Origin of the sequence: Pantoea sp. B550, from assembly GCF_024158165.1 — a bacterium.
GTDB lineage: Bacteria > Pseudomonadota > Gammaproteobacteria > Enterobacterales > Enterobacteriaceae > Pantoea > Pantoea alfalfae.
Map to the genome: position 1 here is coordinate 976,199 of NZ_JAMYXI010000003.1, position 230,686 is coordinate 1,206,884.

Below are 230,686 nucleotides of genomic sequence, written 5' to 3' on the forward strand. Positions count from 1 at the left end.
CTGCGCGCTTCTGTTCCGATGACTTTGATTTTGGCACCTTTGTTGCCAATCACCATCTTCTTCTGCCCTTCGCGCTCGACCAGAATCAGTCCATGAATGTCGTAACCGCCGCGTTCGTTGGTCACGAAGCGCTCAATCTCCACGGTGACCGAGTAAGGCAGTTCAGCGCCCAGGAAGCGCATCAGTTTTTCACGGATCATCTCTGACGCCATGAAACGCTGAGAGCGATCGGTGATGTAATCTTCCGGGAAGTGATGATCGGCCTGCGGCAGATGCTTGCGGGTAATGGCCGCAATGGTATCGACGTTTTTGCCGCTCTCCGCAGAGACTGGCACGATATCAAGGAAGTTCATCTGCTGGCTCAGGAACTGCAGATGCGGCAGCAGGATGGTTTTATCCTGGATGTTGTCGACTTTATTCACAGCCAGCACAACCGGCACTTTATTGTCGCGCAGTTTGTTTAACACCATCTCATCATCTGGCGTCCAGCGGGTACCTTCAACGACGAAGATCACCAGCTCTACGTCGCCGATAGAACTGCTGGCTGCACGGTTCATCAGACGGTTAATGGCGCGCTTCTCTTCCATGTGCAGTCCGGGGGTATCGACGTAAATCGCCTGATAGTTGCCCTCAGTATGAATGCCCATGATGCGGTGGCGCGTGGTTTGCGGCTTACGCGAGGTGATCGACACCTTCTGCCCCAGCAACTGGTTCAGTAAGGTGGATTTACCGACGTTCGGTCGGCCAACAATCGCGACAAAGCCGCAATAAGTAACGTTTTCGCTCATTCGAGTCCTGAATTGTTCAGCGCCTGATGCGGCGCCGAAGAGTGCTATTTGAGTCATGTGTCATTCAGCGTCTTCTGACGCCGGGATAGAGCTGTCAGAGGGTGATTGATTCAGCGCCGGTTATGGCACTGTCACCCGACAGACCTATTCGAGACCTAATTTTATCAGTGCCTGTTCAGCCGCTGCCTGCTCGGCTTTACGACGGCTGGAGCCGACGCCGACGACCGGCTCGGCCATGCCACTCACCTGACAGTGAATGGTGAATTCCTGATCGTGGGCTTCGCCGCGCACCTGCACCACCAGATAACTTGGCAGCGGCAGATGACGTCCCTGCAGATACTCCTGCAGGCGCGTTTTGGGATCTTTTTGTTTGTCGCCAGGACTGATTTCATCCAGGCGCGTCTGATACCAGTCGAGGATCAGCTGCTCTACCCGCTCGATGCTGCTGTCGAGGAAGATACCACCAATCAGCGCTTCCACCGTATCCGCCAGGATCGATTCGCGACGGAAACCGCCGCTTTTCAGCTCACCCGGCCCTAAGCGCAGGCACTCGCCAAGATCAAATTCGCGTGCCATTTCAGCCAGCGTATTGCCGCGCACCAGCGTGGCACGCATGCGGCTCATGTCACCTTCATCAACCCGCGGGAAGCGGTGATAAAGGGCATTCGCAATCACATAGCTAAGAATAGAATCGCCCAGAAATTCCAGGCGCTCGTTGTGCTTGCTGCTGGCGCTGCGGTGAGTCAGGGCCTGCTGTAACAGTTCCGAATGAGTAAAAGTGTAGCCCAGTTTGCGCTGAAGCTTGTTAATCAGGATGGGGTTCATGCGATTCCAGTTCTTTGTTGCGTCTGTGACTCTGCATACCAAACGGGGCTGGCAGTCCAACACGTTCCGTTTGGTGTGCAGTGGCCTCCCTGAGGAGGCCACCCGATTTGCCTGTTAATCAGACAAAATTATTAGTGGATACCGCCGATGCGACTGAATCGCACGCCGGTTGGCCACTGACCTTCTTGTTTCTCAAAACTCATCCAGATAGCGACCGCTTTACCGACCAGATTACGCTCCGGGACAAAGCCCCAGTAACGGCTGTCGGCGCTGTTATCACGGTTGTCGCCCATCATGAAGTATTGCCCTTTCGGCACGACCCAGCTCGCCTGCGGCTGACCCGGCTGCTGATAATACATGCCCGCCTGACTCTGCGCTTCGTTAACCAGCAGAATGTCATGGGTCACGTTACCGATAGTCTCTTTACGGGTTGCCATGCGCAGACCACCGCGCAGGGTATCGCCCTGTGGCACCTGATAAAAACCGTTGCCGGTTTCGTTGCCATCAAAGCCGCTAAAAGTCTGAATAAAGTTGCTTGGTTCAACGTCGGTATAAGTCACTGCCAACGCTGTGTCACAGGCTTTATCATCACCACAGGTCGGTTTCACCGTTAGCGTTTTGCTGTAAGGATCATAGATGACTTTATCGCCTGGCAGGCCAATCACGCGCTTAATATAATCCAGGCTCGGATCTTTCGGGTATTTAAATACCGCAATGTCGCCGCGCTTCGGCTGACCGGTTGGGATCAGCGTCGTCTGGGTAATCGGATCTTTAATGCCGTAAGCAAACTTCTCCACCAGAATAAAGTCGCCAATCAGCAGCGTTGGCATCATCGAGCCAGAGGGAATCTGGAACGGTTCGTAAATAAACGAACGCACGATGAAAACCACGGCCAGCACCGGGAACACGGAGGCGGTCGTCTCAACCCAGCCTGGCTGCGAAGAGACTTTCGCCAGCGTTTTGCTGTCAAGCGCGTTACCGGTCTGGGCCTGCGCCGCCGCCTGTTTCGCGCGACGCTCGGGTGCCCATTTGAAACGATCAATTACCCAGACGATGCCAGTAATCAGCGTCGCTATCGCCAGAATCAGGGCGAACATATTAGCCATTGGAAATCCTTATTTGCTGTCCTTACCGACATGCAGAATGGCGAGGAACGCTTCCTGTGGCAGCTCAACGTTACCAACCTGCTTCATACGCTTCTTACCATCTTTCTGTTTCTGCAACAGTTTCTTCTTACGGCTGACGTCACCGCCATAACACTTGGCGAGAACGTTTTTGCGCAGCTGTTTAACCGTTGAGCGCGCAATAATGTGGTTACCGATGGCAGCCTGAATCGCAATATCAAACTGCTGGCGCGGGATGAGATCTTTCATTTTCTCAACCAGATCGCGGCCACGATAAGGCGCATTGTCGCGGTGAGTAATCAGCGCCAGCGCATCCACACGTTCAGAGTTAATCAGTACGTCGACACGCACCATGTCTGAAGGCTGGAAACGTTTGAAGTTGTAATCCAGCGAGGCATAACCGCGCGAGGTGGATTTCAGACGGTCAAAGAAGTCGAGAACCACTTCTGCCATCGGAATTTCATACGTCAGTGCAACCTGATTGCCGTGGTAAACCATGTTGGTCTGCACGCCACGCTTCTCAATACAGAGCGTGATGACGTTGCCCAGATACTCCTGTGGCAGCAGCATGTGACATTCCGCGATCGGCTCACGCAGCTCTTCGATGTTATTCAGTGGCGGCAGCTTGGATGGACTATCGACATGAACGATTTCGCCACCGGTGGTCACGACTTCATACACTACCGTCGGTGCAGTGGTAATCAGATCGAGATCGTATTCGCGCTCCAGACGCTCCTGGATGATCTCCATGTGCAGCAGACCGAGGAAGCCACAGCGGAAACCAAAGCCCAGCGCCGTTGAGCTTTCTGGCTCATAGAACAGCGAGGCATCGTTCAGGCTCAGCTTGCCGAGCGCATCACGGAACGCTTCATAGTCGTCAGAGCTGATCGGGAACAGACCGGCATAAACCTGCGGCTTCACTTTTTTAAAGCCTGGCAGCGCTTTGTCTGCCGGGTTGCGAGCGGTGGTGAGGGTATCGCCCACCGGTGCGCCGAGGATATCTTTAATGGCGCAGACCAGCCAGCCGACTTCACCGCAGTTCAGTTCATTACGGTCGACACGTTTCGGGGTAAAGATACCCAGGCGGTCAGCGTTATAAACCTGACCGGTGCTGAGGACTTTGATCTTGTCACCTTTACGCATGGTGCCGTTTTTTACACGCACCAGCGAGACAACGCCCAGATAGTTATCAAACCAGGAATCGATAATCAGCGCCTGTAGCGGACCTTCCGGATCGCCTTCCGGCGGCGGAATATCGCGCACTAAGCGTTCCAGCACGTCCGGAACGCCGACGCCGGTTTTAGCGGAGCAGCGCACCGCATCAGCAGCATCGATGCCGACGATATCTTCAATCTCCTGCGCAGCGCGATCGGGATCGGCAGCAGGCAGGTCGATTTTGTTCAGAACCGGCACTACTTCCAGATCCATCTCCATCGCGGTGTAGCAGTTCGCCAGTGTCTGCGCTTCAACACCCTGACCCGCATCCACCACCAGCAATGCACCTTCGCAGGCAGCCAGTGAGCGGGAAACTTCATAAGAGAAGTCTACGTGGCCCGGAGTATCAATGAAATTGAGCTGGTAAGTTTCGCCGTCTTTCGCGTGGTAATCGAGTGTGACGCTCTGTGCTTTGATAGTAATGCCACGCTCACGCTCCAAATCCATGGAGTCAAGAACCTGCGCAGCCATTTCACGGTCAGAAAGGCCACCGCAGATCTGAATAAGGCGGTCAGAGAGCGTAGATTTACCATGGTCGATATGAGCGATGATGGAGAAATTTCTTATGTGCTTCATTTATAGGGATATCTTCGCTTAAAATTCAGTTGAAAATCTGAGCACAGACACATTCAGGAAGATCGCTCTTTACCCACAATCCTGTCAGCCTCATTAATGACGACGCATATTACACTGTTAACGCCGCGCATAAAAGAATGGAACGTGGTGGAAGCGAAACAGATATCTGCGCAAGGCAGAACGGACAAAGGCCGCGGGATGCGCGGCCTGGGCGTACATTACGCTTCGCTTTCAACACGCAGCGCATCGGGCGGGAGGGCGATGTTCAGAATAACCGGCTGAAAGGCTTCGCGATCGCCAAATTTCATTGAAACGCCTTTCGCAACAATAAAGCCACCGATGCCACCCAGCAGTGCACCGCAGGCGGCCGCCAGATCGCTGCTGAACAGCGACTGAAACAGTCCGGCAATCAGGAACAAACCAAATAGCGGCGTCATATAGACCAGCAGCGCTGAACCCAGAAGGCTACTCTCTTTGATGCCTAACTCAATGCGCTGTCCCGGCTGCAGCGGCTTGCTGCTGGCAATCTGCATCACATGAGCATTCTTCGGACCGAGTTTATTCAGCATATGGCTGCCGCAACCTTTGCGCGCCTGGCAGCTATTGCAGGACGTTTTTGCTTCGGTATGCAGTGTGGCAATGCCATCCTGCCATGCCACCACGGTGGCCCATTCTCTCATCATTTTTGTGACCCCAGGTCGATGCTGTCAGCAATACGTTTTGCGGTTGAAGGCGGTAATTCGCCGATCACCGCAATTTCGTTATTATTGCGCACAACGGTCTGGACCGTACGACGCCCAGTGCGCAATGTCTGCGTTGTGCTGCTTTTATCGGCAGGCGTCACATTGATCGCGAAACTAAACAGCCCATCGCTGTAGAGCTTCGACTCAATATTTTTGTTCAGCCCCGGCAGCGTGCGACGATTCTGCGACACCAGCGTCATGCCTGCGGGTATCCAGCCTGGCTGCCATGCGACAGTAACCGCGTCCCCTTTTGGCACGGAAAGCGATGGTGGCAGATTCGCTTTCTCCAGCCCTTGCATCAGATTGCGTACTCCTTCATCCACTGCAAAGCTGATAACGCGGAACTGTTCCAGCGTTTCACCGTCACGATCAAGCAGGTCGATACGTAGCGGTAGCCTGGTATCCACATCCAGCCAGACCACATAGCTGTAACGGGTGCCATCGCGAGACACGATACGCAGCACATCACACATCTGATCGGCAATGCGCGAGCGACCCACGGTAATAAAATCGTAGGCAGTGGCAAGTTTGGTGAAGTCAGCAAAAATCACCGACGGCAAAGCGTCAATAATGTGATTGCCCGGGAGCGAAAAGGGATCAAGGCCTGGTTCGAAGTAGCTGATATCGTTGCCACGCTGGATCACTTCCCGACGTGGCCCGTCCATCTGCAACAGCTGCGCGAATATTCGGTTATCGATCACAGCATGACGGTAGCGCAGCGATTCAATGCCGATGCGTGAGACGTTAATATAGGCAAATTCATAGTTGAGGTTCTGACTTGCCTGCTCCATCTGCTGCAATAGCGCCCCGGACGCAGTAGTTTGCGCCGGGGCGGCAGATGACCATAACAGGCTGCCTGTCAGCAGGCTAACAGCATACCAAAACGGCTTCATTACTGCTGCTGCTGTCCTAATGACTGGTTTCCGGGAACATCAACCTGCGCCTGTTTTGGCGCATCGGTTTCAAACTGCAGCTGATCAGCGTGCAGCCGGCGTTGCAGTTCATAGTCCTGCAGCATGGCGTTCACGCGACGACGCTGATCCTGAACCTGCTGATTAGAGCTGTTCGTGTCAAAGGCATCAGACGGCACGCCCAGGCTCACCGGTGAGGCTTTACCCATCATCGGCAGCGTATTGAACACCGGAGAGTCAGATGTCTGCGTGGCGCTACCCTGCGGCTGGTTGTAGTGCTGAACACCCACGATCACGGCCAGTGACACGCAGGCAGCCACACCCACCTGAGTCAGTTGCGCAGCCCATGGACGCGCTTTTTTCCAGAACGGCATTTTTTCCCAGCGGGAAGGTTCTGGCTGAGCTTCAGGGATCAGCGTGGTAACCGTACGTAACGGTTCTTTTTCGATAGCAGCAGCGACGCGCGCAGAGATATCAAAATGCAGGACATCACCCACATCACCGCGCATGGTATCGCGAATAAGATGATAGCTCGCCCAGCTTTTCTGTAGTTCTGCGTCCTTAGACAAGGCGGAAAACAGCTCGTTATCTAAGGTCTCACCATCCATTAAAGCGGAAAGTTTTTCTTTCTGCATGCCTATGTACCCTTCCAGTAGCCGTTATCACTAACGTTGGATAAGCGGTTGAACTTTGTTATCAATGGCCTCTCGCGCACGAAAGATACGTGATCGAACAGTGCCTACCGGGCAATCCATAATGACGGCGATCTCTTCATAACTCAGACCGTCCAGTTCCCTGAGGGTAATTGCCATACGCAAGTCCTCGGGTAGCGCCTCGATGGTACGAAAGACAATTTGTTTCAATTCGTCAGACAACATTAAGTTCTCAGGGTTCGAAATTTCTTTTAATGCACCCGCACTTTCGAAATTTTCGGCGTCAATAGCATCCACATCACTGGATGGTGGACGACGCCCCTGAGCAACCAGGTAATTTTTCGCTGTGTTTACCGCAATGCGGTACAGCCAGGTATAAAACGCGCTATCGCCCCGGAAAGAGTCCAGTGCGCGATACGCTTTAATAAACGATTCCTGTACTACATCAGGCACGTCGCCCGAGGGAACATAGCGTGAAACCAAACTCGCCACTTTATGCTGGTAACGAATCACCAGTAAGTTGAACGCTTTTTGATCTCCCTTCTGTACCCGCTCGACAAGGACCTGATCCGTTAACTGCTCGCTCATCCGAGGTAATGTCTCCCCAAATTTTTCATATGCATAAAGTAACTGCCAGCACATCTCATGTTCTGAGCAAGCATGCGCTTAGAGTTGTGATGTGGTGCGAAGTTCACTTCCCGCCGTGATATTTACCGCTCCGATGGAGATAACACAGGTTGTTCGTTTTCGTTCAGTGTCAGGAGCGTAAATCGCAGGCAGAGTAACCTATGACAGCAGCTTTTTCATCATTAAATCCTTTAGGTTTAATAAGTTTGCTATAAAAAACCAGAGTTAAAGCAGCCCGTTTTTAACGTACTGATTATAGAAGACTTATGATCATAGCCAGATGAACGCGCGTGGCATGTGTTTAAAATACTTCACAGAACCTCCTGTTGCGCTTATGCTCAGGCCTGGTCTTGTTTAGTAAATTAAACATTATGATGAATGCGAATCCGGATTATCAGTGTGATGTGTTGATTGTGGGCAGCGGTGCGGCCGGCCTGTCGCTGGCGTTACGGCTGGCGAAACAGTATCAGGTAACCGTTCTCAGTAAAGCGCAGGTCAATGAAGGGTCAACCCTTTATGCGCAGGGTGGTATTGCTGCGGTATTTGATGAGACGGACAGCATCGAGTCGCATATCGAAGATACGCTGATTGCCGGCGCAGGATTATGCGATCGTGAGGCCGTGTCGTTTATTGCCAGTAATGCCCGGCATTGCGTGCAGTGGCTGATCGACAACGGCGTTGCCTTTGATCTCGATCCGCAGGCGGCGGGTGACATGCGCTATCACCTGACTCGTGAAGGCGGCCACAGTCATCGCCGCATTCTGCACAGCGCTGACGCCACCGGCCATGCGGTGGAAACCACGCTGGTGAGCCAGGCATTAAGCCACCCTAACATCCGGATTCTGGAACGGACTAATGCGGTCGATCTGATTCTTTCAGATAAAATCGGCCTGCCTGGCCCACGCCGGGTGGTGGGTGCGTGGATCTGGAACCGTAATCGCGAGCAGGTCGAAACCTGTCGGGCGCGGGCCGTCGTCGTTGCAACCGGCGGTGCCGCCAAAGTCTATCAATATACCACTAACCCTGACATTGCTTCCGGTGATGGCATAGCGATGGCGTGGCGCGCGGGCTGCCGGGTGGCCAATCTGGAATTTAACCAGTTCCATCCGACCTGCCTGTTTCATCCGCAGGCGCAGAATTTCCTGTTAACCGAAGCGTTACGCGGAGAAGGTGCCTGGCTGTTACGTCCCGATGGTAGCCGTTTTATGCCCGATTTCGATGAGCGCGCCGAACTGGCCCCGCGCGATATTGTTGCCCGGGCTATCGACCATGAGATGAAACGGCTGGGCGTTGACTGTATGTATCTGGATATCAGCCACCAGCCTGAAGAGTTTGTGCGCGCACACTTCCCGATGATCTATGAGAAATTGCTGACCTTTGGCTTTGACCTGACCAAAGAGCCGATCCCGATTGTACCCGCCGCGCACTACACCTGCGGTGGCGTCGTCGTCGATCAGCACGGTCAGACCGACGTCAGTGGCCTGTATGCCATTGGTGAGGTGAGTTATACCGGCCTGCATGGCGCTAACCGCATGGCCTCCAATTCGCTGCTGGAGTGTCTGGTGTATGGCTGGTCCGCGTCAGAGGAGTTGATGCGTACCCTGCCCGGCATTGAAGCCGTCACTGCACTCCCCGCATGGGATGAGAGTCAGGTTGATGACGCCGATGAACGCGTCGTGATCCAGCATAACTGGCATGAGTTGCGTCTGTTCATGTGGGATTATATGGGAATTGTCCGCACTACCCGGCGGCTGGAACGGGCGTTGCGTCGCATCAACCTGCTTCAGCAGGAGATCGATGAATATTACCGCCATTTCCGCCTCTCCAATAATCTGCTGGAGCTGCGGAATCTGGTGCAGGTCGCTGACCTGATGGTGCGCTGCGCGCTGGAGCGTAAAGAAAGTCGCGGCCTGCACTATATCCGTGACTATCCTGACTTACTGCCAGAAGCGCTGCCAACTATTCTGACCCCGCCAGGTTACATGAAGAGGTAAAAGTCCTGCGTCAGGCTACACCACTCATCAGAATAGCGGGTGTCTGGTGCGCGGATTGCGAGACGCTCCAGCAGCGTTTCACCGGCCTGCGGCGACAGCCCCAGCACGACGCGGTGCGGCGGACGATGGGCATATTCCGCCACGTCCAGCCGGAAACGCAGATACCAGCCATCGGCCTGCGCCAGGGCGATAAACGTCTGCCCAATATCGATGGGCAGCACTACGCAGAACATCCCCTCTTCTTCAATTAATAAGGCTGAACTGCGTAACAGCGTCTGATGATCGAGCGAGGCCGTTGCACGTGCGTTGTCCCGAGCCACGGTAGAGCAGGCTACGCCCGGCGCGAAATAAGGGGGATTGCTGACAATCAGTGAATAACGTTTATCACACTGTTCAGCCCAACTGGCGATATCCTGCTGATGAACCTGAATACGTTCAGGCCACGGTGACTGCTGCACATTCTCCTGCGCCTGCTGTGCGGCTTCAGGTTCTAACTCCACCGCATCGATTTGAATCTGTGACGGCGTGCGCTGCGCAAGCATCAGCGCGATTAATCCGCTGCCACTGCCAATATCCAGAATGCGTCTCACTCCGGCGACCGGTGCCCAGGCACCAAGCAGAATGGCATCGGTGCCCACTTTCATCGCACAGCGATCGTGGGCAACAAAAAATTGTTTAAAGGTAAAACCGTTCTTGTTTAACTGAGGCCGTTCACGCGGCTTATCCTGCATCATTCGTCACTACCATCGTTTTTTTCCTGCCGCACGGCAGCGCATGAGTGTAACGTGACAACAGTGGGAATTCACGCAGCAGACAATCCCAGGCGCAGCGGAAACGGATTAACAGATGAAGATTCAGTCTGATCTGTCTATAATCAGCGCCCCAAACTGAGGTAGACCATGACAGTAACCACATTTTCCGAACTCGAACTCGACGAAAGCCTGCTACAAGCGTTGCAGGAAAAAGGCTTTACGCGCCCAACAGTGATCCAGGCCGCTGCAATTCCGCCCGCGCTGGAGGGCCGTGACGTTCTGGGTTCGGCACCTACAGGAACCGGGAAAACCGCCGCGTATCTGTTACCGGCGCTGCAGCACCTGCTTGATTTTCCGCGCAAGAAATCCGGGCCGCCACGCATCCTGATTGTGACCCCGACCCGTGAACTGGCGATGCAGGTTGCCGATCATGCGCGTGAGCTGGCGAAACATACGCATCTGGACATCGCCACGATCACCGGCGGCGTGGCTTATATGAACCATGCCGAAGTTTTCAGCGAAAATCAGGACATTGTGGTCGCGACCACCGGCCGTCTGTTGCAGTACATCAAAGAAGAGAACTTTGACTGCCGCGCCGTAGAAACCCTGATACTGGATGAAGCGGACCGCATGCTTGATATGGGCTTTGCTCAGGATATCGAAACCATCGCGGCTGAAACGCGCTGGCGCAAGCAAACCATGCTGTTTTCCGCCACGCTGGAAGGCGACAATATCCGTGACTTCGCCGAGCGTCTGCTTAACGAACCGGTTGAGCTGGAAGCGGATCCGAGCCGTCGCGAGCGCAAAAAGATCCAGCAGTGGTACTACCGCGCTGATGATCTGCAGCATAAAACCAAATTACTGATTCATCTGCTGAAGCAGCCGGATGTGACGCGCAGCATCGTGTTTGTGCGTAAGCGTGAACGTCTGCATGAACTGGTGAGCTGGCTGCACGAAGCGGGGATTCGTAGCAGCTATCTTGAAGGCGAAATGGTTCAGGCCAAGCGTAACGAAGCGATTAAGCGTCTGAGTGAAGGACGCGTTAACGTGCTGGTTGCGACGGATATCGCCGCGCGTGGTATCGATGTTGAAGATGTCAGCCATGTCTTCAACTATGACATGCCGCGTACCGCCGATACCTATCTGCACCGCATCGGTCGTACCGGTCGTGCGGGCCGTAAAGGCATCGCCATTTCACTGGTCGAAGCGCACGACTTCGTTCTGCTGGGCAAAATCACCCGCTATGTGAACGAACCGATCAAAGCGCGCGTGATTGATGAGCTGCGCCCTGAAACGCGTGCGCCAAATGCTAAAACTACGGGTAAACCGTCGAAAAAGGTGCTGGCGAAGCGTGCAGAGAAGAAAGCCAGCGAAACGGAAAAACCGCGAGTGAAAAAACGCCATCGTGATGCCAAAAATGTCGGCAAACGCCGCAAGGCAAGCGGCACTACGCCAGCTAACGAGAATGCGGAATAAAACATCATACGCATAAAAAAATCGCCTCTCAGGAGGCGATTTTTTTTATCTGATAGTCAGTTACGGCCTTTTAAGAGTGTTTTTTCTGCCAGTACGCTTTCCTGACAACAGTGGCATTCGCATGCCCTGTAGTTAACTGCTTATCTCTTTAACAATACTAATAAAAATTGCTGTGTGCGCTTTGCGCTAATTGGCAGCACCCGATAATTCAGGCGGTTTACAGACTTTCTGTAAATGTACGGGTGATTACATCGCGCTGCTGCTCAGGCGTCAACGAGTTAAAACGTACGGCATAGCCTGAAACACGAATAGTCAGCTGTGGGTAGTTTTCAGGATGTTTAACCGCATCTTCCAGCGTTTCACGACGCAGAACGTTGACGTTCAGATGCTGTCCGCCTTCAACGCGCACCTGCGGTTTAATTTCAACCGGCACTTCACGGTAAGCGAACTCGCCCAGTTCGCTGATGGCGACAACCTGATCTTCTTCATAGCCTGCTTTTGCACACAGGCAACGCGCTTCAGCTTTCTCTTCATCCAGCAGCCAGAAGGAGTTCAGAAGTTGAGAATTGTTAGTTTGAGTGATCTGGATACCAGTGATCATGATTGCGTCTCCCGGATAATACGTGAATAAATCAAATTTGAGGCCCCGGTATACCATCGTTCATTCGCAACAGCCTTGACTTGTATCAATATTAATCAGCCATTCGGCGCACTTTTTCGCTAAACCATTGATCTCAAAATACCTGCCAGTTAAAAATAATTTGTATTTTTCAAATTATTTTTGCCTTCAGGTCAGCGGCAGGAACGGCTAAGCTTACTCCACTAACGTTAAGGGAGTTAAACATGGCTGAAAAGCTGACCTGGCACGACGTGCTGGCTGAAGAGAAAGAGAAACCCTATTTTATTGAGACGCTGAAGCAGGTCGCCGATGAACGCGCCGCGGGTGTAACCGTCTATCCGCCGCAGAAAGATGTGTTCAATGCGTTTCGCCTGACGGAACTCGGTGACGTCAGCGTCGTGATTCTGGGGCAGGATCCCTATCACGGGCCGAATCAGGCGCATGGACTCGCCTTCTCAGTGTTGCCGGGCGTTCAGGTGCCTCCGTCACTGCAGAATATCTACAAAGAACTGATGCAGGATATTCCCGGCTTCCGGAAACCCGATCACGGCTTTCTTGAGAGCTGGGCAAAACAGGGGGTGATGTTGCTGAACACGGTGTTAACGGTCGAGGCGGGTAAAGCTCATTCCCATGCTCGTTTTGGCTGGGAGACCTTTACGGACAACGTCATTGCGGCGATTAACCAGCACTGTGAAGGGGTGATTTTCCTGCTGTGGGGCTCACATGCGCAGAAGAAAGGCAGCATTATTGATCGCAAGCGCCATCATGTGCTGCAGGCGCCCCATCCCTCGCCGCTTTCTGCACATCGTGGATTTTTCGGCAGCAAACACTTCTCAGCGACCAATGAATTGCTGAGCGCTGCCGGTAAAAATCCGGTGGACTGGACGCCGGTCTTACCTGCATAGCGCCAGATCGCACACGGCCGCGTCAGTGCGCGGCCGTGTAACAGGATTCAGGCGTTGAATCAGCTTTTAGCTTTAGAAACCGCAACCATCGCCGGGCGCAGCAGGCGACCATTCAGCGTATAGCCACGCTGCATCACCAGCATGACATGGTTAGGTTCAAATTCTTCAGACTCCATCATCGACATCGCCTGATGGACTTCAGGGTTGAATGGCACGCCGGTTTCGCCGACCACTTCAACACCGAACTTACGCACGGCACCGAGCAAGCCTTTGAGCGTCAGTTCAATCCCTTCGATCATGGATGCCAGCTGTGGGTCCTCTTTATTGGCCACTTCCAGCGCACGTTCCAGGCTGTCGATGACCGGAAGCAGTTCATTGGCAAACTTCTCCAGCGCAAACTTGTGCGCCTTCTCAACGTCCATCTCGGCACGACGACGAATGTTCTCAACCTCAGCCTGCGCACGCAGTTGGGCATCGCGTACACCGGTCTGCGACTGCGCTAATTCAGCTTCGAGCTGAGCAATACGCTCATCACGCGGATCCACCTCTGCTGCTGTCTCCGCTTCCTGAGGTTGCTGCTGATCCTGCTGAATTTCGTCTGAGACTTGCTCGTTTGGGGTGTTCTGTTCTTTACTACTCATGAATTTCTCCGCGTTTTGCACATTCATTTCGCTGGTTGGCTTATTATGGGGATTGGTATGACGGATTCAAGGGAACCTATCACATTGCCTTGCCGTTTTGGCTTATAAGGAACACCGACCAGATGAACAAACACTTTAACTGCATTGGTATCGTGGGTCATCCGCGCCATCCCACCGCGCTAACCATGCATGAGATGCTCTGGCGCTGGCTGACGGCCAAAGGTTATCAGGTGATCGTTGAGAAGCAGATTGCCCAGGAGCTGTCGCTTCACGACGTGCAGACCGGCACGCTGGCGGAGATTGGTGCGCAGGCTGATTTAGCAGTCGTTGTGGGCGGTGATGGTAATATGCTGGGCGCTGCGCGGGTGCTGGCGCGCTATGATATTAAAGTGATTGGCATTAATCGCGGTAATCTCGGTTTTCTCACCGATCTTGACCCGGACAATGCGCAGCAACAGCTGGATGAGGTCCTTCAGGGCAACTATTTCGTCGAGAGCCGCTTTCTGCTGGAAGCGCAGGTGTGCAAATCTGACTGCTCACCGCGTATTGGCTCTGCCATCAACGAAGTGGTGCTGCATCCCGGTAAAGTCGCGCACATGATCGAATTTGAAGTCTACATTGATGAAGTGTTCGCCTTTTCCCAGCGCTCTGATGGGCTGATTATCTCAACACCCACCGGCTCTACTGCCTATTCCCTCTCTGCGGGTGGTCCGATTCTGACGCCGTCACTCGAAGCCATTGTGCTGGTACCGATGTTCCCGCATACGCTGTCAGCGCGTCCACTGGTCATCAACAGCAGCAGTACCATCCGTCTGCGCTTTTCTTCACGTCGCAGCGACCTAGAAATCAGCTGTGACAGCCAGATTGCGCTGCCTATTCAGGAAGGTGAAGATGTACTGATTCGACGCAGTGCCGGTCATCTTGATTTAATTCATCCTAAAAATTACAGCTATTTCAATACGCTGAGTTCAAAGCTAGGCTGGTCAAAAAAATTGTTCTGAAAACCGGCCTCTTCTCTTTACTGGATAAAAAACCAGTTTATACTGTATGAAAAACCATATGTGTTTATTCGTACAGGTGAACCTATGCTGGCCCAACTGACCATCAGTAATTTCGCTATCGTTCGTGAGCTCGACATTGATTTCCAACGCGGCATGACTGCAATCACTGGTGAAACCGGTGCCGGTAAGTCCATCGCGATTGATGCGCTGGGATTATGTCTGGGCGGCCGTGCCGATGCTGACATGGTGCGTCAGGGTGCCAGCCGGGCTGACCTTTGCGCCCGCTTCCAGCTTAAGTCCTCCCCTTCTGCTCAGCGCTGGCTGATGGATAATCAACTCGACGACGGCAACGAGTGTCTGCTGCGTCGGGTCATCAGCGCTGACGGTCGTTCCCGCGGCTTTATCAATGGCACAGCGGTGCCGCTCTCTCAGCTGCGCGATCTGGGCCAGCTGCTTATCCAGATCCACGGTCAACATGCCCATCAGCTTTTGCTCAAACCCGATCATCAAAAGCATCTGCTGGATGCCTATGCCGGTCACGACGCTCTCCTGCAGCAAATGCGCGCCAGTTATCAGACCTGGCACCAGAGCTGTCGCACCCTGGCGCTGCATCAGCAGCAGGCGCAGGAGCGCGAATCACGTCGCGAGCTATTGCAGTATCAGCTCAAAGAGCTGAACGAGTTTGCCCCGCAGCAGGGCGAATACGAGCAGATTGACGAAGAGTACAAGCGCCTTGCCAACAGCGGACAGCTACTGTCGACCAGCCAGCAGGCGCTGCAGCTGTTAGCAGACAGCGATGACAATAATCTCAACAGCCTGCTCTACACCGCGCGTGAGATGATTTCAGAACTGACCTCGCTGGATGAGAAGCTGAACGGCGTTCATAACCTGCTGGAGGAGGCGGCGATTCAGCTGAGCGAAGCCAGCGACGAACTGCGTCACTACTGCGACAGCCTTGACCTGGACCCCAATCGCCTGTACGAACTTGAGAAGCGTATTTCCCGCCAGATTGCGCTGGCACGTAAGCATCACGTCACGCCAGAAGGTCTGCCTGAACTGCATCAGCAGTTGCTGGCAGAAGCCGAGTTGCTGTCACAGCACGAAAGCGACCAGGAAAGCCTGCAATCGCTGGTGGGTGAACATTATCAGGCGGCACTGCAAAGCGCAGAGCAGCTGCATCAGCAGCGCAGCCACTTTGCCGATGAACTGCAGCAGCTGATTACCCAGAGTATGCATCTGCTTTCAATGCCCCATGGCCAGTTTAAAATCGCCCTGAACTTTAATCCGGATCAACTGACGGCAGATGGCGCGAGCCGCGTTGACTTCCAGGTGACGACGAACCCAGGTCAGCCACTGCAGCCGTTAGGCAAAGTCGCTTCGGGCGGTGAACTGTCACGTATCGCGCTGGCGATTCAGGTGATCACCGCGAAGAAAATGGAAACGCCGGCGATGATTTTCGATGAAGTGGATGTCGGAATCAGCGGCCCGACCGCCGCCGTCGTCGGTAAACTGCTCCGTCAACTGGGTGAATCGACCCAGGTCATGTGTGTCACCCACCTGCCGCAGGTTGCCGGTTGTGGTCATCAGCACTTCTATGTCAGCAAAGAGACCGATGGCGCGATGACCGAAACCCATATGCAGCCGCTGGATAAGCGGGCGCGTCTGCAGGAACTGGCGCGACTGCTGGGCGGCAGCGAGGTGACACGCAATACCCTGGCCAACGCAAAAGAACTTTTAGCCGCATAGCAGCGCACTTTTTTAACCCACCGTGGTCATATGCTTGCTCTGTAGAGGTTTCCAACGGCGAAAAGGTTTATTATCATCGGCACTTATGTCGCCAGAGTAATAAAGCCTGCCGCAGGCAGAGTTCAGATTTTGATGGCAAGAAAGCCGCCTGTTAAAGGCGTTTGGCCCCGGAAAAGGAATGTATAGATGCGCTGTAAAACGCTGACTGCCGCGGCAGTGGTAATGTTGATGATGACCGCCGGATGTTCCACCTTAGAGCGCGTGGTCTATCGTCCTGATATCAACCAAGGTAATTATCTGGTTGCCAACGATGTGGCCAAGATCCATACCGGTATGACACAGCAGCAGGTGGCTTACACGCTCGGTACGCCGATGATGAAAGATCCGTTTGGCAGCAACGTCTGGTATTACGTTTTCCGTCAGGAGCCAGGTCATGAGCGCGTGAAGCAGCAGACGCTGACGCTGACCTTTGATGGCAACGGTGTTCTGACCAATATCGATAACAAGCAGAATCTGTCAAAGAACAACGACTGATTTCACGACAGACCGTTTAAAGACAGCACAAAAGGCGCACTGAGCGCCTTTTTTTATGCCGGCTATCCGCTGATTCTGGCGGTATAACGACTTATTTTTTGCTTTCTGCCGCTCGCTCTGCGCGCTGACGACGCAGCTCTTTTGGATCAGCAATCAGCGGACGATAGATCTCAATACGATCGCCCTCCTGAACCACATCATCCAGCTTTACTGGCCGACTGTAGATGCCTACTTTGTTGCTGGCGAGGTCAATCTCACGACGCAGTTCAGGCAGGCCTGATTTCAGGATAGCCTGTTCAACCGTGCTGCCCTGCTCCACTTTCACGTAAAGCTGATACTGTTTTTCAGGTAGGGCGTAGACCACCTCAACGGAGATCTCAGGCACTGTATACCTCTTTGGCACGCTGAGTGAAAGCCTGCACCATGCTGTTGGCAAGCTCTTTGAAAATACGTCCAAAGGCCATCTCTACCAGCATGTTGGTGAATTCAAACTCCAGGCTTAACTCCACCTTACAGGCGTCATCGCCCAGCGAGACGAACGTCCAGCCGCCGGTCAGCTTGCGGAACGGTCCATCTACCAGTTCCATATGAATGCTCTGGTTATCCGTAAGGGTGTTGCGGGTAGTAAATGTTTTGCTGATGCCCGCCTTCGACACATCTACCGACGCCGTCATCTGATTTTCAGACGCATCCAGTACGCGGCTTCCGGTGCAACCCGGCAGGAATTGCGGATAGGCATCCACATCATTTACAAGTTTGTACATCTGCCCGGCACTAAACGGGACCAGCGCCGAACGACTAATCTGAGCCATAATGGTTCCTGTTCATCACAAAACCGCTGAATAGTAGCATTTTCAGCGATTAAACAAAAATGTCCCCGAGTGAGGGTGTGCTAGAATATCCCGTTTCCTGCTGCCCCGCTGGACTGGGGATGCGATAACCGACTAAGTGATGTAAAATACGCCACACTATGACAAAGAAAAAAGCACACAAACCCGGTTCTGCCACTGTTGCCATGAACAAACGCGCTCGCCACGAGTACTTCATCGAAGAGGAGTATGAGGCGGGATTGTCGTTACAAGGATGGGAAGTTAAGTCACTTCGTGCTGGTAAAGCTAACATCAGCGACAGCTATATTCTGCTGCGCGATGGCGAAGCCTTTCTGTTCGGTTCAACCTTTCAACCCTTAGCCGTTGCCTCCAGTCACGTGGTCTGTGACCCCACGCGCAGCCGTAAGCTGCTGCTGAAGCAACGTGAACTCGACTCCCTGTATGGCCGCGTCAACCGCGAAGGTTACACCATCGTGGCACTGTCGCTGTACTGGAAGAATGCCTGGTGCAAACTGAAGATTGGTGTTGCACGCGGTAAGAAAGAGCATGACAAGCGCGATGACATTAAAGATCGCGAATGGAAATTAGACAAAGCACGTATCATGAAGAATTCAGCGCGCTAAGCACTGGATTTTAAGCTATTTAGTTGCTAGTATTTAAAGTTCTGGGGCTGATTCTGGACTCGACGGGATTGTGAAGCCTTAGGAGCATGCCGAGGGGCGGTTTGCCTCGTAAAAAGCCGCAAAAAAATAGTCGCAAACGACGAAAACTACGCACTAGCAGCTTAATAACCTGCTTAGAGCCTTCTCTCCCTAGCTTCCGCTCTTAAGACGGGGATCAAGAGAAGTCAAACCCAAAAGAGATCGCGTGGATACCTTGCCTGGGGTTGAAGCGTTAAATCCAATCAGGCTAGTCTGTTAGTGGCGTGTCTGTTCGCAGCTAACCGGCGAATGTAAAAACTGACTAAGCATGTAGTGCCGACGGTGTAGTAATTTCGGACGCGGGTTCAACTCCCGCCAGCTCCACCAAAATTCTTGGTTGATGGTTACCAGAACCATCATCGAAGTCCTGAGAGCCCGCAAGGTGAAAGCCTTGCGGGCTTTTTTGTGTCTGTTATTTTGCTTGCGGCGCTTTTAAAAAATCCTCAACCCTGAATGCCAAAAATTTCTCTCCAGAGCCTCGTCTTACTCCCCCAAAATAGCCCCTTTACAGCCTCAACCCAAACACGAAATAATAGCCCCACAAACCGGGTCAGAATCCGGTCGCTACTTACTCTCAACTCTGCGGACACCTTATGAATAACGAAATCTCTCTCAAATACTATGATGTCGCAGATGAGTATGCGACGGAGTCCGCTAAGCCGGTAAGCGAAGCTGAACGTACGCCACTGGCGCATTACTTCCAGCTGCTGATCACCCGTCTGATGAATAACGAAGAGATCAGTGAAGAGTCGCAGCAGGATATGGCGCGCGAAGCGGGTATCGATGAGCAGCGTATTGATGATATCGCCGAGTTCCTGAACCGCTGGGGCAACGAGTAGCTAACATTCACCGGCAGGCGAGCGTTGCGCCGTCCGCCGGTTAATCTCTCTGTCCCAAAGCGCTTTCACCTCAGCGCTGGCCCCCCATACATTCTCTTGCCCGGTCGAAAATTATCATCCAGACTTATATAGTCTGCGCAGGCATTGTGCTTTACACTGCGCGCTGTAAAAAACTGAGTAGATTAAGCAGGCAAAAATGGCGATGAACGGAACGATCACAACCTGGTTTGAAGATAAAGGTTTTGGCTTTATCAAAGATGAAAACGGTGATAACCGCTATTTTCATGTGATTAAAGTCGCCAATCCTGATCTGATTAAGAAAGATGCGGCGGTGACATTTGAACCCACCACCAACAATAAAGGCTTATCCGCCTATGCGGTGAAAGTCGCGCCGACCAGCAAATACATCTATATCGCAGGCGAGCGGCTCAAGATCACCTCGATTAAGTCTTATCTGGTCTACAACGAAGAAGTGCCGGTCGATGCCGGTGTCGATAAAGAGAACGCGGTATTGTCAGTGGGCCTGTTGCTGAATAATATCCGGCCAAAGTCTGACCCGAACGCCAGTGAGATGCGCTCGCTGAAAAAGCTGGCGGTCACCACGTTCCAGGGAACGACACTGATCTTCTCCGAAGATGAGATCGACATTGAAAGCACGGTTAAAGTGCTTAAAGGTCTGAAGTAATCCCGCAGGCGGGCTGAAATTCTCTGAGCAGGATTTCGGCCTTTATACCCGCATCCGCCTGCTATTCAGGTACATCTCGCTGACATGATGTTGCCCTGTGACGTGAAAAAGCGAATCTCTGGCAGGTAAAACCGCCCTGCTCTCCCGCCTAATCCGTTGTTTATGATAAAACAAAGGTCAAAAGCGCAACGCATCAAGGTTCATCCCCACAACGCCACTTTCCAGGGTAGAATCAGATACTTTGTTCAGTCATTGCCAATGTTTTCCATCATCGCAAAGTGATACGAAAAGCGGGTGAAATAAGGTATAAAGCCGCATGAAAATCCCAAACAGAATCCAGCCCCTGGTCGATGACGGCCTGATTGACGATGTCCTGCAGCGGCTGAAAAGCGGCAAAGAAGCAGACGTCTATACCGTGCTATGCGGCGGCAAGGTGCAGTGCGCCAAAGTTTATAAAGAAGCGACCCAGCGTAGCTTCAAGCAGGCGGTGCAGTATCAGGAAGGACGTAAAACCCGCAACAGCCGTAACGCCCGTGCCATGCAGAAAGGCACGAAGTTTGGCCGTAAGCAGCAGGAGGAGTCCTGGCAGACTGCTGAAGTGGACGCCCTGTTCCGCCTGGCTAATGCCGGTGTTCGCGTGCCCCAGCCTTATCTCTGCATTGACGGCGTGTTATTGATGGAGCTGGTGACCGATGCCAATGGCTCTGTCGCGCCGCGCCTCAGCGACGTCACGCTCTCCGAAGAGGAAGCGATTACCGACTTCCACACCATGATCCGCAACATCGTGCGTATGCTCTGCGCCGGTATCGTCCATGGTGACTTATCCGAGTTCAACGTGCTGCTGGACGATCAGGGGCCGGTGATTATCGACCTGCCACAGGCGGTCGATGCGGCAGCCAACAATCATGCTGAGTCGATGTTCGAACGTGACGTGGACAACATCACCTCTTACTACGGTCAGTTCGCTCCGCAGCTGTTGAAGACGCGCTATGCCAAAGAGATCTGGCAACTTTACGAAGATGGCAAACTGACCCCGGAAACGCCGCTTACCGGGAAGTTTGTGGAAGAGGAGCGCGTGGTGGATATGGATTCGCTGATGGATGAGATCATCACAGCAGAAGATGAATACTATGAGCGCCAGCGCGCCAGCCGTGAGCGCGACGAAGAGTAACTGCATCAATAAAAAAGGCAGCGAGTTGCCTCGCTGCCTCTCAATTACCGCTCTATCACAACGCCATCACCGCACGATGACCGTCAGCGCAATCAGAGTTAAGCCGATGATCATCACGCCGAAAAAAACCGTATCGAGCCTGCCTTTTTTCATCTTCGCCTCCCTAGAACCACTGACCAAACCGACGGATGTAGAAACGCTTCATGCCCTGCGCCACCAGGCAGTAGCTGAACAGCGTCAGCACCAGCCACGGGAAATATTGCCATGGCAGTGGCACCAGTCCGACCATCGCACCCAGCGGTGAGAACGGAATCAGGATGCCCAGCGCCATCACCACCAGCGTGGTCAGCATCACCGGTAAGGTGGCGCGACTCTGGATAAACGGAATCTTCCGGGTACGCAGCATATGCACCACCAGCGTCTGTGACAGTAACCCCTCGATAAACCAGCCGGACTGGAACAGCGACTGCACGCCTGCATGGTTAGCGCCGAAAACGAACCACATCAGCGCAAAGGTGGTGACGTCAAAAATTGATGACGTCGGGCCCATCCACAGCATGAAGCGCTTGATGTTGCCGGCATCCCATTTACGCGGCTTATTCAGAAACTCGCGGTCAACCTTGTCCCACGGCAGCGCCAGCTGAGAAACGTCATACATCAGGTTCTGAATCAGCAGATGAATCGACAGCATCGGCAGAAACGGAATAAAGGCACTGGCCACCAGCAGCGAGAAAACGTTGCCGAAGTTGGAGCTGGCGGTCATGTTGAGATACTTGATGATGTTGCCAAAGGTCTCGCGTCCTTTGAGTACACCCTCATTCAGCACCTGTAAATCCTTCTCCAGCAGGATGATGTCCGATGAGGCTTTCGCCACATCCGCCGCGCTGTCCACGGAAATCCCGGTATCAGCCGCCCGCAGCGCAGGTGCGTCATTAATGCCATCGCCCAGGAACCCGACGGTGTGACCGTTCTGCTGCATCAGCCGCACCAGACGGGATTTCTGCAGCGGCGTCAGCTGAGCAAAGAGGGTGCAGCGTTCAGCTTCCTGCGCCAGCTCATCATCGTTCATCGCCTCAATCTGATCGCCGGTCAGCATCGCCGGATCGGTCAGCCCGACATCGGCACAGACCCGCAGCGTCACCAGCGGATTGTCACCGGTCAGCACTTTCACCGTCACACCGCTGTCACGCAGGGCTTTAATCGCCTTACCCGCGCTGGCTTTAGGTGGATCGCGGAAAGTCAGCATTCCCTGGATAATCAGATCGCGCTCATCACTGTCGCTGAGCGGCGCGTGTAGCTCACCATCACGGGTTGCCACCAGCAGCACGCGATAACCCTGCTGATGATAGTGTTCAGTCTGCGCCAGCAGCGCCGCACGCTGTGCCGCATCCAGTGCGACCACCGTGTCGCCCTGCCGCACAGCAATGCTCACTGCCAGCATCTCTTCCACTGCGCCTTTGCAGATCAGTTGTGAACGATGCTGAGTCAGATCTTCCACCAGCACCGACACCCGACGGCGGGTAAAATCAAACGGAAGCTCATCGATCAGCTGGAACTGGCTGCGCTGAGACTGTGAAATGACCTTGTCGCCGGCGCAGAGTAAGGCGCGATCCATCAGGTTTTTCGCGCCACTCTGGCTGCCGCTGTTGAGCCAGGCCAGCAGCAGCACCAGTGCATCTTCGTTGCCCCGCGCATCCAGATGATGCGCCAGCAGGATGGTGTCCTGGGTCAGCGTGCCGGTTTTATCGGTGCAGAGCACATCCATCGCGCCGAGGTTCTGAATGGCGTTGAGCTTTTTAACGATCACTTTGCGACGTGACATCGCAATCGCGCCCTTAGCCAGGTTAGCGCTGACAATCATCGGCAGCATTTCCGGGGTCAACCCGACCGCGACCGCCAAAGCAAACAGCGTGGCATCCATCCAGTCCCCTTTGGTGAAGCCGTTAATCAGCAGCACCACCGGGACCATCACCAGCATAAAGCGGATCAGCAGCTTGCTGACGCTGTTCACCCCGCGGTCAAACGCGGTCTGCGGACGGCTTCCGGTTAGCGATGAAGCCAGTGAACCAAACCAGGTTTCGCCACCGGTCGCGACGACGACTGCGCTGGCTGTGCCACTGGCCACGCTGGTGCCCATCAGGCAGATATTCGGTGATGCCAGCCGCTCCTGGGCGGTCTGACCTTCGGCATCGATACCCGCATCGCAGCTCTGTTTCTCAACCGGCAGCGACTCACCGGTCAGTACTGCTTCACTGATAAACAGATTACGTGAACTCAGCAGACGGACATCGGCAGGCACCTGATCGCCAGTGCTGAGCAGAATGATATCGCCTGGCACCAGTTCACTCATATCCACATCCTGGCGCTGCGCGGTTTCGCTGCCCGGCTCACGGCGCAGCACGGTGACCTGGCTGCGCACCAGTGACTTCAGAGCCTGCGCCGCACGGTTGGTGCGAAACTCCTGCCAGAAACGCAGCAGCCCGCTCAGCATCACCATGGTGAAGATGATGATGACGCCGGAGAGATCGGTCTCCTGACCGGCGCGCAGCGGCAGAATATAGTCGGTAAACAGGCTCACCAGCGCCAGGACCAGTAATACGTAGATAAACGGGTTATTAAATGCCATCAGCAGCTGAATCAGCGCAGGTGGCGCTTTCTCATGCGCCACTTCATTACGGCCATACAAAGCCAGTCGTTTCGCCGCTTCATCCTGACTCAGCCCCTGACGCTGGCTGCGCAGGTTCGCCAGCGTCATATCAATGTGCTGGTCTGCCTGCTGCGCCACAGCAAACATTTTTTTACTTTTTTTATCATTACGGTTGCCGGATGAAGTGATCGCAACCTGTTCCAGTTTCATGTCGCTCATTTCGACATCTCCCTGATTTAAAGCAATAGTTGTCCTGCACGGAAAATAACGTGCATGGATAAAACCTGGCGTGGCCGGGTTATTTAATGGAGTGACTTTCAGAAAAAGTCAGGTTATTCCGCCTGCGTGAAAAATAATGACGCGCGCAGGGTTACCTGACGCCGTTTATACGCGGCGTTTTAAAAGTCTGATATCAGCGATTGGGCGCAGCCTGGGCTACGCCAGACGGGGCGGAGGAAAAAGAGCCAATATAAACAGCAGCATAACGCGCACTCCTGGTGATAACAGGATTAAAAATAAGGAGCGCGATCGTTAATTAAAGCGGGGATCGCTGCTCGCCGGTTGGCAAGCAGCAGAGGAAATTCAGCTTGCCAGAATAAAGGGTAATCTCGGGTGACTGTCCAACTGAATTCTCCTGAAGTTATCTGCCGCCATTATAAAGAGAGGCCGGCTTCGGTAAAGCAATAACGTATTGAATAACGGTTTCGTTGAGGATTTGTTTCTGCTCAGGTTGCCGCTTCGGTAACAGCGTGGCGATCTTCTTATAACCTCCCGATAGCCCTTATAACCTTTTGGCATATGATTAGCCCATATTCGACTATTCTTCGCATCGGCCCTTTCGTAAACTCGCGTAACTTTTCAGAGGCAAGGAAATTTCATGAAAACTATAATTCCATCACTGCTGGCGCTGACGCTGGCTGCCGCCTTCACAGCCCAGGCCGCAACACCAAAAGATACGCTGGTCATTGCTCAATCTACCGACGACGCCGACAGCTTCGACCCGGCCAAAGGGTTTGAACTGACCAGCGTTCAGGCCTTTACGAACATCTATCAGCGTCTGGTACAGTCTGACCCGCAGAATCCGGTGGATCTGAAACCGACACTGGCGACCTCATGGCAGCCCGGCAGCGACAACCGCAGCCTGACCTTTGAACTGCGCAAAGATGCGAAATTCTCCACCGGTAACCCGCTGCGCCCGGAAGATGTGATCTTCTCGCTGGGCCGCGTGGTGAAACTGAACCTCGATCCCTCTTTCATCCTGACGCAGCTCGGCTGGACCAAAGATAACGTTGATGGCTTCCTGAAGAAGATTGACGACAATCACGTGCAGATCAGCTGGACCGCCAACGTCAGCCCGACCTACGTGCTGAGCCTGCTCTCTGCACCGGTTTCTTCGATCGTTGATGAAAAAACTGCGATGGCAAACGCGAAGAACGGCGATTTTGGTAACGCCTGGCTGGCAACCCACTCAGCGGGCAGCGGTCCGTACCAGATCCGTAAAGTGGTGATGCATCAGGTGGTGCTGCTCAGCGCCAACCCGACCTCACCGGCGGGCGCGCCAAAAATGAAGAACATCCTGATCAAAAACGTCCCGGAACCGGCTGCGCGTCGTCTGCTGCTGGAACAGGGTGATGCCGATATCGCCCGTAACCTGGGTGCCGATCAGATTGCTGCCCTGAACGGCAAACCTGGCGTGAAGACGGAAGCGATTCCAATGGCGTCACTCTACTACATCCAGTTCAACATCGGCGCGAATGAGACGATGAAGAACCCGGCCTTCTGGGAAGCAGCACGCTACCTGTGGGACTACAAAGGTATTGCTAATGAGTTGCTGAAAGGTCAGTTCGACGTACATCAGAGCTTCCTGCCTAAGGGCTTCCTGGGCGCAATCAACGACACGCCATACAGCTACGATCCGGAAAAAGCCAAAGCGATTCTGAAGAAAGCGGGCCTGAACAACGTCACCTTCAAGCTCTCCACCAGCAACCAGCCGCCTTATCTGGATATCGCGCAGGCGCTGCAGGGCAGCTTCGCCAAAGCGGGCGTGAAAGTGGAAGTGGTGCCGGGCCTGAGTTCCGAAGTCTCTACCAACGTGAAAGCGCATAAATATGAAGCGACGCTGAACGCCTGGGGTTCCGACTACTTCGATCCGAACACCAATGCCGCCTCGTTTGCATATAACCCGGAAGATGGCAGCAAAACCATCGCTTACCGTTCAGACTGGCATATTCCTGAGCTGAACAAGCAGGTGATTGCGGCCACGGCGGAGAGCGATCCGAAGAAGCGCATCGCGCTGTATGAAGCGATGCAGCGTGACGTGATGAAGAGCTCTCCTTACGTGATTGGCATGCAGGCGAAGAACCTGATTGCCCTGCGCGACAACCTGAAAGGCTATGTGCAGGGCATCAACCCTGACATGGTGTATTACTCGCAGGTCACTAAGTAATGGCACAGTCTGTTCCTTCAGCCGGGTTCGCCCGGCTTTTTTGGCAGCGTGGCGGACGGCTGATCGGTAGCGTGTTGTCGCTGCTGGTCACGCTGCTTGGCCTGCTCGCCTTCACCTTTATGCTGTCGCATCTCTCGCCGATTGATCCCGTGCAGCAGATCGCTGGCGATCATGCCAGTGAAGCAACCTATCAACAGGTGCGTCACGACCTGGGTCTCGACCAACCGGTGCTGATGCAGTTCTGGCGCTACATCGAACATCTGGCGCACGGCGATCTCGGTGTCTCCCGTCTGACCAATCAGTCGGTGAGCGGCGACCTGATGACCACCTTCCCCGCCACCATTGAGCTGGCGACCTGCGCGATGATCTTCGCAGTGGTGTTCGGCGTCACGCTGGCGCTGCTGGCCGCCTGGAAACCAGGCAGCTGGATTGATAATCTCGCCCGCTTTATCTCGCTGCTGGGCTACTCGGTGCCGGTGTTCTGGCTCGGCCTGCTGGGTCTGCTGCTCTTTTATGCGGTGCTGCACTGGTCCGCCGGACCGGGACGGCTGGATGATATCTGGGTCTATACCCTGGAGCCGAAGACCGGCTTTGTCCTGATCGACAGCTGGCTGTCGGGTGAACCGGAAATGTTCCGCAATGCGATTGCGCACCTCTGGCTGCCGGTGGTAATCCTCGGCCTGCTGGCGATGGCGGGCATTACCCGCCTGCTGCGTGCTGCGCTGCTGGAAGAAAGCAGCAAAGAGTATGTGGTGCTGGCGCGTGCTAAAGGCGCGGGTCGGGTTCGCATCCTGCTGCGCCATATCTTCCCTAACGTGCTGGGCACGCTGGTTACGGTAATCGCCCTCTCCTACGCCACGCTGCTGGAAGGTTCGGTGCTGACCGAAACTGTCTTTGCCTGGCCGGGTGTGGGTCGCTACATGACCAATGCGCTGTTCTCCGGCGATGTGCCAGCGATTCTGGGCTCCACCCTGTTGATCGGTAGCTGCTTTATTCTGATTAACGCCCTGGCGGATGTTTTAACCTGGTTAACCGATCCGAGAACCCGATGACGCAACAACTCTCTGAACTCGAAACGCTGCGACCACGCCGTCGCCGTCAACGCGTGACCTCGTTAACCGTTGGGCTGACGCTGGTGGCGATTCTTATCCTGATGGCGCTGCTGGCACCGCTGATTGCGCCGTTCGACCCAAATATGCAGACCATGTCGAGCCGCCTGCTGGCACCGTCGGCGCAGCACTGGTTTGGTACCGACGGCTTTGGCCGCGATCTGCTGTCGCGCGTGATTTACGGCGCACGTCCTACGCTGCTGCTGGTGTCGCTGATTCTGGTGCTGACCATTCCGGCAGGGCTGCTGATCGGCATCACCGCTGGTTACGTCGGCGGCTGGACCGAACGCCTGCTGATGCGCATTACCGATATCTTCCTGTCGCTGCCGAACCTGGTGATCGCGCTGGCGCTGGTGGCGATTCTCGGCCCAGGGCTGATGAACGGTGCGCTGGCACTGGCGCTGACCAGCTGGCCGCCGTTTGCCCGTCAGGCGCGTGCCGAGACTCTGGCGCTGCGTCGCAGCGACTACCTTGCTGCCGCGCGGATGCAGGGCATTACGGGCTTTCGCCTGATGTTTGGTCATATCCTGCCGCTCTGTATGCCGACGGCGGTCGTCCGCGCCGCGCTGAGCCTGGGCGGGATTATCCTGGCTGCTGCCGGTCTTGGTTTCCTCGGCATGGGCGTTCAGCCGCCGACGGCGGAATGGGGTTCAATGGTCGCCGAAGGCAGTAAAGTGATCTTCGATCAGTGGTGGGTTGCCGCCGCCCCAGGCGCGGCCATTCTGTTTGCCAGCCTGGCCTTTAACCTGACAGGCGATGGCCTGCGCGACCGACTGGATACCCGTCATGCAAAATAATCTGCTCCATGCCGAAGGGCTGACCATTCGCAGCGATGATGCGCTGCTGGTCGATAACATCAGCTTTTCCGTGGGTCGCGAGCGCGTGGCGCTGGTGGGTGAGTCCGGTTCCGGCAAATCACTGACCGCCCGCAGCCTGATGGGCTTACTCTCGCCCGCGCTGCATCTGCAGGCCAGCCAGCTTCAGGTCGCCGGTGAGAATGCGCTGAGGCTGAGTGAGCGTCACTGGAATCAGCTGCGCGGTAACCGCGTGGCGATGGTGATGCAGGACCCGAAGTATGCCCTTAACCCGACGCGCACCATTGGCTGGCAGGTGGAAGAGCCGCTGATCCTGCATCGCCGCCTGAGCCGTGCCGAGCGCAAAGAGAAAGTGTGTGAAATGCTGGATGCGGTCGGCCTGCCCGATCCGCGTCGTCTGATGCAGCAGTATCCGCATCAGCTCTCTGGCGGCATGGGTCAGCGGGTGATGCTGGCGATCGCCCTGATTACCGATCCCGATTTCCTGATCGCCGATGAACCGACTTCTGCGCTGGATCATGCCATGCGCGATCAGGTGCTGGCGCTGATCCGCGGTCTGGTGGAAGCGCGCAACATGGGTCTGCTCCTGATTAGCCATGATCTGCAGCAGGTTTCAGAACATTGCGAGCGGGTCATGGTGATGTACAAAGGCCGATTGCTGGATACGCTGCCCGCCGCCGACCTGTCGCGCGCCACCCATCCCTATACCCGCACGCTGTGGGCCTGCCGTCCGGGCAAAGCGACTCACGGACAGGCTTTACCGGTGCTGGATCGCGCTGCGCTGGAGGCAAATTATGATTAAGCTGCAGAATCTAAGCGTCGCCCACAAACAGGGTTATGATCTGCGCACCGTGGTGCACGAGGTCAACCTGGCGGTTAATGCTGGTGAGTGTTTTGGTCTGGTGGGGCCTTCGGGCTGCGGTAAGTCGTCGCTGCTGTGGGTGCTGGCAGGTCTGAATCCACACTGGCAGGGCCAGATGCAACTTGCCGGTCACGCGGTTCAGCCGGGCAAAGTCTTTGCCGGCGCGCTGCGTCAGGAAGTGCAGATGGTGTTTCAGGATCCCTATGCCTCGCTGCATCCACGTCACCGGCTGCGTCGCACCCTGGCGGAGCCGCTCAAGCTACTGAAACGCGACAATATCAACGATCGTATCGATCAGGGCTTTCGTCACGTCGGACTCGATCCCGCGCTGGCGGATCGCTATCCGCATCAGCTCTCCGGCGGTCAGCGTCAGCGCGTCGCCATCGTGCGCGCCCTGCTGCTGCAGCCGAAGATCCTGCTGCTGGATGAGCCGACGTCGGCGCTGGATATGTCAGTGCAGGCGGAGATCCTTAATCTGCTCAACGATCTGAAACAGCAGGATGGCCTGACCATGGTGCTGGTGAGCCACGATCCCGATGTGATCGATCATATGTGCGATCGCGCCGTGCACATGTCGCAGGGTCGCATCATCGAACAGATCTCTGCCTGAAATCAGGCCGGACGGCGTTAATCTGCCGTCCGGCGCTATTGCTTTCTCCCGCCTGTCTTAACACGCCCCTATGCCCGCCGTTACCTCTCTTCTCCCACGCCATAACGCCTAAAGCCAGAACAGGTATGCGACTGCGCAAATCGCAGCACAAGGCTGATGCGGTATACTCGCGGCAGTTTCTTTAAAAAAGGAGTCAGGTAATGACGGTAAAACTGCGTCCGCTGGAGCGGGAAGATCTGCACTTTGTCCATCAGCTGGATAACAACGCCAGCGTGATGCGCTACTGGTTCGAGGAGCCTTATGAGGCGTTTGTGGAGTTGTCCGATCTCTACAACAAACACATTCACGATCAGACCGAACGCCGCTTTGTAGTGGAACACAGCGGGCAGAAAGCGGGATTGGTGGAACTGGTCGAAATTAACCATGTGCACCGCCGCGCTGAGTTTCAGATCATCATCGATCCGGCCCATCAGGGCAAAGGGCTGGCCACACAGGCGGCAAAGCTGGCGATGGATTACGGCTTCTCGGTGCTGAATCTTTATAAGCTCTACCTGATTGTCGATCAGGAAAACGAAAAAGCGATCCACATCTACACCAAGCTCGGCTTTGAGATCGAAGGCGTGCTTAAGCATGAGTTTTTCATTAACGGGGAGTACCGCAACACCATCCGCATGTGCATTTTCCAGCATCAGTATCTGGAACGCCATAAAACGCCAGGCGGAATGGTGAAGCCGACCGCGCAGTAATCAGCCGCGCGCGCCAACCGGGTTCATAAAGGGACGCGGATGTTCCGGCTTGAGGTCGTACATGCCACCATAGAAGGGATCGACCAGCAGCCAGCCGGGGAAGCCACCCAGCGGGATATTGCCCAGCAGATACCACAGGTTAGCGCGTGCCTCGATCGGCACCGTGACCGGCACGTAGCCCGGGCTTTCCAGCATCAGCAGGTAGTGCTTTTTGCCAAAGTAGCGGCCGGTAGATTTTTCCAGTTCAACGGTCTGCGGCGTGAAACCCTGCGCCACCGCATAACCACGCTCATCCTGCACGGTAAAGCGCGCGCCCTGCGGCAGAGAGTCGATGCGCACCAGCTGGGTTTCATTGCCGACAATAGTGGCACAGCCGCTAAGCAGCAGCGCGGCGGCCAGGGCCAGAATTCGCTGTTTCATGAAGGGGTCCACAGAGTGATCAGTGATCAGAGTGTAGACCGCCCTCTCCACCTCAATCGGGCTATCATCGCCCGATTCAGCCAGCTTATTGCGGTTGACAAGCGCGGGCGATAGCCGCGATGTCGTTGGGTGAGGTGCGACAGCAGCCGCCAATCAGCTTCGCGCCCGCCTGCTGCCACTCTGCCAGTTTGTCATGCAGCGTGCAGCCTGATGGCGCTGAATGCCAGGTTTTGCTGCTGGCATCATACTGCTCGCCGGAGTTGGGATAGACCACCAGCGGTTTGTCGGTCAGCCTCTGCAGCTGGTGCAGCGCAGGCGTCACGCTCTCAAGTGCCACACAGTTAACCCCCAGCGCTACCACCTGTGGCTGCTGATTCAGCCAGCTCACCACCTCTGACAGCGGCGTACCGTCGCTGATGTGCCCGGCGTCACGCAGGGTAAACGTGAACCAGGCGCGGCTTTCAGGAAATTCAGACAGCAGCTTCACCAGCGCCTGCGCTTCAGCAAAGGACGGCAGGGTTTCACAGGCCAGCAGATCGGCACCCGCCGCCAGCAGCGCCTGCACGCGCGGGCGGTGAAACGCCATCATCTCCGCTTCCGGCAACGCGTAATCGCCGCGATATTCCGAACCATCCGCCAGGAATGCACCATACGGCCCCACCGATCCCGCCACCAGCAGCGTTTTTGCGTCGGGCCGGACCGCCAGATAATCCTGACGGGCGCGCCGCGCCAGCTCGACGCTCTGGGCGATCAACGCCAGTGACTGCGCCTCATCAAGGCCACGTGTGGCAAAGCCCTGCGGCGTCGCCTGATAGCTGGCAGTGATGGCACAGCGCGCCCCGGCAACAAAATAGTCGTAGTGCACCTGGTAGATCAGCTCAGGATTTTCCATCAGCACTTTCGCTGACCAGAGCGCATCGGCCAGATGACAGCCGCGGGCTTCCAGTTCGGTGGCCAGCGCGCCATCCAGAATCAGTAACGGCGACTCTGTTAAAGCCTGCGCGACAGGGTTATGCGACATCTTTGGCCTCCTCAGGCTTCGGGGATGATTTGTGAGTCAGATGGTAAGCGGCATAGCAGAACAGCACAAACGGGATGCCACACCACAGCGCGATGCGCTGGGTCGGATCAAACGCCAGCCCGACACAGGCCAGCAGGCAGAGCAGAAAGCCCAGGATCGGCGTCAGCGGATAGAGCGGCGCGCGGTAGCCCAGATCGGCCAGCGATTTGCCCTGCTGAAGATGACGCCGACGGAAAACAAAATGCGAGGCGCAGATGCTAAGCCAGACCGCGACGACCGCGAAACCAGAGATAGCCGACAGCGCCACAAATACCGTGTCTGGCGCGACTACACTGGAGACCAGCGCCAGTAAGCCACCGATCATGCTGACGGTGATGGCCAGCAGGGGCACGCCGCGCTTGTTGACGCTGGCAAAGGCGCGCGGCAGCGTGTTTTCGTTGGCCAGCGACCAGAGCATCCGCCCGGAGGCATAGAGGCCCGAGTTGGCCGCTGACAGGATAGCGGTCAGAATGACAAAGTTGATAATGTCAGCCGCATAAGGGATGCCGATCTTTTCAAACACCAGCACAAACGGACTTTTGACAATCCCCGCCTGATCCATCGGAATCAGCGCCGCCAGCACAAATACCGTGCCGATAAAGAAAATAATCAGTCGGGCCACCGTCGTGCGGATCGCCAGCGGCAGCACTTTCTCCGGCTGCTGAGTTTCACCGGCCGCAATCCCGATCAGCTCGGTGCCGGAAAAGGCGAAGTTTACTGCCACCATGGTCATCAGAATCGGCAGTACACCGTTGGGCAGCCAGCCGTGCGCGGTGAGATTGCTCAGGCCCGGCGCTGGGGTGCCATCTTTCATCGGGATAAAGCCAAACATCGCCGCGCCGCCCAGCACGATAAAGGCGACGATCGTGACAACTTTTATCAGCGAGAACCAGAACTCTCCTTCTGCGAAGAAGCGGGTGGAGATGACGTTGAGCAGATAGATGGCGCAGCAGAAGACCAGGCACCAAATCCAGACCGGGATCTGCGGGAACCAGTACTGCATACAGAAGCCCGCCGCCGTCAGGCTGGAGCCGAGGGCGACGGTCCAGGTGAGCCAGTAGAGCCAGGCCACGGTGTAGCCGGTTGCCGGGCTGAGATAGCGTGCGGCATAGACGTGGAACGCGCCGGTTTCCGGCATCGCCACGGAAAGTTCGCCCAGACACACCATCACCAGCCAGACCACCAGCGCGCCAATCAGATAGGCGAGCAGCGTACCCGCTGCCCCGGTGGTTGAAATGATATAGCCAGTGTTAAAAAAGAGGCCGGTGCCGATCACGCCGCCCAGCGATAACATCACCAGATGGCGCACTTTCATGGTGCGTTTGAATTGTTCCTGCGAGGGAGTTGGCTGTTCGCTCATCACTTTTATCCGTATGGACGTCTAAACATCTATAAGGGACAAATTTATACGCGTCACAGCGGGTAATTGCAACGGCAGGGTAAACAGGGAGGACGGACAGGCGGTTCAGTGCCCCGTCGCGGCGGGGCCTGATGCGTTAGCCGAAAACGCTTTGAATATAGCGTTCCAGCGCCATGCGGGAACTGAATCCGTGCGGGATGCCGTAATGTTCCTGTGAATCACCCGCCAGATAGAGAGGGAATTGGGTGTAGTGATCGCAGGTCTTCATTTCTGAAGCAGGTTCAGCGAACGGCTGGCTCTTCTCTTTCAGCGTCGGGTGAATCACTAAAGCCATGCGCCCCATGCGCGCCTCGCGATTCACATAAACGTAGTTCTCACCACGGCGATAGCCATAGGCCCGTGGAGTAATTTCATCGACTTCGAAACCCGCTTTTTCCAGTACGCGCGCTACCTCATCTGGTCGTAAATACATGCTCGATCCTCTCCTCTTTCAAAAGCTTCGCAACCTTACATCAGCATGACAGAGTGGGCATTCGGAATTTTCCCTAAAGAACACTCCCGCGTCTCGTTTATCAAAAGGTCGTCTACACTAGTATTACGTTTTTAAATCAAAGGGAGCTAAAAAATGTTTAATCGCACTGTAAAAAACGATGACATTGATATCAATCAGGATGTGAATGAGCTGGCCGATTCACTCGAAGCGCTGTTGAAATCTTATGGCAGTGACGCCAAAGACGAAGTGGATTCAGCCCGCAGTCAGGCAGAAAAACTGCTCAAGCAGACCCGCTCTAAACTGAACGGCGGCAGCAACCGTGTATCCCAGGTTGCGCGTGATGCCGGTGCGCAGGTTGATACCTACGTGCATGACAAACCATGGCACGGTGTGGGTGTCGGTGCTGCGTTCGGTATCGTAGTCGGTATACTGCTGGCTTCTCGCCGCTAAGTATAAAAAATCCCCTGAGCCCTGCCCTGTGCGGGGCTTTTTTTTGCCCTTTTTCTGGCCGACGACATTTACAAAAGATTTTTTCAGGCTGCAGGGCGCATTACTGCTGGCTTTGCCTCTGTTGCGCAAATGCAAATCATAAAACCCTATATATGGTGGGCTTGACCACCAAAACCACTACATCTAGTATTTATCTCATCAGTACGACACCCGATGTCCGACCGAATGAAGCCCGCAACAGGCTGCATCGACTTTATTTCCGGTCATCAGAACCGCATACAGAGGGAAATACGAATCATGCGCATTATTATTTACACTAAAGACAATTGTGTCCAGTGCACGGCGACCAAAAATGCGATGGACCGTCAGGGTCTCGCTTATCAGCTGATCAATCTCGACAGCCAGCCGGAGGCGATCGACAACCTGAAATCACTGGGTTATCGCCAGGTTCCGGTGGTGATGGCAGATAACGATCACTGGAGCGGTTTCCGTCCGGACAAGATCGCCACTCTGCGCACGCTTTCTGCCGTCGGGGGCTAATCGTATGTTCCCGCTGGTCTATTTTTCCAGCCAGTCGGAAAACACCCACCGGTTTGTGACGCGCCTCGGCCTGCCCGCCCGGCGCATCCCGCTTGATGCCCGCGAGCACCTGCATATCGACCAGCCCTATATTCTGGTGGTGCCCAGCTATGGCGGTGGCAGCAGTCGTGGTGCGGTACCCGGTCAGGTGATTCAGTTTCTTAATGATGAGGCGAACCGACGCGGTATTCGGGGCGTGATCGCGGCAGGCAACCGTAACTTCGGTGCCGGTTACTGCCTGGCGGGCAGCATCATTGCAAAAAAATGTCAGGTGCCCTGCCTCTACCGCTTCGAGCTGATGGGAACGCCTGACGATATTGCGAAAGTTAAAGCGGGAGTAACCCAATTTTGGCAACAACAGATACCCTCAACGGCGTGACGCTCGATTATCACGCCCTCAATGCCATGCTGAACCTCTATGACGCAGAGGGCCGCATCCAGTTCGATAAGGATCGCGAAGCGACACGGCAGTTCTATCTGCAGCATGTGCAGCCCAATACGGTTTCCTTCGCCAGCAACGCTGAGCGTTTACGCTATCTGGTGGCAGAGAGCTATTACGAAGCGGACATGCTGAACCAGTACGATTTTGATTTCCTGCTTGCGCTGCATGAGGTGGCCGAAAACTGGGGATTTGAGTTCAAAACCTTTCTTGGTGCCTGGAAGTACTACACCAGCTATACGCTGAAGACCTTTGACGGCAAACGCTATCTGGAAACCTTCGAGCAGCGTGCCTGCATGGTTGCGCTGACGCTGGCTCAGGGCGATGAAACGCTGGCGCGGGCGCTACTGGAAGAGATTCTCAGTGGCCGTTTCCAGCCCGCCACGCCGACTTTTCTGAACTGCGGCAAACAGCAGCGCGGTGAGCTGGTCTCCTGTTTCCTGCTGCGAATCGAAGACAATATGGAGTCGATTGGTCGTGCCGTAAACTCAGCACTGCAGCTGTCGAAACGGGGCGGCGGCGTCGCCTTTTTGTTGTCGAACCTGCGAGAATCCGGTGCGCCGATCAAACGCATCGAAAATCAGTCGTCGGGCATCATTCCGGTGATGAAAATGCTGGAAGATGCCTTCTCCTATGCAAATCAGCTTGGCGCACGTCAGGGCGCTGGCGCGGTGTGGCTCAATGCGCACCATCCCGATATCTTCCGCTTTCTGGATACCAAGCGCGAAAACGCCGACGAGAAGATCCGCATCAAAACGTTGTCGTTAGGCGTGGTAATCCCCGATATCACCTTCCAGCTGGCAAAAGAGAACAAACCGATGGCGCTGTTCTCGCCCTACGACGTGGAACGGATCTACGGCCAGGCCTTTGGTGATATCAGCATCAGCGAGAAGTATGACGAGATGCTGGCAGACGATCGCATCCGCAAAACCTATATTCAGCCACGTGACTTCTTCCAGACGCTGGCCGAGATTCAGTTTGAGTCGGGCTATCCCTACATCATGTATGAGGACAGCGTGAACCGCAGTAACCCGATTGCTGGTCGCATTAATATGAGCAACCTCTGCTCGGAGATTCTGCAGGTCAACAGCGCCAGCGAGTACAACGACGATCTCAGCTATCGCAGGATCGGCAAAGATATCTCCTGTAATCTTGGCTCACTGAATATTGCGCACGCCATGGATTCGCGCGATCTGGCGCGTACCGTGGATGTGGCGGTCCGCGCGCTGACCTCGGTGTCAATGATGAGCGAGATCGGCTCGGTACCTTCTGTTGCCGAAGGCAACCGCCGTTCGCACGCCATTGGCTTGGGACAGATGAACCTGCACGGCTATATGGCGCGCGAAGGCATCGCCTACGGTTCGCCGGAAGCGCTGGACTTCACCAATCTCTACTTCTATTGCATCACTTACTATGCGCTGCGCACCTCTAATCAGCTGGCGCAGGAGCATCAGCAGACCTTCGACGGCTTTGCGAATTCGGACTACGCCAGCGGCGTTTACTTTGATAAGTATCTGCAGCGCGAGTGGCTGCCGCGTACTGAACGGGTAGCTCAACTGTTTGCCGATGCCGGACTGACGCTGCCAACTCAGGCGGACTGGCAGGCACTGCGTGATGCGGTGATGCAGTACGGGCTGTTTAATCAGAACCTGCAGGCTATCCCGCCGACCGGTTCGATCTCTTACATCAATCATGCCACCTCCAGCATCCATCCGATTGTCTCCCCTGTCGAGATCCGCAAAGAGGGCAAAACTGGCCGCGTCTACTATCCCGCGCCGTTTATGACCAATGAGAATCTGCACCTCTATCAGGATGCGTATCAGATTGGGCCGGAAGCGATTATTGATACCTACGCAGAAGCAACGCAGCACGTCGATCAGGGACTGTCGCTGACGCTGTTCTTCCGCGATGACGTCACCACCCGTGACATCAACAAAGCGCAGATTTACGCGTGGAAAAAAGGGATCAAAACGCTCTATTACATTCGACTGCGTCAGATGGCGCTTCAGGGCACGGAGGTTCAGGGCTGCGTTTCCTGCTCCCTGTAATAATAACGATGAAACTTAAACAGATTCAGGCCATTAACTGGAACCGCATTCAGGATGATAAAGATCTTGAGGTGTGGAACCGTCTTACCAGCAACTTCTGGCTGCCGGAAAAGGTGCCGCTCTCCAACGATCTGCCCGGCTGGCAGACGCTGGATAAACAGCAGCAGCAGCTGACCATCCGGGTCTTTACCGGCCTGACGCTGCTCGACACCATCCAGAACGTGATCGGCGCGCCGGGGCTAATGGAGGATGCGATTACCCCACACGAAGAAGCAGTGCTGTCGAATATCAGCTTTATGGAAGCGGTACATGCCCGCTCCTACAGTTCGATCTTCTCGACCCTGTGCAACACGCAGGATGTGGATGCCGCCTACCAGTGGAGCGAAGAGAATGCGCCGTTGCAGAACAAGGCGCGCATCATCCTGGAGCACTACCGGGCAGACGATCCGCTGAAGAAGAAGATCGCCAGCGTCTTCCTGGAGTCGTTTCTGTTCTATTCCGGCTTCTGGCTGCCGATGTACTGGTCAAGCCGGGGTAAGCTGACCAATACCGCAGACCTGATTCGCCTGATTATCCGCGATGAAGCAGTGCACGGTTACTACATCGGCTATAAATATCAGCAGGCGCTGGCCAGCGCTGACGATCTGCGTCGTGAAGAACTGCAGCAGTTCGCCTATGATCTGCTGCTGGCGCTGTATGAAAATGAAGTGGCTTACACCGAGGCGCTCTACGCCGATGTCGGCTGGGTGGACGAAGTGAAAACCTTCCTGCACTACAACGCCAATAAAGCACTGATGAATCTGGGCTACGAGGCGCTCTTCCCGGCAGAGCTGACGGCCGTCAATCCGGCCATTCTGTCGGCACTGTCACCCAACGCTGACGAGAACCACGACTTCTTCTCCGGCTCAGGCTCCTCCTATGTGATGGGTAAAGCGGTCGAAACTGAAGACGAAGACTGGAATTTCTGATGGTCGGGCAGGTCATTCTGATTGTCAGGATGGCCTGCGACAGAGGATAAAGAGGCCGGCTCAGGGAGCATACGCCTTCCGCAAAGGCGCAAAACATGCCCTCTAAGGCGTGGCTCAGCGCGGGCGATTACGCACCACATGCCTGAAGTGCGCCCGTACCGGGCCAACGCGTTGCGTTGTTCAAAACGCTCCCGGCGTTTTTGTCCATGGCCCGCTATGCTTTGCTACAGGCGTATGCTCCCATCCCTTTAAACTTCTGAAGACGTTAAGCCCTGAGCCGTAAGTTGCCCCCTTCTTAGGGCGCACCTCCTCTACCGTTGTTTAAACCTCTCGTTATGACTGGTATGGCCTGTTAATAAACATGCGTGTGAAATAGTTTTTTGAGTTATTATTAACCTCAAATGATTATTAGCGACCGATGCTGTTTATGAATGCGACTCGCCAGGGTCTGACGCCTGCTTTAGTGGTCCTGATGTCGGTAGCAACCGGCCTCTGCGTAGCCAGTAACTATTACGTTCAGCCACTGCTTAATACTATCGCCCAACAGTTTGATCTCTCTGTTAGCCTCGCCGGGTTTATTGTCACCACGGCGCAACTCGGCTACGCCTGCGGTCTTCTGTTGCTGGTGCCGCTGGGCGATCGCTTTGAACGACGCAGCCTGATTGTGACGATGATCCTGCTGGCTGCGGCGGGCATGGTAATTATCGCCCTGTCGCACACGTTCCTCTTTTTACTGCTGGGCACGATCATGACCGGCCTGTTTTCGGTCGCCGCACAAATTCTGGTGCCGCTGGCCGCCACGCTGGCCGAGCCAGAGCGGCGCGGCAAAATCGTTGGGACGGTCATGAGCGGTCTGCTGCTGGGGATTCTGCTGGCACGCACCGTGGCAGGTGGCCTGGCGCAGCTCGGCGGCTGGCGCACGGTTTACTGGACCGCCAGTCTGCTGATGGTGGTTATGGCGCTGGCGCTTTGGCGATCGTTGCCACGCGTAAAGCAGTCAATGGCCATGAGCTATCCGCAACTGCTGGCTTCCATCTTTCGTCTGTATGCAGGCAATCGGGTGATCCGCACACGCGCCTGGACCGGCTGTCTCTCCTTTGCCAATTTCAGCCTGCTCTGGACCTCAATGGCATTTCTGCTCTCCGGCGCGCCTTATCATTTTTCTGAGGGCAGGATTGGTTTGCTGGGATTAGTGGGTGCTGCGGGTGCGCTGGCCGCACGTCAGGCGGGTTCACTGGCCGACAAAGGTAAAGCGAAGCTGACCACCCGACTGGGCCTGCTGCTTATGCTGCTCTCCTGGGCCGCCATTGCGTGGGGTGCGGAGCAGCTTGTGCCGCTGATCGTCGGTATCCTGCTACTGGATCTGGCGGTGCAGGCCGTGCATATCACCAACCAGAGCGTGATTTATGCGCAGATGCCGGAGGCGCGAAACCGTCTGAATGCCGGTTACATGACCAGCTACTTTATCGGCGGCGCGGCGGGCTCGCTGCTCTCCGCTACCGCTTACCATCTTTGGGGCTGGTATGGCGTCTGTGGAGCTGGCGCGCTACTGACGCTGATTAATCTGCTGATTTGGGCAGGGGGATCGCGCTTTGAGCCGGAAAAAATCAACTGAAGGCTGTCCGGACAACGCATTGGTCTGGTCACAAATGGTTAGGTTTGTTATGGTTAGTAACAAACCTATTCACTTCAGTTATTTTTCCTCGCGATATTAATAAATTTGCCCCCTTTTTGATAACGTCCTGGCACTGCGGCTGCCGCCGGGCGTACGGGTTTTTGACCCAGGGCCAGGGACTGGCCTGGAATACCTTTGATGGTGCAGCGTGCGAGTCTGTCAGCGATCACTTGCTGAAAAGTGACTACGCTTAGCCTGTCACCATAGTTATTATACAAGTTGCAATTAGTGAGGTTTTTTTTAATGGAAAGTTCGTTTACTCCCATTGAGCAGATGCTAAACATCCGTGCCAATCGCCATAAGGATTTTCCGTTACAGGAAATTATTCTGACGCGTCTCTGTATGCATATGCAGGGTAAACTGCTGGACAACCGCAATAAGATGCTGAAAGCACAGGGTATTAATGAGACCCTGTTTATGGCGTTGATTACGCTGGATGCGCAGGAAAATCACAGCATTCAGCCCTCTGAGCTCAGTTCTGCCCTTGGCTCTTCACGCACCAATGCTACGCGCATTGCTGATGAGCTGGAGAAGCGCGGCTGGATTGAGCGTCGCGAAAGCGATCACGACCGTCGCTGCCTGCACCTGCATCTGACCGATAAAGGCATGGAATTCCTGCGTCAGCTGCTGCCACCTCAGCATCAGAGCCTGCAGTATCTCTGGTCGTCGCTGTCAGTCGATGAGAAGTCTCAGCTGGAAGGCATTACCCGTAAGTTGCTTAATCGTCTTGATAAAATGGATGAAGATCAGCTGATCGCCTCGCTGTCCCGCTAATAGCAACAAGTGCGACACAATCACCTGTCGAAATCGTTATCTTAATTTCCTTTTTAATCTGGCCAGCGCTCAGTCGCTGGCTTTTTCGACTCGGGCGCTGGCAGAAAAGGATTTCTGCTGCCCGACTAAATGGAAAACGTGGAGAAAGTCATGAGTGCAACGGCAGAAGCACAAAGCCCGCAACCGTCAGCCAGTAAGAAAAGAAAGCGCAAAAGTGTGCTCATTATGCTGGCGCTTATCTTTGTGCTGATTGGTATTGCCTGGGGCGCCTACTGGTTCCTGGTCCTGCGCCATTTTCAGGAGACTGATGACGCCTACGTTGCGGGCAATCAGGTGCAGGTGATGGCACAGGTCTCCGGTAGCGTGAATAAGGTCTGGTTTGAAGATACCGATTTCGTCAAAAAAGGCGATGTACTGGTTTCACTTGATAAGACCGATGCCGAGCAGGCGTTTGAAAAAGCCCAGACGGCTCTGGCTACCAGCGTGCGTCAGACGCATCAGCTGATGATCAATGGCAAACAGTATCAGGCCAGCATCACGCTGCAGCAGACCGCACTGGCACAGGCAGAGGCGGACCTGAAACGCCGTGAACCGTTAGGCGCAGCCAACCTGATTGGCCGTGAAGAGTTGCAGCACGCCCGTGACGCCGTTGCAACGGCTAAAGCGCAGCTGGACGTGGCCATTCAGCAATACAATGCCAATCAGGCGATGATCCTCAACACCTCGCTGGAAAATCAGCCTGCCGTGCAACAGAGCGCGGCTGAACTGCGTGACGCCTGGCTGGCGCTGCAGCGCACCGAAATCCGCAGCCCGATGGATGGCTTTGTCTCCCGTCGCAGCGTACAGGTCGGTTCGCAAATTTCTACCAGCACCCCGCTGCTCGCTGTCGTACCTGCCACCAATCTGTGGGTCGATGCGAACTTCAAAGAGACGCAGCTGGCTGGTGTCCGTATTGGTCAGCCTGCCACCGTGGTCGCCGATATCTACGGTGACGAAGTGGTTTATCAGGGTAAAGTGGTGGGTCTGGATATGGGCACCGGCAGCGCCTTCTCTTTGCTGCCAGCACAGAACGCCACTGGTAACTGGATTAAAGTGGTTCAGCGTCTGCCGGTCCGTATCGAACTGAATCAGGACGATATCGCCAGACATCCACTGCGCATCGGCCTCTCCACGCTGGTCAAAATCGATACCACCAGCAAAGAGGGTAGCGCGCTTGCCACCAGCGCCCGTCAGCAGGCCGCTTACAGTAGTAATGCTCTGGCGATTGACCTTACGCCGGTCAATCAGCTGATCACCGATATCGTCCGCGCCAACGCCGGATGATGACGCGGAGGCTGTAATGGCACAAAAACCGCTTGAAGGGATGCCGCTGGTCCTGATGACCATTGCGCTGTCGCTGGCGACGTTCATGCAGGTGCTGGATTCGACCATCGCCAACGTGGCTATCCCCACCATTGCCGGTAACCTGGGAGCGTCGAACTCGCAGGGCACCTGGGTGATCACCTCGTTTGGCGTCGCCAATGCGATTTCGATCCCCCTGACCGGCTGGCTGGCAAAACGCATCGGTGAAGTGAAGCTGTTTACCTGGTCGACGATTCTGTTTGCTATCGCCTCCTGGGCGTGTGGCATGTCAGACAGCCTGGAGATGCTGATTTTCTTCCGCGTCATTCAGGGGATAGTCGCAGGTCCATTGATCCCGCTGTCGCAAAGCCTGCTGCTCAACAACTATCCGCCCGCTAAGCGCAGTGTTGCACTGTCGCTATGGGCGATGACGGTGATCGTGGCACCGATCTGCGGCCCGATATTGGGCGGCTGGATCAGCGATAACTATCACTGGGGCTGGATCTTCTTTATCAACGTGCCGATTGGTGTGGCAGTGGTGATACTGACGCTGCAAACCCTGCGTGGTCGGGAAACCAAAACCGAAATCCGGCGGATCGATATGGTCGGGCTGGTGCTGCTGGTCGTGGGGATCGGCTGTCTGCAGGTGATGCTGGACCGCGGGAAGGAGCTCGACTGGTTTAACTCGTCCGAAATTATCGTGTTGGGGGTCGTGGCTGTAATTGCGCTGTCCGTCCTGCTGGTGTGGGAGCTGACGGACGATCACCCGATCATTGACCTGTCGTTGTTTAAGTCGCGCAACTTCACCATCGGCTGCCTGTCGATCAGCCTGGCTTATATGCTCTACTTCGGCTCAATAGTTCTGTTGCCGCAGCTGCTGCAGGAGGTTTACGGGTATACCGCAACCTGGGCAGGGCTGGCGTCTGCGCCGGTAGGGATTTTGCCGGTGATCCTGTCGCCGATCATTGGTCGCTTCGCCCATAAGCTCGACATGCGGCGACTGGTTACGTTCAGCTTCATTATGTATGCCGTCTGCTTTTACTGGCGTGCTTATACGTTTGAACCGGGGATGGACTTTGGTGCCTCAGCCTGGCCACAGTTTATTCAGGGCTTTGCCGTGGCCTGCTTCTTTATGCCGCTGACCACCATTACGCTGTCGGGACTGCCGCCGGAGCGCATGGCGGCTGCCTCCAGCCTGTCGAACTTTATGCGTACCTTTGCCGGCTCAGTGGGAACGTCGATTACCACCACCATGTGGACGAATCGCGAGTCGATGCATCATAGCTACCTGACGGAGTCGATTACCCCTTACAACACCAATTCGCAACAGATGTATAGCCAGCTGGAGAGCCTGGGGATGACACAGCAGCAGGCGTCAGCTTATATCGCGCAGCAGATTACCAATCAGGGACTGATTATTTCAGCGAATGAAATCTTCTGGGCGTCGGCGGGGGTCTTTTTGATTCTGCTGGTGCTGATCTGGTTTGCCCGCCCGCCGTTTGGCGCAGGCGGTGGTGGCGGTGGCGGTGGCGCGCACTGATGTCACACAGCAAAACGGGCCTTTCGGCCCGTTTTTTTATGCGTTCTGACGCCACCATTCGGCGAGCAGTACGCCGGTTGCGACCGAGACATTGAGGCTTTCCACGTTGCCGGTACCGCCAATTGACAGGCTCATGTCGCCCTGCCTGAACGCGGTGTCAGAAAGACCTTCACGCTCCTGACCTAACACCAGCACCATTTTCTCCGGCAGCTGAGCCTGCGCCAGCGGCGTGCCCTGATGGCTGGAGGTGGTCACGATGGTGTAACCCGCTTTACGAAACGCTTCCAGACCTTCGCTGAAGGTTGCACCGCTGATGGCCTGCACATGCTCAGCGCCGCCTTCTGCAGTACGCACCGCTGCACCTGACTCCAGCAGAGAAGCATCATTGACCAGCAAACCTTTTACGCCAAAGTGCGCGCAGCTGCGCATAATCGCGCCGAGGTTATGCGGGTTGCTGACATCTTCCAGTGCCAGTACGCAATCTTTCGTATTCGCCTGGCTCAGCCATTCAGACACCGCCATGCCCATACGCTTTTTGATCAGGAAGCAGACGCCGCCATGATGCTCAGTACCTGACGCTTTGGTGATCTCAGCATCTTCTACCACGTGATAGGCTTTGCGGTTAGCCGCCAGCCAGCGCAGCGCTTCGCGGAAACGCGGTGTCACTTCCTGCACGAACCAGGCGCGAACAATCGCTTCCGGACGGCTCTGGAACAGCGCCTGACAGGCGTTCTCGCCATAGACGCGGGTCTCTTCATTACGCTGACGACGGATCTGCTCAGGATCGACGAAGCTCTTGCCGCTGATACCGCCGTGATCCGGCTTATCGTTCTCAGGCGATGACGCACGATCGGCAGAAGGCGCGCGTGACACGGTGCGCCACGGGGAGTCGCTGCTGCCATAAGCGCCACGGCTGTCATCACCACGATCGTTGCGGCGACCTGCGCCATCGTCTGAACGGCGTGGTGCGCCACGTCCGCCTTCATCACGACGCGGTGAACTGCTGCGACCGGTGTCGTCACTACGACGACCAGCGGAGCGACCGCCTTCCTGAGTGCGTTCAGTGCGCGGGCCAGATGAACGACGATTATCATCCTGGCGGGCAGCAGAGTGACCACCTTTGCCTGTGCGAGGATTCGGCGCGCGCGCGCTTTTATCGTCCTCGCCACGCACGTACATCACCTTAACTTTGCCGCTCTTGCCTTTATATTCGTCGTTCATCTCTTCCTCCCGCATTTAGAGCGCGCAGATTACCTGATGTGCTGGCGCTTAGCTATCAACTATTGAACCTATAGAGCAATCCAGATTGAGCGAAAATCCGCCCCCTTTCATAATGGACAACGATTACCAGACTGACACTTTTCAACATCAGAGGTTCCTATGAATACGGTATGCGCTTCCTGTCAGGCAACCAATCGCGTTCCTGACGAACGCCTTGCCGACGTGGCGAAATGTGGTCGCTGTGGAAATGAGCTGTTCGATGGCGAAGTAGTGAATGCCACCAGCGCCAACTTTGACAAATATCTGCAGGATGATTTGCCGGTGGTGATCGATTTCTGGGCGCCCTGGTGCAGCCCCTGCGTCAATTTTGCGCCAGTGTTTAAAGATGTCGCCAGTGAACGCAGCGGCAAGGTCCGCTTTATTAAAGTGAACACCGAAGCGGAACCAGCCCTGAGCGCCCGTTTCAATATTCGCAGTATCCCGACCATCATGCTGTTTAAAAATGGCGAGCGGGTCGACATGCTGAACGGCGCTATGCCCAAAGCGCCATTTAACGAATGGCTCGACGAATCACTTTAAACTTCAACGGCCAGCCAGTCTGGCCTTTTCCTTTTCATCTGCGCTTCGATTACACTGACGTTTTTCCTGCCCTGAATACTCATGTCTGATAATGCTGTTTTGCGCTTGCGCACCCAACGCCTGGCCCGCGCCACCCGTCCTTTCCTGGCGCGCGGAAATCGGGTCATTCGCTGCCAGGGCTGCCTGCTGCCAGAGGCCAACTGTCTCTGCAATCAGATCGTGCCGCAGTCTGCCCGTAGTCGCTTCTGCCTGGTGATGTTTGATACCGAGCCAATGAAGCCGAGTAACACTGGCCGTCTGATTGCCGATATTCTGCCGCATACCCAGGCATTTGGCTGGTCACGCACCGAGCCGGATCCGCTGCTGCTTGCGGCTGTGCGCAACCCTGAATATCAGCCGCTGGTGGTCTTCCCGGCCGCCTATGCCGATCCCGGTCGCGAAGTGCTGACAACGCCGCCCGTCAGCGGCAAGCCGCCGCTGTTTATTATGCTGGATGGTACCTGGACCGAAGCGCGCAAGATGTTTCGCAAAAGTCCCTGGCTCGACGCCCTGCCGGTAATGTCGCTGCATGTCAGCACGCCTTCGCGTTATACGCTACGTGAGGCGCACGGCGAAGGTCAGCATTGCACCGCTGAAGTGGCGGCGGCGCTACTGGCACAGGCGGGCGATCGGCAGGCGGCAGAGGCGTTATCTCACCATTTCGATCAGTTCCGCGCGGCCTATCTGGCAGGAAAACCGCATCACCCCGGACAGGCTTAACCGCGTCCCTCTCCGGCTGGCAGGCGTGAGCCTGCTCTGACAGTTTTCAGGATCCGGATGTTCAGCCTGCGATCTGCCCGGAAGCGCGGCCAGCAAAAAGCGTTTACAATCACGCAAATCCCGATCTCTGGAGGGCGAGATGAGCCAACGCGGACTGGAAGCGCTGTTACGACCTAAGTCAATTGCGGTGATAGGTGCCTCGGTCACGCCCGGGCGTGCCGGCTACTTTATGATGCGTAACCTGCTGGCAGGCGGTTTTAGCGGGCCTGTACTGCCGGTCACGCCAAAATATAAAGCGGTCAGCGGCGTACTCGCCTGGCCCACCATCGACAGCTTACCTTTCGCGCCTGACCTGGCGGTGATCTGCACCCACTCAAAACGTAACCTCGAATTGCTGCAACAGCTCGGCGAGAAAGGTTGCAAGGCCTGTATTATTCTCTCTGCACCTGCCAGCCAGTCGGCTGAACTCAAAGCCTGCGCCAGCCAGTGGCAGATACGTCTGCTGGGGCCGAACAGTCTTGGCCTGCTGGCGCCCTGGCAGGGTCTCAATGCCAGCTTCTCGCCGGTGCCGATAGAGAAAGGCCGTATCGCATTTATCTCCCAGTCTGCCGCCGTATCGAATACCATTCTCGACTGGGCGCAGCAGCGTAACCTCGGTTTTTCGTGGTTTATCGCGCTGGGTGACAGCCTGGATACCGATGTTGATGACCTGCTCGACTTCCTGGCCCGCGACGGTAAAACAAGTGCCATCCTCCTTTATCTGGAGCACCTCAGTGACGCACGTCGCTTTGTTTCTGCCTCACGCAGCGCTTCCCGTAATAAACCGATTCTGGTGATCAAGAGTGGTCGCAGCCGTGAAGCGCAGGCGCTGCTGGGCACCCACAGTGGTCTGGATGCTGCCTGGGATGCGGCCATTCAGCGTGCCGGATTGCTGCGGGTACAGGATACCCATGAGCTGTTCTCCGCTGTTGAATCGCTAAGCCATATGCGGCCACTGCGCGGCGACAGGCTGATGATCATCAGTAATGGTGCGGCGCCCGCCGCGCTGGCGCTGGATGAGCTTTACGCCCGCAATGGGAAACTGGCGCAGCTCAGCGATGAAACGCGTCAGCAGCTTGAGGCTATTTTGCCTGCCGGTGCGGGTCGCGGTAATCCGCTGGATTTAAAAGATGACGCCACCGCTGAGCGCTACGCTGCCTGCACAGAGATCCTGCTCGACAGCCATGAACTTGATGCCTTAATGATCATTCATGCGCCAAGCGCGGTCGCGCCTGCGACTGAAACGGCCGCACATCTGATCGATACTGTGGCCCGCCACCCGCGCGGTAAGCTGGTGACGCTGCTGACCAACTGGAGCGGCGAGTTCTCTTCACAGGCTGCACGTCGTGCCTTTACGCAGGCGGGTATACCCACCTGGCGCACGCCGGAAGGCACCGTAACCGCCTTTATGCATCAGGTTGAGTACCGACGTAATCAGAAGCAGCTGCGCGAGACGCCTGCCCTGCCCGCTACACTGAACCAGGATAGTGCACATGCTCACCAGCTGCTGTCACAGGCGCTGGCGCGTGGCATTACCTCACTGGATACTCACGAAGTGCAGCCGGTGCTGCAGGCTTATGGGCTGGCCACGCTGCCAACCTGGATCGCCAGTGACAGCGCGGCAGCGGTAACCATTGCCGGCCAGATTGGCTATCCGGTGGCGCTAAAGCTGCGTTCACCCGATATCGCCCATAAATCAGAGGTTCAGGGTGTGATGCTCTACCTGCGTAATGCCAGTGAAGTGGAGCATGCCGCCGAAGCCATTTTTGATCGGGTAAAGCAGACGCTGCCGCAGGCGCGTATAGAGGGACTGCTGGTTCAGAGCATGGCCAGCCGGGCGGGCGCGCAGGAATTGCGGGTCGTGGTCGAACAGGATGCACTGTTTGGCCCAATCATTATGCTGGGTGAAGGCGGGGTGGAATGGCAGGCTGATAAACAGGCTGCCGTTGCCCTGCCCCCACTGAATATGACGCTGGCACGCTATCTGGTCATTCAGGCTATTAAGAGCGGAAAAATCCGCAGCCGCAGCGCCCTGAATCCGCTGGATATCTCTGGTTTAAGCCAGCTGCTGGTGCAGGTCTCTGATCTGGTAGTGGATTGCCCGGAGATCCAGCGACTGGATATTCATCCGCTGCTGGCGGCAGGCAATGATTTTACCCTGCTGGATGTCACCCTGACGCTGGCTCCGTTCCACGGCGATAACGAAGCAAGGCTGGCCATTCGCCCTTATCCGCAGCATCTGGAAGAACAGGTAGAGTTAAAAGATGGGCAATTCTGCCTGTTCCGTCCAATCCTGCCAGAGGATGAACCATTATTGCGCGATTTTATCAGCCAGGTGACCAAAGAGGATCTTTACTACCGCTACTTCAGTGAGATCAATGAGTTCACGCATGATGACCTCGCCAATATGACTCAGATCGATTATGACCGCGAGATGGCGATTGTGGCGGTCCGTCAGCATCAGGAACGTCATGAGATCATTGGTGTCACTCGCGCGATCTCTGACGCCGATAACATCGATGCGGAGTTTTCAGTGCTGGTCCGTTCTGACCTGAAAGGGTTAGGCATGGGCCGTCGTCTGCTGGAAAAGATGATCCGCTACACCCGACATCACGGCTTGCAACAATTGAACGGTATCACCATGCCCCATAACCGCGGCATGATTACCCTGGCCCGAAAACTCAATTTTCATGTTGATATTCAACTGGATGACGGTATCGTCAGCCTGAAATTGTCTTTACAGAATGAGATCAACTAACCTTGTACAGAAAGGTAAAAAACGTTCGAATCGACGGAGTTGATGTTATTATTTATGGTTATAACCCTGATTTGATGGCAAAAGGCCATGCAATGAACAGAGAAGAAGTGCACTGTGATGTTGTCTAAATTTAAACGTAATAAACACCAACAACACCTCGCAGAGCTGCCGAAACTGTCACAATCCGTTGCGGATATGTCGACACTTTACTCGCCTGCCGAATTTCGTCAGACGTTGCTGGAGAAGATTGCGGCAGCGCAGACCCGCATCTGTATCGTTGCGCTCTATCTGGAAAACGATGACGCCGGGCGTGCCGTTATGGATGCGCTTTATCATGCGAAGCAGGCGAGACCGGAGCTGGATATCTCGATTCTGGTAGACTGGCATCGTGCGCAGCGTGGCCGAATTGGCGCAGCACGAGGCGTAACCAATGCCGACTGGTATTGTGAAATGGCGACGCGTTATGCCGATATTGCCATCCCGGTTTATGGTATCCCGGTCAATACCCGTGAAGCCCTGGGTGTACTCCATCTTAAAGGTTTCATCATAGATGATACGCTGCTCTACAGCGGCGCCAGCATCAATGATGTTTACCTGCATCAGCATGACAAGTATCGTTATGATCGCTACCAGGTTATCCGCAATTCGCAGCTGACCGATACCATGTATGACTGGATCACGCTCAATCTGAAGCCAGCAGAAGCGGTTAACCGGCTCGATTTCGCTGAGCGCCCTTCCAGCCCCGAAATTAAAAATGAGACGCGCCAGTTCCGTCAGGATCTGCGTGGCTTCAATTATCAGTTTGAAGGGAATGCCGGCAACGATGAACTGGCAGTTACACCGCTGGTCGGTCTGGGTAAGCATAGCCTGCTCAATAAAACCATTTTCCATCTGATGCCGTGTGCAGAACAGAAGCTGATTATCTGTACCCCCTACTTCAACATGCCCGCCTTGCTGGTACGCAATATCATTCATCTTCTGCGCCAGGGAAAGCAGGTTGAGATCATCGTCGGCGATAAAACAGCCAATGACTTCTATATTGCGCCTGATCAGCCGTTCAAAATCATAGGCGCGCTGCCTTACCTGTATGAAATCAATCTGCGTCGCTTTATGAGCCGTTTGCACTACTACGTTACGACCGATCAGCTGGTCGTAAGACTGTGGAAGGATGGCGAGAACAGTTATCACCTTAAAGGAATGTGGGTTGATGACGAATGGCAGCTGATTACCGGTAATAACCTCAATCCACGTGCCTGGCGGCTCGATCTGGAAAATGCCGTGCTGATCCACGATCCTCATCAGGAGTTAGCGGCTCAGCGTGAGAAGGAATTGACGTTAATCCGGCAGAACACGACGGTAGTGACGCATTTCCGTGAGCTAGAGAGTATTGCTGATTACCCGGCCAAGGTGCGCAAGCTCATTCGCCGTCTGCGCCGGATACGTATCGATCGCCTGATCAGCCGGATTCTTTAATCACTGCGGTCAATAAGGCATCCATTATGCGAAGTGTGCTGCTTGCTGTGCTGTTGTTTCGTTAAGTTCTGGGGCGGGAAAAGAGCTGTATGACAGCCGCCCGAATGGCAGCGGCTGGAGCTGGAAAGATTTCGCTGGGATGCCGCCGGTGCAGCCAGCGGCATTGCCCTCTGGAATCTGAGCCAGTAGCTATTTTAAAGCTTAATTCCCTTACCACGCTTGTGCAGCAACAGCGACACCAGAAACGCCACCGCGCCCATCGCAGAGACATACCAGAAGAAGGTAGTCTCGATCCCCTGCTTCTTCATCAGCAACGCTACATACTCTGCCGAACCCCCGAAGATCGCATTCGCGACGGCGTAGGAGAGCCCGACACCCAGTGCACGCACCTGTGGCGGGAACATTTCGGCTTTAAGAATGCCGCTGATGGCCGTGTAGAAGCTGGTGATCAGCAAGGCCAGCATAATCAACAGGAAAGCCACGCCGGGACTTTGCACGTTTTGCAGCAGGGTCAGAATTGGCACCGTACAGATCGCCGCAGCTGCGCCAAAGATCATCATCGAAGTGCGACGACCAATTTTATCTGACAGCGCACCGATAATTGGCTGAATCAGCATAAAGACCAGCAGCGCACCGGTCATCAGCCCGCTGGCTGTTTTAGGATCCATACCCGACGTGTTAACCAGATACTTCTGCATGTAGGTGGTGAAGGTATAAAAACTCAGGGAACCGCCTGCGGTAAAACCCAGCACCATCAGGAAAGGACGGGTATGATTGCGCAGCAATCCGATTACGCTTCCCGCATCGCGATGTTCGCGGCTGGTCTTGTCTGACGTTTCTTCCAGAGAGCGCCGTAGCCACAATGCGACAACCGCGAGCAGTGCGCCGAGGAAGAACGGAATTCGCCAGCCCCAGCTGCGCAATTCTGCATCAGTAAGCAGGAATTGCAGCACCACTACGGTCAGTACCGCTGCTAACTGACCACCAATCAGCGTGACATACTGGAATGAGGCGTAGAATCCTTTGCGTCCTTCCAAAGCCACTTCGCTCATGTAGGTTGCGCTGGTCCCATATTCCCCACCTACCGATAATCCCTGAAACATACGCGCCAGCAGCAGAATGACGGGAGCCGCCACGCCGATCGTTGCGTAACCCGGCAGGCAGGCGATGACCAGTGACCCGAAACACATCATGCAGACCGAAACCAGCATCGAATTTTTTCGGCCATGTTTGTCACCGATATAGCCGAACAGCCAGCCACCAATCGGACGCATCAAAAATCCTGCCGCAAAAACACCCGCCGTCTGCAACAACTGCGTGGTGGTATCTCCCTGCGGGAAGAATATGTGCGCAAAGTAGAGCGAGAAGAATGAATAGACATAGAAGTCGAACCACTCGACCAGGTTGCCCGATGACGCGCCAACAATAGCCCAGATGCGTTTCCTGGTATCATCCGGCTGAATTTTATTATTTGTTGTTGTCATGCCTTACCTCTGTTCCTTGCTGATCAACAGCGTTTAAAGGATTGAGTAAAGCATTTAAGTCTACCAGAGGTAAAGGCGGGGTAATCTGAGATGAATATTGTGAGCCATATCGCCAATTATCGAAAAATCAGCGGGTTGCTGGCGATGCCGTAAGACCATATGAGGTGATGAGGGTTGCAGAAAGTGGGTTTGTGGTCAATGTTTCTGCTCAAAAGAGCAAAATTCAGACGTAAAAAAGCCCCGCACTCGCGTGCGGGGCTTCTTCACTTATATAATGCCTGGCAGTTCCCTACTCTCGCATGGGGAGGCCCCACACTACCATCGGCGCTACGGCGTTTCACTTCTGAGTTCGGCATGGGGTCAGGTGGGACCACCGCGCTAAAGCCGCCAGGCAAATTCTTTGTGCTCTGTCCTGTGTCTTTTGTGCTGATGCTGCGTTGGCCGCCCTCGCGCTACTCCGTCACATACTTCAGTATGCTCCTTCGTATCGGTCGGTTGCCGCCTTGCCTCAGCGCAAAATCCTTCGGACTTCAGCCCGCAGGACACAACTGTATCCGGTTAACAAGCTGAAAATCTGTCTCTCAAAAACGCCTCTGGCGTTGTAAGGTTAAGCCTCACGGGTCATTAGTACCGGTTAGCTCAACGCATCGCTGCGCTTACACACCCGGCCTATCAACGTCGTAGTCTTCAACGTCCCTTCAGGACCCTCAAGGAGTCAGGGAGAACTCATCTCGGGGCAAGTTTCGTGCTTAGATGCTTTCAGCACTTATCTTTTCCGCACTTAGCTACCGGGCAGTGCCATTGGCATGACAACCCGAACACCAGTGGTGCGTTCACTCCGGTCCTCTCGTACTAGGAGCAACCCCCCTCAATTCTCCAGCGCCCACGGCAGATAGGGACCGAACTGTCTCACGACGTTCTAAACCCAGCTCGCGTACCACTTTAAACGGCGAACAGCCGTACCCTTGGGACCTACTTCAGCCCCAGGATGTGATGAGCCGACATCGAGGTGCCAAACACCGCCGTCGATATGAACTCTTGGGCGGTATCAGCCTGTTATCCCCGGAGTACCTTTTATCCGTTGAGCGATGGCCCTTCCATTCAGAACCACCGGATCACTATGACCTGCTTTCGCACCTGCTCGAGCCGTCACTCTCGCAGTCAAGCCAGCTTATGCCATTGCACTAACCTCACGATGTCCGACCGTGATTAGCTGACCTTCGTGCTCCTCCGTTACTCTTTAGGAGGAGACCGCCCCAGTCAAACTACCCACCAGACACTGTCCGCAGCCCGGATAACGGGCCTACGTTAGAACATCAAACATTAAAGGGTGGTATTTCAAGGTTGGCTCCACGCAGACTGGCGTCCGCGCTTCAAAGCCTCCCACCTATCCTACACATCAAGGCTCAATGTTCAGTGTCAAGCTGTAGTAAAGGTTCACGGGGTCTTTCCGTCTTGCCGCGGGTACACTGCATCTTCACAGCGAGTTCAATTTCACTGAGTCTCGGGTGGAGACAGCCTGGCCATCATTACGCCATTCGTGCAGGTCGGAACTTACCCGACAAGGAATTTCGCTACCTTAGGACCGTTATAGTTACGGCCGCCGTTTACCGGGGCTTCGATCAAGAGCTTCTCCTTGCGGATAACCCCATCAATTAACCTTCCGGCACCGGGCAGGCGTCACACCGTATACGTCCACTTTCGTGTTTGCACAGTGCTGTGTTTTTAATAAACAGTTGCAGCCAGCTGGTATCTTCGACTGGCTTCGGCTCGGGGAGTAAATCCCTCCACCTACGCGCCAGCGTGCCTTCTCCCGAAGTTACGGCACCATTTTGCCTAGTTCCTTCACCCGAGTTCTCTCAAGCGCCTTGGTATTCTCTACCTGACCACCTGTGTCGGTTTGGGGTACGATTCTGTGTTACCTGATGCTTAGAGGCTTTTCCTGGAAGCTGGGCATTTATCACTTCAGCACCGTAGTGCCTCGTCGTCACGCCTCAGCGTTAATAAGGGACCGGATTTACCTGGACCCTCCGCCTACACGCTTAAACCGGGACAACCGTCGCCCGGCTGATATAGCCTTCTCCGTCCCCCCTTCGCAGTAACACCGAGTACAGGAATATTAACCTGTTTCCCATCGACTACGCCTTTCGGCCTCGCCTTAGGGGTCGACTCACCCTGCTCCGATTAACGTTGAACAGGAACCCTTGGTCTTCCGGCGAGCGGGCTTTTCACCCGCTTTATCGTTACTTATGTCAGCATTCGCACTTCTGATACCTCCAGCATGCCTCACAGCACACCTTCGACGGCTTACAGAACGCTCCCCTACCCAACAACACATAGTGTCGCTGCCGCAGCTTCGGTGCATGGTTTAGCCCCGTTACATCTTCCGCGCAGGCCGACTCGACCAGTGAGCTATTACGCTTTCTTTAAATGATGGCTGCTTCTAAGCCAACATCCTGGCTGTCTGTGCCTTCCCACATCGTTTCCCACTTAACCATGACTTTGGGACCTTAGCTGGCGGTCTGGGTTGTTTCCCTCTTCACGACGGACGTTAGCACCCGCCGTGTGTCTCCCGTGATAACATTCTCCGGTATTCGCAGTTTGCATCGGGTTGGTAAGCCGGGATGGCCCCCTAGCCGAAACAGTGCTCTACCCCCGGAGATGAGTTCACGAGGCGCTACCTAAATAGCTTTCGGGGAGAACCAGCTATCTCCCGGTTTGATTGGCCTTTCACCCCCAGCCACAGGTCATCCGCTAATTTTTCAACATTAGTCGGTTCGGTCCTCCAGTTAGTGTTACCCAACCTTCAACCTGCCCATGGCTAGATCACCGGGTTTCGGGTCTATACCCTGCAACTTAACGCCCAGTTAAGACTCGGTTTCCCTGCGGCTCCCCTATACGGTTAACCTTGCTACAGAATATAAGTCGCTGACCCATTATACAAAAGGTACGCAGTCACCCCCGTAAAGAGGGCTCCCACTGCTTGTACGTACACGGTTTCAGGTTCTGTTTCACTCCCCTCGCCGGGGTTCTTTTCGCCTTTCCCTCACGGTACTGGTTCACTATCGGTCAGTCAGGAGTATTTAGCCTTGGAGGATGGTCCCCCCATATTCAGACAGGATACCACGTGTCCCGCCTTACTCATCGAGCTCACAGCGCGTGTGCTTTTGTGTACGGGAGTATCACCCTGTACCCTGCGACTTTCCAGACGCTTCCACTAACACACATGCTGATTCAGGCTCTGGGCTGCTCCCCGTTCGCTCGCCGCTACTGGGGGAATCTCGGTTGATTTCTTTTCCTCGGGGTACTTAGATGTTTCAGTTCCCCCGGTTCGCCTTGCAGCACTATGTATTCATGCTGCAATGATGCACAGAGTGCACCGGGTTTCCCCATTCGGACATCGACGGCTGTAGCGGTTCATATCACCTTACCGTCGCTTTACGCAGATTAGCACGTCCTTCATCGCCTCTGACTGCCTGGGCATCCACCGTGTACGCTTAGTCGCTTAACCTCACAACCCACAGGCGTTTTGCAACGCTGCAGACTGCAAGCATTTGAGAGACTCGAACGTGCCGCGTTTTTCATTCTTGTTACGGAGAATGAAAGCGACACGTCGTTTCAATTTTCAGCTTGTTCCGGATTGTTAAAGAGCAAATATCTCAAACGCGACCCGGCTGCTTACGCAGCCAGAACGGCTTTGAGATACTGTATGGAGACATCTTTCACCTGTCACCAAGCAGGTGGCGTCCCCTAGGGGATTCGAACCCCTGTTGCCGCCGTGAAAGGGCGGAGTCCTAACCGCTAGACGAAGGGGACACGATAGTGTCACGACTTCGCAGCCGTCCTGCTCATTACTTTTTATCAGACAATCTGTGTGGACACTGCGCGGGAAGGTATCTTCAGGTAAGGAGGTGATCCAACCGCAGGTTCCCCTACGGTTACCTTGTTACGACTTCACCCCAGTCATGAATCACAAAGTGGTAAGCGCCCTCCCGAAGGTTAAGCTACCTACTTCTTTTGCAACCCACTCCCATGGTGTGACGGGCGGTGTGTACAAGGCCCGGGAACGTATTCACCGTGGCATTCTGATCCACGATTACTAGCGATTCCGACTTCACGGAGTCGAGTTGCAGACTCCGATCCGGACTACGACGCACTTTGTGAGGTCCGCTTGCTCTCGCGAGGTCGCTTCTCTTTGTATGCGCCATTGTAGCACGTGTGTAGCCCTACTCGTAAGGGCCATGATGACTTGACGTCATCCCCACCTTCCTCCGGTTTATCACCGGCAGTCTCCTTTGAGTTCCCGACCGAATCGCTGGCAACAAAGGATAAGGGTTGCGCTCGTTGCGGGACTTAACCCAACATTTCACAACACGAGCTGACGACAGCCATGCAGCACCTGTCTCACGGTTCCCGAAGGCACTAAGGCATCTCTGCCGAATTCCGTGGATGTCAAGAGTAGGTAAGGTTCTTCGCGTTGCATCGAATTAAACCACATGCTCCACCGCTTGTGCGGGCCCCCGTCAATTCATTTGAGTTTTAACCTTGCGGCCGTACTCCCCAGGCGGTCGACTTAACGCGTTAGCTCCGGAAGCCACTCCTCAAGGGAACAACCTCCAAGTCGACATCGTTTACGGCGTGGACTACCAGGGTATCTAATCCTGTTTGCTCCCCACGCTTTCGCACCTGAGCGTCAGTCTTTGTCCAGGGGGCCGCCTTCGCCACCGGTATTCCTCCAGATCTCTACGCATTTCACCGCTACACCTGGAATTCTACCCCCCTCTACAAGACTCAAGCCTGCCAGTTTCAAATGCAGTTCCCAGGTTAAGCCCGGGGATTTCACATCTGACTTAACAGACCGCCTGCGTGCGCTTTACGCCCAGTAATTCCGATTAACGCTTGCACCCTCCGTATTACCGCGGCTGCTGGCACGGAGTTAGCCGGTGCTTCTTCTGCGGGTAACGTCAATCGGCGCGGTTATTAACCGCACCGCCTTCCTCCCCGCTGAAAGTACTTTACAACCCGAAGGCCTTCTTCATACACGCGGCATGGCTGCATCAGGCTTGCGCCCATTGTGCAATATTCCCCACTGCTGCCTCCCGTAGGAGTCTGGACCGTGTCTCAGTTCCAGTGTGGCTGGTCATCCTCTCAGACCAGCTAGGGATCGTCGCCTAGGTGGGCCATTACCCCGCCTACTAGCTAATCCCATCTGGGTTCATCCGATAGTGAGAGGCCCGAAGGTCCCCCTCTTTGGTCTTGCGACGTTATGCGGTATTAGCCACCGTTTCCAGTGGTTATCCCCCTCTATCGGGCAGATCCCCAGACATTACTCACCCGTCCGCCACTCGTCACCCGAGAGCAAGCTCTCTGTGCTACCGTCCGACTTGCATGTGTTAGGCCTGCCGCCAGCGTTCAATCTGAGCCATGATCAAACTCTTCAATTTAAGTTTGATTTGCTTAAACAAGTTAAGCGGTGCTCATCTGTAAAACGTCATAATGAATTTCATTATGTGTTCACTCGTGAGGCTTTGATATTTTTGTGCGTCCAAAGACGCTGATATCAATCCTGCGAGTGCCCACACAGATTGTCTGATAAATTGTTAAAGAGCAGTGCGAACAGTGCGTTAGCGTCCTGTCGCGAGGTGGCGTATATTACGCTTTCCTCCTGCAGAGTCAACCTCTTTCTCAGAAGTTTTTCTCCGGCGGCGCAGTCTCCTGTGCCTCTCAACCCGTTTCCCGTTTCCGGTTTGCCGTGTCAGTGGAGGCGCATTATAGGGAACGGCTGAGATAGCGCAAGTGCAAATCACAACTTTTTTACTGACCGTTCAATTTGCGCTCAAAAGGAGTAATAAATAAGCAAAAACCCCTCAAAAGGGCAAAAAAAACGGGCCAGAGGCCCGTTTTTCAACTCGCACCCTTACTGATGTGCAGTTATGACGTCGTTTACAACATCCATTTCGATGGTTTTACCCGGCACCAGCGAACCTGCAAGGATCTGCTGAGCCAGCGGGTTCTCAATCTGCTGCTGTATCGCCCGTTTCAGCGGACGCGCACCATAGACCGGGTCATACCCGTTCTCCGCCAGCAGTTTGATCGCATCATCGGAGATGTGCAGCTGATAGCCACGTTCATCCAGACGTTTGTACAACCGCTGCAGCTGAATCTGCGCAATAGAAGCAATGTGTTTCTCAGCCAGCGGATGGAACACCACCACCTCATCGATACGGTTGACGAATTCCGGACGGAAATGCTGTCCGACCACACCCATAACAATATCTTTCATTTCCGGATAGCTGAGATTGCCGAACCGTTCCTGGATTAAATCCGATCCCAGGTTAGAGGTCATGATCACCACGCTGTTACGGAAATCGACCGTACGACCCTGCCCATCCGTCAGACGCCCATCATCCAGCACCTGCAGCAGAATGTTGAAGACATCAGGATGCGCCTTCTCGACTTCATCCAGCAGGATTACCGAATAAGGACGACGACGTACAGCTTCGGTCAGATAACCGCCCTCTTCATAGCCGACATAACCCGGAGGTGCGCCCACCAGCCGCGACACTGAATGTTTTTCCATAAATTCGGACATGTCGATACGAACCATCGCATCGTCACTGTCGAACAGGAAGTTAGCCAGCGACTTACACAGTTCGGTCTTACCTACCCCGGTAGGGCCCAGGAACAGGAAGGAACCAATAGGCCGGTTAGGATCTGACAGGCCAGCACGACTACGGCGAATCGCATTTGATACTGCTTCAACCGCTTCATCCTGTCCGATGACCCGGCCATGAAGATCCTGCTCCATGCGCAGTAACTTATCGCGCTCACCTTCCATCATTCGCGCCACCGGAATCCCGGTCCAGCGCGCCAGCACATCGGCAATCTCCACATCGGTTACCCTGTTGCGCAGTAACTTCATGGTTTTGCCTTCCGCCTGAGTCGCTGCGGCCAGCTGTTTTTCCAGTTCAGGAATTTTACCGTACTGCAGTTCTGACATCTGCGCGAGATCGCCCTGACGACGAGCCTGCTCTAAGTTCAGACGCGCCTGCTCAAGTTCAGCTTTAATATTCTGCGTGCCGGACAGCGAGGCTTTTTCAGTCTTCCACTCATCTTCCAGCTCGGCGTATTCGCGCTCTTTCTGGTTCAGCTCAGTTTCCAGCATCTCCAGACGTTTGATACTGGCATCATCCGCCTCTTTCTTCAGCGCCTGCTGCTCCAGCTTCAGCTGAATAATACGGCGCTCAAGGCGATCCAGTGACTCCGGCTTCGAGTCCATCTGCATACGAATGCTGGAAGCTGCCTCATCGATCAGGTCAATCGCTTTGTCCGGCAGCTGGCGGTCCGCAATGTAACGATGAGAAAGCGTTGCTGCTGCGACAATCGCCGGGTCAGTGATCTGCACATGGTGATGCAGCTCATAACGCTCTTTCAGACCACGCAGAATGGCGATGGTATCTTCCACAGTCGGCTCAGCCACAAAGACTTTCTGGAAACGACGCTCCAGCGCGGCATCTTTTTCAATGTACTGGCGATACTCATCAAGCGTAGTGGCACCTACGCAGTGCAGTTCACCACGCGCCAGCGCTGGCTTGAGCATGTTACCGGCATCCATCGCACCGTCCGCTTTACCGGCTCCCACCATGGTGTGCAGCTCGTCTATAAACAGAATGACGTTGCCTTCCTGTTTCGACAGGTCACTCAGTACGCCTTTCAGACGCTCTTCGAATTCACCACGATATTTCGCCCCGGCCACCAGCGCCCCCATATCCAGCGCCAGTACCCGGCGGCCTTTCAGGCCTTCAGGGACTTCACCGTTAATGATGCGCTGCGCCAGCCCTTCAACAATCGCGGTTTTACCCACGCCAGGCTCACCAATCAGCACCGGGTTATTTTTGGTTCGGCGCTGCAGAACCTGGATAGTGCGACGAATCTCTTCATCACGACCAATCACCGGATCGAGTTTGCCCTTCTCGGCTCGCTCGGTCAGGTCAATGGTGTATTTTTTTAATGCCTGGCGCTGATCTTCAGCCCCCTGATCGTTCACGTTGTCTCCTCCCCGCATCTGTTCAATCGCACTGGTGATTTTTTCGCGCGTTGCGCCCGCGGCTTTAAGCAGATCGGCCAGTGCACCACGTGATTCAAGGGCGGCCAGAACAAATAATTCGGATGAAATGAAGTTATCATTGCGCTTCTGCGCCAGCTTGTCGCACAGGTTTAATACCCGTACGAGGTCAGATGAGGGTTGTACATCCCCTTCGCTGCCTTCAACTTGTGGCAGGCGATCGATGGCCTCCTCAATGTGAGCGCGAAAAGGCGTAACGTTGACACCCGCAGAAGTCAGTAAAGGTGAAACCGATCCGCCTTCCTGTTTGAGCAACGCGCTCATCAGGTGCAGAGGTTCAATGAATTGGTTGTCGTGTCCCAGAGCCAGGGACTGCGCGTCGGCGAGAGCCAGCTGAAATTTGTTAGTAAGACGATCCAGACGCATAATTCCTCCCATTACAGGTCAAAATGCTACTGGAGATTAAATGAGGTCATCCCTCAAATTTTCAAGGTTAATGACCTGAGATTTGAGTAAAAAACACGCTAACTGGACCGTCTTATGGCGTAAGGTTATAACAGCCAGATCAAAGTTGCCATACGCCCGGTGATCCCATCGCGACGGAAGGAAAAGAAATCGTCGCGCTGGGTGAAGGTACAACGGCTGTCGGCACTGATTGATTTCACGCCCGCTGCCTGCAGTCGCATACGCGCCAGCAGCCAGATATCAGCGTAAAATTTGCCGCCTGAAGGACGGAAAGCCTGCACGGCGCGAGGATCCTGAGCCATAAAGGCCTCACGTACTTCTGCACCAACTTCAAATGCATCCGGCCCGATTGCCGGACCCAGCCAGGCATGGATCTGATCCGATGGCGAACGAAACTGCGCCAGCGTATTTTCCAGTACACTCGCACAAAGTCCGCGCCAGCCTGCATGTGCCGCCGCCACTTCCGTCCCATCCTGCGAACAGAACAGGACCGGGAGGCAGTCAGCGGTCATGATGGCGCAGACGACGCCAGGCTGATCGGTGATACAGGCATCGGCACGCAATGGCGTACTTGCTCCTGCAGCCAGACGCACAACTTCAGTGCCATGAACCTGATCCAGCCACTGCGGCATCGCAGGCAAGCCCGCCTCTTCCATCAGCAACTGCCGGTTACGCGTTACCGTATCCGGATTATCCCCCACGTGCCCGCCGAGATTCAGTGCATCCCAGGGCGATGTACTGATGCCGCCCTGTCGCTGCGTCGAGCAGGCCCGAACGCGTGACGGAGCAGGCCATTGAGGCGTAATCAGATTCATCACCAGTTCATCTGGTCTTTGAATTCTTCGGTGTCTGCTTTTAACGCCGCGATCAGATCAACCATATCCTGTGGAAGCGCCGCATGGAATTCCATTTCAATCCCGCTGATAGGATGATACAGACGCAGCATGGTGGCGTGCAGTGCCTGACGATCGAAACCGCGCAGCGTAGTGATAAATGCCTCTGATGCGCCTTTTGGCGGACGCGGACGGCCACCATAAAGCGGATCGCCTACCAGCGGATGGCTGATGTGAGACATATGCACACGGATCTGGTGAGTACGACCGGTTTCCAGACGCAGGCGAAGACGGGTATGCGCGCGGAAGTGCTCCATGATGCGGTAATGCGTCACCGCCGGCTTACCCATCGGGTGAACCGCCATGTGGGTGCGTTTGGTTGAGTGACGGCTGATAGGCTGCTCAACAGTACCGCCCGCCGTCATATTACCAATCGCAACCGCTTCATATTCACGGGTGATTTCGCGACGTTGCAGCGAGTCCACCAGATGCGTCTGAGCCGGTACAGTTTTCGCAACCACCATTAAACCGGTGGTGTCTTTATCCAGGCGGTGTACGATGCCCGCACGCGGCACATCCATAATCGCTGGATAGTGATGCAGTAAGGCGTTGAGTACCGTACCATCCGGGTTACCGGCGCCAGGGTGAACCACAAAGTCGCGTGGTTTGTTGATGACGATGATGTCCTCATCTTCATAAACGATGTCGAGTGGCAGATTTTGCGGTTCCCAGCGCTGTGCCTCTTCGATCTCAGCGTCAATCGCGACCAGCTCGCCGCCCAGCACTTTTTCTTTAGGTGTATCGACCATGACGCCGTTTACTGTCACGCGACGGTCGAGGATCCACTCTTTTATGCGGGAACGTGAATAATCAGGGAACAATTCCGCCAAAGTCTGATCTAAGCGTTGTCCGAGTTGTGATTCGGATACCGTTGCGGTGAGTTGAACTTGTTGTGCCATATACAGCTTCTTCGTTAACGTTGGGTTTTCACGGCGATGCCGTTTAATATAATGTGCTATCGTACCTGGTCATTACCGGGAGCTATACGGACAGCTTCCGCCATAACATTTGAGGATAATCACTTCGTCATGACGCGTATGAAACATCTGGTGGCTGCTGCCACACTGAGCCTGGCACTTGTTGGTTGTTCCGGCTCAAATGACGCGGTACCGGACAGCCCGCCTTCTGAAATCTATGCTACAGCGCAGCAAAAGCTGCAGGACGGTAACTTTAAAGCTGCGATTAAGCAACTGGAAGCGCTGGATAATCGTTATCCGTTCGGTCCTTATTCGCAGCAGGTGCAGCTGGATTTAATCTACGCGTACTATAAAAATGCCGATCTGCCCCTGGCACAGGCTGCCATTGCCCGCTTTATGCGTCTTAACCCCACACATCCGAACATTGACTATGTCATCTATATGAAAGGTCTGACGGATATGGCGCTGGATGACTCAGCACTGCAGGGCTTCTTTGGTATTGATCGTTCTGACCGCGATCCGACGCACGCTCGTGATGCCTTCCGCGACTTCTCACAACTGCTGCGCAGTTACCCGAACAGCCAGTATGCGGCTGATGCTCAGAAACGTCTGGTCTATCTGAAAGACCGCCTGGCGAAATATGAGCTGTCAGTGGCGCAATTCTATACTAAGCGCGAGGCGTATGTCGCGGTTGTTAACCGTGTCGAAGGTATGATGCGCGATTATCCGGATACTCAGGCAACACACGATGCACTGCCGCTGATGGAAAATGCTTACCGCAATCTGCAACTGAACGCTGAAGCAGACAAAGTGGCGAAAATCATTGCAGCGAACAACAGCTGATAGCCCGGTAGCTTTTCAGCCATAAAAAAAAGCAGCCTGTGATGGCTGCTTTTTTTTGCTCAAAGAACAGTCATAAGTGGATCTGCTGCCAGCGAGCTAACTCATCAAGCATGCCGTGTTAATCGTTTCGCTTCAAGCCATTTCGGCCAGTTTCTCTGCCTTTCTCACAGAATGTTGTGACTGACAAAAAGTGACATTTTTTCGTGACCGAAATCTCACATTCAACGCTTTTTCGCGCTATGCTGAAAAGACCAAGACGGAAATGACAGAGAGGTAAGAAAGATGGTTCTGAACATTACCAGTAAACAAATGGACATCACTCCGGCAATCCGAAGCCATGTTGAAGACCGTCTCGCCAAGCTCGAAAAATGGCAAACCGACCTGATTAATCCACATATTGTCCTCTCCAAAGAGCCCAAAGAATTCGTGGCTGACGCCACTATTAACACACCTAACGGGACTCTGGTGGCCAGCGCCAAGCATGATGATATGTATACCGCGATCAACGATTTAATCGCGAAGCTCGAACGTCAGCTGAATAAAGTTCAGCATAAGTCTGAAGCGCGCCGCGCCAGTGCCAGCGTAAAAGACATTATCCCCGCCGACGAAGAGTCCTGATTTTCATAACGCGCCTCCGGGCGCGTTTTTTATTGACAGCTTTTAAGCAGTACGGTTACTCTCAGGTCACTCTTTTTTCGGACGTTCACATGAAACCTGATCTGTTTTTCTTCGCTTTCTTTTTTACCTTCCCCTGAACGGGAGGCTATTCGTCGTGTGAAAATGAAAGCGAAGACGAACAACGAAGCCTCCCAACCGGGAGGCTTTTTTATTGGATAGCATACAGGTGAGCCCTATGAATCCCGACAATCCATTGCTGGCACTACGCGATAAGATCAGCGCAGTGGATAAAAAACTTCTGACGCTGCTGGCCGAGCGTCGTCTGCTGGCAGTGGAAGTCGCACAAGCGAAACTGGCAACGCATCGCCCGATTCGCGATGTGGAGCGCGAACGCGCGCTGCTGGAGAATCTGATTGTGCTGGGTAAAGCGCATAAACTGGATGCGCACTACATCACCCGCCTGTTCCAGCTGGTCATCGAAGATTCCGTACTGACGCAGCAGGCATTGCTGCAGAAAAACCTCAATCATCCCCATGCACATGCCGCCCGCATCGCTTTCCTGGGTCCGAAAGGCTCTTACTCGCACCTTGCCGCACGCAACTACGCGTCACGTCATTTCGATAGCATGGTGGAGTGTGGCTGCCTGAAGTTTCACGACATCATTAAGCAGGTCGAAAATGGCGTGGCTGATTACGCCGTGATGCCGATTGAGAACACCAGTTCGGGTTCGATCAACGATGTCTACGATCTGCTGCAACAGACCAGTCTCTCTATTGTGGGCGAGCTGACCTTACCTATCGACCACTGCGTGCTGGTGAATGGTTCTACCGATCTGCAGCAGATTGAGACGGTGTACAGCCATCCTCAGCCCTTCCAGCAGTGCAGTCAGTTCATTAACCGTTTCCCGCACTGGAAGATCGAATATACCGAGAGTACCGCGGCAGCGATGGAGAAAGTGGCTGCGCTCAACTCACCTAAGGTGGCGGCGCTGGGCAGTGAAGCCGGTGGCGAGCTCTATCAGCTGCAGGTGCTGGAGCGTAATCTGGCGAATCAGCAGCAGAACCATACCCGCTTTATCGTGCTGGCCCGCAAAGCCATCGAGGTTTCAGATCAGGTGCCAGCGAAAACCACGCTGATTATGGCAACCGGCCAGCAGGCGGGTGCGTTGGTTGATGCGCTGCTGGTTCTGCGTCAGCACAATCTGATTATGAGCAAGCTGGAGTCCCGCCCGATTAATGGCAATCCGTGGGAAGAGATGTTTTACATTGATGTGCAGGGCAACCTGCAATCGGAGCGGATGCAGCAGGCGCTTCAGGAATTACAGACCATGACCCGCTCTCTGAAGGTACTGGGCTGCTACCCCAGCGAAAATGTGGTGCCCGCTGACCCTGGCGAATAAAAAGAATAAAAAAAGGCATCCAGCTGGATGCCTTTTTCATAGATGGATGGCTGTTATTTATGGGCGGCTGTCATTGGCCGAACGCAGCAGACTTCGGCTTTCGACCAGGAAGCGTTTTGCGTGATCGCCAAACCACTGTTCAACCCGGTTAAAGCTGGTGATAAATGCCTGCTTGTCGCCCTGCTCCAGCAGCGCAATCGCTTCACCAAACCGCTGGTAATAGCGTTTTATCAGCGCCAGATTACTCTCTGAAGACATGATGATATCCGCATAGAGTTGCGGATCCTGCGCGAACAACCGCCCCACCATCGCCAGTTCAAGCCGGTAAATGGGTGACGAGAGCGCCAGCAGCTGATCCAGATTGACGTTCTCTTCGGCTAAATGCAGACCATACGCAAAGGTCGCAAAGTGACGCAGCGCCTGTATGAATGCCATGTTCTGGTCATGCTCAACAGCGCTGATACGATGCAGACGCGCACCCCAGACCTGAATCTGCTCCAGGAACCACTGATACGCTTCCGGTTGTCTTCCATCACACCAGACCACCACCTGTTTTGCCAGGCTGCCGCTGTCCGGGCCAAACATCGGATGCAGACCCAGTACCGGGCCGTTATGAGCGGCCAGCATCGCCTGCAGAGGCCGGTTTTTCACTGACGCCAGATCGACCAGGATACAATCTTCAGGCAGTGGCGGCAGCTGAGCAATGACCTGCTCGGTCAGATGAATCGGCACGCTAATGATCACCATGCCGGCATCGCTAAGCAGTGCCCCAGCCTGTGGCCAGTCCTCTTTATCCAGCGTTTTAACCGTATAGCCAGATAGCCCGAGCATTTTTTCAAACAGCCGGCCCATCTGGCCCTTACCACCGACGATGACCACCGGACGCAGTTCAGGACAAAGGGTTTTAAAGCCTTTGTCATTCTCGCTGGTATAGGATTCCCGCATTACGCGACGCAGCACATCCTCAATCAGATCCGGTGGTACGCCGAGCGCTTCGGCCTCTTTGCGACGCGAAGCCAGCATCGACGCTTCACGCTCAGGCACATAGATAGGCAGGCCGTAACGGCTCTTCACTTCTCCTACTTCGGCCACCAGTTCCAGTCGCTTAGCCAGCAGATCCAGCAGCGCTTTATCAACACTGTCAATTTGATCGCGTAACGCGGTCAGTTCAGCCACCATTGCTCTTACACCTCTTGTGACAGACGCGCCGACAGCACTCCCTGCAGATCCTGATGCATTTCACGCAGCAACGTTTCGGTCACTTCCCAGTTGATGCATGCATCGGTTACGGAAACGCCATACTTCATTTCGCTGCGTGGCTGCTCAGAAGACTGGTTACCTTCATTGATATGGCTTTCCAGCATCAGACCAATGATAGAACGGTTCCCGTCTTTGATCTGCGCAATAGCGGATTCCGCTACGCCAGGCTGACGGCTGTAGTCTTTGTTCGAATTACCATGGCTGCAATCTATCATTAAGGCTGGACGCAGTCCCGCCTTGAGCATCTCTTTTTCACACTGCGCGACATCTTCAGGACCGTAGTTCGGCGCTTTGCCACCACGCAGGATCACGTGACCATCCGGATTGCCCTGCGTCTGCAGCAGGCAGACCTGACCAGCCTGATTGATCCCGACAAAACGGTGCGGCATTGCGGCAGCACGCATGGCGTTGATTGCCGTTCCCAGACTACCATCGGTGCCATTTTTAAAGCCTACCGGCATCGACAGGCCCGAGGCCATTTCACGGTGCGTCTGAGATTCAGTAGTACGTGCACCAATGGCAGACCAGCTGAACAGGTCGCCCAGATATTGCGGGCTATTAGGATCCAGCGCTTCAGTGGCCAGAGGCAAACCCATTTCAACCAGGTTCACCAGCAGCTGGCGCGCAATGTGCAGACCCGCTTCCATATCAAACGAGTTATCCATGAAAGGATCGTTGATCAGCCCTTTCCAGCCGACGGTGGTACGAGGTTTTTCAAAATAGACGCGCATCACGATAAAAAGCTGATCTTTCAGCTCTTCAGAAAGGGTTTGCAGACGACGAGCATAGTCCAGTGCCACTTCGGTATCGTGAATTGAGCAGGGTCCGCACACCACCAGCAGACGCGGGTCGCGGCCGGCAATAATGTCAGAGATGGTCTGGCGGGACGCCGCAACCTGATCCTGCTGTTCAGCGGTCAGTGGAAACTTCGCTTTCAGCTCTTCAGGCGTGATGAGTACCTGTTCACCGGCGATATGCACATTGTTCAGCGCGTCTTTTTGCATGATAGCGATCCTTTGGCTCGTATTAGCTAATTGGGGCTCCTCATCGAGGAATATAAATACTGTATCACAGGCAATACATAGCGCAATATTATATGTACACATTTATTACCACAGATCAAAAGTAACAAACAACGCCTTAATAAAAACCATAAATATCAATATTATAAAAAATAACCGCACTACAATAATTTCCGGTAATCGTAAAGTTAAGTTTACGATTAGCTTTATTGCGTTTCTGCCTGCTGCAGGCAAAATGAACATAATGTTTATTTTAATGCTGAGTCCATCATGCACGCCTCCCCACTTAACATCTATCTGCGACCTTTTGAGCTTAACGACGTTTCCGCGTTTACTGCTGCGGTGAATGACTCACTGGACAGCCTGATCCCCTGGATGGTCTGGGCGCATCACGATTATCAGCCTCACGAAGCAGAAAGCTGGATCCGCTTTACTCACTGGCAACGGATGAGGGAGGAGGCGGAAGAGTTTGCAATCGTTGATCAGCATGACCAGCTGCTGGGGGGCGCAGGAATACGCTTTGCCCGTCATCCGGGTGACACCAGCGCAATTGGTTACTGGGTTCGCAGTGATGCACAGCGTCAGGGAATCGCCAGCCGCGCGGTGGCCGCTTTGCTGCCGCTGGGGTTTTCACGCCCACAGACCCGGGTGATTGAGATTCTGGCAGCAGAGGATAACCTGGCCAGTCGGAGCGTGGCTGAGAAGTGCGGTGGTCAGTTCATTGGCTGTCGCTATGGCCTGATCGTATTAGAGAAAGGGCCGGTTAATACTGCGATTTATCATTTTCAGCGGCCGGCTGCCGGTTAGCTTCTGTCAGCTGGCTGCCATCAGGAAAAAAAAAGGGGCTGGCAGATGCCAACCCCTTGTTTGCTATTAACTTTTAGATGTCGCGTTAGCGATACCTTAGTTAAGACGCTTTTTCAAGACACTATTGATTCATAAGCTTTTTGTTTGTTAAACAGTAAGTTAAGCCTATATCTGGTGCAACCAAAGGCAAGCACGTACATGCTGAGTAGTCATTCTGTAGACATCAAAATGGCAAGAGGATTAAGGGCAGCGGCTTCCTCTAAATGGTCAGGGGCAAAGTGGGCATATTTCATGGTTTCACGTATGTTCGCATGACCGAGGATTCTTTGTAACACCAGAATATTTCCCCCATTCATCATAAAGTGGCTGGCAAACGTGTGACGCAATACGTGGGTTTTTTGGCCTTCTATAAGCTGGATTGTCGTGGTAGCGAGCATCTTCTTGAAGTCCTGATAGCATGGTTTAAACATCCTGCCTTGCCGTTCCTTCAGTTCATCATAAAGCCACTGCGGGATCGGAACAGTTCGGTTTTTCCCACCTTTAGTTTTAAAGAACGACAACTTGTTAGGTGACAGCTGCGAACGGGTCAATGTTTCTGCCTCAGTCCAGCGCGCACCAGTAGCCAGACAAACTTTGCATATCATCTTTAGGTCTGGCTTTCCGTAAAGCTCACAACCATTAAGAAGTTCAGTAATCTGCTTTAAGGTAAGCCAGGACATTTCTTTTTCATCTTCCCGGAACGTCCTGACACCTTCCAGTGGGTTTGGTAGAGACCATTCCCCTAACCGCTTCAACTCATTGAACACAGCCGCAAGATAGTTTTGTTCTCTATTAACCGTAATAGGCTTTACTTTCCATTTTGATTGGTCATCGTGATAACCGTTAGAAATCTCGCCCTTAAGGCGACGATCACGATAATGCGCCCAATCCTTTGCCGTGAGTTGAGAAGCTATCGGGTCTCCTAATCCGGCGCACACGATATCCAATTTAGCCTTCCGAGATTTGACGGCCTTGAGTGACTGCCCGTGCAAAGAGTCCCAAAGTTTGATCAATTCGCTGAGTTTTCTACGGTCCTCCTTTTCCTTTATCCACGGCTTACTTTCTGCCTGCGCCCGAGTGTAATCCTCAAAAGCTACTGCCTCACCTTTTGTTTCAAAGGATTTGCGTATACGGCGGCTACCTCGGCCATCCAGATAAAAGTCAGCAAGCCATTCGCCTGACGGTAATTTCTTGATTGCCATGTTATTCAACCCAAAGGTTTAAACTTTATTCATAAGCGCACTGACAGCTTAAAAAAATTTATCAGTCTATCTGATCTTTTTGATGACAAATTCTGCTTTACCTTTCGGTGTTACGTCTGATACTTGGCATTCAAAAGTTGCAGACTCACTAGACACTTTTAGCTTATTACCGGGAAGCCGGACAACATCATAAATGTCTTGAATTCCGTCTATGCTAATAAGCCATGTACCATTACTTAACGTCTGAGCGGAAGTATTTAAACAAAAAATATCCCCCCCTTTATCTACCATAATTTGATTATTAGCATCTTCTAAAAGTAATGAAGAATCTCCGCGCCAATACCCATTTTCAACTAATTGACCATTAGTTAGAAAATACTTATTAACTTTGGTGGTGCCGTCCTCAGAACCCGCCAGAGGGGAGTCCTCTGGATACATTGAGCCGTAACCTGTCGCTAACCAATATAGTGACACGCCGGTATCAAGGGCGCAGGCAATGACTACTTCGCCGGGAAAATGTTCTCTTCTAAGCCAGGCACTCATGGTGCCCGACGGTATGCCCAAGTGCTCTCCTAATTGCTTCTGCATAGTGAAACCATATGCATCCATAAGCCTTTTTAGAATGACCTTTCCACCTGATGATTGCATGGCTTCTAGCAGCCGTTCACCAGTAATCGAATGGCTAGTACTAACCTTGCGTTCTACTTTTGCATCATCACCATTTATGAGCCATCTTACATCTGCACCTGTATCTAAGGCACACATCACTATGTAATCGCCGGGGAGCTTGCCGCGTTTAATCCAGTTATGAACAGTCCCTACGGGCATTTTTTTTAGCTCGGCATAAGCCTGCTGTGTTCTAACACCATAAGAAATAAGGATTCTTGCCAGAATCTCACGTACATTTTCAAACAAGCCGCTCATAAAGCCCCTCGAAAAATCAATTGACCCGTTTACAACAGATCAATTGACCAGTATTATCCGTATCAAGTTAACAAATGCACGCCAATGCACCAGAGACACTACCAACTGGAGATAATCACTTATGAGTCCTCAAATTACAATACCGACCGGGCCGGATCTGATGACATACGAGCAGTTTGCGCAAGCCTATGGCTACTGCCTTCGTACCGTTAAACAGATGGTTGAAGACGGTGATCTGCTTGTTATGCCGCGTAAAAAAGCGGGTGGCGCAGCACGCATCAACATGGTTGCCTTCCGCGCGCGTTTGCTCGCTCAGGGTATCAATTGCCGCTATGTCGCTGCGTAATAACTTAATTATTTAAGTTGAGCAAAGGAATGACCATGTTTGATTTTAAGACTTCCACCCATAACCATTATGAAGACGCCTGCCGCAAGTTTGCGCTGACTCACAACATGCGGGAACTGGCGCAGCAAGCTGGCATGAAAGTGCAGACGCTTCGTAACAAACTGAACCCTGATCAGGTGCATCAACTGACTGTTACAGAAGTGCTGCTGCTTACTGATCTGACCGAAGACGCGACGCTGATGGATGGGATGCTGGCGCAGTTGCACTGTCTGCCATGCGTGCCAGTGAATGAACATGCCGCAGAAAAGTTTTCTGCTTACGTTCTCAACGCCTCCGCGCAGGTTGGAACGCTTGCTGCCAGTGCTGCAAATCACGCCAGCATTACGACCTCCTGCCGCCGCGGGATTGTAGAAGCAGCTAATACCGGCATTCGTTGCATGATGCTGGCGGCTCTCGCTGTACAGGCGCGTATTCATTCAAACCCTACCATCGCGTCAACTGTGGATATTGCAGGGGCAATCGGTTCATCAATAGGCATGAGCTAGGGCTATGAGTCAGGAATTTACCTATTTCTTTCGCTATCGCGGAAAGGAAATGTCAGTAGATGCCGAAAATGTCGCGCTTTATTACCCGTCTATTTCAGGCGACGGAAGTGGATTTTTTACACTGGTAAATGGTGAGCGTTTTCGTGGTGAAAATGTAAGAGAAATAAGTAAGGGGAAAAGTGAATTATGCCGGTATTTGTGAGGCTTTTAAAAAATCAGGCACCACCTCAGCAGTTAGCAGCATCAGGGCATGGGTGGATTGAAACGAAAGCAAGTAAGCGCTGGCACCCGGCAATCTCACAGGCCGAACTGCTGGCAGGATTAACGGGTAAGAGGAAAGAATCATGGGTTACAAAGCTGAAAGTATCACTGTTCAGATGAACGCGGGGCAGCGTGCCAGTGCGCTTAATCATATTTCTGCACTTCGCACCATGATGTTCGGCGATTGCAGCCACGAACTAAACCGCTTTATCGCAGACATGCGTAATAAGCGCGATCACCAGGCTGAACAGAATGGCCGCGCACTGAGCGCAATTTTCTTCCTGGCTAATATCAGCAAAGAACGTCACGGCGTTGATTTCAGTGAACTGACGAGTGACGAAAAAACGGCGCTGATTAGCGCAATGAATCACTTAAAAGCAGTCGTGAGTTTATTTCCAAAGAATCTGACGTTACCTAATTAATTAACCCAAAGAAATTAAATGGCGTAAACCCGCCGGGCATTTTTTTGCCCGAATTCAGGAGAAAGAGAAATGCGAAATATCCAGACCCGTAATTTTAAAGCTGATGACGACGCGCTTAATGCCCTGCTGAGCAAGGCCAAAACTGAGCAGCGTTCTGATGATGCGCTGTCCGTTTCTATCCGCCTGGCCGCACTGGCAATTCATGCCCGTCAGCAGGAAATGTCAGCGGCGGAAATCATCGAGCTGCTGGACAAAGAAGCAGAACGCTTTGAGAACCAGGCGCAGGAGCTGCACTGATGGCTGATTCAATGGACATGGTACAGCAGCGCGTGCAGGAAGAACTGGCGCGCAATCTGGCTAACGCGACTCACCGCCCGGCAGGGGCGAGTGAGTTTTTCTGTCTTTCGTGCGGCGAAGAAATCCCGGAGCAGCGCCGCCGCGCACTGCCCGGCGTTTGCCTCTGCGTGACCTGCAAAGAAATCAGTGAGCTGAAAAGCGTGCATTACAAAGGGGCGGCATTATGAAAACCATCCTGAAATGGGCTGGCAGCAAGTCCGGCCTGATGCCTGAGCTGATTAAGCACCTGCCCGCAGGTGATCGTCTGGTTGAGCCGTTCGCCGGTTCCTGCGCGGTCATGATGAATACGGATTATCCGGCCTATCTGGTGGCGGATGTTAATCCTGATCTGATTAACCTTTATCGTCAGGTTAAAGAGCATACGCGCCCGTTTATTGTCGTGGCGTTATCGCTCTTTACTCAGAATCAGACTGAGGAAAGTTATTATCAGGTTCGCGAAGATTTTAATTTCAAAGCGGGGCTGCCACTGCTGGAGCGCGCCGCTCATTTCCTGTACCTGAACCACAATGGCTATCGTGGCCTTTGTCGCTATAACAAGCGCGGCGAATTCAATATCCCCTACGGCAATTATAAAGAGCCATATTTCCCGCTGGCTGAAATCGAAGCGTTTGCCGTAAAGGCTCAGCGCGCGACGTTTGAATGTCTGGATTACAGCGAAACCCTGAGCATGGTCCGTGCAGGTGATGTCGTTTACTGCGATCCGCCGTATCACGGTACGTTCACCGCTTATCACACTGATGGTTTCAGCGACGACGATCAACACTCGCTGGCCTGCATCCTGCTGGGTATCTCTGAACGTAACCCGGTCATCATTTCAAACAGCGACACCCTGTTTACACGCAGCATTTTTAGAGAATTTGATCTGACCAAAGTTACTGCCCCCCGCTCTGTTGGGGTTGCTGCAGGTGAGAAGAAGCAGGCGGCGGAAATTATCGCTACCCGTAACCCCGCATCACTTCAGAAAAGGATTGCATCATGAGCCACGATAATAATCAGACGCTAACAAAACTGGCATCTGAACTGGTTGAAAACTTGGTTGATTGCCAATCTGCTGAGCAAGAAATTGTTCAGATGTATGAAGCGTGGGCGTTAAAGCGACTTATCAAGGCTTTCGAATCTGTTGAGAAGCGCGCACTGGATGCAGAATCGCGAGTCAGTGAACTGGAAGAGGAATTCGCTTTTGTCTCTGGTCAGTCCGATCAGTACTTTGCACAGCTTCAGGAGCTACAGGTAACTCGCGGCGTGCCGGCCTGCTCTGCAAGGCCCGTAGAAATTCCAGACTTCCGGGTCTATTGCGGTTCAAATGTAAAATATCGCGTTGCTAAAGACATGATCGCGTATGCGATTCGTGAGGCTGGTCATGAAGTTAAGCGGAATGACTGAGGCTTTAGCATATCCGTGGAATGCCCCTAAAAAGGCAATCAATCCACAGCTGGACCCGGCGGACGTTGCGCCGGTGTCTGCGCTTTCAAACCTGATCGCTCTCTATGCTGCGGATAATGAGCAGGAGCAGCTGCGCCGTGAGGCAGTGAGCGATCAGGTCTGGGACCGCTACTTTTTCAATGAATCACGCGATCCTGTCCAGCGCGAAATTGTGCAGGACAGAATTGTCAGCCGGGCAAAAATGGCCCGCGAACAGCAGCAACATAATCCCGATCTGGTTATCGTGGCCGATGTCAGCGCTCAGCCTTCGCACATCAGTAAGCCACTCATGGAGCGCGTTAAGTTTTTTCACAATCTCGGCAGGCCGCAGGCTTATTCCCGTTACCTGCGCGAAACCATCCGCCCCTGCCTTGAAAGGCTGGCCCGCGTACGCGAAAGCCAGATTTCAGCCTCATTCCGTTTCATGGCCGGTCACGACGGGCTGGACGGCCTGCTGGCGTTACCTGAAATGAACCAGAATCAGGTCAAGCGTTTATCTACGCTGGTCGCTGCGCACATGAGCATGTGTCTTGATAAAGCCAGCGGCCATCTGTTCGTCAGTGATGACGTGACGCCGGAGCAAGTCCGCCAGGCATGGGAGATTGTCGCAGCGGAAGCGATGCGTCTGGACGTAATTCCCCCGGCCTTTGAGCACCTGCGCCGCAAAAAGCGCCGCCGCAAGCCCGTACCCTATGATCTGATCCCGCCATCGCTGGCTCGTATGCTCTGCGCGGACTGGTGGTATCGCAAGTTATGGCAGCTGCGTTGTGAATGGCGTGAAGAGCAGCTGCGCGCTGTCTGCCTGGTCAACAAAAAAGCGTCCCCCTACGTCAGCTTTGAAGCGGTGATCCATAAGCGTGAGCAGCGCCGGAAGTCTCTGGAGTTTTTCCGTTCGCATGAGCTGGTCAGCGATGAAGGCGACACGCTGGATATGGAAGACGTGGTGAATGCCAGTAACAGCAATCCGGCACACCGCCGCAATGAAATGATGGCCTGCGTTAAAGGGCTGGAGCTTATCGCGGAAATGCGCGGCGACTGCGCCGTGTTTTACACCATTACCTGCCCGTCACGTTTTCACGCAACGCTTAACAACGGCAGGCCCAATCCAAAGTGGACCACGGCCACCGTTCGCCAGAGCAGTGATTATCTGGTTGATACCTTTGCTGCCTTCCGCAAGGCAATGCATAAAGCCGGGATGCGCTGGTATGGCGTGCGGGTTGCTGAGCCGCATCATGATGGCACCGTACACTGGCACCTGCTGTGCTTCATGCGCAAAAAAGAGCGCCGTTCAGTCACCGCGCTGCTGCGGAAATTTGCAATTCGTGAAGACCGTGAAGAGCTTGGGAACAATACCGGGCCGCGCTTTAAGTCTGAGCTGATCAACCCGCGCAAAGGCTCACCGACCAGCTATATCGCTAAATACGTGAGCAAGAATATCGACGGGCGCGGCCTGTCAGATGAAATCAGCGCCGAAACCGGCAAATCACTGCGAGACAGTGCAGAGAACGTAGGCGCGTGGGCGTCACTTCATCGTGTTCAGCAGTTCCGCTTCTTTGGCATTCCGGGCCGCCAGGCTTACCGGGAACTGCGCCTGCTTGCCGGTCAGGCGCTGAGAAATCAGAGCGATAAAAAGGCCGGTGCGCCGGTGCTTGAAAACGCGCAACTTGATGCCGTGCTGGCCGCTGCAGATGTGGGGTGCTTTGCCACCTACATCATGAAACAGGGCGGCGTGCTGGTTCCGCGTAAGCATCACATCGTCAGAACTGCCTACGAGCTTAACGACGAGCCAACCCCCTACGGCGATCACGGCACCCGCATTTATGGCATCTGGTCCCCGTTAGTGGCCGGCCGCATCTGCACGCACGCAACGAAGTGGAAAATGGTTCGTAAGGTCGTTGACGTTCAGGAGGCGACAGCCGACCAGGGCGCTCGCGCCCCTTGGACTCGTGGCAATAACTGTCCCCCTGATGAAAAAGTGAACATTTCAGGGGGCAATCCAGTATCAGTTGAACCTGTAGAGCCGGGCGAAGCGCCTCTGTATGGTCCGGCAGACTTCGACAATATGACCAGAAAACAGCGCCGGGATCTGCTGGCGCGTCTCCGGGTGGTTAAGCCGCGCCAGAAGCAAAGTTATAAGCAGGAAATTGACGATGATCAGCGTGCGCTTCTGGTTGCAGAGTTACGGGTAAGAGGTTTTGCCGGGGGCGAAAGGGAAATAAACCTGCTTCTGTCAGGGGGAAGTCTGGATTCTGGTGCAGGTATGCGCCTTTTCTACCGGAACGGACGGCTGCAGGAAGACGATAAGTGGGGTCAATGGGTCTGAACTGACTAAACCTGCATTTAAGGTGCCGCCATTGACATGCAGGTAAGGCTTTATCTAATCAAAATAACAGGTTGGGTTTACCGAGATTGCACTTTTCATTTTTAGGATTAGGTCCGATTGAATGAAAAAACATTTCACATTTCTTAACGCATCTACTACTGTATGGTTATACAGTCTTTAGGGTAAAGGGAGGGGTAAATGCACACTCAAGATTTGGCACCATTAAACCGTAAGATGGCCTGCGTTCAGTTCATTGCAGAGGTATCGCTTATAGCGAATTGCAAGCCGTCCGACATGAAGTTAGCAATGAGTATCATTGCAGAGTTGGCGCAGTCAGGCTGTGAGAATGTCCCTGAAGATGAAATTTTTTACGCTGCTGAATAACAAAGGGATCGTAATGCGTATTGAAATCATGATTAATAAACAACAAAAAATCAGTCAGGATATTCTTTCGGCCCTTGAATCCGAACTCTATCGTAATTTTCTGCCAGTTTACCCTGATACTACTATCCGCATTCGGGAAGGAAGCGCCAACGGCGTTACATTGAGCGGCGTCAGGCAGGACGATGATAAAAAGAACGTTATGGATATTTTGCAGGCAGTATGGGAAGACGACAGCTGGCAATACCAACATTGATAACGTTGCTGGCGTCAAAATTCATTTTTGGCGCTGGCAAGGTTGAACAACGAGCTTTGCGAGGCGTTAGGCGATGGCCGGTAGCGATTCAAATTATCAGGTAGTTTATCGGGGCGAAAGCCTGACTGATTATGCGCCTGGCGGATTGGTCTTCTTTCAGAGGCCAAAAGAGAACGGCGGCGGATTCTGGTTAGGCCGGACTTATGATGGTGTTTTCTGGCTTGAAATTCCGGCCCCTGTCTCTCTTTCACAGGGGCTTTTATATCTGCAGGCGGTGAAAAATTCTGTCCCGGCCGATGTGAAATACATATCCCTGAATAATAACCTTTCACTGTTCTGACTCCATGCGCATGAGTGCATGTCTATGCTGCATGAATCCGCATGATCCCAGAAAGATCGTTAGCCCTCCGGCCCGCCAGTATTGGCGGGCTTTTGCTTATGTCATGCAGGTGCATGAAAACCACTGCATAAAGCGGGCAGGCGTGGCGGGGCTACGAGCGCGCGCTTCGAGTGAAAGTAATTTGAAAAGAGTTCAGATAAGTTTTAGGATAAATCTCAATACATCTAACCCCTGGTACCTTTATGCATGCCAAGCTAGTTGAACTCAAAGAGAAGCTGGAACAGCTCAATACTTACCTTGAAACATTAACTTTTCCTAATGAAGATATTTCGAGCTGGAATGTTGCCTTGTTCCCTGCGCTTCATGTTCAAGACCTGATTTATATACCTTTAGAATTGGCAAATAAAGTTTCAAAATTCAAAAAGTATGTACCAGACGAATATGACATAGCCAGAATTGATGGATGCTTAGAGGTAATTGAAAAAACAAAATCTAATGTTACTAATATTAGTAGCGGTCAACCTGCCACCGCAGCCCAGCACGTTATATCTTACCTCTTAACAATATATTTTATAAAAAATGAAATTGATGATTTGTTTTCTTTTGAGGTCTTAGCAAATCGAGAATTATTGCCTAAAGCGATTCTCAATCGGCTCGTCATGTATGATGAAAACTTAGAGGCAATAAAATCCAAGGCTGGTGATATTGAAAATAAAATATCAATAATAAACGAAGCTTATGAAGCCGCAGAGCAATTACCAACAACTTTAAAGACATTGAGGTCTTTGAGCGAAGATTTAGAAGGGATAAATAGAAATTCATTTTCGCTAAGTGAGAATATATCTAGTCTCAACAGTAGATCGATAACTGCGTATGATGAGCTATCTGAAAAAAGAACTAAAATACTTGACTTAACTGATGAGATGAAGGATTCAATTAATCATTATATGCAAGCATATGCTGAAGAAGCGGAATCATACATTGAAAAGTGTGAATCTGCTTTCAGAGCTACAACTACTAAAGGTTTGGCAGGAGCCTTCGAAGCCAAAGCTCAAAAGCTTAATGCCAGTATAAGATGGTGGGTAGCTGGCCTAACCGGAGCTTTAGCTACTGGTGCAGTTGTCGGATATTTTAGGCTACAAGTGCTTGAACATTATCTTTCAGGAACAGATGCTTCTTCAATCAAATTATTCATCCAGTTATTCCTTTCTTTTCTTAGCGTGGGGGCACCATTATGGTTTGCATGGTTAGCGACCAAACAAATTGGGCAAAGATTTAGGCTTGCTGAGGATTATGAATTTAAAGCATCTGTTTCCAAAGCTTATGAAGGCTATAAAAAGGAGGCGATCAACCTTGATGAGTCTTTTTCTCAAAGGCTATTTGGGAATGCATTAACCAGGCTGGAAGAACCACCCTTGCGGTTTGTTGAGGAGTCACATCCATCATCACCTTTGATGGAAATACTATCTTCTCCTAAATTTAAAGAATATATTTCTAAAGGTGATGAATCAGTTGATGCAGCACTTAAAAAGCTCGGGCTAATTAGGGGGCATAAAGAAAATAAGGAACCACCTTCATCGACTACTTCAAGAAAAGAAGAAGCCTCTAATGAAGAATAAATTACCGCCGGGAGGCGGTAATTCTTTTATTCAAGCGTGTAAGTTTCGAAATTTATTACTTCTTCATCAAGCCATTCATTCAGTTCTTCGAATCGCTTCTGCAAAGGTATTAGTTCATTACGCACAAACACTTTGCTGGCCTTTTCAACGTCACCGAATCCACCTGTGTTGTTCGGGATGATCCCCATCAGCTGCGGCGGAACACGATGCACGGCCAGCATGTCGTCACGGCTCACATTCTTGATGTTGAGAAACTCATCCTTTGCCGCTACCTCTGACAGCGGAATGATCTGAATGCCGTCCTTTTTCCCGTTCGGGCTGTACATGAACAGGTTACGGAAGTTGCCAGGGCCCTTTGCGCTTTTCATGGCGCTGCGGATATTGTCCACGTCCTGCTGACTCTGCGCCGGGTCGGTCATGTACATGATGAAACCCGCATGGCTGCCGTTGAGGTAATACTTACGGCGGAACAGCGTAGCCGACTCGTTCAGCAGCGCTGACGGGATGGCCGACAGGTAGCCCGGCAGGCCGTAAATTTCCTGATTGATGTCCGGCTCCATCAGGTGAAACACGCTGCCCTTCGCGAACTCATAAGGCTCCGTGTTAATTCCATAGTGCCATACCAGTAGGTATCAAGGTCGAGGCCGCGCCGTGTAAACTTCGCCAGCGACGGCTCCAGCTTCAGCACGTTACCGAGGCGGCTGGTCCGCTTCTCCAGGTAGGCATTGCCAAAAATAAGGTAATCCAGCGCAAAGCGGCTGAACGCCTGCTGACTCAGCAGCGGATGCGGGACAAAGGTACTCGCCAGAATATTGCACTTCACGCTGATGGGTGAGCTGTGATGCACGGCGGCGCGGAACGTGCGCGCCAGCCCGTCAACGCTTACCGGCGGTTCATACCAGCGATCATTGATAACGCATTCCACGTAGTCCAGCAGTTCGCGGCGGTCCAGCACCGGGATAGGGTCGCCAAAGGTAAACGCCTCCGACGCTGCCCCGCTGGTCATGTTTTCCGGCTGCGGCACGGGCTGCGTGCGGGTGCGGTTCCTGCGTTTGCTCATTAATAAATCTCCACAATGTTCTGTGTGTGTGCCGCCTGTCCCTGCAGCGGCTCGTTTGCCAGCGCGTGCATGGTCGCCCAGGCTAAATCGCCGTGGCTGACTTCTTCGCTGCGGCTGGTTTCATAGGTCGGACGGTTGCCGCTGGCCGTGGTGGCCTTGCGGATAGACATGAAGGACTGCGCGATGTCGAGGTGGCTGGCGTCAAACTCCAGCCGCCCGCTGGCGATGGTGTCGTAAGCCTTCAGCACCAGGGCGTTTTTCACGTTCGGGTTATAAACAAACTCCTTCACCTGCGGGAAAAACGCTTTGACGTTCTCATACACGCCCAGCCCGACGCCGGTGGAGTCGATGCCGATATAGGTGACGTTATACTGCTGCGTCAGCGTCCTGATGGCGTCCGCCTGTGCCCGGAAGTCCATCCCGCGCCACTGATGGCGCTCAAGGATGCGGAACTTGCCGCCCGGCACGGCAGGCGGTGCCATGACCACACATCCGGCGCTGTCGCCGTTCTGCGTTCCCTTCGCCGGGTCATAACCGATCCAGACTTCTTTCCAGCCGAACGGGCGCAGCGCCAGCGCCTCAAAATCGGTCCAGACTTCCCAGCTGTCCACCATGCACTTCTGCAGCATGGCCAGCTGGAACACCGACGCCAGATCGTCCATAAAGACGCACATCAGCAGGTTCTGGTAATCCTCCGGGCTGTAGCGCGTGCGCAGCTGCTCCAGGTCAAACAGGTCACACCCGCCGCGCACCGCATCTTCCACCGTGACAATCTGGCGAAACTGGCCGTCTTCGCAGAGGCGACCGGCGGCCAGTGACTGATGGCTGAGGTCAATATCAACCCGGTCCGCTTTGGCCCGGCCCTTGTTGAACTGTGAACCGGACCAGAACGGATAGGCGCTGTGCGTGAGGCTGGAAGGCGTGGAAAAGTAGGTTTCACGCCATTTCTTGTGCAGCGCCATGCCGGACGCCACTTTCTGCAGTTCCTGAAACTTCGGGATCCAGAAATATTCATCCAGGTACAGATTGCCGTGATAGCTCTGCGCGGTGCGGGCGTTGGTGCCCAGGAAATACAGACACGCGCCGTTACTCAGCGTCATCGGATCGCCCTTCAGGTCTACGTTCACCTCGCGGGCAAATTCGATGATGTACTGTTTGAAAACGTGCGCCTGCGCCTTGCTGGCCGAAAGAAAAATCTGGTTGCGCCCGGTGGTCAGCGCATCGATCAGCGCCTCGCGGGCAAAAAAGAAGGTGGCCCCTATCTGGCGCGACTTCAGCAGGTTGCGGACCGAATATTTATTTCCGGCTTCCCACCACTGGCGCTGATAGCCGAACATCGAGCCGTGGAAAACGGCCTGCAGCTTCTCAATTTGCTCGTCGCTGAACAGGTTCTTTTCAGGTGGCTTACGCGGGCCTTTGTTGCGGTTTTCCACGTTCGGATTGAGGTCCGCTTCATTGCCGCCGTTGCTGAATTTACCGATCCGGGCGTGACGCTCAGACTGCCGCGCCAGCAGGTCGATTTCCTTGAAGTCTTTCCCTTCCTTCTGCTCCTTCATGATGAGCTGGCAGTAGCGTGCGGCGGTGGTCAGCTGCATCTGATCCAGCGGGCCATAGTCGCCCCACCTGTCGCGCTTTTTCCAGCTGTGAACGGTTGCGGGTTTCTCTCCCAGCATTTCAGCAATGCGGGCGATGCGGTATCCCTGAAAGTACAGCAGTAAAGCCTGCCTGCGGGGATCGAGGTCGTCGGGGGCGGGTGTCATGTTCATGCAGCCAAAATACGGCCCCGCCGCCGCCTTTTCCGCCATCCCTCATTGTGTGGTTTCCCGCACAACGTTCGCGCGTTGTTTCGATACCCCCTGCGCCGCAACCATAGGGCCTCACAGAGTTTTACTGACCGGAGCCTGGACAATGGCAAAGAAAGCAAAGCGTTTTCGTATCGGGGTGGAAGGTGCCACCACGGACGGGCGCACCATCGAGCGCAGCTGGCTTGAGCAGATGGCGGCAAATTACAGCCCTGAGCTGTACACCGCCGTGATCAACATGGAGCACATCAAGGGCTACACGCCTGACAGCCCGTTTCGCCGCTTTGGCGTAGTGGAAGCGCTGGACGCCGAAGAAATCAGCGACGGCCCGCTGAAAGGCAAGCTGGGGCTGTATGCCCTGATCAACCCGACTGACGAGCTGGTCACGCTGACCGGGACCATGCAGAAAGTCTTCACCTCTATGGAAATCCGCCCGGAATTCGCGGACACCGGCGCGGCCTATCTGATTGGCCTGGCCGTGACCGACGATCCGGCCAGCCTCGGCACCGAAATGCTGCAGTTCAGCGCCAGCGCCGGGGCGAACCCGCTGGCAAACCGCAAGCAGCATCCTGACAACGTTTTCTCTGCCGCTGAAGAAACTCTGATCGAGTTTGAGGACGTGGCCGACGAAAAGCCCGCCCTGTTTACCCGCATCAAAGCGATGTTCAGCAGACAGCAGCAGAACGACGCGGCGCGCTTCAGCGACGTGCATCAGGCGGTTGAGCTGATTGCCTCCGAGCAGCAGGACCTGAGCGCGCGCATTGAAACGGCACTGAGCGAACAGGCCGACAGCCTGAAATCGCATTTCAGCAGTGCGCTGGGTGAGGAAGTGCTGAAGCGCGAACAGCTGCAGGCGGACTTCACCGAACTGCAGCAGCAGCTGAGCCGGGAAGATGGCCGCCAGCAGGTCCGCCCGCGCACGCAGGGTAACGGCAGCGGCAGCGAAGTGCGCACCGACTGCTAATACAGCGGTGGCCAACCTTTTTAACAAACAGAGAAAGCGAAGCGATGAAAAATACTACCCGTTTTAAGCTGAATGCTTACATGTCGGTGCTGGCAGAAATCAACAAGATTGACCTGTCCGCACTGAACAGCAAATTCACCATTGAGCCGTCCGTGTCGCAGACGCTGGAAAGCAAAATTCAGGAGTCGTCCGCGTTCCTTCAGGCCATCAACATCATGCCGGTCAGTGAGCAGAGCGGTGAACGGCTGGGGCTGGGGATCGGCACCACCATTGCAGGCACCACCGATACCACCCAGAAAGAGCGCGAGCCGACCGATCCAACCTACATCGACGGCGACGGCTACAAATGCACGCAGACCAACTTTGACACGGCGCTGCCTTATTCAAAGCTGGACATGTGGGCGAAGTTCAGTGATTTCCAGGTGCGCATCCGTGACGCCATCGTGAAGCGTCAGGCGCTGGACCGCATCATGATCGGCTTCAACGGCCTGAAGCGTGAGAAAACCTCCAACCGCGTGCAGAACCCGCTGCTGCAGGACGTGAATATCGGCTGGCTGGAAAAAATCCGCCAGGAAAAACCGGCGCAGGTGCTGGGTCAGCACATCGGTGACGACGGCAAGGTGGTGTCGGACAAAATCACCGTGGGTAAAAATGGCCTGTTCCGTAACCTGGACGCCGTGGTGATGGGCGCGGTGTCGGAAAAAATCGGCGTGCAGTATCAGGACGACACCGAACTGGTGGTGATCTGCGGACGCCAGCTGCTGGCGGACAAGTATTTCCCGCTGGTCAATCAGAGCCAGCCCAACACTGAAGCGCTGGCCGCTGATCTGATCATCAGTCAGAAGCGCATCGGTGGCCTGCAGGCAGTCCGTGCGCCGTACTTCCCGGCGAATGCGCTGCTGATCACCCGTCTGGATAACCTGTCCATCTACTGGCAGGAAGAGACGCGCCGCCGCTCCATCATCGACAACCCGAAACGTGACCGCATCGAAAACCTTGAGTCGGTCAACGAGGCTTACGTGGTCGAGGACTACGACTGTACCTGCCTGGTGGAAAACATCGAGCTGCTGGAGCAGGAGCCGGAAAAAGAGCAGGAGCCGGAAAAAACGTCAGGTGAAATGAGCGAAGCGGAAATCGCACGCATCGCCACCGTGGCGGCCAGCGTGGTCAAGTCCATGAGCGGCGCGGACAGTTCAGCCGCCAGCGCGGACACCACGCAGACCGGTGATGCCGGTGATGGCAGCAAAGGCGGAGCGTAACCCGTGACTAACCCTTTCCGCGCGCATACGCGCTTTATTCAGGCACAGGAGGCCGCCCGGTCGGGCGGCAGTGGCCGCAGCACAAAGGGCTATGACCTGATGCTGCTGCAGCTGAACGAAGACCGCCGCCGCCTCAAGGGCATTCAGTCCAACGTCCGTAAGGCCGAAATCAAGGTGGAGGTGCTGCCAAAGTACGCCGCGTGGGCTGAGGGCGTGCTGAGTGCTGACGGCGCACAACAGGACGACGTACTGATGTACGTGATGCTGTGGCGCGTTGATGCCGGTGACTATGCCGGTGCGCTGGCGATTGGCCGCCACGCACTGAAGCACGGCTGGGCGATGCCGCTGGGACAACGCACCACGGCGACAGTGCTGGCCGAAGAAATTGCCGACGCGGCAAAGGCCGCCATTCTGGCAAAGACGCCTTTTGATCCGGCCCTGCTGCTCGAAGCGCTGGAAGTTGTGGACGCGCACGACATGCCCGATCAGTCGCGCGCCCGCCTGCACAAGTCCATCGGCTGGGTGCTGACGGAAAGCAGCCCGGCGTCCGCGCTGAACCATCTGAAGCGTGCCCTGCAGCTGGACGACAAATGCGGCGTTAAAAAAGACATTGAGCAGCTGGAGCGGAAAATCCGTAACGCCAGCTGATAACCGGACGTGCCCACGCGCGGGGCGGCACGGGGTGGCGACAGGCAGCGCCGCATCAAAACCCCGTCCACCGCCCACCTATTCAGGAGTAACAGAGCAATGGAATTTATCGCGCCACAGAAGGCGACGGGAACGCCGGACATCATCCCCAATAACTCATTCTGGCCGGACGTTGATCTGGCGAAGTTCCGCAGCGTCATGCGCATTGACGGCACCGTGACGCCAGAGCGTCTGCGTCAGGTGGTGCTGACCGCGATGGCGGAGGTAAACGCGGAGCTTTACCCGTGGCGTGAGCGGCAGGAGCTGGCCGGTCATAACGGCCTGGCTGACGTTCCGGCTGAGCGTCTGGCCGGTGTGAGCGTGCGGCTGCATCACTATGAAAATGCGGTGTGGTGCTGGACGCGCGCGGTGCTGAACGAGCGCTATCAGGATTTTGACGCCACCGCCTCCGCCGTGAAGCGCGGCGAAGAACTGAATGATGCCAGTGGCGACCTGTGGCGCGATGCGCGCTGGGCCGTCAGCCGCGTGCAGGACATGCCGCACTGCACCGTGGAGCTTATCTGATGAAGGTGCGTGCGCAGCAGTATGACACGGTGGACGCACTCTGCTGGCGTCACTACGGGCGCACGCAGGGCATGACGGAACAGGTGCTGCAGGCAAATCCGGGGCTGGCGGAGCACGGTCCCCTCTTACTGCACGGGCTGGAAGTGGAGCTGCCGGACGTGACAGCGACGGCCACCGTGCAGGCCGTCCAGCTTTGGGACTGAATCATGTGGGAAAAAATCAGCACCTTTTTAACCTGGTGCATTGCGGTAGTGATGGCGTGGCTGGGCGGCATGGACCTGAAAGACATGTCCACCGTGGCCGGTGTACTTATCGGCCTGCTAATGGCGCTTATCAGCTGGTACTACAAACACAAAACCTATCAGCTGCTGGCAAGCGGGCGCATTACGCGGAGTGAATATGAATCTGCAGACCGTTAAACGCTGCGCCGTGGGCGTGGTGCTGGCGCTGGCCGCCTCAATGCCCGGCTTTCAGCAGTTGCACACCTCCGTGGAGGGGCTGCGGCTGATTGCGGATTACGAGGGCTGCCGCCTGCAGCCGTACCAGTGCAGCGCGGGAAAGTGGACCGACGGCATTGGTAATACGTCCGGCGTGGTGCCGGGTAAGTCCATCACGGAACGGCAGGCGGCGGGGAATTTCATCACCAACGTGTTGCGCACTGAGGCGGCACTGGCGCGCTGCGTGGCGGTTTCCATGCCGCAGCAGGTTTATGACGCGCTGGTGTCGCTGGCGTTCAACGTCGGGACCGGCAACGTGTGCGGCTCCACAATGGTGTCGCTGCTGAAAAAGGGTAAATGGCGCGATGCGTGTTATCAGCTGCCGCGCTGGGTGTACGTGAAAGGCGTATTTAATCAGGGGCTGGATAACCGGCGCGGGCGTGAGCTGGCCTGGTGCCTTAAAGGAGTCTGAAATGCAGATGGTTAAAACATGGTGGTTTACGGCGTCACTCACCGTCCTGCTGACGCTGGTCAGTATCAGTCACGGCAGCTTTGCGGGCTATCCGCTGGCGGCGCTGCTTTGGGCGGAGTTTATCGCATGGGCTTTTATCGGTTTTTCCGGGCTATGCTGCGCTACAGCTTTTACTGGCGGGGAGCGTAAACGGGTATTTGCCTGGCTGCTGAGGTTTGCGCAGCTGGCTGACCGCGTGCCGCTCAGGTGGTATCACCGCATAGTTATCGCAGTGGTGATGTGGACAGCGGGATGGCAGCTGACGGTGCTCATGAGCCTGAACGCCTTGTTTTATCGCTGGATGATCAGGCCAGAGCTTAAGAAGGCTGCGGCATGACGCGCGCACTGGCAGTTATCGTGCTGATCCTGCTGCTTGTCACCGGCGTGCAGTCTTACCGGCTGAACAGCGCCCACGGCAGGATTGATGCGCAGCAGACCACCATTGAGGGCCAGGGCAAAAAGCTGAGCCAGAAAAACAGCCAGCTGATTGCCCTGAATATCCTGACGCAGACCAGCAGCCAGTCGCAGACGCAGCTTTACGCCGCAGCCGAACGCAACGGCCAGCTGCTGCGCAACCGGCAGCGAAAGATTGAGGAACTGAAACGTGAAAATGAAGACCTGCGCCGCTGGGCTGATGCCGCTCTGCCTGATCCTGTTGTCCGGCTGCGCCAGCGACCGGCCTTCTCAGGAGGTGAATCTTACCGTGAGTGGCTGTCCCAAAATCACCCGCTGCCAGCTGGACCCGGCCTCGCCGCGAAGTAACGGCGATCTGAATGCCCTGCTGGATGAAACCGAGGCCGCCTGGGCGGCGTGCGCGGATAAGGTCGATACCATCATCAGCTGTCAGGAAAAAGACGATGAACAAGCCGCAGTCCTTACGCAGCGCCCTGAATAAGTCGGTCCAGTATGTGGCCGACAACCCGGACCGCCTGCACCTGTTCGTGGACAGCGGCCAGCTGGTCGCCACGTCCGCCGCGTCCCTGTCGTGGGAATACCGCTACACCTTGAACGTGGTGATCACCGACTTTACCGGCGACCAGAACCTGCTGATGGCCCCGGTGCTTTTGTGGCTGCGGGAAAATCAGCCCGACGCGCTGCAGAACAGTGAGGCGCGCGAAAGGCTGTTTTCGTTTGAGGTCGATATTCTGGGGAATGACCGCTGCGACATCAGTATGGACCTGAAGCTGACCGAGCGCGTGGTAGCAACCACTGTAGACGGTAAAGTCAGTATTGAGGCGGTGCCCGAGCCGGACGCGCCGGAGGAAGTCTGGACGGTGAAACGTGGCTGAACTTCATGAAGTGGATGCATGGCTGGCGGCGCTGCTGTCACAGCTGGAGCCTGCCGCCCGGAAAAAAATGCTGCGCGAGGTGGCACGCGACGTGCGCCGCATTCAGCAGGCAAACATCACCGCGCAGCGCTCGCCGGACGGCACCGCATGGGAGCCGCGCCGCGTCAGCGCCCGCAGCAAAAAGGGCCGCATCCGTCGCGGGATGTTCGCGAAGCTGAAAACGGCAAAGTACCTGAAGGCGCAGGCGAATGCAGACGCCGCTGAGGTTGCATTTGTTCCGGGGGTGCAGAAGCTGGCCCGCGTCCATCACTATGGACTGCGGGACCGGGTTAGCCGTCGCGGACCTGTGGTTAAATATGCTGAACGTTCCCTGCTGGGCTTCAATGGAGAAACCGAGACAACGGTGAGCGATATTCTTCTTAGGTGGTTAAGGGGTTAAGTCAACTTAGAACCCTAATTTGTATTATTGAAAAGTAAGGATCACCTTAAAATAAACGTTTCAAAGCTTCATCAGGGGTTAAAAGAGTTGAAGATATTATCTTCTCATCTGCGAGATTGAATTTTTTCAAAATAGCTCTAACGCTACTTCCATATGGCTCGGAAGCATATGGCGATATGTAAATTTTCTCAATCAAAACGGCTGGATCTATGCCTATTATTTCTGCGGTGGTATTTTTAGGGTCCATTATACCTATTGCATGATGTCTATTATACATTAGCCTGACCTCGTGCTCATGCTTAAAGGAAAGACGTTTGAATGCAGGTATCAGTTTGACGCCGTTAAAACCAGATAGGAACGGAGTTTGGCTGTATAAATCTAAATATTGAACTTCAGTTAAAATAATTGAGCTTGCTTGTTCTGAAGTTATGCAGTCTATAAGCGAGCCAATAGTAGATTGTATTGCAACTCCTTTCTTATTGTCAGAATAAAGTTGCCACATGGCTTCTGATTCATGATTATTCTGATGCCAGCAGTTGACTGTAAATGTACCAAGTATTTTGAAAATATTGTCGCTTATGATTTCAATTTGCTCTTTTTCGTGGCTGCTTTGAGTCAATTGCGTAAGTAACATATCTCTAAAAGATTTAGGTAGCAAACCTTCAAATGGATCAGTTTCACCGTAGCTCGATATCGGGGAAAAGTAGAGGGATTTTGAGTCGAGTAAGTTGATAAGTTTATCTAGAGACATATAGCGCCAGATTTTCTGCTCGCTATTTAAATTGCTGCTTATATTTGCGCGCTCAAGTTTCACGATTTAATCCTTTTAAAAAGTTGTGTGAATGCCAGCACAATCTAACATGCTTCTCATTATTTCGTTCAAATGAGATTTTTAAGTCATGAACGAAAAACTGACCGAAATCATGCGCCTTATCACCAACCTGATCCGCACCGGCACCGTGTCCGAAGTGGATCCGGTGAACTGGCTGTGCCGGGTGAAAACGGGCGATCTCGAAACCAACTGGATTAACTGGCTCACCCTGCGCGCCGGTAGCACGCGCACATGGTGGCAGCCTACCGTCGGGGAACAGGTTGTGCTGCTGAGCCTGGGCGGCAACCTTGAAACCGCCTTTGCGCTGCCCGCCATTTATTCCGAAGCCTTTCCGCCGCCCGACTACTCGGAAGACGGCACCACCACGGTGTTTAAGGACGGCGGCTGGTTTCAGTACGAGCCGCAAACCGGCCTGCTGCTGATAAAGAATATTAAAAGCGTGCGCATTGAGGCGGCAGACGGCATTCAGCTGATCACCGACGCGCTGGGGATAGAGGCCAGCCAGACCAGGATTAACGGTGACACCACGATGAACGGTGATGTGACCCAGGGCGGCGGTTCAATGCGTTCAAACGGCATCGTGGTGCATACCCATAAGCACGGCGGCGTGAAGTCCGGCGGCGACACGTCAGGAGGCCCGCAATGATGTATCTCGGCATGAACCGCGACACCGGCGAAGCCATTACCGACATCGAGCACATCCGGCAGAGCGTGCGCGACATCCTGATAACCCCGGAAGGCAGCCGCATCGCCCGGCGTGGTTATGGTTCGATGTTGTCCGCGATGATTGACTGGCCGCAGAACGACGCCACCGAACTGCAGGTAATGGCCGCCACCTATACCGCACTGAGCCGCTGGGAGCCGCGCATCCGGCTGGCCTCGGTAAACATCACGCGCAACGCGGACGGCTCTATGCAGGTTGATCTTAGCGGTCAGCGTGCTGACGGCTCACCGCTTTCTCTGACGGTTTCAACGGGGGTGAACAGTGGCAGTAATTGACCTTTCGCAGCTGCCTGCGCCGCAGATTATTGAGGTGCCGGACTTTGAAACGCTGCTGGCAGAGCGCAAAGAGGCGCTGATTGCGCTTTATCCAGCGGATGAACAGGCCGCCATGCGCCGCGTGCTGGCGCTGGAGTCTGAGCCGGTGGTTAAAAGCCTGCAGGAGAACGTCTACCGGGAAATCCTGCTGCGCCAGCGCATTAACGAGGCAGCACAGGCGGTCATGGTGGCTTATGCCATCGGCAGCGATCTGGACCAGCTGGCCGCCCGCAGTAACGTGCAGCGCCTGACCGTGACCCCTGCAAATCCTGACGCGGTGCCGCCGGTGGATGCGGTGATGGAATCGGACGACGCGCTACGCGTGCGCGTGCCGGAGGCGTTTGAGGGGCTGAGCGTGGCCGGACCGACGGGTGCGTATGAGTTTCACGCAAAAAGCGCCGATGGCCGGGTGCAGGACGTGTCCGCCATCAGCCCCTCACCGGCGACGGTGCTGATCACCGTCCTGAGCCGCGAAGGCGACGGCACGGCGGCAGCGGATTTGCTGACCACAGTGAACACCGCGCTGAACGCCGACAGCGTGCGCCCGGTGGCCGACCGCGTGACGGTTCAGGGAGCAGCTATCCGCAGCTACAGCGTGAAGGCCAGGCTGCACCTGTTCGACGGCGTGGCCGCCGGTCCCTGCCTTGAGGCGGCAAACGCGAAGCTGGCCGCTTACCTGACCGAGCAGAAAAAGCTGGGGCGCAGCGTGCGGCGTGAGTCATACGGGGCGGTGATGCGCGTGGCCGGTGTGGACTGGGTGGAAATCACCGAACCGGCGCAGGACATCATCATGGACCGCACGCAGGCGGGTTACTGCACCGGCACGGACATTTCCGTGGCGGGCGATCAGGGGGTGACATGAGCAACAGCAGCCTGATGCCGCCCGGTTCGTCTGCGCTGGAGCGCCGCCTGGCAGAAGCCTGCAGCGGCATTTCCGGGCTGAACGTGCCGCTGCGGGATTTATGGAACCCGGCCACCTGCCCGGCGGGCTTTCTGCCCTATCTGGCCTGGGCGTTTTCGGTGGACCGCTGGGACGAAGGCTGGACGGAAAGCGTCAAGCGGCAGGTGGTGAGCGATGCGTTTTACATCCATCAGCACAAGGGCACCATCAGCGCCATCCGCCGCGTGGTGGAGCCGTTCGGCTTCCTGATCCGGGTTATTGAGTGGTGGAACAACAATGAGCCGCCCGGCACGTTCCGCCTGGACATCGGCGTGCAGGACCAGGGCATTACAGAAGAAACCTACACGGAACTGGAGCGGCTGATAAGCGACGCGAAGCCGTGCAGCCGTCACCTGCTGGGGATGTCCATCAACCTGCAGAGCGGCGGGACGTTATTCACCGGCGCGGGCAGCTATGAGGGCGACGATCTCACCGTCTACCCCTACACCCCGGACATTATCTCCGTCGGCGGCCAGAGCTACACGGGCGCGGCGGTTCACGTTATCGACCTGATGGAAGTGGGACCATGACAAAATTCTATGCCATCGTGACCAGCACCGGCGCGGCAAAGATTGCCAACGCCGTGTCGCTCGGCACAAAACTGAACATCACGCACATGGCCGTGGGCGACGGCGGCGGCACACTGCCGACGCCGAACGCCAGCCAGACGAAGCTGGTTAACGAGGTGCGCCGCGCCGCGCTTAACTCGCTGACAGTGGACGCGGCCAACAGCAGCCAGATTATTGCAGAGCAGGTCATCCCGGAAACCGAGGGCGGATTCTGGATCCGGGAAATGGGGCTGTTTGACGGTGACGGCACGCTGATTGCCGTGTGCAACACCGCCGAAACCTACAAGCCCGCGCTTCAGGAGGGCAGCGGGCGCACCCAGCGGCTGCGCATGATCATTATTGTCAGCAGTACCGACGCCGTGACGCTGAAGGTGGACCCGTCCGTGGTGCTGGCAACGCGGCAGTACGTGGATGACAGCGTGCTGGAGGTGCGCCAGTATGCGGACAAACTGACAGCCGCGCATCTTGCCGCCGCGAATCCGCATCCGCAGTACCTGCTGGCCGCTGACGGTTCGGCAATGCCGGTCGGCATTCCGCAGCCGTGGCCGCTGGCAACGCCCCCGACCGGCTGGCTGAAGTGCAACGGCGCATCCTTCAGCGCCTCCGCCTATCCGGCGCTGGCGAAAGTCTATCCGTCACTGAAGCTGCCCGACCTGCGCGGGGAGTTTATCCGCGGCTGGGACGACGGGCGCGGTGCTGACAGCGGGCGTGCGCTGCTTTCAGCGCAGGGCGATGCCATCAGGAACATGACCGGCGTTCAGTCGCTGGCCGTGCCATATAACGGCAAATCAGACGGGGTTTTTTACAACAACGGCAAAAATGCCAATGAGGGCGTTTATGTTGATGGAGCAGCCATTACCGACGGGCCTCCTGTTGGCAACACATCAAACGGGCAGTCTATGGGCGAGAAAATCTATTTTGACGCCTCGCGCGTGGTGCCGGTGGCGGCGGAGAACCGCCCGCGAAACGTGGCGTTTAACTACATCGTGAGGGCAGCATAATGGCGAAGGCAACGCTTGATAAGAACGGGCTGGCAAAAGCCGACGGCACGCTGACGGTGTATGGCTATGACGCCCTGACCGGGGAGTTTACCGGTGCGGTGCAGGAATTTCTGGCGCAGGGCGTCGGCCTGCCCGCCTGTTCCTGCCTGACCGCACCGCCTGACGCGCAGGCGGGCACGGTGGCCGTGTACCAGGACGGCAGCTGGCTGAACGTGCCGGACCATCGCGGCGAAACGGTTTACCCGGTATCCGGCGGCGCGCCAGTGAAAATCACCGCGCTGGGTGACTATCCGGCGGACACGACAACGCTTGCCCCCGCAACCGCGTTTGATAAGTGGGACGGCGAAAAGTGGGTGACCGACAGCGATGCACAGCATCAGTCGCGGCTTGACGCGGCGGCCACCGAAAAGGCAGAGCGCGTAAGTGAGGCAAACGGCATCACCCAGGCATGGCAGACGCAGCTGCTGTTAGGCATCATCACCGACGCGGACAAAGCCACGCTTACTGCCTGGATGAAGTACGTGCAGGCGGTGCAGGCCACCGACGTGTCAGGCGCGCCGGATATAAGCTGGCCCGAAAAGCCCGCCTGATGGTCGGACCGTTACGGATTAACAACCCGCCGCGCAGATGTTACAGTTAAAATCCGTTAACCATTTGACGAAAGGGATTTGCAGGCATGGATACAACAGAGCAACTGGACGGTACGTATTATTTTAACGATTTGCCGAATCTGACGCCGCAGGAACTGCTGTTCTGGGTGCTGGTTGACGAGACGCAAAAACAGCTGGGCGTGCAGGATATTGTGGCCGTGACGGCCCTCGTCCTGGGCAACAATAATATCGACGTACCGGGCAAGCCCAATACGGCAACCCCCGGCACTTCCGTTGCTTCGCTCTTTTTCCGCAAGCACCTGTCCTACAAATTCCGGCGCCGCATTCTGCCAACCCTGACCGCCAAATCCTTCAGCCTTCGCGGGCTGAAGATTTTCTGGGTGAATAATCTGGGGGCGTTTGTGGGCAGGGCCGTGCCCGTTGTCGGATGGGTAATTCTGGCAAAAGATGTCGCACAAATCAGTTTTCACACCGTCCATCGCTATAACCTGATTGTGCGCCCGGAGGATAAAATCTGGTGAATAATATGACAGTAACCCCTGATGCGGTGCGCGACTTCATTCTGCGTGAGCTGCCGCTGGTGACGACTCTCCTGTTTAAGAAAATTGAAGTCGGCGACGATGATATTCTGCAGGAGCAGTATGAGGCGGATGATATTGCAGAGATGGCGGAGAAGTTTTTCCATGACTTTAACGTAGAGCCAGCAAGCTTCAGTATTGCCGCTTATTTCCCCTGGAAAACTCCGTCACTGTTCTCACGCGCGCCAGTGACGCAGGATAAAAAGCCTCTGACCATAAGAATGTTTACAGAGTCAGCCCGTGCGGGACGCTGGCTTTTCTGAATGCTCACCACGGGTAATGCAATTTGCCCGTTGTGTCAGCTACCACACAATGACAACAGCATGATTTCCCTTCCCTGAGACCTGACCATAGCGGAACCCCTTCACAGGAGAACCGCCACATGGCACAGGATTATCACCACGGCGTGCGCGTTGAGGAAATCAACGAGGGCACCCGCACCATCACCACCGTCAGTACCGCGATTGTCGGGCTGGTCTGTACCGGCGACGACGCCGACGCGGCCACCTTCCCGCTGAACCGCCCGGTGCTGTTAACCGACGTACTCACCGCCAGCGGTAAGGCCGGGGAATCCGGCACGCTGGCCCGTTCACTGGACGCCATCGCCGATCAGTCGAAACCCGTCACCGTCGTCGTGCGCGTGCCGCAGGGCCAGACCGAAGCAGAAACCACCGCCAACATTATCGGCGGCGTGACCGACGGCCAGCGCACCGGCATGAAGGCGCTGCTGGCCGCGCAGTCCGTGTGTGGCGTAAAGCCCCGCATTCTGGGCGTACCGGGGCACGACACCAAAGCCGTTGCCACCGAACTGCTGAGCGTGGCGCAGAGCCTGCGCGGCTTTGCCTACCTGTCAGCATACGGCTGCAAGAGCGTTGAAGAGGCTATTGCCTACCGCAGCAACTTCAGCCAGCGCGAAGGGATGCTGATCTGGCCTGACTTCATCAGCTTTGACACCGTGCTGAAGGCGGACGCGACGGCCTATGCCACCGCCCGCGCGCTGGGGCTGCGTGCAAAAATTGACGAGCAGACCGGCTGGCATAAGTCCCTGTCAAACGTCGGCGTGAACGGCGTCACCGGCATTTCAAAAGACGTTTTCTGGGACCTGCAGGATCCGGCCACCGATGCGGGTCTGCTGAACCAGAACGACGTCACCACGCTGATCCGTAAAGACGGCTTCCGCTTCTGGGGTTCCCGCTGCCTCAGTGATGACGCGCTGTTTCAGTTTGAGTGTTACACCCGCACCGCGCAGGTGCTGATGGACACCATGGCAGAAGCGCAGATGTGGTCCGTTGACGGCGCGCTGAACCCGTCACTGGCCCGCGACATCATCGAGAGCATCCGCGCGAAGCTGCGCAGCCTGGTGAATCAGGGCTATCTGATTGGCGCGGACTGCTGGCTGGACGAGAGCGTGAACGATAAAGACACGCTTAAAGCGGGCAAGCTGCTGATCGATTACGACTACACGCCGGTGCCGCCGCTGGAAAACCTGCTGCTGCGCCAGCGCATCACTGACCAGTACCTGGTCGATTTCAGCAGCCGCGTCAGCGTATAAGGAGACGGAAAGATGGCATTACCCCGCAAACTCAAGCACCTGAACCTGTTCAACGCAGGCAACAACTGGCAGGGGCTGGTTGAGTCCCTGACGCTGCCAAAAGTCGCGCGCAAGTTCGAAAAGTATCGCGGCGGCGGCATGGCTGGTGCGGTGGATATCGACATGGGCCTGGACGACGGCGCGCTGGATACGGAATTCACCGTAGGCGGCACTGAAGCCCTGCTGTTTAAGCAGCTTGGCACCGAAACCGTGGACGGCATTCAGCTGCGCTTCACCGGCTCCATCCAGCGCGACGACACCGGCGAAGTGCAGGCGGTCGAGCTGGTCACGCGCGGGCGATATAAGGAGCTTGATTCCGGCGAATGGAAAACCGGCGAATCCAGCACTACCAAAGTGTCCGCTACCAACAGCTACGCAAAGCTGACCATTAACGGTGAGGTGGTTTACGAAATCGACATCGTGAACATGATCCACATCGTGGACGGTAAGGACCTGATGGAAGCGCACCGCAACGCGCTGGGCCTGTAATCACACCGGCAGGCCGCGCGCCTGCCGCTTATCTCTCTTTTTAACGGAAAAGCATCATGACTGATAAAACCGCTCCAAATGAAAAAGTCGTCGAGCTGGATACCCCGATCCTGCGCGGCAAAACCGAAATCACCTCTGTAACCGTGCGCAAGCCGCAGTCCGGTGCGCTGCGTGGCACCCGCCTGCAGGCGCTGATGGACATGGACGTGAACGCACTGATCACCGTGCTGCCGCGTATCACCACCCCGGCGCTGACTACAGCGGAAATCAACGAAATGGACCCTGCCGATCTGGTGAGCCTGTCGGTTGAGGTGGTCACTTTTTTGCTGAAGAAGTCGGTCCTGTCAGATTTACCGACGGCCTGACGGTTGACGATCTGGTGGCGGACATCGCCACCGTCTTTCACTGGCCGCCTTCCGTTACCGAATCCATGACGCTGACCGAGGTGCTGGAGTGGCGGCACAAAGCAATCCTGCGACACGGGGCCAGCGATGAGTGATAAAAATCTGCGTCTGCAGGTCGTGCTGGGCGCGGTGGATAAGCTGACGCGCCCCTTCCGCAGCGCCCGCGACAGCACGCGGGAGCTGGCCGGTACGCTGCGCGACACCCGCAACACCCTCAAAGAGCTGGACGCGCAGGCCGGGCGTATCGACGGCTTTCGCAAGACCCGCTCACAGCTTGCCATCACGGCGAATAACCTGAAGGCCGCCCGCGAGGAAGCGGCGCGGCTGGCCGTGCAGTTTACGGAAACAAACAGGCCCACCGCCGCGCAGGCCCGCGTGCTGGAGCAGGCGAAAAACCGCGCCAGCCAGCTGCAGCAGACCTACAACGGGCTGCGCCTGTCGGTGCAGCGTCAGCGTGAGGCGCTGGGCGCTGCCGGTATCGACACGAAGAAACTGAGCCAGGCACAGCGCGAGCTTAAAAGTCAGTCGGACGAGGCGCGCGCCGCCATTGACCGGCAGCAGCAGTCGCTTAAAAAGCTGGGAGAACGTCAGGCAAAGCTGAGCGCGGTGCGTGAGCGTTATTCCCGCTCGCTTGAGGTGCGCGACCGCGTGGCCGGTGCCGGTGCGGCAACGTCTGCCGCCGGGCTGGCAATGGGCGCGCCGGTGCTGGCCGCCGTGAAGTCTTCAGCGGCAATGGAAGACGCCATGAAGGGCGTGGCAAAGCAGGTCAACGGACTGCGCGACAACGACGGAAACCGCACAAAGCAGTTCTATGACATGCAGGCCGCCATCAAGGCCGCCAGTGAGCAGCTGCCGATGGAAAACGGCGCAATTGACTACGCCGCGCTGGTTGAGGGCGGCGCGCGCATGGGCGTGACGAACCAGAACGACTCCTATGAGGACCAGAAGCGCGACCTGATGGCCTTTGCCACCACGGCGGCGAAGGCGTCAACGGCGTTTGAGCTGCCCGCCGGTGAGCTGGCCGAAGGGCTGGGCAAGATTGCGCAGCTGTACAAAATCCCCACGCGCAACATCGGGCAGCTGGGCGACGCGCTGAACTATCTGGACGATAACGCCATGTCCAAAGGTTCAGACATCATCGACGTGCTGCAGCGTATGGGCGGCGTGGCTGACAGGCTGGACTACCGCAAAGCGGCTGCACTCGGCTCAACCTTTTTGAGTCTGGGCGCAACGTCAGAAACCGCCGCCAGTGCGGCGAACGCCATGGTGCGCGAGCTGTCCGTAGCCACGATGCAAAGTGACCGGTTTATGGACGGCATGGACCTGCTGAAACTCGATCCGAAAAAGATTGAAAAGCAGATGACCACGGATGCGATGGGCACCATCATGCGCGTGCTGGAAAAAGTCAATAATCTGCCGAAAGACAAACGCCTGACGGCCATGACGATGGTTTTCGGCAAGGAGTTCGGCAAGGACGCGGCCAAACTCGCTAACAATATGCCGGAGCTTAGACGTCAGCTGCAGCTGACGCAGGGGGATGCTGCTAAGGGGTCAATGCAGAAGGAATCTGACATCAACAAAGATTCGCTTACTGCGCAGTGGATGCTGACCAAAACCGGCGTATCTAACACCATGAGCGGCCTGGGCGATTCGCTGCGCACGCCGCTGATGGACATCATGGATATGGTGAAGAAAGTCACCGGCGTGACCCGCCGCTGGGTAGAAAACAACAAGGAGCTGGCGGGCACGATTGTGAAGGCTGCGGCGGTTATATCGGTGGTGGTGATTGCGCTGGGTACGCTCATGATCGGCCTGGCTGCGGTGCTGGGACCGCTGGCGCTGCTGCGCCTGAGCTGCAGCGTGCTGGGAATTAAGGCGCTGCCGGGAATTGCTTCGGCAGCGTCCCGGGCGGGCAGTATGCTCGGCTGGCTGGGGAGCGCCCCTTTAAGCCTGCTGCGGCGCGGAATGGGCGATTCGGGTGGACGCGTCAGCCTGCTGGCCGGGCCGCTTGCCTCACTCCGCGCCAGCGCAGGCATGGCGGGTAATGCGCTTAAGGCGGTGGCCGGTGCGCCACTGCGCCTGTTCAGGGGAGCCATGCGCGGCGTGTCCGCCGCTGCCGGAATGATGATGAACCCGGTAGCGGCAGGACGGGTGCTGCTGAGCGGTACAGGTCAGGTGCTGCGCTGGCTGGCGTCCGGTCCCGTGGCGGTGCTTCGCGTTGCGCTGACCGGCATTTCATGGGCCATGGGCGCGCTGCTGAGTCCGGTCGGGCTGCTGGTCGCCGCGCTGGCAGGCGTGGCGCTGGTTATCTGGAAATACTGGCAGCCGATTAAGGCGTTTCTCGGCGGCGTAGTTGAGGGGTTCAGGGCTGCCGCAGCACCAATCAGTGAGGCATTTGGCCCGCTCGAGCCGGTTTTTCAGTGGATTGGGGATAAAGTGCAGGCGCTGTTCGGCTGGTTCCGCGACCTGCTGACGCCGGTGCAGTCCACGGGGGCTGAGCTGGACAGCGCAGCCGCGAAGGGTAAAGCGTTTGGTCAGGCGCTGGCCGATGGCCTCAGCATGGTGATGCACCCGCTGGACACGCTGAAATCAGGTGTGTCCTGGCTGCTGGAAAAACTCGGCATCGTGACAAAAGAGGCGGCAAACGCAAAGCTGCCGGAGCACATCACGCGCCAGCAGGCCGCCACGGTTAACGCGGACGGAAAGGTGGTGCTGCCGCCGGGCGGGTTCCCGCGCATGTACGACACCGGCGGCAACATTCCGTCCGGCCAGATGGGGATCGTGGGTGAGAACGGCCCTGAACTGATTAACGGCCCGGCTAACGTGACCAGCCGCAGGCGCACCGCAGGGCTGGCGGCACTGGCGGCGCTGACGCTGGGCGGGGCTGCAGCGCCTGCCACAGCCGCACCGCTGCATCCGCTGAGCCTGCCCGCGCAGGCATACCGGCAGGACGCGCCGCGTATGAGTGGTACAGCGCCAAAAGCCGCACCGCAGATTAATGCCTCATTCACTATCGTGCAGCAGCCGGGGCAAAGCCAGCAGGATCTGGTTGACGAGGTGATGCGCAGGCTTCAGGCAGAGCAGCGGAAGGCTGAGGCGCGGGAGCGCAGCAGCTACCGCGACAGGGGAGGATTTGAGGAATGATGATGACGCTGGGTTTATTTGTTTTCATGCTGAAGACGGTGCCCTATCAGGAACTGCAGTATCAGCGCAGCTGGCGATTCCCTTCAAACAGCCGAGTCGGCGTGCGGCCATCGCTGCAGTTTTTAGGCCCGGACAACGACACGCTGACGCTTTCCGGCGTGCTGCTGCCGGAGATTACCGGCGGCAGGCTGTCGCTGTTCGCGCTGGAGCAGATTGCGGAGCTGGGCCGCGCGTGGCCCCTCATTGAGGGCAGCGGCACGATTTACGGCATGTTCGTGATCGAGAGTCTTAACCAGACCAAAGCGGAATTCTTCAGCAGCGGCGTGTGCCGCCGCATTGAATTTACGCTGACGCTGAAGCGCACCGATGAATCGCTGGGAGAAATGTTCGGCAGCCTCAGCGATCAGCTGTCGGTCATGCAGAGTGCTGCTACCACTGCCGCCGGTAAGGTGAGCGCCGCAGCGGGAGGGTTATTCTCATAATGACCAGTCCGTGGATAACCGGCCAGCAGAATTCCCCCGCGTTTCGCCTGACGATGGACGGCGCAGACATCACGCAGAAGCTGGAAAAGCGCCTGCTGAGCCTGACGCTCACCGATAACCGGGGCTTTGAGGCGGACCAGCTGGACATCGAGCTGGACGACACGGACGGCCAGCTGCAGCTGCCGCGCCGTGGCGTCGTGCTTTCGCTGTCGCTGGGCTGGCAAGGAGAGGCGCTTTTTCCGAAAGGCAGCTACACGGTTGACGAAATCGAGCACAGCGGCACACCTGACCGGCTGACGCTGAGAGCGCGCAGCGCCGACTTCCGGCAGACGCTGAACACGAAGCGGGAGAAGTCCTGGCACAAAACCACCGCAGGTGAAATTGTCCGGGACATCGCCGGGCGGCACAAACTGAAAGCCGCGATGGGTGAGGACATGGCGGCCGCAGAGATTGACCATCTTGATCAGACCAACGAATCCGACGCCAGCTTTCTGATGCGCCTGGCTAAACAGTGCGGCGCGGTGGCCTGCGTCAAGGATGGAAATCTGTTGTTTATCCGGCAGGGCCAGGGAAAAACGGCAAGCGGTAAGGCGCTGCCGGTGATCACCCTTCAGCGCAGGAACGGAGACAGTCACCGCTTTACCCTGGCAGACCGTGACGCCTACACCGGCGTGATCGCCAGCTGGCTGCACACCCGCGAACCGGCAAAGAAGCCGGTAGCAAAGGTGAAGCGCAGGCGACGTAAAACCACCGCGAAGAAGAAGGAGCCTGAGGCGAAGCAGGGGGATTACCTGATCGGCACGGATGAAAACGTGCTGGTACTGAGCCGCACTTACGCAAACCGGAGCAACGCAGAGCGCGCGGCCAAAATGCAGTGGGAACGCCTGCAGCGCGGTGCTGCGACGTTTTCTATTCAGCTGGCAAAGGGGCGCGCAGAGCTTTACACGGAGATGCCGGTAAAGGTCAGCGGATTCAAGCAGCAGATAGATGCGGGAGATTGGATCATCACCACACTGACGCACAGCCTGAGTGCAGACGGCGGGTTTACAACCAGCCTAGAACTGGAAGTAAAAATCGAGGAGTTGAGTATGCAATAGTAGATTTAGCTATTCAATTGAACGTTAAATCGTTAATATTTGCTGAAAACTTCAAGAGGAAGTATCTGAAATGATGAACTGCCCAAAGTGCTCTCATGCAGCCCACACGCGTAGCAGTGTTGTGCTTTCAGAGAACACAAAAGAACGTTACAACCAGTGCCAGAATATTAATTGCGGCTGCACCTTCAAGTCCTTAGAAACTGTTACTGACATAATCATGTGTCCGGGAAAAATCAACCCTGCCCCGCCACATCCAACACGTATAAGAGCTACTCAAACACAGGGTAACTTATGGCTTTAAAATTCTTATAAGACGTCAGATCCAGGGCACTGATTATTCAGTGCCCTGTTTTGTTTTGGTCATTTGAATGTGGGGCTAAAAGTTGCGGCAGCAAGGCGATCATCCATAAAAGCTATACCCTCATCAGTATTCATGCTTGCCATCTGCTCACAGCTTTTGTCTCCATCCTCATAAGTAAAGCCCTGCGTAACTGAATCGTTCGTGATCGTAATATCTTTAATCATTCCAGCATTCCACGTTCGCTTAGGCGGATTATCTCCGTAGTAGGCGAAGCAAAGAGTGTCTACCAAACTACGTGCCTGCAGTAACTCTATTTTTTTGAAGTTATACGAAACGTATAAGGTGCCATTTACAAGTGATGGGGGCCGGGAAAGATTGAGCTGCTTGAGGCTATGTAAGAGAGGTGCAGGGATCTGGTCAGGTTTAGCGGCATAAGCTGAAGCCGCAAGAGTAAAACCAGCAAGACAGATGCAAAACTTTTTCATTGGTTATTCCTTCACTTTTGAGTAACAGCAATCACAACGATTATGACCACAACTGACCACAAAAAATATCTGCGTAGCCAATCCGTGGACAAGGCCAAAAAAAAGGGGCTGGCATCACGCCAACCCCTTGTTTGCTATTAACTTTTAGATGTCGCGTTAGCGATACCTTAGTTAAGACGCTCTTTAATACGAGCAGACTTACCAGTACGCTCACGCAGGTAGTACAGTTTGGCTTTACGCACAGCGCCACGACGTTTAACAGCGATGCTGTCAATTACAGGTGAATGAGTCTGGAATACACGCTCAACGCCTTCGCCGTTAGAAATTTTGCGAACAGTGAATGCAGAGTGCAGACCGCGGTTACGGATAGCGATAACCACGCCCTCGAATGCCTGCAGACGTTTTTTAGAACCTTCAACGACCCATACTTTCACTTCCACGGAATCACCCGGGCGGAAGGAAGGTACGTCCTGTTTCATCTGCTCTTGTTCAATTTGCTTGATAATGTTGCTCATAATTAAATCTCATATCCTGGGTAAACTGATAGTCGGGGAAGATCACTCTTCCACATCATCGTTTTGTTGCTGCCGGGATTCCCGCTGGAACTCGTTCAGCAACCTTGCTTGCTCTTCAGTCAGAGCCAGGTTTTCCAGAAGTTCAGGTCTTCTCAGCCAGGTACGGCCTAGCGACTGCTTCAGACGCCAGCGGCGAATATCAGCATGGTTACCTGACAGTAATACTGCCGGGACCTCCACGCCGTCTAACACTTCAGGACGGGTATAGTGCGGACAATCCAGCAAACCGTCAGAGAACGAATCCTCATCGGCTGACGCCTGCTTGCCGAGTACGCCTGGAATAAACCGGGCAACTGCGTCAATCATCGTCATCGCTGGCAGTTCCCCGCCGCTGAGAACGTAATCACCGATTGACCATTCTTCGTCAATTTCGGAATGAATTACGCGCTCATCAATCCCTTCATAACGACCACAGACCAGAATTAACTTGTCTCGTGCCGCCAGTTCGCAAACGCCCTGTTGGTCCAGTTTGCGGCCCTGAGGTGAAAGATATATCACTCTGGCGCCATCACCTGCCGCTGCTTTCGCTGCGGAGATGGCATCCCGTAAGGGTTGTACCATCATCAGCATTCCCGGTCCGCCGCCATAAGGACGATCATCCACGGTACGGTGCCGGTCGTGCGTGAAGTCACGAGGACTCCAGCTCTGAATGCTGAGCAGACCGTTTTTTACAGCCCGGCCAGTTACCCCGTAATCGGTAATAGCGCGAAACATTTCTGGAAACAGGCTGATAACACCAATCCACATTGTATTCGCCGTTACGTTACCGTTCGATTCGGAGATCAAAAACCAGGATCCCAATCTACCTCAATGACGCCAGTAGAGAGATCGACTTTCCTGATAACCTGTTCATCAAGAAACGGAATTAACCGCTCCTGAGCACCGAATGCATCTTTCAGGTTTGCCTTAACGACGAGTACGTCGTTCGAGCCGGTTTCCATCATATCGATGACTTTACCCATCTCGTAGCCTTCGAGGTTAACTACCTGGCAGCCCATAAGGTCTTTCCAGTAGTAATCACCCTCTTCCAGCGATGGCAACTGCGTCGAGTCAACCTGAATTTCGCAATTGGTTAACTGAGCCGCCGCATCCCGATCGTCAATGCCTTTGACTTTGATGATCAGGTCCTGATTGTGGTGCTTCCAACCTTCCAGTTCGACCTGCTGCCATTTACCGGCGCGCTGGATGAACCAGGGTTGGTAGTTGAAGATGCTTTCAGCGTCTTCAGTGGAGGAAAACACTTTGAGCCAGCCGCGAATACCGTAGGCGGCTCCCATCTTACCCAATACAATCGGGTTAACAGGAGGCTGTGCGGCAAGTTGTCTGCTCATGCTCACCACCGTGACAGATTAAGCTGCTTTCTTAGCTTCTTTGACCAGCGCGTTAACGCGATCAGAGAGTGTTGCGCCCTGGCCAACCCAGTGCTCGATACGGTCCAGATCCAGACGCAGACCTTCAGCCTGACCAGATGCGATCGGGTTGAAGAAACCAACGCGCTCGATGAAACGACCGTTGCGTGCATTGCGGCTGTCAGTGACGACGACCTGATAGAACGGACGCTTTTTAGCGCCGTGACGTGCCAAACGAATTGTTACCATAACATCCTCTTCAGTTAATAAAACACCCGGCCCCCATCGAGGAACGGGGTCCGGGTGCTGTATAAAAAGCCCGAAAATTTTACTCATTTTGGCGAAAAAAGCAACCTAAACCGTGCCTTTCCGGGCTTTTTTGTGGAACGCTTAGCGGCCAGGGAATCCTGGCGGCATCATACCCTTCATGCCGCGCATCATTTTCGCCATACCGCCCTTCTTCATTTTCTTCATCATACGCTGCATGTCGTCGAACTGCTTCAATAAGCGGTTAACGTCCTGCACCTGCATTCCGGAGCCAGTTGCGATGCGGCGCTTGCGCGAGCCTTTGATGATTTCTGGTTTCTCACGCTCTTTGCGTGTCATCGAGTTGATGATGGCTTCCATGCGTACCAGCACTTTGTCATCCATCTGCGATTTCACATTGTCAGGCAACTGTCCCATACCGGGCAGTTTGCCCATCAGACTGGCCATGCCGCCCATGTTGCGCATCTGCTTAAGCTGCTCAAGGAAGTCATTGAGATCAAAACCGTCGCCGGTTTTCAGCTTCTTAGCCAGTTTCTCCGCCTGATCACGGTCAACCTTGCTTTCGATATCTTCGATCAGTGACAGCACGTCACCCATGCCGAGGATACGTGACGCAATACGGTCAGGATAGAACGGTTCAAGCGCTTCGGTTTTTTCACCGACACCCATGAATTTAATCGGCTTGCCGGTGATATGGCGAATCGACAGCGCTGCACCACCGCGGGCATCACCGTCAACCTTGGTCAGGATAACCCCGGTCAGCGGTAGGGCTTCATTAAAGGCCTTAGCCGTGTTTGCGGCATCCTGACCGGTCATGGCATCGACCACAAACAGCGTTTCTACCGGCTTAATCGCGGCATGAACCTGTTTGATTTCGTCCATCATCGCTTCGTCAACGTGCAGACGACCGGCGGTATCCACCAGCAACACATCGTAAAACTTCAGGCGGGCTTCACGCAGCGCATTGTTGACGATGTCGACCGGCTTCTGACTGAGATCGGACGGACAGAAATCCACGCCAACCTGCTGTGCCAGCGTTTCCAGCTGTTTGATTGCCGCCGGACGATAGACGTCGGCAGAAACCACTAAAACTTTCTTCTTATGCTTCTCACGCAGGAACTTACCCAGCTTAGCGACGCTGGTGGTTTTACCGGCACCCTGCAGGCCCGCCATCAGTACTACGGCTGGTGGCTGAGCCGCCAGGTCGAGTGCGTTGTTCTCTGCACCCATCGCCGCAACCAGCTCGTTGCGAACGATTTTGATAAACTCCTGACCTGGCGTCAGGCTTTTATTCACATCATGGCCGACCGCGCTCTCTTTCACACGGTTGATGAAGTCACGTACCACTGGCAGGGCAACGTCAGCTTCAAGCAGCGCCATGCGCACTTCACGCAGGGTCTCTTTGATGTTCTCTTCAGTCAGCCTTCCGCGGCCGCTGATATTTCGCAGGGTTTGCGACAAACGATCGGTTAAATTATCAAACATGGTCTCTCACTTAAAAAGATCGCGAGGCGCCTGATCGGCAGAATGCGGCGGATTATAACACGAAGCCTCGGCGATCTCTGCAATTGCCCCTCAGATCGTTTGGAGCCTGCTTCGGCTGGCGCTATACTGCCTTTTTCCTTATCTGACTGAACCTGAAAGGATCTATGTTCGTTTTCGCGATAGTGGCGCTATTCGCCTACTCTTTAAGCCTTGCCCTGATCATTCCCAGCCTGTTGAAACGTAACGGCGGCTGGCGGCGAATGGCGATGCTCTCTGCCTGTGTGGCGCTGGTGACACACGCGGTGGCCTTGCAGCAACGCATATTTGCGGTTGATAGCGGACAGAATTTAAGCCTGCTCAACATAGGCTCGCTGGTCAGCCTGTTGATTTGCGCCATCATGACCATTGTGGCGTCACGCAACCGTGGCTGGCTGTTGCTGCCGATTGTTTACAGCTTCGCGCTGATTAATCTGGCCTTCGCCACTTTCGTCCCCAATGCGTTCATTACCCATCTGGAAACCACGCCAGGCATGATGATCCATATCGGTCTGTCGCTGTTCGCCTATGCGACGCTGATTATTGCCGCGCTCTATGCGCTGCAGCTGGCGTGGATTGATTACCAGCTAAAAAACAAGCGACTGGCGTTTACTCAGGATATGCCGCCACTGCTGACCATCGAACGTAAGATGTTTCACATTACCCAGGTCGGCGTCGTGCTGCTGACGCTGGTGCTCTGCACCGGACTGTTTTATATGCAGGATCTCTTCAGCGCAGAAAACGTCGATAAAGCCGTTCTCTCCATCATTGCGTGGTTTGTTTATATCGTTTTGCTCTGGGGGCACTATCATGAAGGCTGGCGTGGTCGCCGCGTCGTCTGGTTTAACTGCAGCGGTGCGGTGCTGTTAACCATGGCTTACTTCGGCAGTCGCATCCTGCAGCATCTGCTTGTCCCTACCTCTCGTTAAAAAGGAAGTTCTGCGTTGGAGAATGTTTCAACCACCACGCTGATTATTATTCTCTGCGTCATGGTCCTGGTTTCTGCCTGGTTTGCCGGGTCGGAAACCGGAATGATGACGCTTAACCGCTATAAGCTGCGCCATCAGGCAAAAAACGGTAATCGCGCCGCACGCCGGGTGGAGAAGCTACTGCGTCGTCCTGACCGGCTGCTCAGTCTGGTTTTAATCGGTAACAACCTGGTCAATATTCTGGCCTCTGCCCTTGCCACCATCGTAGGCATGCGCATTCACGGTGATGAAGGCGTCGCGATTGCGACCGGCATCCTGACCTTTGTGGTGCTGGTCTTCGCTGAAGTGCTGCCAAAAACCGTGGCGGCGCTCTATCCTGAGCGTGTCGCCTTTCCCAGCAGCCTGCTGCTGGTCCCGTTGCAATACATCATGCTGCCGCTGGTCTGGTTGCTTAACACCATTACCCGGCTGCTGATGAGGATAGCGGGTATCCGCGCTGACGGTGCCATTAACTCTGCGCTGAGCAAAGAGGAGTTACGTACTATCGTCTATGAGTCGCGTAGCCTGATGTCACGCCGGAACCAGGACATGCTGCTCTCTGTTCTCGACCTGGAGAAAGTCAGCGTTGACGACATCATGGTGCCGCGTAATGAGATTGTCGGCATCAACATCAACGATGACTGGAAGTCGGTCGTACGTCAATTAAGCCACTCGCCACACGGCCGCATCGTGCTGTTCCGGGACTCGCTGGATGACTGCGTCGGCATGCTGCGGGTACGCGAAGCCTGGCGCATGATGACGGAGAAAAAAGAGTTCACCAAAGAGACGCTGCTGCGTGCCGCCGATGAGATCTACTACATCCCGGAAGGGACACCGCTTAACACCCAACTGGTGAAGTTTCAGCGCAATAAAGAGAAAGCGGGCGTGGTGGTGGATGAATATGGCGACATCAAAGGGCTGGTGACGATTGAGGACATTCTGGAGGAGATTGTCGGTGACTTCACTACCTCCATGTCACCGTCACTGGCAGAAGAAGTAATGCCGCAGAATGATGGCTCGGTGCTGATTGAGGGTAGTGCTAACGTGCGTGAAATCAACAAGGCATTTAACTGGCAGTTGCCAGAGCAGGAAGCCCGCACTATTAACGGCATGCTGCTGGAAGCGCTGGAAGAGATCCCTGCCATCGCCACCCGTGTTCAGATCGGCCATTACAACGTCGATATTCTGGACGTGCAGGACAACATGATTAAACAGGTGCGCATCACGCCAAAGACGCCACTGAAAAAATCGGTCGGTTCCTGAAGCCATAAAAAACGCCGCAATCGACATGATGCGGCGTTTTTTTTAGCAGAGAGGCTCTGGCTAGATGTGCAGTTCTTTCAGCTTTTCAGCAGGCAGCTTCAGATCGTCGTTGCGGTTAACGCCGATCTCATGCGCCAGCACATTGCGCGCGATCTGCTGCGCTTCATCCAGTGAGTGCAGCTTGTAGCTGCCACACTGGTATTCATTCAGCTCAGGGATCTGGTTCTGATCTTTCACTTTCAGAACATCTTCCATCGCCCCTTTCCACGCTTTCGCAACGCGCTGCTCGTCTGGCGTACCAATCAGGCTCATGTAGAAGCCGGTACGGCAACCCATTGGCGAGATATCGACGATTTCCACACCGTCACCATTCAGGTGATCACGCATGAATCCGGCAAAGAGATGCTCCAGCGTATGAATGCCACGCTCAGTGAGAATATCAATGTTCGGGCGGCAAAAACGCAGGTCAAAAACGGTAATCGTATCGCCATGCGGAGTCTTCATGGTTTTTGCAACGCGTACTGCCGGTGCGCCCATGATGGTGTGATCAACGGTAAAACTGTCCAGTAGTGGCATACGTCACCTCCTGTTCTGAGAATTTTTTTTAAAACGATGAAACTTTTCTGTTCGCCCAACGTCTGAATATATGAAAGACGCGCATTTGTTATCATCATCCCTGACAACAGAGATGTTAATTTGGCCACATTGATGTGGCCTTTTTCTTTTCTACCCTTCCCGGCTCGCCAGATATGCTTCAAAATCCAGCTTATCACTCGCTTCCAGCTGCTGCTGTGCAGCAACAGATTCCTGCGCCTGACGCGTGAAATCGTCTTCTGTCAGCACTTCCAGCGGCTCTTCGCAGAGCAGATGGCGATACTGTTCAGCCAGCGCCACGCCGGTTCCGGTTACACCATTATCCTTCATTGCCTGAAGGATGCGCGCCGAGTAGGTTAGCTCAGGATCGTCGAACGATGCTACCAGTTGATCGCAAACCTGCTGATATTCCGTGCTGTCCTGATTATTGCTGTCTAAGACTTCAGCAACCCGACGCAGATCGGCAAACAGGGTCTTGCCGACTTCCACCAGCGAATGTTCCGCTTCTCCGCATCCTACGGCAATTTTCTGGTCCGGTTTACGCCCTTCCAGCACAACCCGGTTCCAGTTTATGCGGGTGCATTGCAGCTCATCGGCACTCATCTCCGGCGCATCCGCCAGGGTACACCAGATCAGGAACAGGTCGAGAAAGCGAACCTGATTTTCATCAACGCCGATGGCAGAGAATGGGTTGATATCCAGCGAACGCACTTCAATGTACTCAATACCACCACGCAGCAGCGCATCAGATGGGGCTTCACCCGAGCGTGTCACACGCTTAGGCCGGATTGGCGCATAGAGCTCGTTTTCAATCTGCAGCACGTTGGTGTTGAGCTGCAGCCAGTTACCGTCGGCATCTTTAGTGCCCATCGCTGCATACTCTTCTGACGGCGTCTTAATCGCTTTTTTCAGCGCGGTGACATAGCCTTCCAGCGAGTTAAACGTGATGCCCAGAGAGCTCTGTGATTTATTGGTGTAGCCTAAATCGCTCAGACGCAGCGAGGTGGCGTACGGCAGCCACATCGTATCTTTGTCGTTGGTTTCGAACGGCAGCGCGCTCTCACGGCCCTGCAGGAAGCTGGAGCTGATAGCAGGCGATGCGCCAAACAGATAGGGGATGACCCAGCCGAAGCGATAATAGTTGCGGATCAGCCGCAGATAGCCCGCCGAAATCGTCTCTTTTCCGCTTTCCTGATCTTTCACGTCAGCCCACTCCTGCCAGAATGAGAGTGGCAGCGAGAAGTTATAGTGAATGCCGGAGATGGTCTGCATCAACGCGCCGTAGCGGTTTTTAAGGCCTTCGCGGTAGAGCGTCTTCATCTGACCGATATTGGACGTGCCATATTGCGCCAGCTCAATATTGTCTGCGTCGTCAATCTCGCATGGCATACTGAAAGGCCACATGCGTTCATCACCCAGTTCACGGGCCACGTGACGATGAATATCGCGCAGGAATGCCAGCATATGATCAATGCTGTGATCCACTGGCGTAATAAATTCCAGCAACGTTTCGGCAAAGTCAGTGGTGATCCAGTCATGTTTCAGCGCCGACCCCAGAGATTCCGGGTGGCCGCTTTTTGCCAGTTCGCCATTTGCCTGTACACGCAGCGTTTCACGCTCGATGCCACGGCCAATACCTTTAAGGGCATTGGGATGCGCTTCCAGCCAGGAGAGCGCTTTAGATACGTCCGGGATCACATTACCCCCCCGCTGTGATAATAATTTATTTTTGTTCAGCATAATGTTAACCGTAGCCTCGAATCTATGCGAATCAATGCCACCATTGCATACCCTGTAATGTGGCAGTCGCGATAACGATATAACGCAGTGTTTTGCCGACAGCGAGAAACAGCATCGCGGGTAGCCAGGCGAAACGTAACCAGCCTGCCAGAACGCAGAGCAGATCACCTATCACTGGCAGCCAGCTGAATAACAGTGCTGCAGGTCCCAGTCGGTGCAACCACGTCATTGCTGTGTCATGCCATCGCCCCTGACGTTTTAACGGCAGCAAGCGACCAATAAGAATGTTGGTTAAGCCGCCCAAGGTGTTTCCCAGTGATGCGGCCAAAAGCAACCCGTAAACTGATGTCTTTTTTGCTATCAATAGTGCTATCAGCAGTGCTTCAGAACTTCCCGGCAGGAGCGTTGCACTTAAAAAGCTGCTGCCGAACATTGAGGCATAGGTAAGAACGTCACTCACAGTAAGCGGACATCCACCACAGCCATACCTGCCGCCTTCGCTGCCTGAATACCAAAGTCCGCATCCTCAAACACCACACAGCGTGCCGGCGTCACACCCATCAGCTCAGCGCAGCGTAAGAAGGTTTCAGGCTCAGGTTTATGACGCTGTACGTCGTCAGCACCAACGACTGCAGAGAAGAGCTCACGCACGCCCAGCTGCGTCAGTAACGCCTCTGCCATACTGTGTTCGCTTCCGGTACCCACCGCCATCGGACGCCGCCCGTGATACGCTTTCACCACCTCCATTAAAGGCAGTGGCTTCACGTTTTCCAGCAGCATCGCTTTCACGGCAGCGGTTTTTTCTGCGGCAAGAAGATGAGGGTCGAGTGACGACTGATTGGATTCAATGATGAACTGCGACAGCCGCCAGGTTGGTGCGCCATTGAAGTCGATAATACGAGCTTCATCCAGCGTTAATCCATAACGCGCCAGTACCTGACGCCACGCTTTTCGATGTGTCGGCTCAGTATCAAGAATCGTGCCGTCCATATCGAAAATCAGGGCGTCATATTGATCGTACATTGTCACTCCGGACATCCACCAAATGAGACATTACTTTAGCCTAATGTGGACAGGTTGTCGCCAGGGGGGATGAACAGCAAATGCTTTGAAAGCATTAGCAATTTTTGTTTTCAGATAAAGGTGATCGTGCGCGGCCAGTGATAACAGTACGAATTTTAAGCGAATTTTTAACATTCTTTTGGCTGACAGGCGGCGGCGGACGGGCGTGGGCAGCAAAACAGAAGGCGTTGATGCGGGAAACAGGCGTTTCGGATCGCTTAAGTCAGGATGATGAATCAATGGGGCAGATTAAACAGGAAAAGAGTGCGTGTGAAGCCAGAGGGAAACTGCAGAGGTTTTTCAGGATACTCACTCAGCGTTTGCTGTACGGGCGGTTACGGAAGTAACGCTAGCGTGTTTAGTGAGGTCTTAGCGATCATCGCGCCATGATACTTTGAGGGATTTTAAGACTGGATTTTGAGACTAAAGAAGAAGATGGTGCATCCAGGAGGATGACTCAGCTTGCGCTTCGCCCTGCGGGCCGTTGCTGATGCAACGTTATCCCCCTTCGTGCGGCCGGAACGCTTATTGCGTCATGTCACACTGAGGAACTGCCAACATTCGAGAAGATGGTGCATCCAGGAGGATTCGAACCTCCGACCGCTCGGTTCGTAGCCGAGTACTCTATCCAGCTGAGCTATGGATGCATTGGGGTCTATCTTTGGGGGTCACACTTTTTTATGGACTTTCGGAAACCAACCTGAGGATGTTACAAAGAATGGTGCATCCAGGAGGATTACTCAGCTTGCGCTTCGCCCTAGGGGCCGTTGCTGATGCAACGTTATCCTCCTTAGTGCGGCCTGAACGATAATCACGTCATGACACACTGAGGCACTGTCCATATTCGGGAAGAATATGGTGCATCCAGGAGGATTCGAACCTCCGACCGCTCGGTTCGTAGCCGAGTACTCTATCCAGCTGAGCTATGGATGCATAAATCAAATTCTTGTACAACGCAGGGTGCTAACTACTCACCATGAAAGGAATTGCTAATTCGCTTTGTTTCGATGGTGCATCCAGGAGGATTACTCAGCTTGCGCTTCGCCCTGCGGGCCGTTGCTAAAGCAACGTTATCCTCCTTAGTGCGGCCTGAACGCTAATGCGTCATGTCACACCGAGGCACTTTTCCATATTCGAAAATATGGTGCATCCAGGAGGATTCGAACCTCCGACCGCTCGGTTCGTAGCCGAGTACTCTATCCAGCTGAGCTATGGATGCATCGAAAATGGCGGTGAGGGAGGGATTCGAACCCTCGATACAGCTTTTGACCGTATACTCCCTTAGCAGGGGAGCGCCTTCAGCCTCTCGGCCACCTCACCTTACGCTTTCTTTCGAACTGTGCGTCTGAACGTTGTTTCTGCTCATCGGCACTGCGTGGCGCACATATTACTTTCCCGGACTTTTAAGTCAAACAATTTTTCCGAAACTTTGTTTGATTGCGCAAATCACACACAATTGGGACAAAATGGCGACAAAAAGAGTGAATTATCAACAATGAAAGGTGATGTCGTTAACGAAACCGGGAAGAGAAAGCAGAAAAGAAAAAGCAGGATTTTTAACAAAGCGGTAGCGCCTCGCACTTGTGCGAGACGCTGAATCCGTTAAACGCTGGTTTGTTGCGTTTTTTCAGCCTGGATGCGTTGATAGATCTCTTCGCGATGCACAGACACTTCTTTCGGCGCGTTAACCCCTATACGAACCTGGTTACCCTTAACACCCAGCACCGTTACAGTTACCTCATCACCGATCATGAGGGTTTCACCAACTCGACGAGTTAGAATAAGCATTCTTTGCTCCTTGAAAGATTAAAAGAGTCGGGCTTGTACAGGCTCCCGGCATTATCCATCATTTAACGCTGCACAATGTGTATGAGAAATACACCAATGCACATCGATGCGCCAATACATTCTGCTGATAGTTAGTTTAGCCGAAATACACTACATCAACCTGACTTTGTCATTTGCTGCTTTAGCATCGTATTAAAAAGCGCCGGAACAACCGTTCTGACGCTTTTTACGATGCCTTGTTTTAATTCACTTACAGACGGCTGCTGACCCAGTCCTCAACCCCTGCTAATGCGCCTTTCAGAGCACCCGCATCGTTACCACCAGCTTGTGCCATATCAGGACGGCCACCGCCCTTCCCGCCAACCTGCTGAGCCAGACCGGCAATCAACTCACCCGCTTTAACACGGTCAGTCAGATCTTTGGTCACACCCGCAATCAGCGACACCTTACCTTCAGTAACCGTTGCCAGCACAATAATCGCCGACCCCAGCTGATTCTTAAGATCATCAACCATGGTACGCAACATTTTAGGTTCAACATTGTTGAGCTCACTGACCAGCAGTTTCACTCCCTTAACGTCGATGGCATTGCTGCTCAGTGAAGCGCTCTCCTGCGCGGCTTGCTGATCGCGCAGTTGCTGCAACTCTTTCTCCAGAGCCCGCACATGATCAACCAGACCACGTACTTTCTCGTTCAGGTTGCTGCTGTTCGCTTTGACCAGCTGCGCAAGATCCTGCAGCTGGCTGCTCTGCGCATTGACCTGCGCCAGCGCCCCTTCACCGGTAATGGCTTCGATACGACGGATGCCTGCCGCCGTTCCTGACTCAGCCTGAATACGGAACAGGCCGATATCACCCGTGCGCGCAGCATGAGTCCCCCCGCACAGCTCAACAGAGAAATCACCCATGGTCAGAACGCGTACGCGCTGATCATATTTCTCGCCAAACAGTGCCATCGCACCCTTAGACTTTGCCGCATCCAGATCCATCACTTCAGTTTCAACCGGCAGGTTGCGACGAATCTGCGCATTGACGATATCTTCGACCTGACGAATCTCCTGAGGTTTCATCGCTTCGAAATGCGAAAAATCGAAACGCAGGTATTTGTCGTTAACCAGCGAGCCTTTCTGCGCCACATGCTCACCTAAAACCTGACGCAATGCGGCATGCAATAAGTGGGTCGCGGAGTGGTTAAGACGGATGCGTGCACGGCGTGCCGCATCAACCTGGGCCTCAAGACGATCTCCGATACGCAACTGCCCTGCGGTCAGCTTACCGACATGACCGATTGCCTGACCATATTTTTGTGTATCCTGGACGCTAAATTCAGCATTCTTCCCTTTCAGAAGACCGGTATCGCCTACCTGACCACCGGATTCGCCATAGAATGGCGTTTCATCCAGCACGACTACAGCATCCTGACCGGCGGTCACTTCATCAACCGCCTCGCCCGCAACGTAGAGCGCTTTCACCGTGGCGGCCAGATCAAGCTGGTCGTAGCCTTTGAAGGAGGAGGCGGCATCAATGCGGATAACGTTGCTGTAGTCAGCGCCGAAGCCACTTGCTTCACGTGCACGCTGACGCTGCTGTTCCATCGCCTGCTCAAAGCCCGCTTCATCAATTTTCAGGTTGCGTTCGCGGCAGACGTCAGCCGTTAAATCAGCCGGGAAGCCAAAGGTATCGTAAAGACGGAAGACGATTTCGCCATCCAGCGTGTCGCCCTGCAGTTTTTCCAGCTCTTCGTCCAGTAGCGCCAGTCCGCGCTCCAGCGTTCTGGCAAACTGATCCTCTTCGCTTTTCAGCACCTGCTCAACCTGAGCCTGCTGACGCTGTAACTCTTCGCCTGCAGCCCCCATAACCTCAACCAGTGGCGCAACCAGCTTATAGAAGAAAGCCTCTTTGGCGCCCAGCATATTGCCATGACGTACGGCACGGCGAATGATACGACGCAGCACGTAGCCACGGTTCTCATTCGACGGAATCACGCCATCGGCAATCAGGAAAGCACAGGAGCGGATATGGTCGGCAATCACGCGCAGCGATTTATTACTCAGATCGGTCGCGCCGGTAACCTGTGCCACAGCCTGAATCAGTTTCTGGAACAGGTCGATTTCATAGTTGGAGTTAACGTGTTGCAGAACGGCAGAAATACGCTCAAGGCCCATTCCGGTATCAACCGACGGTTTTGGCAGCGGCAGCATAGTGCCATCAGCCTGACGATTGAACTGCATAAAGACGATGTTCCAGATCTCAATATAACGGTCACCATCTTCTTCCGGGCTGCCTGGCGGGCCACCCCAGATGTGATCGCCATGATCGTAGAAAATTTCACTGCACGGACCACAAGGACCGGTATCGCCCATCTGCCAGAAATTATCTGACGCGTACGCGCTGCCCTTGTTGTCGCCGATGCGGATAATGCGCTCGCGTGGCACGCCGATTTCGTCCGCCCAGATATTGTAGGCTTCATCATCGGTTTCATAGACCGTCACCCACAGACGCTCTTTCGGCAGGCTGAACCACTGCTCGCTCGTCAGCAGTTCCCAGGCAAAACCAATCGCCTCTTTCTTGAAGTAGTCACCAAAGCTGAAGTTACCCAGCATTTCAAAGAAGGTGTGGTGACGTGCGGTGTAGCCGACGTTTTCAAGATCGTTGTGTTTGCCGCCTGCGCGTACGCAGCGCTGTGACGTGGTCGCACGTGTATAATCACGTTTGTCCTGACCGAGGAACACATCTTTAAACTGGTTCATCCCGGCGTTAGTAAACAACAACGTTGGATCGTTATTCGGTACGAGGGAGCTGCTGGTTACAACCTCATGTCCCTTGCTATGAAAAAAGTCGAGAAACGCTTGACGGATCTCAGCAGTGCTCTTGCTCATATATGTCCTGGAATCACGCTAACGAACGTTCCCTCTGATCGGCGCGGCCACATTCTCGTGGTGCCTGATTAGCGGAACAAAAAGTGGGAATAAGATAAATTTTCTTCGGTGGGAAGTAAAATTACATCGGCTTTTAGTCATCAAAATTTCTGAAAATGGACTGGATATCGTCGGTCTGAAAGCCCTTTGACTGCAGATAGCGTAGTACTTTCGCTTTCTCTTTCCACTCTGTAGGCAGCGGATGTCCGAATTTTCTTTCAGCCAACTGAGCCGCGCAGGCCGCCCAGTCGACTTCAGTCTCTTCCATCGCAATATCAATGGCTTCACGATCGATGCCTTTCTGGGCCAGTTCAAGCCGTACGCGCTGCGACCCAAAACCTTTACGGCTTCGGCTCTGAATAAACCGATCGGTAAAACGCTCGTCGTTTAACCAGCCGCTTTCCTGACACCAGTCCAGTACCTGCTCCAGCAGCGCTTCAGTAATAATTTCAGGCTCTTTTTTCTGCGCCCATGCGGCACGCTGAGCTGACTGTTGTAGCTTACGGGATAACTCTGCACGGCTGTGGTCGCGCTGACCCAAAATGCGCATCGCACGGTCAAGCAGACGAGAATAAGAGACAACATTGGGTTGGGGCTGAGAGGATTCAGTCATACTGCGCACCTTCTACAAACAGAGGGAGATTATGGCGACAGAACAGGACAGAGGGAAGGCAGGAAAGGTATGAGGGGGATAAAACAGCGGGAGAGGCTTTTGCCCCTCCCGCATCATAAATCAGAAGTCTTCGTTTGCTTCACTTGCCGCGTCTTCTTTCTCAGCAGCTTTGTCGGCTGCTGCGAGTTTCTCATCTGCGCCGTTGAGCAACATCTCACGCAACTTCAGATCAATTTCGTTTGCCACAGCAGCATTCTCTTTCAGGAAGTTGCCGGCATTCGATTTACCCTGACCAATCTTGTCGCCATTGTAACTGTACCATGCACCCGCTTTTTCAATAAGCTTGTGCTTAACGCCCAGGTCGACCAGCTCACCAAAGGTGTTGATACCTTCGCCGTACATGATCTGGAATTCAGCCTGTTTAAATGGCGCGGCGATTTTGTTTTTCACTACCTTAACGCGGGTCTCACTACCGACCACGTTATCGCCCTCTTTGATGGCACCGATACGGCGGATATCAAGACGGACAGACGCATAGAACTTCAGCGCGTTACCACCGGTAGTGGTTTCCGGGTTACCAAACATCACACCAATTTTCATACGGATCTGGTTGATGAAGATCAGCAGCGTATTGGACTGCTTCAGGTTACCGGCCAGTTTACGCATCGCCTGGCTCATCATACGTGCCGCGAGGCCCATATGTGAGTCACCGATTTCACCTTCAATTTCCGCTTTCGGCGTCAGCGCCGCAACGGAGTCGACGATGATGACATCAACAGCACCAGAACGCGCCAGCGCATCACAGATTTCCAGCGCCTGCTCACCGGTGTCGGGCTGAGAACAGAGCAGGTTTTCGATATCTACGCCCAGTTTTTTGGCGTAAACCGGATCAAGCGCATGCTCAGCATCGATAAAGGCACAGGTTTTGCCTTTACGCTGTGCAGATGCGATAACCTGCAGGGTCAGCGTGGTTTTACCGGAAGACTCTGGTCCGTAGATCTCAACGATACGTCCCATTGGCAGACCGCCTGCACCTAATGCGATATCCAGCGAGAGCGAACCGGTAGAGATGGTTTCCACATCCATTGAGCGGTCTTCACCCAAGCGCATGATGGAGCCTTTACCAAATTGTTTCTCAATCTGGCCCAGCGCGGCAGCTAAAGCCTTCTGTTTGTTTTCATCAATCGCCATTTCAACTCCTAATCAAGCCGGGTAAACACGCACTCAGGGTGCCTGCACTCTTTCTGTTGCCGACAATTATACTGTATAGTCATACAGTATCAAGTTTAATTTGTCAGAAATTCGCCATACAGTTTCTGCAGGGCCCATGCCACCGACTGGCGGCGGACGGCATCACGACCGCCGCTAAAATGCTGTTGAAAAGTCAATACGTTATCCTGCGGCCCGGCAAAGCCAAACCATACCGTGCCGACCGGTTTTTCTTCACTGCCGCCATCCGGGCCGGCAATGCCGCTTACGGAGATCGCGTAGTCAGCATGGGCCGCCTTACGGGCACCCAGCGCCATCTCACGTACCACCGCATCACTCACCGCGCCATACTGCGCCAGCGAGTCTGTCTGCACATTGACCAGTTGCTGTTTAGCCTCATTACTGTAGGTGACAAAACCGCGTTCGAACCAGGCGGAACTGCCGCTGATATCGGTAAAGACTTTGGCAATCCAGCCGCCGGTACAGGATTCCGCACAGGTTACGGTAGCATTACGCTGCTTCAGCTTCTCACCTATCTGCGCGCTTAACGCCTGCAATTGCTGATCGTCCATTGCAACTCTCCCTTTGGTCGTAGGTTGAAGGTGGTGCAGAAAAACCACTTTTTCAAGGGCTCTTATCATTATTGCCCTGATTTTGCGGCAGGCTTTCCAGCGCCATCACCTTTTTTCACTGCAACCATAAAAAGTCGCGGAAAGGCGAGCAGAATCTGACCATCGGCCTGAGCCGGATAAGCAGTAAGTAAGCGCTGATGATAATCAGACAGAAAAGCCGACTGTTCAGATTCATTCAGCATAGCCAGGAAAGGCCTCAGGCCGGTCGCCTGCAACCAGCTGATAATCGCCTGTGCATCGGCCATCACGTGATAATAGGTGGTCCGCCAGATATCTACCTCACAGCCAGCCTCGGTCAGCAGATTGTAGTACTCGCCCGTAGAAAGCAGCTGTGTACGTTCAGCGACACTGGCATTAATGAGTGACGACCAGCGATCTCCAGCCGCCACCTCGCGCATCAGATGGTGCGACGGCTCATTGAGGTTATCAGGCATCTGTATCGCCAGCACGCCATCGGGTTCAAGCTGGCTGACCAGATGAGGAAACAGCGTGGCGTGATTATCCAGCCATTGCAGAGATGCGTTCGCATAAATCACTTGCTGCGGCGTATCCGCCTGCCATGTACGGATATCTGCCTGGACGAAACGGCAGTGCGGCAGACGTTCACGGGCCTGAGTTAGCATCGTCGCTGAACTGTCTAGTCCTGTGATCTGCGCCAGCGGCCAGGCATCGGCGAGCAGCTCGGTGCTGTTGCCGGGTCCGCAGCCCAGATCCGTCACCTGCTCAACCTGTTCCAGGCTGATCCGAGCCAGCAGTTCGCGGGCTGGACGGGTTCGTTCCGCTTCAAATTTGCGATACAGCACGGGATCCCACTCTTTCATCATCACCTCTCGCTCAGTTGTAAGAAGTATTCGCTTACTGAGACGGATGAAAGGCGAAAAAGTGCGACTCGTTGCTCATTTTTGCATCACGCGCTGGCAGAGACTGGCTGGAGCCATTAAGTTAAAACACTGTTTCATTTTTAACATTTACTTCAGGAGACAGCTATGCGTGAAAAATCGGCCTTTGCCGGTGTCTGGTGCCCTACCGTCACCCCTTTCAGTGCGCAGGGCGGCCTTGATATCGACGCGCTCGGGCGACACTTCTCCCGCCTCAATGACTCCGGTATTGACACCCTGCTGGTGATGGGCAGCATTGGCGAGTTTGCCTCACTGACGCAGCAGGAGCGTTTACAGCTGATTCAGGAAGCCAGACCCTTGTCACCACTAAAAATGGTGGCGAACATCTCGGCAACCTGTATCCCGGACATGCTGACACTGGCCGAAGCCGCCTGGAAAAATGACTTTGACGCGGTGATGGTGCTGCCGCCCTACTACTACGGACAGACGCAACAGCAGTTGTTGCACTACTTCGAAGCGCTTGATGCGCAGCTGGGTGGCAAATGGTTTGCCTACAACTTCCCGGCTCGCACCGGCTGCGATCTGACGCCAACGCTGATTGCCGCTCTGGCGGCAAAGCTGCCCAACTTTGTCGGTATCAAAGATACGGTGGATTGCCTGTCGCATAACCGGGCAATGATTGAGGAGACCCGCAAGGTACGCAGTGATTTTGCCGTGCTGTCAGGATATGACGAATACCTGCTTCCCAATCTGCTGGCGGGGGGGGCCGGGGTGATTTCAGGCCTGAATAATATTGTGCCGGAGTACTTCGCCGGAATGATGAACGCGTGGCGGACAGGCAATCTTCCTGAGCTGACGCGTCTGCAGCAGCAGATTGGTCGGCTGATGGCGATTTACAGTATCGGGGATGATTTTGTGACAACGATTAAAACGGCTGTAGCGCGTCGCTATGACTCAATGAGCAGTAATTCGCGTAATTACGGTGGTGCTCTGAACGCGGAACAGTGCGCCGCAATCGATCGGCTGTTCAGCTAAAAGAAAGGCGGGCGCATCCCTGCGCCCCGGATCTCAGTTCTTTTTTACAAACTCAGATTTTAATTTCATCGGGCCAAAACCGTCGATTTTACAGTCGATGTTGTGGTCCCCTTCAACCAGGCGAATGCTTTTCACTTTGGTGCCGATCTTCAACGATGAGGAACTGCCCTTCACCTTGAGATCTTTGATCACCGTGACGCTGTCGCCATCTGCCAGCAGATTGCCGTTGGCATCACGCACTTCCAGCGAGCCGTTGCTGCTGTCCCCCTCTCCTTCGGTCCAGATATGGCCGCAGGAGGGGCAGTTGAGATTATCACCATCTTGCCAGGTGTAATCGGCGTGACAAGCTGGGCAGGCAGGTAAAGACATAACGACTCCAGAGGTATCAGTGGCTGTATGGCCTGAAAAAGGGCGTCATCATATAACCTTACAGTTAACAAGGATAGCCTTTATAACAGGCCGCCCTGCCGTGCCTTGCTCACCGCCTCACCCAGTTGCCATACCGCCATCGCATAATGAGTACTGTGGTTGTAGCGGGTAATGACATAGAAATTGGGTAAGCCGTACCAGTACTGGTAGCTGGTGCCTAAGTCGAGGCGCAGCAGACTGACCTGATTGTTACCGTCCAGCGAACCCTGAGGTGACAGGCCTGACGCCGCCAGCATGCTCACGCTGTAACGGGTTTTGAAGCCATCTTCCAGCATCGGTGCCTGACCGCTTGCCGGGACCGCCACATTTTCACCGCTGCGCCAGCCGTGTTTCTGGAAGTAGTGCGCCACGCTGCCGATCGCATCCACCGGATCCCACAGGTTTGCATGGCCGTCGCCGTTGAAATCAACCGCGTAATCATTGTAAGAGGAAGGCATAAACTGACCATAGCCCATCGCCCCGGCGAAAGAGCCTTTCAGCGCCAGCGGATCATCCTGCTCTTTACGCGACATCAGCAGGAAGGTTTCCAGCTCGCTGCTGAAGTACGCGGCACGGCGCGGATAGTTAAACGATAAGGTTGCAAGCGCATCCAGAATCCGCGTTTTCCCCATTACGCGACCCCAGCGGGTTTCCACGCCAATGATGCCGACAATGATTTCCGGCGGCACGCCATAGACCTGCTGCGCGCGTTGCAGCGCATCCTGATACTGGTTCCAGAACGCCACGCCGTTTTGCACGTTATCCGGCGTAATGAACTTGTTGCGATAGCGGATCCAGGCACCGTTAGGTCCCGGTGCAGGCGTATAGCTCGGTGCCTGACGATCCATCAGCCGGAGCACGTAATCAAGTCGCTTAGCCTGACCGATGATGTTGTGCAGCTGCTCACGGTCGAAGTCATGCTTCTCAACCATCTTATCGATAAACTGCTCTGCGGCCGGATTACCGGCAAAGTCGCCGAACATCGCCTGCCCGCTGTGCGACGGCTGCAGCAAGAAACCGCCCTGTGGCGCAGCCAGCATCTTCTGTTGGGAAGGAACGTCAGGTTTGCTGCTGCAGGAGGCCAGAAGCGGGATGAACGCAAGGAGGGCTAACTTGAGACGCATCGGTTATCCATAAACGAAGGGTAAATTCAGATGCGGTAATAGTAGTCGTTCAGCGCGTTGACATACAGTCCGGAATCTTAAAAAAACGTCAACGCAGCCGTGGGTTAACATGGCTGCGGGGCGGTATCTCCCCCCACAGCCTTTCCGGGATTAGCGGCGGTTTCTCACCAGCTGATAACGGCGGGTCAGATATTCAACTGGTGCGCTCCAGATATGCACCAGACGACAGAACGGGAACAGCAGGAACAGCGTCATGCCCAGTACCATGTGCACGCGATAGATAAACGCGACGCCCTCAAGATGTTGCGACGCGCCACCGTGGAAGGTCACCACCGCCTGTGCCCAGCCCACCAGCTTCATCATCTCACTGCCGTCCATATGCTGAGCAGAGAACGGAATAGTCAGAAGACCCAGCGTGGCCTGAGCCACCAGCAACGTCAGGATCAGAATGTCGCCGACGCTGCTGGTCGCCCGCACTCGTGGATTGGTCAGACGGCGCTTCAGCAGCAGCGCCCCACCCGCCAGCGTCATCGCACCGAACAGGCCACCGGCAATCATCGCCAGCTTCTGCTTCACGTCGATCGGCAGGAAGGATTCATACATCCAGTGCGGGGTCAGCATCCCGACGATATGACCGAAGAAGATACCGATGATGCCGATGTGGAAAAGGTTAGAGGCAAGCCGCATTCCTTTTTTGTCCAGCATCTGACTGGAACCGGCCCGCCAGCTGTACTGCCCGTAGTCATAGCGCAGCCAGCTCCCAACCAGAAAAACCGTCCCGGCCAGGTAAGGGTAAATATCGAAGAAGAAAGTGTTAATAAAATTCATGCTGATTCTCCTGTGGTGCGCGCCGTCGCCGCGGCGATATCCAGATACTGCGGCGCGACCGCATCGGCGAAGCGACGCTGATGCCTCGCCTGCTGCGCTGAGGCACAGCCCTGTTCGCCGAGAAATTTAATCTGCTCCTCTTCCCAGACCGCATCGAGTGCTGCCGGGGTATCATCACGCGCTTCCTGCGCCACCTGGGGCTTGAGGGCCGCAGGATCGACTGCGCTGCCGGACAGCGTCAGTAACACGGTGAACAGGTCAGCATAAGGACTCTGTCGCTCTTCCAGACGCGCGGCCAGCAAGGCCAGGATTGGCACGATGTCCTCCAGCCCCTGACGCGCGGCCTCATCGCTTTTACAGGCGAGATATTCCAGGTAGAGCGGCAGATAATCGGGCAACTCTTTGCTGTCCAGTTCCAGACCGTCAGCCCGGTACTGTTCCAGCAGATCAACCATCGCCTGACCGCGATCGCGGGACTCACCGTGCACATGTTCAAACAGCAGCAGCGAGGTGGCGCGGCCGCGATCAAACAGTTCGCAGTAGTCAGCCTGCACATCCAGCATGGGCCGGGTGCAGAGCTGATTGATGAAGCGCACCAGCCGTGCGCTCTGTTGCAGGTTGAGTTTGCTGGCCTCTTCCAGCGCCGCGATCAGGTCGGGATAGTGGGTAAACAGCGCCTCATCCGGGTAGTCCAGCAGACGCGACACAACACGCAGCGTGATCATGAGGCATCCTCCGGACGGCTGGTTTTCCTGCTGACGTCAATGGCATCAATACGGCGGCTGTTGAACAGGTTAAATTTGCTGTCGCTGCCGTGGCAGCCATCGCCAAAGCTGAAGCCACAGCCTTTGCTTTCCGGGAAGGCCTCACGCGCCAGTTCACGATGGCTGGAAGGCACCACAAAGCGATCTTCATAGTTAGCGATCGCCAGATAACGGTACATCTCCTGCGCCTGCGCTTCGGTCAGACCGACCTGCTCCAGCGCCCGGACATCATGCTCACCGTCCACGCTTTCTGCGCGCTTGTAATGGCGCATCGCCAGCATGCGTTTCAGTGCCAGCAGCACCGGTGCGGTGTCGCCTGCGGTCAGCAGGTTCGCCAGGTACTCAACCGGAATGCGCAGGCTTTCCACATCCGGCAGCACGCCGGTATGCGCCAGCGCCCCGCCATCCACCGCCGACTGAATCGGTGATAATGGCGGCACATACCAGACCATCGGCAGCGTGCGGTATTCAGGATGAAGCGGCAGCGCCAGCTTCCATTCCATCGCCATTTTGTAGACCGGAGAGCGTTGCGCGGCGTCGATCACGCTCTGCGCAACGCCATCTTTCAGTGCCTGGGCGATCACGGCCGGATCGTGGGGATCAAGGAAGATATCCAGCTGGCTCTGATAGAGATCTTTCTCGTTTTCCGCTGCGGCCGCCTGTTCAATGCGGTCAGCGTCATAGAGCAGCACGCCGAGATAGCGGATGCGGCCGACACAGGTTTCCGAGCAGACGGTGGGCTGGCCCGCTTCAATACGTGGATAACAGAAAATGCATTTTTCCGATTTGCCGCTTTTCCAGTTGAAGTAGATCTTCTTGTACGGACAGCCGGTCAGGCACATCCGCCAGCCGCGACATTTATCCTGGTCGATCAGCACAATGCCATCTTCGCCGCGCTTGTAGATCGCGCCGCTGGGGCAGGTCGCCACGCACGCCGGGTTGAGGCAGTGCTCACACAGGCGCGGCAGATACATCATGAAGGTATGCTCAAACTGGCCGTAGATCTCCTTCTGGATATTATCGAAGTTCTTATCCTGCGAGCGCTTGGCAAATTCGCCGCCAAGGATCTCTTCCCAGTTCGGGCCGTTTTCGATCTTTTTCATCCGCTCACCGGTGATCAGTGAGCGCGGACGTGCGATCGGCTGATGTTTACCGGCAGGCGCGTTGTGCAGATGCTGATAATCGAAATCGAACGGCTCGTAGTAATCATCCAGTGCAGGCACATCCGGGTTAGCGAAGATCTTCGACAGCAGGCCGACGCGACTGCCCATGCGCGGCTCCAGCTTGCCGTTGATCTTACGGATCCAGCCACCCTTCCATTTCTGCTGATTTTCCCAGGCGTGCGGATAGCCGACGCCAGGTTTGCTTTCGACGTTATTGAACCAGGCGTATTCCATGCCCTCGCGACTGGTCCAGACGTTTTTACAGGTCACCGAACAGGTGTGGCAGCCGATACATTTGTCGAGATTCAGCACCATGCCGACCTGTGAACGAATTTTCATGGTTTTACCTCCTGCTGGCTGCCCTGGCAGGCATCGTTGCCTTCCCCATCTAACCAGTTAATGTTGTTCATTTTTCTGACCACCACGAACTCATCGCGGTTAGAGCCGACGGTGCCGTAGTAGTTAAAGCCCCAGGAGAGCTGGGCATAACCGCCGATCATATGGGTCGGTTTCGGGCAGGTTCGCGTCACGGAGTTATGGATGCCGCCGCGCTGGCTGGTGATCTCCGAACCGGGGATATTCACGATGCGTTCCTGAGCGTGATACATCATGGTCATACCGGCCGGGATACGCTGGCTCACCACCGCACGCGCGGTCAGTGCACCGTTGGCGTTGAACGCCTCGATCCAGTCGTTATCCACAATGCCCAGCTCGCGGGCGTCATCTTCACTCATCCAGACAATCGGGCCGCCGCGTGATAGCGTCAGCATCAGCAGGTTGTCGCTGTAGGTGGAGTGAATGCCCCATTTCTGATGTGGCGTCAGGAAGTTCAGCGCCTTCTCCGGGTTACCGTTGGGTTTGCTGTTCAGCAACGGCTTCGCCGCACGGGTATCAATTGGCGGACGATAAACCATCAGGCTCTCACCGAAGGCGCGCATCCACTCATGGTCCTGATAGAGCTGCTGCCGACCGCTCAGGGTACGCCACGGGATCAGCTCATGAACGTTGGTGTAGCAGGCGTTGTAGGAGACATGTTCATCTTCCAGACCTGACCAGGTCGGACTGGAGATAATTTTGCGCGGCTGTGCCTGGATATCGCGGAAGCGGATCTTCTCATCTTCTTTGTTCAGTGCCAGATGCGTGTGGTCACGACCGGTAATCGCCCCCAGCGCCTGCCAGGCTTTCACCGCCACCTGACCATTGGTTTCTGGTGCCAGTGCCAGGATCACTTCTGCTGCATCGATCGCCGTGTCAATATTTGGCCGCCCCGCTGCCGGACCATCGGCTTTGACATAGTTAAGCAGCTTGAGGAAATCGACCTCTTTGCTGGTGTTCCAGCTGATGCCTTTGCCGCCGTTACCCAGGGTATCCAGCAACGGTCCCAGCGAGGTAAAGCGTTCCCAGATCGCCGGATAGTCGCGCTCTACCACCATAATGTGTGGCGCGGTTTTGCCCGGAATCAGGTCGCACTCGCCTTTTTTCCAGTCTTTAGTCTCGAACGGCTGCGCCAGTTCGGCCGGTGAGTCATGCAACACCGGCAGCGTCACCACATCCGTTTCAACACCTAAATGGCCAGGGCAGAGATCGGAGAAGGCTTTCGCGATGCCTTTATAAATCTCCCAGTCGCTTTTTGAATCCCAGGCCGGGTCGACGGCCGCCGACAGCGGATGAATAAACGGATGCATATCCGAGGTATTCATATCGTCTTTTTCATACCAGGTGGCGGTTGGCAGTACGACATCGGAGTAGAGACAGGTGCTCGACATACGGAAGTCGAGTGTGACCACCAGATCCAGCTTGCCTTCGGCACCCTGATCCAGCCATTCCACTTCTTCCGGCTTCACGCGGCCCTGCTGACCTAAATCTTTACCCTGAATGCCGTTTTCGGTGCCCAGCAGGTACTTGAGCATGTACTCATGCCCTTTACCTGAGGAGCCGAGCAGGTTAGAGCGCCAGACAAACAGGTTACGCGGGAAGTTCTGCGGGTCGTCCGGCTGTTCAGCGGCAAACCGCATGGTGCCCTGCTTCAGGCTTTCCACGGTGTAATCCAGCGGGGACTGACCGGCGGCTTTCGCCTGCGCCGCGATGTGCAGCGGGTTGACGTTAAGCTGCGGTGCGGAAGGCAGCCAGCCCATGCGTTCGGCACGCACGTTGAGGTCGATCAGGCTGCCGCTGTAGCGACTTTTATCCGCCAGCGGTGACAGCAGTTCGCTGGTAGCCAGGGTTTCATAGCGCCACTGACTGGAGTGGTTGTAGAAGAAAGAGGTGCTGTTCATCTGACGCGGCGGACGCTGCCAGTCGAGGCCAAAGGCCAGCGGGGTCCAGCCAGTCTGTGGACGGAGTTTCTCCTGACCGACATAATGCGCCCAGCCCCCGCCGCTCTGACCGACGCAGCCGCAGAAAATCAGCATGTTCATCAGGCCGCGGTAGTTCATGTCCATGTGGTACCAGTGGTTCATACCGGCACCGACGATAATCATTGAACGGCCACGGGTTTTCTCGGCGTTTTCGGCAAACTCACGGGCAATGCGGATGATGTTCTGCCGGGAAACACCCGTAATCTGCTCTGCCCAGGCCGGACTGTAGGCTTTAATTTCGTCGTAGCTTTGCGCGCAGTTAGTATCATCAAGGCCGCGATCCAGACCGTAGTTCGCCAGCGTCAGATCGTAGACGCTGGTGACCAGCGCTTCACTGCCATCCGCCAGTTTCAGGCGTTTCACCGGCAGCTTGTGCAGCAGAATCTCATCCAGCGCGACACTGTTAAAATGCTCGCTGGTGATGCCGCCAAAGTAAGGGAAACCGACTTCAACGACCTCATCGTGGCTGCCGAGCAGGCTGAGTTGCAGCTCTACTTCTTTTTGTGACAGGCCGTCGCGCTGCTCCAGGTTCCATTTCCCTTTTTCGCCCCAGCGGAAGCCGATAGAGCCCTGCGGCGCAATCAATTCACCGGTCGCCTGATCCAGCGCCACGGTTTTCCACTCCGGGTTATTCTCCTGACCCAGACCATCCACCAGATCGCTGGCGCGTAGCTGACGGCCTGCGGCGTAGTAGCCGCCCTCGCGTGGCTCCAGCATGACCAGCATCGGCATATCGGTGTAGCGGCGCACATAGTCGCGGAAATAACCGACTTCGCGATCAAGATGAAACTCTTTCAGCATCACATGGCCCATCGCCAGCGCCATCGCGCTGTCGGTGCCCTGCTTCGGACTCAGCCACTGGTCGCACAGCTTCGCGACTTCTGCATAGTCCGGGGTGATTGCCACGGTTTTTGTCCCTTTATAGCGGACTTCCGTAAAGAAGTGCGCATCCGGGGTACGGGTCTGCGGCACGTTGGAGCCCCAGGCAATAATGTAAGAGGAGTTGTACCAGTCGGCCGATTCCGGCACGTCGGTCTGCTCGCCCCAGGTCATCGGTGACGCAGGCGGCAGATCGCAATACCAGTCATAGAAGCTCAGGCAGGTTCCGCCGATCAGTGACAGATAACGAGCGCCGGCAGCGTAAGAGATCATCGACATCGCCGGAATCGGCGAGAATCCCATAATTCGGTCAGGGCCGTAGGTCTTCGCGGTGCAGATGTTCGCAGCAGCGATCATCTCGTTCACTTCCTGCCAGCTGGAACGCACAAAGCCGCCGCGTCCGCGCGCCTGCTTGTAGCTTTTCGCTTTCTCTGGATTGCTGATAATGGATGCCCAGGCCTCCACCGGATCGCTGTGCTGCGCTTTCGCGTCGCGCCACAGCTGAATCAGCTTCTTACGCATCAGCGGGTATTTCAGGCGGTTAGCGCTGTAGAGATACCAGGAGTAGCTGGCTCCACGTGGGCAACCACGCGGCTCATGGTTAGGCAGATCGGGACGCGTACGCGGATAGTCGGTCTGCTGGGTCTCCCAGGTGACCAATCCATTTTTGACGTAGATTTTCCAGCTGCAGGAGCCGGTACAGTTAACACCGTGGGTAGAGCGTACGACTTTATCGTGCTGCCAGCGGCTGCGATAACCATCTTCCCAGTCGCGGTTACTGTTTAAAGTCTGCCCATGCTGGCCGGAAAAGGGCTCAGCCAGCTGTTTGAAATAACGAAATCGATCAAGAAACTTGCTCATCCGGAATACTCCTGAAGGCCTGGTATGACATTGCTGACTCTGCATCTGTCGCGATACAGAAAGTAAAATGGTGCCGGTGCGCCACACCGGCTTTGTCGTTATCAGGCGCGGGCTTTTCGTCCGTAAACCAGCCAGGTCACGGCGATGCAGCAGAGATAGAAGACCAGGAAGATTTTCATCGCGCCAGCAGGTGAACCTGTCATGGCAAGCGACAGGCCAAAGGTCTGTGGAATAAAGAAGCCGCCCAGTGCACCAATGGCGGAGATAAAGCCCAGCGCAGCCGAGGTTTCAGTTGCCGCTTCACGCTGCGCATGCGCATCGTCACCACCTTCAGCTTTGATACGTTCCAGCGTCAGCTTGCGGAAGATCACCGCAATCATCTGGTAGGTGGAGCCACTGCCCAGACCGGCGGTCAGAAACAGGCCCATAAACACGGCGAAGAAGGCAATGAACGAGCCATCATGTCCATCTCCCGGCAGTGTGAGGAACAACAGTGCGGCAAACAGCGCCATCAGGATGTAGTTAACCAGCGTGACGCGGGTACCGCCGAGGCGGTCAGAAACGATGCCGCCTGCTGAACGGGCCAGCGCACCAATTAACGGGCCGAAAAAGGCGTAATGCATGATCACAACATCTGGAAACTGCGTTTTCGTCAGCATGGCGAAACCAGCAGAAAATCCGATAAAGGAACCGAAGGTCGCCAGATAGAGCAGTGCCATAATCCACAAATGTGGACGTTTCAGCACCGGCAACTGCTCACGCAGCGAGGATTTCGCCGCCGCGAGATCGTTCATGCCGAACCAGGCTGCGAGCGTGCCGATCGCCAGGAAAGGCACCCAGATCCAGGACGCATTTTCCAGCCAGATGCTGTCGCCGGTGACGGTGGTTTGACCCACATCGGCAAAGCCAAAAATGGCACAGGAGATTGCCAGCGGTGCGACAAACTGCATCACGCTGACGCCAAGATTACCAAGGCCGCCGTTGATACCCAGCGCGCCCCCCTGATGGGCTTTAGGGAAGAAGAAGCTGATGTTGCCCATGCTCGAAGCAAAGTTAGCGCCACCAAATCCGCACAGCAGGGAGATCACCATAAATGTGGCGAATGAGGTCTGGCTGTCCTGTACCGCAAAGCCGAGCCACAGGCAGGGGATAATCAGGATGCCGGTGCTGAAAGCAGTCCAGCGGCGACCACCAAAGATGGGAATAACAAAAGAGTAAGGCACACGCAGCAGCGCGCCGGACACAGACGGCAGCGCGGTCAGCAAAAAGAGCTGCTCCGTAGTGAAGTTAAAGCCGACTTTATTCAGATTCACCGCGACGGTGCTGAACAGCATCCAGACGCAGAAGCCCAGCAGCAGGCAAAAAACAGAAATCCACAGGTTACGGCTGGCGATACGCTTGCCGTGCGTCTGCCAGAACGCCTCATTTTCAGGTTGCCAGTCCTGGATTAACGCGCCGCGCGTCGGGGTTTGCAATGGGGCAGATTGGGTCATAAATCTCTCATCAGCAGAATAATAATTGTGCATATCCTGCGCATCCGGCCTGGTGGCTTGCTTGATACAAATCAACGGCAATGCAGGTTACAAAGGCGTGGCAATCTCAGCTTATCCCGGTTAAGTAGTTAACTGAATGCAGATAACCCTTATAAATCATGCGGTTTAATTGCAGCTGCGAACATCTTCAGCAAAAGGGCATCTGAATGGAAATAAAGGAGTAGTCCTTTGGGGGTATATAGCGACCCCGCTTCACCGGTAAGATAGGCACCTTCGCCCGTACAGGGCTGGCGTATAGGACAGGAAAGATTGTGACGGCAGAGAAATTTACGCTCTTATTAATCGATGATCATCCTATGCTGCGCAACGGTCTGAAGCAGCTGATTGCGCTGGATGAACGACTGCAGGTAGTGGCCGAAGCGGGTAACGGCATTGATGGTCTGGCGCTGGCACAACAGCACGATCCCGACGTGATCCTGCTGGATCTTAATATGCCGGGTCTGAGCGGGCTGGATACCCTCACCCAACTGCGCGAAATCGCCCTTTCTGGCCGGGTGGTGGTGTTCAGCGTTTCCGATAATGAAGAGGATGTGGTCAGCGCGCTGAAGCGCGGTGCGGATGGTTATCTGCTGAAAGATATGGAACCCGAAGCCTTGCTGAAAGCGCTGCATCAGGCGGCCGCCGGGCAGATCGTACTGAGCGAAGCGTTAACCCCAATTCTGGTTGCGCGGTTGCGCAATTCACAGCCTGCGCAGACGCGCGATATCAGCCAGCTGACCCGACGTGAACGCGACATCCTGCAACTGATCAGCGATGGAATGACCAACAAAGCGATTGCCCGCAAACTGGCTATCAGTGAAAGCACGGTCAAGGTTCACGTCAAATATCTGCTGAAAAAAATGAACCTCAAATCCCGCCTTGAAGCCGCCGTCTGGGCGCTGCAGAACGGGCTGCACTAAGTATTTTCCTTCTGCTGTGCGCTGTAGCGCCGCCCCTTCCGCCATAAACTGACGCAGAAATCGCGAGCCGCCTCGCAGCACCGCGCCAGCATCATGAAAAACGCCACTTTTCTGTCGCCAGCCGTCGCCACATTTGCCAGGATGCCTGTCAGGTTACACCCGGTCAGGATCAGGGCGATTATCAGGCTGGCATATGCCCTGCCCTATTCGTTATCATCTGGTTATCCTGCGTGCCTGGAATCCCTTTCGGTTTCATGGGCGTTGACCGCCAGAAATTTACCGCATTAAAGATGAGTTAAAACCTTATGCAAGAGCCAACCGAAAAGGACTTTCCTTCCCATACGCCCATGATGCAGCAGTACCTGCGCCTCAAGGCTGAGCATCCTGATATTCTGCTGTTTTACCGTATGGGTGACTTCTACGAGCTGTTTTATGACGACGCAAAACGCGCCTCACAGCTGCTGGAGATTTCACTCACCAAACGCGGCGCGTCCGCGGGCGAACCGATCCCGATGGCAGGTGTGCCCTATCATGCGGTTGAAGGCTATCTGGCTAAGCTGGTTCAGCTGGGCGAATCGGTTGCCATCTGCGAGCAGATAGGCGATCCGGCGCTGAGCAAAGGACCGGTCGAGCGCAAAGTGGTGCGCATTGTAACACCCGGCACCATCAGTGATGAGGCGCTATTGCAGGAGCGGCATGACAATCTGCTGGCGGCGATTGTGCAAAGTCCGCGCGGTTTTGGCTACGCCACGCTGGATATCAGCTCAGGCCGTTTTCGATTAAGCGAACCGGCTGATGCCGAAACCATGGCGGCAGAGCTACAGCGCACCAATCCTGCTGAGCTGCTCTACCCTGAAGATTTTCAGGCGATGTCGCTGATCGATCAGCGTCGTGGCCTGCGCCGTCGTCCGCTGTGGGAGTTTGAAATTGACACCGCGCGCCAGCAGCTGAATCTGCAGTTCGGCACCCGCGACCTCAATGGCTTCGGCGTAGAGAACGCGCACCTCGGACTGAGTGCGGCGGGCTGCCTGTTGCAATATGTCAAAGATACCCAGCGCACCACGCTGCCCCACATCCGCTCGCTGAGCATGGAGCGGCAGCAGGACAGCATCATCATGGATGCCGCCACCCGCCGCAATCTGGAGATTACCCAGAACCTGGCTGGCGGTACTGACAACACCTTAGCGGCTGTGCTGGATAAAACCGTCACCCCGATGGGCAGCCGGATGCTGAAGCGCTGGTTGCATATGCCGCTGCGTGATGTGCGCATCATTAACCAGCGTCAGGAGTCGATTGCTGAACTGCAGAATCTCAGCGACGTGCTGCAGCCGGTGCTGCGTCAGGTCGGCGATCTGGAGCGTATCCTGGCGCGTCTCGCACTGCGCACCGCGCGTCCGCGCGACCTGGCCCGCATGCGTCATGCGTTTCAACAACTGCCGGAACTCAACCAACTGCTGGCCGACGTTAAAGCGCCACAGCTACAGAAGCTGCGCACGCAGATGGGCGAATTCAGCGCGTTACGTGAGCTGCTGGAACAGGCGGTGATTGAGTCACCGCCGGTGCTGATTCGCGACGGCGGGGTGATTGCGCCAGGCTACAACGCGGAGCTGGATGAGTGGCGCGCGCTGGCCGATGGCGCTACCGACTACCTTGACCGGCTGGAGATCCGTGAACGCGAGAAGCTGGGACTGGATACGCTGAAGGTCGGCTTTAACGGTGTGCATGGTTATTACATCCAGGTGAGTCGGGGACAGAGTCATCAGGTTCCGATGCACTATGTCCGTCGTCAGACGCTGAAAAACGCTGAGCGCTACATCATCCCGGAACTGAAAGAGTACGAAGATAAAGTTCTCACCTCGAAGGGTAAAGCCCTGTCGCTGGAGAAGAGCCTGTATGAGGCGCTGTTCGATCAGCTGCTGCCGCACCTTGAAGCGCTACAGCTGAGTGCCGCCGCGCTGGCCGAACTGGACGTGTTGAGCAACCTGGCAGAACGTGCCTGGACCCTGAACTATTGCCGTCCTGTGCTGCAGGATAAAGCCGGCATTAAAATCAGTGGCGGTCGCCATCCGGTGGTTGAACAGGTCCTGAAAGAGCCGTTTATTGCTAACCCGCTGTCACTGGCACCCCAGCGCAGAATGCTGATTATTACCGGTCCTAACATGGGTGGTAAAAGTACCTATATGCGACAGGCGGCACTGATTGCGCTGATGGCATGGATTGGCAGTTTCGTTCCTGCCGATGAGACGCTGATTGGACCACTGGATCGCATCTTTACCCGCGTCGGTGCCGCTGACGATCTCGCCTCCGGGCGCTCGACCTTTATGGTTGAGATGACCGAAACCGCAAACATCCTGCATAACGCCACTGAAAACAGTCTGGTGCTAATGGATGAGATTGGACGCGGCACCTCGACCTACGACGGTTTATCGCTGGCCTGGGCATGCGCCGAAAACCTGGCGAACCGCATCAAGGCGATGACGCTGTTTGCCACCCACTACTTTGAGCTGACAACATTGCCGGAAAAAATGGAAGGCGTGGTCAACGTCCATCTGGATGCGGTTGAGCATGGCGACACTATTGCCTTTATGCACAGCGTTCAGGAAGGTGCAGCGAGCAAGAGTTATGGTCTGGCCGTAGCCGCGCTGGCCGGCGTGCCTAAAGAGGTGATCAAGCGAGCGCGCAACAAGCTGAAAGAGCTGGAAACCGTTTCAAATCACTCGGCATCATCAACGGTAGATGGTTCTCAACTGCCGCTGCTGGTTGAAGAGACCTCGCCAGCGGTGGAGGCGCTTGAGGCGCTGGATCCGGATACGCTGACACCGCGTCAGGCGCTCGACTGGATTTACCGGCTTAAATCACTGGTGTGATAGCACGCCGCATCGTGTGAACGCACGGTGCGGCGCTGGCACACTTCTGTAAATCACTTTTCTGCAGGCATAAAAAAAACGGTGGTTTTCACCACCGCTTTTTGCATTCGAACTCAGACCATCTTACAGACGATTATTCACGAAACAGTGCTTCAATGCTGAGGCCCTGCGCCTGCAGGATTTCTCGCAGACGGCGCAAACCTTCAACCTGAATCTGACGTACACGCTCACGGGTTAAGCCGATTTCACGACCCACATCCTCAAGCGTTGCCGCTTCATAGCCTAACAGGCCGAAACGACGTGCCAGCACTTCACGCTGCTTGGCGTTCAGTTCGAACAGCCATTTGACGATGCTTTGTTTCATATCATCGTCCTGCGTGGTGTCTTCAGGGCCGTTGTCTTTCTCATCGGCCAGAATATCCAGCAGCGCTTTTTCAGAATCACCGCCCAATGGCGTATCAACTGAGGTAATGCGTTCGTTGAGACGTAACATACGGCTTACGTCCTCAACAGGTTTATCAAGCTGATCGGCGATCTCTTCCGCACTCGGCTCATGGTCGAGCTTGTGGGAAAGTTCACGCGCAGTTCGCAGATAAACATTCAGTTCTTTTACAATGTGAATCGGCAGACGAATGGTACGGGTTTGATTCATGATCGCCCGTTCAATGGTCTGACGAATCCACCAGGTAGCATAGGTTGAGAAACGGAACCCGCGCTCGGGGTCAAATTTCTCAACGGCACGAATCAGGCCGAGGTTACCTTCTTCAATCAGGTCCAGCAGGGCTAAACCACGATTGCTGTAACGACGGGCGATTTTCACTACCAGGCGTAAGTTACTTTCGATCATGCGGCGACGGGAAGGGATGTCACCTCTCAATGCACGGCGAGCGAAGAAAACTTCTTCCTCTGCCGTTAACAACGGAGAATAGCCAATCTCCCCAAGATAGAGCTGCGTCGCATCTAATACACGCTGCGTCGCACCCTGTGATAGCAACTCTTCTTCCGCTACGTCGCTATCACTGGCTTCGTTTTCAACGAGTGCCTTCTCGTCAAAAATTTCAGCTCCATTCTCATCGAATTCCGCGTTCTCATGTAACTCGTTTACTTTCAGCGTATTCTGGCTCATAAGCGGCTCCTACCCGTGATTCCAGGGCAGAACATAAAACAGTTTTGTTCTGCCGGATTATCGCTGCGGTAAATAACGCAACGGGTTTACGGATTTCCCCTTGTAACGAATTTCAAAGTGTAATCTGACTGAACTGGTTCCGGTGCTACCCATGGTAGCGATCTTTTGCCCCGCCTTAACTTCCTGTTGTTCCCGAACCAGCATTGTATCGTTGTGGGCGTAGGCGCTCAGGTAATCATCGTTGTGTTTAATGATGATCAAATTACCGTAACCCCGGAGTGCGTTACCTGCGTAAACCACTCGTCCTGAAGCAGTGGCAACCACAGATTGTCCGCGCGTCCCGGCGATATCGATACCTTTATTGCCACCTTCGGCGGCAGAGAAGTTATCGATAATCTTCCCGTCAGTCGGCCAGCGCCAGCTTCCGACCGGCGTTGAACTGTTGGTAGTACTGCTAACCGTTGGGGGTGCGGTAATCACCGGAGCTGTTGTCGTTGCAACATTTGCTCCTTTCGAAGGCAACAATTTGCTGCCACCCGAATTACCTGAATCATCAGAATACGTAATAACAGGTTGCTGTGCAACAGCAGGCGATTTAATTTGTGGCGCGGCCGGCACGCCGCCCTGCGTTGCATCAGCAACGGTAATGGGATTTCCACCGGTAATCGGCTGGCCCGATCCGTTACCAATCTGTAAAGTCTGGCCTACATTCAGGCTATATGGCGCGGCAACGTTATTGCGCTGGGCTAAATCACGGAAATCATTGCCGGTAATCCAGGCAATGTAAAACAAGGTGTCTCCGCGCTTAACGGTATACGTTTCACCGGAGTAGCTACCCTTAGGAATATTCTGGTAACTGCGGTTGTACACTATCCGGCCGTTCTGCGTCTCAACATTACTGTTGGTACTAATCATTCCACCATTGCTGGGAACAGATGCTGAATTTCTGCTTAACATTTGTCCCTGAGACGGCGCGGCAGGAACGCCACCCGAAACCGGGCCTGCGCCAGCCTGGCTGTTCATCATGCCACCATCATCGCCAACGCGACTGATGGGTGCCTGTGAGTTGTCGCCGGAGCTACAGCCTGCAAGCCAGAATCCTACCAGTGAAAGTGCCGCCAGACGGCGTAACTGAAAAAGTGTGCTTCCCGTGCTCATTAATCCCCCGTGATGGCAACGCTGATCTATCTGTTTCACTGCACCGGCCAGCAGAATGCTCTGCGCGGCGCGATAAAATCTGTGTTTTCGTTGAATAAACTGGATAGTAACAATATCAACCAGGTGGTGCCATGAAACAGTTGTGAAGAAATACGAAGAGCGTCAGGCGAGATCGCCCTGCACCAGCGGAACAAAACGCACCGGTTCAATGATCTCTTCCGTAACTTCTGCGCCCTGGCGACGCAGGCGCTTCAGTACCTGCTGATCTTCGCCAACCGGCAGCACCATAATGCCGCCTTCTGCCAGTTGTGCTATCAGCGCAATCGGAATTTCCGGTGGAGCGGCTGTAACGATAATGGCATCGAACGGCCCGCGAGAAGGCCAGCCCTGCCAGCCATCGCCATGGCGGGTTGAGACATTATGCAGATCCAGCTGTTTCAGACGACGCTTGGCCTGCCACTGCAGCCCTTTGATGCGTTCCACTGAATAAACATGGTCTACCAGATGGGCAAGAATCGCTGTCTGATACCCGGACCCCGTACCAATCTCCAGTACACGCGAATGCGGATTCAGGCCGAGTAACGCGGTCATCCGCGCGACCATATAGGGCTGTGAGATCGTCTGACCGGATCCGATAGGCAAGGCTACATTGTCCCAGGCTTTATGCTCAAACGCCTCGTCGATAAACCGTTCGCGTGGCACCTCGCTGATGGCTTTCAGCAGGTTCTCATCATCAATACCCTGCTGACGCAGTTGTGACAGCAATGTCTCAATACGCCGATTCACCATGCCAGGTTCACCTCAGCTTTAGCCAGCCAGTCACTGAGCACATTCTGCGCGCTGTGCGCCGTTAAATCGACATGTAGTGCGGTCACAGAAACGTAGCCCTGATCCACGGCGGCAAAGTCCGTATCCGGGCCCGCATCCAGTTTTTCGCCCGGCGGGCCAATCCAGTAGAGGGTATTGCCACGCGGATCCTGCTGCGCAATCACCTGATCCGCTGGATGGCGACTGCCACAGCGCGTCACGCGGATGCCTTTAAGTTCGGCCAGCGGCAGATCGGGGACATTGATGTTGAGAATGCGGCCGGTGCGCAGCGGTTCATGCGTCAGCGCCCTGAGGATTGCGCAGGTCACCGCTGCCGCAGTGGCGTAGTGCTGATGGCCGTTAAGCGAAACCGCTATCGCCGGTAAACCAAGATGTCGCCCTTCCATCGCCGCCGCCACCGTGCCGGAGTAGATGACATCATCGCCCAGATTAGGGCCGGCATTGATGCCTGACACCACAATGTCAGGACGCGGCTGCATCAGCGCATTCACCCCCAGATAGACGCAATCGGTCGGGGTGCCCATCTGAACCGCGATATCGCCGTTTTCATGGGTGAAAGTACGCAGAGGTGTTTCCAGCGTTAAGGAGTTGGAGGCACCGCTTCGGTTACGATCGGGAGCAACAACCTGCACGTCAGCAATCTGCCGCAGAGCGTTTGCCAGAGTCTGAATGCCTGGCGCATGAATGCCGTCATCGTTGCTGAGCAATATCCGCATTTCGTTCTGACCTTTTTTTATTCGACTGGTCGCCGTGACTGAACCTGTTTCAACGGCATGGCAACAGGTGATGAATGGACAGCGATTTTTGCATTCTAGCGAGGCACGCAAGGAAGTGGTAGGCGTAAATCACACGACGGTGGGGGTTTGCCGCAACATTACCCACAAGTCGGGTCATGTTGCAGCGAAGATTACTCATCAGGCTGATCGGGCGCATCCGTTTGAGTCAGCAGCTCCCGGACCACGCTGGTGGCAAAGCTACCCGCAGGCAGCCAGAACGCCAGTTCCAGCGTGACGTCATCCCACCAGCTCCATTGCATATCGCGCGGCACCACCAGCATGGCGCGGCGGGCGGCATCGACCTTCTCACGTTCCATTAATTCCAGCAGCAGCGACTCATCCGCCAGCGCCTGCTGCTCAAAGGCCAGCGCGTCAGCCTGCGGGCCAGGTTCACCGCGTCCGGGCAGCGGCGCGGTAATGCGCAGCTCATGCTGTTCAACCCGGCGCTGTGACTCTGCAAGTTCATCAGGCTGGGCAACAAACCAGCTGCCACGGCCAGTCAGCTGCAAAGCATCGCCGTTGAGCACCTGCGTCAGGCTGCCCTGCTGTTGCAGACGCGCACTGGTCACCTGATTAAACAGCGCACTGCGTGCGGCAGAAAGCATCAGGCTGCGCTTGTTGCGGTCGCGAATAATGATCTCATTGCGCGCCCACTTTTCCGCCATCTCCAGGTTATTGCCGCCGCGACCAAAACGCTGTTCACCAAAATAGTTGGGCGCGCCCGCATCGCGAATCTGCGCCAGACGCGTTTCAACCGCATCACGATCGCTGATCTGGCGAATGACCAGCCGGAACGCATTCCCTGCCAGTGCGCCGATGCGCAGCTTACGCTTGTGGCGTACCACCTGCAGAATGTCGACGCCCTCAAGCGAAAAACCACGCAGATCGGGCATCGCATTGCCTGGCAGACGAAAACAGAGGGTCTGCTCCGTGACCGCATGGCGGTCTTTCATCCCGGCATAGCTCATGTCGCGCTGATGAATACCAAGATACTTAGCCAGCGCCTCCGCCACAAAGCGGGTATTGGCCCCGACCTTACGGATACGCACCAGCAGATGCTCACCTTCCCCATCCGCGCCATACCCGAGGTCTTCCACCACCACGAAATCTTCCGGGTTGGCTTTGATCACGCCGGAAGCGACGGGCGTGCCGTGCAGGTAATTCAGCGTCATTGGCTGTCAGCTTTCAGAACTAACGCGACCGCTTCACAGGCGATGCCTTCGCCGCGCCCGGTAAAGCCGAGCTTCTCGGTGGTGGTCGCTTTAACGTTGACCGCATCCATATGGCAGCCTAAATCTTCTGCAATGTTGATGCGCATCTGTGGCACGTGCGGCAGCATTTTCGGAGCCTGAGCAATAATCGTAACGTCGACATTACCGATACGATAGCCTTTGGCTTCGATACGACGCCAGGCCTCTCGCAACAGGCCGCGGCTGTCTGCCCCTTTAAAGGCCGGATCGGTGTCGGGAAACAGCTTGCCGATGTCGCCCATCGCTACTGCGCCAAGCAGCGCGTCAGTCAGCGCATGCAGCGCTACATCGCCATCCGAATGGGCGATAAAACCGTGTTCAAACGGGATCCGCACACCGCCAATCACTAACGGACCTTCTCCGCCAAAGGCGTGAACGTCAAAACCGTGACCGATACGCATCATGCGCTCTCCTTTAATTGAATCTGACTCAGATAAAAAGCCGCCAGCGCCAGATCTTCTGGCCGGGTGACTTTGATGTTATCACTGCGTCCGCTGACTAACAGCGGATGGTAGCCGCAATACTCTAGCGCCGACGCTTCATCGGTGATGGTCGCGCCTTCTGCCAGCGCCCGCGTCAGGCAGGCGGTAAGCAGTGCATGAGGGAAAAATTGCGGTGTTAAGGCGTGCCAGAGATCGTCACGTTCTACGGTATGGGCCACTGCCGCTTTGCCCGGCTCGCCCCGCTTCATCGTGTCGCGCACGGGCGCGGCCAGAATTCCGCCTACGTGGCTCTGTTCGCGCACGTTGAGCAGTTGCTGGAGATCGTCGGGATGCAGACAGGGACGCGCAGCGTCATGGACCAGCACCCAGGCGGAACCCTGTGCGGCCTGGAGTCCTGCCAGCACCGATTCGGCACGGGTCTCTCCGCCTGTGACCCTGACCACGCGCGGATCGCGTGCCAGCGGCAGGGAAGCAAAGTGCTCGTCATCGGGGCTAAGGGCAACAATCACCTGTCTGATAGCGGGATGGGAAAACAGACGTGCAATGCTGTGTTCCAGAAGGGTGTACTGACCAATCGTCAGATACTGCTTTGGACAGGTTGCCTGCATGCGGCTGCCGATCCCGGCAGCGGGCACCACGGCAATCACATCCGCAAGGGAGGCCAGAGTGTTCATGTTTTATCGTTGTAGGTTTTGCGCTGATTGTTGCGCGTTGCGTTTATTCTGGTCAGGCACCAGACGATAGAAGGTCTCACCGGGCTTAATCATGCCCAGTTCATTGCGCGCACGCTCCTCGATCGCTTCCGAGCCGCCATTGAGGTCATCAATTTCGGCAAATAGCTGATCGTTTCGCGATTTCAGTTTGGCATTGTTTGCCTGTTGCACCGCGACATCATCATTGACGCGCGTATAGTCATGGATGCCATTTTTCCCCAGCCACAATGAATATTGCAGCCAGCCTAGCAGCACCAATAACAGTAACGTCAGTTTTCCCATCCCGCCCCCTAAAAACGGCCCAATCATCCCATAACTTTGCACAGGACTCCACACCAGCGGCGAAAATGGCATGCTTTGCTGCGCGTCCGGGTAATCAGTACCGATTCTGGCGGGAAAAGATTTGTAACCTGCCGATGCGTTTGCACATCAGCACAGGCGCAGTGATGGCTTACCAGCCAGAAAGAAATGAGAACATTAACCAGAAGAGCGTGACCACCATAATCACTGTGGCAAGCGCGGCCCAGAGCCACTGCCCGCTCAGCAGCGTATTCAGTGCAATACCCGTCACCACAGCGACCGGCAACAGCGCCAGAAAGAATGGCCAGGTATAGAGAAAGAAAAACAGCGTGTTAGAGCCGAACAGCAGGAATGGAATCGCCAGCGCACACCAGTAAGCAAGAAAGCCGATAACGCCGCCCGGCAGCAGTGAGCGTGGCTCATCCGGGGCTGAGTCATCTTTACGGGCGAGCATTGGGGTAATGTTCTGCATAGGCATCCTGTTGGCGCGAGGGCGGCAGATCAGACCCGATCTGCCGCTGTCTCTTCAGGATCTGATGATATCGCGGTCGCGCAGCAGGTCTAACAATTGGGCAGCCAGTTTTGTAACCAATTGTTCGCCATCCAGCTTGATTTCCGGGCTGTCTGGCGCCTCATAGACGCTGTCGATGCCGGTGAAATTACGCAGCTCACCGGCGCGCGCTTTGCGATATAAACCTTTCGGATCGCGCGCTTCACACACCGCTAACGGTGTATCGACAAACACCTCGATAAACTGCCCTGGCTCCAGCAGGTCGCGCACCATCTGACGCTCGGCGCGATGCGGCGAAATAAAGGCGGTGAGCACCACGAGTCCGGCATCCACCATCAGCTTCGCCACTTCACCGACCCGACGGATGTTCTCCTTGCGGTCATCATCGCTGAAGCCGAGGTCACGACAGAGGCCGTGACGCACATTGTCACCATCCAGCAGATAGGTGCTGACACCGATGCGGTGCAGCGCCTGCTCCAGCGCACCTGCGACGGTGGATTTCCCCGAGCCCGAAAGCCCGGTGAACCACAGCACCACGCCCTGATGGCCGTGCTGCTGCTCGCGAGAAGCACGTGTTACCGGATGGTCATGCCACACCACGTTATCATCGTGCTGCGCCATTATTGACCGCCCAGCAGGTCGCGCGCGTTCCAGTGTGGGAAGTGACGACGCACCAGCGCATTCAGTTCCAGCTCAAACGCGCTGAACTCACCGCTGTTAACCGGCGCATCATGGTTTGGCTGATGGATCATGCCGGCACCCACGGTGACGTTACTCAGGCGATCGATAAAGATCATGCCGCCGGTTACCGGGTTCTGCTGATAGCTATCGAGCACCATCGGTTCGTCAAAGGTGATCTCAATGCGACCAATACCGTTCAGCGGCAGCGAATCGACCTGACGCGTCTCCAGCGAATTGATCTCGACCTGATGCAGCACCTTCTCAACGCGACCACGGGTTTTCTTACCGGCGATTTTCAGGTCATAGCTCTGACCGGCCTGCAGCGGCTGTTCCGCCATCCAGACCACATCAACGCTGGCAGACTGCACCGCAGCCAGTGCTTCGCTGGCATCCACCAGCAGATCGCCACGGCTGATATCAATCTCATCCTGCAGTACCAGCGTAATCGCTTCGCCTGCACCCGCTTCCTGCAAATCGCCATCAAAAGTCACAATACGGGCAATAGTCGACTCCACGCCAGACGGCAGCACTTTTACCCGCTGGCCCACCTGCACGCTGCCCGACGCCAGAGTACCGGCATAGCCACGGAAATCCAGGTTGGGACGGTTCACATACTGCACCGGGAAACGCATCGGCTGATGATCGACAACGCGCTTCAGCTCCACGGTTTCCAGTACATCCAGCAGGGTCGGTCCGCTGTACCACGGCATGGTCTGACTGGCAGAGGCAACGTTGTCCCCTTCCAGCGCTGACATTGGCACAAAGCGGATATCAAGGTCTTCCGGCAGCTGGGCAGCAAAATCCAGGTAATCCTGTTTGATCTGCTCGAAGCGTGCCTGATCGTACTCCACCAGGTCCATCTTGTTGATCGCCACCACCAGGTGTTTGATGCCCAACAGCGTTGAGATAAAGCTGTGACGGCGGGTCTGATCCAGTACGCCTTTACGTGCATCGATCAGCAGGATCGCCAGATCGCAGGTTGACGCGCCGGTCGCCATGTTGCGGGTGTACTGCTCATGTCCCGGCGTGTCCGCGATAATAAATTTACGCTTTTCGGTCGAGAAGTAGCGGTAGGCCACATCAATAGTAATGCCCTGCTCACGCTCCGCCTGCAGGCCATCCACCAGCAGCGCCAGATCGAGCTTCTCGCCCTGGGTGCCGTGTCGTTTGCTGTCGTTGTGCAGTGATGAAAGCTGATCTTCATAGATCTGACGGGTGTCATGCAGCAGACGCCCAATCAGGGTACTTTTTCCGTCGTCCACGCTGCCGCAGGTCAGAAAACGCAGCAGGCTCTTATGCTGTTGAGCGGTCAGCCAGGCTTCAACGCCGCCCTGGTCGGCAATCTGTTGTGCAATTACGGTATTCATCTGGCGTCTCCTTAGAAATAACCCTGGCGTTTTTTCAGTTCCATCGAACCGGACTGATCGCGATCGATCATGCGGCCCTGACGCTCGCTGGTGGTGGAGACCAGCATCTCTTCGATGATCTCCGGCAGCGTCTGCGCTTCGGACTCTACCGCCCCAGTCAGCGGCCAGCAGCCGAGCGTACGGAAACGGACCATCCGCTGGGTGATCTCTTCACCCGGCTGCAGGTTGATGCGATCGTCATCGATCATCATCAGCATGCCATCACGCTCCAGCACCGGACGCGGCGCGGCGAGATAGAGCGGCACGATCTCGATGTTTTCCAGGAAGATGTACTGCCAGATATCCAGTTCGGTCCAGTTCGACAGCGGGAAGACACGGATGCTCTCGCCTTTGTTGATCTGGCCGTTGTAGTTGTGCCACAGCTCAGGACGCTGGTTTTTCGGATCCCAGCGATGGAAGCGGTCACGGAAGGAGTAGATACGCTCTTTGGCGCGTGACTTTTCTTCATCGCGACGAGCGCCACCAAAGGCCGCATCAAAACCATATTTGTTCAGCGCCTGCTTCAGCCCTTCGGTCTTCATAATGTCAGTGTGTTTGGCACTGCCGTGGACAAAAGGGTTAATCCCCATCGCCACGCCTTCCGGATTGCGGTGAACCAGCAACTCTGCGCCCATCGCTTTCACGGTGCGGTCGCGAAACGCGTACATTTCACGGAATTTCCAGCCGGTATCCACATGCAGCAGCGGGAACGGCAGCGTGCCCGGATAAAAGGCTTTACGCGCCAGATGCAGCATCACCGAGGAGTCTTTGCCGATGGAGTACATCATCACCGGGTTGCTGAACTCCGCTGCCACTTCGCGAATGATGTGGATACTCTCCGCCTCCAGCTGACGCAGATGAGTGAGTCGTTTTTGGTCCATGATTTTCCCTCAAGCCAGATTGACAACGGCGGACTCGCGAGTCCCCTGTTGTGCTGAATGTTTAAACCAGGCGAGTTGCCCGTGCAGATTAACCACCTCTCCAATCACCAGCAGCGCCGGAGTAGGTGCCGAGGCGGCCAGCGCCTCAAGTTGTTCTAAGGTGCCGGTCAGCACCTGTTGATCCTGACGGGTGCCGCGACTGATCACCGCCACTGGCGTTGATGGCGCGCGACCGTGCTGAATCAGCGCTGCGCTGATAGCGGCTGCTTTAACCGTGCCCATGTAGATCGCCAGCGTCTGACGCGCACGCGCCAGCGATGGCCAGTCAATATCATCGCCATCGGGACGGCAGTGACCGGTAATAAACATCACGCTCTGCGCGTAATCGCGATGGGTCAGCGGAATCCCGGCATAGGCTGTCGCGCCGGCAGCCGCGGTGACGCCCGGCACCACCTGGAACGGCACGCCCGCCTGCTGTGCCGCCTGCAGCTCTTCGCCGCCGCGGCCAAAGATAAAGGGATCGCCGCCCTTAAGGCGGACAACGCGCTTACCTTTCAGCGCCAGTGAAACCAGCAACTGATTAATCTCTTCCTGCGGCAACGTATGCGCGCTGGCGCGTTTACCGACGCAGATGCGGTCGGCGTCGCGACGCACCAGGTCCAGCACCTCTTCGCTGACCAGATGGTCGTAGAGCACCACATCGGCTAACTGCATTACCTGCAGGCCACGCAGCGTCAGCAGGCCGCTGTCGCCCGGCCCGGCACCGACCAGAAAGATCTCGCCCTGACGGGTTGGCTCTTCCAGCAGTTCACGATCCAGCGTGCGCTTCGCCTCTTCGACGTTACCGGCGGACATCTGACTGGCGAACAGACCGTCGAAGGCACGCTCCCAGAAACGCCGACGATCGGACATGCGGCTGAAGCGCTGTTTGACCTTATCGCGCCAGAGTCCGGCTACCTCCGCCATCTGACCAAGACTGGCGGGCAGCAGCGTTTCGATTTTTTCGCGCAGCATGCGTGCCAGCACCGGTGCGGTGCCGCTGGAGGAGATCGCCACCACCAGCGGTGAGCGGTCAACAATCGACGGGAAGATAAAGGTGCATTTTGGCTGGTCGTCGACCACGTTAACCAGCTTATGCCGCGCGTTTGCGGCTTCAAAAACCTGGGTATTAAGCTGGTTGTCGTCGGTGGCGGCAATCACCAGGAAAACACCATCCAGCTGGGTCGGGTCAAATGCGGTCGCCACCCACTCCAGCTCCTGCTTATCCAGCAGTGCCTGCAGTTCAGGGCAGAGTTCACGAGAGGCGATCTGAATACGCGCGCGCGCGCGACGCAGCAGTTCAATTTTTCGCGCCGCAATATCTCCACCGCCGACAACCAGAACCGGGCGGCCAGAGAGATCGGCAAAAAGAGGCAAATAGTCCACGTTAACCCTGATGATTTAACTTTGTATTAACGCGACTATACGTCGCTGAGTTTATCCAGATGAAATTACGAATTGGAATGAGTAGTTACCGAATGGAATAACGACGCCGCAAAGCACAGAACAATTTGTTCTTAGCAGATGTATTTAATGGCTTTTTTGTGAACAGGTTCACACATTCAGGGCCGCGCCTGCGTCTGCAAAAGCAGATAAGTGCCAGTAATAAATGTGTGTTCGTGCTTTCGCTCAGAGCAGCGCCCGATTCCGCTAACCAGCTCACAGAACAAAAGGCGTATAATGCGCGCGGCATGGCTGGCCCTGGCCCGCATGCCTGTTGGCTCCCGGATAATGAAAAAAAAGGATGCACTATGTTTTGTTCCCTCCGCCTGAGGGTCGCGACAGTTTTGTTTAGCGCACTCATTTCCCCGCTGGTCCTGGCCGCGCCAGCGGGTCAGTTTGCCGAACAGCAGGTCCGGCACATCGCCACCTATTTTCCTGGCCGGATGAGCGGAAGTCCGGCTGAGCTGATGGCCGCTGACTATCTGCAACAGCAATTTACCGCGCTGGGGTATAAAACCGATACCCGCCAGTTCAACACCGGCTATAAATGGCAGGAGGATGACGGTACGCAGCGCTGGCATAAGCTCACGGCCACCTCGGTGATAGCCGCGCGTGCAGGCAGCGTGCCGCAGGAGATTCTGATCGTGGCGCATCTGGATACCTGGACGCCGCAGAACAGCAGCCAGGTCCATCATAATCTGGGCGGCTTGCGTCTGCAGGGCGTCGACGATAATGCGTCGGGTCTTGGCGTGATGCTGGAGCTGGCACAGCAGCTGAGTCACAAACCGCTGCACTACGGCATCCGCTTTGTGGCGCTCAGCGCCGGAGAAACCGATCTGCACGGCATGGATGATTATGTTGAGCGAATGAGCACGCGTGAGAAGAAAAATACGCTGCTGGTCATCGATCTGAACAGCCTGATCACCGGCGATCATCTCTATTTCAACAGCGGCATGAACACGCCTCGGGCGGTGCGCAAGCAGACCAGCGACCGCGCTCTGCTACTGGCCCGTCAGTTGGGCATTCCCGCTGCCAGCCACCAGCTGAATCGCAAAGACTTCAACGGTCTGAATGCCTTCGACAGGGCGGGCTTTCCGCTGCTGGATGTCACCGCCAGCAACTGGACGCTGGGAAATAAAGATGGCGCGTTACAGCGTCATCGCAGCCACCACTTTCCTGATGGCGTAACCCGTCATCAGACTGATTTGGATAATCTGAGCTATCTCGACCGCTGGCTGCCGGGCCAGATAACCCTGCGAACCCGCGACAGTGTTCGCGTGCTGCTGCCGCTGCTCAGCGAACTGACCAATCCCAAAGTGTGAGGATCTGACATGTACGTGGTATTTCTGAATTACGTTCGTCCGATAGAAGAGGTTGAAGCGCTGCTGGCAGGCCATATCGACTGGCTCGATCGCTATTTTGATGCGGGCTTTTTTATTGCCGCGGGACGTAAAGATCCACGCACGGGCGGCATGCTGATGGTCAGGGAGATGGAACGTGAAAAGCTGGCTGCGATCTTAGCGGAAGATCCGTTTGTCGCGGTGGCGGAGTATGAGGTGACGAAAGTGAATGTGACCCGTGCAGCGGAGGCGTTTGCCGGATTAAAAGGCGTTTAACTTCCTGCCTGACTGACTGCACGAAGACATTCTCTCCCCCTGGCGGGGGAGAGAAGCACGGCATCAGCCTTCGTGCAGACCACACTCGCGTTTAAGACCAAAGAAGCGCGTCTCTTCTTCTGCCATACCCGGCTCCCACTTGCGGGTGGTGTGGGTATCGCCCACCGAAAGGTAGCCTTCATCCCACAGCGGATGATACTTCAGCTTGTGCTGCTCCAGATACTGATGAATCTGGCGGTTATCCCAGTCGATAATCGGCAGCAGCTTGAAGACGCCTCGCTGCACGCCCAGCACCGGCAGATTCGCCCGGCTGCCGGACTGATCGCGGCGCAGACCGGCAAACCAGGTCTGGGCACCCAGGCTTTCAATAGCCCGGTTCATCGGCTCGACTTTATTGATCTCGTTATACTTCTCAATCCCTTCGACCCCCTGCTCCCACAGTTTGCCATAGCGCGCTTCCTGCCAGGCCGGTGAGGTTTCGGCACGGAACACCTTGAGGTTGAGATTAAGCTGGTCCGCCAGCTCATCAATAAAACGATAGGTCTCCGGGAACAGATAGCCGGTGTCGGTCAGGATCACCGGAATATCGGGCTGCTGACGCGTCACCAGATGCAGCGACACCGCGGCCTGAATACCGAAACTGGAGGAGAGTACATAGGCGCCCGGCAGATTCTCCAGCGCCCAGCTGACCCGCTCTTCTGCTGATGACTTCTCCAGCTGCGCATTGGTCGCCGCCAGCGCCATCGCACGCTGGACTTTGGACATCTCATTCAGTGCTGCGAGGTCGGGCTGACTCATTTTGCTTCCTCCCAGAAGTCGCGTGCCGGGTCCAGCACCGGCGCAACAATGCCTGCGCGGATGGTGAAGTCACCAAAGCCTTCAGCGGCCTGGCGCTCGGTGGCCCAGCGTCCCACCAGCTCATCAATGGTGGCGAGAATTTCGCTTTCGTTAATGTTTTCACGATACATACGGGGAATACGCGTTCCGCTGCGGTTTCCGCCCAGATGCAGGTTGTAGCGGCCTGGCGCTTTACCCACCAGACCCAGTTCAGCCAGCATGGCACGGCCGCAACCGTTCGGACAACCGGTAACGCGTAACACTATGTGCTCATCACCAACGCCATGCGCGTGCATGATGCCCTCGACTTTAGTCACAAACGCGGGCAGGAAGCGTTCGGCTTCTGCCATCGCCAGCGGACAGGTCGGGAACGCGACGCAGGCCATCGAGTTTTCGCGCTGTGGCGTCACATGATCCATCAGACCATGTGCGCGGGCGATCGCTTCAATCTGCGCTTTTTCGCTTTCCGGCACGCCCGCCACAATCAGGTTCTGGTTGGCGGTCAGGCGGAAGTCACCCTGATGGATTTTCGCAATTTCCGCGATGCCGCTTTTCAGCGGTCGGCCCGGATAGTCGAGCAGGCGACCATTTTCGATAAACAGCGTCAGATGCCATTTGTTGTCGATGCCTTTGATCCAGCCAATGCGATCGCCACGGGTGGTGAACTCATAGGGACGGATCGGCTCAAACGTCAGGCCAGCGCGTTTTTCAACTTCCGCTTTAAAGGTCTCGACGCCAACGCGTTCCAGGGTGTACTTGGTTTTGGCGTTTTTACGGTCGGTACGGTTACCCCAGTCACGCTGCGTCGTCACGACCGCCTCGGCAACATCGAGGATCTTCTCAACCGGGAAGTAACCAAATTCGCTGGCGGTACGCGCGTAAGTCGCTTTGTTACCGTGCTCGATCGAAAGACCGCCTCCCACCAGCAGGTTGAAGCCCACCAGCTTGCCGTTCTCGGCGACGGCGACAAAGTTCAGATCGTTGGCGTGCAGATCCACATCGTTATGCGGCGGGATCACTACCGTCGTTTTGAATTTACGCGGCAGATAGGTTTCACCGAGAATCGGCTCTTCGTCTGTTGTCGCGACTTTTTCTTTATCCCACCAGATCTCGGCATAGGCACGGGTGCGCGGCAGCAGATGCTCGGAGAGCTTCTTCGCCCACTCATACGCTTCCTGATGCAGTTCCGACTCAACCGGGTTCGACGTACAGAGCACGTTACGGTTGACGTCGTTGGCGGTCGCCAGCGCATCCAGCCCCACTTCATGCAGCATCTGATGCGTCGGCTTGACGTTCTTCTTCAGAATACCGTGAAACTGGAAGGTCTGACGGTTGGTCAGACGGATGCTGCCATAAATAGTTTTGTCGGTAGCAAATTTGTCGATGGCCAGCCACTGCGTCGGCGTAATGATCCCGCCCGGCAGTCGGCAGCGCAGCATCATGGCGTGGCGCGGTTCCAGCTTCTGCTCCGCACGTTCAGCGCGAATGTCGCGATCGTCCTGCTGGTACATGCCGTGAAAACGGATTAGCAGGAAGTTATCGCCGGTAAAGCCACCGGTCAGACCCTCTTCCAGATCTTCTTTGATGGTGCCGCGCAGATAGTTGCTCTGCTTCTTCAGGCGCTCAGCGTCGGTTAACTTACCTTCTACAACCAGCGGTCCAGGGTGTTTATCACTCATTAGTAAACGTCTCGCTGATAACGGCGCTCAATGCGCAGCTCACTTAAAAATTCGTCGGCCGTTTCACGATCCATTCCGCCGTGTTCGACCACCACATCCAGCAATGCCTGCTCGACGTCTTTTGCCATACGATTCGCGTCGCCACAGACATAAAGATGCGCGCCCTCTTCAATCCAGCGCCAGACTTCGGCCCCTTTCGCGCGGATCTTATCCTGTACGTAAATCTTCTCTGCCTGATCGCGTGACCAGGCAAGGTCAATATTCGTCAGCAGGCCATCCTTCACATATTTCTGCCACTCCACCTGATAGAGGAAATCGTCGGTGAAGTGCGGATTACCAAAGAATAGCCAGTTTTTGCCGCTGGCACCGTCGTTGTCGCGCTGCTGCATAAAGGCGCGGAACGGCGCGATGCCGGTGCCCGGGCCAATCATGATCACCGGCGCGTCCGGATTAGCCGGCAGGCGGAAATTGTCGTTGTGCTCGATGAAGACGCGGACTTCGCCCTCTTCTTCAACACGATCGGCCAGCCAGGTCGATGCACCGCCGCCGCGCTGGCGGCCTTCAATATCGAAGCGCACGGCACCTACAGTGATGTGCACTTCGGTGTCGGTTTCGGCCTGTGAAGAGGCGATAGAGTAGAGTCGCGGCGTCAGCGGGCGCAGCAGCCCGGTCAGCTGTTCAGCGCTCAGTTCAGCCGGTGCCAGCCGCACCATATCCACAATCGGATAGTGCTGCGCATACTGCTGCAGCCGGGCTTTATCATCCACCAGCGACAGCAGCTCGGCGTTACGGGACAGCTGAGCGTACTGTGCGACAATCTGCGCGGTATTCACTGTCAGCTCAAAGTGCTTCTGCAACGCCTCAGCCAGCGGCAGGGTTTTGCCCTGAACCTCCACTGACTCATCGCCTTTCAGCCAGACCAGCTCCAGTAGTTCGCTGACCAGCGCCGCGTCATTTTCATACCAGACGCCCAGCGCATCGCCAGGCTGATAGCGCAGACCGGCGTCGCCCAGATCGATTTCGATATGGCGCACATCTTTGTCTGAGTCACGTCCGGTAATTTTCTGATTCACCGCCAGGCTGGCGCTGAGTGGAGACTCTTTGCTGTAGGGACTGGTGGTCACTTCGTTGACGGTGCCTGCCGCTGTCGCCGCAGCCTGCGCCGGGGATTCGGTCGGCACGCGCTTTTTCAGAATTTCCGTCAGCGCACCGCGCCAGGCCGTGGCCTGCTCTGCATACTCGACATCCGCATCAACGCGGTCCAGCAGACGTTCGCCGCCCAGCGCCGCCAGACGGCTGTCAAAATCTTTGCCCGCCTGACTGAAGAATTCATAAGAGGTATCGCCCAGGCCAAACACTGCAAAGGCCGCCCCCTCCATTTTCGGTGCCTTCTTCGACATCAGGAATTTATGCAGCGCCACCGCCTCTTCCGGTGGCTCACCTTCGCCCTGAGTAGAGGTGACCACCACCAGCATTTTTTCCTGGCCAATCTGCTTAAACTTGTAATCACCGGCATTCACCAGGTTTACATTCAGCTTCGCAGCCAGCAGATCATCACGCAGCTGCTCCGCCAGGCGACGGGCATTGCCGGTCTGAGAGGCGGAAAGCAAGGTAATAACCGGCGCTTCAGCGGCGGGCGCGGACGGTGCGCTGCTGGCGACGGCGCCACCCGGCGTCTGCTCTACCCGGCCCCAGAAATAGCCTGACAGCCACGCCAGTTGAGTCGGGGAATAATCTGTCGTCGCCGCCTGTAAGCGGGCGAGTTGTTCCGGTGAGAGCGGAAGCAGTGAACCAGGTGCCTGAGTCGTCATCGCGTTAAAAATTCCAGTATCAGAAGTCCGGACCGTAAAGTGGCGGAAGAGTGCGTAGGTTACCGGTCCGTATATTAACGATTAAATACACCTTCGACATATCAAATAACCAAAATGACTAAGTGGTTTTTCTGGTAGGGTTAATCGTTAAAACTGATAAGCAAACGGGTGATTTATTAGTTAATTAGCTCGACACGATTCGGTAATCGGATGGGGAAGTATCGCTTTGTGCGGCGCGGGTGCGAAAAAAGCGGTAATCAGGTAGAATTCAGCGGTTTTTAAATGTCTGAGAACCACTATGTCTACCACCTTGTTTAAAGAGTTCCAGTTCGAAGCCGCGCACCATCTTCCGAATGTGCCGGCCGGACACAAATGTGGCCGTCTGCACGGTCATTCGTTCCTGGTTCGTCTGGAGATTACCGGCGAAGTGGATGCGCATACCGGCTGGGTTATGGATTTTGCTGAACTGAAGGCGGTGTTTAAGCCTCTTTACAATCGGCTGGACCACTACTATCTGAATGATATTCCTGGCCTGGAAAATCCCACCAGCGAAGTGCTGGCGAAATGGATCTGGGATCAGATGAAGCCGCAACTGCCGCTGTTAAGCGCGGTCATGATCAAAGAAACCTGCACCGCAGGCTGCGTTTACCGCGGCTAAACCTGTCGGATCGAACCCTTCGATCCGACACTATTTCCCTTTCCGTCACGTATCTGAATCACCTCTTTCCTGCGGTTAACGACATCGCGCGCTTTATCAGGCGATATTGAGATATTTATGGGTCTGCATCGACAGACGCCAGTTGCGTGCAATACAGGTCTCAATGCAGAGTCGGGTAGCCTCATCTTTGCGACTGATGGGCTGCAGGGCGATAATTCGGGCTTTGGTGTCATCCATCCCCGCCAGCAGCAGATCCAGTGCGTCCACATCACGCTGACGCGCCACAGGATGTTTAATTTCATCGGCCCGGCTTAGCGCCTGGGGCAGCACATCGTAGCCGCCGCGCATGTTGACCTTCGGGGAGACAGTCACCCAGGTCTGTTCGGAACAGTGGATCTCGTGTGTTCCGCTGGTCTCAATCTGGCACTGGAAACCGTGCTGCTCCAGCGCAGTCGTTAACGGACGCAGGTCATAAATCGCCGGTTCACCACCGGTAATCACCACGTGGCGCGCCGTCCAGCCCTGCTGCGCAATGGCACTCACCAGGGTCGCCGCATCGGCATCACCCCAGGCGTCGCTTTCCACTGTCTTGATCAAAATATCGCCCAGCGACGTTTCCCGATCTGCCCGCTTTTCCCAGGTATGTTTGGTATCACACCAGCTACAGCCCACCGGGCAGCCCTGCAGGCGGATGAAAATAGCAGGCACGCCGGTGTAATAACCTTCGCCCTGCAGTGTCTGGAACATTTCGTTAATCGGGTAGAACATTTTTTACTCGCCTGGATAAATCGGGGCGCTGATTATGCCAGCGTGTACCGCACAACAACAGCTGCGCGACACGAAAAAGCAAAAGCCCCGCACAAGGCGGGGCTTTCAGTGTATGCGATGCCGCTTAACGCGCCATCAGCACAGGGTCATTACTGACCTTTAACTTCTTTCAGACCGTTGAATGGCGCTTTAGAACCCAGCGCTTCTTCGATACGGATCAGCTGGTTGTACTTAGCAACACGGTCAGAACGGCTCATTGAACCGGTTTTGATCTGGCCCGCTGCAGTACCTACCGCCAGGTCAGCGATGGTTGCATCTTCAGTTTCGCCTGAACGGTGAGAGATCACGGCAGTGTAGCCCGCATCTTTCGCCATTTTGATCGCAGCCAGGGTTTCGGTCAGAGAACCGATCTGGTTAAATTTGATCAGAATGGAGTTAGCGATACCTTTATCGATACCTTCTTTCAGAATTTTGGTGTTGGTCACGAACAGGTCGTCGCCCACCAGCTGGATTTTATCGCCCAGCACTTTGGTCTGGTAAGCGAAGCCGTCCCAGTCAGATTCATCCAGGCCATCTTCGATAGAGACGATCGGATACTGTTTAGTCAGATCTTCCAGGAAGTGGGTGAACTCTTCAGAGGTGAACGCTTTACCGCCTTCACCGGCCAGAACGTATTTGCCATCTTTGTAGAACTCAGATGCCGCACAGTCCATCGCCAGAGTGATGTCTTTGCCCAGCTCGTAGCCTGCTGCTTTTACCGCTTCAGCGATGACAGCCAGCGCTTCGGCGTTGGAACCCAGGTTAGGCGCGTAGCCGCCTTCGTCACCCACTGCCGTGCTCATTCCTTTGCTTTTCAGCACTTTTGCCAGGTTGTGGAATACTTCAGAACCCATACGGATAGCTTCTTTAACGTTAGAAGCGCCAACCGGCTGGATCATGAATTCCTGGATGTCGACGTTGTTGTCGGCATGTTCGCCGCCGTTGATGATGTTCATCATAGGCAGTGGCATAGAGTATTTGCCTGGGGTGCCGTTCAGCTCAGCGATGTGCTCATACAGCGCCTGACCTTTAGAAGCTGCAGCTGCTTTAGCCGCTGCCAGTGACACAGCCAGAATGGCGTTAGCACCGAAGTTAGATTTGTTCTCAGTACCGTCCAGGTCGATCATGATCTTATCGATGTTCGCCTGATCTTTCGCGTCTTTGCCTTTTACCGCTTCAGCAATCGGACCGTTTACTGCAGCAACGGCTTTGGTTACGCCTTTGCCCAGGAAACGTGATTTGTCACCGTCACGCAGTTCCAGCGCTTCGCGTGAACCGGTAGAGGCACCTGATGGCGCAGCGGCCAGGCCTACAAAACCGCCTTCCAGATGCACTTCAGCTTCAACAGTCGGGTTACCACGTGAGTCGATAATTTCGCGACCGATGACTTTTACGATTTTGGACATTACGATTTTCCTCAGTACAAGTTAGTCAATCCTAAGACAGACAACGCGCGAAAAGTTCGCGCGTTGTCTGTGAAACTTACTTCGCTAAACGCTTCTGATGCTCATGCGCGGCTTTAACAAAGCCGGCAAACAACGGATGGCCGTCGCGTGGGGTCGAGGTAAACTCAGGGTGGAACTGGCAGGCCACAAACCACGGATGGTTCGGGATCTCGATAATCTCAACCAGTTGATCATCACCAGAGCGACCTGCTACGCGCAGACCGGCTGCTTCAATCTGCTTTAACAGCATATTGTTCACTTCATAGCGGTGGCGATGGCGCTCAACGATGGTGTCAGAGCCGTAGAGCTGGCGAACCTGGCTGCCCGGCGTTAACTGACACTGCTGGCTGCCCAGACGCATGGTGCCGCCCAGATCGCTCTGCTCGCTGCGGACTTCGACGTTGCCTTCTTCGTCACGCCATTCGGTGATTAATGCCACCACCGGGTATTTACAGTCTGGCACAAATTCAGTGGAGTTGGCGCCCGGCATGCCCGCAACATTACGCGCGAACTCCATCAGCGCAACCTGCATGCCCAGACAGATGCCCAGGTACGGCACGTTGTTTTCACGTGCGTACTGTGCGGTCATCAGCTTGCCTTCCACACCACGGTAGCCGAAGCCACCCGGGATCAGAATCGCATCCAGATCTTTCAGTAATTCGACACCGCGGGATTCAACATCCTGCGAATCGATCAGTTTGATGTTCACGGTGACACGATTTTTCAGGCCACCATGTTTCAGCGCTTCGATAACGGATTTGTAGGCATCCGGCAGCTCAACATACTTGCCCACCATACCGATGGTGACTTCACCACCCGGATTAGCTTCTTCGTAGATCACCTGCTCCCACTCGGCCAGGTTGGCTTCCGGTGCATTCAGGTTGAAGCGCTTGCAGATATAGTCATCCAGGCCCTGCGACTTAAGCATGCCAGGAATCTTGTAGATGGAATCAACGTCTTTCAGCGAGATTACCGCTTTTTCAGGAACGTTACAGAACAGGGCGATTTTGGCACGTTCGTTGGCCGGTACGGCACGGTCAGAACGGCAAATCAGCACATCTGGCTGGATACCAATCGACAGCAACTCTTTTACGGAGTGCTGAGTCGGTTTGGTTTTCACTTCACCGGCAGCCGCCATGTACGGTACCAGCGTCAGGTGCATATACATGGTGTGTTCACGGCCCACATCCACGGCCATCTGGCGAATCGCTTCCAGGAATGGCAGTGATTCGATATCCCCTACCGTGCCGCCGATTTCGACCAGCACCACATCATGACCTTCACCGCCTTCAATAATGCGTTCTTTGATGGCGTTGGTGATGTGCGGGATAACCTGAATGGTTGCACCCAGATAGTCGCCACGGCGCTCTTTGCGCAGGACTTCTGAGTAGATACGGCCGGTGGTGAAGTTGTTACGACGCGACATTTTGGTGCGGATGAAGCGCTCGTAGTGACCCAGATCGAGATCGGTTTCAGCGCCGTCATCAGTGACGAAAACTTCGCCGTGCTGGGTCGGGCTCATGGTGCCTGGATCCACGTTGATATACGGGTCCAGCTTCATGATGGTCACGTTCAGACCACGAGCTTCGAGAATGGCTGCGAGGGAGGCGGCGGCAATGCCTTTACCCAGAGAGGAAACGACCCCGCCGGTCACAAAAATATAATTCGTTGTCATGCTGAACCTGAGAGTTTAGGTTTAAAGACGGTGGAATAACCAGGACGGGAAAACAGTATACTGGAAACCGCTATCAGCCACAATTGATGAATCACAGCCATCCTCCAACGCATTGCTGCGTCCTACCATAGCGGATAGCTGCCAATGAAATGTTGATGTGCGTCACAAAGTTGTTGCCGCGCTGAAACGAGTAAGCACACATGGCGACTTTATGCACAGCGCTGGAATAATCAGCTTTTTTCGCCCAGTTTTACCTGCTGCCAGGCCGCTTCCATCTGCTCCAGCGTGGCGCCCGGCATGCTTAACCCCTGTGCTGCGATGATCGCTTCGACTTCGCGGAACCGGCGCTCAAACTTGTCATTGGCCTTTTGCAGCGCCGTTTCCGCTTTACTGCCAAGATGGCGCGACAGGTTAACGGTGGCGAACAGCAGGTCACCCATCTCCTCTTCCAGCTTTTCACTGTCCACCACGCTCTGCTGTGCTTCGTGCATCACTTCATCAATCTCTTCATGCACTTTTGCCACCACCGGCCCCAGCGTAGTCCAGTCGAATCCCACATTGTGACAGCGCTTCTGAATCTTATGAGCACGCATCAGTGCGGGCAGCGCTTTAGGAATGTCGTCCAGCGCTGAATGCTGGGCTTTATCAGCCCGTTCGGCGGTTTTAATCGCTTCCCAGTTTTTCAGCACGTCACTGCTGGTTTCTGCCGTGGCATCGCCAAAAATGTGCGGATGACGGCGCTCCAGCTTGTCACTGATGGCGTGACAGATATCCTCAAAATTAAAGCGATCCTGTTCGCTGGCCATCTGCGCATAGAACACCACCTGAAACAGCAGATCGCCCAGTTCGCCGCGCAGATCGTCAAAATCTTCGCGCTGGATGGCGTCCAGCACTTCGTAGGTCTCTTCCAGCGTATAGGGCGCGATAGAAGTGAAGGTCTGTTCACGATCCCACGGGCAGCCATGGAGGGGATCGCGCAGGGTTTTCATGATGCCAAGCAGGCGCTCAATAGCGTTCATTCAGACGGGTCCTTGAGTAGTCAGGTGACAGGAAGCGGGCAAGGAGGCGAGGCGTATAACAGTGCCGGACGGGATGAACCGCGTCCGGCACTCTCAAGTACCGCAGAAAACGTCCGCGCAACCTCCTGTTGCCGGTTGCCGCAGTGCAGCTGAATATCAGTGCAGGCGGCGGGCGTCAATAATATCAGAGACCTGGTTCAGGCGCGCCAGGACACGTCCCAGAACCTGATGGTTGTAGATCTCAATATCCATGTCGATGGTCGCCAGCTGCTTTTTAGTGTCGCTGCGGCTTGAGACGCCCAGTACATTCACTTTCTCGTTGGCGAGAATGGTAGTGATGTCACGCAGCAAGCCGCTGCGATCGTTGGCGGTGACGCGCACGACCAGCGAGTAACCGCTGGAGTAGCTCTCGCCCCACACGGCATCGACGATACGTTCCGGCGCATGTGAAATCAGTTCAGAGAGCTGGTCGCAGTCGGCGCGGTGAATTGAGATGCCGCGCCCCTGGGTGATAAAGCCAACAATATCATCGCCCGGAATCGGCTGACAGCAGCGGGCAATGTGGTGCATCAGATTGCCTACGCCCTCGACGACCACGCGTCCACTCTCTTTGCGTGCGGGCTGCGAGTAGGATTTCTGGGTCAGCTGGCGCAGCGCTTCGCGATCTTCCTCTTCAGCACTCGGCTTATTCAGCTTCGCCTGCAGGAAGTTAACCATCTGGTTAAGACGGATATCGCCGCCGCCAATGGCCGCCAGCAGCTCCTCCAGTGAGGTCACGTTATAGCGCGGCAGCAGCAGTTTTTCCGCTTCGCGCAGGCTGATATCGAGCTGATTCAGTTCGTTATCCAGAATCTGCCGTCCGGCGATAATGTTCTTGTCGCGATCCTGTTTTCGGAACCAGTTGTGGATCTTCGAGCGTCCACGGCTGGTCGTGATATAGCCCAGATTCGGATTGAGCCAGTCGCGGCTCGGGTTCGGCTGTTTCTGGGTGATCACTTCAACCTGATCGCCCATCTGCAGCTGATAGGTGAACGGCACGATGCGACCACCGATTTTTGCACCGATGCAGCGGTGACCGATGTCACTATGAATATGATAGGCAAAGTCGAGCGGCGTCGAACCGGCCGGCAGATCCACCACGTCACCTTTCGGGGTGAAAACGTAGACCCGGTCGTCGAACACCTGACTGCGGACCTCTTCCAGCAGCTCGCCGGAGTCGGCCATCTCTTCCTGCCAGCTAATCAACTTACGCAGCCAGGCAATACGCTCTTCATGACCCGCCGCGCCGCGCGCGCTGCTGGAGGTTGGCCCCTCTTTATATTTCCAGTGCGCCGCCACGCCCAGCTCGGCATCTTCATGCATCTGGCGGGTACGGATCTGGATTTCCACCGTTTTGCCCTGCGGCCCTAACACCACCGTATGAATTGACTGATAGCCGTTGGGTTTGGGGTTAGCGACGTAGTCATCAAACTCACTGGGCAGATGGCGATAGAGCGTATGCACCGTACCCAGCGCGCCATAGCAATCCTGCAGGCGATCGGCCACGATGCGCACCGCCCGTACGTCAAACAGCTCATCGAAGGCCAGCGACTTTTTCTGCATCTTGCGCCAGATGCTGTAGATATGTTTCGGGCGACCATAGACTTCGGCGCGCACGCCCTCTTTGGCCATCTCTTTGCGCAGGTTGCTGACGAAGTTATCGATGTACTGCTCGCGGTCGATTCTTCGCTCATGTAGTAATTTGGCGATGCGCTTATATTCGTCGGGATGCAGGTAGCGGAAGCAGTAATCTTCCAGCTCCCATTTGAGCTGTCCAATACCAAGACGGTTGGCCAGGGGCGCATAGATGTTGGTGCTCTCTTTGGCGGCCAGCACCCGCTCATCTTCCGGCGCATCTTTCATTTCGCGCAGGTTCATGATGCGTTCGGCCAGCTTGAGCACCACGCAGCGAAAGTCTTCCACCATCGCCAGCAGCATGCGGCGGACGTTATCGACCTGTTCAGAGGCCATGGAGTCGTTATGGATCGCTTTCAGCTGGCGGATGGCGTCCATGTCGCGCACGCCGTGTACCAGCGAGACGATGCCTTTGCCGACGGCATTTTCCAGCTCCTCTTCACTCACCACTTCATCGTTAGCCAGCGGGAAAATCAGCGCCGCACAAAGGCTTTCAATATCCATGCTGAGCATGGAGAGGATTTCCACCATCTCAATACCGCGCCACAGGAGCAGCGACTGATCGGGATGGCCCTGCGTCTGCGCTTCGCAGTAGCGCCAGGTCTCAGCAACGCGTTGACAGGATTGCGGGTTGGCAATACCGAGACTGGCGATCCACTGGTCGAGGGCGAAGTCCCCCTCAGTATTTAAATGCGCACTTCTGACCGCAACCATAACCTCTCCTGCACAACGACATTCATCGCTTATGTTTTTCTGAACAGCACCATGGATTCGAGATGACGGGTATGTGGGAACATATCCAGCATCGCGACCCTTTCCAATTGGTAGCCTGCCGACAGCAATGTCTGACTGTCGCGGGCGAGTGTTGTGGGATTACACGAAACATAGACCACGCGTTCTGGTGCAAGTTTAACCACATGCGCCATGACGCCCGCAGCCCCGGCGCGTGCCGGATCGAGTAATACCTTGTTAAATCCCTGTGCCGCCCACGGCTGGCGCGACACCTCTTCTTCCAGATTATGCTGAAAGAAACTGACATTTTTAAGATTATTCAAATCAGCATTATACGCTGCCTGCCGTACTAATGCTGCAATCCCCTCCACACCAACCACATTATGTACGAAGATTCCTATAGGAAGTGTGAAGTTTCCCATGCCGCAAAACAGATCCAGCACCCGGTCTTCCGGCTGCAGATCGAGCCAGGCGATCGCCTTCGCGACCATCTGCTGATTAACCGCATCGTTAACCTGAATAAAATCCTGTGGGCTGAAGGTTAGCTTAAGCTGGTGCGAATGATAAAACGGCGTCGATTCACTTAACGCGGTCAATGCTTCATCACCGGCATCCAGGAACAGCATAAGCTGATGCTTATGCGAAAACTGTTCCAGTTTTTCACGATCGCTGGCATGCAGCGCATCAAGATGGCGCAGAATCATCAGCGGGCCGTTATCCGCCAGCACCAGTTCCACATGTCCGGGACGCCTGACGGCGCGCAACTCACTGAGGCACTGGTGCAGCGGAACCAGTAACGCTTCAAGTTCGGGCGCTAAAATGGGGCAGTGCTGAATATCGACCAGATCGTTGCTGGCTTCCTGACGAAAGCCCATCTGTAAGCGTTGCGCTTTATTTTGCCATTGCAGACCCAGACGGGCGCGACGACGGTAGCCCCAGGGCTGACCGGCGATCACCTCATCTACCGCCACGTTCTGTGCTGCGGCCTGGCTCAGCATCCGGCTCAGGGCCTGGGATTTGCTCTGCTGTTGCAGCGCCACATCGGCATGCTGCTGCTGGCAGCCGCCGCAGCGATCGTAGTGCGGGCAGCGCGGCGTGACGCGCTCCGGGCTGCGGCTAATCAGTCGTGTCACTTTCGCCCGGGCAAATTGACGTTTATCCTCTGTCAGCACGACCTCCGCCTGTTCACCCGGCAGAGCACCCGTGACAAAAAGGGTTTTGCCCTTGTGGCGCGCCACCCCCTGCCCGAACGGGTCGAGCTCCTCAATGGTGACGGTGATCCGTTGTTGCGTCGTCACGCGCTGTTTTGCAACGTAGAATTGCGCCATAGTGTTATTCATTCTCTTTATCGAAAACGGCCTGCATCGTTTTGTCGACAGCATGCACAGGGACGTTAATGCCGGAGTAGCCAGGCGACTATTATGACCAAATACAGCCTGCGGGCGCGAATGATGATTTTAATCCTGGCACCCACGCTGATGGTTGGCCTGCTGCTCAGCTCCTTTTTTGTGGTGCACCGCTACAACGAACTGCAGCGCCAGGTGATTGATGCCGGGGCTAACATCATCGAACCCCTGGCGATCTCCAGCGAATACAGCATGACGTGGCACAACCGTGATGCCATGCGTGAACTGGTCAGCCTGCTGCACCGCCGCCATTCCGGCATCGTCCGGGCCATCTCGGTGTTTGATAATCACAATCAGCTTTATGTCACCTCGAACCACAAGCAAAACCTCAGCCTGCTGCAACAGAATGATATCCGCGCCCTGCCTGACGATGTCTCAATGGAGCGCCACGGCAGCCTATTAATTCTGCGTACGCCGATTACTTCTGAGCGTTACGATGTGGACGAATTACCGGATGAAGATGCCAAGCCAGCGGGCAATCCGCTGGGCTATGTGGCGATTGAACTGGATCTGCAGTCGGTGCGGTTGCAGCAGTACAAAGAGGTGTTTGTTGCCACGCTGATGCTGCTCTTCTGCCTCTGTCTTGCCATGCTATTTGCTTATCGTCTGATGCGCGATGTCACCGGCCCGATCCGCAATATGGTCACTACCGTTGACCGCATCCGTCGCGGCCAGCTCGACAGCCGCGTTGAGGGCTACATGCTGGGTGAACTCAACATTCTGAAAAACGGCATTAACGCGATGGCGATGTCGCTGACCGCCTATCACGAAGAGATGCAGCACAATATCGACCAGGCAACCTGGGATTTAAGAGAGACGCTGGAGCAGCTGGAAATTCAGAACGTTGAACTGGATCTGGCGAAGAAACGCGCGCAGGAAGCCGCGCGTATCAAATCTGAGTTTCTGGCCAATATGTCGCATGAGCTGCGAACGCCGCTCAATGGCGTGCTGGGCTTTACCCGGCAGATGCTGAAAACCCAACTGCGCACCACCCAGCGCGACTATATGCAGACCATTGAGCGCTCGGCAAATAACCTGCTCAGTATTATCAATGACGTCCTCGATTTTTCGAAGCTGGAAGCAGGCAAGCTGATGCTGGAGGCAATCCCCTTCCCGCTGCGCGCCACGCTGGATGAAACCCTGGTGCTGCTGGCGCCGTCGGCGCATGAAAAGGGGCTGGAGCTGACGGTGGTATGTGACAGCAGCGTACCGGACAACGTGATTGGCGATGCGCTGCGTCTGCAACAGATTCTGATCAACCTGATTGGTAACGCCATCAAGTTTACCGAGCAGGGTTACATCGGCATGCGCGTCGGACAGCGGGTGATTACCCAGTCGCGCGTCGAGCTGGAGATTCAGGTTGAGGACACCGGCATCGGCATCTCTGAGCAGCAGCAGACACAGCTGTTCCAGGCGTTCCGTCAGGCTGACGCCAGCATTACGCGCCGCCATGGCGGCACCGGGCTGGGTCTGGTCATCACCCAGAAACTGGTGCGGGAGATGGGAGGAGAAATCACCTTCAGCAGCCAGCCGGATCAGGGGTCGACCTTTGTGATTCGCGTACAGCTGGATCTTAATCCCAATGCACCCGGTATGCCTCGCGTGCTGGATGCGCTGTCCCATGCGCGCATTGCCTATGTGGAAGCGGATGCTAACGTTGCCAGCGCCGCGCTGGAGATGTTAAGCGCCACTCCATTGCAGATCGACTACAGCGAAACGCTGGAAGGTTTGAAAGAATCTCACTATCCGCTGCTGCTGATGGCGATGCCGGTCGGTATCAGCCAGCCTGCACTACTTAATGAGCGCCTGATCAATGGGCTGCTGGATCGGGCAGACAACGTGCTGATGGCCCTTCCCAGCCCGATGATGTTGCTGGCTGATGAACTGAAGGTACGCGGCATTGACGGCTCCATTGCTAAGCCGATCTCACTGACACGGCTTCTGCCGATGTTACTGGATCTCCATACCCGTCAGATCAGCGAGCTGCCGCTGTCACCGCGTCTACCGCTAACGGTGATGGCGGTGGATGACAATCCCGCCAACCTCAAGCTGATTGGCGCGCTGCTGGAGGAGCAGGTGCAGAACATCCTGCTGTGCAGCAGCGCCGAACACGCCATCCGCGCAGCGCGTCAGCAGTCGCTGGATGTGATTCTGATGGATATTCAGATGCCCGAAATTGATGGCATTCGTGCCAGCGAAATTATCCGGGGTCTGCCGCATCACGCGAATACACCGATTGTGGCGGTGACCGCACATGCGATTGATGGCGAGCGTGAGCAGCTGATCAAGGCGGGCATGAATGACTATCTTGCCAAGCCGATTGATGAGAGCAAGCTGAGACAACTGCTGGCACGCTATACGCCGCCGCCAGTGGTCTCCCTGCCGGAACTGCAGCCGATATTACCGACGCTGGACTGGCAGCTGGCGCTGCGACAGGCGGCGAACAAACCCGATCTGGCGCGCGATCTGCTACGCATGCTGCTGGAATTTTTACCGGAAGTGCATGCGAAGATGGCGCAGTTTATGGCGGCCAATGAGGTCAACGCCCTGCGTGAAATTATTCACAAGCTGCACGGCAGTGCCAGCTACAGCGGCGTGCCGCGCATGAAGCAACTCTGTCATCAGCTGGAACGCGGGCTACTGGAGGCCAGCGATATCGCTGCGCTGGAGCCGGAGCTGCTGGAGCTGCAGGATGAGATGGAGAACGTCGCCAGAGAAGCCCGGCGACTGTTAGGATTCGGGGAAGTCTGACGGACCTGCTGCCACGCCTGTTATTCGCGCAAACGCTAACCGGCAGGTGCGTTAGCTTCCGCTGACGCACCTGCCTCCGGGGTAAAAGGCTGATGCCGTAAAACTATGCTTACCACCAGCATCACCGTCAGGACTATCAGGCCCGCATTGCCTGGCCTGATAGTCCTGACGGTCAGTGAAATCCGGCCAGTTTTAACGTCGCGGCCACGTTACGCGCTGTCATCTCGACATTCTTTCCGGCATCCGCAAGTGCCTCTTCGAGTGTACAGATGCTGTAGAGCACGCTAAACACTGCATCAATCCCGTGCTGATGCACCACGCCGACATCCGCCGTCAGGCTTCCGGCGATGCCAATCACCGGCTTGTTAAAACGCTTTGCCACGTTGGCAACCCCAATCGGCACCTTGCCATTAATACTCTGGCTGTCGATACGCCCTTCACCGGTAATCACCAGGTCAGCATCTTTGACTTCTTCAGCCAGGCCCAGTGCCTCAGTAACAATCTCAATGCCGCGCCGCAGCTCCGCCTGACAGAAGGCGTGCAGCGCCGCGCCCATGCCGCCCGCCGCGCCGCCGCCGGGAATATGCAGCACATCGATGTCGAGATCGCGGTGAATAATCTCAGCGTAATGGGCCAGCGCCTGATCGAGCTGCTGCACCAGCGCCGGGGTCGCCCCTTTCTGCGGACCGAAAATAGCCGATGCGCCCTCTTTGCCGGTCAGCGGATTCGTGACGTCACAGGCCACTTCAATGCGGCACTGATGGATGCGGGCATCCAGGGCGTCAATATCAATGCTAGCGAGCTGAGAGAGCGCGCCGCCACCTTGGCCAATCTCTTTACCCTGGGTGTCGAGCAATCGGGCACCCAGCGCCTGCATCATCCCGGCACCGCCGTCGTTGGTGGCGCTGCCGCCGATACCAATGATGATGTGGCCGACGCCCTTATCCAGCGCATGTCGGATCAACTCGCCGGTGCCGAATGAGGTCGTGATCAGCGGGTCACGCTGTGATGCTGGCACCCGCTCCAGTCCGCTGGCTGCTGCCATTTCGATATAAGCAGTGGACTCATCGCCGGACAAGCCATAAAAGGCGTCGACCTGCGTGCCCAGCGGCCCGGTCACCTTCAGCCTGACGATTTTCCCCTTCGTCGCCGCCACCATCGCTTCTACCGTGCCTTCGCCACCGTCGGCGACCGGTATTTTCACGTAATGCGCATCGGGGAAAATGTCACGGAAACCCGCTTCAATCGCCGATGCCACATCCAGGGCGGATAAACTCTCTTTATATGAATCCGGTGCGATTACGATTTTCATAGGCAATCCGAGCGCAGTTGAGTAATTAAAACGGCTCCTGACCAGTCCGGTTTGGGGAGACCGGCACCGGGTTTTAGCGGGCGATTTCAACCTTCGCTAACTTCTCATAATAGCAGGCCAGCGCGCTGTGGTCGGCGTTACCCTGTCCATCGTTGCGCAGTGCCTGCATCATCTCCATCACCGCCGCCGTCAGCGGCAGATGCGCCCCGATGCTGTGCGAGGTATCCAGCGCGTTCGCCAGATCTTTGATATGCAGGTCAATACGAAAGCCGGGTTTGAAGTTGCGATCCATCACCATCGGCGCTTTGGCATCCAGCACCGTACTGCCCGCCAGCCCACCGCGAATCGCCTGATAAACCAAATCCGGATTCACACCCGCTTTAGTCGCCAGCGACAGCGCCTCGGACATTGCCGCAATGTTCAGCGCCACAATCACCTGGTTTGCCAGCTTGGTCACGTTGCCTGCACCGATGTCGCCGGTATGCACGACCGATCCCGCCATTGATTTCATGATGTCATAACAGGAATCGAACACGGCTTTATCACCGCCGACCATCACAGAGAGTGTGCCTTCAATCGCTTTTGGCTCGCCGCCGCTGACCGGTGCATCCAGCATTTTTATCTGCTTTTCTGCCAGCGCATCATGCACTTCCCGGCTCGCCAGTGGCGCAATCGAACTCATGTCGATCACCACCAGGCCCGGCTTCGCCCCTTCAATGATGCCGTTTTTCCCCAGACAGACGTCGATAACCTGCGGCGAGTTTGGCACCATGGTAATCACCACATCGCACTGCTCAGCCACCTCTTTTGGCGTTTTCGCCACGGTCGCGCCCAGTTTAGCCAGTTCCGCTTCGTTTTCGGTGTTGTTGTCGCGTACCACCAGCGAATAACCGGCTTTCACCAGATTCTTACTCATGGGTTTGCCCATAATGCCCAGGCCGATAAATCCAATTTTCATTGCGTTTCCCCTTGATTGATTAACGCTTAAATTTGTCGCATAACGTCTGCGAAGCGTTGCGGAACATCCCGACATCGCTGCCGACGGCCACAAAGGTGGCACCCCACTCCAGATAGCGACGCGCGTCCGCTTCCACCGGTGCCAGAATGCCGCTCGGCTTACCGGCGGCTTTGGCACGTTCAAAAATGTGTTTAATCACTTTCAGCACTTCAGGATGCGCAGGCTGGCCGAGATAGCCCAGTGCAGCGGAGAGATCGCCCGGCCCGACAAAAATACCGTCGACGCCGTCAACGGCTGCAATCGCGTCAATGTTGTCGACTGCCTGCTGAGTTTCGATCTGAACCAGCACCGTGATGTTGTCATTAATGGTGCTGTTGTAATCCGGCAACGTGCCGTACATGTTGCTGCGGTGCGACACCGAGACACCGCGAATCCCGGCTGGCGGATAGCGGGTTGAGGCGACCGCCCGCAGGGCTTCCTCTTCGGTCTCGACAAACGGCACCAGGAAGTTGTTAAACCCGATATCCAGCAGGCGCTTGATGATCACCGGCTCGTTGCAGGGCGGACGCACCACGGGCGCGCTATGGCTGCCTTTCAGCGCCATCAGCTGCGGCACGAAGGTCGTGATGTCGTTGGGCGCGTGTTCGCCATCCAGTACCAGCCAGTCGAAACCGGCCAGCCCCAGGATTTCAGTTGAGATCGGACTGGCCAGCGCACACCAGCTGCCAATCAGGGTGTCGCCCGCTAACAGGCGACGACGAAATCCATTAGGCCAGGCTGCATTACTCATGGTTGAACTCCTGTGACGGTGGCTCCGCGGCGGGAGCCAGAAAGGTTAACGTACCAGGCACGGGCGTTTATTGTCGAAAGTCCATCCCGGTACTAAAAATTGCATCGCTTCAGCATCGTCACGCGCGCCCAGTCCCTGCTTCTGATAGAGCGCATTGGCCTGCATCACCTGATCCATATCCAGCTCTACGCCAAGACCTGGCTTCTGCGGCACCTGCACCATGCCGCCTTTAATCTGGAACGGCTCTTTGGTCAGGCGCTGATTGCCCTCCTGCCAGATCCAGTGGGTATCAATGGCGGTAATGGCACCCGGCGCGGCGGCGGCAACATGAGTAAACATCGCCAGCGAAATATCAAAGTGGTTGTTAGAGTGCGAGCCCCAGGTCAGGCCGAAGTCGTGACACATCTGCGCCACCCGCACCGAGCCCTGCATGGTCCAGAAGTGCGGATCGGCCAGCGGAATGTCCACCGACTGCAGCGACAGGGTATGCCCCATCTGCCGCCAGTCGGTGGCGATCATATTGGTGGCGGTGGGCATGCCGGTCGCACGGCGGAACTCCGCCATCACTTCGCGGCCTGAATAGCCCTGCTCTGCACCACAGGGATCTTCTGCGTAAGCCAGCACATCTTTGAGCTGTTTGCCGAGCATGATCGCCTCGTTGAGCGACCAGGCCCCGTTGGGATCGAGGGTAATGCGAGCTTCAGGAAAACGTTTAGCCAGCGCCGTGACCGCTTCAGCCTCTTCACCGCCGCGCAGCACGCCGCCTTTGAGTTTGAAGTCGTTAAAGCCATATTTCTCATAAGCCGCTTCTGCCAGGCGCACTACCGCATCCGGCGTTAACGCCTCTTCGTGGCGCAGGCGATACCAGTCGCACGGATCGTCTTGCTGATTCTGATAAGAGAGCGAGGTTTTAGTGCGGTCGCCGATGTAGAACAGGTAACCGAGCATCTCAACGCGGTCGCGCTGCTGCCCGTCGCCCAGCAGCGAGGCGACGTTGACGCCCAGGTGCTGACCCAGCAGATCAAGCAGCGCCGCTTCGATGCCGGTCACCACATGAATCGTGGTGCGCAGATCAAAGGTCTGGTTGCCGCGTCCGCCCGCATCGCGGTCGGCAAAAGTACTGCGCACCAGGCTGAGGGTATTTTTGTACTCACCCAGCGTTTTGCCGATCACCAGCGAGGCGGCATCTTCCAGCGTCTGGCGAATTTTCTCGCCGCCCGGGATTTCACCGACGCCGGTGTGTCCGGCGTTATCTTTGATAATCACAATGTTGCGGGTAAAGAATGGCGAGTGAGCGCCGCTGAGGTTCAGCAGCATGCTGTCGTAGCCTGCGACCGGAATAACCTGCATGGCGGTCACTTTCGGTGTTGAACTCATCTCCTGCTCCTTATGCTGTTGTCCGGCCAAATGCCGGGCGCTTGCGGTCAAATGTCCAGCCGGGGACCAGATACTGCATCGCGGTGGCGTCGTTACGCGCACCGGCGGGCAGTGACTGATAAAGCTGATGGGCTTTGTTTACCTGCTCCCAGTCGAGCTCAATGCCCAGACCCGGCGCATCCGGTACGGCAATTTTTCCGTTGCGGATTTGCAGCGGGTTTTTCGTCAGGCGCTGATCGCCCTCCTGCCAGATCCAATGGGTATCAATCGCGGTGGGATTGCCCGGCGCCGCCGCACCCACATGGGTGAACATTGCCAGAGAAATATCGAAGTGGTTATTGGAGTGGCAACCCCAGGTGAGGCCCCACTCATCACATAGCTGCGCGACACGCACGGCACCGCTCAGCGTCCAGAAGTGCGGATCCGCCAGCGGAATATCGACCGCATTCAGCATCACCGCGTGGTTCATCTCGCGCCAGTTGGTGGCAATCATATTGGTCGCGACCGGCAGGCCGGTGGCGCGCCGGAACTCGGCCATCACTTCACGCCCCGAATAGCCCTGCTCTGCTCCGCAGGGATCTTCGGCGTAGCTCAGCACATCCTGCATCCCTTTACACAGCGCTATCGCCTCGTCCAGCAGCCAGGCACCGTTGGGGTCGACTGTGATGCGCGCCTCGGGAAAGCGCTGCTTGAGCGCTGCCGCCGTAGCGATCTCCTGCTCGCCGGGGAGCACGCCACCTTTGAGCTTGAAATCTTTAAAGCCATATTTATCCGCAGCCGCCTCAGCCAGCCGCACCACGGCATCGCTCGTCAGCGCTTCCTGATGACGCAGGTGATACCAGTCGTGGCTGGCCTGATCGCCACTGAGATAAGGGAGATCCGTCTTGCGGCGGTCGCCAAGATAAAAAAGATAGCCCAGCACCGTGACTTCATCGCGCTGTTTGCCCGGCCCCAGCAGTTCAGCCACCGGGACGCCCAGACACTGCCCCAGCAAATCAAGCAGCGCCGCTTCCAGCGCGGCCACCGCATTGACACGTAGTTCAAAGGTCCAGGCACCGTTGCCAAAAGTGGTGAAGTCAGCCGACTGATTGCCTTTATGTACCTGCTGCACCAGACGGTTCATTCGCGCAATCTGCTGGCCTTTCACCTGCGGAATCGCCTCCACCAGCGTCTGATAGATGGTGTCACCGCCAGGCGCTTCACCCACGCCGGTGTGACCGGCGCTGTCGGTGAGGACCACAATGTTGCGGGTAAAGCAGGCGTTGTGCGCACCGCCAATATTGAGCAGCATGCTGTCATAACCGGCGACCGGGATAACCTGCATCTCAGTAATCACCGGCGAACTTTGCGTATTCATAATGCATCCTTACCGGGCCAGTTTTTCAGTTCGACACGTTTGATATCGCCCGCAATGACCAGGAAGCTGAAGGCTGCGACAAAGGCATGAATGCCGACATAGATCAGCGCGCCCTCAAAGGATCCGCTGGTGGCAATGATGTAGCCGATGGCGATAGGCGTTACGATGCCGGAGAAGTTGCCGAACATGTTAAACAGACCGCCGCTCAGGCCACTGATCTCTTTCGGCGCGGTATCTGCCATTACCGCCCAGCCCAGCGCACCGATGCCTTTACCAAAGAACGCCAGTGCCATAAAGAACACCACCATCCATTCGGTATCGGTGTAGTTACACATCACCATCGAGATAGAGAGCAGCATGCCGAGCACAATTGGCGTTTTACGTGCGATATTCAGCGAGCCGGTTTTACGCATCAGCCAGTCAGAAATTACCCCACCCAGTACGCCGCCGAGGAAGCCACACACCGCCGGAATCGAAGCAATAAAGCCCGCTTTCAGAATCGACATGCCGCGCGCCTGCACCAGATAGACCGGGAACCAGGTAATAAAGAAGTAGGTTAAGGCGTTAACACAGTATTGACCGAGGTAGATGCCCAGCATCATGCGTGACGTCAGCAGTTGCTTAATCTGGAACCACTTCTCGCTCCAGCTCACTTTGCGGCTATCCTTTTTGACATCCATGTTGATCAGCGCGCCGCCCTGCTCCATGTACTCCAGTTCAGCCTTGTTCACGCCAGGGTGATCGGTAGGATCGTGGATCACTTTCAGCCAGATAAAGCTGAGGATGATGCCCAGGCCGCCCATGAACCAGAACACATGCGCCCAGCCCACTTCAGAGACCAGCCAGCCCATGATGGGGGCGAAGATGACAGTGGCGAAGTATTGCGCCGAGTTGAAGATCGCTACCGCCGTGCCGCGCTCCTGCGCCGGGAACCAGGCGGCCACAATGCGGCTGTTGCCCGGGAAGGAAGGCGCTTCGGCCAGCCCTACCAGGAAACGCAGAATAAACAGCGACATAATGATGCCGAAGCCGCTGAAGATATCTACAAATCCCTGCAGCAGCGTAAACAGCGACCAGGTAAAGATGCTCCAGAAATAGACGCGTTTAGAGCCGAAGCGATCGAGCAGCCAGCCGCCCGGAATCTGGCCAATAACGTACGCCCATGAGAAGGCAGAGAAGATATAGCCAAGTCCGACCGAATCGAGGCCGATATCTTTGGACATTGCAGAACCGGCAATCGAAATGGTTGCGCGGTCACCGTAGTTGAATGAGGTGACGATAAATAACATCACCACAATCCAGTAGCGGGCATTGGTGCGCTTCTGCACCGTCTCCGCGGTCTGGCTGAAACTATTCATGATGCACTCCTGAAATATAGCGTGAGCTACATTCGCTCTGACTGCATACACATCGCGTTGGGTATCAGAGAGAAGTTGGGTTAAACACGGCGATCTTGTTGTTCTGGCAAACCTTTATTTATCCATCTGCGAGGTGGCAGCTAATGCGCCTCGGTAACCTCTTCAGATGAGTAATACGTCGTGACAGATAACCTGACTTTGGCTAACGGAACCCAGTATAAGAACAGCCTGAAGCGAGCACATTGGCACATCGCCCTGGAATAACGCCGGTGAAGAAGTGATTGTATTGCGGATGCACAAAACCCTGCGGGATGGCTCACGAAAGCGGCAAATAAACGAGCGACCCCCCCCTCAGGTAACGCTTTCTCCCGCTGTTTGTGAGGCTCTTCACTTGCTTCTGGATAATCGCCTCAAAATCATAAGGCGACTTGCCTCAATGGTGGTCATTTGCACAATGCGCGCCCCACGCCGCCTCCCTATACTGAAGATGGCAAACAATCGTGTGACAGGTCAGAACATTACAGCGTGCCGCACAAGTACGGCACGACAGACGGGAAGGTGAGCGATGTACCCAAACACAGATGAACAACCGCTCTATATCAAAGTCCATGAGCACGACAATGTGGCGATTGTGGTTAACAGCCTGGGTCTGCCGGCTGGCACGCAGTTTGCGGATGGCCTGACACTCACGGAGCATGTGCCACAGGGCCACAAAGTAGCGCTGCGCGCAATTAACCAGGGCGCAGAGATCGTGCGTTATGGTGAAGTCATCGGCTATGCATTACGGGATATTGCCCAGGGCAGCTGGATTGATGAGTCGCTGGTCGCGCTGCCGGAAGCGCCTCCGCTGGCGAGTCTGCCGTTAGCCAATCAGGTTCCGCCTGAATTGCCGCCGCTGGAAGGCTATACCTTTGAAGGTTATCGCAATGCGGATGGCAGCGTCGGCACGCGTAACCTGCTGGGGATCACCACCAGCGTCCACTGCGTGGCCGGTGTGGTGGATCATGTCGTACAGATCATTGAACGGGATTTGCTGCCGCGCTACCCGAATGTGGATGGCGTGGTCGCGCTCAACCACCTTTATGGCTGCGGCGTGGCGATTAATGCACCCGCGGCGGTAGTGCCGATTCGCACCATTCATAACCTGGCGCTGAATGCTAATTTCGGTGGCGAAGTCATGATCGTCAGCCTGGGCTGTGAGAAGTTACAGCCGGAGCGTCTGCTGACCGGCACGCCTGACGTGCAGGCGATTTCGCTGGACGATCATGACATCGTGCGTTTGCAGGATGAGAAGCTGGTCGGTTTTGGTGCGATGGTAAATGAGATTCTGCAGGTAGCGGAGCGTCATCTCCAGCGGCTGAATCAGCGCCAGCGTGAAACCTGTTCCGCAGCAGAACTGATTGTCGGTATGCAGTGCGGTGGCAGCGATGCGTTCTCGGGCGTGACGGCGAATCCGGCAGTGGGTTTCGCGTCCGATCTGCTGGTGCGCTGCGGTGCGACGGTGATGTTTTCGGAAGTCACTGAAGTGCGTGATGCGATTCACCTGCTGACGCCACGGGTGATTAATCAGGAAGTCGGTAAGCGCTTACTGGAGGAGATGGCCTGGTATGACAACTACCTCGACCAGGGCCAGACCGATCGCAGCGCGAATCCGTCGCCGGGCAATAAAAAAGGCGGGCTGGCGAACGTGGTGGAAAAAGCGCTGGGGTCGATCGCTAAATCGGGGCGCAGCGCCATTGTTGAAGTGCTGTCGCCCGGCCAGCGGCCCACGCGGCGTGGATTGATCTACGCGGCGACGCCCGCCAGCGATTTTGTCTGCGGTACGCAGCAGCTGGCGTCCGGTATCACGCTACAGGTTTTCACTACCGGTCGCGGAACGCCTTACGGTCTGGCTGCAATTCCGGTCATCAAGATGGCGACGCGTAATGCGCTGGCAGAGCGCTGGCACGATCTGATGGACATCAATGCCGGGACGATTGCGACCGGTGAAGAGAGTATTGAACAGGTGGGCTGGCGGTTGTTTGAGTTGATTCTGGACATTGCCAGTGGCAGGAAGCAGACCTGGTCCGATCGCTGGGGTATCCGTAATCAGCTGGCGGTGTTTAACCCGGCACCGGTGACCTGACCGCGCCGTGCACACACGCCAGGCATATCCTTAGCTCCTAAAGCAGAGATAAGCCTGGCGTGGTCATCAGAACTGCGCGCCCCAGGCTTCAACCCATGGAGAAGTCACCGCTTCCGGCTCAGGATTTTCAGTGGCATCAACCAGTAACACCTCACCAATCCGCCGCGCGCCCTGCTCCTGCAGCAGCGCATCGAAAGCTTTACCCGCGCCACAAAAATGGTCGTAACTGCTGTCACCCAGCGCAATCACGCCATAGCGCAACGCAGGTTGATGACCCAGCTTATCTTTAACTGCATGGAACAGGCCTGAAATCGTGTCGGGAAAATCGCCCTGTCCGGTGGTTGACGTGACAATTAACGCCACGTCGCTGGCATAGTTCTGCCAGTCTGCCAGCGTCGGATCGTCAAACACGGTGACGCTGTGACCCTGCTGCTGCAGAAGGGGCTCCGCTTCTTCCGCTACCAGCAGCGCATTGCCGTATACCGTCCCCACAAAAATGCCAATCTTTGCCATCTGCTTTCTCCCTTATTCTGAAACGTTATCCTGTCCTGGCGCTGCGTTAAACTCAACCCGCGGCACCTCAGGAATGCGATCCTGCCAGCCAAACTGGTTCATCAGATTCTGCCAGACGCCATCCAGTCCGGCGCGCAGCAGCAACGGTTCCCCGGTCACCGGATGGGTGAGTGCCAGGCTGCTGGCGTGCAGCATCAGCCGGTTAGCGCCAAAGTGTTCGGCGGCCCCCCGGTTCTGGCGCAGATCACCGTGTGCCGAATCGCCAATAATCGGATGACGCAGGTGCGACATATGACGACGCAGCTGATGCTTACGACCGGTTTTAGGAGCCATTTCAACCAGGCTGTAACGCGATGTGGGATAGCGGCCAATGCCGACCGGCATCTCGACCGTCGCCAGTGACTGATAATCAGTGACTGCGGGCTGTGCGGTGCGCGCTTCCGTGGCGTGCCTGTCAGCGATTTTATCCAGCTCTTCCACCAGCGGATAGTCGAGCGTTCCGCTGCTCTCCAGCCAGCCGCGTACGACAGCATGATAGGTTTTCTGCATCTGGTGCTGTTCGAACTGCAGGGAAAGCAGACGGCCGACTTCGCTTGAAAGCCCCATCAGCAGTACGCCTGAGGTGGGTTTGTCCAGGCGATGCGCGGTAAACACATGCTGTCCAATCTGATCGCGAACGGTCTGCATTACAAACACCGTTTCATGACGATCCAGCCAGCTGCGATGAACCAGCCAGCCGCTGGGCTTGTTGACAGCAACCAGCCACTCATCCTGATAGAGTATCTCCAGCATCAGTGGGCTGCATCCTTGATCAACGCGTCAAGCTGACGCAGGGTCAGCAGTAGCGGTGCAATGCCGGGCTGGTCAGGCACCAGCGCCACCTCGTAGTAGGGAGCAACGGCAAAATTTTGCGGTAAAGGATGCTGAGCCGCTATCAGGGCATGCATCCGCGGAACCAGCACCCACTGGAGCCACTGCAGCGGCTCCAGCGTATCCAGGCAAAAGGGTTCACGGCTCTCGAGCGCGTCTTCGGCCGGAGGGGTACTCTGCCAGAGATGGTGCTCACGCATCACCGCTTCCAGTTGCTCCAGCCGTTGTGTAATCAATTGTTCAGGCGTCATGCGCCACCTCCGGCAAGCAGTCAAAAAGGGGCGGCAAGCATATCACTTGTTGGCACAGGCACAAAAAAAGGGAGCACTGTATAAACAGTGCTCCCGGTTCGTTTGCAGCCATCCTGCTACGTTTTTGCTCCCTGCTCTTCCATGACAACTTGTCCAGTGCGAACTCCTGTCGCGCATCGTCCTGATGTATCCTTAGCATCCTGGCCCACCACCTCTTCTGAGGGGTTCTCATTCTCCATCCTGGAGGTGTCCCTTGCTCACTCCTGAGCGATCCTGTTTCATCCTGAAACCTTCCGTGTGCCGTAAGCTCCGTTACGTTCCTGCCTCATGGCTTATCATCATCCTGACGATATCTGTTTCCTGAGCATCCTGCAGTGGGAAACATTTTGACAGAACTCGTTACGCGCACAAGGTACTTACAGCGAAACTTTACGAAATGTGCTGCGCAAAATCAGATAAATGCCATTAAGTTGATGATTCACAATATTTTTACATTGCAGCCTTCCGGATGTCTCAACTGTTATATGGCGATCTCTCACAGCAGTTGTAAGAGATATCTCACAAGCCAGGCGGCAAATCACTGCAAATCAGATGATAACCGGTTGTAATGACTTAAGAAATATCTCAAGATTTTCTGCTAAGACCACACGCTGTTTACGACCAGGTTGCTCCAGAATCACTTCGCCGCTGAGATTAGAGAGGGAGATGATCTCCTCCTCTGAATCAGTAGTGGCTATAAACAGCGTCGGCGACTGTTTAAGGCGGCGCTGCATCACCAGATGCCCAATCAGATTCTCCTGTAACCGCAGGAAATCCTCTTCACTCCATACCTGTAACAGCGTCAGCTGATTCTCACCAAAACGGGCCTGCATATCGCCGGCAAATTGCGTGGTGTAGAAATCGGTCATCGGCGGCTGGAGCTGGATGTCGACCGCCCGTTCAACCGCATCCAGCGTCGGTGGCAGGCTAAACGGTTGCGGCTGCCAGATGACCCGCTGATCGCGATCCTCCAGTGCGCAGGGTGACGGCACCCCATAGAGATCGCTGCTGGCCGGCGCATGCCCGGTCTGCTGAAGCCAGTGCTGGCAGTATCGGGTGGTAAAGTCACGCAACGCGGCGGCAGTTTGCTGCATCATTCATATTCTCACTTCTGATAGGTTACACTTAGCCACTTTGATTAATTTTGGTGGTAACCGCAATGACTACTCACGAACAGGATCAGGCGCTCAGTAACCTGACGCTGGGCAAACCCACAGCCTATCACGATCGGTATGACAACAGCTTACTGCAGGCGGTGCCGCGCAGCCTGAACCGTGAACCGCTTGGCCTGTTTCCCGACAGTCTGCCCTTTACCGGCAGCGATATCTGGACCCTGTATGAACTCTCGTGGCTCAACAGCAAAGGTCTGCCACAGGTTGCCGTTGGCGAAGTGGTGCTGGATGCGCAGAGCCGTAATCTTATTGAGTCGAAAAGCTTCAAGCTCTACCTGAACAGTTTCAATCAGACCCGCTTTGCCGACTGGGGTGAGGTTCGTCAGACGCTGGAGCGGGATCTGAGTGCTTGTGCTGAAGGGGAAGCGCGGGTCGCGCTGTTCCGACTCAATGAAATAGAAGGCCAGCCGATTGGTCATTTTGAGGGTTGCTGTATTGATGAGCAGGATATTGCCATTGAGGATTACCGCTTCAATGCTGACTATCTGGCTGATGCCGCAGGCAGCGAAATCGTTGAAGAGACGCTGGTCAGCCATCTGCTCAAGTCGAACTGCCTGATTACCAACCAGCCCGACTGGGGATCGGTCATGATCCGCTATAAAGGCCCGCGTATCGCGCGTGAAGCACTGCTGCGCTATCTGGTCTCATTCCGCCAGCACAACGAATTTCACGAGCAGTGTGTTGAGCGCATCTTTAATGATGTGATGCGATTCTGCCATCCGGAAGCGCTGACGGTCTATGCGCGCTACACCCGTCGTGGCGGGCTGGATATTAACCCGTGGCGCACCAACGTGCCCTTCTCGCCCGGTTTTTCGCGGCTGGTCCGTCAGTAGTTTGCGAGACTTCTCTCAGGCTGGGTGCCGTAAGCGCAGTTCCGCTTGAGCTGTGCGGGCCGACAAGGCTACTCTGGTGAAGGCGGCAACCTGCGGGTTGCCGACCAGGGATTTTCGTCACTGCCGTTGCAGTGCCAACATGCACCCAGGCGGGTGTAAAGGAGTTCATTTGATTACCCATATCAGCCCACTTGGCTCAATGGATCTGCTCTCGCAGCTGGAAGTCGACATGCTCAAGCGCACTGCCAGCAGCGACCTCTACCAGCTGTTTCGCAATTGCTCTCTGGCCGTGCTTAACTCCGGCAGCCAGACTGACAGCAGCCACGAATTGCTCTCCCGCTTTGAGAACTTCGACATCAACGTGCTGCGCCAGGAGCGCGGCGTCAAACTGGAACTGATCAATCCGCCGGAAGAGGCGTTCGTGGATGGCCGCATTATCCGCTCACTACAGGCTAACCTGTTTGCGGTGCTGCGTGACATCCTGTTTGTCAGCGGCCAGCTCAACATACCGGGCCGGTTAAGCGCAGCCGAAGAGAATGATTCCGCCACCATCACCAACACGGTATTTTCGATTCTGCGTAATGCGCGGGCTCTGCACATCGGCGAGGATCCCAACACCGTAGTCTGCTGGGGTGGTCACTCAATCAACGCCGTTGAGTATCAGTATTGCCGCAATGTCGGTACGCAGCTTGGACTGCGTGAACTGAATATCTGTACCGGCTGCGGGCCAGGCGTGATGGAAGCGCCGATGAAAGGCGCAGCGGTTGGCCATGCTCAGCAGCGCTATCGCGACAGCCGTTTTATCGGCCTCACCGAGCCCTCAATTATTGCAGCTGAGCCGCCGAATCCACTGGTGAATGAACTGATCATCATGCCGGATATTGAAAAACGTCTGGAAGCGTTTGTGCGTATCGCTCATGGCATCATCATTTTTCCGGGCGGCGTCGGTACGGCTGAAGAGCTGCTCTATCTGCTGGGCATCCTGATGAATCCGCAGAACAACGATCAGGTGTTGCCGCTGATTCTGACCGGGCCGAAAGAGAGCGCCGATTACTTCCGCGTTCTGGATGATTTCATCGTTAACACGCTGGGTGAACAGGCACGTAAGCATTATCAGATCATCATTGATGACGCGGCAGAAGTGGCGCGTCTGATGAAGAAAGCGATGCCGCAGGTCAAAGAGAACCGTCGCGAAACCGGCGATGCGTACAGCTTTAACTGGTCGATCCGCATTGAGCCCGATTTGCAGGTGCCGTTCCTGCCAACCCATGAAAATATGGCCAATCTCAATCTCTATACCAATCAGCCTCCCGAGAAGCTGGCTGCCGACCTGCGCCGCGCCTTCTCAGGTATCGTCGCCGGTAATGTCAAAGAGATGGGCATCCGCGAAATCCGCGTGAAGGGACGCTACAAACTGCATGGCGATCCCGACATCATGCACCGCATGGATGAGCTGCTACAGGGATTCGTTGCCCAGCAACGCATGAAACTGCCTGGCACTGCCTACATCCCCTGCTACGAAATTATCAAATAACCAGGAGGCAGCCCCCGGGCTGCCCATACGCTCATGGCTCTTCATCTTGTTATTGTTGACGCGTTGAATCTGATCCGCCGTCTGCATGCGGTACAGGGCTCCCCCTGTGTCGACGGCTGTGTAGCTGCGCTGCACCAGGTTCTGGGCCACGCCCGTCCGACTCATGCTGTGGCGGTTTTTGATGGCGAGGCACGTCATCAGGGCTGGCGACATCAGCTGCTGCCCGATTACAAAAGTGGTCGCCCGCCGATGCCAGACGATCTACAGGCAGAGATGCCGGCGTTGCAGGAGGCTTTTCGTTCGGCAGGCGTAAGCTGCTGGATAGCGAGCGAGGATGAGGCAGATGATTTAGCGGCGACGCTGGCGGTGAAAATGGCTCAGGCCGGACACCAGGCCACCATCGTGTCCACCGACAAAGGCTACTGCCAGCTGCTGGCCCCCGAAATCCGCATCCGTGACTACTTCCAGAAACGGTGGCTCGATCTGCCTTTTATTGAAGCTGAATTTGGCGTAGCCCCCCAGTTACTCCCCGACTACTGGGGATTGTGCGGCATCAGCAGCAGTAAAATTCCAGGCATCACCGGCATCGGCCCGAAAAGCGCGAAACAGCTGCTGGCAGAGTTTCACACGCTTGAAGGGATCTATCAGCAACTGGATAAGGTGCCCGCTAAATGGCAGGAAAAGCTCGCGGAAGGTCAGCAAATGGCTGAGATCAGCCGTCAGGTCGCCATGCTGAAGCGGGATCTGGTATTGCAGGGCAATCTGAATACGCTGCGTTATACCGGCTGAGTGCAGCTGCACTCAGCCTGACGATTAACGTTCGTCGCGACGTCCACCGGTCGCGGCCCACATACGGCGCACATGAACCGTCACCTCTTCGCGGTCATGATAGAGCTGACGGGCGCGAATCTGCACATTAATGCCATTCTCATCAAAGCGCTCCTGCATCATGGCCAGATTCTGCGTGACCTCTTCATAACGCTTTTTCATCGGCAATTTGAGGTTGAAGATCGCTTCACGACACCAGCCGTTAACCAGCCAGTCGGTCATCAGGTTAGCCACGCGCACCGGTTTCTCCACCATATCACATACCAGCCAGCTGATGTTGGTGCGTGGCGGACGGAATTTAAACCCATCGGCTTTCTCGTGCATCACCTGGCCGGTATCCATCAGGCTCGGGGCCATCGGTCCGTTATCCACTGCATAGACCATCATGCTGCGCTGGACCAGCTGATAAGTCCAGCCGCCCGGACAGGCACCGAGATCCACGGCGTACATGCCGCTGGCTAAACGCTCATCCCACTCATCCGCAGGGATAAAGACGTGAAACGCCTCCTCCAGCTTAAGGGTGGAACGGCTTGGCGCATCGGAGGGGAACTTAAGGCGTGGAATACCCATGTAAAACGACGAGCTGTTTTCCCGGATGGAGTAGCCGACGTAACAGGTGCCTGGCGCGATGAAAAACACATGCACGACCGGGCGTTTCGGACTTTCATAGTTCAGTAGAATCTTGCTTTCACGCAGTGCTGAACGCAGCGGCACGGTGAACTTGCGGCAGAATTTGGTCAGCTCTTTCGCTTCGTTAGTGTCAGGCACTTCAACACGCAGTTCGCCGCCCTTCTCCACCACGCCGGTCAGCATACCGACAATCGGGGTGATGCGATCTTCCTGCGGCAGGTCACGCAGCATTTCACCGACAACCAGCATCTGCCGGGCAAAAATCAGCTCGTCAAACGGTAACTCACGCGCCAGACGCTCGGCATCTTCAAACTGGTAGCACTCAAACAGCACGTAGCCGGAGTCATCTTTAACCCGCGGAAAGCCGTAGATTTCACGTTCAGCCGCTTTGGCGCTGATTTCCGCCGCACACTCTTTTTCAAAACCGGGACGACAATAGAGTAAAACTTTATTCATGGCGTTCTGCCTTTCGTTTAAGACGCAGCGCGCCAATCAACATCAATACCCAACCGGCGAGGAAACAGACTCCCCCCACCGGTGTGATAAAAACCCAAAACTTCAGATGTGACAGCGCCAGACAATAGAGGCTGCCACTAAACAACACGGTGCCGAGCGCCATCAGCGCACTGCTCCAGTAAAACCAGATATTGGCGCGGCGTAACATCGCGGCACCCAGTCCCATCACCGCTAACGTGTGATAAGCCTGATATTCCAGCCCGGTATGAATCCAGGCCATCTCAGCCGCACCCAGCGACTGGCTCAAAACGTGGGCACCAAATGCGCCAAAAGCTACCAGCAGAAATCCACTGATAGCCGCAAAAACAAACATGGCACGACTGGACATTAACCGATCCTCAGGGTGCATTTGCACCGTAATGCAGATAAATCAAACTGTTATTGTTGATAGCGAAAGCGGAATTTTTCTTGTTCGGTTGCAGCTTTTTCCAGGATCCACTGTCGGAAGGCGGCTATTTTACCCAGTTCTGCCTGACTGTCATGACAAACCAGATAAAAAGCGTTTTTACTGACTAATACATCATTAAATGGGCAGATTAATCGCCCGGCCTCTATTTCGCTCTGCGCCATGACGTTGTTGGCCAGCGCCACGCCCTGACCATGAATCGCCGCCTGCAACACCATGGCGCTGTGGCTGAAGATCGGCCCCTGCTGAACATTAATATGCTGCAGACCCAGCTGGCGGATATACGATTGCCAGTCACGGCGGGAGGCATCATGCAGCAGGGTAAAGCGCGAGAGATCCATCGGGGTTTTCAGCGGATTATCGCCGGTCATCAGTGATGGCGAACAGACCGGCAGCAGATATTCGGCATAGAGTTTTTCAACCCGCAGGCCGGGCCAGTTGCCACGTCCGTAGAAAATTGCCACGTCGACATCGTCGGCCAGTTTCTCTTCATCGCGGTCAACTGCCTGGATACGCACGTCGATTCCCGGATAAGCCATATTAAAGCTGGAGAGGCGGGGAACCAGCCACTGAATAGCAAAGCTCGGCAGTAAACTGACGGTCAGCGCTCCCTTGGCACTGCGCGCCTGCAGTTTGCGGGTCGCTTCGTTAATTGCCGAGAAAATCTCTTTGATGTCGAGATAGTAGCTTTGCCCTTCTTCGGTCAGTAACAGCGAACGATTCCTCCGGCGAAACAGCTTTAACCCCAGAAAATCTTCCAGAGATTTAATCTGATGGCTTACGGCAGCCTGAGTGACAAACAGCTCTTCAGCGGCTTTGGTAAAGCTTAAATGGCGCGCAGCGGCATCAAAAACCCGCAGTGCGTTAAGAGGAGGAAGGCGTTTCGACATGGTTTTCCGTATCCGGATCGGCGAAAAATACGCAGGCTTATAAAAAGCGTTTACGTATTAGAATTTTTAATCCGAGGCATTATAATTTGTCCGTTGAGGAACCTCCAGCAAATACCTATAGTTGCCGCACTTCCTGAGCCGGAACGAAAAGTTTTTAGATTTGTGAGTGAGTTCGCAGATTTTCTGAAAGCTTTTGGCTTGTGGTCGTGATGTTGTGTTTGCAATTTTTGATCCGACGATTGCGGATCAAACTCTTAATTCCTGTAGATTTACCCTGTCTGTCCATAGTGATTTTTAAATAGCACCGCAAATTGCGGTGCTTTTTTTTTGCTGCTTACTTTGACTCGACCATTTCTTTGACATCAGAGCGGTTAATCTGCTGCTCATTGCCATTCGCATCTTTATAGCTGATCATGCCGGTATCGTTATCAACTTTAGGCTTGCCGGCAGCCACGATGGTGCGACCATCATTGGTATGCATTACGTAATTGCTTGAACAGGCACTCAGGGTAAAAGCCAGAGTACATACGGCCAGTACTGCGGTAAGTTTTTTCATCTGCTATCTCCTTGTAGATTGATTGCATCAAACCACCCGCGTTACGCTAACCAGAGGCAGCCGATAAGTGGGATCGACTATTAAACGTCCGATCGTTATGCGGGTTTGGTTCAAACCTTGCATTATTCAGCATAACGCGCTTTTCCAGCTTTGCCAGACGCAGACCATTCTTTCAGTGTGGTCCTAATTTTTCTTATCATGGACCCGGCATGACCGCATTTAATCCCACCGCATTCCGCCAGCAGTTTCCCGCGCTCGCCGACGCCGGCATCTATCTCGACAGCGCCGCGACCACGCTGAAGCCGCAGGCCGTTATTGACAGTACGCAGCAGTTTTACAGCCTCAGTGCGGGTACGGTTCATCGCAGCCAGTTTGCCGCCGCCCAGGCCTTAACCCAGCGCTATGAGCAGGCGCGCAATCAGGTTGCCCGCTGGGTTAATGCCGCGGACGATCGTGAGATTGTCTGGACGCGCGGCACTACCGAAGCGATAAACCTGGTGGCGAACAGCTGGCTGCGTCCGCGCCTGCAGCCCGGTGATGAGATCGTGGTGAGTGAGGCTGAGCACCACGCCAACCTGGTTCCCTGGCTGATGGCTGCGCAGGCGTGCGGTGCCCGCGTCGTAAAATGGCCGTTAGGGCCAGATCGTCTGCCCGATATCAGCCTGTTACCCACCCTGCTTAACAGCCGTACCCGCCTGCTGGCAGTTGGTCAGATGTCGAACGTCACCGGGGGTTGCCCCGATCTTGCTCAGGCGATCCCGCTGGCACATGCCGTGGGGGCGAAAGTGATGGTCGATGGCGCGCAGGGGGTGGTGCACTGCCCGCCTGACGTACAGGCGCTGGATATCGACTTTTACGCTTTTTCCGGACATAAGATTTACGGCCCGATGGGCATTGGCGCGTTATATGGCAAAGCGGAACTGCTGGAGACGATGGAACCCTGGCAGGGCGGCGGGAAAATGATCACGGATGTTGACTTCAATGGTTTCACGCCACAGCCGGTGCCGTGGCGTTTTGAGGCCGGCACCCCGAATGTGGCGGGTGTGGTGGGATTGAGTGCGGCACTGAGCTGGCTGGCGCAGTACAATCTGACCGAAGCTGAGCGCTGGAGTCAGCAGCTTGCCTCGCTGGCGGAAGAGCAGCTGGCAGAACTGCCCGGCTTTCGCAGCTTCCGCTGTGGCAATGCCAGTCTGCTGGCCTTTGAATTTGCTGACCTGCATCACAGCGATCTGGTGACGCTGCTGGCTGAGCAGGGAATCGCCCTGCGCGCCGGTCAGCACTGTGCGCAGCCGTTGCTGTCGGCGCTGGGCGTCAGCGGCACGCTGCGGGCTTCTTTTGCACCCTATAATAATCTGCAGGATGTTGATGCGCTGGTGCGCGCCATGAAAGGCGCAATCTCGCTGTTATCGGAGTTTTGATTATGTGTTCATCGCTGTTAGCACCACACCCGTTTGGCGAACAGATTACCGTTACCAGTCTGAAAGAGAGTTTCAGCCGCTTTCATCAGTGGGAAGATCGTTATCGCCAGCTGATCCAGCTGAGCCGCCAGTTGCCTGTCCTGCCGGAGGAACTGAAAACGGCGGAAATTGAACTGAGCGGATGTGAAAACCGGGTCTGGCTGGGCAGCCAGTTATGTGAGGATGGCTCACTGCACTTCTATGGTGATAGTGAAGGACGGATTGTGCGCGGCCTGCTGGCCGTGCTGCTGACTGCGGTTGAGGGCCAGACGCCGCAGCAATTGCTGGTCACCGATCCCTTAGCCCTGTTTGATGAACTCGGCCTGCGCGCCCAGCTCAGCGCCTCCCGCAGCAGCGGCCTGCAGGCGCTGGCCGCTGCGGTAGAGCATGCCGCGCGTCAGGCGCTGACCGCATCCTGACGGGCGGCGCGCGCCAGAAATTTTTTGAGCGCATGCGAAACGGCCACAAAGCCGAAGGTGGCGGTCACCATGGTTGCCGCGCCAAAGCCGGATGTGCAATCCATTCTCTTCGGACCCTCTGCCGTGCTGCGTGAAGCACAGACGCTGCCGTCGGCCTGCGGATAGACCAGCGCTTCAGTCGAAAAAACGCAGTCGATGCCGAGTTTGCCTTTGCTGTTTTTCACCACGCCCAGGCTTTTCAAGCGTTCGCGCAGCTTCGCCGCAAGCGGATCCTGAATGGTTTTTGCCAGATCGGCGACCTGGATCTGGGTCGGATCAATCTGCCCACCCGCGCCACCGGTGGTGATCAAGGGGATCTTATTCCGGCGACACCAGGCGATCAGCGCCGCTTTAGGCCGCACGCTGTCGATCGCGTCGATCACATAGTCGAAACCGGCGGCCATCAGTTCGGCGGTGTTCTCGGGCGTGATAAAGTCATCAATGCAGATCACGTCGCAGTCCGGATTGATCGCCCGCAGCCGCTCGGCCATCACCTCCGTTTTGGCTTTACCGACGTTACCCTGCAGCGCATGAAGCTGTCGGTTGGTGTTGGTAATGCAGACGTCATCCATATCTATCAGGGTGATTTTACCAATGCCGGTGCGCACCAGCGCTTCCGCTGCCCAGGAGCCGACGCCGCCAATACCGATGACGCAGAAGTGTGCGTCAGCAAAACGTTGCATCGCATTCTGGCCATAGAGACGCGCCGTGCCGCCAAAGCGCTGATGCCAGGCGTCGTTTAACACTTTCATAGTTGAACCTGTTACGTCGTGCGGGCCCGAAGGCCCGCAGAGAAGAAATTAGTTAGAGCCGAGAAGCAGTGAACCATTATTACCGTTTTGCGGGCTGGAGAACAGCGGCTGTCCGGCACCCGGCGCGGCTTTGATCACCCAGACGCGGCCGTAGTGATTATAGAAGCCCGCCAGATGCGCGGCGTCCGGGCCGATACCCTGATAGATATCAAAGTGTTGTCCTTTAATCGCGCCACCTACGTCGAGCGCCACCATCAGGCGCATCTCATATTTGCCGTTGAATTTGCCCTTCTCATTCAACTGCGGCACTTCCGCCAGCAGTACGGTGCCTGCCGGAATAATTGATCGGTCAGAGGCCACTGAGGCTTTCGCTACCAGCGGAACGGCGCTGGCACCGCGCACCGGCGTAAACGGCTCAGCTTTAAAGAAGACGAATGACGGGTTGGTTTCCAGCAGCGCACGCACTTCCTGCGGTGAGTGCTCCTGCGCCCACTGGCGAATCGCCTGCATCGACATATCTTCGCGCTTCACTTCACCGCGGTCGATCAGCTCTTTACCGATACTGTGGTAGCCCCAGCCATTTTTACCGGCGTAACCAAAGAAGGTCATCGGACGGCCATCGCCAAAGTCGACGTAACCACTGCCCTGCACATCCATCATGAAGTTATCAATTAGCGAGTTGCTGTAGGCAATGACGTAGCGGTCATCAAGTCCGCCACTATAGATAGAGGCGCGGCTCGGTAATTTCTCTCCGCGTTTGCGCGGCGGCATACGGTAGATCGGATACTGGAATTCGCCCTGCCGGGTGTAGCGCGCTTCCACGACCGGCGTGTAGTAACCGGTAAACTGCACGTTACCGTAGTTGTCCGTGCCCTCCATCTGCCAGGCGTTCAGGCCATACTGACGAAGCTGTCGGGTATCGGCGCCTGCCATCAGCCAGCTTTCAATTGCGCTGTAGGTGCCGTTCTGACGATTATAAAGAGCGGATGAGGCGGACTGAATCTGGCGCACCTGATCGCCAAAGTCTTTGCCATTAACCGGTGCGCCTTTAGCATTGGGCTGATTCACCAGCGCCAGCGGCTGTTCCAGTTTGCCATCTTTATATTGCTGACCGCGATCGGTCGGTTTAGAGCTACAGGCCGCCAGCAGCGTGATTAACGCGCCAGTGAGTGCATACTTCACCCAATGTGATTTCATTATCTTCTCTTTTTATAACTGTTCGCCCCGCGACGATAGCAAAGCCCCCGACAGAATGAAATGCATCCGCTTTGACCTGGCGCATATCAGTTCAATAATTAGCCATATGGTTGAATCCTTCAGCAACTGGCTGTTAATTTGGCTTTTATCTTTAAAAAGGGGTTGCATGAATTAGCGCGGAGAGTATAGTGCGCTTCCACGGACGCGGGGTGGAGCAGCCTGGTAGCTCGTCGGGCTCATAACCCGAAGGTCGTCGGTTCAAATCCGGCCCCCGCAACCAATACTTCTGCAGCAGTTTTACAGAAGTCACAATGTGAAAAAAGTATGATACGGACGCGGGGTGGAGCAGCCTGGTAGCTCGTCGGGCTCATAACCCGAAGGTCGTCGGTTCAAATCCGGCCCCCGCAACCAATACTTCTGCAGCAGTTTTACAGAAGTCACAATGTGAAAAAAGTATGATACGGACGCGGGGTGGAGCAGCCTGGTAGCTCGTCGGGCTCATAACCCGAAGGTCGTCGGTTCAAATCCGGCCCCCGCAACCAATCATTTAAACACCTGAAAGGGTGTTTTTTTGTTTCTGCCGTTCGCAAATTCCTCTCAGGCCTCTCTCCCGCAGATAAATGCGCGGATAGTCGTGACTACCCGCACACCTTTACCGATGGGCCAGCGCCGCCCCACTCTTCACATAAGCCCTGATGCCTTCCAGAATTGCCTCTGCAACCTGATGCTGATAGCGGGTGGTTCGCAGCTTTCGCTCCTCTTCCACATTACTGATAAACGCGGTCTCTACCAGGATTGACGGGATATCCGGCGCTTTCAGCACCGCAAATCCCGCCTGATCCACGGTGCGTTTATGCAGATGGTTGATGCGCCCCATGCGATGCAGCACCTCTTTACCAAACCTGAGGCTGTCGTGAATCGTCTGACGCTGCACCATGTCGAACATGGTGTGATCAAGATAGCGGTCGCCGCTTTTGCTGACGCCGCCAATCAGGTCTGATTCATTCTGGGTCTGCGCCAGGAAACGGGCGGCGGCTGACGTGGCACCGCTGGTTGATAAGGCAAATACCGAAGAGCCGCGTGCTGCCCGACTGGTAAAGGCATCAGCATGAATAGACACAAAGAGATCGGCGCGCTGTTTACGGGCTTTGGCGACCCGGACACGCAGCGGAATAAAGACATCCTCGTTGCGCGTCATATAGGCTTTCATGTGGGACTCTTTATCGATCAGCGCTTTGAGTCGCCGTCCGATCTTCAGCACAATATCTTTCTCGCGCGTCTTATATTTGCCGTGCGCGCCAGGATCTTCTCCGCCATGGCCGGGATCAATCATGATGATAATCGGACGATCGCGTCCCGCTTTGCCGGGTAACGGCGCCTGCACCCCTTCATCCTTCTCCAGATCGCCCTGATTATAATCTTTCAGCAGGGCCAGCAGCGGATCGTCTTCCACATGGTCCTGGCTCGGGTAGAGATCGACCACCAGCCGGTGATTGATACCAGCGACCGGTGCCAGATTAAAGATCTTCGGTGCGACGTTGCGCTTCAGCTCCAGAACAACGCGCACCGTGTTGCTGTCGAACTGGCCGACCCGGGCATTTTTGATAAAGGGATCGTCGACCCGAACCTGCTTATCCACCCCTTTCAGGGTCGAATTAAGATGCAGGCCCTGAATATCGATTACCAGTCGTTCGGGATTGCTCAGCGCAAACTGCTTGTATTTCAGCGCGACACTGGACTCCAGCGTCATGCGCGAGTAAGTGGATGAGGGCCAGATACGCACCGCCACAATGTGGTTCTTTGCCGCCAGCCCTGTACGGCTGACGCTCAGCAACAGTAAGGCGCCTGTCCCCTGTAAAAATCGTCTGCGTGAAAAATGGGAATTACCGTCTGACATGCCGCTCCAGCTGCTGTGTTATGTCTAAAAAAGCGCCAGTTAATCAAATGGCGGCGAAAACTTTATCCAATCCGCAGGATGATGTCACCCTGGAAACCCCAAATAATGCAGGCTGTTAGCGGCTTTGACACCCATAAAAACGTAAATTTTCGTCAGGATTAAGGCTTGCAAAATCGGGCGTAAAAGCATAAAAATACAGAAAATACGAATAAACATTCACTGAGGGTTGGCCGTGAAGGAACGTAGTACCGAACTGGTTCAGGGTTTTCGCCATACCGTTCCCTATATCAATGCCCACCGGGGTAAAACCTTTGTCATCATGCTGGGTGGCGAAGCGATTGAGCATGAGAACTTCTCTGGCATCGTTAACGACATCGGCCTGCTGCACAGCCTGGGCATCCGCCTGGTGGTGGTTTATGGCGCACGGCCACAGATAGACGCCAGCCTGGCTCAGCAGCAACTGGAACCGGTTTATCATAAATTTACCCGGGTGACTGATGCGCAATCGCTGGAGTTAGTGAAGCAGGCTGCTGGTCGGTTGCAGTTAGATATCACTGCCCGCCTTTCAATGAGTCTTAACAATACCCCGCTGCAGGGCGCGCATATCAATGTGGTCAGCGGCAACTTCATTATTTCACAGCCGCTGGGCGTGGATGATGGCGTGGATTACTGCCATAGCGGGCGTATCCGTCGTATTGATGAAGAGGCGATTCATCGCCAGCTGGATAACGATGCCATCGTGCTGATGGGTCCGGTTGCAGTCTCTGTGACCGGCGAAAGCTTTAATCTGACGTCAGAAGAAGTGGCTACCCAGCTGGCAATTAAGCTCAAAGCAGAAAAAATGATCGGTTTCTGCTCCGAGCAGGGCGTGCTGAACAGCGATGGTGAAATCATCTCCGAGCTGTTCCCGAACGATGCACAGGCCCGCATCGACGAGATTGAAAAGGAAGGTGATTATCTTTCTGGTACGGTCCGCTTCCTGCGTGGCGCGGTGAAAGCCTGCCGCAGTGGCGTGCGCCGCAGCCATCTCATCAGCTATCAGGAAGATGGCGCGCTGTTGCAGGAGCTCTTCTCACGCGACGGTATCGGTACGCAGATCGTGATGGAGTCGGCCGAGCAGATCCGTCGCGCCAATATCAACGACATCGGCGGAATCCTCGAACTGATCCGTCCGCTGGAGCAACAAGGCATTCTGGTGCGTCGCTCACGTGAGCAACTGGAAATGGAGATAGATAAGTTCACGATTATTCAGCGCGACAATCTGACTATCGCCTGTGCCGCCCTCTATCCGTTTATGGATGAGAAGATTGGTGAAATGGCCTGTGTGGCGGTTCATCCTGACTATCGCAGCTCTTCACGCGGTGAGATGTTGTTGCAGCGCGTAGCGTTGCAGGCGAAGCAGATGGGACTGCAAAAGCTGTTTGTGTTAACCACGCGCAGCATCCACTGGTTCCAGGAGCGCGGCTTTACGCCGGTTGATATTGAGTCACTGCCCGAGAGTAAAAAAGAGATGTACAACTATCAGCGCCGTTCCAAGGTGCTGATGGCCGACCTCACCTGATTTCATCCCGAAGGGACAGGCCCCCGTTGTGGACTGTCCCCTTTTTCTCAGCTGGTTTCACCCAATCGCTCCACCAGACCGCTGCGTCGCTGCGTCTGCAACTGCACGGCTCGCTGAAATACGCCCGGTTCGCTGTAAATAGTCAGTTGCTTACGTGCGCGGGTAATCGCGGTATACACCAGTTCGCGGGTCAGCACCGGCAGAAACTGCGTCGGCATCACCAGCGCAGTGTGATCGAACTCCGACCCCTGCGATTTATGCACCGTCATTACCCAGGCCGTTTCATGTGAAGGTAACCGGCTCGGCTGGATCGCCTTGATTGACCCATCCGGCAGCGGGAAAAAGACCTTCAGGTTACCCTCTTCATCCCGCAGCGTAATGCCGATATCGCCATTAAACAGGCCGAGCGCGCTGTCATTTCGGGTAATCATCACAGGACGTCCTTCATACCAGCGGCTGCCCATGCCAGGACGCCGGATGCGCTGCAGTTGCATCAGTCGCTGCTCAATGCGCTGGTTCAGACCCTGCACGCCAAATGGCCCGTCACGGAGTGCACACAGCAGCTGATAACGACCAAAAGCGGCTATCACCTCAGCAGGCGATGCCTGCCGACGGACAAGTTGCAGGAAGGGCTGATAGCCCTGTGCGACCTCATCCAGCATCACCTGATAGGCTTCCGCGCTGTTCAGCGTCTGAAAACTGACATCTTCATGGGCCGCAGCAAACACCGCCCTGACCTGCTCTGCATCACCACGATTGATCGCTTTTGCCAGTTGCCCGATGCCGGATGAAGCGTCAAAACGATAACTTTTCTGCAGCAGGCAGATGCTGTCACGCACGACTGGTGCCTGCCTGTTGTCACTGCCCTGCAGCGTGCAGCCAGTCAGCAGGGCAAGCTGTTCTGCCCGCGCCTGGCTGTAGCCGCTTTCCGTGCAGCGGCAGATGTCGCCCAGCACCGCACCCGCTTCAACCGAAGCGAGCTGATCGCGGTCGCCCAGAAACACCACGCGGGCATGGGCAGGCAGCGCGGCGATCAGCTTTGCCATCATCGAGAGATCGACCATTGACGCTTCATCCACTACCAGCACATCAAGATGCAGCGGATTGCCGGCATGGTAGCGTAACCGCTGGGTATCGGGCTGCGCGCCCAGCAGACGATGCAGCGTGGTGGCTTCGGCGGGAAAACGCCGCCGCTCTTCGTCGCTGACTACCAGTTCCTGCAGCGCCCGGCCCAGCGACTCGGTCAACCGTGCGGCAGCTTTACCGGTCGGTGCCGCGAGCTGAATCCGCAGCGCGCCGGGATTCAGGCGAATCAGGGCGGCGAGGAGTTTCGCCACGGTGGTGGTTTTACCGGTGCCCGGCCCGCCGGAAATGACCGCCGTCTTGCGGGTCAGCGCCACGGCCGCAGCAATTTTCTGCCAGTTCTCCGGCTGGTCGCCAAACAGGCTGTTCAGCACGTCTCCTGCGGCACGCATATCAAACGCAGTTTTGATTTCCTGTGCAGCAAAAAAGTCGGCGACCCGGCCTTCGCTGTACCATAGCCGATGCAGATATAAACGCTGGTTACTCAGCACCAGCGGTGTCACCCGGCTGCCGTCACTGACGGCCGACCAGTCTGCCAGGCGTGATGGCCAGTCATCCGGCGCGCCAGCCGCCTGCCAGATGGCCTGAGCCAGCGCAGGCTGACGCCCCGCAAACAGGCTATCTTCACAGAGGTTGCTCAGCGGTAAACAGACGTGCCCTTCTCCCGCCTCCGCGCTGACGCAGGCAGCCGCCAGCAGCAGCGCAGGCTGTGATTCTGTCGCCACCAGACGCGCAAACTGGATATCCAGCGGCCGCAGGAGACGCTTCTCAACCGCCTGCAGCAGCAGACTCAGCATGTCACTCATAACATCTCCCCGGTTTCACCAAACAACGCATCAATCTCTTCCACAAAAGCTTCGGAAGGCCGGGTTGCAAAAATGCCGTTGTCCGGCGAGCTGCCATCCATCCCGCGTAAAAACAGATAAAACACCCCGCCAAAATGTTGCTGATAGTTGTAGTCCGGCAGGCGATGCTGCAGATAGCGATGCAGCGCCAGCGTATAGAGCTGATACTGCAGATCGTAGCGGTGGCCAATCATCGCCTGCGCCATCGCTTCGGGGGTGTAAGCGGCGTGACTTTCCCCCAGCCAGTTCGATTTGTAATCCAGCAGATAATATTTTCCCTGCCAGCGGAAGACCAGATCGATAAAGCCCTTCAGCATGCCGCGCACCTGGCGAAAATCCAGCGGAGCGGCCTGCTGAGAAAGTGTATCGTGACGACGCAGCAGATCATCAAGATCCGCCGCCGTCAGAAGATTGTTGATCGGCAGATAAAACTCCATCTCGATGAGCCGTTCACTGCTTTTTATTGCCGACAGCGTCAGTCCCTCCGCATTGAGCGGCGTATGTAAGACCCGATCGATCCACTGTTCGAGAACCGGTAACCAGCTCAGTGGGTAACCATTGTGCTGCAGCTGATCCTCCAGCCAGATGCGATCCGGCGGTTCGGTAAAGTCGATCGACTCAAACAGACCGTGCAGGAAGGTGCCGGGTGCTGCACCACGCGGAAAATGGTGCGGCGTCAACGCCGACTCTTCACCCCTCTCCTCTTCGCCCGCTGCATCGATATCGAAGTTAGGTAACGCATCCAGCAGTGGCGAGCTGTGATGCTGTTGCAGACCGGAGTAACTGGTTACTCGCCAGACATCCGCCAGGGCGCGCGTCACGTCGCGGCTGCTTAACACCTCGTCGCCCTGCTGCGCATCCTGCCACATTTCGCCCGGCAGCAGATCTTCTTCAACCAGTGCAATCCCTTCACCGGTTAATGCATTGAGTCGCTGGCTGAGCTGCTGCGCATCGACCGCCTGACCCTGCTGTACCAGATAGCCCAGCGCGCTTTTATGGAGATCGCTTTCACCCTCTTTTTTACGGGTGCCTTTGATCAGCGGTGCAATGCCAACGCTGCAGTGATAAACCGAACGGGTCAGCGCCACGTAGAGCAGACGCAGATCCTCTGCCAGCCGTTCTTCTTCGGCCAGCGCCAGACTCTGCGCATCACCCTGCACATCCAGCAGCGCCGTGAAGTTGTCGCGATCGTGATAGAGCGCGCTGGCCGCCTCGCGGAATCCGGCCGCAAACGGCAGCCAGACCAGCGGATACTGCAGCCCTTTTGATTTATGGATGGTGATGATCTGCACCAGATGGCGGTCGCTTTCCAGACGCAGCTGCTGGCTGGAGGCCTGACTGTTGGGCCGGGCAATCTGCTGCGCCAGGAAGCGCACCAGCGCGTGCGGACTCTCCAGCTGCACCGAGGCTTCCTGCAATAGTTCACCCAGATGCATCAGGTCAGTCAGGCGACGTTCACCGTTCTCCGAGGCCAGCATATTTTCCGCCAGTTGCCGCTTGATCATCACATCACGCAGCATCGGTAACACGCCGCGCTGATGCCACAGCTGCTGCCAGACGGCAAACTGCTCCACCAGCGCATCCCACTCGCGCTCATTCTGAGTTAACGCGTCCAGCGTCGCCGCATCGATGGCAAAAATCGACGTCGCCAGCGCGCTACGCAGCAGCCGTTCCTGTTCCGGTGCCTGTATCGCCTGCAACAACCAGAGTAATTCGCGCGCTTCCGGCGTGGTGTAGACGCTGTCCCGGCTGGAGAGATAGACCGACGGAATCGACAGCGCATTCAGCGCGTCGCGGATTAAACCGGCCTCATTGCGACTGCGTACCAGCACGGTGATATCGGAAGCCCGCACCGGCTGCAGCGCCTCACCTTTACCCAGCCAGGCACGTCCCTGCTGTCCTGCCACCAGCCAGCGGCTGATATCGGCGGCACACTGCTGCGCCATAAACTGCTGGTAGTCGCTGTTGCCGACGCCCTCGCCAGGCTGCAGCCAGAAACGTAATGCGGGTTGCTGCTGCTGGTCAAAAATCAGCTTCAGTGACTCGTTTGGTGCGGCAGGCTTAACCGGCTGGAAGGGGATCGCCGAGAAGAGGAAAGGCGAATCAAGCTGAGAAAAGAGGCGGTTGACGCTCCCGACCATCTCAGGTGAAGAACGCCAGTTGGTATCCAGTGTGTAGTGAGCACTGACTTCGCTTCTGGCCCGCAGATAAGTAAAAATATCCGCGCCGCGAAATGCGTAGATTGCCTGCTTGGGATCGCCGATCAGAAACAGCGCCTGCTCCGGCTGATTAATATAGAGCGTGCGGAAGATGCGATACTGCTGTGGATCGGTATCCTGGAATTCATCAATCAGGGCCACCGGGAAACGCGCCCGGATGGTTTCGGCCAGCAACACGCCGCCAGGCTGCTGCAACGCCTCGTCCAGTTTACTGAGCAGATCGTCAAAGCCTAACAGCGCACGTAACCGCTTCTCGCGCTGCACCGTGGCACGCACATCGGTCAGCGCCTGCGCGATGATCACATCGCGCAGCGACAAGGGTTCAGCCAGAAACTGATCGATCGCCTCAAACAACGAGTGTCGCGGGGCGTCGCCTTTTTTGGTTTTCTCATCCAGCACCTGCTGCCCAAAGCGCTCCAGCTCTTTCGGCAGTTGATAATCCAGCGTCTCACTGCTGGCCCACTGCGTGACTTTTGCGACCCAGTTGGGCAGATGTTTACTGCTGTAGCTGCGCTTATCCACGCCAGAAGCACTGATCATGCCTTCCACATCGGCGCTAAGCGCCTGCCACTGCTGTTTGATAGCCTTAATGCGCGCCAGGTTACGGGCGTGGCGTGACGCAAGCGTCTCATCGGCTGCGGGCGGATGCTTCAGGCTGGGTGATTCTCCCTGAAGCCAAGGGCGCAGCGTGGTCAACAGACTGTCAGGCCCGCTCCACTCTGCAGCGATAATGCGCGCCACATCAAGCGTCAGTGGGTAGCACTGGCGACGCCAGAAATCAGCGGTCGATTGCTTCAGCAGCGCCTGCTCATCTTCAATTAACTCCTGCTCAAACAGCATGCCCGATTCAAAGGCGTTGAGATTAAGCATCCGCTGACAGAAGCCATGGATGGTGAAGATAGCGGCTTCATCCATCTGCCGCTCAGCAGCCAGCAACTGCGCGGCCGCCTGACTGAGATCAGGCACCTGATCCAGCAGTAACTGGTGCATCGGATTGCTGCTTTTGCCGCGGATACAGGCCAGACGTAACTGATGAATATTCTCGCGGATTCGCCCGCGCAGTTCCGCAGTGGCGGCTTCGGTGAAGGTCACCACTAAGATTTCTTCTACCGAAAGCGGGCGGCTGTAAGCGTTTTCTCCGCCCAGCCCTAGCAGCAGGCGCAGATAGAGCAGACCAATGGTAAAGGTTTTTCCGGTGCCCGCTGACGCCTCAATCAGCCGCTCGCCTCTGAGCGGCAGCGTTAAAGGATTCAGCGATACAGGAGGTAACTGCGTCATTGGGTCTCACTCTTTACCGGCAGCGACTGCTGCAATTGCGCCACTTCATTCCAGGTTTTCCAGCCAGGCTGACGGGCAAATTCAGTTTTGCCGGTGCCGGTGCCGGCAATCTGCGAGGTCATTACCATGCCCTTATGTTCAATCACGGCCTGCCGGAAAAAGTCTGCCAGGCTGGTCGGGGTTAACTGCTGAACCTGCTCGATCACTTTTTGCCGGGTATTAAAGTGATCATTCTGGCGATCAAAGTCGCGGCTAAAACGATCCGCTTCCTCAAAGAGCGTCTGAGGACGCTGCTGCAAATCATTGATCATCGCCTGCTGATACTGGGAAAAATCTGCCTGGCTCATGCTGCGTAATCGTTTTTCTGCCTGTGGATAGAAGGCTTTGTAACGCTGCAACAGCCAGGCCGGTTGTTTGCTGTTACTTTGCAGCAGGAAGCCCACACCCCACTGGCGGCCCACCGGCATCTGGAAGGCAAAGACCGCATAGCCGAGCTGCTCTTTAGTACGCAGCTGATTGTAGAACCACGGCTGAACGATCTGGCTCAGCATCGAGCTGTGCGCCATGCTCTGATATTCACCGTATCCCAGTGGAACATAGAGAGCGGCAAGAGCGGAGTCGGTGCTGCTGCCCTGCTGTTGCAGGTTGGCTTTCAGCGATTTTTTTATGGTCACATACTGGCTGTGCCAGTCGCGGGTCGCATTACTCTGCATCTGTTGCTTAAGCTCATGTCCCAGCTGCGTCACGCTGTCAGCACTAAGGTTACCCACCACCAGCATCTCTGGCGTCGCATCGCGGAACAGCGTATCGCGATAGGTCGTCACATCTTTAAGTGAGATTGTGCTTACCAGCTTGCGGCGAGTCTCGCGCTGGGTATAAGGCAGTTGCGACAGCAGTTGCATCGGCTGAATCGCCTGCTCAAACGCCTTGCCTTTTTCTGCCGCGTCCAGCCGCTCCAGATACCAGGATTTGGCCTGCTCCAGCTGCTGCTCTGTCGGCTGGAAGGTGGCATAACCCTCAACCAGTTTCTTTAGCAGCGTCGGCAGGCGCTGCGTGAAGCCGTTGGCACTGAAAACCAGCCCCTCATCTTCACCGGTTGAGAAGCTGATGCCGCCCACGGAGGCCTGCGAGTTAAGCTCATCCAGCGCCAGGCTGGAGAGGTAGTCATTCAGGCCAAACAGTACCTGCTGACGGGCGTCGCTGATGGCGTTTTTATTGCGTAATGCCAGCGTGATCGCCGCTTTAGGTTCGCTGGCGTAATAACGGCTGGGCATCCAGTAAATGCGCATACCGTCATTGTTATCCAGCTTCACCGGATGCTGATACGTTTTTCCGTCTGACGGCAACAGGGTGAAGTCGTCCGGGATATAGGGGTTCAGCACGGGCATCGCCAGCGTGATCTGGCTGGCGCGCTGCTGCCAGTCGGCAAAGGTTTGTGATGTGATTTTCTCAACCTGGTAAGGCGCATCCACAAAATAGGCTGTTTTGTTGTGCGGCTCCTGCGGGCTGATATACCAGATACGCGCATGCTGAGGGGTCATCTCTTCCAGCCGGGCTTTAATCGCGGCAGCATCGTACTGATCCGCCAGATAAGGCGCATCCAGCGTGTGTTCAACCGGCACGCGCAGCATGGTATCAACCAGCCATTCGATGTAATCCATATCGCGGGTGATGGAGGGATAGCGAAAGTCGAGCGCCAGCACGTGTGAAACTTCATCGAAATAGCGCTTATCATCGGCCTGCTGACGCAGCAGATTGATGTAGCTGAATATGGCCGCTACCACTTTGTCACGCTGAGCCAGGCCTTTGTCGGTGAGTGACGCGGTAATCGCAAATACGCCACTGTTACGCTCAGTCATCGGGTCAGCGCCCGCATTGACCCCGTCGGCCAGCCCCTGCTTTTGCAGCCAGTCAGTCAGCGTATTTTTGCTGCGGTTGCTGATTAAATAGCTAATCAGCGTGTCGGTTTTACTGCGAAAGCGATCGCTGTTATTGGCAATGCGAAATTCAATTTTGAGTTGCTTGCGGGGCTGGGCCGGAACGTAATGAATAATGATGCCCTGCTGCGCATCCGTCACTACCGGCACCGTAATCTCCGGCACGCTGGCGTCATGATTTTGCACCCGGCCAACGGTTCTGGCCGCAATCGATGCCATCTCCGGCAGCGGTTTGTTGCTGTAGATCACCGCCTTCATCAGGTTCGCAGAGTAATGGGTGTGATAAAAATCCAGGAGCGCCTGGTGCAGTTTGCTGCCGGGCTTATCTTTCAATGTTTCAAGATTGCCGCCCGAGAAACGTGACGCCGGATGCGCCGGGTTCAGGGTTTCAGCGCCCACCTGGGCCATGCGCAGGCCATCGCGCGAGCGCGCCATCGTCAGCTCGGCGTTCACGGCGTGGCGTTCGCGATCGGCGTTAACCGGATCCAGCAGCGGCTCAGCCACCGCATCCGCCAGGCGATCAACCGCCGGTTCCAGCGAATCGTTTTCCACTTCCAGATAAAAGGCGGTGCGGTAAGAGGCCGTGCTGGCGTTGTGGCTGCCGCCATGCTTTTTCAGAAATTCGGCCAGGTTGTCCGGCTGCGGGTAGCGCTTTGAGCCCATCAGTACCATATGCTCAAGGTAGTGTGCCAGTCCCGCCTGCTGATCAGGATCGTCCAGCGATCCTATCGGCAGCGTCAGCGCCGCAAGCGATTTCGGTGCGACAGGATCGGAAACCAGTAACACGGTCATCCCGTTGTCGAGCCGGATCGCCTGATAGTGGCGAGGATCCTGTTCACTTTTGCGAATGGTGTCGTTAACTGGCTGCCAGCCTGATGATGTCTGCGCCTGTGCTGTACAAGCCACCAGGCTTAACAATAGCGCCGCTATCCAGCGTGCGTATACCCGCATGTAAACCCCTCTCGTTTCCCGATAAACCGCCAATGACGTACCCGGCGGCTCAAAGCAGAGCAAAATTTCTGTGTAATAAGCCAGTTAGCAAAAATGCCTTCTGACCTGCTATTCATCATCCTGATGTGCAGCCAGCACTGGTAAATACCAGTGCTGTGCCGCCTCAGTTATCTGCTGTAGTTGTGGCTCATCCAGCACACGGCAAAGACGCTGCAGATAGGGATCGCCGCCCTCGCCCTCCACCTGATAGTTACCCTGCCAGGCGGTCAGCAGTCGATTACGCGCTTTGAGCTGCGTCGCTTCATCGGTCAGCAACTGCTGGCTTTTTTTGTCATAGCTGGCGGTCAGCCACGCGCCGCCACTCTTGTTAAGCAACATCAGCGGCTGGCGCATACCCGCGAGATAGCCTGCGACATATTCATTCAGCGCAGCGATCGCCTCAGCCTGCGGTACGGCGATGAAACACCAGCGGCTCTGCTGCCGGCCAAACATCCGGCTGCTGCCGGTGCCGCCCAGTGCGCAGTAGACCAGATGCTCCAGCCAGAGTAACAGTCCGTCGTTCATGTTGAGCACGCCAGGCCGCCAGCGCAGCAATCCATCACTCTGTACCTGCGTCAGCCAGCCGGTTAAGCTGATCTGCTCCAGTTGCAGATTCACTTCCCAGCTCTCGCCGTCGCTGCGTTGGGTGACCACTTCTGCCGCTACTTCCTGCATCTCATCGCGCTGCGCCTGCCAGAACAGCTCACCGAAAGCGCCATAAGGCAGATTACCGGCCGCACGATGGTGCGCATAAAGTCGCTGAGTATCCTCGCCTTCGACCAGGGCATTCAGCAGTTGCGCATTGATCTGGTAACGCTCCAGATTGTCCAGGGCAAATGGCTCGCTGTCGGGCAGTTCGTTCTCCTCCAGCCAGAAACTCACGCCGAGCCGCTGGTGGAACCAGGCGCGGACCGGATGTCGCCAGAAGCGCAGGAACGCCTCCAGCGTGAGCGCGTCAATTAGCGGCGCTTCCAGCGGCTGAACGAAAGCGGGTTGCGGCTGCCCTGCTCCCTGCGCGGCAGGCAGCCACTCACGGGCGAAGCTCTGGAGTCTGGCAGCCGGCTGGAAGTTTTCCGCGGCAAATGGCATCCGGCTGTGCAGGTGCTGCAGGTGCATCCGCACCCGCGCGGCACTCTCATCCAGCTCAAGATGACCGTCACCCTCCAGATAAAAACTCTGACCAATGTAATCCAGCAGTTCTGTGACCAGTACTGAAGGGTAGCGTTCCGTATTATCCTGTATCGCGCGGCCGATATAACTGATATAGAGCTGCTGCTGTGCCGAAATCATCGCCTCCAGGAAGAGGTAGCGATCATCATCGCGGCGGCTGCGGTCGCCTTTGCGGGACTGCTGCTGCATCAGGTCAAAGCCTAACGGTGCCAGGGTCCGGGGATAGACGCCGTCGTTCATGCCAAGCAGACAGACCAGCTGAAAAGGAATGGAGCGCATCGGCATCAGGGTGCAGAAGTTAATCTGTCCAGCCAGAAAACGCTGGCTGATGCGCTGCTGATCAAGCCGGCTACGTAAATCATCGCGCAGCAGCGCCACCGGAATCGCCTCTTCAAAGCGCGCATCCATGCCATATTCGATCAATTGCTGCCACTGCTCTTCCACCAGCAGCAGAGCAGCCTCGGTTTCTGCATCAGGGCTGAAAAAGGCATTCAGCAACTCCCGGCACAGTGGCAGCCAGGCGACCAGCGGACGGGGTTCGGCCAGCAGCTGCCGCCAGTGATTAAGCCGGGAAAGCAGCTCAGCCAGGTGTCCCGCCAGTTCCCCCACCAGACCACTCGACTCGTCATAAGGCAGAATCCCTTCCCAGTCACCGTTGTGGCTCTCCATCGCATAGCCCAGCAGCATGCGCTGCAGGCCAAAGCGCCAGGTGTGCTGGCCGGTAATCGGGAGTGACAGCGCTTCCACGCTGGCATCATCCAGCCCCCAGCGCACACCCGATTCGCTGACCCAACGCCGGAGTAAGCGCAGGCCGCTTTCATCAATAGAGAAATGAGCAGCCAGCGCCGGGACATCCAGCAGCGCCAGCACATCCTCTGAGACAAAACGGCTGTCCGGCAGTGCCAGCAGATTCAGAAATGCCACAATGGCCGGATGCGCCTGACTGGCCCTCCGGTCTGAAATCGCAAACGGCAGGTAGCGATCAGGGGGCGCGTTGGCGAACACCGCCTGAATAAACGGCGCGTAGGCGTCGATGTCTGCCACCATGACGATAATGTCACGCGCTTTCAGCGTCGGATCGGTCTCCATCATCGCCAGCAGATGATCCTGCAATACTTCGACTTCACGCTGAGCGCTGTGGCAGACCTGTACCACAATAGAGCGGTCATCCGGATCCAGACAGCGCTTCTTATCGCTATGCGCCAGTTCCGCCGCATTCAGTCCGATGATGGCGTTATCCTGCAGGTTGAGAAGATCGTGCTGCATGCAGTGCAGCAGGTTATCCGGTTCTACATCCACAAACGCATCAATATCGTCGTTTGACTCCATCTGACTGAGCAGATACAGGTTATCGCGCCCCAGCTTGCCCCATGAGGCAAGTAGCGGGTTAGTGAGCTGCTGTTCGCCAGCGTCATTAAACAGTGCCGGTGCCTGTTCTGCATCCCGGAAAAGTCCGCGTGATTCATCGGCACCATGACGTCGGCGCTGACGGCTCTGCAGTTTCGCCAGAAACGCATAATCCTGAATGTCGCCCCAGTAGTCGCGGCAGGGATTGGTGAACAGCAGATGGATGTCGATGTGACGTCCCAGCGCCTGCAACGCCTGCAGATAGACTGGCGGCAGCGCAGAGATACCACAGATGAAGACCCGTTTCGGCAGATTTTCTGGCGTGGTTTTCGCCTGCTCCAGCGTCTGAATAAATCGCGAATAGAGGTTGGCACGGTGCCATTCGGGCTGGCGCAGCGCCTGGGTATAAGTTACCAGATCACGCCACAGTGCGGCCTGCCAGCGCTGCGCTTCACCCAGCCCCTCAATGGTTTCGCCACGTTCCCAGCTGTTGAGCCAGTCGGCACGATAAACCAGATACTGGTCGAACAGATCGGCCACGCGTGAACTGAGCTGATACAGTTTTCGTTTGTCGCCGTCGTCATGGAGATAGTGGCGTAAAGAGACAAACTCTTCATGTTCGAGCATCACTGGCAGCCGGTGCATCAGCTTCCAGCCCATGCTGGCCTTGCTGAAAGCACTTTCTACCGGGATATCGGGCAGTACGCGGACGAACATCTCCCAGATAAAACTGGCAGGCAGCGGAAATTCGATATTGGCGGCAATGCCAAAGGTTTGCGCCAGCTCCATCTGCAGCCATTGCGCCATTCCCGGGCTCTGCACCAGCACCATTTCTGAGGCGAAAGGATCATCAAGAGGGTCATGTTTAATCACCGCCGCCGCCAGAATCTTCAGCACATCAAGCTGATTTGAGTGATAAACGTGAAACATGAAAACTCCTGTGATAACTCAGAACGTGACTGCGGTATTGCGGCTCTGTCACTTTACCGCGTATCGCGGTTGAAACCCATCAAAAGGGCGACCCACGACCTTTAACATCGCAGGCGCGTCAGCGTAGCGTTGCGCTGAAAAGGCCCCTTCACGTCAGCCCGCTCCAGGGTGCAGCCTGAAGGGCCGCTCTGCTGTTGCAGCGTCGATGTCCACCCGGCAACGTCATGCCCTGCCAGTCCCTGCTCAGCCACCCGCCATGCCTCGCGCTGATACCACTGCTGACTGAATCCCAGCGCCAGTGCGCGATGATAGTGCAACAGCGTGCTGCTGCTTAATGCCATTAACAGCAGAGCAAACAACACTTCCGGCAGACTGAATCCGCCGCATTTACTGGCAGGTTGCCGGGGACGTGAGCGGGCAATAGTCAATCCAGCCGTGCGGCAGCGCGCTAATCTGATTGTCCCGTAAACGTACCCAATGCCAGACCGCCATGCCACTGCCGCTGGCCTCACCTTTAAGCAGACCTTCATCCTTTTCACCTCGCTGTAAACAGCTGCGCCAGCCCTGGCGATCATCCTGCTGACACAGGGCTGACTCCGTCGCTGGCCAGCTCAGGGAAAGCCCCCACTGCAGCGCCGACTGTGCCCGCCAGAAATCCTGAATAAACTGCTGCTCATCCGCCAGCAGTCGCATTCCCTGCTCAGACATCTTTCGGCTGGCATGTAGCGTAAAACTGCCGATCACCATAATCATTAACACCATGCCCAGCGCACTGCTGCCCCGCTGCTTCACAGGTTCGCGCCCTCCACCCAACTCTCCACCGTTTCAAGCCAGCGTCCGGCCCGCCCCTGCAGCACTATCCTGATCTGAGCGCCCTGTTGGCTGATGCCGAACTGCTCCACTGTCATGAATGCGGGATCGGAGAGCCGCTCCCAGCCCGCTGACTGACACTGGTCAACACCGCGTTGCATCTCAAGCTGCTGCTTGCGCAGGCGAAAGCCGTAATAGTCACTCTCTGCGTGACCCACCGGTTCCCATTTACCATTGCTGTTCTCATCCCAGCGCAGCAGCAGGCAGTGCTCGCTGATTTTCAGTGCGCCACTGCCGCACTCACCGTGACAATAACCGGCACGCCGCACCGCCTTTTCCAGCGTCACCATAATCTGCTGTAATTCCTGACGCAGCTGCGCCTGTTGCAGCACGCCCGCATTCTCCGCCAGCAGCAGCGGCAGAAAACGACCGGTACTGAGCATCACGACGGCGCTGATTGCCATGGCGATTAGCATCTCCAGCAGGCTGAATCCGTCGATTTTCAACGGCACGTCTCCTCATCCGTTATGCAGAGGCGAATTCGGGCTCTGGCTGAGATAATCAGCCGCATGCGTCCGGCGCTGTTCCCCAGCTCAATACTGCCCGCTTTAGCGACATTGCGGCGGCCATAGAAGCCCGGCTCGCCCCGAATGTCATAGAGTGCAACGCCCGCGTGCGGCACGATGAAATGCAACCTTTTCCCTTGATCACACCTCGTAATGGGGCGGCTGCCGGCACCGATGCACCAGGGATTGCCAGGCTGTGACCATAATACCAGGTCGCTATTTTGCCGGTTGGCCTGGGCGCGCAGTCGTAGCAGGAATCCCTGCAATTGCTGAGCGCTGTCGCGCAGTTGCTGCCGCTGTTGCCAGCGCTGCCAGCCGTGCAGCGCAGCAACGCTCAGCATGCCGGTAATCACCATCACCAGCAGCAGTTCCGGCAGGGTAAAACCGCGTAAGTGTGCTGTTTTCATGAAGACAGAGTGCGGGTGATGAACGGGGGAAACAACAGGCGTTGTGACAGGCTGGAAAGCGTGCCGCAGAGAATCATCCCCCGCAAACAGGCAGTGGCAGAAGCGTGCGAGCGGTGCCGCAAATTTACCGGTTTGCAGGCAAAAAAAAGCCCCGGCGAAGTTGCCAGAGCGTTATCGTTTACTGCGGATCAGATGGCGACAGGCGCTTTGATCGCGGGATGCGGATCGTAGCCTTCAATCTCGAAATCGTCGAACTGATAGTCAAACAGTGACGCTGGTTTGCGTTTGATCTTAAGCTTTGGCAGCGGACGCGGCTCGCGGGTCAGCTGCAGGCGCGCCTGCTCCAGATGATTGCTGTAGAGGTGCGTGTCACCGCCGGTCCAGACGAAGTCGCCTACCTGCAGATCGCACTGCTGCGCCACCATATGCACCAGCAGCGCATAGCTGGCGATGTTAAACGGCAGGCCCAGGAAGATGTCGCACGAGCGCTGATAAAGCTGGCAGGAGAGCTTGCCGTCCGCTACGTAGAACTGGAAGAACGCGTGGCAGGGGGCCAGCGCCATCTCGCTGAGTTCGCCGACGTTCCAGGCAGAAACAATAATCCGGCGTGAGTCAGGATCGCGCTTCAGCTGCTCCATCACCTGGCTTAACTGGTCAATTTCCTGACCGCTGGACGTTCCCCAACTGCGCCACTGTTTGCCATACACCGGGCCAAGGTCGCCATTCTCATCTGCCCACTCGTCCCAGATGGAGACGTTGTTTTCCTTAAGATAACCGATGTTGGTGTCACCTTTCAGGAACCACAGCAGCTCATGAATAATGGAGCGGATATGGCATTTCTTGGTAGTGACCAGCGGAAAACCATCCTGCAGATTGAAACGCATCTGGTGACCAAAAATTGAAAGCGTACCGGTGCCGGTACGGTCAGATTTTGGTTTGCCTTCCTGCAGCACATGTTGCATTAAATCCAGATACTGTTTCATTTTTCCTCGCGAAATTGTGGCTGCGGGCGACGACGATACGCCCAGATCATCATAATAATACCGGCAACAATCATCGGCACAGAAAGGATCTGCCCCATACTGATTCCGCCTTCAAACAGGCCAAGCTGGGCATCCGGCTGGCGGAAGAACTCAACGATTATACGGAAGGCACCGTAGCCAATCAGGAACAGGCCTGAGACGCTGCCCATCGGGCGCGGCTTGCGAATAAACAGGTTCAGAATGATAAACAGCACCACACCTTCAAGCGCCAGTTCATAGAGCTGCGAAGCATGACGTGGCAGTACGCCGTAGGTGTTAAGCAGTTCCTGATATTGTGGATTGGTGGCGGCCAGCGCAACATCTTCGCTGCGTGAACCCGGGAATAGCATGGCGTAGCGGAAGCCCGGATCGACACGTCCCCACAGCTCGCCGTTAATGAAGTTGCCAAGACGACCGGCACCCAGACCAAACGGGATCAGCGGCGCAATGAAATCCGAAACCTGGAAAAAATTACGTTTAGTGCGGCGGGCAAAGATCAGCATCACCACAATCACTCCGATCAGGCCACCGTGGAACGACATGCCGCCATCCCAGACTTTGAACAGATAGAGAGGATTTTCAAGGAACAGCGGTAAGTTGTAGAACAGGACATAGCCGATACGCCCGCCCAGGAAGACGCCCAGGAAACCGGCGTACAACAGGTTCTCAACTTCCTCTTTTTTCCAGCCGCTGCCTGGCTGATTGGCGCGGCGTACTGCCAGCCACATGGCGAAAACAAAGCCCACCAGATACATCAGACCGTACCAGTGAAGCGAAACCGGTCCGATCGAGAAGATCACCGGATCGAACTGCGGAAATGCAATATAGCCGTTATTCATCATTCACCGTCTATTTTTCAACCCTGAAAAGGGGCGTTGTCAGGCACATAAATTAAGGCTGCGCATCATAGCACAGCCGGTTTTGTGAATTGTCTTGCAAATGTAAACGCGGATAACCCGCCGGGCTTCGTAGTTAGCGACCGCCGCGAATCAATCCACCCAGCCCGCGCCGTTCCATAAAGGCCGAGACCAGATGGCGAACTTCGGTGGCGGTGTCAGCATTCATCCCCTGCTCGCTGAGCTTCTGCACCTCTTCGTGATCCAGATGACGCAACAGATACTTCACGCGCGGTACGTTTTTACCGTTCATGCTGAGATGGTGATACCCCAGGCCGACCAGCAGCGCGACGCACATCGGATCGCCCGCCATTTCACCACACAGGCACAATTCCAGATTGGCCAGGCGGGCTTCCTGCGCGATCGCATTCAGTGCGCGCAGCATCGCCGGATGCAGCGAGTCGTACAGGTTCGCGACGCGGGTGTTGTTACGATCCACCGCCAGCAGATACTGCGTCAGGTCGTTGGTGCCGACCGAGACAAAATCGACCCGTGACGCCAGATGCGGGATCATAAACAGCATTGACGGCACTTCGATCATGATGCCAATACGCGGCGCGGGAATCGTATAGCCCAGCATCTCTTCCACTTCGCGTCCGGCGCGCTCAATCAGCTGTTTTGCGTCGTCGATCTCGTCGATATGACTGATCATCGGCAGCAGGATACTGAGGTTGCCGGAGGCGGCATTGGCGCGCAGCATCGCGCGCACCTGCACCAGGAAAATTTCCGGCTGGTCGAGCGTCAGGCGGATGCCGCGCCAGCCCAGGCAGGGATTCTCTTCACTGATCGGCATGTAAGGCAGCTGTTTGTCTGCTCCCACATCCAGTGTTCGCAGCGTTACCGGCTTGTTGTGGAACAGCTGCAACATGCCCTGATACTGCGCTACCTGCTCCTCTTCCGACGGGAAGCCATTCTGCAGCATAAACGGGATTTCGGTGCGGTAGAGGCCGATGCCATCGACCCAACTGCCCAGCGCCTGTTCATGTTCCGGGCTTAATCCGGCATTCAGCATCACCTGAATACGTTCGCCACTTTTCAGCTCACCCGGCTGATCGACCACGCCTTCCGCCATTTTGCTCAGCGCGTTCTCTTCGCTGATTAGCCGCTGATACTCCTGCACCAGCACCGGCTCGGGATCGATCAGTAGCTCACCGCGATAGCCATCAACAATCAGCAGGCGTTTGTTGAGCTGATGGGGCTGGATATCAGCGCCCATTACCGTCGGAATGCCCATGGCGCGGGTCAGGATCGCCGCGTGGGAGTTAGCCGCGCCGTCACGCACTACCACACCCGCCAGCCGCTCCTGCGGCAACTCCGCTAAGCTGGTGGCGGTCAGCTCGTCGGCGACCAGCACAAAGCGTTCCGGCCAGGCATTGGTGCCGACCAGGGTATCATCGAGGTGAAACAGCAGACGCTGGCCCAGCACCCGCAGATCGCCTGCGCGTTCACGCAGATAGTTGTCAGTCAGGCTGGCGAACTGTTCAGCAAACTTCTCGATCACCTGTTTCACGGCCCACTCCGCGACCGATCCGTGCTCGATCTCGTCGAACAGATCTTTCTTCAGCCGGGCATCGGTTAACAGGTGAGAGTAGAGATCGAAAATGGCCGCGCTCTCTTTCTGTGCGCTGGCGCTGAAACGTTTGCTGAAACGGCGAAATTCATTGGTTGCTTCGCTCATGGCAAGCGACAGACGCTCACGTTCACGCTGCACATCCAGCGTTGAGGCGGCTGAAACCTGATCGAGCAGAGGCTGCGTCTCATCGACCCAGCCGGGTGCCACCGCTACGCCAGGCGCTGCCGCAATAGCGCGCACCCGTGTCTGCCGGAACTGACCAAATAGCTGCCCCATCTGAGACTGCGACAGCAGCGCCGCCATCTGAGTGGCGAGCGTAACCAGGAATGACTCTTCGCTTTCATCAAACTGACGATGTTCGCGCTGCTGCACCACCAGCACGCCAAGAAGTTGACGACGGCTGATAATGGGCACGCCGAGGAAGGAGCGATAGCGCTCCTCTTTGACTGCGGGGATATATTTAAAGCTGGGGTGACTCTGGGCGTCAGCAAGGTTAATCGGTTCGGCCAGACGGCCCACTAAACCGACGATACCTTCGTCAAACGCCAGCGTCACGGTGCGGCCACGCGGTTTTTTGAGGCCGCGCGTCGCCATCAGGTAATAGCAGCGACGATCGTGGTCGGCGAGGTAAACGGAACAGACTTCCGTATCCATCGCCAGACAGATCTCATTGACCAGGATGTCGAGTGCTTCATTGAGACGCGGCGCACTCGCCACTTTTTCTACAATTTCGCGCAACTGAGTGAGCATAAAGGGCGTGGCCTAACCTCTCTTACGTCGATGGGCAGGATTATTTCGCTGCCCCGCACTCTCCTGCATAGACATCACCACGCCAGCGAATTCCTTCATTACCCGACGATAGACGTCGCGCTTAAAGGAGACAACCTGACGCACCGGATACCAGAAACTGACCCAGCGCCAGCCGTCAAATTCCGGCGTGCTGCTGTGCTGCACATTGATATCCGCGTCATTACACATTAACTGCAGAAGAAACCACTTTTGTTTCTGGCCGATACATACCGGCTTTGTGTCCCAACGCACCAAACGTTTTGGCAACTTGTAACGTAACCAGTTACGGGTAGAGGCAAGTATTCGAACATCTTTCCGGTGTAATCCGACCTCTTCGAACAGTTCGCGATACATCGCCTGTTCTGCGGTTTCACCGGGATTGATGCCTCCCTGAGGAAATTGCCAGGAGTGCTGTCCAAAGCGCCTGGCCCATAATACTTGTCCCTGCCGGTTACAGATTACGATACCAACATTCGGGCGGTAGCCATCATCATCGATCACCGGACTACCTCAAAGCAAAATTTGAATGGCCTGATTGTTTCACACTCCTTACAGGCGGTAAACCACTGGATTCATGGGGGGTTGAGGCATCAATAGCGGGATAACTCACAGAAAAGGGCATAGTTATAAACAAAGACTGCAAAAAAGCTCGATCTTATTCACCTTTTCTGTGGATAGCTTTGTGCAGAACGCGGGAGTTAACTGAATAACCCTGCTATCACACCTGGGAATACCGAAAAGAGTTAATTCCTTATCTGACTGATTAAAAATGAAATTAATGCAGAATCACGCTTCATTGGCTTTTTATAAACAGCGAATATTTTTACGCCCACTGACAATTGGTTAAATTATAATCACAGTGCTTTTTATCCACAGATAATCGCTCAGGGTTAGGTCAGGCCGGTGAAATTCTGTTCAAATGGCGAAAAGTCAAGGCTGTAAATTGAACCAGTACCGCAAAGATAAGGGGGTTATCCCACTTTTCTGTGGATAACCGGACTGGAGATCCTGTTCATTATTGCGGGTAAGCTGGGATAACCCTGACCCACTGCAGATAGCACGAGGGCAATCCACTCAAAAAAGCATGATCTATCATGTTATTATCGAGCCCGGACACGATTTATTTTAGCGGGACAACTTACTTATCCGCACCTGTACACATTTTAATCATTATGAGTTATCAACATGCGTTATCCACCAGGACCACCCGAAGATGAAGCCAGCCTGCTGGCACGCGCGCAGGATTTAGCCGGATTACCTATGGAAACGCTGGCTGCACGTGCCGGCCTGCCCATGCCTGCGGATCTTAAACGCGATAAAGGCTGGGTCGGCATGCTGCTGGAGTGGCACCTTGGGGCGAGCGCGGGCAGCAAAGCGGAACAGGACTTTGCCCATCTGGGTATCGAACTGAAAACCATCCCGATTGATGCACAGGGTAAACCGCTGGAAACCACCTTTGTCTGTGTCGCACCGCTGACCGGTAACAGCGGCGTAACCTGGCTTACCAGCCATGTGCGTCACAAGCTGGCGCGGGTGTTGTGGATCCCGGTTGAAGGTGGGCGTGAGATTCCGCTGCGGGAACGCCGTGTCGGCGCGCCACTGTTGTGGAGCCCGAATGCGGAAGAAGATGAGATGTTGCGACAGGACTGGGAGGAACTGATGGATATGATCGTGCTGGGGCGCGTTGAGCAGATTACCGCACGGCATGGTGCCTGGCTGCAAATCCGGCCCAAAGCCGCCAATAGCAAGGCACTGACCGAGGGAATCGGCGATCAGGGCCAGCCCATTATGACTCTGCCGCGCGGCTTCTACCTGAAGAAGAGCTTCACCGGTCCCCTGCTGGCGCGCCATTTTCTCCTGTAAATCGCGTCTCCTGCGCGACCAATGTCGCAATTTTGTGGGAGATTGGCGAATTCAATGCGTATAATCGCCGTTTACTTTTCGTTTAGGATTGAATGCCGGTATGTTTGAGTGGATTTCCGATCCCAACGCCTGGCTGGCGCTGGGCACCCTGACCATCCTTGAGGTGGTGCTGGGTATTGATAACATCATTTTCCTGTCGCTGGTGGTCGCTAAGCTGCCAAAACACCAGCAAGCCAGTGCACGCCGTATTGGTCTGATGGGCGCGATGCTGATGCGTCTTGGCCTGCTGGCTTCCATCGCGTGGGTCGCCCGTCTGACTAATCCGCTGTTTACGCTGATGGATCATGCGTTCTCGGCGCGCGATCTGATTCTGCTGTTTGGCGGTCTGTTCCTGTTGTGGAAATCGAGCATGGAGATCCATGAAACGATTGAAGGCAGTGAAGGCGAGCACAACACCCGCGTTCATTCGTTCCTTGGTGCCATAGTGCAGATCATGATGCTCGACATTATTTTCAGCCTCGACTCCGTGATTACCGCCATCGGCCTCTCTGATCATCTGTTTATTATGATGGCGGCAGTGGTCATTGCAGTGCTGATGATGATGTTTGCCGCACGCGCCATTGGTGAGTTTGTTGAACGCCATCCGTCAGTCAAAATGCTGGCCCTCTCCTTCCTGATTCTGGTCGGTTTTACCCTGATTCTGGAGAGTTTCGCGGTTCATGTACCAAAAGGTTACATTTATTTTGCTATGTTCTTCTCCATGGCGGTTGAGTGCCTTAACCTGATGCGCAGCAAGAAAAAGCACGCCTGATAAAGTCAAGGGCGAGCCTGCTCGCCCGGTTATTTTCAGAATCCTACGATTAACCCTGCCGGCAAAACCATTTATTACTACACTTTTTGCACTTAACGATTTGTGAGGAAGAGGCGAGATGAAAGGGTGGGCAGGCGTAGCAATGGTGATGGTAACCGCAGCGTTCCTGAGTGGATGCAGCTCTGATTATGTCATGGCGACCAAAGATGGCCGGATGATCATGACCGAAGGCAAGCCGAGCATTGATAAAGAGACCGGCCTGGTGCAGTACACCGACCAGACGGGTCACGAGGTGCAGATTAACAGCGACGAGGTCTCAACGATCATTGAACGTTAAGTGCCCGATTTAATCACCTGCCATCGATTCCACGCTGGCAGGCGATTTCCCCGACTTTTCCCCCTTCCTTCCCCGCCGTTGCTCGCGCTATAGTCCCTGAGGACACAACATTCCATTCCATAAAAAAAGGAAGCTGGCAATGCACTATCATCGTATTCCCCACAGCACGCTGGAAGTGAGTCAGCTGGGGTTGGGCACTATGACGTTTGGCGAACAGAACAGTGAAGCCGACGCCCATGCTCAACTGGATTTGGCTATCCGTTCCGGCATCAACTTTATTGATACTGCCGAGATGTATCCGGTGCCACCGCGCCCGGAAACTCAGGGTCTGACCGAACAATACATTGGCAGCTGGCTTAAACAGCGCGGCAGCCGCGACAAAATCATCCTGGCCAGTAAAGTGGCGGGTCCGTCACGCGGCAATGATGCTTCGATTCGCCCGGATATGGCACTTGACCGTAAAAACATCCGCGCCGCACTCGATGCCAGCCTGAAACGCCTGAACACCGACTACCTTGATCTCTACCAGTTGCACTGGCCACAGCGCCAGACCAACTATTTTGGCAAGCTGGGCTATCAGTACAGCGAGACCACGGCGCAGGTGACGCTGCTGGAGACGCTGGAAGCGCTGACCGAGCAGGTGCGCGCCGGCAAAATCCGTTATATCGGCGTGTCGAACGAAACGGCGTGGGGCGTGATGCGCTATCTGCAACTGGCAGAGAAGCATGAGCTGCCGCGCATTATCAGCATTCAGAATCCCTACAGCCTGCTGAACCGCAGTTTTGAAGTGGGTCTGGCCGAAATCAGCCAGCATGAAGGCGTAGAGCTGCTGGCATATTCAAGCCTGGCGTTTGGTACGCTGAGCGGCAAATACCTGAATGGCGCGCAGCCTGCGGGCGCACGCAACACATTGTTCAGCCGCTTTACTCGCTACAGCGGCGAGCAGTCACAGAAGGCGATTGCCGAATATGTGGCGTTGGCTCAGCAGCATCAGATCGACCCGTCGCAGATGGCCCTGGCCTATGTGCGTCAGCAGCCGTTTGTGGCCAGCACGCTGCTGGGCGCCACCACGCTTGAGCAGTTACAGATTAATATCGACAGCGTCAATCTGACCTTAAATGCAGAGATTCTGGAAGGTATTGAGGCGATCCACCGCCGTTACACCTATCCTGCGCCATAAGTACTCTGTTGCCAGCTGCCGCTGTGGCGGCTGGCCTTTCTCACAGGTCGCGATAATAGAGTTTTACCGGCTTATCGGGATACTCAAGCGCTTCGCCCTGTGGCAGCCAGCCAGACCGTTCGTAATACCCCCCAAACGTTGACCACAACCACAACCGTGGATAGCCCTGCGCCTGTGCATAGGCGATGACATGCTGCTGCAGCGCCTCACTGACACCTTTGCCGCGCACCGACTCATCAACATAGAGCGCCGCCAGCCAGGGGAAAAGATCCTGACGGCTGATCAGGTCGCAACGCCAGAATCCCACCGTGCCGATTGCCCTGCCCGCCTCCACGGCGACAAACGTTACCGGAAAATCAGCACCGGTCAGGCTGCTGTTCACCACACTGGCAAAGAACGCCCGGCTTGTGGTTTCACCAAATGCGCGCCACTGCCAGTCGATGATCTGATCGGCAAATTGGGGGGCATCGCTGAGCGAGACGATTTCAATCACATCAGTTTCCCCTGAAAGATCGGGACTGAATCAAACAGGTAGCCATCAAAGTCAGGCGCATCGGCGTCGGAAAGCTCCAGCAGCGTATTCTTGACGTTCTCGAGGTGCTGCCAAGTAGATTGCCAGGCCCCCATCACATCACGCCGACGCAGAGCGGCCAGGATGGTCTGGTGATCGCCGAGCCATTTCAGGCGATAGGCGCGGGTTTCAAACTGCGGGCGCAGCTGCTGCCAGAGCGGGCTACTGTCATGATGTCGCCAGATACTGGTGACGGTATCGAGCAGCATCTGGTTCTGACTGGCACCCGCCAGCAGCAGATGAAACAACTTATCGTTGTCCTGACTGCTATCGTTGGCGGCGATAGCACGCTGCTCCTGTTCCAGCGTTCGGCGCAGATTTTCGATGTCCGCTTTGGTCGCCATTTTTGCGGCAAAGGCTGCAATATTGCTCTCCAGCAACTGACGTGCCTGTAGCATTTCAAACGGGCCAACGTCGCTGCGGAAGAAGGCCTCTTCTTCATCATCACTGGCGGAAGGAATACGCATCACATAGACGCCGGAGCTCTGGCGGATATCCACCGTACCTTCCAGCTCCAGCATCAATAATGCCTCGCGCACGATGGTCCGGCTGACGCCCCAGGTTTCAGCCAGCTGACGTTCAGGCGGCAGGCGCGATCCCACCGGATAGTGTCCGTCACAAATCTGCTGACGCAGGTGCTGACCAATTTCCTGATACTGCTTTTTTTCTTGCGGCGCTTCGGCTTTGTCCACACTGTCACCCTTTGCAATCAATGCGCTAACGGCATTGCCGCGGTTCCCTGCGCGACAATGCCCGCGAACCGGAGAGGCTGGCTCGCAAACTGGGGCTCAGTGTATCAAAGCCAGCGCCTGATCGAGTACCTTTGCACCATTCAGCGTGCCGTAAGCAACCGTATCAATTACCGCGATGGGCAACTGATAGCTGTCGGTGAGTTTTCTGTTCTCTTCCAGTTTGAAGCGCACCTGTGGCCCGAGCAGCACGACCACCACCTCGTTGCCGTAGTTTTGCAGCTCTTCACGCAGGTTTTGCTCCGGAATAGCGTAGATCTGAAATGCCAGTCCGCGAGCGGCAGCCTCCTTTTCCATCCGCGTCACCACCATTGAGGTCGACATGCCTGCAGCACAGGCCAGAACAATTCGTTTCATGCGCGTTTCCTCGCGTTATTTCGGCTCATCATCAAGCCATAGGGTGAATTGCTGCGTGTCGCACAGCGTACGGAACCAGTGGGCAGATTTCTTCATACGGCGCTGACGCTGCTTATCTAAGTCGATTTCGATAAGACCATAGCGATTTTTAAAGGCATTCATTGGCGAGACATTGTCGGTAAACGCCCACAGCATATAGCCCTGACAGTTAATCCCCGCCTGGCTGGCGCGTATCGCCTGATGCAGGTGCTCGCTGATAAACGCGATGCGGTAATCGTCCTGAATCTCCCCTTCGGCATTTTTGAACTGCGTTTCGTCCTCAATTCCCATACCACTTTCAGCCACAAACCACGGGATATTGCCGTACTCATCGCGCATCCGCTGCGCCATATCCCAGATAATTTCAGGCTGAATTTCCCAGCCGCGTGAACGGTTCATCCGCCGCCCCGGCAGTTCAAAATGTTCGTAATACCAGGCGGGATGAAAGGGTGTCTCGGGATGCCAGGCGCGGGACGGTGCCTTCACGCGATGCGGATAGTAGAGATTAAGCCCGACCTCATCGACGGTATTGGCGGCAATAATCGCCAGCTCTTCCGGGGTGGTTTCCCACTCAATCTGATGCTTATCAAGCAGCGCCAGCAGCTCCGCCGGATACTCGCCTTTAATGGCGGGATCGAGAAACACCCGATTGTAGAACAGGTCATAAATATGCGCCGCCTTCTGGTCGTGCGGGGCTGATGATCGCGGATAGGTGACTTCCGGATTGAGTATGGTACCAATGCGACCGGCATAGCCTGCCGCGCGGAACAGCTGCACTACCCGGGCGGTAGCAAGATTCTTGTGGTGGTTCCACTGCATCCATTTATGGGTGTTCTGCTCATAAGGCCAGCGCAGCGCGTCGAGATAGACGCGGGTCTGCACCACAATCGGCTCGTTAAACACAAACCAGCGCGTGACCCGACCGGCATAGCGTTTAAACACCTGTTCGACATAGCGGATAAACAGTTCAACGACATGCTTTGACTGCCAGCCGCCATACTGCTCCAGCAGCGTGGCGGGCAGCTCGTAATGCTCCAGACAGAGCATCAGTTCAATGCCCTGGCACTGCATTTCATCAATAAGCCGGTCATAGTAAGCCGCGTATTCCTCATCGACCGTAGCGGTTTCGTAATCGATCAGGAAACGCGACCAGTTGATCGAAGTGCGGTAGTGGGTCAGCCCGCTGGCCTTCATTAACGCAACATCCTCACTAAAGCGGTTAATAAAGTCGGTGGCAACCGCCGGACCGTAGCCGTTGTGCCAGACGTGGCGATCCTGCTGATACCAAGCGTCAGGCCAGGAGTCCTGCCCCGCTTTTTTTCCGCTCCAGCCTTCCGTCTGCCAGGCGGAGGCAGCAGCCCCCAGAATGAAATTCTCAGGTATGTGGACAGTCTGACGACTCATAACACCTCCGTTCGGTTGGGATTCAGCTCCGGTTGCAGGTTCTTTGCTTCCGCTGCATCCGCGCGGCGGGCTGCGACTTTCACAAATGGCAGATAGATGAGTACTGATACCAGAATGCAGACGATCTGCGTCACCACCGCACCCATCGATCCGGCCGTTGACAGCCAGGCATTGATAATCGGAGGCGTGGTCCAGGGCACCATCACCACGGCTTTCCCGGCAAATCCCATCACCGTAGCGAAGTAACCGATAGAACCTGTCACTAGCGGTGTGATGATGAAAGGGATAGCCAGGATTGGATTAAGCATAATCGGCATACCAAATATAACCGGCTCGTTGATATTGAAAATGCCTGGCCCAAACGACAGTTTGGCGATTTCACGCATCTCTTTGCGTCGCGTCGCCAGCATCACGGCGGTGAGCAGCCCGATGGTCAGGCCGGAACCGCCGATGCTCATATAAACATCCCAGAACGGCATGGTGATGATGTTTGGTGCCTCTTTCCCCTGCTCAAAAGCGGTCATGTTGACCATAATCGCGCCCAGCAACAGCGGCTCACGGATCGGTTTCACCATCTGGTTGCCGTGAATACCAATCACCCAGAACAACTGGGCGACGAACATCAGAATCAGAATGCCCCACAGGCTCTGCACCACCGACTCCAGCGGCTGCTGCACCACCTGATATACCGCGTCGTAAAGGTACATGCCGGTGACGCGATGGAAGATAAAGCCGAAGGTCGCTATCAGCGTTACGGTGATGATTGAGGGGATTAGCGCGGAGAAAGAGGCGGCCACGTTGGGCGGCACCGTGTCGGGCATTTTGATTTTCAGCCGTTCAACCTGTTCGAGGCGGCAGTAAATCTCTACGGACAGAATGGCGATAAACATGCCGAGAAACAGGCTCTTGGTATCGGAGAATTGTTTGGCCAGTACGTCGGTAACCAGGTGCATCTGCCCATCGACCATCATCTGTAAGGTGGTCGGCGTCACGGATACAAAGCAGATGATTGCCAGCAGGCCGGGAAACAGCGTTTTTATACCGTTGATGCGCCCAAGCTCAATACCAATCAGGAACACCGCACCAATGTTAAGAAAGCTAAGCGTGGCGTAATTGATACTGCTGGTGATGGGCTTAAGATCAGCTAAAAAAGCCAGGGCGGCAAAGCTGGCAAGGCCATTTTTGCTGTCCAGCACCATGTTAGAGATCAATACCGAGAAGGCGCCAACAATGATCACCGGCATCAGGGTAATGAACGAGGCTTTAATCGCCATGATGTAGCGATAACTGTTAAAGCGGGTGGCAAAGCTGCCCAGGGAATCGATAAGGCGGTCCTGTAGAGACATGATCAACCCTCAGAGATGTAAGATCGGTATTCCTGTAATCGTCGTGGTCTTCCCTGTTAGTGGCATACCAAAATGACGAATCTCCTCGGTTTTTTCTGTGACGTATCTCCCGGAAACGCTTATTGGCATTCCAGTATGATAAAAACGGCCAATTTGGCATACCAATAGCGGAGGCGTTATGGATTACGAACAGACCATGATGGAATTGCTGATCAATGCAGGGGAAGCCCGTTCGTCGGCGATGATGGCGATTCAGTGTGCGCGCAAACGCGACTGGACCGGGGCTGACGCAGCGCTGGCAGCTTCAGATACCGCGGCAAAAGCGGCACATAAAATTCAGACCGCGTTGATTAGTGCAGATGAGGGAAGCGGAAAATTGCCGGTCACGCTGATTCTGGTGCATGCGCAGGATCATCTGATGAATGCAATGCTGTGCCGCGAGCTGGCAGAGGAGCTGGTCATGCTGCGCAAAGAGATCTATAGCTGACAGGCGGCGCGCCGGCCGCCTGAGCGAGGTGATTAGCTGATTTCCAGTGCCAGTAGCGACTCAATAGTCTGCGCGCGGCGGATTTCCCGCGGCTGGCCCTGCTCAAACAGCACTTCCGGGATCAGCGGACGGCTGTTGTAGTTAGAGGACATGGATGCACCGTAAGCTCCGGTGTCGTGGAACACCAGGTAATCGCCAACCTTTGCCGCCGGAATCGCGCGTGGTTCGACCATGCCGCCCTCCAGCTGGGTAAAGACATCACCCGATTCGCACAGCGGACCCGCGACCACCGTGTCGATGGTCTGCTGCTCCTCAATCGCCCGCTCATCGCCCGCCATCAGCGAGATATGGTGATAGCTGCCATACATTGAGGGGCGCATCAGGTCACTGAAACCGGCATCGACCAGCACGAAGTGACGGCTGCCCATCGACTTCACTGCCCGAACCTGAGAGACCAGCACACCCGCCTCGGCCACCAGGAAACGGCCTGGTTCAATCTCCAGCTTTATCGCGTGACCCAGATGCTGAGCGATACGCTGCCGTGCTGCATCCCACAGGCCAAAATAGTGATCGGTATCGATCGCCTCTTCGCCATAGCGATAAGGCACAGAGAGGCCGCCGCCCGCAGAGATCGCCGTCAGATCCTGACCTGACGCCATCACCAGTTCGACCATCGCATCACAGACCTGCTGCAGATGCGCATAATCGACGCCTGAGCCGATATGCATATGAATGCCCACCAGCTTCAGGCCGTGCTGCTTAATCGCTGCCAGCGCCTCGGCTAAATCGCCGTGCCAGATACCGTGCTTGCTGTTTTCGCCGCCGGTATTGGTTTTCTGACTGTGACCGTGACCAAAACCAGGATTAACCCGCAGCCACACCGCATGTCCCGGTGAGACCGCGCCGAGCTGATGCAGCATATCGATCGATCCGGCATTGACCGGCACCTTTAACGCGGTCACCCGCGCCAGCGTTGGCTGATCGAACAGATCCGCGGTAAAGACGATCTCATCACCACCAGGCTCGTAGCCCGCAGCCAGCGCACGTTCGATCTCACCCAGCGATACCGAGTCCACTTTCACACCCGCTGCGCGCATCAGGCGCAGGATATGAATATTTGAACAGGCTTTCTGCGCAAAACGCACCACATCAAACGCCTGCAGCTGGGCAATACGCGCCTGAATAATCTGCGCATCATAAGCCCAGAATGGCCCGGCATAACGGCGTGCCAGCGGCAGCAGGTTAGCGGCGTTGAGGGCGGTGTCGGTACTCTCTAAGGAACGTGGCATAGCAATTCTCCTGTGGCAATAACCGCATTAAGCCAGAATCATGCCATAGCGAAAAATATCTGTTTTAATAGCATCTATTCACAATGGATATAGGAAGGCGGCGTGGCAAACATTAACTGGCGGCATATTGAGATCTTTCATGCGGTGATGACCAGCGGCAACCTGACCCAGGCTGCAACGCTACTGCATACCTCACAGCCGACGGTGAGCCGGGAGCTGGCACGCCTGGAGCAGCAGCTGGGATTAGAGTTGTTCGGACGGGTTCGTGGTCGCCTGCAACCGACGGTGCAGGGATTACGTCTGTTTGAAGAGGTGCAGCGATCCTGGTACGGCCTGGATCGCATCATGGAAGCGGCTGAAGGGCTGCGCCAGTTCCGTCAGGGTGAGCTGTCGATCGCCTGCCTGCCCGTTTTTTCGCAGTCGCTGCTGCCACCACTGTGTCAGCCCTTTTTACAGCGCTACCCGGATGTGAGCCTGAATGTGATTCCTCAGGAGTCGCCGCTGCTGGAGGAGTGGCTGTCAGCCCAGCGCTATGATATCGGCTTAACCGAAACCCAGCACGCGCCGGCCGGGACTGATCGTCTCGCCCTGCTGACCTGTGATGAAGTGTGCGTGTTGCCACAGCATCATCCTCTGAGTCAGCGTGCAGAACTGACACCGCACGATTTTGCGGGCGAACAGTATGTCAGCCTGTCGCGCAGTGACAGTTATCGTCAGTTGCTGGATGCGCTGTTTCATGAGCAGGGCGTCGAACGGCGGCTGGTGATGGAGACGCACAGCGCCGCTTCGGTGTGCGCCATGGTCAGAGCGGGCGTGGGCATTTCGATTGTGAATCCGCTGACGGCGCTGGATTACGCCGACAGCGGTGTGGTGATGCGTAAGTTCAGCGTGGCGGTACCCTTTACCGTCAGCCTGGTGAGGCCGCAGCACCGCCCTGCGTCGGCGCTGGTCGATGCTTTTGTCAGTCATCTGCAACGGCAGGTGGCTGACTTTCCGGCACGCATCGACGCCCGCCTGGCTTAAGCGCGAACCCTGGCGGCTGCGCGGCCCGATTTGCGGAAGGTGATCAGACAGATCAGCAGGCCAATTGCCGCCAGCGCAGCGGCAGCAACCGGCACCGCCGTCAGGCCATATCCACGGCCAATCACCGCACCGCCGACCCAGGCACCCAGCGCATTACCGACGTTAAATGCCGAAATGTTCAGGGTTGAGACCAGGTTCGGCGCCTCTTTACCGTGACGGACCACGTTGATCTGCAGACCCGGTACCGTCGCAAAGGTCGCCATCGCCCACAGGAACAGGGTGATCTCCGCCAGCCACAGCGCATGGCTGGTCCAGCTGAACAGCAACGAGAAGATGGCGATCAGGGAGAAGCTGAGGATCAGACTAAAAGAGACTTTCCAGTCGGCCAGTTTGCCGCCAAGAATGTTACCGACCGTCAGGCCTGCGCCAATCAGGAACAGCGTCCAGCTGACACCCCGATCGCTGATGCCCGTTACCTCTAACAGCAGCGGCGCAATGTAGCTGAACAGTGCAAACATCGCCGCGGCAAAGAACACCGTCATCAGCAGCGAGAGCCAGAGTTTCCCGTTGGCCAGCGCACCGATTTCACTCGCCAGATGAACCGGCTTCTCCTCTTTATTGTTCGGCAGACTCACGATCAGGGCGATAAACGCCAGCACGCCGATCACCGCTACGCCCCAGAACGTGGCGCGCCAGCCAAACATCTGTCCGAAACTGGTTCCCAGCGGAACGCCCAGCACGTTGGCTAAGGTCAGTCCGGTGAACATCAGTGCGACAGCGGAAGCCTGACGACCGGCCGGCACCAGACTGGCGGCGACCACCGCGCCAATACCGAAGAAGGCACCGTGACAAAGCGCGGTGACGATGCGTGCCAGCATCAGCAGGTTATAGTTGTAAGCCAGCGCACACAGCAGGTTGCCGACAATAAAGATCACCATCAGCAGAATCAGCGTTTTTTTACGCGGCAGCCTGGCGGTGAGCAGCGCCATAATCGGCGCACCAATCGCCACGCCCAGCGCGTAGCCGCTGATCAGCCAGCCCGCCGACGGAATTGACACCTGAAGGTCACGCGCCACCTCCGGCAGCAATCCCATAATGACAAACTCCGTGGTTCCGATGGCGAACGCACTCAACGCCAGCGCCATTAATGCTACAGGCATAACACTCTCCCAATATCATTTGCAGGTGAACTGCACAGACGCGCAGCCCCACGACGCTTATTAAAATTTGATCTGCGTCACGGTGAGCATTACAGCACAGTGCTGATGCGCGACATAGCCTGCGCGCAGCAAAGGATTATTGCCGGGGCCGCAATAATCCTGCTGCTTTTTCGGAACAAATGGCTTTGTCAGCCTTCTGGCTAAGCCCGTTAAAGCGCGCATGACCCAGGGTCAGGTTGTCATTTCCCGCGAAACCGTTACGCTTTTTAGTGCGTATTTAATTAATAAATCCTTAACGTTGCCGATATATCCCTAATCAATTGCCAGGTGATGTGATCAACTTCTGACGCAGGGAGAGAGAATGCAACGACTCATAGCCTTTATGGTTTTTGGCTTAACCGGCTGTTCGGTAGGTCATTATGAGTACAGTAAAGAAGCTGAAAAACGGGTTGATATGACCGTGACCGGCATTCCCACCGTGCTGGGTTTTGGCACGCTTGGAACCACTATCCCGCTGACGCCGGAGTACAGCCTGACCGCCGCGCACGTGGCGAAGTTTTCGCTTTATCGCGTCAAAGCCTGGCATCCGCAATGCGATCTGGCGGTGGTCTACCACAAAAACAGTGAAATAAACCTTCCACCCAGCTTCCGCAACAGCCATATCGGCGACCAGGTGAATCTCTACGGCTACAGTTTCATTTCGGCCATGCCGGTCAGCTCCAGCGGACAAAACCTGATTAATACCACGCTGGCAAACCGCTGGAACAAGCCGGACTGCGTCGTCGTGGCGGCGAATGCAGGTGTGGTGAAAGGGATGTCGGGCGGCGCAGTCTATAACGCCTCTGATGATACGCTGGCGGGCGTGATTATCGGCTACAGCAATGACATCAACGACAATGCCAGCGGTAAAACACTTTATAAGAACGTTGCGCTCTATGTGCCTTACTCGCGATTTCAGACATGGCTGGCTCAGGCGATTAAATCCTGAGATGCGAGTGGCAGAATGATTTGAGAAAACAGGACGTAATACGCCCTGTTTTAAGCACTAAAGTATTCTGCTCACACAGTGTTATTCATAAGTTAACGAAAAAGTCGCGCTGCCATCTGCGGCTCCGGCCGTCACGTTTGGTGCAGTCGAGACGTAGGCAGCGCTAAAATTGAGCGTGTTGTCCGCGTTAGCATTCAGCGTCACAGCGTTACTCGCCTTATTTACTGCAATTTGTTTGCCCTGATAATCATAAAGTGCAATCCCCAGGCCGGTTGCACCACCACTTGCAACAGCCACCAAATCGCCGTTTGTCGAGTCGCCCGTTCCAGTAAATGTGACTGACACGCTGGAAGCGTCCGCGCCACAATCGACAAGTTTAATATCGAAAGGTACGGATGGACTGGCTGCGCCTGTCTGCGAAAAGGTATTGGTGGCGATCATTCCCATCTGAACAGTCAGTTTCGATGAAGCTGTATCGACTTCGCAAGTATTTGAGGAAATATTGCCATTAATATTGACCGTTACCTCACTAGCACTCAAGGCACTGCCTGAAAAAAGGATAGCTATTAACGCTAGTTTTCTGTTGAGCATCATTAACCGGCTCCTGACTACTCGTAACTAATATTGAGTGTGGCAATCGTATTTGCGGTTCCCGCCGTAATTTTCGAGAGCGTTTGAATATAACGAGCAGAAAAGGTATACGTGCTCGCTCCACCTGCAACAGACGTTCCCAATACCACATCGCTGTTGAGTGCCAGCGGAGTCCCGTTGTAGAGAACCTGCACGCCGACACCACTCGAAACGCCCGTGCTGCCAGCACCGGTTAGCGCCAGCACGCCCACATCCGTCGAATCCGCACTCTGTTTACCAGTCATGTTGACATTAACGTTGGTGCCGGCATCACATTCGAGATTAACATTAAAATCTTTGGCTCCGGCTGTAGAGCCAACACCGCTGAAATTACGTGACGGCACATTGCCGAGGTCTACAGTCAGGCTATCGGATGAAGCCAGAGTACAGCCAAGTGCTGTAACCTGAACGGCTCCAGACAAGACGATTTCGGCAAGTGTTTGTGGTGTAGCATCCTCTTCCATCTGCACATTGTATTTTCCGATAGATTGCGGCTGAATAGTTCCAGAAGCTGTTGTCTCACCAGACTTATAAAGCTCTACAACGACGCTCATTCCCCCCGTACCCCAGCTCCAGCCAATACCCCCTGGCACATTAGTAAAGGTATGAGGCCAAAGAAAAGTGTTACTACTGGCGCTCAGCTTATAGCTGATGCCCTCCACACCGGTTGGACAGGTGTCAGCTTCACATGAGAAAAGGAAACCTAACGTGCCGGATGATGTGGTTAAAAATGATTCTAGCCCTGTATAAACCGTTTGCGTCGATAGCACAGTTCCTACTGGTGCATCTTTCATTACAGTTACAGACGGAAAACTTATTGTAACAGTGCCTGCTCCTCCCGCAGGGACTACATTCGTTAATGCTGCCTGAGAGACGTGAGGAAATAAAAGGATCTGGAAACACAATAATAAAGTAAAAAAAATAATTGATTTTTTCATTTAATATCCTTGTCTGCGCCCGGCTATTATTAGCCAGACTCAGTTACAGCGAGCCTTAAGATAAACAATATCTTGTTGCGTTTTGTTTTGTGGCAGTTGATATGGAATTCTGCAACGGCTATTTGCGGACGTTCCCCACACCGCTTCCAGCATTCCTGAGGGTTGCAGCCCGGAGAGATAAACCTGTCCGTTATCCCCCACTATTCCAGTACTTTCTTCGTTACCTTCCTGCACGACCACAACAGTAGTGCCGAACGGCAACGGCTTGCCTTTATGTGTCAGGGTAATTAATGCGCGCTGACCGATATGGGTTTTAAACTCCGCCCTCACTAATGCACCCGCGGTCGGCACCACTGAGACCACGGAGTTATCAATCTCGCTATCCGCAGCAAGGGAATTCACGTCCAGGCCGATACGGTTAAGGCGATAATTAGTGGCGTAAGGCACAACGGTGTAGCCTCGCCAGTCAGTACGTACACCGGTTTTATTCTGGATGGCCGCATCTTTAACGCCTGGCGCTTTAATCAGAACGTTGGTTTTACCTAAAGGTTGAGAAAGCGTCAGACCATCCTGATGGAAGACCATGCCACCCTGCACACCGTAGTTGACACGGTGAGCATCCTGGCTGGAACTATACCCGGCATTGACCTGTCCATAGCGACCGTAGTAATCAAGATTGAGACTACCGGTACTGCCATTACCACGGTTAACGGTGCCCATCTGCATGTTATAAGACAGGTTTTTATCAGCCAGCATGGTGCCGTATAACCCAGCCGTGTTCGTCATATTCCCTTCGCCATCATTGTAAAGACCGTACGTAGCCTTCATTGAGTCGAGGTTACTGTTGCTGGCTCGGTTTCCTGACAGCCATTTGCCTATTGGCAGTGACAGAGTGAAGTTAAAGACGCGATCGGCTTCGCTGCTCCAGGTATTCTTGTTGTAGCTGTAATTCAGGTTGTAGCTGACATCCTTTACCATGCCGGTAAAACCAAGCTGAAGCAGACGTGTCTTGCCATCCGTATTCCAGTAGCTTTGATCGCTACCGCTGGCATAGACGGAATAGTCACGACCCAGCTGCTGAGTCAGCGAAATCTGAACCCGGCTGCGTTTGTTATTGTAAAGGTTGTAATAGCCGGAATAGTCGAGCTCGCCATCGCTGTTATGCGTCACGCCGCCAGACATATTTTCGCGCGTAGTTTCCGCCAGCGTATAAAAACCGCGGGTTGAATAACGATATCCTAATAGCTCGAAGCGAGTGCCCAGTTCATTAAGCGATTTAGCATAGAGAAAACGGAAAGACTGGCCGCTGTGACGTGTGCCATCGGCAATCTTACTATTAGCCTGCGTCGCATCTATCGAAATTGCGCCAAGAAAGCCAAGGTTTTTACCTGCACCGGCTGTGAAAGCAAGATAACGCTCTGCAACCTGACTGCCACCATACAGCGTGATCCCATTTCGCCACCCCCAGAGTAGTGACGCCTGAGTCATATACGGCTCTGACTGATTTCCATCCGTGCTGCGGAAGCGTCCGGCCATAATGGAATAATTCAGATGCCCTTCACGCTGAAGTTTTGGCACTGAAGCAAAAGGCACAGTATAAGTGCGAACGTTGCCATTCTTCTCTTTTACAGTAACCTCAATATCGCCGCTGGAGCCGGTAGGATAGAGATCGTTAATCTCAAACGGACCGGAAGGCATATAAGCCTGATAAATAACGTTGCCGTTCTGCCTGAGCGTAACCTGTGAATCGCCATTGGCAATGCCGCGAATAACTGGCGCAAAGCCGCGCAAGCTGTCGGGCTGCATTGATTCATCAGTGGCAAGTGTGACCCCACGAACGCTGACGGAGTCAAAAATTTCGGATGAGGTAAAGGTATCACCGACTGTCAGTTGAGAATCCCATGGAATGATGGCGCGCTGCAGATAAGTCTGCATATGGTTCCAGTCTCGCGTCGCATCTCCATAACGGGATTTTGAGTAGGTAAAACTGGACTGATCGTACAGACGCCACGGTCCGACGTTAAGGCCACTATTCAGGCGTAAAAAATAACTGTCATTTTTTGACGCATCGCCCCGGGAGTTGGAGCCTGTAAATGCATAGCTTAACAGCGCGGCGGGAATGCCTTCATCCCACTGAGAGGGGGGAATATAACCACGTGCATTACGGCTCATCATTGCCTGGGGTATTTTCAGATCGAGTCGTAAATGCTCAACATCAAAATCGGCACTGGCTTCAGGAATATAGCGTGCAATATCGACGCATTTTGCATGACGTTCGACTTCATTTTTGATTAATCTTTCGAGCATTTCGATATTTATATTGAAGTCGCGCAGTTTTTCCATATTCAAACAAGGACTGAGCTCGGACGGCGCATTCGTCCTTTCTTTCTCAAAAAAAGTAATATTTCGTGCACCAACGGCCGTTCCATTGACATAAACGTCAACGTGGTAACTGCCTGGCGCGGCGCTAAGGCCTTTATTGAAACGCGCTAAATCGGCAACATCTTCTGGGTTATCTGATAAAAAAGAGGGATCAAAGTTATATTCCACCGCATAGCCTACCCCTGAGTAACAGGATAAAAAAACCAGAATAGCGATTCTTTTTATTTTTGATTTTGTTAACTTTCGAAAATCGTAAAAGTGCACAATTGCCCCCTGGCCATTCCATGCCAAACAAAAATTAATTTATATTCGCAGAGCGTACTGGCATGGTAGCGCCGTAATCATTAATCGCCTGAAAGCTGATTGTATTACTACCATGTAAATCAACATTAAGTGGCACCGAAGACTTAGGGGCTATCATCTGCGCAAACTTTTTTTCACCCGATTTAATATTGACAAGGTTAACATAGTAAGGCGTAGGGTTTTTTACTGTCACCGTGTTATCGACACGAGAAAATGCCAGCTCTTTATAAGCTGTCATAGGATCACCCTGAAGATTACCTGGGCGATAAAAAAGCTTAATCCTCGACTGTATTGCCAACTGCAATGCGTTTTTCTGCTGGCTGTCAGAATCCTTTTGACGTGATGGAATGGCCTTAACATTCAGCCAATAAACGGTTTCACGGTCAGTAGCAAGATTTTTGTTCACTGACATAATACGCAATATGTTTTCTCTTTTCTGCTTAATCAGGAAAAGAGGGGGTGTTACTAAAAAGTCACTGGTGACTTTGCCCTCCTGGTCCTCTACCCAGGATTTGATCAAAAATACATTCTCATCATCTGTATTATTGATGGAAAGTGACGCCTGTTTATTCTGAGAAGAAAAAATCAGGCGTGTTGCTCCCAGCCCTACTCCACCAGCCTGAGCGGCAGAAAAGAAAACAGACAGCACCAGACTCAGCAAGGTTATAAATATTTTATAATTTTTGGATAAACTAAGCATGTTAGCTCCCTGACATAATTAGTGCAAAGCGACCGTTTAGTTCTGATCGTATTTTTATTTTTTGCGAGTATGAAAATGCCTGAAGATAAAATTTTTCCTCAGGAAAAAAGCCCGGAGTGTTCCCCGGACTTTAAAGTAAAAAATTAGTTGTAAACCATATTGAAGGTAGCAGTCGCGTCGCCATTACCTGCCGTAATGGTATCAGCCACACCCACATATACCGCGTTGAAACTCAGGGTGTTCGAACCATCAACCAAAGTCTGCGCGGTAGTGGTAGTAGCAGGCGTGTTCAGCGTCACAACCTTGCTAGCCTGATCATACATGCGGATACCCACACCTGAAGCAGCATCAGTACCTTCACCCGCCTGCAGAGCATTGGTATAACCACTTGCTGCTGTACCGGTGAAATAGGTCGCTGCAGTGGTGCTTACCGTGGTATCACAGTTTTCCAGCTGGATAGTGAACGGAATGCGGGTAGATGCTTCAGTGTCTTTCTTCAGATCGGCGACACGCACCTGCCCCATCTGTACAGTTTGTTTAGTGGAGCTAGAATCGACTGCACAGGCAGCGTTGACAACATCACCTTCAAACTTGATTGTACCGCCATTAACTGTAGTCGTCGCAGCCTGTGCCATAGAAGCAGACAGAGCCAGACCGAGACCCATAGCAGTTACAACAGCTTTTAAATTGAAGTTCATTTACATCATCCTTAAATTAAATTGACCGCACATGTTATATAAATGTTTACTCAATCCATCCTGTTAACGGTTCAAGGAAAACATTTATCTTTAATTAAAACACCCCAGAAACGTTACCAGCACGTTCTGACGGCGCTATTTATACAACCAAATAAAAAAAAGAAAAGCAGAGGACATATAAGAAAAATCCAAATCGGGATAAGCAGGCATGCCTGCCATCAGTATCAAATGACAGCAAAACAAAAAAAGAATTGGTAATTCATTTGGGTAATGAGAAAAGACGCGCCTTCTCACTCCTGAAATTTTTAAGAATTTTCGCTCAGAAGAAAGTGATTGTTACTTTACTGCATGAAAAACAAGAACATTTAATGAGCTATTAAAAAGCCGATCAATACTCCTTAATCTACTTTCACCCTTTTTGGCATTCAGTATTTATTTGGAACATTAACCTGAAGATTTAAATAAAAAATGACGAACGCAGTCAAACCGCAATGAAAGTGAAAAATTCAGTCAATCAGATGTTAAAGATTATCGTAAATGAATGATCCCACACTTCGGGAGCTTTGATAAAAGCATCACCAGACGAGAATTAAGGAATAGAGGAGAAAGCAGGAGTATGATGCGCTATGGGGATAATAGCTCAGCCTTTGGGTATAACCAGTCATTAGCTGGTCTTGTTATTACCCTGGCTGAGCAAAAATCTGATTGAAAAAATTAAATAGTTAATGATAAAAATAGTTTATTATTTTATAAAAATCTATTTTATTTTTGCAGTTCCACTTTGACATTATCTTTCGCTTAAGATAGCTGATATTTTTGTTATTGCACTGAAAATAAAGGGCGATTTTTTTACTGGGTACGCCGTTGTAAAGCATATAGCAGTAACGTCTCTCTTTAGCGGTAAGAAAGAAGGTGCGCATTTTATCGCCTTCTTTAGCCGAATCCTTTAGCAAAATGGCGTCATTAATTAATGCATAATAGGAAAGTAAGCTCATTTTGCTGGAAACAAGCTTTATCGTTTCCATGCCAGAAAAAATATTTAATGCCTCATACATGTCATCGGGAACTATGGCGACGCTCTTTTTTCTACTGCGCTTATAATTTGCATCGATCCTCATCAATTCAATCAGCGTCACACGTTTTATCGTAATAGTAATGGTTCTGCCAATCAGCATACTATCCGCCAGCGCCTGCGCCCCGAACAAAAGCATCTCGTCGTCAGTAAGAATGAACCAGTCGTAATTCATTATGATTATTCCTGTTAAATAAATATTGCCATAAATAGCGGGTGGGGTGAATCTTTATCTGGCAAATGATAAGGAGGTAAACAGACAGGATTTAATCTTAACGTGCTTTAACATTTAAAACATGACACCCAAAATGAAAGTTCTTATTATTTTAACTATATAAAAAAACGCATCACTCGCATGCCTTTATCTTTAATGAACAATAACAATAGGTTACTGAGATAACTTGATGCGATTTTTTATATTCCGCTGATTCGAGAAACAATTTTTTAAAATCAGTTATTAAATTACCATTTAAACGATTCTATTAACCGGGCCAGTTTTCCCTTTAAAATGCCTGAAACGCTGTTAATAAGTTCTTTTTTTAGGCTTAACTGTTTGTTATTAACTCCTTTTAGTTACGATGCCACGCGATATCGTATGGTCGTTACAGACATAAAAAAGCCGCACCCTAATCAGCCTGAAACAGACCTTTGAGGTGCAGCTTTATTCTGTGCTAAGGGCAGAATATTACTTACTTGCTGCCTGGACGCAGTGCCGGGAACAGAATCACATCGCGGATAGTGTGGCTGTTGGTAAACAGCATCACCATGCGGTCAATACCGATGCCCAGACCGGCAGTTGGCGGCAGACCATGTTCCAGCGCGGTGACATAGTCTTCGTCATAGAACATCGCTTCGTCATCACCCGCATCTTTGGCATTTACCTGCTGCAGGAAACGCTCAGCCTGATCTTCCGCATCGTTCAGCTCGGAGAAACCGTTACCGATTTCACGACCGCCAATGAAGAACTCAAAACGATCGGTGATTTCCGGGTTCTCGTCGTTACGACGGGCCAGCGGCGAGACTTCAGCCGGATATTCGGTAATGAAGGTTGGCTGAATCAAATGCGCTTCTGCGGTCTCTTCAAAGATTTCGGTTACGACGCGGCCCAGACCCCAGCTTTTCTCAACCTTGATGTGCAGTGACTGAGCAATCGCCACCGCTTTATCAAAGTCTTCCAGATCGGCCAGATCCGTTTCCGGACGGTATTTCTTGATCGCTTCACGCATGGTCAGTTTTTCAAACGGCTTACCGAAATCAAACGCCTGCTCGCCGTAAGGCACCACGGTGCTGCCCAGCACATCCTGCGCCAGCGTACGGAACAGGCTTTCGGTCAGCTCGATCAGATCTTTGTAATCCGCATAGGCCATATAGAGTTCCATCATGGTGAACTCTGGGTTATGGCGTGGCGAAATACCTTCGTTACGGAAGTTACGGTTGATCTCGAACACGCGATCGAATCCACCCACCACCAGACGCTTCAGATAAAGCTCTGGCGCGATACGCAGATACATGTCGATATCCAGCGCATTGTGGTGGGTGATGAACGGACGCGCAGACGCGCCGCCGGGGATCACCTGCATCATCGGGGTTTCAACTTCCATAAAGTCGCGGCCCACCATGAACTGGCGAATACCAGCCATGATCTGCGAACGAATTCTGAAGGTGTTACGCGACTCCTCGTTGGCGATGAGATCAAGGTAACGCTGACGGTAGCGCGTTTCCTGATCGGCCAGGCCGTGGAACTTGTCCGGCAGCGGACGCAGTGCTTTGGTCAGCAGGCGCAGTTCAGAACAGTGAATCGACAGTTCGCCGGTTTTGGTCTTGAACAGTTTGCCGCGCGCGCCCAGAATATCGCCGAGATCCCACTTTTTGAACTGCTCGTTGTAGATGCCTTCAGCCAGATCGTCACGCGAGACGTAAAGCTGAATCCGGCCACCCACATCCTGCAGGGTCACGAAAGAGGCTTTACCCATGATACGACGGGTCATCATACGTCCGGCGACGCTGACTTCGATGCCGAGATCTTCAAGCTCTTCGTTGCTCTTCTCACCATAGCTCTCATGCAGCTGGTTTGAGAGGCTGTCACGACGAAAATCGTTAGGAAACGCCACGCCATTTGCACGCAGCACGCTCAGCTTTTCGCGACGCGCTTTCAGTTCGTTATTTAACTCAACGGCGGCATCAGCGCTCTGCGGTTGTTGTTCAGACATGTCGGTTCCTTATAACCCTGCTTTTAAACTAGCTTCAATGAATCGATCCAGGTCGCCGTCCAGCACCGCCTGGGTGTTACGCGTCTCTACGCCGGTGCGCAGATCTTTGATGCGTGCATCATCGAGAACGTAAGAACGGATCTGACTTCCCCAGCCGATGTCGGACTTGTTGTCCTCCAGCGCCTGTTTCTCAGCATTTTTCTTCTGCATCTCAAGCTCGTACAGCTTCGCTTTCATCTGCTTCATCGCCTGATCTTTGTTCTTGTGCTGAGAACGGTCATTCTGACACTGGGTGACGGTACCGGTTGGAATATGGGTAATACGTACCGCAGATTCCGTCCGGTTAACGTGCTGGCCGCCCGCCCCTGACGCACGATAGACGTCAATGCGCAGATCGGCCGGGTTGATGTCGATATCAATATCGTCATCCACTTCCGGGTAGATAAAGGCGGAGCTGAATGAGGTGTGACGACGACCGCCGGAGTCAAACGGGCTCTTACGCACCAGGCGATGCACGCCCGTTTCGGTGCGCAACCAGCCAAAGGCGTAGTCGCCTGACACGCGAATGGTCACAGATTTAATGCCTGCAACTTCACCTTCAGACTCTTCGATAATTTCGGTTTTGAAGCCTTTGGCTTCAGCCCAACGCAGATACATACGCATCAGCATGCTGGCCCAGTCCTGCGCTTCGGTGCCGCCGGAACCCGCCTGCAGATCGATGTAGCAGTCGGCGCTGTCATACTCGCCAGAGAACATGCGGCGGAATTCCAGCTCGCCCAGCTTGCCCTCAAGGACATCCAGCTCGGCAACCGCTTCGTCGAAAGTCTCTTCGTCTTCCGCTTCTACCGCCAGTTCAAGCAGACCCTGCACATCTTCCAGGCCCTGCGACATCTGATCCAGCGTCTGCACGATCGCTTCCAGCGAGGCGCGCTCTTTGCCCAGCGCCTGAGCACGCTCAGGTTCGTTCCAGACATCGGGCTGTTCCAGCTCGGCGTTTACTTCTTCGAGGCGTTCTTTCTTGGCATCGTAGTCAAAGATACCCCCGAAGAACGTCGCTGCGCTCACTGAGGTCCTGAATACGGTTTTTGACCGGGTTGATTTCAAACATGGCTTTAGCGTCTTTCTTATGTTCGATGGGACAGGAAAATTAACGCACAAGTTTACCCGAAACTGGCGGCAGATTGTAGCGCTGAGACAGCGGGCGGATGCCGGGGTTGCGTGATGTGTCGCATTTACGTGGCATCCCCGCGCGCGGCAGGTTAACGCCGGGGATAATCAGGCTGTCGCGCCTCTGCCGTGGCCGGAGACGCGCGTGACCTGTTTAACTCAGTTCAGCGGCCAGATATGGTCAATGATCAGCTGCACTGAGCGGTTACCGCGATACTCATTAATATCCAGCTTATACGCCAGTTCGACCTGACGAATACTGCTGTCGGGCCACAGCGTAGTATCGACATTAAAGGCGATACCATCGATCAGCGGCCCACCATCCAGCGGCTCAACCATCACTTTCAGATGTCGCTCGCCCACCAGACGCTGTTGCAGCAGCTTAAATTTGCCGTCAAACGCGGGTTCCGGGAACGCCTGGCCCCAGGGAC

219 protein-coding genes, 8 tRNA genes, 3 rRNA genes, 1 other RNA gene, 1 pseudogene and 1 other annotated feature (2 of these 233 cut by a window edge) are annotated in these 230,686 nt (G+C 55.1%); of the genes and pseudogenes, 103 read left to right on the plus strand and 129 right to left on the minus strand.

The features are described 5' to 3' along the window. The 8 genes from era to rpoE all read right to left on the minus strand — a co-directional run. A protein-coding gene (era, locus tag NIM72_RS07520) for a GTPase Era (protein WP_161736181.1) crosses the window boundary here: on the minus strand, positions 1–788 show its 5' portion. Its footprint begins 118 nt before the window's first position; 788 of the gene's 906 nt are visible here — the first part of the coding sequence; the start codon lies at positions 786–788; its stop codon lies beyond the left edge, outside the window. Positions 789–932: 144 nt separating this feature from the next. After that, positions 933–1,613, minus strand: a complete 681-nt coding sequence (gene rnc, locus NIM72_RS07525; RefSeq protein WP_010257656.1) for a ribonuclease III — start codon at positions 1,611–1,613, stop codon at positions 933–935. Positions 1,614–1,744: 131 nt separating this feature from the next. Continuing rightward, positions 1,745–2,719: a signal peptidase I gene (gene lepB, locus NIM72_RS07530; RefSeq protein WP_161736180.1), complete on the minus strand. Its 975-nt coding sequence runs from the start codon at positions 2,717–2,719 to the stop codon at positions 1,745–1,747. Between the two features lie 9 nt (positions 2,720–2,728). Continuing rightward, a complete protein-coding gene (gene lepA / locus NIM72_RS07535; protein WP_033783908.1) occupies positions 2,729–4,528 on the minus strand; it encodes a translation elongation factor 4 in 1,800 nt (599 codons plus the stop codon). 218 nt (positions 4,529–4,746) lie between these two features. Next, a complete protein-coding gene (gene rseC, locus NIM72_RS07540; protein ID WP_161736179.1) occupies positions 4,747–5,211 on the minus strand; it encodes a SoxR-reducing system protein RseC in 465 nt (154 codons plus the stop codon). Then, positions 5,208–6,164: a sigma-E factor regulatory protein RseB gene (gene rseB, locus NIM72_RS07545; protein ID WP_161736178.1), complete on the minus strand. Its 957-nt coding sequence runs from the start codon at positions 6,162–6,164 to the stop codon at positions 5,208–5,210. Before rseB ends, rseC begins: the two co-directional genes overlap by 4 nt. Continuing rightward, complete coding sequence (rseA, locus tag NIM72_RS07550; protein ID WP_013358763.1) at positions 6,164–6,817, minus strand: anti-sigma-E factor RseA; 654 nt, start codon at positions 6,815–6,817, stop codon at positions 6,164–6,166. Before rseA ends, rseB begins: the two co-directional genes overlap by 1 nt. Before the next feature lie 30 nt (positions 6,818–6,847). Next, positions 6,848–7,423, minus strand: coding sequence for an RNA polymerase sigma factor RpoE (gene rpoE / locus NIM72_RS07555; RefSeq protein WP_013358764.1), 576 nt, complete (start codon positions 7,421–7,423; stop codon positions 6,848–6,850). 413 nt (positions 7,424–7,836) lie between these two features. Here rpoE and nadB point away from each other — a divergent pair, with 413 nt between their 5' ends. Beyond that, positions 7,837–9,456 carry an L-aspartate oxidase gene (gene nadB / locus NIM72_RS07560; RefSeq protein ID WP_161736193.1) on the plus strand — a complete coding sequence of 540 codons (1,620 nt, stop codon included), beginning with the start codon at positions 7,837–7,839 and terminating at the stop codon, positions 9,454–9,456. Here nadB and NIM72_RS07565 read toward each other — a convergent pair. Beyond that, positions 9,441–10,190: a tRNA1(Val) (adenine(37)-N6)-methyltransferase gene (locus NIM72_RS07565; protein WP_253419685.1), complete on the minus strand. Its 750-nt coding sequence runs from the start codon at positions 10,188–10,190 to the stop codon at positions 9,441–9,443. The genes nadB and NIM72_RS07565 overlap by 16 nt on opposite strands. Positions 10,191–10,355: 165 nt before the next feature. Between NIM72_RS07565 and srmB the strand changes: the two genes are divergently transcribed. Next, positions 10,356–11,684 carry an ATP-dependent RNA helicase SrmB gene (gene srmB / locus NIM72_RS07570; RefSeq protein ID WP_161736175.1) on the plus strand — a complete coding sequence of 443 codons (1,329 nt, stop codon included), beginning with the start codon at positions 10,356–10,358 and terminating at the stop codon, positions 11,682–11,684. 217 nt (positions 11,685–11,901) lie between these two features. Here srmB and grcA read toward each other — a convergent pair whose 3' ends face one another. Then, the gene (gene grcA / locus NIM72_RS07575) at positions 11,902–12,285 is read right to left on the minus strand and encodes an autonomous glycyl radical cofactor GrcA (protein ID WP_013358769.1); all 384 of its coding nucleotides are present in this window, start codon (positions 12,283–12,285) and stop codon (positions 11,902–11,904) included. A 242-nt stretch (positions 12,286–12,527) separates the two neighbouring features. Between grcA and ung the strand changes: the two genes are divergently transcribed. After that, positions 12,528–13,208, plus strand: a complete 681-nt coding sequence (gene ung / locus NIM72_RS07580; protein WP_222925114.1) for a uracil-DNA glycosylase — start codon at positions 12,528–12,530, stop codon at positions 13,206–13,208. 59 nt (positions 13,209–13,267) lie between these two features. Here ung and grpE read toward each other — a convergent pair whose 3' ends face one another. Beyond that, positions 13,268–13,849, minus strand: coding sequence for a nucleotide exchange factor GrpE (gene grpE, locus NIM72_RS07585; protein ID WP_003848585.1), 582 nt, complete (start codon positions 13,847–13,849; stop codon positions 13,268–13,270). Between the two features lie 122 nt (positions 13,850–13,971). Between grpE and nadK the strand changes: the two genes are divergently transcribed. From nadK to bamE, 3 genes are all read left to right on the plus strand, one after another. Next, positions 13,972–14,850 carry an NAD(+) kinase gene (nadK, locus tag NIM72_RS07590; RefSeq protein ID WP_253419688.1) on the plus strand — a complete coding sequence of 293 codons (879 nt, stop codon included), beginning with the start codon at positions 13,972–13,974 and terminating at the stop codon, positions 14,848–14,850. A gap of 84 nt (positions 14,851–14,934) precedes the next feature. Beyond that, positions 14,935–16,596, plus strand: a complete 1,662-nt coding sequence (recN, locus tag NIM72_RS07595; RefSeq protein ID WP_161735768.1) for a DNA repair protein RecN — start codon at positions 14,935–14,937, stop codon at positions 16,594–16,596. A 186-nt stretch (positions 16,597–16,782) separates the two neighbouring features. After that, entirely contained in the window at positions 16,783–17,130 is a 348-nt protein-coding gene (gene bamE, locus NIM72_RS07600) for an outer membrane protein assembly factor BamE (RefSeq protein WP_161735770.1), read from the plus strand. A gap of 91 nt (positions 17,131–17,221) precedes the next feature. On the opposite strand, the gene NIM72_RS07605 is transcribed toward bamE, so the two are convergent. Both NIM72_RS07605 and NIM72_RS07610 read right to left on the minus strand, forming a co-directional pair. After that, positions 17,222–17,515: an RnfH family protein gene (locus NIM72_RS07605; RefSeq protein WP_222925112.1), complete on the minus strand. Its 294-nt coding sequence runs from the start codon at positions 17,513–17,515 to the stop codon at positions 17,222–17,224. Continuing rightward, the gene (locus NIM72_RS07610; protein ID WP_222925111.1) at positions 17,508–17,942 is read right to left on the minus strand and encodes a type II toxin-antitoxin system RatA family toxin; all 435 of its coding nucleotides are present in this window, start codon (positions 17,940–17,942) and stop codon (positions 17,508–17,510) included. The genes NIM72_RS07605 and NIM72_RS07610 overlap by 8 nt, the downstream gene beginning before the upstream one ends. 158 nt (positions 17,943–18,100) lie before the next feature. Between NIM72_RS07610 and smpB the strand changes: the two genes are divergently transcribed. From smpB to NIM72_RS07635, 5 genes are all read left to right on the plus strand, one after another. After that, on the plus strand, positions 18,101–18,583 hold the full coding sequence (gene smpB, locus NIM72_RS07615) for an SsrA-binding protein SmpB (RefSeq protein ID WP_033733561.1): 483 nt from the start codon (positions 18,101–18,103) through the stop codon (positions 18,581–18,583). Between the two features lie 43 nt (positions 18,584–18,626). Next, positions 18,627–18,988: a transfer-messenger RNA gene (gene ssrA, locus NIM72_RS07620) on the plus strand. 266 nt (positions 18,989–19,254) lie between these two features. Further along, positions 19,255–19,500 carry a YmjA family protein gene (locus tag NIM72_RS07625; RefSeq protein ID WP_161735776.1) on the plus strand — a complete coding sequence of 82 codons (246 nt, stop codon included), beginning with the start codon at positions 19,255–19,257 and terminating at the stop codon, positions 19,498–19,500. 196 nt (positions 19,501–19,696) lie between these two features. Then, positions 19,697–20,185 (plus strand): cold-shock protein, encoded by a 489-nt coding sequence (locus tag NIM72_RS07630; protein WP_135907825.1) that lies wholly within the window; start codon positions 19,697–19,699, stop codon positions 20,183–20,185. A 316-nt stretch (positions 20,186–20,501) separates the two neighbouring features. After that, positions 20,502–21,356, plus strand: coding sequence for a PA4780 family RIO1-like protein kinase (locus NIM72_RS07635; RefSeq protein ID WP_253419691.1), 855 nt, complete (start codon positions 20,502–20,504; stop codon positions 21,354–21,356). 66 nt (positions 21,357–21,422) lie between these two features. Here the strand turns inward: NIM72_RS07635 and mgtU are convergent, their stop codons facing one another. Both mgtU and mgtA read right to left on the minus strand, forming a co-directional pair. After that, positions 21,423–21,509, minus strand: coding sequence for a magnesium transporter protection protein MgtU (gene mgtU, locus NIM72_RS21560; RefSeq protein WP_371876303.1), 87 nt, complete (start codon positions 21,507–21,509; stop codon positions 21,423–21,425). A gap of 10 nt (positions 21,510–21,519) precedes the next feature. After that, positions 21,520–24,222 (minus strand): magnesium-translocating P-type ATPase, encoded by a 2,703-nt coding sequence (gene mgtA / locus NIM72_RS07640; protein WP_253419694.1) that lies wholly within the window; start codon positions 24,220–24,222, stop codon positions 21,520–21,522. 658 nt (positions 24,223–24,880) lie between these two features. On the opposite strand from mgtA, the gene NIM72_RS07645 reads away from it, so the two are divergent. The 6 genes from NIM72_RS07645 to speG all read left to right on the plus strand — a co-directional run bounded on the left by NIM72_RS07645 (position 24,881) and on the right by speG (position 30,591). Next, positions 24,881–26,449, plus strand: coding sequence for an ABC transporter substrate-binding protein (locus tag NIM72_RS07645; protein ID WP_161735782.1), 1,569 nt, complete (start codon positions 24,881–24,883; stop codon positions 26,447–26,449). After that, positions 26,449–27,501 carry an ABC transporter permease gene (locus NIM72_RS07650; protein WP_033733570.1) on the plus strand — a complete coding sequence of 351 codons (1,053 nt, stop codon included), beginning with the start codon at positions 26,449–26,451 and terminating at the stop codon, positions 27,499–27,501. Before NIM72_RS07645 ends, NIM72_RS07650 begins: the two co-directional genes overlap by 1 nt. Then, positions 27,498–28,355 (plus strand): ABC transporter permease, encoded by an 858-nt coding sequence (locus tag NIM72_RS07655; RefSeq protein WP_033733571.1) that lies wholly within the window; start codon positions 27,498–27,500, stop codon positions 28,353–28,355. The genes NIM72_RS07650 and NIM72_RS07655 overlap by 4 nt, the downstream gene beginning before the upstream one ends. Further along, a complete protein-coding gene (locus NIM72_RS07660; protein WP_253419697.1) occupies positions 28,345–29,175 on the plus strand; it encodes an ABC transporter ATP-binding protein in 831 nt (276 codons plus the stop codon). The genes NIM72_RS07655 and NIM72_RS07660 overlap by 11 nt, the downstream gene beginning before the upstream one ends. Next, positions 29,168–29,845, plus strand: a complete 678-nt coding sequence (locus NIM72_RS07665; RefSeq protein WP_253419700.1) for an ABC transporter ATP-binding protein — start codon at positions 29,168–29,170, stop codon at positions 29,843–29,845. The genes NIM72_RS07660 and NIM72_RS07665 overlap by 8 nt, the downstream gene beginning before the upstream one ends. A gap of 200 nt (positions 29,846–30,045) precedes the next feature. After that, positions 30,046–30,591, plus strand: a complete 546-nt coding sequence (gene speG / locus NIM72_RS07670) for a spermidine N1-acetyltransferase (protein WP_003850356.1) — start codon at positions 30,046–30,048, stop codon at positions 30,589–30,591. Here the strand turns inward: speG and NIM72_RS07675 are convergent, their stop codons facing one another. The 4 genes from NIM72_RS07675 to NIM72_RS07690 form a co-directional block, all read right to left on the minus strand. Beyond that, entirely contained in the window at positions 30,592–31,011 is a 420-nt protein-coding gene (locus NIM72_RS07675) for a hypothetical protein (protein ID WP_010257757.1), read from the minus strand. It abuts the gene before it with no gap. Between the two features lie 85 nt (positions 31,012–31,096). Beyond that, positions 31,097–32,032: a homocysteine S-methyltransferase gene (gene mmuM, locus NIM72_RS07680; RefSeq protein WP_222925107.1), complete on the minus strand. Its 936-nt coding sequence runs from the start codon at positions 32,030–32,032 to the stop codon at positions 31,097–31,099. Further along, complete coding sequence (mmuP, locus tag NIM72_RS07685) at positions 32,022–33,431, minus strand: S-methylmethionine permease (protein WP_161735789.1); 1,410 nt, start codon at positions 33,429–33,431, stop codon at positions 32,022–32,024. Before mmuP ends, mmuM begins: the two co-directional genes overlap by 11 nt. A gap of 136 nt (positions 33,432–33,567) precedes the next feature. Continuing rightward, positions 33,568–33,903, minus strand: a complete 336-nt coding sequence (locus NIM72_RS07690; RefSeq protein WP_003850360.1) for a DUF2002 family protein — start codon at positions 33,901–33,903, stop codon at positions 33,568–33,570. A gap of 153 nt (positions 33,904–34,056) precedes the next feature. Between NIM72_RS07690 and NIM72_RS07695 the strand changes: the two genes are divergently transcribed. From NIM72_RS07695 to emrB, 9 genes are all read left to right on the plus strand, one after another. Next, complete coding sequence (locus NIM72_RS07695; protein WP_033733577.1) at positions 34,057–34,374, plus strand: DUF883 family protein; 318 nt, start codon at positions 34,057–34,059, stop codon at positions 34,372–34,374. A gap of 297 nt (positions 34,375–34,671) precedes the next feature. Continuing rightward, the gene (gene nrdH, locus NIM72_RS07700) at positions 34,672–34,914 is read left to right on the plus strand and encodes a glutaredoxin-like protein NrdH (RefSeq protein WP_010257769.1); all 243 of its coding nucleotides are present in this window, start codon (positions 34,672–34,674) and stop codon (positions 34,912–34,914) included. 4 nt (positions 34,915–34,918) lie between these two features. Continuing rightward, positions 34,919–35,332: a class Ib ribonucleoside-diphosphate reductase assembly flavoprotein NrdI gene (gene nrdI / locus NIM72_RS07705; RefSeq protein WP_161735791.1), complete on the plus strand. Its 414-nt coding sequence runs from the start codon at positions 34,919–34,921 to the stop codon at positions 35,330–35,332. Beyond that, the gene (gene nrdE / locus NIM72_RS07710; protein WP_253419714.1) at positions 35,302–37,440 is read left to right on the plus strand and encodes a class 1b ribonucleoside-diphosphate reductase subunit alpha; all 2,139 of its coding nucleotides are present in this window, start codon (positions 35,302–35,304) and stop codon (positions 37,438–37,440) included. The genes nrdI and nrdE overlap by 31 nt, the downstream gene beginning before the upstream one ends. An 8-nt stretch (positions 37,441–37,448) precedes the next feature. Beyond that, positions 37,449–38,408 carry a class 1b ribonucleoside-diphosphate reductase subunit beta gene (nrdF, locus tag NIM72_RS07715; RefSeq protein WP_222925104.1) on the plus strand — a complete coding sequence of 320 codons (960 nt, stop codon included), beginning with the start codon at positions 37,449–37,451 and terminating at the stop codon, positions 38,406–38,408. Positions 38,409–38,835: 427 nt separating this feature from the next. Further along, complete coding sequence (locus NIM72_RS07720) at positions 38,836–40,023, plus strand: MFS transporter (RefSeq protein WP_161735797.1); 1,188 nt, start codon at positions 38,836–38,838, stop codon at positions 40,021–40,023. Positions 40,024–40,326: 303 nt separating this feature from the next. After that, entirely contained in the window at positions 40,327–40,857 is a 531-nt protein-coding gene (gene mprA / locus NIM72_RS07725; protein ID WP_003850381.1) for a transcriptional repressor MprA, read from the plus strand. A gap of 150 nt (positions 40,858–41,007) precedes the next feature. Next, the gene (gene emrA, locus NIM72_RS07730) at positions 41,008–42,180 is read left to right on the plus strand and encodes a multidrug efflux MFS transporter periplasmic adaptor subunit EmrA (protein ID WP_253419718.1); all 1,173 of its coding nucleotides are present in this window, start codon (positions 41,008–41,010) and stop codon (positions 42,178–42,180) included. 16 nt (positions 42,181–42,196) lie between these two features. Further along, positions 42,197–43,738, plus strand: a complete 1,542-nt coding sequence (emrB, locus tag NIM72_RS07735; RefSeq protein ID WP_161735801.1) for a multidrug efflux MFS transporter permease subunit EmrB — start codon at positions 42,197–42,199, stop codon at positions 43,736–43,738. Between the two features lie 36 nt (positions 43,739–43,774). Here the strand turns inward: emrB and NIM72_RS07740 are convergent, their stop codons facing one another. After that, complete coding sequence (locus NIM72_RS07740; protein WP_161735802.1) at positions 43,775–44,959, minus strand: tRNA/rRNA methyltransferase; 1,185 nt, start codon at positions 44,957–44,959, stop codon at positions 43,775–43,777. Between the two features lie 159 nt (positions 44,960–45,118). On the opposite strand from NIM72_RS07740, the gene trxC reads away from it, so the two are divergent. From trxC to pssA, 4 genes are all read left to right on the plus strand, one after another. After that, a complete protein-coding gene (gene trxC / locus NIM72_RS07745) occupies positions 45,119–45,538 on the plus strand; it encodes a thioredoxin TrxC (RefSeq protein WP_161735804.1) in 420 nt (139 codons plus the stop codon). Positions 45,539–45,619: 81 nt separating this feature from the next. Then, positions 45,620–46,297 (plus strand): tRNA-uridine aminocarboxypropyltransferase, encoded by a 678-nt coding sequence (locus tag NIM72_RS07750; RefSeq protein WP_253419721.1) that lies wholly within the window; start codon positions 45,620–45,622, stop codon positions 46,295–46,297. A 139-nt stretch (positions 46,298–46,436) separates the two neighbouring features. Next, positions 46,437–49,094, plus strand: coding sequence for a bifunctional acetate--CoA ligase family protein/GNAT family N-acetyltransferase (locus tag NIM72_RS07755; protein WP_161735808.1), 2,658 nt, complete (start codon positions 46,437–46,439; stop codon positions 49,092–49,094). 117 nt (positions 49,095–49,211) lie between these two features. Then, a complete protein-coding gene (gene pssA, locus NIM72_RS07765; RefSeq protein WP_161735810.1) occupies positions 49,212–50,567 on the plus strand; it encodes a CDP-diacylglycerol--serine O-phosphatidyltransferase in 1,356 nt (451 codons plus the stop codon). Between the two features lie 194 nt (positions 50,568–50,761). Here the strand turns inward: pssA and NIM72_RS07775 are convergent, their stop codons facing one another. From NIM72_RS07775 to rluD, 8 genes are all read right to left on the minus strand, one after another. Next, on the minus strand, positions 50,762–52,051 hold the full coding sequence (locus NIM72_RS07775) for an MFS family transporter (protein ID WP_161735812.1): 1,290 nt from the start codon (positions 52,049–52,051) through the stop codon (positions 50,762–50,764). Between the two features lie 276 nt (positions 52,052–52,327). Continuing rightward, a 5S ribosomal RNA gene (gene rrf / locus NIM72_RS07780) occupies positions 52,328–52,443 on the minus strand. Between the two features lie 211 nt (positions 52,444–52,654). Then, a 23S ribosomal RNA gene (locus NIM72_RS07785) occupies positions 52,655–55,562 on the minus strand. Between the two features lie 230 nt (positions 55,563–55,792). Continuing rightward, a tRNA-Glu gene (locus NIM72_RS07790) sits at positions 55,793–55,867 on the minus strand. An 88-nt stretch (positions 55,868–55,955) separates the two neighbouring features. Next, positions 55,956–57,495, minus strand: a 16S ribosomal RNA gene (locus NIM72_RS07795). The 16S, 23S and 5S rRNA genes sit together here with 1 tRNA gene alongside, the layout of an rRNA operon. Before the next feature lie 473 nt (positions 57,496–57,968). After that, the gene (gene clpB, locus NIM72_RS07800) at positions 57,969–60,554 is read right to left on the minus strand and encodes an ATP-dependent chaperone ClpB (protein WP_202605109.1); all 2,586 of its coding nucleotides are present in this window, start codon (positions 60,552–60,554) and stop codon (positions 57,969–57,971) included. 113 nt (positions 60,555–60,667) lie between these two features. Next, entirely contained in the window at positions 60,668–61,396 is a 729-nt protein-coding gene (gene yfiH, locus NIM72_RS07805; RefSeq protein WP_253419724.1) for a purine nucleoside phosphorylase YfiH, read from the minus strand. Further along, positions 61,396–62,373 (minus strand): 23S rRNA pseudouridine(1911/1915/1917) synthase RluD, encoded by a 978-nt coding sequence (gene rluD, locus NIM72_RS07810; RefSeq protein WP_013358810.1) that lies wholly within the window; start codon positions 62,371–62,373, stop codon positions 61,396–61,398. The genes yfiH and rluD overlap by 1 nt, the downstream gene beginning before the upstream one ends. A 129-nt stretch (positions 62,374–62,502) precedes the next feature. On the opposite strand from rluD, the gene bamD reads away from it, so the two are divergent. From bamD to pheA, 4 genes are all read left to right on the plus strand, one after another. After that, entirely contained in the window at positions 62,503–63,234 is a 732-nt protein-coding gene (gene bamD, locus NIM72_RS07815; RefSeq protein ID WP_009086788.1) for an outer membrane protein assembly factor BamD, read from the plus strand. A gap of 282 nt (positions 63,235–63,516) precedes the next feature. Further along, positions 63,517–63,852, plus strand: coding sequence for a ribosome-associated translation inhibitor RaiA (gene raiA, locus NIM72_RS07820; protein WP_161736779.1), 336 nt, complete (start codon positions 63,517–63,519; stop codon positions 63,850–63,852). Between the two features lie 88 nt (positions 63,853–63,940). Next, positions 63,941–64,065, plus strand: a sequence feature (Phe leader region). After that, positions 63,942–63,989 (plus strand): pheA operon leader peptide PheL, encoded by a 48-nt coding sequence (gene pheL, locus NIM72_RS07825; protein WP_193555295.1) that lies wholly within the window; start codon positions 63,942–63,944, stop codon positions 63,987–63,989. (Overlaps the previous feature by 48 nt.) Positions 64,066–64,087: 22 nt before the next feature. Then, positions 64,088–65,251 carry a bifunctional chorismate mutase/prephenate dehydratase gene (gene pheA, locus NIM72_RS07830; RefSeq protein WP_253419727.1) on the plus strand — a complete coding sequence of 388 codons (1,164 nt, stop codon included), beginning with the start codon at positions 64,088–64,090 and terminating at the stop codon, positions 65,249–65,251. Positions 65,252–65,308: 57 nt separating this feature from the next. Here the strand turns inward: pheA and tyrA are convergent, their stop codons facing one another. Beyond that, complete coding sequence (tyrA, locus tag NIM72_RS07835) at positions 65,309–66,430, minus strand: bifunctional chorismate mutase/prephenate dehydrogenase (RefSeq protein ID WP_161736781.1); 1,122 nt, start codon at positions 66,428–66,430, stop codon at positions 65,309–65,311. 5 nt (positions 66,431–66,435) lie between these two features. Continuing rightward, entirely contained in the window at positions 66,436–67,515 is a 1,080-nt protein-coding gene (locus NIM72_RS07840) for a 3-deoxy-7-phosphoheptulonate synthase (protein WP_161736782.1), read from the minus strand. 288 nt (positions 67,516–67,803) lie between these two features. On the opposite strand from NIM72_RS07840, the gene NIM72_RS07845 reads away from it, so the two are divergent. Then, positions 67,804–68,340 (plus strand): GNAT family N-acetyltransferase, encoded by a 537-nt coding sequence (locus tag NIM72_RS07845; RefSeq protein ID WP_161736783.1) that lies wholly within the window; start codon positions 67,804–67,806, stop codon positions 68,338–68,340. Between the two features lie 209 nt (positions 68,341–68,549). Here the strand turns inward: NIM72_RS07845 and NIM72_RS07850 are convergent, their stop codons facing one another. Together NIM72_RS07850 and NIM72_RS07855 are read right to left on the minus strand one after the other, a co-directional pair. Next, positions 68,550–69,581, minus strand: a complete 1,032-nt coding sequence (locus NIM72_RS07850) for a tyrosine-type recombinase/integrase (protein WP_161736784.1) — start codon at positions 69,579–69,581, stop codon at positions 68,550–68,552. Positions 69,582–69,647: 66 nt separating this feature from the next. Further along, positions 69,648–70,505 (minus strand): helix-turn-helix domain-containing protein, encoded by an 858-nt coding sequence (locus NIM72_RS07855; RefSeq protein ID WP_253419730.1) that lies wholly within the window; start codon positions 70,503–70,505, stop codon positions 69,648–69,650. 121 nt (positions 70,506–70,626) lie between these two features. On the opposite strand from NIM72_RS07855, the gene NIM72_RS07860 reads away from it, so the two are divergent. From NIM72_RS07860 to NIM72_RS07925, 14 genes are all read left to right on the plus strand, one after another. Beyond that, on the plus strand, positions 70,627–70,851 hold the full coding sequence (locus tag NIM72_RS07860) for a hypothetical protein (RefSeq protein ID WP_033786601.1): 225 nt from the start codon (positions 70,627–70,629) through the stop codon (positions 70,849–70,851). A 35-nt stretch (positions 70,852–70,886) separates the two neighbouring features. Beyond that, the gene (locus NIM72_RS07865; protein WP_045139710.1) at positions 70,887–71,396 is read left to right on the plus strand and encodes a phage regulatory CII family protein; all 510 of its coding nucleotides are present in this window, start codon (positions 70,887–70,889) and stop codon (positions 71,394–71,396) included. Between the two features lie 4 nt (positions 71,397–71,400). Further along, positions 71,401–71,598 (plus strand): hypothetical protein, encoded by a 198-nt coding sequence (locus NIM72_RS07870; protein ID WP_072044059.1) that lies wholly within the window; start codon positions 71,401–71,403, stop codon positions 71,596–71,598. Then, on the plus strand, positions 71,583–71,777 hold the full coding sequence (locus NIM72_RS07875) for a phage filamentation protein Fil family protein (RefSeq protein ID WP_253419733.1): 195 nt from the start codon (positions 71,583–71,585) through the stop codon (positions 71,775–71,777). The genes NIM72_RS07870 and NIM72_RS07875 overlap by 16 nt, the downstream gene beginning before the upstream one ends. Next, complete coding sequence (locus tag NIM72_RS07880) at positions 71,741–72,079, plus strand: DUF5347 family protein (protein ID WP_253419736.1); 339 nt, start codon at positions 71,741–71,743, stop codon at positions 72,077–72,079. The genes NIM72_RS07875 and NIM72_RS07880 overlap by 37 nt, the downstream gene beginning before the upstream one ends. Positions 72,080–72,148: 69 nt before the next feature. Next, positions 72,149–72,376 carry a DUF2732 family protein gene (locus NIM72_RS07885; RefSeq protein WP_061902056.1) on the plus strand — a complete coding sequence of 76 codons (228 nt, stop codon included), beginning with the start codon at positions 72,149–72,151 and terminating at the stop codon, positions 72,374–72,376. Continuing rightward, positions 72,376–72,603 (plus strand): TraR/DksA family transcriptional regulator, encoded by a 228-nt coding sequence (locus tag NIM72_RS07890; RefSeq protein WP_253419739.1) that lies wholly within the window; start codon positions 72,376–72,378, stop codon positions 72,601–72,603. The genes NIM72_RS07885 and NIM72_RS07890 overlap by 1 nt, the downstream gene beginning before the upstream one ends. Then, a complete protein-coding gene (locus NIM72_RS07895; RefSeq protein WP_253419742.1) occupies positions 72,600–73,415 on the plus strand; it encodes a DNA adenine methylase in 816 nt (271 codons plus the stop codon). Before NIM72_RS07890 ends, NIM72_RS07895 begins: the two co-directional genes overlap by 4 nt. Then, positions 73,412–73,819 (plus strand): hypothetical protein, encoded by a 408-nt coding sequence (locus tag NIM72_RS07900; protein ID WP_253419744.1) that lies wholly within the window; start codon positions 73,412–73,414, stop codon positions 73,817–73,819. Before NIM72_RS07895 ends, NIM72_RS07900 begins: the two co-directional genes overlap by 4 nt. Continuing rightward, on the plus strand, positions 73,812–76,181 hold the full coding sequence (locus tag NIM72_RS07905) for a replication endonuclease (RefSeq protein WP_253419747.1): 2,370 nt from the start codon (positions 73,812–73,814) through the stop codon (positions 76,179–76,181). The genes NIM72_RS07900 and NIM72_RS07905 overlap by 8 nt, the downstream gene beginning before the upstream one ends. 198 nt (positions 76,182–76,379) lie before the next feature. Further along, positions 76,380–76,565, plus strand: coding sequence for a hypothetical protein (locus NIM72_RS07910; RefSeq protein ID WP_253419750.1), 186 nt, complete (start codon positions 76,380–76,382; stop codon positions 76,563–76,565). Between the two features lie 13 nt (positions 76,566–76,578). Next, on the plus strand, positions 76,579–76,818 hold the full coding sequence (locus NIM72_RS07915) for a DinI-like family protein (RefSeq protein ID WP_253419753.1): 240 nt from the start codon (positions 76,579–76,581) through the stop codon (positions 76,816–76,818). Between the two features lie 73 nt (positions 76,819–76,891). Further along, positions 76,892–77,158 (plus strand): hypothetical protein, encoded by a 267-nt coding sequence (locus tag NIM72_RS07920; protein ID WP_253419756.1) that lies wholly within the window; start codon positions 76,892–76,894, stop codon positions 77,156–77,158. Between the two features lie 242 nt (positions 77,159–77,400). After that, complete coding sequence (locus NIM72_RS07925; RefSeq protein ID WP_253419759.1) at positions 77,401–78,777, plus strand: hypothetical protein; 1,377 nt, start codon at positions 77,401–77,403, stop codon at positions 78,775–78,777. Between the two features lie 26 nt (positions 78,778–78,803). On the opposite strand, the pseudogene NIM72_RS07930 reads toward NIM72_RS07925, so the two are convergent. Further along, a pseudogene (locus tag NIM72_RS07930) lies at positions 78,804–79,837 on the minus strand (phage portal protein). Then, complete coding sequence (locus NIM72_RS07935; protein WP_253422059.1) at positions 79,837–81,603, minus strand: terminase ATPase subunit family protein; 1,767 nt, start codon at positions 81,601–81,603, stop codon at positions 79,837–79,839. The pseudogene NIM72_RS07930 and the gene NIM72_RS07935 overlap by 1 nt, the downstream one beginning before the upstream one ends. A 142-nt stretch (positions 81,604–81,745) precedes the next feature. Between NIM72_RS07935 and NIM72_RS07940 the strand changes: the two genes are divergently transcribed. From NIM72_RS07940 to NIM72_RS07995, 12 genes are all read left to right on the plus strand, one after another. Beyond that, positions 81,746–82,603 (plus strand): GPO family capsid scaffolding protein, encoded by an 858-nt coding sequence (locus NIM72_RS07940; RefSeq protein ID WP_253419762.1) that lies wholly within the window; start codon positions 81,746–81,748, stop codon positions 82,601–82,603. A 44-nt stretch (positions 82,604–82,647) separates the two neighbouring features. Continuing rightward, a complete protein-coding gene (locus NIM72_RS07945) occupies positions 82,648–83,862 on the plus strand; it encodes a phage major capsid protein, P2 family (protein ID WP_253419766.1) in 1,215 nt (404 codons plus the stop codon). A gap of 3 nt (positions 83,863–83,865) precedes the next feature. Then, the gene (gene gpM, locus NIM72_RS07950) at positions 83,866–84,510 is read left to right on the plus strand and encodes a phage terminase small subunit (protein WP_253419769.1); all 645 of its coding nucleotides are present in this window, start codon (positions 83,866–83,868) and stop codon (positions 84,508–84,510) included. Between the two features lie 99 nt (positions 84,511–84,609). Further along, positions 84,610–85,074: a head completion/stabilization protein gene (locus NIM72_RS07955; RefSeq protein ID WP_253419773.1), complete on the plus strand. Its 465-nt coding sequence runs from the start codon at positions 84,610–84,612 to the stop codon at positions 85,072–85,074. Then, positions 85,074–85,277, plus strand: a complete 204-nt coding sequence (locus tag NIM72_RS07960; RefSeq protein WP_253419776.1) for a tail protein X — start codon at positions 85,074–85,076, stop codon at positions 85,275–85,277. The genes NIM72_RS07955 and NIM72_RS07960 overlap by 1 nt, the downstream gene beginning before the upstream one ends. 3 nt (positions 85,278–85,280) lie before the next feature. Next, positions 85,281–85,493: an HP1 family phage holin gene (locus NIM72_RS07965; protein ID WP_191942352.1), complete on the plus strand. Its 213-nt coding sequence runs from the start codon at positions 85,281–85,283 to the stop codon at positions 85,491–85,493. After that, positions 85,474–85,983 carry a lysozyme gene (locus NIM72_RS07970; RefSeq protein ID WP_253419779.1) on the plus strand — a complete coding sequence of 170 codons (510 nt, stop codon included), beginning with the start codon at positions 85,474–85,476 and terminating at the stop codon, positions 85,981–85,983. Before NIM72_RS07965 ends, NIM72_RS07970 begins: the two co-directional genes overlap by 20 nt. A 1-nt stretch (position 85,984) precedes the next feature. Then, the gene (locus NIM72_RS07975; protein ID WP_253419782.1) at positions 85,985–86,359 is read left to right on the plus strand and encodes a DNZ54_00345 family protein; all 375 of its coding nucleotides are present in this window, start codon (positions 85,985–85,987) and stop codon (positions 86,357–86,359) included. Further along, a complete protein-coding gene (gene lysB / locus NIM72_RS07980) occupies positions 86,356–86,784 on the plus strand; it encodes an Rz-like lysis system protein LysB (protein WP_253419785.1) in 429 nt (142 codons plus the stop codon). Before NIM72_RS07975 ends, lysB begins: the two co-directional genes overlap by 4 nt. Then, the gene (gene lysC / locus NIM72_RS07985; protein ID WP_253419788.1) at positions 86,678–86,917 is read left to right on the plus strand and encodes an Rz1-like lysis system protein LysC; all 240 of its coding nucleotides are present in this window, start codon (positions 86,678–86,680) and stop codon (positions 86,915–86,917) included. The genes lysB and lysC overlap by 107 nt, the downstream gene beginning before the upstream one ends. Continuing rightward, entirely contained in the window at positions 86,880–87,311 is a 432-nt protein-coding gene (locus NIM72_RS07990; RefSeq protein ID WP_253419791.1) for a phage tail protein, read from the plus strand. Before lysC ends, NIM72_RS07990 begins: the two co-directional genes overlap by 38 nt. Further along, on the plus strand, positions 87,304–87,750 hold the full coding sequence (locus NIM72_RS07995) for a phage virion morphogenesis protein (RefSeq protein ID WP_253419794.1): 447 nt from the start codon (positions 87,304–87,306) through the stop codon (positions 87,748–87,750). Before NIM72_RS07990 ends, NIM72_RS07995 begins: the two co-directional genes overlap by 8 nt. Positions 87,751–87,796: 46 nt before the next feature. Here NIM72_RS07995 and NIM72_RS21565 read toward each other — a convergent pair whose 3' ends face one another. Beyond that, a complete protein-coding gene (locus NIM72_RS21565) occupies positions 87,797–88,564 on the minus strand; it encodes a DUF2971 domain-containing protein (RefSeq protein WP_253419797.1) in 768 nt (255 codons plus the stop codon). An 85-nt stretch (positions 88,565–88,649) separates the two neighbouring features. On the opposite strand from NIM72_RS21565, the gene NIM72_RS08005 reads away from it, so the two are divergent. The 16 genes from NIM72_RS08005 to NIM72_RS08080 all read left to right on the plus strand — a co-directional run bounded on the left by NIM72_RS08005 (position 88,650) and on the right by NIM72_RS08080 (position 100,827). Further along, complete coding sequence (locus tag NIM72_RS08005; protein ID WP_253419800.1) at positions 88,650–89,228, plus strand: phage baseplate assembly protein V; 579 nt, start codon at positions 88,650–88,652, stop codon at positions 89,226–89,228. Continuing rightward, positions 89,225–89,581 carry a GPW/gp25 family protein gene (locus tag NIM72_RS08010; protein ID WP_253419802.1) on the plus strand — a complete coding sequence of 119 codons (357 nt, stop codon included), beginning with the start codon at positions 89,225–89,227 and terminating at the stop codon, positions 89,579–89,581. Before NIM72_RS08005 ends, NIM72_RS08010 begins: the two co-directional genes overlap by 4 nt. Continuing rightward, entirely contained in the window at positions 89,568–90,482 is a 915-nt protein-coding gene (locus NIM72_RS08015; protein WP_253419805.1) for a baseplate J/gp47 family protein, read from the plus strand. The genes NIM72_RS08010 and NIM72_RS08015 overlap by 14 nt, the downstream gene beginning before the upstream one ends. After that, positions 90,479–91,090: a phage tail protein I gene (locus NIM72_RS08020; RefSeq protein ID WP_253419808.1), complete on the plus strand. Its 612-nt coding sequence runs from the start codon at positions 90,479–90,481 to the stop codon at positions 91,088–91,090. The genes NIM72_RS08015 and NIM72_RS08020 overlap by 4 nt, the downstream gene beginning before the upstream one ends. Continuing rightward, positions 91,087–92,130 (plus strand): phage tail protein, encoded by a 1,044-nt coding sequence (locus NIM72_RS08025; protein ID WP_253419811.1) that lies wholly within the window; start codon positions 91,087–91,089, stop codon positions 92,128–92,130. Before NIM72_RS08020 ends, NIM72_RS08025 begins: the two co-directional genes overlap by 4 nt. Continuing rightward, positions 92,130–92,720, plus strand: coding sequence for a tail fiber assembly protein (locus NIM72_RS08030; protein ID WP_253419814.1), 591 nt, complete (start codon positions 92,130–92,132; stop codon positions 92,718–92,720). The genes NIM72_RS08025 and NIM72_RS08030 overlap by 1 nt, the downstream gene beginning before the upstream one ends. Before the next feature lie 86 nt (positions 92,721–92,806). Further along, on the plus strand, positions 92,807–93,262 hold the full coding sequence (locus NIM72_RS08035; RefSeq protein ID WP_253419817.1) for an STM2901 family protein: 456 nt from the start codon (positions 92,807–92,809) through the stop codon (positions 93,260–93,262). Continuing rightward, positions 93,259–93,582, plus strand: a complete 324-nt coding sequence (locus NIM72_RS08040) for a DUF1493 family protein (protein ID WP_253419820.1) — start codon at positions 93,259–93,261, stop codon at positions 93,580–93,582. Before NIM72_RS08035 ends, NIM72_RS08040 begins: the two co-directional genes overlap by 4 nt. 119 nt (positions 93,583–93,701) lie before the next feature. Beyond that, positions 93,702–94,871 (plus strand): phage tail sheath protein, encoded by a 1,170-nt coding sequence (locus tag NIM72_RS08045; RefSeq protein WP_253419823.1) that lies wholly within the window; start codon positions 93,702–93,704, stop codon positions 94,869–94,871. A gap of 12 nt (positions 94,872–94,883) precedes the next feature. Beyond that, a complete protein-coding gene (locus NIM72_RS08050; RefSeq protein WP_253419826.1) occupies positions 94,884–95,399 on the plus strand; it encodes a phage major tail tube protein in 516 nt (171 codons plus the stop codon). Between the two features lie 56 nt (positions 95,400–95,455). After that, on the plus strand, positions 95,456–95,764 hold the full coding sequence (locus tag NIM72_RS08055; RefSeq protein WP_253419829.1) for a phage tail assembly protein: 309 nt from the start codon (positions 95,456–95,458) through the stop codon (positions 95,762–95,764). A 14-nt stretch (positions 95,765–95,778) separates the two neighbouring features. After that, positions 95,779–95,898, plus strand: a complete 120-nt coding sequence (locus NIM72_RS08060; RefSeq protein WP_009086867.1) for a GpE family phage tail protein — start codon at positions 95,779–95,781, stop codon at positions 95,896–95,898. Further along, positions 95,891–98,947, plus strand: coding sequence for a phage tail tape measure protein (locus tag NIM72_RS08065; RefSeq protein WP_253419832.1), 3,057 nt, complete (start codon positions 95,891–95,893; stop codon positions 98,945–98,947). Before NIM72_RS08060 ends, NIM72_RS08065 begins: the two co-directional genes overlap by 8 nt. Further along, positions 98,944–99,429 carry a phage tail protein gene (locus NIM72_RS08070; protein WP_253419835.1) on the plus strand — a complete coding sequence of 162 codons (486 nt, stop codon included), beginning with the start codon at positions 98,944–98,946 and terminating at the stop codon, positions 99,427–99,429. The genes NIM72_RS08065 and NIM72_RS08070 overlap by 4 nt, the downstream gene beginning before the upstream one ends. Beyond that, positions 99,429–100,526 carry a phage late control D family protein gene (locus NIM72_RS08075; protein ID WP_253419838.1) on the plus strand — a complete coding sequence of 366 codons (1,098 nt, stop codon included), beginning with the start codon at positions 99,429–99,431 and terminating at the stop codon, positions 100,524–100,526. The genes NIM72_RS08070 and NIM72_RS08075 overlap by 1 nt, the downstream gene beginning before the upstream one ends. 70 nt (positions 100,527–100,596) lie before the next feature. Beyond that, on the plus strand, positions 100,597–100,827 hold the full coding sequence (locus NIM72_RS08080; protein ID WP_071998021.1) for an ogr/Delta-like zinc finger family protein: 231 nt from the start codon (positions 100,597–100,599) through the stop codon (positions 100,825–100,827). A 59-nt stretch (positions 100,828–100,886) separates the two neighbouring features. On the opposite strand, the gene NIM72_RS08085 is transcribed toward NIM72_RS08080, so the two are convergent. From NIM72_RS08085 to ffh, 6 genes are all read right to left on the minus strand, one after another. Further along, complete coding sequence (locus tag NIM72_RS08085) at positions 100,887–101,312, minus strand: hypothetical protein (protein ID WP_253419841.1); 426 nt, start codon at positions 101,310–101,312, stop codon at positions 100,887–100,889. Between the two features lie 167 nt (positions 101,313–101,479). Next, a complete protein-coding gene (gene rplS, locus NIM72_RS08090; protein ID WP_003849035.1) occupies positions 101,480–101,827 on the minus strand; it encodes a 50S ribosomal protein L19 in 348 nt (115 codons plus the stop codon). A gap of 42 nt (positions 101,828–101,869) precedes the next feature. Next, on the minus strand, positions 101,870–102,634 hold the full coding sequence (gene trmD / locus NIM72_RS08095; protein ID WP_050496505.1) for a tRNA (guanosine(37)-N1)-methyltransferase TrmD: 765 nt from the start codon (positions 102,632–102,634) through the stop codon (positions 101,870–101,872). A 35-nt stretch (positions 102,635–102,669) separates the two neighbouring features. Further along, positions 102,670–103,218, minus strand: coding sequence for a ribosome maturation factor RimM (gene rimM, locus NIM72_RS08100; protein WP_013358818.1), 549 nt, complete (start codon positions 103,216–103,218; stop codon positions 102,670–102,672). 18 nt (positions 103,219–103,236) lie between these two features. Continuing rightward, positions 103,237–103,485, minus strand: a complete 249-nt coding sequence (rpsP, locus tag NIM72_RS08105) for a 30S ribosomal protein S16 (RefSeq protein ID WP_003849041.1) — start codon at positions 103,483–103,485, stop codon at positions 103,237–103,239. Positions 103,486–103,626: 141 nt separating this feature from the next. After that, the gene (gene ffh, locus NIM72_RS08110; protein ID WP_013358819.1) at positions 103,627–104,988 is read right to left on the minus strand and encodes a signal recognition particle protein; all 1,362 of its coding nucleotides are present in this window, start codon (positions 104,986–104,988) and stop codon (positions 103,627–103,629) included. Positions 104,989–105,152: 164 nt separating this feature from the next. On the opposite strand from ffh, the gene NIM72_RS08115 reads away from it, so the two are divergent. Next, positions 105,153–105,953 carry an inner membrane protein YpjD gene (locus NIM72_RS08115; RefSeq protein ID WP_010248489.1) on the plus strand — a complete coding sequence of 267 codons (801 nt, stop codon included), beginning with the start codon at positions 105,153–105,155 and terminating at the stop codon, positions 105,951–105,953. 15 nt (positions 105,954–105,968) lie between these two features. Then, positions 105,969–107,255, plus strand: a complete 1,287-nt coding sequence (locus NIM72_RS08120) for an HlyC/CorC family transporter (RefSeq protein ID WP_013358821.1) — start codon at positions 105,969–105,971, stop codon at positions 107,253–107,255. A gap of 60 nt (positions 107,256–107,315) precedes the next feature. Here the strand turns inward: NIM72_RS08120 and luxS are convergent, their stop codons facing one another. The 14 genes from luxS to tam all read right to left on the minus strand — a co-directional run bounded on the left by luxS (position 107,316) and on the right by tam (position 118,631). After that, positions 107,316–107,831: an S-ribosylhomocysteine lyase gene (gene luxS, locus NIM72_RS08125; protein ID WP_003849049.1), complete on the minus strand. Its 516-nt coding sequence runs from the start codon at positions 107,829–107,831 to the stop codon at positions 107,316–107,318. 150 nt (positions 107,832–107,981) lie between these two features. Continuing rightward, positions 107,982–109,589 (minus strand): glutamate--cysteine ligase, encoded by a 1,608-nt coding sequence (gene gshA, locus NIM72_RS08130; protein ID WP_161732746.1) that lies wholly within the window; start codon positions 109,587–109,589, stop codon positions 107,982–107,984. Positions 109,590–109,620: 31 nt separating this feature from the next. Further along, complete coding sequence (locus tag NIM72_RS08135; protein WP_010248498.1) at positions 109,621–110,049, minus strand: YqaA family protein; 429 nt, start codon at positions 110,047–110,049, stop codon at positions 109,621–109,623. Beyond that, positions 110,046–110,612, minus strand: a complete 567-nt coding sequence (yqaB, locus tag NIM72_RS08140; protein ID WP_253419845.1) for a fructose-1-phosphate/6-phosphogluconate phosphatase — start codon at positions 110,610–110,612, stop codon at positions 110,046–110,048. The genes NIM72_RS08135 and yqaB overlap by 4 nt, the downstream gene beginning before the upstream one ends. A gap of 609 nt (positions 110,613–111,221) precedes the next feature. Next, positions 111,222–111,298: transfer RNA gene (locus NIM72_RS08145), tRNA-Arg, on the minus strand. 209 nt (positions 111,299–111,507) lie between these two features. Then, positions 111,508–111,584: transfer RNA gene (locus NIM72_RS08150), tRNA-Arg, on the minus strand. A gap of 209 nt (positions 111,585–111,793) precedes the next feature. Further along, positions 111,794–111,870: transfer RNA gene (locus NIM72_RS08155), tRNA-Arg, on the minus strand. 8 nt (positions 111,871–111,878) lie between these two features. Beyond that, positions 111,879–111,971: transfer RNA gene (locus NIM72_RS08160), tRNA-Ser, on the minus strand. 282 nt (positions 111,972–112,253) lie between these two features. After that, positions 112,254–112,439, minus strand: coding sequence for a carbon storage regulator CsrA (csrA, locus tag NIM72_RS08165; protein WP_008927091.1), 186 nt, complete (start codon positions 112,437–112,439; stop codon positions 112,254–112,256). Positions 112,440–112,689: 250 nt separating this feature from the next. Further along, on the minus strand, positions 112,690–115,317 hold the full coding sequence (gene alaS, locus NIM72_RS08170; RefSeq protein WP_161732750.1) for an alanine--tRNA ligase: 2,628 nt from the start codon (positions 115,315–115,317) through the stop codon (positions 112,690–112,692). 133 nt (positions 115,318–115,450) lie between these two features. Further along, positions 115,451–115,969 (minus strand): regulatory protein RecX, encoded by a 519-nt coding sequence (locus NIM72_RS08175; protein ID WP_150014588.1) that lies wholly within the window; start codon positions 115,967–115,969, stop codon positions 115,451–115,453. Positions 115,970–116,089: 120 nt separating this feature from the next. Beyond that, positions 116,090–117,160 (minus strand): recombinase RecA, encoded by a 1,071-nt coding sequence (gene recA / locus NIM72_RS08180; protein WP_161732752.1) that lies wholly within the window; start codon positions 117,158–117,160, stop codon positions 116,090–116,092. 95 nt (positions 117,161–117,255) lie between these two features. Then, on the minus strand, positions 117,256–117,750 hold the full coding sequence (gene pncC, locus NIM72_RS08185) for a nicotinamide-nucleotide amidase (RefSeq protein ID WP_161732754.1): 495 nt from the start codon (positions 117,748–117,750) through the stop codon (positions 117,256–117,258). A gap of 68 nt (positions 117,751–117,818) precedes the next feature. After that, entirely contained in the window at positions 117,819–118,631 is an 813-nt protein-coding gene (gene tam, locus NIM72_RS08190) for a trans-aconitate 2-methyltransferase (protein WP_253422061.1), read from the minus strand. 165 nt (positions 118,632–118,796) lie between these two features. Between tam and NIM72_RS08195 the strand changes: the two genes are divergently transcribed. Further along, the gene (locus NIM72_RS08195) at positions 118,797–119,684 is read left to right on the plus strand and encodes a dihydrodipicolinate synthase family protein (protein WP_161732756.1); all 888 of its coding nucleotides are present in this window, start codon (positions 118,797–118,799) and stop codon (positions 119,682–119,684) included. A gap of 33 nt (positions 119,685–119,717) precedes the next feature. On the opposite strand, the gene NIM72_RS08200 is transcribed toward NIM72_RS08195, so the two are convergent. The 7 genes from NIM72_RS08200 to NIM72_RS08230 all read right to left on the minus strand — a co-directional run bounded on the left by NIM72_RS08200 (position 119,718) and on the right by NIM72_RS08230 (position 129,561). Then, positions 119,718–120,053 carry a zinc ribbon domain-containing protein YjdM gene (locus NIM72_RS08200; RefSeq protein ID WP_222925060.1) on the minus strand — a complete coding sequence of 112 codons (336 nt, stop codon included), beginning with the start codon at positions 120,051–120,053 and terminating at the stop codon, positions 119,718–119,720. 80 nt (positions 120,054–120,133) lie between these two features. Continuing rightward, a complete protein-coding gene (mltB, locus tag NIM72_RS08205; RefSeq protein ID WP_161732760.1) occupies positions 120,134–121,216 on the minus strand; it encodes a lytic murein transglycosylase B in 1,083 nt (360 codons plus the stop codon). Positions 121,217–121,366: 150 nt separating this feature from the next. Beyond that, positions 121,367–122,044, minus strand: a complete 678-nt coding sequence (narI, locus tag NIM72_RS08210) for a respiratory nitrate reductase subunit gamma (RefSeq protein WP_098052529.1) — start codon at positions 122,042–122,044, stop codon at positions 121,367–121,369. Further along, the gene (gene narJ / locus NIM72_RS08215) at positions 122,041–122,769 is read right to left on the minus strand and encodes a nitrate reductase molybdenum cofactor assembly chaperone (protein WP_253419862.1); all 729 of its coding nucleotides are present in this window, start codon (positions 122,767–122,769) and stop codon (positions 122,041–122,043) included. The genes narI and narJ overlap by 4 nt, the downstream gene beginning before the upstream one ends. Continuing rightward, positions 122,766–124,310: a nitrate reductase subunit beta gene (gene narH, locus NIM72_RS08220; protein ID WP_222925056.1), complete on the minus strand. Its 1,545-nt coding sequence runs from the start codon at positions 124,308–124,310 to the stop codon at positions 122,766–122,768. Before narH ends, narJ begins: the two co-directional genes overlap by 4 nt. Then, positions 124,307–128,068 carry a nitrate reductase subunit alpha gene (locus tag NIM72_RS08225; protein WP_253419865.1) on the minus strand — a complete coding sequence of 1,254 codons (3,762 nt, stop codon included), beginning with the start codon at positions 128,066–128,068 and terminating at the stop codon, positions 124,307–124,309. Before NIM72_RS08225 ends, narH begins: the two co-directional genes overlap by 4 nt. 101 nt (positions 128,069–128,169) lie before the next feature. Beyond that, entirely contained in the window at positions 128,170–129,561 is a 1,392-nt protein-coding gene (locus NIM72_RS08230) for a NarK family nitrate/nitrite MFS transporter (protein WP_161732770.1), read from the minus strand. A gap of 311 nt (positions 129,562–129,872) precedes the next feature. Between NIM72_RS08230 and narL the strand changes: the two genes are divergently transcribed. Next, positions 129,873–130,520: a two-component system response regulator NarL gene (gene narL / locus NIM72_RS08235; protein WP_371876281.1), complete on the plus strand. Its 648-nt coding sequence runs from the start codon at positions 129,873–129,875 to the stop codon at positions 130,518–130,520. 305 nt (positions 130,521–130,825) lie between these two features. Further along, positions 130,826–133,387: a DNA mismatch repair protein MutS gene (gene mutS, locus NIM72_RS08240; RefSeq protein ID WP_161732774.1), complete on the plus strand. Its 2,562-nt coding sequence runs from the start codon at positions 130,826–130,828 to the stop codon at positions 133,385–133,387. Positions 133,388–133,520: 133 nt separating this feature from the next. On the opposite strand, the gene rpoS is transcribed toward mutS, so the two are convergent. The 13 genes from rpoS to cysG form a co-directional block, all read right to left on the minus strand. Beyond that, complete coding sequence (rpoS, locus tag NIM72_RS08245) at positions 133,521–134,513, minus strand: RNA polymerase sigma factor RpoS (protein WP_161732776.1); 993 nt, start codon at positions 134,511–134,513, stop codon at positions 133,521–133,523. 57 nt (positions 134,514–134,570) lie between these two features. Continuing rightward, complete coding sequence (gene nlpD, locus NIM72_RS08250; protein WP_161732888.1) at positions 134,571–135,671, minus strand: murein hydrolase activator NlpD; 1,101 nt, start codon at positions 135,669–135,671, stop codon at positions 134,571–134,573. A gap of 162 nt (positions 135,672–135,833) precedes the next feature. Beyond that, entirely contained in the window at positions 135,834–136,460 is a 627-nt protein-coding gene (locus tag NIM72_RS08255; protein WP_253419867.1) for a protein-L-isoaspartate(D-aspartate) O-methyltransferase, read from the minus strand. Next, on the minus strand, positions 136,454–137,215 hold the full coding sequence (gene surE, locus NIM72_RS08260) for a 5'/3'-nucleotidase SurE (RefSeq protein ID WP_150014618.1): 762 nt from the start codon (positions 137,213–137,215) through the stop codon (positions 136,454–136,456). Before surE ends, NIM72_RS08255 begins: the two co-directional genes overlap by 7 nt. Before the next feature lie 191 nt (positions 137,216–137,406). Further along, positions 137,407–138,447: a tRNA pseudouridine(13) synthase TruD gene (gene truD / locus NIM72_RS08265; RefSeq protein ID WP_253419871.1), complete on the minus strand. Its 1,041-nt coding sequence runs from the start codon at positions 138,445–138,447 to the stop codon at positions 137,407–137,409. After that, complete coding sequence (gene ispF, locus NIM72_RS08270; RefSeq protein ID WP_008927107.1) at positions 138,444–138,926, minus strand: 2-C-methyl-D-erythritol 2,4-cyclodiphosphate synthase; 483 nt, start codon at positions 138,924–138,926, stop codon at positions 138,444–138,446. Before ispF ends, truD begins: the two co-directional genes overlap by 4 nt. Beyond that, a complete protein-coding gene (gene ispD, locus NIM72_RS08275; protein WP_253419874.1) occupies positions 138,926–139,642 on the minus strand; it encodes a 2-C-methyl-D-erythritol 4-phosphate cytidylyltransferase in 717 nt (238 codons plus the stop codon). The genes ispF and ispD overlap by 1 nt, the downstream gene beginning before the upstream one ends. A gap of 3 nt (positions 139,643–139,645) precedes the next feature. Next, a complete protein-coding gene (gene ftsB / locus NIM72_RS08280; protein ID WP_003849108.1) occupies positions 139,646–139,963 on the minus strand; it encodes a cell division protein FtsB in 318 nt (105 codons plus the stop codon). Between the two features lie 169 nt (positions 139,964–140,132). Next, positions 140,133–140,453, minus strand: coding sequence for a DUF3561 family protein (locus NIM72_RS08285; protein ID WP_150014624.1), 321 nt, complete (start codon positions 140,451–140,453; stop codon positions 140,133–140,135). Positions 140,454–140,507: 54 nt separating this feature from the next. Next, positions 140,508–141,113, minus strand: coding sequence for an adenylyl-sulfate kinase (gene cysC / locus NIM72_RS08290; RefSeq protein ID WP_161732784.1), 606 nt, complete (start codon positions 141,111–141,113; stop codon positions 140,508–140,510). Continuing rightward, positions 141,113–142,540 carry a sulfate adenylyltransferase subunit CysN gene (gene cysN, locus NIM72_RS08295; protein WP_161732786.1) on the minus strand — a complete coding sequence of 476 codons (1,428 nt, stop codon included), beginning with the start codon at positions 142,538–142,540 and terminating at the stop codon, positions 141,113–141,115. The genes cysC and cysN overlap by 1 nt, the downstream gene beginning before the upstream one ends. Positions 142,541–142,551: 11 nt before the next feature. Next, a complete protein-coding gene (cysD, locus tag NIM72_RS08300; protein ID WP_013358871.1) occupies positions 142,552–143,460 on the minus strand; it encodes a sulfate adenylyltransferase subunit CysD in 909 nt (302 codons plus the stop codon). Positions 143,461–143,469: 9 nt separating this feature from the next. Continuing rightward, the gene (gene cysG / locus NIM72_RS08305) at positions 143,470–144,885 is read right to left on the minus strand and encodes a siroheme synthase CysG (protein ID WP_253419877.1); all 1,416 of its coding nucleotides are present in this window, start codon (positions 144,883–144,885) and stop codon (positions 143,470–143,472) included. Between the two features lie 365 nt (positions 144,886–145,250). On the opposite strand from cysG, the gene NIM72_RS08310 reads away from it, so the two are divergent. Then, the gene (locus tag NIM72_RS08310; protein ID WP_161732790.1) at positions 145,251–146,264 is read left to right on the plus strand and encodes an aminopeptidase; all 1,014 of its coding nucleotides are present in this window, start codon (positions 145,251–145,253) and stop codon (positions 146,262–146,264) included. A gap of 9 nt (positions 146,265–146,273) precedes the next feature. Then, a complete protein-coding gene (locus NIM72_RS08315; protein WP_253419880.1) occupies positions 146,274–146,558 on the plus strand; it encodes a YciI family protein in 285 nt (94 codons plus the stop codon). 63 nt (positions 146,559–146,621) lie between these two features. Here the strand turns inward: NIM72_RS08315 and NIM72_RS08320 are convergent, their stop codons facing one another. From NIM72_RS08320 to cysJ, 3 genes are read right to left on the minus strand one after another with little or no spacing between them, the layout of a single operon-like run. After that, the gene (locus NIM72_RS08320) at positions 146,622–147,356 is read right to left on the minus strand and encodes a phosphoadenylyl-sulfate reductase (protein WP_090965720.1); all 735 of its coding nucleotides are present in this window, start codon (positions 147,354–147,356) and stop codon (positions 146,622–146,624) included. Then, complete coding sequence (gene cysI, locus NIM72_RS08325; protein ID WP_161732795.1) at positions 147,353–149,074, minus strand: assimilatory sulfite reductase (NADPH) hemoprotein subunit; 1,722 nt, start codon at positions 149,072–149,074, stop codon at positions 147,353–147,355. Before cysI ends, NIM72_RS08320 begins: the two co-directional genes overlap by 4 nt. Continuing rightward, positions 149,074–150,885 (minus strand): NADPH-dependent assimilatory sulfite reductase flavoprotein subunit, encoded by a 1,812-nt coding sequence (gene cysJ / locus NIM72_RS08330; RefSeq protein ID WP_161732797.1) that lies wholly within the window; start codon positions 150,883–150,885, stop codon positions 149,074–149,076. Before cysJ ends, cysI begins: the two co-directional genes overlap by 1 nt. A gap of 298 nt (positions 150,886–151,183) precedes the next feature. Here cysJ and queD point away from each other — a divergent pair, with 298 nt between their 5' ends. After that, entirely contained in the window at positions 151,184–151,543 is a 360-nt protein-coding gene (queD, locus tag NIM72_RS08335; protein WP_161732799.1) for a 6-carboxytetrahydropterin synthase QueD, read from the plus strand. Between the two features lie 96 nt (positions 151,544–151,639). Here queD and queE read toward each other — a convergent pair whose 3' ends face one another. The 6 genes from queE to rlmD all read right to left on the minus strand — a co-directional run bounded on the left by queE (position 151,640) and on the right by rlmD (position 160,223). Then, positions 151,640–152,311 (minus strand): 7-carboxy-7-deazaguanine synthase QueE, encoded by a 672-nt coding sequence (queE, locus tag NIM72_RS08340; RefSeq protein ID WP_161732801.1) that lies wholly within the window; start codon positions 152,309–152,311, stop codon positions 151,640–151,642. Between the two features lie 149 nt (positions 152,312–152,460). Further along, the gene (gene eno / locus NIM72_RS08345) at positions 152,461–153,756 is read right to left on the minus strand and encodes a phosphopyruvate hydratase (RefSeq protein WP_013358880.1); all 1,296 of its coding nucleotides are present in this window, start codon (positions 153,754–153,756) and stop codon (positions 152,461–152,463) included. A gap of 76 nt (positions 153,757–153,832) precedes the next feature. Beyond that, the gene (pyrG, locus tag NIM72_RS08350; protein ID WP_013358881.1) at positions 153,833–155,470 is read right to left on the minus strand and encodes a glutamine hydrolyzing CTP synthase; all 1,638 of its coding nucleotides are present in this window, start codon (positions 155,468–155,470) and stop codon (positions 153,833–153,835) included. Positions 155,471–155,700: 230 nt separating this feature from the next. Next, positions 155,701–156,489 (minus strand): nucleoside triphosphate pyrophosphohydrolase, encoded by a 789-nt coding sequence (mazG, locus tag NIM72_RS08355; protein ID WP_161732805.1) that lies wholly within the window; start codon positions 156,487–156,489, stop codon positions 155,701–155,703. A 156-nt stretch (positions 156,490–156,645) separates the two neighbouring features. Further along, positions 156,646–158,877, minus strand: a complete 2,232-nt coding sequence (gene relA, locus NIM72_RS08360) for a GTP diphosphokinase (RefSeq protein WP_253419884.1) — start codon at positions 158,875–158,877, stop codon at positions 156,646–156,648. Positions 158,878–158,906: 29 nt separating this feature from the next. Then, positions 158,907–160,223 carry a 23S rRNA (uracil(1939)-C(5))-methyltransferase RlmD gene (gene rlmD, locus NIM72_RS08365; RefSeq protein ID WP_161732809.1) on the minus strand — a complete coding sequence of 439 codons (1,317 nt, stop codon included), beginning with the start codon at positions 160,221–160,223 and terminating at the stop codon, positions 158,907–158,909. Positions 160,224–160,316: 93 nt separating this feature from the next. Between rlmD and barA the strand changes: the two genes are divergently transcribed. Beyond that, positions 160,317–163,052 carry a two-component sensor histidine kinase BarA gene (barA, locus tag NIM72_RS08370; protein ID WP_253419887.1) on the plus strand — a complete coding sequence of 912 codons (2,736 nt, stop codon included), beginning with the start codon at positions 160,317–160,319 and terminating at the stop codon, positions 163,050–163,052. Positions 163,053–163,224: 172 nt separating this feature from the next. Here barA and NIM72_RS08375 read toward each other — a convergent pair whose 3' ends face one another. The 6 genes from NIM72_RS08375 to NIM72_RS08400 form a co-directional block, all read right to left on the minus strand. Then, positions 163,225–164,364: a glycerate kinase gene (locus NIM72_RS08375; RefSeq protein WP_161732813.1), complete on the minus strand. Its 1,140-nt coding sequence runs from the start codon at positions 164,362–164,364 to the stop codon at positions 163,225–163,227. Between the two features lie 73 nt (positions 164,365–164,437). Then, complete coding sequence (gene garR / locus NIM72_RS08380) at positions 164,438–165,322, minus strand: 2-hydroxy-3-oxopropionate reductase (RefSeq protein ID WP_161732815.1); 885 nt, start codon at positions 165,320–165,322, stop codon at positions 164,438–164,440. A gap of 19 nt (positions 165,323–165,341) precedes the next feature. Further along, entirely contained in the window at positions 165,342–166,112 is a 771-nt protein-coding gene (garL, locus tag NIM72_RS08385) for a 2-dehydro-3-deoxyglucarate aldolase (protein ID WP_161732817.1), read from the minus strand. 45 nt (positions 166,113–166,157) lie between these two features. After that, a complete protein-coding gene (gudD, locus tag NIM72_RS08390; protein WP_161732819.1) occupies positions 166,158–167,489 on the minus strand; it encodes a glucarate dehydratase in 1,332 nt (443 codons plus the stop codon). A 10-nt stretch (positions 167,490–167,499) separates the two neighbouring features. Further along, positions 167,500–168,846, minus strand: coding sequence for an enolase C-terminal domain-like protein (locus NIM72_RS08395; RefSeq protein WP_161732821.1), 1,347 nt, complete (start codon positions 168,844–168,846; stop codon positions 167,500–167,502). Further along, on the minus strand, positions 168,843–170,204 hold the full coding sequence (locus NIM72_RS08400) for an MFS transporter (protein WP_161732823.1): 1,362 nt from the start codon (positions 170,202–170,204) through the stop codon (positions 168,843–168,845). The genes NIM72_RS08395 and NIM72_RS08400 overlap by 4 nt, the downstream gene beginning before the upstream one ends. 565 nt (positions 170,205–170,769) lie before the next feature. On the opposite strand from NIM72_RS08400, the gene garD reads away from it, so the two are divergent. Further along, positions 170,770–172,329 (plus strand): galactarate dehydratase, encoded by a 1,560-nt coding sequence (garD, locus tag NIM72_RS08405; protein ID WP_161732825.1) that lies wholly within the window; start codon positions 170,770–170,772, stop codon positions 172,327–172,329. 66 nt (positions 172,330–172,395) lie between these two features. On the opposite strand, the gene NIM72_RS08410 is transcribed toward garD, so the two are convergent. From NIM72_RS08410 to syd, 4 genes are all read right to left on the minus strand, one after another. Further along, positions 172,396–172,842, minus strand: a complete 447-nt coding sequence (locus NIM72_RS08410; protein ID WP_253419890.1) for a flavodoxin — start codon at positions 172,840–172,842, stop codon at positions 172,396–172,398. Between the two features lie 12 nt (positions 172,843–172,854). Then, positions 172,855–173,634: a tRNA pseudouridine(65) synthase TruC gene (gene truC / locus NIM72_RS08415; protein ID WP_161732829.1), complete on the minus strand. Its 780-nt coding sequence runs from the start codon at positions 173,632–173,634 to the stop codon at positions 172,855–172,857. Then, complete coding sequence (locus NIM72_RS08420) at positions 173,634–173,963, minus strand: YqcC family protein (protein ID WP_033783977.1); 330 nt, start codon at positions 173,961–173,963, stop codon at positions 173,634–173,636. Before NIM72_RS08420 ends, truC begins: the two co-directional genes overlap by 1 nt. Positions 173,964–174,550: 587 nt before the next feature. Then, positions 174,551–175,099, minus strand: coding sequence for a SecY-interacting protein (syd, locus tag NIM72_RS08425; RefSeq protein WP_161732831.1), 549 nt, complete (start codon positions 175,097–175,099; stop codon positions 174,551–174,553). Positions 175,100–175,161: 62 nt separating this feature from the next. Here syd and queF point away from each other — a divergent pair, with 62 nt between their 5' ends. The 3 genes from queF to xni all read left to right on the plus strand — a co-directional run bounded on the left by queF (position 175,162) and on the right by xni (position 178,330). Beyond that, on the plus strand, positions 175,162–176,007 hold the full coding sequence (gene queF / locus NIM72_RS08430) for an NADPH-dependent 7-cyano-7-deazaguanine reductase QueF (RefSeq protein WP_013358897.1): 846 nt from the start codon (positions 175,162–175,164) through the stop codon (positions 176,005–176,007). 169 nt (positions 176,008–176,176) lie between these two features. Continuing rightward, positions 176,177–177,541 carry a nucleotide 5'-monophosphate nucleosidase PpnN gene (gene ppnN, locus NIM72_RS08435; protein ID WP_222925042.1) on the plus strand — a complete coding sequence of 455 codons (1,365 nt, stop codon included), beginning with the start codon at positions 176,177–176,179 and terminating at the stop codon, positions 177,539–177,541. A gap of 33 nt (positions 177,542–177,574) precedes the next feature. Then, positions 177,575–178,330, plus strand: a complete 756-nt coding sequence (gene xni, locus NIM72_RS08440) for a flap endonuclease Xni (RefSeq protein ID WP_253419893.1) — start codon at positions 177,575–177,577, stop codon at positions 178,328–178,330. 24 nt (positions 178,331–178,354) lie between these two features. On the opposite strand, the gene rlmM is transcribed toward xni, so the two are convergent. The 4 genes from rlmM to NIM72_RS08460 all read right to left on the minus strand — a co-directional run bounded on the left by rlmM (position 178,355) and on the right by NIM72_RS08460 (position 181,367). After that, positions 178,355–179,455 carry a 23S rRNA (cytidine(2498)-2'-O)-methyltransferase RlmM gene (rlmM, locus tag NIM72_RS08445; RefSeq protein ID WP_161732837.1) on the minus strand — a complete coding sequence of 367 codons (1,101 nt, stop codon included), beginning with the start codon at positions 179,453–179,455 and terminating at the stop codon, positions 178,355–178,357. Further along, on the minus strand, positions 179,448–179,843 hold the full coding sequence (locus NIM72_RS08450) for a DUF423 domain-containing protein (protein ID WP_003854633.1): 396 nt from the start codon (positions 179,841–179,843) through the stop codon (positions 179,448–179,450). The genes rlmM and NIM72_RS08450 overlap by 8 nt, the downstream gene beginning before the upstream one ends. A 50-nt stretch (positions 179,844–179,893) precedes the next feature. Next, complete coding sequence (locus NIM72_RS08455; protein ID WP_003854641.1) at positions 179,894–180,811, minus strand: transcriptional regulator GcvA; 918 nt, start codon at positions 180,809–180,811, stop codon at positions 179,894–179,896. 334 nt (positions 180,812–181,145) lie between these two features. Further along, positions 181,146–181,367, minus strand: a complete 222-nt coding sequence (locus tag NIM72_RS08460) for a YgdI/YgdR family lipoprotein (protein ID WP_003854643.1) — start codon at positions 181,365–181,367, stop codon at positions 181,146–181,148. A 209-nt stretch (positions 181,368–181,576) separates the two neighbouring features. Here NIM72_RS08460 and csdA point away from each other — a divergent pair, with 209 nt between their 5' ends. Together csdA and csdE are read left to right on the plus strand one after the other, a co-directional pair. After that, positions 181,577–182,785 (plus strand): cysteine desulfurase CsdA, encoded by a 1,209-nt coding sequence (csdA, locus tag NIM72_RS08465; protein WP_253419896.1) that lies wholly within the window; start codon positions 181,577–181,579, stop codon positions 182,783–182,785. Positions 182,786–182,787: 2 nt separating this feature from the next. Continuing rightward, the gene (csdE, locus tag NIM72_RS08470) at positions 182,788–183,243 is read left to right on the plus strand and encodes a cysteine desulfurase sulfur acceptor subunit CsdE (RefSeq protein ID WP_253419900.1); all 456 of its coding nucleotides are present in this window, start codon (positions 182,788–182,790) and stop codon (positions 183,241–183,243) included. On the opposite strand, the gene tcdA is transcribed toward csdE, so the two are convergent. Next, on the minus strand, positions 183,222–184,034 hold the full coding sequence (gene tcdA, locus NIM72_RS08475) for a tRNA cyclic N6-threonylcarbamoyladenosine(37) synthase TcdA (RefSeq protein ID WP_161732843.1): 813 nt from the start codon (positions 184,032–184,034) through the stop codon (positions 183,222–183,224). The genes csdE and tcdA overlap by 22 nt on opposite strands. 48 nt (positions 184,035–184,082) lie before the next feature. Then, positions 184,083–185,231, minus strand: coding sequence for a murein transglycosylase A (gene mltA / locus NIM72_RS08480; protein WP_161732845.1), 1,149 nt, complete (start codon positions 185,229–185,231; stop codon positions 184,083–184,085). A gap of 203 nt (positions 185,232–185,434) precedes the next feature. Here mltA and NIM72_RS08485 point away from each other — a divergent pair. The 3 genes from NIM72_RS08485 to NIM72_RS08495 all read left to right on the plus strand — a co-directional run bounded on the left by NIM72_RS08485 (position 185,435) and on the right by NIM72_RS08495 (position 185,773). Continuing rightward, positions 185,435–185,511: transfer RNA gene (locus tag NIM72_RS08485), tRNA-Met, on the plus strand. A gap of 54 nt (positions 185,512–185,565) precedes the next feature. Further along, positions 185,566–185,642: transfer RNA gene (locus NIM72_RS08490), tRNA-Met, on the plus strand. 54 nt (positions 185,643–185,696) lie between these two features. Continuing rightward, positions 185,697–185,773, plus strand: a tRNA-Met gene (locus tag NIM72_RS08495). Between the two features lie 110 nt (positions 185,774–185,883). Here the strand turns inward: NIM72_RS08495 and amiC are convergent. Next, positions 185,884–187,128 carry an N-acetylmuramoyl-L-alanine amidase AmiC gene (amiC, locus tag NIM72_RS08500; protein ID WP_161732847.1) on the minus strand — a complete coding sequence of 415 codons (1,245 nt, stop codon included), beginning with the start codon at positions 187,126–187,128 and terminating at the stop codon, positions 185,884–185,886. A gap of 232 nt (positions 187,129–187,360) precedes the next feature. Here amiC and argA point away from each other — a divergent pair, with 232 nt between their 5' ends. Further along, complete coding sequence (gene argA, locus NIM72_RS08505; protein WP_013358908.1) at positions 187,361–188,689, plus strand: amino-acid N-acetyltransferase; 1,329 nt, start codon at positions 187,361–187,363, stop codon at positions 188,687–188,689. Between the two features lie 47 nt (positions 188,690–188,736). Here the strand turns inward: argA and recD are convergent, their stop codons facing one another. The 12 genes from recD to rppH all read right to left on the minus strand — a co-directional run bounded on the left by recD (position 188,737) and on the right by rppH (position 207,052). Further along, the gene (gene recD / locus NIM72_RS08510; protein WP_253419903.1) at positions 188,737–190,578 is read right to left on the minus strand and encodes an exodeoxyribonuclease V subunit alpha; all 1,842 of its coding nucleotides are present in this window, start codon (positions 190,576–190,578) and stop codon (positions 188,737–188,739) included. Further along, a complete protein-coding gene (gene recB / locus NIM72_RS08515; RefSeq protein WP_253419906.1) occupies positions 190,575–194,114 on the minus strand; it encodes an exodeoxyribonuclease V subunit beta in 3,540 nt (1,179 codons plus the stop codon). The genes recD and recB overlap by 4 nt, the downstream gene beginning before the upstream one ends. Next, the gene (gene ptrA / locus NIM72_RS08520) at positions 194,111–197,002 is read right to left on the minus strand and encodes a pitrilysin (RefSeq protein ID WP_253419909.1); all 2,892 of its coding nucleotides are present in this window, start codon (positions 197,000–197,002) and stop codon (positions 194,111–194,113) included. The genes recB and ptrA overlap by 4 nt, the downstream gene beginning before the upstream one ends. Positions 197,003–197,110: 108 nt before the next feature. Next, positions 197,111–200,488: an exodeoxyribonuclease V subunit gamma gene (recC, locus tag NIM72_RS08525; protein ID WP_253419912.1), complete on the minus strand. Its 3,378-nt coding sequence runs from the start codon at positions 200,486–200,488 to the stop codon at positions 197,111–197,113. A gap of 101 nt (positions 200,489–200,589) precedes the next feature. Then, a complete protein-coding gene (locus NIM72_RS08530) occupies positions 200,590–200,916 on the minus strand; it encodes a prepilin-type N-terminal cleavage/methylation domain-containing protein (protein WP_237566690.1) in 327 nt (108 codons plus the stop codon). Next, positions 200,876–201,280 carry a DUF2509 family protein gene (locus NIM72_RS08535; protein ID WP_253419915.1) on the minus strand — a complete coding sequence of 135 codons (405 nt, stop codon included), beginning with the start codon at positions 201,278–201,280 and terminating at the stop codon, positions 200,876–200,878. Before NIM72_RS08535 ends, NIM72_RS08530 begins: the two co-directional genes overlap by 41 nt. Further along, positions 201,277–201,804, minus strand: coding sequence for a prepilin peptidase-dependent protein (locus NIM72_RS08540; RefSeq protein WP_253419918.1), 528 nt, complete (start codon positions 201,802–201,804; stop codon positions 201,277–201,279). The genes NIM72_RS08535 and NIM72_RS08540 overlap by 4 nt, the downstream gene beginning before the upstream one ends. After that, positions 201,801–202,271: a prepilin-type N-terminal cleavage/methylation domain-containing protein gene (locus tag NIM72_RS08545; RefSeq protein ID WP_253419921.1), complete on the minus strand. Its 471-nt coding sequence runs from the start codon at positions 202,269–202,271 to the stop codon at positions 201,801–201,803. Before NIM72_RS08545 ends, NIM72_RS08540 begins: the two co-directional genes overlap by 4 nt. Before the next feature lie 188 nt (positions 202,272–202,459). Next, entirely contained in the window at positions 202,460–203,254 is a 795-nt protein-coding gene (thyA, locus tag NIM72_RS08550; RefSeq protein WP_253419924.1) for a thymidylate synthase, read from the minus strand. Further along, positions 203,251–204,132, minus strand: a complete 882-nt coding sequence (gene lgt / locus NIM72_RS08555; protein WP_033733822.1) for a prolipoprotein diacylglyceryl transferase — start codon at positions 204,130–204,132, stop codon at positions 203,251–203,253. Before lgt ends, thyA begins: the two co-directional genes overlap by 4 nt. Positions 204,133–204,265: 133 nt before the next feature. Continuing rightward, positions 204,266–206,512: a phosphoenolpyruvate--protein phosphotransferase gene (ptsP, locus tag NIM72_RS08560; protein WP_161732866.1), complete on the minus strand. Its 2,247-nt coding sequence runs from the start codon at positions 206,510–206,512 to the stop codon at positions 204,266–204,268. Positions 206,513–206,524: 12 nt separating this feature from the next. Then, the gene (gene rppH / locus NIM72_RS08565) at positions 206,525–207,052 is read right to left on the minus strand and encodes an RNA pyrophosphohydrolase (protein ID WP_009087042.1); all 528 of its coding nucleotides are present in this window, start codon (positions 207,050–207,052) and stop codon (positions 206,525–206,527) included. A 684-nt stretch (positions 207,053–207,736) separates the two neighbouring features. Here rppH and mutH point away from each other — a divergent pair. The 4 genes from mutH to NIM72_RS08585 all read left to right on the plus strand — a co-directional run bounded on the left by mutH (position 207,737) and on the right by NIM72_RS08585 (position 210,742). Then, a complete protein-coding gene (mutH, locus tag NIM72_RS08570) occupies positions 207,737–208,414 on the plus strand; it encodes a DNA mismatch repair endonuclease MutH (protein ID WP_110330840.1) in 678 nt (225 codons plus the stop codon). Positions 208,415–208,514: 100 nt separating this feature from the next. Then, on the plus strand, positions 208,515–209,225 hold the full coding sequence (locus NIM72_RS08575; RefSeq protein WP_003853954.1) for a TerC family protein: 711 nt from the start codon (positions 208,515–208,517) through the stop codon (positions 209,223–209,225). A 118-nt stretch (positions 209,226–209,343) separates the two neighbouring features. After that, on the plus strand, positions 209,344–209,562 hold the full coding sequence (locus tag NIM72_RS08580; protein WP_150014112.1) for a YgdI/YgdR family lipoprotein: 219 nt from the start codon (positions 209,344–209,346) through the stop codon (positions 209,560–209,562). A 139-nt stretch (positions 209,563–209,701) separates the two neighbouring features. After that, positions 209,702–210,742 carry an NADP(H)-dependent aldo-keto reductase gene (locus NIM72_RS08585; protein WP_161732868.1) on the plus strand — a complete coding sequence of 347 codons (1,041 nt, stop codon included), beginning with the start codon at positions 209,702–209,704 and terminating at the stop codon, positions 210,740–210,742. 40 nt (positions 210,743–210,782) lie between these two features. Here the strand turns inward: NIM72_RS08585 and NIM72_RS08590 are convergent, their stop codons facing one another. From NIM72_RS08590 to NIM72_RS08610, 5 genes are all read right to left on the minus strand, one after another. Further along, complete coding sequence (locus NIM72_RS08590) at positions 210,783–211,235, minus strand: GNAT family N-acetyltransferase (RefSeq protein WP_222925031.1); 453 nt, start codon at positions 211,233–211,235, stop codon at positions 210,783–210,785. After that, positions 211,232–212,005, minus strand: a complete 774-nt coding sequence (locus NIM72_RS08595) for an FCD domain-containing protein (RefSeq protein WP_010248663.1) — start codon at positions 212,003–212,005, stop codon at positions 211,232–211,234. Before NIM72_RS08595 ends, NIM72_RS08590 begins: the two co-directional genes overlap by 4 nt. A gap of 96 nt (positions 212,006–212,101) precedes the next feature. Further along, positions 212,102–212,419 (minus strand): PTS sugar transporter subunit IIB, encoded by a 318-nt coding sequence (locus NIM72_RS08600; protein ID WP_010248665.1) that lies wholly within the window; start codon positions 212,417–212,419, stop codon positions 212,102–212,104. 15 nt (positions 212,420–212,434) lie between these two features. Further along, positions 212,435–213,862, minus strand: coding sequence for a glycoside hydrolase family 1 protein (locus NIM72_RS08605; protein ID WP_253419927.1), 1,428 nt, complete (start codon positions 213,860–213,862; stop codon positions 212,435–212,437). Next, positions 213,859–215,208, minus strand: coding sequence for a PTS sugar transporter subunit IIC (locus tag NIM72_RS08610; RefSeq protein WP_222925030.1), 1,350 nt, complete (start codon positions 215,206–215,208; stop codon positions 213,859–213,861). Before NIM72_RS08610 ends, NIM72_RS08605 begins: the two co-directional genes overlap by 4 nt. Before the next feature lie 178 nt (positions 215,209–215,386). On the opposite strand from NIM72_RS08610, the gene NIM72_RS08615 reads away from it, so the two are divergent. Beyond that, positions 215,387–215,695: a PTS lactose/cellobiose transporter subunit IIA gene (locus tag NIM72_RS08615; protein ID WP_222925029.1), complete on the plus strand. Its 309-nt coding sequence runs from the start codon at positions 215,387–215,389 to the stop codon at positions 215,693–215,695. Between the two features lie 32 nt (positions 215,696–215,727). Here the strand turns inward: NIM72_RS08615 and lysA are convergent, their stop codons facing one another. Continuing rightward, positions 215,728–216,984: a diaminopimelate decarboxylase gene (gene lysA, locus NIM72_RS08620; RefSeq protein ID WP_253419943.1), complete on the minus strand. Its 1,257-nt coding sequence runs from the start codon at positions 216,982–216,984 to the stop codon at positions 215,728–215,730. Positions 216,985–217,086: 102 nt separating this feature from the next. On the opposite strand from lysA, the gene NIM72_RS08625 reads away from it, so the two are divergent. Continuing rightward, positions 217,087–218,007 carry a LysR family transcriptional regulator gene (locus NIM72_RS08625; protein ID WP_161732880.1) on the plus strand — a complete coding sequence of 307 codons (921 nt, stop codon included), beginning with the start codon at positions 217,087–217,089 and terminating at the stop codon, positions 218,005–218,007. On the opposite strand, the gene NIM72_RS08630 is transcribed toward NIM72_RS08625, so the two are convergent. Further along, positions 218,004–219,167 carry an MFS transporter gene (locus NIM72_RS08630; protein ID WP_222925028.1) on the minus strand — a complete coding sequence of 388 codons (1,164 nt, stop codon included), beginning with the start codon at positions 219,165–219,167 and terminating at the stop codon, positions 218,004–218,006. The genes NIM72_RS08625 and NIM72_RS08630 overlap by 4 nt on opposite strands. A 361-nt stretch (positions 219,168–219,528) precedes the next feature. On the opposite strand from NIM72_RS08630, the gene NIM72_RS08635 reads away from it, so the two are divergent. Beyond that, a complete protein-coding gene (locus tag NIM72_RS08635; RefSeq protein WP_253419946.1) occupies positions 219,529–220,155 on the plus strand; it encodes a serine protease in 627 nt (208 codons plus the stop codon). 81 nt (positions 220,156–220,236) lie between these two features. Here the strand turns inward: NIM72_RS08635 and NIM72_RS08640 are convergent, their stop codons facing one another. The 9 genes from NIM72_RS08640 to recJ all read right to left on the minus strand — a co-directional run. Further along, positions 220,237–220,749, minus strand: coding sequence for a fimbrial protein (locus NIM72_RS08640; protein ID WP_253419948.1), 513 nt, complete (start codon positions 220,747–220,749; stop codon positions 220,237–220,239). A gap of 14 nt (positions 220,750–220,763) precedes the next feature. Continuing rightward, positions 220,764–221,723, minus strand: a complete 960-nt coding sequence (locus NIM72_RS08645) for a fimbrial protein (RefSeq protein ID WP_222925025.1) — start codon at positions 221,721–221,723, stop codon at positions 220,764–220,766. Positions 221,724–221,762: 39 nt separating this feature from the next. Continuing rightward, complete coding sequence (locus tag NIM72_RS08650; RefSeq protein WP_253419951.1) at positions 221,763–224,369, minus strand: fimbrial biogenesis usher protein; 2,607 nt, start codon at positions 224,367–224,369, stop codon at positions 221,763–221,765. Positions 224,370–224,403: 34 nt separating this feature from the next. Continuing rightward, positions 224,404–225,108, minus strand: a complete 705-nt coding sequence (locus NIM72_RS08655) for a molecular chaperone (RefSeq protein WP_161732572.1) — start codon at positions 225,106–225,108, stop codon at positions 224,404–224,406. Between the two features lie 143 nt (positions 225,109–225,251). Then, the gene (locus tag NIM72_RS08660; protein WP_161732574.1) at positions 225,252–225,806 is read right to left on the minus strand and encodes a fimbrial protein; all 555 of its coding nucleotides are present in this window, start codon (positions 225,804–225,806) and stop codon (positions 225,252–225,254) included. A gap of 722 nt (positions 225,807–226,528) precedes the next feature. Beyond that, positions 226,529–227,053 (minus strand): LuxR C-terminal-related transcriptional regulator, encoded by a 525-nt coding sequence (locus NIM72_RS08665; RefSeq protein ID WP_161732576.1) that lies wholly within the window; start codon positions 227,051–227,053, stop codon positions 226,529–226,531. Between the two features lie 514 nt (positions 227,054–227,567). Then, positions 227,568–229,088, minus strand: coding sequence for a lysine--tRNA ligase (gene lysS / locus NIM72_RS08670; protein ID WP_253419954.1), 1,521 nt, complete (start codon positions 229,086–229,088; stop codon positions 227,568–227,570). A 9-nt stretch (positions 229,089–229,097) separates the two neighbouring features. Continuing rightward, a protein-coding gene (gene prfB, locus NIM72_RS08675) for a peptide chain release factor 2 (protein ID WP_161732580.1) occupies positions 229,098–230,196 on the minus strand; the annotation gives its coding sequence in 2 pieces (ribosomal slippage) (positions 229,098–230,120 and positions 230,122–230,196; 1,098 coding nt in all). Positions 230,197–230,414: 218 nt separating this feature from the next. After that, a protein-coding gene (recJ, locus tag NIM72_RS08680) for a single-stranded-DNA-specific exonuclease RecJ (protein ID WP_161732582.1) crosses the window boundary here: on the minus strand, positions 230,415–230,686 show its end. It continues 1,465 nt past the right edge of the window; the window shows 272 of its 1,737 coding nt (coding positions 1,466–1,737); its start codon lies off the right edge, out of view; it ends in the stop codon at positions 230,415–230,417.

Bases quoted from the DNA above. Each gene is read 5' to 3' on its own strand.
- rnc (WP_010257656.1), bottom strand. From the start codon at position 1,613: ATGAACCCCATCCTGATTAACAAGCTTCAGCGCAAACTGGGCTACACT.
- lepB (WP_161736180.1), bottom strand. From the start codon at position 2,719: ATGGCTAATATGTTCGCCCTGATTCTGGCGATAGCGACGCTGATTACT.
- lepA (WP_033783908.1), bottom strand. From the start codon at position 4,528: ATGAAGCACATAAGAAATTTCTCCATCATCGCTCATATCGACCATGGT.
- rseC (WP_161736179.1), bottom strand. From the start codon at position 5,211: ATGATGAGAGAATGGGCCACCGTGGTGGCATGGCAGGATGGCATTGCC.
- rseB (WP_161736178.1), bottom strand. From the start codon at position 6,164: ATGAAGCCGTTTTGGTATGCTGTTAGCCTGCTGACAGGCAGCCTGTTA.
- rseA (WP_013358763.1), bottom strand. From the start codon at position 6,817: ATGCAGAAAGAAAAACTTTCCGCTTTAATGGATGGTGAGACCTTAGAT.
- rpoE (WP_013358764.1), bottom strand. From the start codon at position 7,423: ATGAGCGAGCAGTTAACGGATCAGGTCCTTGTCGAGCGGGTACAGAAG.
- nadB (WP_161736193.1), top strand. From the start codon at position 7,837: ATGAATGCGAATCCGGATTATCAGTGTGATGTGTTGATTGTGGGCAGC.
- NIM72_RS07565 (WP_253419685.1), bottom strand. From the start codon at position 10,190: ATGATGCAGGATAAGCCGCGTGAACGGCCTCAGTTAAACAAGAACGGT.
- srmB (WP_161736175.1), top strand. From the start codon at position 10,356: ATGACAGTAACCACATTTTCCGAACTCGAACTCGACGAAAGCCTGCTA.
- grcA (WP_013358769.1), bottom strand. From the start codon at position 12,285: ATGATCACTGGTATCCAGATCACTCAAACTAACAATTCTCAACTTCTG.
- ung (WP_222925114.1), top strand. From the start codon at position 12,528: ATGGCTGAAAAGCTGACCTGGCACGACGTGCTGGCTGAAGAGAAAGAG.
- grpE (WP_003848585.1), bottom strand. From the start codon at position 13,849: ATGAGTAGTAAAGAACAGAACACCCCAAACGAGCAAGTCTCAGACGAA.
- nadK (WP_253419688.1), top strand. From the start codon at position 13,972: ATGAACAAACACTTTAACTGCATTGGTATCGTGGGTCATCCGCGCCAT.
- recN (WP_161735768.1), top strand. From the start codon at position 14,935: ATGCTGGCCCAACTGACCATCAGTAATTTCGCTATCGTTCGTGAGCTC.
- bamE (WP_161735770.1), top strand. From the start codon at position 16,783: ATGCGCTGTAAAACGCTGACTGCCGCGGCAGTGGTAATGTTGATGATG.
- NIM72_RS07610 (WP_222925111.1), bottom strand. From the start codon at position 17,942: ATGGCTCAGATTAGTCGTTCGGCGCTGGTCCCGTTTAGTGCCGGGCAG.
- smpB (WP_033733561.1), top strand. From the start codon at position 18,101: ATGACAAAGAAAAAAGCACACAAACCCGGTTCTGCCACTGTTGCCATG.
- NIM72_RS07625 (WP_161735776.1), top strand. From the start codon at position 19,255: ATGAATAACGAAATCTCTCTCAAATACTATGATGTCGCAGATGAGTAT.
- NIM72_RS07630 (WP_135907825.1), top strand. From the start codon at position 19,697: ATGGCGATGAACGGAACGATCACAACCTGGTTTGAAGATAAAGGTTTT.
- NIM72_RS07635 (WP_253419691.1), top strand. From the start codon at position 20,502: ATGAAAATCCCAAACAGAATCCAGCCCCTGGTCGATGACGGCCTGATT.
- mgtU (WP_371876303.1), bottom strand. From the start codon at position 21,509: ATGAAAAAAGGCAGGCTCGATACGGTTTTTTTCGGCGTGATGATCATC.
- mgtA (WP_253419694.1), bottom strand. From the start codon at position 24,222: ATGAGCGACATGAAACTGGAACAGGTTGCGATCACTTCATCCGGCAAC.
- NIM72_RS07645 (WP_161735782.1), top strand. From the start codon at position 24,881: ATGAAAACTATAATTCCATCACTGCTGGCGCTGACGCTGGCTGCCGCC.
- NIM72_RS07650 (WP_033733570.1), top strand. From the start codon at position 26,449: ATGGCACAGTCTGTTCCTTCAGCCGGGTTCGCCCGGCTTTTTTGGCAG.
- NIM72_RS07655 (WP_033733571.1), top strand. From the start codon at position 27,498: ATGACGCAACAACTCTCTGAACTCGAAACGCTGCGACCACGCCGTCGC.
- NIM72_RS07660 (WP_253419697.1), top strand. From the start codon at position 28,345: ATGCAAAATAATCTGCTCCATGCCGAAGGGCTGACCATTCGCAGCGAT.
- NIM72_RS07665 (WP_253419700.1), top strand. From the start codon at position 29,168: ATGATTAAGCTGCAGAATCTAAGCGTCGCCCACAAACAGGGTTATGAT.
- speG (WP_003850356.1), top strand. From the start codon at position 30,046: ATGACGGTAAAACTGCGTCCGCTGGAGCGGGAAGATCTGCACTTTGTC.
- NIM72_RS07675 (WP_010257757.1), bottom strand. From the start codon at position 31,011: ATGAAACAGCGAATTCTGGCCCTGGCCGCCGCGCTGCTGCTTAGCGGC.
- mmuM (WP_222925107.1), bottom strand. From the start codon at position 32,032: ATGTCGCATAACCCTGTCGCGCAGGCTTTAACAGAGTCGCCGTTACTG.
- mmuP (WP_161735789.1), bottom strand. From the start codon at position 33,431: ATGAGCGAACAGCCAACTCCCTCGCAGGAACAATTCAAACGCACCATG.
- NIM72_RS07690 (WP_003850360.1), bottom strand. From the start codon at position 33,903: ATGTATTTACGACCAGATGAGGTAGCGCGCGTACTGGAAAAAGCGGGT.
- NIM72_RS07695 (WP_033733577.1), top strand. From the start codon at position 34,057: ATGTTTAATCGCACTGTAAAAAACGATGACATTGATATCAATCAGGAT.
- nrdH (WP_010257769.1), top strand. From the start codon at position 34,672: ATGCGCATTATTATTTACACTAAAGACAATTGTGTCCAGTGCACGGCG.
- nrdI (WP_161735791.1), top strand. From the start codon at position 34,919: ATGTTCCCGCTGGTCTATTTTTCCAGCCAGTCGGAAAACACCCACCGG.
- nrdF (WP_222925104.1), top strand. From the start codon at position 37,449: ATGAAACTTAAACAGATTCAGGCCATTAACTGGAACCGCATTCAGGAT.
- NIM72_RS07720 (WP_161735797.1), top strand. From the start codon at position 38,836: ATGAATGCGACTCGCCAGGGTCTGACGCCTGCTTTAGTGGTCCTGATG.
- mprA (WP_003850381.1), top strand. From the start codon at position 40,327: ATGGAAAGTTCGTTTACTCCCATTGAGCAGATGCTAAACATCCGTGCC.
- emrA (WP_253419718.1), top strand. From the start codon at position 41,008: ATGAGTGCAACGGCAGAAGCACAAAGCCCGCAACCGTCAGCCAGTAAG.
- emrB (WP_161735801.1), top strand. From the start codon at position 42,197: ATGGCACAAAAACCGCTTGAAGGGATGCCGCTGGTCCTGATGACCATT.
- NIM72_RS07740 (WP_161735802.1), bottom strand. From the start codon at position 44,959: ATGAACGACGAATATAAAGGCAAGAGCGGCAAAGTTAAGGTGATGTAC.
- trxC (WP_161735804.1), top strand. From the start codon at position 45,119: ATGAATACGGTATGCGCTTCCTGTCAGGCAACCAATCGCGTTCCTGAC.
- NIM72_RS07750 (WP_253419721.1), top strand. From the start codon at position 45,620: ATGTCTGATAATGCTGTTTTGCGCTTGCGCACCCAACGCCTGGCCCGC.
- NIM72_RS07755 (WP_161735808.1), top strand. From the start codon at position 46,437: ATGAGCCAACGCGGACTGGAAGCGCTGTTACGACCTAAGTCAATTGCG.
- pssA (WP_161735810.1), top strand. From the start codon at position 49,212: ATGTTGTCTAAATTTAAACGTAATAAACACCAACAACACCTCGCAGAG.
- NIM72_RS07775 (WP_161735812.1), bottom strand. From the start codon at position 52,051: ATGACAACAACAAATAATAAAATTCAGCCGGATGATACCAGGAAACGC.
- clpB (WP_202605109.1), bottom strand. From the start codon at position 60,554: ATGGGAGGAATTATGCGTCTGGATCGTCTTACTAACAAATTTCAGCTG.
- yfiH (WP_253419724.1), bottom strand. From the start codon at position 61,396: ATGAATCTGATTACGCCTCAATGGCCTGCTCCGTCACGCGTTCGGGCC.
- rluD (WP_013358810.1), bottom strand. From the start codon at position 62,373: ATGGCACAACAAGTTCAACTCACCGCAACGGTATCCGAATCACAACTC.
- bamD (WP_009086788.1), top strand. From the start codon at position 62,503: ATGACGCGTATGAAACATCTGGTGGCTGCTGCCACACTGAGCCTGGCA.
- raiA (WP_161736779.1), top strand. From the start codon at position 63,517: ATGGTTCTGAACATTACCAGTAAACAAATGGACATCACTCCGGCAATC.
- pheA (WP_253419727.1), top strand. From the start codon at position 64,088: ATGAATCCCGACAATCCATTGCTGGCACTACGCGATAAGATCAGCGCA.
- tyrA (WP_161736781.1), bottom strand. From the start codon at position 66,430: ATGGTGGCTGAACTGACCGCGTTACGCGATCAAATTGACAGTGTTGAT.
- NIM72_RS07840 (WP_161736782.1), bottom strand. From the start codon at position 67,515: ATGCAAAAAGACGCGCTGAACAATGTGCATATCGCCGGTGAACAGGTA.
- NIM72_RS07845 (WP_161736783.1), top strand. From the start codon at position 67,804: ATGCACGCCTCCCCACTTAACATCTATCTGCGACCTTTTGAGCTTAAC.
- NIM72_RS07850 (WP_161736784.1), bottom strand. From the start codon at position 69,581: ATGGCAATCAAGAAATTACCGTCAGGCGAATGGCTTGCTGACTTTTAT.
- NIM72_RS07855 (WP_253419730.1), bottom strand. From the start codon at position 70,505: ATGAGCGGCTTGTTTGAAAATGTACGTGAGATTCTGGCAAGAATCCTT.
- NIM72_RS07860 (WP_033786601.1), top strand. From the start codon at position 70,627: ATGAGTCCTCAAATTACAATACCGACCGGGCCGGATCTGATGACATAC.
- NIM72_RS07865 (WP_045139710.1), top strand. From the start codon at position 70,887: ATGTTTGATTTTAAGACTTCCACCCATAACCATTATGAAGACGCCTGC.
- NIM72_RS07870 (WP_072044059.1), top strand. From the start codon at position 71,401: ATGAGTCAGGAATTTACCTATTTCTTTCGCTATCGCGGAAAGGAAATG.
- NIM72_RS07875 (WP_253419733.1), top strand. From the start codon at position 71,583: ATGCCGGTATTTGTGAGGCTTTTAAAAAATCAGGCACCACCTCAGCAG.
- NIM72_RS07880 (WP_253419736.1), top strand. From the start codon at position 71,741: ATGGGTTACAAAGCTGAAAGTATCACTGTTCAGATGAACGCGGGGCAG.
- NIM72_RS07885 (WP_061902056.1), top strand. From the start codon at position 72,149: ATGCGAAATATCCAGACCCGTAATTTTAAAGCTGATGACGACGCGCTT.
- NIM72_RS07890 (WP_253419739.1), top strand. From the start codon at position 72,376: ATGGCTGATTCAATGGACATGGTACAGCAGCGCGTGCAGGAAGAACTG.
- NIM72_RS07895 (WP_253419742.1), top strand. From the start codon at position 72,600: ATGAAAACCATCCTGAAATGGGCTGGCAGCAAGTCCGGCCTGATGCCT.
- NIM72_RS07900 (WP_253419744.1), top strand. From the start codon at position 73,412: ATGAGCCACGATAATAATCAGACGCTAACAAAACTGGCATCTGAACTG.
- NIM72_RS07905 (WP_253419747.1), top strand. From the start codon at position 73,812: ATGACTGAGGCTTTAGCATATCCGTGGAATGCCCCTAAAAAGGCAATC.
- NIM72_RS07910 (WP_253419750.1), top strand. From the start codon at position 76,380: ATGCACACTCAAGATTTGGCACCATTAAACCGTAAGATGGCCTGCGTT.
- NIM72_RS07915 (WP_253419753.1), top strand. From the start codon at position 76,579: ATGCGTATTGAAATCATGATTAATAAACAACAAAAAATCAGTCAGGAT.
- NIM72_RS07920 (WP_253419756.1), top strand. From the start codon at position 76,892: ATGGCCGGTAGCGATTCAAATTATCAGGTAGTTTATCGGGGCGAAAGC.
- NIM72_RS07925 (WP_253419759.1), top strand. From the start codon at position 77,401: ATGCATGCCAAGCTAGTTGAACTCAAAGAGAAGCTGGAACAGCTCAAT.
- NIM72_RS07935 (WP_253422059.1), bottom strand. From the start codon at position 81,603: ATGAACATGACACCCGCCCCCGACGACCTCGATCCCCGCAGGCAGGCT.
- NIM72_RS07940 (WP_253419762.1), top strand. From the start codon at position 81,746: ATGGCAAAGAAAGCAAAGCGTTTTCGTATCGGGGTGGAAGGTGCCACC.
- NIM72_RS07945 (WP_253419766.1), top strand. From the start codon at position 82,648: ATGAAAAATACTACCCGTTTTAAGCTGAATGCTTACATGTCGGTGCTG.
- NIM72_RS07955 (WP_253419773.1), top strand. From the start codon at position 84,610: ATGGAATTTATCGCGCCACAGAAGGCGACGGGAACGCCGGACATCATC.
- NIM72_RS07960 (WP_253419776.1), top strand. From the start codon at position 85,074: ATGAAGGTGCGTGCGCAGCAGTATGACACGGTGGACGCACTCTGCTGG.
- NIM72_RS07965 (WP_191942352.1), top strand. From the start codon at position 85,281: ATGTGGGAAAAAATCAGCACCTTTTTAACCTGGTGCATTGCGGTAGTG.
- NIM72_RS07970 (WP_253419779.1), top strand. From the start codon at position 85,474: ATGAATCTGCAGACCGTTAAACGCTGCGCCGTGGGCGTGGTGCTGGCG.
- NIM72_RS07975 (WP_253419782.1), top strand. From the start codon at position 85,985: ATGCAGATGGTTAAAACATGGTGGTTTACGGCGTCACTCACCGTCCTG.
- lysB (WP_253419785.1), top strand. From the start codon at position 86,356: ATGACGCGCGCACTGGCAGTTATCGTGCTGATCCTGCTGCTTGTCACC.
- NIM72_RS07990 (WP_253419791.1), top strand. From the start codon at position 86,880: ATGAACAAGCCGCAGTCCTTACGCAGCGCCCTGAATAAGTCGGTCCAG.
- NIM72_RS08005 (WP_253419800.1), top strand. From the start codon at position 88,650: ATGAACGAAAAACTGACCGAAATCATGCGCCTTATCACCAACCTGATC.
- NIM72_RS08010 (WP_253419802.1), top strand. From the start codon at position 89,225: ATGATGTATCTCGGCATGAACCGCGACACCGGCGAAGCCATTACCGAC.
- NIM72_RS08020 (WP_253419808.1), top strand. From the start codon at position 90,479: ATGAGCAACAGCAGCCTGATGCCGCCCGGTTCGTCTGCGCTGGAGCGC.
- NIM72_RS08025 (WP_253419811.1), top strand. From the start codon at position 91,087: ATGACAAAATTCTATGCCATCGTGACCAGCACCGGCGCGGCAAAGATT.
- NIM72_RS08030 (WP_253419814.1), top strand. From the start codon at position 92,130: ATGGCGAAGGCAACGCTTGATAAGAACGGGCTGGCAAAAGCCGACGGC.
- NIM72_RS08035 (WP_253419817.1), top strand. From the start codon at position 92,807: ATGGATACAACAGAGCAACTGGACGGTACGTATTATTTTAACGATTTG.
- NIM72_RS08045 (WP_253419823.1), top strand. From the start codon at position 93,702: ATGGCACAGGATTATCACCACGGCGTGCGCGTTGAGGAAATCAACGAG.
- NIM72_RS08050 (WP_253419826.1), top strand. From the start codon at position 94,884: ATGGCATTACCCCGCAAACTCAAGCACCTGAACCTGTTCAACGCAGGC.
- NIM72_RS08055 (WP_253419829.1), top strand. From the start codon at position 95,456: ATGACTGATAAAACCGCTCCAAATGAAAAAGTCGTCGAGCTGGATACC.
- NIM72_RS08065 (WP_253419832.1), top strand. From the start codon at position 95,891: ATGAGTGATAAAAATCTGCGTCTGCAGGTCGTGCTGGGCGCGGTGGAT.
- NIM72_RS08070 (WP_253419835.1), top strand. From the start codon at position 98,944: ATGATGATGACGCTGGGTTTATTTGTTTTCATGCTGAAGACGGTGCCC.
- NIM72_RS08075 (WP_253419838.1), top strand. From the start codon at position 99,429: ATGACCAGTCCGTGGATAACCGGCCAGCAGAATTCCCCCGCGTTTCGC.
- NIM72_RS08080 (WP_071998021.1), top strand. From the start codon at position 100,597: ATGATGAACTGCCCAAAGTGCTCTCATGCAGCCCACACGCGTAGCAGT.
- NIM72_RS08085 (WP_253419841.1), bottom strand. From the start codon at position 101,312: ATGAAAAAGTTTTGCATCTGTCTTGCTGGTTTTACTCTTGCGGCTTCA.
- rplS (WP_003849035.1), bottom strand. From the start codon at position 101,827: ATGAGCAACATTATCAAGCAAATTGAACAAGAGCAGATGAAACAGGAC.
- trmD (WP_050496505.1), bottom strand. From the start codon at position 102,634: ATGTGGATTGGTGTTATCAGCCTGTTTCCAGAAATGTTTCGCGCTATT.
- rimM (WP_013358818.1), bottom strand. From the start codon at position 103,218: ATGAGCAGACAACTTGCCGCACAGCCTCCTGTTAACCCGATTGTATTG.
- rpsP (WP_003849041.1), bottom strand. From the start codon at position 103,485: ATGGTAACAATTCGTTTGGCACGTCACGGCGCTAAAAAGCGTCCGTTC.
- ffh (WP_013358819.1), bottom strand. From the start codon at position 104,988: ATGTTTGATAATTTAACCGATCGTTTGTCGCAAACCCTGCGAAATATC.
- NIM72_RS08115 (WP_010248489.1), top strand. From the start codon at position 105,153: ATGTTCGTTTTCGCGATAGTGGCGCTATTCGCCTACTCTTTAAGCCTT.
- luxS (WP_003849049.1), bottom strand. From the start codon at position 107,831: ATGCCACTACTGGACAGTTTTACCGTTGATCACACCATCATGGGCGCA.
- gshA (WP_161732746.1), bottom strand. From the start codon at position 109,589: ATGCTGAACAAAAATAAATTATTATCACAGCGGGGGGGTAATGTGATC.
- yqaB (WP_253419845.1), bottom strand. From the start codon at position 110,612: ATGTACGATCAATATGACGCCCTGATTTTCGATATGGACGGCACGATT.
- csrA (WP_008927091.1), bottom strand. From the start codon at position 112,439: ATGCTTATTCTAACTCGTCGAGTTGGTGAAACCCTCATGATCGGTGAT.
- alaS (WP_161732750.1), bottom strand. From the start codon at position 115,317: ATGAGCAAGAGCACTGCTGAGATCCGTCAAGCGTTTCTCGACTTTTTT.
- NIM72_RS08175 (WP_150014588.1), bottom strand. From the start codon at position 115,969: ATGACTGAATCCTCTCAGCCCCAACCCAATGTTGTCTCTTATTCTCGT.
- recA (WP_161732752.1), bottom strand. From the start codon at position 117,160: ATGGCGATTGATGAAAACAAACAGAAGGCTTTAGCTGCCGCGCTGGGC.
- pncC (WP_161732754.1), bottom strand. From the start codon at position 117,750: ATGGACGATCAGCAATTGCAGGCGTTAAGCGCGCAGATAGGTGAGAAG.
- tam (WP_253422061.1), bottom strand. From the start codon at position 118,631: ATGAAAGAGTGGGATCCCGTGCTGTATCGCAAATTTGAAGCGGAACGA.
- NIM72_RS08195 (WP_161732756.1), top strand. From the start codon at position 118,797: ATGCGTGAAAAATCGGCCTTTGCCGGTGTCTGGTGCCCTACCGTCACC.
- NIM72_RS08200 (WP_222925060.1), bottom strand. From the start codon at position 120,053: ATGTCTTTACCTGCCTGCCCAGCTTGTCACGCCGATTACACCTGGCAA.
- mltB (WP_161732760.1), bottom strand. From the start codon at position 121,216: ATGCGTCTCAAGTTAGCCCTCCTTGCGTTCATCCCGCTTCTGGCCTCC.
- narI (WP_098052529.1), bottom strand. From the start codon at position 122,044: ATGAATTTTATTAACACTTTCTTCTTCGATATTTACCCTTACCTGGCC.
- narJ (WP_253419862.1), bottom strand. From the start codon at position 122,769: ATGATCACGCTGCGTGTTGTGTCGCGTCTGCTGGACTACCCGGATGAG.
- narH (WP_222925056.1), bottom strand. From the start codon at position 124,310: ATGAAAATTCGTTCACAGGTCGGCATGGTGCTGAATCTCGACAAATGT.
- NIM72_RS08225 (WP_253419865.1), bottom strand. From the start codon at position 128,068: ATGAGCAAGTTTCTTGATCGATTTCGTTATTTCAAACAGCTGGCTGAG.
- NIM72_RS08230 (WP_161732770.1), bottom strand. From the start codon at position 129,561: ATGACCCAATCTGCCCCATTGCAAACCCCGACGCGCGGCGCGTTAATC.
- mutS (WP_161732774.1), top strand. From the start codon at position 130,826: ATGCAAGAGCCAACCGAAAAGGACTTTCCTTCCCATACGCCCATGATG.
- rpoS (WP_161732776.1), bottom strand. From the start codon at position 134,513: ATGAGCCAGAATACGCTGAAAGTAAACGAGTTACATGAGAACGCGGAA.
- nlpD (WP_161732888.1), bottom strand. From the start codon at position 135,671: ATGAGCACGGGAAGCACACTTTTTCAGTTACGCCGTCTGGCGGCACTT.
- NIM72_RS08255 (WP_253419867.1), bottom strand. From the start codon at position 136,460: ATGGTGAATCGGCGTATTGAGACATTGCTGTCACAACTGCGTCAGCAG.
- surE (WP_150014618.1), bottom strand. From the start codon at position 137,215: ATGCGGATATTGCTCAGCAACGATGACGGCATTCATGCGCCAGGCATT.
- truD (WP_253419871.1), bottom strand. From the start codon at position 138,447: ATGACGCTGAATTACCTGCACGGCACGCCCGTCGCTTCCGGCGTGATC.
- ispF (WP_008927107.1), bottom strand. From the start codon at position 138,926: ATGCGTATCGGTCACGGTTTTGACGTTCACGCCTTTGGCGGAGAAGGT.
- ispD (WP_253419874.1), bottom strand. From the start codon at position 139,642: ATGAACACTCTGGCCTCCCTTGCGGATGTGATTGCCGTGGTGCCCGCT.
- ftsB (WP_003849108.1), bottom strand. From the start codon at position 139,963: ATGGGAAAACTGACGTTACTGTTATTGGTGCTGCTAGGCTGGCTGCAA.
- NIM72_RS08285 (WP_150014624.1), bottom strand. From the start codon at position 140,453: ATGCAGAACATTACCCCAATGCTCGCCCGTAAAGATGACTCAGCCCCG.
- cysC (WP_161732784.1), bottom strand. From the start codon at position 141,113: ATGGCGCAGCACGATGATAACGTGGTGTGGCATGACCATCCGGTAACA.
- cysN (WP_161732786.1), bottom strand. From the start codon at position 142,540: ATGAATACCGTAATTGCACAACAGATTGCCGACCAGGGCGGCGTTGAA.
- cysD (WP_013358871.1), bottom strand. From the start codon at position 143,460: ATGGACCAAAAACGACTCACTCATCTGCGTCAGCTGGAGGCGGAGAGT.
- NIM72_RS08310 (WP_161732790.1), top strand. From the start codon at position 145,251: ATGTTTTGTTCCCTCCGCCTGAGGGTCGCGACAGTTTTGTTTAGCGCA.
- NIM72_RS08315 (WP_253419880.1), top strand. From the start codon at position 146,274: ATGTACGTGGTATTTCTGAATTACGTTCGTCCGATAGAAGAGGTTGAA.
- NIM72_RS08320 (WP_090965720.1), bottom strand. From the start codon at position 147,356: ATGAGTCAGCCCGACCTCGCAGCACTGAATGAGATGTCCAAAGTCCAG.
- cysI (WP_161732795.1), bottom strand. From the start codon at position 149,074: ATGAGTGATAAACACCCTGGACCGCTGGTTGTAGAAGGTAAGTTAACC.
- cysJ (WP_161732797.1), bottom strand. From the start codon at position 150,885: ATGACGACTCAGGCACCTGGTTCACTGCTTCCGCTCTCACCGGAACAA.
- queD (WP_161732799.1), top strand. From the start codon at position 151,184: ATGTCTACCACCTTGTTTAAAGAGTTCCAGTTCGAAGCCGCGCACCAT.
- queE (WP_161732801.1), bottom strand. From the start codon at position 152,311: ATGTTCTACCCGATTAACGAAATGTTCCAGACACTGCAGGGCGAAGGT.
- eno (WP_013358880.1), bottom strand. From the start codon at position 153,756: ATGTCCAAAATCGTAAAAGTCATCGGTCGCGAAATTATCGACTCACGT.
- pyrG (WP_013358881.1), bottom strand. From the start codon at position 155,470: ATGACAACGAATTATATTTTTGTGACCGGCGGGGTCGTTTCCTCTCTG.
- mazG (WP_161732805.1), bottom strand. From the start codon at position 156,489: ATGAACGCTATTGAGCGCCTGCTTGGCATCATGAAAACCCTGCGCGAT.
- relA (WP_253419884.1), bottom strand. From the start codon at position 158,877: ATGGTTGCGGTCAGAAGTGCGCATTTAAATACTGAGGGGGACTTCGCC.
- rlmD (WP_161732809.1), bottom strand. From the start codon at position 160,223: ATGGCGCAATTCTACGTTGCAAAACAGCGCGTGACGACGCAACAACGG.
- barA (WP_253419887.1), top strand. From the start codon at position 160,317: ATGACCAAATACAGCCTGCGGGCGCGAATGATGATTTTAATCCTGGCA.
- NIM72_RS08375 (WP_161732813.1), bottom strand. From the start codon at position 164,364: ATGAAAATCGTAATCGCACCGGATTCATATAAAGAGAGTTTATCCGCC.
- garR (WP_161732815.1), bottom strand. From the start codon at position 165,322: ATGAAAATTGGATTTATCGGCCTGGGCATTATGGGCAAACCCATGAGT.
- garL (WP_161732817.1), bottom strand. From the start codon at position 166,112: ATGAGTAATGCAGCCTGGCCTAATGGATTTCGTCGTCGCCTGTTAGCG.
- gudD (WP_161732819.1), bottom strand. From the start codon at position 167,489: ATGAGTTCAACACCGAAAGTGACCGCCATGCAGGTTATTCCGGTCGCA.
- NIM72_RS08395 (WP_161732821.1), bottom strand. From the start codon at position 168,846: ATGAATACGCAAAGTTCGCCGGTGATTACTGAGATGCAGGTTATCCCG.
- NIM72_RS08400 (WP_161732823.1), bottom strand. From the start codon at position 170,204: ATGAATAGTTTCAGCCAGACCGCGGAGACGGTGCAGAAGCGCACCAAT.
- garD (WP_161732825.1), top strand. From the start codon at position 170,770: ATGTACCCAAACACAGATGAACAACCGCTCTATATCAAAGTCCATGAG.
- NIM72_RS08410 (WP_253419890.1), bottom strand. From the start codon at position 172,842: ATGGCAAAGATTGGCATTTTTGTGGGGACGGTATACGGCAATGCGCTG.
- truC (WP_161732829.1), bottom strand. From the start codon at position 173,634: ATGCTGGAGATACTCTATCAGGATGAGTGGCTGGTTGCTGTCAACAAG.
- NIM72_RS08420 (WP_033783977.1), bottom strand. From the start codon at position 173,963: ATGACGCCTGAACAATTGATTACACAACGGCTGGAGCAACTGGAAGCG.
- syd (WP_161732831.1), bottom strand. From the start codon at position 175,099: ATGATGCAGCAAACTGCCGCCGCGTTGCGTGACTTTACCACCCGATAC.
- queF (WP_013358897.1), top strand. From the start codon at position 175,162: ATGACTACTCACGAACAGGATCAGGCGCTCAGTAACCTGACGCTGGGC.
- xni (WP_253419893.1), top strand. From the start codon at position 177,575: ATGGCTCTTCATCTTGTTATTGTTGACGCGTTGAATCTGATCCGCCGT.
- rlmM (WP_161732837.1), bottom strand. From the start codon at position 179,455: ATGAATAAAGTTTTACTCTATTGTCGTCCCGGTTTTGAAAAAGAGTGT.
- NIM72_RS08450 (WP_003854633.1), bottom strand. From the start codon at position 179,843: ATGTCCAGTCGTGCCATGTTTGTTTTTGCGGCTATCAGTGGATTTCTG.
- NIM72_RS08455 (WP_003854641.1), bottom strand. From the start codon at position 180,811: ATGTCGAAACGCCTTCCTCCTCTTAACGCACTGCGGGTTTTTGATGCC.
- NIM72_RS08460 (WP_003854643.1), bottom strand. From the start codon at position 181,367: ATGAAAAAACTTACCGCAGTACTGGCCGTATGTACTCTGGCTTTTACC.
- csdA (WP_253419896.1), top strand. From the start codon at position 181,577: ATGACCGCATTTAATCCCACCGCATTCCGCCAGCAGTTTCCCGCGCTC.
- csdE (WP_253419900.1), top strand. From the start codon at position 182,788: ATGTGTTCATCGCTGTTAGCACCACACCCGTTTGGCGAACAGATTACC.
- tcdA (WP_161732843.1), bottom strand. From the start codon at position 184,034: ATGAAAGTGTTAAACGACGCCTGGCATCAGCGCTTTGGCGGCACGGCG.
- mltA (WP_161732845.1), bottom strand. From the start codon at position 185,231: ATGAAATCACATTGGGTGAAGTATGCACTCACTGGCGCGTTAATCACG.
- amiC (WP_161732847.1), bottom strand. From the start codon at position 187,128: ATGTCAGACGGTAATTCCCATTTTTCACGCAGACGATTTTTACAGGGG.
- recD (WP_253419903.1), bottom strand. From the start codon at position 190,578: ATGAGTGACATGCTGAGTCTGCTGCTGCAGGCGGTTGAGAAGCGTCTC.
- recB (WP_253419906.1), bottom strand. From the start codon at position 194,114: ATGACGCAGTTACCTCCTGTATCGCTGAATCCTTTAACGCTGCCGCTC.
- ptrA (WP_253419909.1), bottom strand. From the start codon at position 197,002: ATGCGGGTATACGCACGCTGGATAGCGGCGCTATTGTTAAGCCTGGTG.
- recC (WP_253419912.1), bottom strand. From the start codon at position 200,488: ATGTTTCACGTTTATCACTCAAATCAGCTTGATGTGCTGAAGATTCTG.
- NIM72_RS08545 (WP_253419921.1), bottom strand. From the start codon at position 202,271: ATGAAAACAGCACACTTACGCGGTTTTACCCTGCCGGAACTGCTGCTG.
- thyA (WP_253419924.1), bottom strand. From the start codon at position 203,254: ATGAAACAGTATCTGGATTTAATGCAACATGTGCTGCAGGAAGGCAAA.
- lgt (WP_033733822.1), bottom strand. From the start codon at position 204,132: ATGAATAACGGCTATATTGCATTTCCGCAGTTCGATCCGGTGATCTTC.
- ptsP (WP_161732866.1), bottom strand. From the start codon at position 206,512: ATGCTCACTCAGTTGCGCGAAATTGTAGAAAAAGTGGCGAGTGCGCCG.
- mutH (WP_110330840.1), top strand. From the start codon at position 207,737: ATGCGTTATCCACCAGGACCACCCGAAGATGAAGCCAGCCTGCTGGCA.
- NIM72_RS08575 (WP_003853954.1), top strand. From the start codon at position 208,515: ATGTTTGAGTGGATTTCCGATCCCAACGCCTGGCTGGCGCTGGGCACC.
- NIM72_RS08580 (WP_150014112.1), top strand. From the start codon at position 209,344: ATGAAAGGGTGGGCAGGCGTAGCAATGGTGATGGTAACCGCAGCGTTC.
- NIM72_RS08585 (WP_161732868.1), top strand. From the start codon at position 209,702: ATGCACTATCATCGTATTCCCCACAGCACGCTGGAAGTGAGTCAGCTG.
- NIM72_RS08600 (WP_010248665.1), bottom strand. From the start codon at position 212,419: ATGAAACGAATTGTTCTGGCCTGTGCTGCAGGCATGTCGACCTCAATG.
- NIM72_RS08605 (WP_253419927.1), bottom strand. From the start codon at position 213,862: ATGAGTCGTCAGACTGTCCACATACCTGAGAATTTCATTCTGGGGGCT.
- NIM72_RS08610 (WP_222925030.1), bottom strand. From the start codon at position 215,208: ATGTCTCTACAGGACCGCCTTATCGATTCCCTGGGCAGCTTTGCCACC.
- NIM72_RS08615 (WP_222925029.1), top strand. From the start codon at position 215,387: ATGGATTACGAACAGACCATGATGGAATTGCTGATCAATGCAGGGGAA.
- lysA (WP_253419943.1), bottom strand. From the start codon at position 216,984: ATGCCACGTTCCTTAGAGAGTACCGACACCGCCCTCAACGCCGCTAAC.
- NIM72_RS08630 (WP_222925028.1), bottom strand. From the start codon at position 219,167: ATGCCTGTAGCATTAATGGCGCTGGCGTTGAGTGCGTTCGCCATCGGA.
- NIM72_RS08635 (WP_253419946.1), top strand. From the start codon at position 219,529: ATGCAACGACTCATAGCCTTTATGGTTTTTGGCTTAACCGGCTGTTCG.
- NIM72_RS08640 (WP_253419948.1), bottom strand. From the start codon at position 220,749: ATGATGCTCAACAGAAAACTAGCGTTAATAGCTATCCTTTTTTCAGGC.
- NIM72_RS08645 (WP_222925025.1), bottom strand. From the start codon at position 221,723: ATGAAAAAATCAATTATTTTTTTTACTTTATTATTGTGTTTCCAGATC.
- NIM72_RS08655 (WP_161732572.1), bottom strand. From the start codon at position 225,108: ATGCTTAGTTTATCCAAAAATTATAAAATATTTATAACCTTGCTGAGT.
- NIM72_RS08660 (WP_161732574.1), bottom strand. From the start codon at position 225,806: ATGAACTTCAATTTAAAAGCTGTTGTAACTGCTATGGGTCTCGGTCTG.
- NIM72_RS08665 (WP_161732576.1), bottom strand. From the start codon at position 227,053: ATGAATTACGACTGGTTCATTCTTACTGACGACGAGATGCTTTTGTTC.
- lysS (WP_253419954.1), bottom strand. From the start codon at position 229,088: ATGTCTGAACAACAACCGCAGAGCGCTGATGCCGCCGTTGAGTTAAAT.